A 203,072-nucleotide genomic window follows, 5' to 3' on the forward strand; every position below is an offset into this window, starting at 1 on the left:
TTCCGTTCTTTTTTCCATTATAACAAGAGTATTTTTGTTTAGGTGTCTATAAATAAGAAAAAGCTGTTGAGAAATTACTTTCTCAACAGCCTGACAATCACCCTCCAGCTGGAGGGTGATTGTTCATTTTTTATAACAGAATATTCTTTTATTAATTCTTTTAAAAAGCGATGTGAAAGTTGTAAACTCCCCCTTTTCCCTCAAACCCTCCTGTACACTCAACTTGAATAACCGAGGGATGGAGTGAGTCAATTTTGAGAAAAGCAACAACGATTGTTTGCCTAAGTACGTTGTTAGTCGTCAGCTCAAGCATACTACCCGTGCTGAGTCATGCCGAAGAGAAGCCGCAAGAAGCAGAGGTTGAGATTGATCATAACGAGCAAGAAGGCTCAGAAGAAACAGAAGAAGAATTGCTAAACACGTCAACCGAAACCGACCTTGACGAACCAGTCGAGCAAGATGAAGATACACATGAAGTAGCTGAAACACCTGCTGAAACCACTCAGTCAGAAGATACTTCCACATCCACTACAGCCATTGAGATACCCGATGAGGAACTACAATCGATTATTTTAGCCACTTTAGCCGATCATGGCTATGACGAGATCACGACCGAATCCGTCCAGACCATTACCACACTGGATGCAAGAAGCGCCGGTATTCAAAATCTAGACGGCATTCAGCACCTATCAGAACTCGAAGCACTTGACCTGCGTGAAAATGCCGTTACTGACATCACTCCACTAGCAAATCTAACAAAACTGACGGAGCTCAACCTCGCTTCAAATCAGCTTGAGACGGTCGGAGCGCTGACAGATTTAACTCAATTAAAAGAGATCGATTTACGTAACAACAGCATTCGTGGTTTAACACCCCTAACCAATCTAACCCAGCTCGAAAAACTCGATCTTAGAGGAAATGCAATTGAGTCAATTGCTCCACTCGCAAATTTAACCGAGTTAACGGAGCTCAACTTAAGAGAAAACGCCGTTTCTGATCTGACGCCGTTAGCACGCTTAACAAACTTAATTGAACTCAATTTACATACAAACCAAGTAAATGACCTTAGTCCATTAAAAGACTTAGTTAAGATCGAATACTTAACGATGCGCCGCAATCACATTACCGACATATCGGTTCTGGCAGAATTGACGCAACTCAGAGATTTGAATCTAAGAGACAACCAGCTGACTTCCATTGAAGCACTGCGAAACCACCAACAGTTAACCGAGCGCTTAAACCTTAGGGACAACCCTGGACTAACGGATTTCTCTCCTGTTCAATCCTATTATGATTTAATTGCTGACGTTGATTTTGTGATTGCCTCCACTGAGAAAAATTTCGACGATCTCACGTTGCTGACAGGAGAATCACGCCTTAGCGCGATCCAGAATCAGCTGCTGCGCTACAATACCTTTATCAACGATGGAGAGATCCGCCAGACAAAGATTGGCTTATTGGACAGCAGTGCCCTATCGTTTTATCGCGGCACGGCCCATCTCTTTTTCAACGACATTGCTACAGGAGCGATTCAACTACCTGCCGAGTGGCAAGCAGCGCCCTATCTGACGTGGACAACTGGTGATTGGCACACGGAAAACATTGGTTTCTATGGCAACGATAAGCTAGAACCTGTATTTGATTTGAATGATTTTGACGAAGCTGCTGTAGCTCCGTTTACGTACGATCTACTTCGTTTTGCAACGAGTGTTTATTTAGTAAATGATCATGCCCCAGGTCTGCAGCTATCCTATGAAGAAATAAACACGGAACTAACGCAGTTCATTGCTGCGTACGCAGAAGCCTTAAACGAAGTTGAACAAGGGACAATTAACGTGAATTCGTTTTATTTCTCAGCCAATCAATTAGACGGAATTGTGGGCTCGCTCGCTCAAGAGCTTAGCAGCGTCAACCGTTTCGCGGAATTAGACAAGTGGACAACCATTACTGACAGCACGCGTCTTTTTGATCAATCAAATAACCGTTTGGGACAAGCAAGCGACCAAGAAAAAGAAGCGCTATTAACCAACTGGGACACGTATACAGATTCCACCAAAGATGACAGTCCAGATTATTTTCAAGTGAAGGATATTGCGAAGCGACTTGATGCTGGACTAGGCAGTTTAGGCACCGAGCGCTACTACGTCTTGATTGAGGGCGAAAGCAGCAGCTCAGCCGATGACATCATTCTCGATGTGAAATCACAGCTGCCGTCTGCGGTGAAGCTAGCCGGGCTTGGGCATACACCAAATTACGAGACGCACGCTGAGCGCACGATTTCCGGTGTGAATGCGATGCACAATCACCCCGACCGCCACTGGGGTACGCTGACGATGAACGGTACATCGTATTTAGTCAAAGAGCGCTCCGCCTTTAAAGATGAGTTCGACCACTCAGCGTTTCAGTCACAAGAGGACCTCCAGTCCTTCTTACACTACAGCGCCCGAGTAGCCGCGTTTGCCCATGCCAGAGGAGCTGAAGCTTATGGAAACGAAGCCTTTGTCCAACAAACCGCTCAATTAACTCAGGCATCTGATTTTACACAAACGTTTAATCAACTTGCCTACCAGCATTATGCACAAACGATTCAAGACCATTCTTATTACTCCGAGCTCCTCCGCAACAACGCTTTTAGCGAAGAAGCGTTTCAAGCGATTGGCAACGACGAAGACGATGAAACGGAGCAACCAGAAGATGAAGAAAACACCGACGCCCCGGCTGAGGAAGATCAGGGCAACAATGAGCCCCCTGTTAATGACGACGATACAGGCAATAATGACGAGCCTTCTAATAACGATGACTCGAACAACAATGACGGGCCTTCTAATGACAATGACTCGAACAACAATGACGGGCCTTCTAAAAACGATTACTCGAACAACAATGACGGGCCTTCTAATGACAATGACTTGAACAACAATGACGGGCCTTCTAATGACGATGATGCTGGAGACACCACCGCCCCACCACAGGATGAAGAAGGAGGATTGCTACCAAAAACGGCCAGTTCCTATTTGCTGTATATTGTAGCTAGCTTATTCCTAGTCGCTGCTGGAATTGTCCTGCGGGCGAGAGTAAAAAAAGAAGAAGCAGAAGAATAGAGGCACAAAGAGCACTTGACATCAAATCAGGTGCTCTTCTGCTTTTCTGTACCTATTCGTTCATCAATCGATTAAATCTACCATCAATAATTTCCGCAAGTGGCACGCTTCCCTCTGTCTCACTCAACCATTCTTCTGCCGCGACACGAAACGCAGCCATATGAATCGCCACTTCGAACTTTAGCTGACTCGTCGTTGGACCATCGCTTAACGTTTCACCTAACGCTTCGCACATTACAGGCTCTGCCTCAAGCAATGAAAACAGAAATAGCAGCGAAGTCGAAGGAGCTTGCTTAGCAATTTGGTAGCGCACGAGCAGCTTAGCGCGTTTCACCTCATAGATTGAGGCAATCTCTTGAAAAATAAGACGTAGTGCCTTCTGTAATGTTGTATTAGGATCTAATTGGACCACTTGTTTAATCCCCTCATTGTGGATGAAGCGAAGCGGTTCCGTCAGTAAATCTTCTTTCGATGAATAATAACGGAAGAATGTACGTGAGGACATCATCAGGTCATCGGCAATCTGTTTGATCGATGTGTTTTCATAGCCTTGTTCTAAAAACAGACGAAGCGCCGCACTTTCAATATCCTCATAAACCTTTATCTTCTTCCGTTCTCGTAAACCACCAACATTCTCATCATTCGTTTCCTTTTTCACTATTGACCTCCATTGACTTTTGTCACACTATGACATTATAATAATTTTGTAAGAGACAAACAAGAATTCATGGATAGACCAGAATAACAAATCATTGAAAGCCTTTTCTTTTATTCAGCGTTGCACATTTGCATTAACTTACATTAACTCATTATAGTGGAGGTCATTATGGAATTAAAAGAGAAAGTCGCCATCGTCACAGGAGCAGCATCAGGAATGGGAAAAGCGATCGCTACACTTTACGCAGCCCAAGGTGCAAAAGTTATTGTAGCCGATCTGAATTTGGAGGGTGCTGAAGAAACCGTCAAGGCGATTACAGAAGCAGGCGGACAAGCAACTGCTGCACAAATCAATATCGCTAAGCGAGCAGAAGCAGAATCAATGATTGATTTAGCTGTAGACACGTACGGAACACTCGATATTCTCGTCAACAACGCTGGTATTATGGATGGATTTGAACCAGTCGGCGAGATCACGGATGAGAAGTGGGATTTACTCTTTGACGTGAATACAAAAAGCGTCATGTACACGATGCGAAAAGCGATTCCGATCTTCTTAGAGAAGAAACAAGGCGTCATTATCAATGTCGCTTCAACAGGTGGAATTAGCGGTGCACACGCCGGAGCCGCTTACGGCGCTTCCAAGCATGCGGTTGTCGGGCTCACGAAAAACACAGGCTATATGTACGGAAATGAAGGAATTCGCTGTAACGCCATTGCCCCAGGCGGCGTCGCAACCAATATTACATCGACGCTTAAAGAGCCGAGTATGTTCGGACTTGAGCGGTTAAAACCAGTCACAGCCGTGATGCCACGCGTTGGTGCGCCAGAGGAAATTGCCAAAGCAGCTCTCTTCCTTGCCTCCGATCAATCTAGCTTTGTAAACGGGACCGTCCTCACCGCTGATGCTGGATGGACCGCAGCGTTTTAATAGATAACACTTGCCAAAAGGCAGGTGTTTTTTTACTCTTTTCAGTTATGTCTTTTACAGCTACCCGTTTAACATCCTGTTAACAGGGTATGAAATGTAAGATTCTTATATTACTATTTTTATATCTTATGAAGGGATGAGTACATATGAAAAAATACTGGAACCAAATGCTAGTTGCTGTTCTCGCGCTTGGGATGTTTGCTGCATGCAGTGACGGTGACGACGAAGAGACTACAGAAGATGCCGAAGAAACAACCGGTGTTGAAACAAACGCTGAAGCAGATAACGACGGACTCGAAGAAGGCTCAGGTCTAGTCGACCGCAACACAATAGACAACAACGAAGCGGATGAAACGGACGACTCTTCTCCTAACTTAGGTGAAGGTTCGACGGAAGATCAGCTCGATTTAACGCTTGGGGACACAGCGACGATTGAAACAACGATCGAACTGTTCGAAATGACGCTCGACTCAGTCGAAGTTGCTTCAGAGATGGATGGGGAAGCTCCTGATTTGGACGTGTTTGTCTTAGCAGATGTCACCATTACAAATCTAGCTGATGACCCGCTTGATTTAGAAGAAGCGGTTGAAATCTTTGAAATAACCAGTAATCTCGAAGGCGGCGGTTATTGGCCTGTTTCTGAATTATACGAAGTAGAGGTCGATACATTTATTGGTGAACTTGCTTCAGGTGAAACAGCATCTGGTGAAATTTTGTTTGAAGGCAATGAAGGCGACGAGCACTACATCAGAGTCAGAAGTGGATTAGTTGCGGCATCGGGCGTTAAAAATCAAGTGACGTGGACATTTGATTCCGCGCAATAACGTAATCGTCAGAAAAAAGCCAAAAACGCTACGAGCTGGAAGAAACCTATAAGAAGAGACGATCCCTGTTAGTCGTCACTTTTAGCGACGCAGATGCCGTCGTCGGACCAATGCCCGACATCGTCCAACTATTTGATGACCCTCACTTCCAAGCACGGGAAAGTTTCATCAAGATAAACGATGACGAACTTGGCGAAATCTTCATACCGAATGTCGTCTCAAAGTTCTCGCGCACACCTGAAAAAGTCACGCACCTTGGCAACAAATTAGGCGAACATAGCGATGACACACTTTCAACCTATCTTGAACTAGACGAAGCGACACGGGAGCAGCAATTACGCAAAAACGGAATCATTTAACCATCAAAAAGCGTGTCCATGGCTAAGAGCCTGGACACGCTTTTTTTCTATAAATAATTGTAAAAGTTTAGGTTAATAGATTATGCTATACTGATTCTAAGTATAAACAGGCAGCTCAAAGGACGGCGACACTCCTTGTAAGAAAGGGGGTGTTCGCATTGTCAATCTATGAAGCAATTTTTTTAGTAGTCACTGTCGCATCAAGCACAGCTCTGTTCGTTATCGGACTGGTTACTCTAATGTTGCTTCTTAAGAACGACAAATAGCCCCTGAGCAACCCAACTCGATAGGGGCGTATTTGTTGTGTATAGCAACACTCTTGCGCCAACCTTTGGGTTGACCATTCTGTTTTCACCTATTGTGTTGTGGTTCGAGCCACTACACAGTAGGTCTTTTTAGTATCGTCTTCTTAAATTAAGTTTATGCTCCCCGCTGACATTTGTCAATAAAACCATTGAGTGACCAACGTTTTTCCACACTTTTTAAAAGAATTCTTTCTACCCCTCTTCCCGTCTAAAACTCCTAAAATAAACCCAAACACCCGCGTAGGTCACGAGCGCGTGGATTGGCAAGTAGATCCGCATTTCGCTGATATAATAAGCCTCCATTCGACTCGATTCAGGCAAGAAAGAGGTTAAGAACCAGCCACCGTATAGCAACGTCACGAATAGATAGAGGAACGCTTCCACTGCTGGTATCCGCCTTTGCTTCGTTTCTTTTGTTACGGCTACTTCCTGTAAAGCTTGCTCATCCTCTGCTTCATCTACCTCTTGTTTAGGAAGTAGCTTCACACAGCTTGCGAATAAAGCTATGAATCCAATGCCCGTAAATAAAGCGAAAACCAAATGAAGTCCATCTCCCGTCGAATCAACAGCCAAAATAAATAGACTGATAATGATATAGATGCCCGCGACAATAGCAATTGCGCCCAAACGATCCACTCTCCTAATCCGTACGTCTAGCTGTCTCTTTCTTCGTATACGAATTGTAAATCAATAGGTTTCTGTGTGCATACGTTTAGTAGATTTTAACAATATGCTATTTGCCAGTTGGGAAACTTAAAAACAATAAGTCTGAAATTTCCATTATGCTAAAACGAAAATATTCGTAGCCGCTGTCTTATTTTTTGGTTGACTGTAATTCACTCTGTATTAGAGGCAATTAAATGAGAAAAAGGTTCGTTTTTTCAAACATAGGGTATGTAATTCCTAGAAACATTACCATAAATCTGTAAGGAGTGGTGGTTTATGCATTATGGTGAATTTGCTATAAGAACATATTATTTAGCACTTTTTATTTTCTCAGCCTTTGGTGCTCTATTTATTTTACTTCCATTTTTACTTAAAGATGCTTTACAAAAGGCTAAAATTGCATCAATTATTTTAGGTGTTATTATCTTATTACTCTCAATTACTTTTCTATTCACAGCTGATCCTTGGACTGTATTGAAATTATTTGGTTCCTAGTAATTTTTTATCTATCTCATTCGTGTAGAAAAAGCCTCCTGGACACCTAATGTCTTGGAGGCTTAATGATGATCTATATATAGTTTTTCTACTCAGGGTCTGGATTAAAGGTTGCTGATTGGCTATCCGGTACACTAATCCCAACTTCAACAGAAGAGCCAAATGCTCCAAGACTACCCAACACTTCCCAATAACCTGTGGCAGTAATAGTAGCGGTTTGGCCATGGAAGGCTCCACCGGACCCTAAACTATAACTGTGATTTACCGGATTCCAACCTACTACTGTAACCCCTGTGGCATAGGTTTCTATACTACTTAAGTTTGTAAACCTTAATGAACCTACAGGATGACCAGGATCGTCCCAATCATACATAAAGTCATAATTCATACTTAACGGTATTGCTCTAGAAACTTCTAATCCTGCAACATCTAAATTAACATCTACAGTTCTTTGTGTATGAGACGTACCTGATTGTAAATTAGAATTATTGGTATATTGTTCAGTGAGATCAATTGGATCGGCGTATCTAATTTCATTAAAAGCTTCTAAAAGTATTTCTAATTCATCTATATCTTTTAGTTGAATTCTTTCTTTGTTATTTAAAATAGATGGACCCTCATTCACCTCGATTAAAACGTCATATTTTTCTTCCAAATTTTTCAAATCAGTATCCATATCATCCGAAGCATCAGCCACATTCCCAACTAAAAATATTAAACCAGCACTGAAACTTAAAGTTACAAAACTTTTCTTCAAAAACGGGGCGCCAATAGTATACAACATAAAAAACCTCCTTGGTATTTTTTGGTACGCTCTACCAATTCCCTTCAATCTCCTAATTAAACATGATATCGAATAATAATATCTATTTTTTAAAAATAATCTTAAAATAACTCATCTTAATTCCTTAAAGTTCTTCGTTACTGATTTGAATTCTTGAATGCGTCTTCTAGAAAAAATAAAAAAGCTAGAAAAGTGCTGGTAACACTTTTCATAGCCCTTTGGCCCTTGGCCGCTAAACCAAGATAAAAAAATCTATACTATATGAGTGGGGTTAATGCCCCTTGAAAATTCCCTATACGATCATAGTAGCAAGACTTAGCAATCCTGTGAAGCAGGAATAATGACCATGATGTTATAGTCGTTTTCCTCTGAGTTTATTCCCAGTATAAGCGGGAATGAAGCTAATTACAGAAAGCCCGGATTCTTCCTCCGGGCTTCTTTATCATTCATTCTCACCTACTTGATCTTAATACAAATCATCCCCCTTACCCACTCCGAAACCGATACACCTTCCGTGGCCTTCCCCGCCTGCTCAGCTGCTCTTCCCCAGCTTGCTCGATTACCTTGCCTTGTTCAAGCGCAATAAGGATGCGCCGGGCATTTCGCTCTGTGCCGCCGAGCCAGACGGCGACATCCTGCGAGGAGAAGTAGCTTTGTTTTTGCTGGGCGCCTTTGGCATAGATGCGGGCTATCGTTGCTGGGTTGATGCCGACACGAGCGGCGTCATCGCCTAAGTGGACTTGACTGTAGTGGAATGTTTCTTCGTTCCGTTTTGCCTCGGAAACGCGGTTTTCTTCATCTACCAGCACAATCATTTGCTCGGTCGCTTGCTGGCTATAGTCGAGCGCCGTTTGCACATGGCGTGAGGCCGCGAGCGCCGTCCGCCCGTAACCGATGCCTAAATAGATGCCGAGTTTCGCTGTTTGCTTAATGTCGTCAATGATGTCATAGGGCCAGTCCTGCTCCTCGATCTCGCCTCTGGTCGTGTAAATTTCAAAGTAGCCGTTGCCGATCTCCAGAAACGAGCCTTGCAGCGATTCGGCATACTGAAGCAGTCGCTTCCGCACATCAAGCTCCTGATGTTTGCGTTTATAAGAATAGGCCATTTCTTTCTGATCGCTTTGTGAGATTGGCATGAGTGCGCCAACAACGGCGATTTGCGCTTTTTTATAGTAAAGTGAATTCACGCGCTCTTGAATGCGCGTCAACGTTTTCCGCGTGACCGGTTCAGCTGGGCGCACTCGGTAACAAGGAATGCCGCGCTGTTTTAACGTTCGGTAGACGCCACGTAAGCAGGTTAGCGCAAGGGTAGCTTCGCCTGAATCATAGGCTTCTTGATGAAAAGCAACGAGCTTTTCTTCTTCGACGTAATCTGGGTAATCGTAAAGATGGATCGTTAAGTGATTCAGCGAAAACTCCTTGATTAACCAGTTTGTGTATTCAGGTGAGATCGTGTCGAGGCTGACTTCCAGCTGTTTCTGCTCTGTATGATAGAACGCTTCCAAAAAGATGCCGAGCAAGCTCGAGCCTTCAAGGGGGACAAACCAAGCTCGGTCTTTTGAAACAACCTGCTTCTCTAAGCATAAGGAGTAGGGCGCTTGGCCGGAAAACAACCACTGATCAATCGGCTGCTTGATTTTTTGAATTCGTTCAGGCGCTTCTTCCACTCGCTGATACATAATTGGAATCGCTTTAAAATCAGGGTAATCCTCAATCACGCTTTGCATATGACGAACGGAATCCTCCGGGCCAATTAAGCCAATCTGAATCGTCATCCCTTTCCTCCTCCTTTTCGAAAAAGAGGCCCCTTCATCCAGAAGGTTGCCTCTTCTCGCCTATTCGTGTGCAAGGATATGAGCGAGCGCACTAACCGCTACCGCCAGCGCTCCTTCATCCCAATCAAACCGCTTATGGTGATGCCCAGCCGCGAGCGGCGTTCCAAAGATCATATAGCATGCCAGACCACCTTGCTCCTGCACATGCTGCATCATGTAGGTCACATCTTCTGAACCATTAACTTCCATCCTATCGTGAACGTCGGTAATGTAATGGCTTGAAGCTGTTGCTTTTGGGATTTTCTCAAGAAAATATGCGTCCGTCTCCGCCGCCAGTCCTTCGCCAACAATCGCGTAATCAATCGCCACATCGTACATCAGCGCCGCCCCCTCAAGTCGGCGCACCGCCTCTTCCTTCATATAATGATTCTGCTCCGTTGTAATTCCCCGCGTTTCAAATTGGAGAAAGGCATCCCCCGGCACGATATTGCGTCCGCTGCCTGCTTCAAAGCGGCCAACATTAAGTCGCGTCGCTCCCTCGCCATGTGGAGCGATGCTATGTAGGTTCAAGACAGCTGATGAAGCGGCAAGTAAAGCATTTTTACCAACATGAGGCTCCATACCAGCATGCGCCGTCTTTCCAGTAAAGCTCGCATCAATTTTCGTTGTCGCCAGAATATGCGTCGAGCCAGAATAGAGCGTTCCAACCGGGTTCGGACGAATGCCGAGATGTCCGCTAAGAAATTGATCAACGCCGTCAAGCCAGCCTTTCTTCACAACGGCATTGGCGCCGCGGCTGCCTTCTTCGGCTGGTTGAAAAATCAGCGTGTACGTCCCCTTCAGCTCTTCTTTTCGTTCAGCGATAAAATGAGCGATGCCGAGTCCAATCGTCGCGTGTCCGTCGTGGCCACAGGCGTGCATCATCCCTTCATTGCGCGAGCGAAATCCTTCCTTGGCGGGCAGGTGCACAGCATCCGCTTCTTCAAGAATCGGCAAGGCATCTATGTCGAAGCGCATCGCCGTATGCTTACCAGCTTTTCCCGTATCAAGCACCGCTACAACGCCGGTAAAGCCGCCACTCATTCCCGCTAGAAAATCTGCCGGAACGCCGTTGTCGCGGGCACGCTGTTCATGCGCCGCTAACTCGTCAGCGCTCGGTACGCCGAATCGGGCATCGCCTTCCATTACCGCCTGCCCTGTATGAAGCGTGAAGCCTAGTTCCGCTAACTGCTGCACGATGTAATACGTTGTTTCATACTCACAAAAGCCCACTTCCGCAATCTGATGCAGCTCTCTCCGCCACGTTTTTAGCATCTCTTCCTTGCTTGCGATCCACTCGTCTATTCCATTTCCCATTAATTAGCACCTCTCTCAATTTATCTTTATCAATGCGGTTACCGCAGTTGTCGCGAGTATGTTCACCCCGTGACTAAGTGCGGCTTCGTCAATATCAAAGGTAGAGTCGTGTAGCGGACTTTGCACCGTCCGTTCGGCAATCGCCGTTCCGAGCCAGTAATAAGTCCCCGGGTATTTTTGCAAAAAGCGCCCAAAGTCTTCACCAGCAAGACTCGGACTTACTTCCGGCGCCGCTCCTTCTCCTAGTAAAGAAAGCGCCTGTTCCTGCACATGATCGGCCCAGGCAGGGGTATTGACCGTTGCGACATAGCCATGTTGGTAATTAACCGTCGCTGTCGCTCCAAGTCCTTCCGCCACCTGCTTAACCAGCTCAATTAGCCGCTTTTCGACGCGGTCACGCACGTCAAGCGAGAGCGTCCGCACCGTTCCCTCAAGCGTCACCTCACTGGCGATGACGTTGTAGCGGTCGCCACCGGTAATCGTTCCAACCGTAATAACGGCTGAATCAAGCGGAGACACGTTTCGGCTCACAATCGTCTGCAAGCTCGTCATCACTTGATTGGCTACCACAATCGCATCAACCGCCTGATGGGGCATGCTCGCGTGCCCAGCTCTGCCGTTAATCGTAATCGAAAAGCGGTCCGAGTTGCCCATCATCCCGCCTGCTCGTACGCCAATCTGACCAACTGGCAGATCGGGCCAGACATGCTGACCGAACACGACATCCGGCTCCCACTTCAGAAACGTTGGATCTTCCATCATCGCCTGCGCCCCGCCAATTGGCGCATCTTCCTCAGCCGGCTGAAACAACAGCAACACCGTACCAGCAAGCTCGCTGCGCTTCTGCTGGAGCAACTTACCCGCACCAAGCAGCATTGCCGTATGGGCATCATGGCCGCAGGCGTGCATCACCCGCTCTTTTGTGGAGCGATACGACACATCATTCTTCTCGCGAATTGGCAAGGCATCCATGTCGGCACGGAGCGCAACGGTTTTACCTGGTTGCCCGCCTTCAATGATGCCAATCACGCCGTAGCTCGTTTTCATTGTTTCATAAGAAATTCCGGCATCTTCTAGCATGCGACAAACAAACGCCTGCGTCTCCTGCTCCTCATGACTGAGCTCAGGATGCTGATGCAGGTGACGACGCCACGCGATGACTTCTTGCTCCAACTCTTTGATTTCTTTTGCAAACATTCCAATCTCTCCCTCTTTGCTCCACTACCCTTTATAATCCGTTACACCAGGACCAATCGGTAGCTCAAACCCTGTCCAAATCAGGAACAAGACGATCCACAACGCTAACACAAACAGCGTGTACGGAAGCATGATCGAAAACAACGTCCCGAACCCGGCGCGCGAGTCGTATTTTTTCATAAATGCCAGCACCATCGGCACATACGGGTTCATCGGCGTAATCACGCTCGTCGATGAATCACCAATCCGGTAAGCCAGCTGCACAAGCGCGGGATGGTAATCAAGCAACATAAACATCGGGATAAACACAGGTGCCATTAAGGCCCACTGTGCTGACCCACTAAAGATAAATAAGTTTAATAGCGTTGTTAAGAAGATAAAGCCAACAATGACGCTAATCCCCGTCATGTTAATACTCTCTAAAAACTCCGCCCCACTAACAGCAATCCAAACTCCAATATTACTCCAGCCGAAGTAAGCAATAAACTGCGCCGCCGCAAAAATCAAGACGATGTAACCAGCCATACTTTTAATCGCTTCTGCCATCATCTCCGGAATATCCCGCGTCGATTTAATCACGCCAGCGGCAACCCCGTACGCAATCGACACGGTTAAAAATAAGAATAAAATAATCGGAACAATATTGCTAATGAATGGCGAAGGGACAATCGTTCCACCTTCACCTCTTAAGATTCCATTAACCGGAACAACAAACAACGAAACAACGGCAAGATAGATAAACCCGGCAAGCAGTGAAATAAGCAACGCCTTGGTTTCTTTCCGCCCCACACGCTCCAGCTCTTGGTTAACGAATTCCTTCTCGCCGTACTTCGGATTGAATTTCCCAAGACGCGGTTCAATAATCTTCTCGGTTACAAGTGTACATATAATAATCAGCATAACGGATGAAGCGATCATAAAGTAATAGTTATCAGTCATATGAACGATGAAACCAGGTTCAATCGTCTGTACCACCTCAGTGGAAATACCGGATAGAAGCACGTCCGTCCCCGCCGGTAGGAAGTTCGCCGTAAACCCAGCGCCAACCCCAGCAAACCCAGCAGCCATCCCCGCAAGCGGATGACGCCCAATCGCATAGAAAATCATCGCCCCAAGCGGCGGTACAAGAACAAACGCCGCATCAGAAGCAATATTGCCGACAATCCCCGTCGTCACAACGGCAATTGTTACAAGCTTCGTAGGAGCTTTTAAAATCGTGCTCTTAATAAACGTCTCCACCAACCCAACCTGCTGGGCCAGCCCAATCCCAAGCATCATCGTCAAAACAAGCCCAAGTGGCGTAAAGCCAATGAAGTTGGAAATCATCGAATCCAATATGTACATAAATCCTTCCGTCGACACCAAACTCTGCACCGACGTCTCTTCACCCGTCCCCGGATGAACAAAGGAAACACCTAAACTCGAAATCAACCACGAAAAAAGAATAACAGCAATTGCTAAATACAAGAATAACATAAACGGATGGGGCAGCTTATTCCCTACTCGCTCCACCGTATCAAGCATACGTGCACCAATCGACTTCTTCTGCCTTAAATCATTCATATTTACACCACCATTTTCAGACATGTCTTTTTTTATTCCATAAATAATTAGAACGAATATAGCATGATTTTTTTCGCTTGTCTTTAAGAAGATGAAAAAATCTAACAAAGAAAATTTAAATTGACACACTGTTCAAACATAAAAATACTTATATATAGAGCGTTTACATATCTGAACAACCTTTTAAGGAAGCATAAAAAATTATTTTCCACCCCCATATTTCTTTTAGTCTTATGCGGACTCGCTCTTGTTGTACTTGGATTCGCATTCCTTATCTCAACCCGCTTTCGTTTTTACATTTAATAACTGATGAACTATTGACCATTGTTCCCTTTGATGCATGCAGTTAGCTGGCTGCATTGAAGGGAATCTTCTGTATCTTCTTGTATCTAGACGATCTCTACACAACTTGTAGTCAAATGAAAAAACCGCTCTGAGAAAGGACTTCCCCCTCATCAAAGCGGTCATGACTTCTAAGACTTCCTCTTTACCTCTTCAATAATCGCATTCGTCACGTCTTCCGTTGAATAGCTTCCACCAAGATCGGCCGTTACGATTCCTTTTGCCGTTACCGATTCAATTGCATCAAGCAAGTATGTCCCAAGCTCGGCTTCACCAAAATGATCGAGCATCATTTTCGCCGTCCAGATCTGCCCGATCGGATTGGCTAGACCTTTGCCGACGATATCTGGCGCTGAGCCGTGGACAGGCTCAAACATTGATGGGTACTTGCCATTCACATTAATATTTGCCGCCGGAGCGATACCGATGCTGCCCATGATTGCTGCGCCAATATCCGTTAGAATATCTCCGAATAAATTTGATGCAACGATCACATCAAACGCAGCCGGCTTCGTCACAAAGAAAGCCGCCAGTGCATCGATATGCTGTGAGTCCGTTTTAATAGAAGGATACTCTTGACTAACTTCCTCAAACACCTGATCCCAAAACGGCATCGAATACACAATCCCATTTGATTTCGTCGCGCTCGTCACATGACCTCTCCGCTTTGCGGCAAGCTCAAACGCATAGCGCATCGGCCGCTCTGTCCCTTTACGTGTAAAGACAGCGTTCTGAATCGCCACCTCATCTTCATTCTGATGAATTCGCCCACCAATTGAGCTATACTCGCCCTCACTATTTTCACGAATGACCACAAGATCAAAATCTTTCGGATTGAGCAACGGCGACTGAATGCCCGCTAGCTGCTTCGCCGGACGCATATTAATCGACTGTTCAAACTCGCGCCGAATTTGGATAAGCAGTCCCCATAAAGAGATATGATCAGGAACAAGATGCTGATTCCCAACCGCTCCAAGAAAGATCGCATCATGCGGCTTTAACTGCTCCAATCCATCTTCAGGCATCATCACCCCATGCTCTAAATAATACTCACAGCTCCAGGGAAACGAACGGAACTGAAAATCCAGCCCACCATGCACCTCAGCAACCGCTTTCAAAACACGCTCTGCTTGAGGAACAACTTCTCTGCCAATCCCATCACCAGGGATACTTGCGATATTGATGCATTTCATAACGTACACCCTCCATCTCAACTAATCTCTATTTTTCTATGTCTCTTTGAGTTTAGATGAGACTGTCACGAATTACAAATTCGTTTTATAAAATATGTAACATGAATGAGCAAATAATACTCTGTTGTCATCAGAAAACCACTTCACTGTCTTACTCTTTGATGACGGCAGCAACCATTTTTTAATAGAGGGCGAGAATTTGTTCATTCAAGCGATTGAGGATGGGAATTATGAGTGGATGGAGGATGAGCGGTAAAATTATGATAGGTTTGGAATCTCGGTTAATAGTTAAAACTAATGGAACAAATATTTTATCGTGAAATAATTAAGGGTTTTGTTTGTTTTTTCTCCGCATGATCCTCTTTTATAATAAAGGAGGAAACTATAACATGAGTATTGATGTTTATACTAAATACGGCTGTTCCCCATGCAAATTCTTGAAGATGTGGTTGAATAAAAATGAAATCAGTTTTAACGAGAAACCCGTTGAACTTAAAAAGAATATGGATGAATTTATTAAACGACAAGGTACAGGTTACCCATTCATTATTATCAAGCATGCAAATGGGGAAAACGTATTTTTAGGAAACACACCAAAATTAAAAAAACATCTTCGAGGAGAATACTTCAACAGTTGAGGTTCACTTCTCTTAGATAGTTATGTTTTATAGACTGTCTTTTTTTAGAATCCAAAACGATTTGCAATAGAAATTCCTACGGATGTATTCATTTTGAACTAAATAAAAAAAGCCACTTCAAATGAAGTGGCTTTTCCAGTTCGATTAACCAAGAAGTTGAAGAACTTGTTGTGGAGCTTGGTTTGCTTGTGCAAGCATTGATTGTGATGCTTGAGACAAGATGTTTTGTTTCGTGAACTCCATGATTTCTTTCGCCATGTCAACGTCACGGATACGTGATTCAGCAGCTTGAAGGTTCTCAGAAGAGTTGTCCAAGTTAGAGATTGTGTGCTCAAGGCGGTTTTGAGTAGCACCTAACTTAGAGCGCTCTGATGATACTGAAGTAATCGCTGCTTCAATGCTAGTGATAGCTTCATCAGCTGAAGCACGAGTTAATACATCAATACCAGCAACCCCAGCTTCAGTAGCTTCAGTAGCAGGTGTTAGTGTAATTTCTACTGTAGCGTCTTCCACTAGAGCAGCTGCACTTGCATGAACTAACTCTCCATCATTAAAATAACCCGCAACTGTACCTGCTTCAGCATCAGCTGCTTGCCAAGCAGCTGTTTGCGCTTGACCATCTTGAGTATAAGTTATGTTACCATTATCATCAGCAGTTGCTTGTGCAGTAACGGCTTCTGAACCTTCAGTAGCTTCAGTAGCCGTTCCGACTCCTAGTTCTACTGCATCCATTGCGCCAATAGAAAGAGAAATATTTTGTCCTTGGTTAGCCCCTACTTGGAATGTTAAGTTGGCACTTCCATCGATAAGTTTCTGCTTATTAAACTCAGTAGCATCAGAGATTCTTGAAATCTCAGCTGCTAATGCATCAACTTCTTTTTGAATTTCAGCGCGATCGTCATCTGTATTTGAGTCATTTGAAGATTGTACAGCCAGCTCACGCATACGCTGAAGAATGGAATGCGTCTCATTAAGAGCTCCTTCAGCTGTTTGAATCATAGAGATTCCGTCTTGTGAGTTACGGCTAGCTTGATCTAAACCACGAACTTGCGCGCGCATTTTTTCAGAGATTGCAAGACCTGCAGCGTCATCGCCTGCACGGTTGATGCGAAGACCTGAAGATAATTTTTCTTGTGCTTTTGCTGCCATTCCTTGGTTAGCGCCAAGTTGACGGTGAGCATTCATTGCGCTCATATTATTGTTGATAATCATGTAAAAACAACTCCCTTTGTTTTTTAATTCCCCAAATCCGTTTGGAGAATGATTGATGAAGCTTTTACGCTTCTGTCTTATTTATCGGCACGATCTTTTGCTTGTTTAGTGTTTTTGAGATATTTTTTAAAAAGTTTGTACCCTTCTTCAATCTCTTTCCTCTTCCGCAAAAATGCAGCCATTTTTTTAAGACCTTCTCCTTAGTTTCATTCTTTCTCATTCAGGCTATTACATAAAGTAGTTAACGATAATGCCACGTTAGGAGGCACTTCTTCATGAGCTTAGCTCGCAAGCAGATTCTGCCGATAGGTGCATTTCTTTTATTTCTTCTATCCCTAGCCACTGGCATCGTTCCTCTTTTCTACGTTGCTTTGGTGTTTATGACGATTGCCGTTGGTTTAAACGTTACGCGCTTAGTAAAGCAACGTAAATTTGTGTTAGCGATTCTGGCAGTTGTGATCTTTATTGCCGCTATTTATTATGCTGTTACGTTATCTTTTTTTGGTTTTTAATTTTACTATCTAAGGAGTGAATCAATATGAGTGAAGGAAATCCGAACAATAGCAAAAAGACCGTCCTTATGGCGGTCCTTGCCGTCTTTGTCGGCGTAACTATTATGTCACTCCTACGCTATTTTGATGTTTTTTAAGCAAAGAGGCTTCCTTCAATGGAAGGAAGCCTCTCAAACATATTAACCACATTCGTCTTCTAACGCTTTATCAATCAAGGGTTCAACTGCCAAACCACAGGATAAGTTAATGGCGAATCCAAGCACACCGCTTGGAAGGGAGATCCCCATTGCAATAGGCAATCCAGTACAAATCACTTCCGAAATAATTTGTTTTTTCAAGAAACACGATACATCGTTCCATGTAAGGTCGAGCGCCTGTATTTCTGATAGCTCACTAATTAATTCAGAGATTTCTTTTTGCACATCAAGAGAGTCGTTGGTAAATTCAAGAATCGTTTGTTCGGTTTCCTCGATCATATCCCCGTCTACATCATAAGCCGTTAACGTGGCATCGTTATCGTACAGATCGCCTTCGATGTTAATGACGGTAACCACATCAAGTTCCTTATCTTCCGTAAAGGTCACATAGATATGGACAGTCGCGTCATCTTCGACTTCAAAGTCAGCGACATAGAACGCTTCACCTGAGAGTTCGTACTCAATGAGGGTCACGTCCTCAATTTCTGTTGCATCAACTGGTAAGCGTTCACGAATAACCGGATGGTTAAGCAGCTCGCTTTTAAATTCCTCGACTTCACTCGCATCCGTCACTTCTTCGCCATTCGCATTAAAGCCGAAACGACTCATATATTCCACGATTTCTCCTTGCTCGAGCGGGTGGAATGCTTCAAGATCAAGTAGATTCATTGTTACTGGACCAGCAATTCCGTCTACTCTTTGCTCATAGGCTTCTTGAAACGCCATGACGGCTGATTCTGTCGCAGAGCCATAAATGCCATCCACTTCAAGTGACACGTCCACTTCATCTTGTTCATTTAATTGATGCTGAATGCGACGGACTAAACTTCCCGAATCGCCAGTTTGAACAAGAATGGTTGTCATTAATTCATCCATTTTTTTCAATGTGTTTGGACCAGCTGTACCATCAACAACTAGGTTATTTAGAAACTGAAAATCCCGGACGCCTTGCGTTGTTCCAGCGCCATAGATTCCATCAACAGCTGTTTGTTGAATGTAGAAGTATCGCAAGTCTTCTTGTAGCAGCTCCACGCCTCGACCACTTGTATCAGGACGTTGAATGATATCTGCACGCAAGCGCCCCAGTGTGTCTGGGCCCGCTATACCATCGACTTGAAGTCCTTTGCGTTCTTGAAAACGTTGCACCCAATCGGACGTCTCTGCCCCGTAACGACCATCGACACCCGCATTCGGTAACGCACTCGGGTTTTCCCGAATTAATTGCTTTTGAACCATTTCAACAAAACGCTTTTTTGAACCTGAACGAACGATCTGATTATCAATTGCCATAGTTCCAATTCCCCTTTTTTAGATGTTTATCTTGCACACTCATAAAAGAGAGGGGTGTTGTAAATAAACAAAAAAGCGGGTAATTTTTTTGAAAAAGATGGTTAGAATGGCTGATTTCTTTTCACTATTAATTTAATTTTTTTATTAGTGTAGAACGTCCATCAGATTTTGAACTGATACTAGTACGCTTCCACGCTACTTTAGTTAACAGCAATTCTTATTTTGGTATTAGCAACCATCTATTATTGTTCATTTATCTACAAAGTAATTATAGATGATATTGTAAGTAAAAAAAGGTCCCCCCTTTCTGAAAAGGAGGCAGCCTACTTTCTTATTCATAATGGTTTTGCATAGATGAAGTAGCGCTCTTCAGGTCTAGTAAGTGAGAAAAAAGGATAGCAGGTCATAAGTACCAACGTCTCTTCTTCTTGATCCCCTATACGCCAGGTTTCTGTTTCGTGACCTATTTCATAAGATTCCACTTTGTATTCAAAAACCCCATAGGGTGTACTCACTGTGACGACATCATCAATAGCAATATTTCCCACGTTTAAAAAAGCAGAGTCATTATGACCAGCCAAAAAAATTTGTTCTCCGTCCCCGGGAAACCCTGTCACGGGGTCATGCCCCACTCCGTGACGGAGGTCTTCCAACTCCGCCCCATATACAATCGGCATCGATAGGTCAATAGACGGGACTTCAATTTTCCCGTAAGGCTGGCCTCGATCAATCGAAAAATCTTCTCGGTTCATCAACAAGTCTTGATTCAAAGAAGCACCATTTTCAATCGAACTGTAACCAAATTCGGATAAATAAGCTTCCGTTGCTTCGATTTGATAATTGCTTCCATAATAAAAATCAAACAACAAATAACCTACGTACAAAAGACAGCTTAATCCAAGAACTAAAAACACACTTCCTATCCATCGAAGCATACAAACACTCCTAGACCATTTATGAGAGAATGCCACTTAGATTTCTTCTAAGTGGCACTCCTTATTATACCGTATTCTTTTTTCTTTTTCTGCTAATCCATAGTAATGCCATACCGCTCACCAGTAAAAGCAATCCGGCTAGCGCAATTGCATACAGATTGTTTGCCGTCTGCACTAACGTATCTTTTCCATCTGGACTTTTACTTCCTGTTTCTTTAGGAGGGGTAGGATCTTTCGGATAGTGAATATCCTTGATGCCTTCGTCTGGTTTCTTTCCACCCTCTTCAGGATCTTTGCCCGGATCAGTCGGATGAAGGATTTCATTTGGAATCCAATCCTCATCGTAGTCTTTCACGACCGTTCCTTCTGGTGTATGACCAATCACAGAAGCGATATTTGCCAATCCATCTTGATTCGTATCACTCTGCGTCACCACATAAACGACGGTTCCAGTCGTTGTCTCTCCTGGCGCAAGCGTCGTCGTTTCGAGTTCAATCGCTCCACCTAACATCGGATCATCGACAGCGACATCCGTTAACGTCACGTTCCCCGTGTTCTCCACAACGAACGTGTACTTCACTTCGTCCCCAGCTTGGCTAATCGTTTCCCGGTCACTTGTTTTCGTCAAAGCAATGCTTCCGGCAGGATCTTCATTCACCGTAACATCGTCTGTATCGGTCACGTTTTCGCCGAGTTGGCTCTCGCCAATTACCGTTGCCTCATTGAACACGTACCCGCGATCCACATCGTCTTGCGTAATCGTGTATGTGGCTTGCGCTACCAGTACGCTTCCTCGTTCAAGCGTGATTGAATCTACGCCTTCTAGTAACTCATTATTTACCGTTAAATAGTCGATCTCACTCAGGTTCTCAAGTTCATCGGATAGTGAGACATCGTACAACGTCACATTGCCAACGTTCTGTGCTGTAAACGTATATGTGATGTCTTCGCCAACAACCAAATCATCACGGTCGGCTCCTTTAATCAGAGCGATTTCTGGCGCTTGTGTCGATGGGATTTCGTCTTTATCTTCGCTTTCGACTGGCGTACCGTCTGGACCGTCGCCTGTCGCTGTAGCGATGTTCAGGATCGTACCGTTATTGAGATCTTCCTGGGTGACCAGATAAGTTGCCGTTCCTGTCGTTGTTTCTCCTGGCGCGAGCGTTGTAAATTCTAGCGTAATCGCTTCGCCAAGCATTGGGTCATCGACAACGACATTCGTTAACGTGACGTTCCCAGTATTCTTGACTTCAAACGTGTACGTTATTTCTTGTCCGACTTCTTCGGCGATCTCACGATCACTTGTTTTTGTCAAGGACAGGTTCGGTTCACGTTCTTGGTTAACGGTCGCGTCATCTTTATCCGTTACTTCTTCATCCGATGGCGACAATCCGATTACGGTTGCTTCATTAAACACGTCTCCACGATCGACATCTGCTTGCGTAATCGTGTACGTCGCTTCGGCGATTAAGACGTCGCCTGGCTCAAGCGTGATCGCTTCCTCTTCTTCAATTGCGTCACCATTTAATGTAACGTAACGAATCTCGCTGATGTTTTCCAATTCATCGGTCAGAACCACATCGGTCAACGTGACGTTTCCGCTATTTTCGACAGTGAATGTATACGTAATCGCTTCTCCGACGATCAAATTCTCGCGATCCGCTTCTTTTGTTAGCTCGATTTTAGGGTCTTGTACAACCGGCACCTCATCGTCATCGGTATCTTTGACTGAGCTTTCGTCCGGCGTACTTCCAGTCGTGACAGCCACATTTGTTAGAACTCTGTTGTTTAAGTCGCTTTGTTTTACCACATAAACAGCGGTTCCAGTCGTTGTCTCTCCTGGCGCAAGCGTTGTTGTTTTGAGTTCAATCGCTCCACCTAACATCGGGTCTACCACTTCAATCGCGGTAACCGTCACATTTCCTGTGTTCTCGACCTCAAAGGTATACGTGATTTCTTGGCCAGCTTGATTGATGGTTTCCGCGTTACTTGTTTTCGTCAAAGCAATGCTTCCGGCAGGATCTTCATTCACCGTAACATCGTCTGTATCGGTCACAGATTCGTCGAGTTGGCTTTCACCGATTACCGTTGCTTCATTGAACACGTACCCGCGATCCACATCGGCTTGCGTAATCGTGTATGTGGCTTGCGCTACTAATACGCTGCCTGGTTCAAGCGTAATCGACTCAGCATCTTCAAGCGCTTTACCATTGAGCGTCACATACTCAATCTCACTCAGGTTCTCGAGTTCATCGGATAGTGAGACATCGTACAACGTCACATTGCCAACGTTCTGTGCTGTAAATGTATACGTGATGTCTTCGCCAACAACCAAATCATCACGATCAGCTCCTTTAATCAGAGCGATTTTTGGCGCTTGTGTCGTTGGAATTTCGTCTTCATCTTCGCTTTCAACTGGCGTACCGTCTGGACCGTCGCCTGTCGCTGTAGCGATGTTCAAGATCGTCCCGTTATTAAGATCTTCCTGGGTAACTAGATAAGTTGCCGTTCCTGTCGTTGTTTCTCCTGGCGCGAGCGTTGTGGATTCAAGTGTAATCGCTCCGCCAAGCATCGGGTCATCCACGTTAATACCTGTCAACGTGACGTTCCCAATATTCTCCACAACAAACGTGTACGTCACTTCTTGTCCGACTTCTTCGGCGATCTCACGATCACTTGTTTTCGTCAAGGACAGGTTCGGTTCACGCTCTTGGTTGACGGTCGCGTCATCTTCATCCGTTACTTCTTCATCCGATGGCGACAATCCGATTACGGTTGCTTCATTAAACACGTCTCCACGATCGACATCCGCTTGGGTAATCGTATACGTCGCTTCGGCGATTAAGATGTCGCCTGGCTCAAGCGTGATCGCTTCCTCTTCTTCAATTGCGTCACCATTTAATGTAACGTAACGAATCTCGCTGATGTTTTCCAATTCATCGGTCAGAACCACATCGGTCAACGTGACGTTTCCGCTATTTTCGACAGTGAATGTATACGTAATCGCTTCTCCGACGATCAAGTTCTCGCGATCCGCTTCTTTTTCTAAGTCAATTGACACACTCTGTTCAACTGGAACTTCATCTTCATCGTCGTCAATGATCACTGAACCACCAGGTGTTGTTCCCTCAGTACTTGCTTGGTTAATAATGGTTCCATTGTTCACATCCTGTTGAGTAACAGTATAAACAACGGTTCCTATAGTTTTTTCACCTGGTGCAAGCTTCGTTTCTTCTAATTCAATTAATCCACCAAGCATTGGGTCATTGACCTTGATATCAAGCAAAGTCACATTTCCCGTGTTCTCCATTTCAAAAGTGTAGGTAATCTCAGTACCGACTTCATTAATAGAGTCGACATCGCTTGATTTCACTAGGTTAATTCCTGGTTCTGGATCTTGAGGAACAGTGACTTCATCCTCATCCGTCACTTCCTCTTCAGAAGGAGAACTCCCTACTACATTTGCAACGTTCACAACTTCACCACGATCAACATCGGCTTGTGTAATAGTATACGTTGCACTCGCTTCGAGGACATCTCCTGGTTCAAGGGTGATTGGACCATCTACTTTAAAGACTTCTCCGTTTAAAGCAAAGTATTGAATGTCACTAATATCTTCTAATTCATCCGTTATCAAAACATCTGTTAACGAAACATTCCCTATGTTTTCCACGGTGAACGTATAAACAATGTCTTCGCCAGCTACAAGATTATCTCGATTTGCTGTTTTCGTTAGTTCAATTTCTGGGACTTGGTCAGCTGGTAATTCGTCTGAATCCTCATCCTCAACTGGCGTTTCATCAGGTGCAGTCCCCACAACAGTCGCGACATTTGTGACGCCCCCGGTATTCATATCATCGACAGAGACAATGTACACAGACGTCCCAATTGTAGACTCACCTGGAGCAAGTGTGGTTGATTCAAGTTCAATCGCTCCACCTAACATAGGGTCATTGAGTTCAATATTGGTTAGTGTCATATTTCCTGTGTTTTCCACTTCAAATGTATACACAACTGCTTGTCCGACTTCGTCAATTACTTCACGATCACTTGTCTTTACAAGCTGAATGCCTCCAAAAGGTTCTTGGTTAACAGTTACGTCATCTTCATCAGTAACCTCTTCACCACTTGTCGTGTTCCCAACGACTGTCGCTTCATTAAATACCTCACCACGATCGACATCCGCTTGGGTAATCGTATACGTCGCTTCAGCTATAAGAATATCCCCCGGAGCCAAAACAACGGTTTCTTCCTCACTAATCTCTTCGCCATTTAGAGTTACATAGCGTATCTCACTAATTCCTTCGAGTGAATCCACTAATGCAATTCCTTGTAACGTTACGTTTCCTGTGTTTTCAACTGTAAACGTGTAATCAATGACTTCCCCGGCAATTAGATCTTCGCGATCCGTATCTTTAATCAGTTGAACCGCTGGTATTTGCGTTGCAGGGACCTCATCTTGATCTTCACCTTCCACTGGTGGGCCTCCTGGCGTATCACCGCTTGCTGTAGCGACATTTAAAATCCCACCATTATCCATATCCGTTTGTGTTATAACATATTCCAGCGTACCGGACGTTCTGTCACCAGGTGCCAACGTAGTTGACTCCAGCTCAATCACTTCGTCTAACATCGGATCGTTAACCAGAACATTATCTAACGTGACATTCCCAGTGTTTTCAATTTCAAATGTATAGACGATTACTTGGCCAACCTCTGTAATCAACTCTATATCGCTTGATTTTACCAACTCTATCCCAGGAGCAGAATCTTGGAATACAACCGCACTGTCTTCATCCGTTACGACTTGGTCAGTTACCGTTGTCCCTGTTACGGTGGCCTCATTGACAACTTGACCTTGGTCAACATCTGCTTGAGTGATTGTATAAGTTGCTTTTGCAACGACTACATCGCCCCTTGCCAAGGTTAATGAATCTTGCTCTTCAATTTCTTCTCCGTTCAATGACACATACTCGATGTTACTAATGTTTTCAAGTTCATCTGTTAAAACCACATTATACAAAGTAACATTCCCTGTATTTTCAAAGGTGAACGTATACTCGATCTCTTCACCTACTACTAAGTCATCGCGATCGGCTTCTTTTGTAAGAGTAATAGAAGGATCTTGATCTGAGGGGAGTTCATCTTGATCCTCATCCTCAACAGGTGTGCCATCAGGCATGTCTCCTGTTGCAACAGCGGTATTGGTTACACCACCATTATCTAAGTCTTCCTGTGTTGCAATGTAAATTGCCGTGCCAGTTGTTATTTCGCCTGGCGCAAGCTTTGTCTCTGCTAATTCAATAGACTCCCCGAGCATTGGGTCGTCTACTTCAACGTTAAAAAGGGTGACATTCCCCGTATTTTCAACATCGAATGTATAAACAACTTCCTGACCTACTTCAGTAATTTGTTCTACACCACTAGTTTTGGTGAGGGTGATGTTTCCAATTAACTCTTGTGGAACAGCAACGTCATCCTCGTCTGTCACCTCTTCTCCACTCGGTGATTCGGCTCTTACGATCGCTTCATTAAATAATTGACCTTGATCCAGATTATCTTGTGTGATCGTATAGTCGGCTTCCGCTACTAATATATCACCCGGCTGGAGTATAATCGCATCCTCAGCATTTATTGGCTCTCCATTCAACGTCAAGTAGCGAATCGTACTAATATTTTCTAATTCATCGACTAAAATTACATCATTTAAAACCGTATTGCCTGAGTTCTCAATGGTAAACGTATACAAGATGTCTTCGCCCACCACTAAATCATCACGATTTGCTTCTTTTTCCAACCCTATACTTGGATTTTCAATGAGAACATTTGTCATATCATAAGAGTCCTCATCATAGACCGCTTCATAGCCATCTAATTGAGCTTCTCTGACAAAATAATCTACGTAATTACCTGAGCTATCATATAGTATTAAATCATCAAATGTGTAAGCCCACGTACCTTCACTATCTGATTGGACCACTTGATTGTTGACAAACACTTCATCAGCAGAAGCGTTTCTCCATAATTCAATAGTTACTTCGTCAGGCCTAAACTGAGTCAATCCGTTATCATCCCAGAACTTTTCACCTGATAGACTAATAGATGGAGCCGAAGCTGCTGGCATCGGAAACTCATATAAGTCATCTGGTTGACTTTGCCTAGGTTGAAGCGTAGTTGTTCCATTCGTATTGTAATATGTGTTCGATTCAAATTGTTCATTCTCCGTGTCTAACTGAACTTTATAACGTAGATTAACTATGTCGCCTTCATTTAAGTTCAATCCTTCCACGCGAATCTGATCACCATCTGTATTTACGGTCACATCAGTTAATAATGAATCATTATTTGCATTTAGATAATAATCGCCATCCGTCAGCTGATCATCTGATGCTGGTGAAAATCCCTCACCTAACCTTTTGAGATTAAACATGTCTCCCATTGGATCAGTAATTGATCCGTTAACGACGGAAGCGCTTAAATTACGTGCAATCTCATTCAAATGAGCTTCTAGCTCACTAACCGTATCAGCAAAGTAGGCTTGGTCTGGTGAAGACGATAAATCAATCATTAGATTTCTGGCTTGTTCTAGTGTAGCATTTTGACCAGCTTGTAATTCAATTGCGATCGTGTAAAGATCATACATTTCTTTTAATTGATTAGCCGTGCGCAACGTACCTTCACCGTGGTTTCTCGTGTTATTATTGTAAAGATAATTTGTTCCATTTCCTACAATCTGTCCGTTATCGTAACTTAAAGTAGGCACACCATCAGTAATTGTTATAATTACTTTATTATCCGCATTGCTATTTTGTAAAATACGCCCTGCTTCTTCTAGCCCTTGTTCTGTGAACGTACCCCCATTACTCCCACCTTCACTTCTCTCACTAGGAACAGTCCTAGGTAACAAACCCACAAAATCTGAAGCATTTGGCGATAAATCTTTAAATGATAGATTACTCGTTCCAATGTTGTTATAAACTGGATTCGTTCTACCATCAAGAACAACGGTACCGTATGTAATCAGTCCCATTCTGAAATTTTCTGAAACATTCGCTTCTGACTCCAGCATATTGTTCACAAAATTAGTCGTTGCTTCTTGAGAGACCCTCGCTCGGTTCCCAAGCATACTATTTGAATTATCATATACCAACACAATGTCGGTTGTTTCTAAGTATTGTGCTGATTTCCCCTCAATGGTTAGGTCAACAAAATATTCACCTGGATTCCCCGTACTGCTTGCACGTTTATCAATGCGTGCGCGATCGTATTCTCTCGAACTGACCTCATTACGAACAGCACCAGTGCCATCTTCTAAAATCGTTTCCTCGAATAATTCATTTGCACTAGCGATACTCATTGAAAAATGAGGTAGAATACTAGAAAAAACAATTAAAAAAACGGCAAACAGTTTTAAATAGATACTTTTCGTACTTCTTTGCACAATATTCAATATACAATCCTCCTAATCTGATGTTTACAATAACTGAAAATGAAGAAATAGAATATTACAGTTTCCAAGCGTTATTGTAATACAAGCGTAACAAATCATTTGACAAACTTAAACAATATTCTATTTTTTCTCTGTCGAATATTATTTATTTGTGTTTGAAAATGCTATTGTTAATCCATTAAAAATGCCACTTAGATTTCTTCTAAGTGGCACTCCTCCAAACAAATCGGTTGGACGTATCTTGTATATGATTGTTTATTTGCTTTCGCTTAGATAAGCTATCACTCTTAAGGTAAAAAGGGTAATTTAATTGCCTTCACTCCTACGTACACTTACGCATAACCCATTCTACCGGTCCTCGTTTAAATCGCAATCGCCATAAAACGGAGAAAAGAATACTGCCTGTAAAGTACATACAAACATACATAAATGTAAAGGAAAGGGGTTGAGGCTCGAACCCATTAAATAGAATAACCCGGTCTAAGATTACAAGTAATCCAATCCCAACAGCTACATGACTAATGTAATGCGTTAAGGCGAGCTGCCCTGTATAAATCAGTGAGCGAATGAGTTTTGCTTGGTTGAATTTCTCGGCAACGTATATGGATAACAGGATAACGAGTAGCGCTGATGACGTGTTTGAGAGGATGTACAATCCATTTGGAGGATACGCATTTGTATTAAATAAAAACGTTGCTCGCTCAATTGTAATGATGGAATTAGACAACAAGTCTATGAGTACTCTTGATAGAAGTTCCGTTACGGTGAGCGTTAATAAGCTTACAATCATGATGGCTTTTCTTACTCCATGATTGACCAAATCTAATCTACCTACCACCATTCCGATTAGTAGAAAACAGATCCATGGAAAAACGGGATGATGTCCATTGAACAACAAGTTTCTAAAGAAACCAGTCACTGTCCAAAAATCAAGGTATTCTAGAAAAGGCTTAGTCGAACTCCAGCCGCTCATGTACGAGAAGACCATTTGATAAACCTGGGCAATCAGGACAATGGATACGGTGGTGAAAATAATTTTCTTCTTTGTTGCGAGAATCAACACAGCTGCGATTGCCATATAAACCCCATAATAATGTAAAATGTCGCCTGTCCAGCCCCCCATATACAATAGGAGTCCGAGGATGAACAAGAATACCGACCTTTTCCATAACGAGGTTTGGACACTTCTAACCAAGTTCTTATCGCGAGATACTCGTGCTTTTCTCGTCATTAAGGCGATGCCGATTCCAGCTAGAGTGACAAATGTCGCCGCTGCCCTTCCTTCAAATAAATTGGTGAACCCGACTAACAACGGGTGACCGTTTCCTTTGGCACCGGTCACAATCATGAAGTTAACAAGAATCATTCCAAACATCGCAAGTGCTCGAGCCAGGTCTAACCCTTCCATTCGATTATTATTCATGAATCACGATTCCACTTAGAACACTATCTACCGCTTCTCGCCATATGGCTTCATAATCTAACGTGACGTTGGTTAAGATGAAATTAGTAATGTTATCAAACACTAAAGCCAGTAATTGAGACTTGATTAAAGCATTCTCATCTTTAATGACCCCACGATCTACAGCATGTTGAAAAAAAGAATAGAATGTATCAAAGTAATTTTGCTGAATGGTCGCAAGGTGCTCCGCATAATACGTATCTTGTGACGAAAGCAAAATGTACTGATTAAACAATTGATTAAAATGCGGTTCCTTTACTTGCCGCTTAATCGCATTCTCACCAATCGCATAAAAGCATTGTTTTATATTTTCTCTTGAAATGTCCGCTGGATATACTGATGTAATCGTATGAATTTCTTGCGATACTTCTTCAAACAGTGACTTAATTAACTCGTCTTTTGATTTGAAGTAATAATAAATCGCTGGCTTCGAGATGCCAACTTGTTGAGCAATACTGGTTAAACTAGTTTGATGAAACCCTTTCTCGGCAAACGTCTCATAAGCCGCTTGCATAATTTGCCTAAGCGTTTCTTCTTTATTACGCATACTTGTTTCCTCCTTTTATTTACTTACCGGTAAGTAAATTATACTCCATACTTTTCTAATTGCAACCAAAACTTAAAAAACCCTTATTTCCTCTCGTTTAGTACGGGAGAAAATAAGGGTTTTCATTCCCCTTCATCATTTCTTTTGCTTGGCGAAGAGTAGAGAATCCCGCTCTCAATGCCATTTAATCAAGCAACAGATTCGGCAAAAACAAGCTGATCTCAGGGAAAAGAGCAAGTATAATGATCAGAACAATAACAGCTCCTAAAAACGGTAATGCCCCTCTCGTATATTCGGCAATTGGTGTTTTTGTAATCGAACTCACCGCAAACATTGTTACACCTACTGGCGGCGTCATCCCTCCCATGGTCACAAGAATAACCATAACAATACCGAAAGCAACCGGATCATAACCCATCCCTGTTACGATTGGTAAAAACAAGGGGGTCATTAACAACATGACCGCTGTTGCTTCCATAAACAATCCGACGACAAATACAAACGCTAAGATAATAAACAGAAGAAGCATCGGATGTTCGGTAATTCCCGTAATAAACGCAGATGCTGAATTTGGTAGGTTTTCATAGGCGAAAATATAGCCTAAGATACCCGCAGTTGCAATGATCAGCATAATCATAGCCGTGTCCGTTACCGCATCTTTCAACGATAATTTCAGCTTGGCGAAAGTCAGTTCTCGATAAATAAAAAACCCAACGAGGATGGCGTAAACAACTGCGACTGCCCCACCTTCGGATGCAGAGAAAATACCAAATCGGATACCGACAATAAGAATAATTGGAAATAGCAGTGCCCAAATGCAGTTTTTCAACCCGTTCATTACTTCTCTGAAACTCGGCTTTTCATACGTCTTATCTTGATCATATCCGTTTTTCTTGGCAACAATGTAAACGGTAAGCATAAGGATCGTCGCCATTAATAAGCCAGGTATAATGCCCGCTAAAAATAACTTACTGATGGAGACGCCACCAATAAAACCATATAAAATTAAGCCAATGCTAGGCGGTAACGTAATCGTTATTAATGAACTAACAGAAATAATTCCGACCGAAAACCCTTTTGAATACCCCCTGGCTAACATGTCATTCGTTAAGATGCGGCTTTGCATCGCCGCATCTGCTGTTGATGAACCAGAAATCCCCCCCATCATTGTCGTTAAGGCGACAGAAGCATGAGCCAAGCCACCAACCATGCTTCTAGTTAATAGATTGGCAAAATTGAGAAGTCTGGATGTAATCCCAGATGCATTTAATATATGTCCTGCCAAGACGAAGAATGGAATTGCTAATAGTGGAAACGACTGCGTCCCCGTTGCCATCTGTTGAACAACTAGGAATGCTGGTAGATCAGGCGTGATCAGAAAAAATACAAGGCCAGAAATTCCAATTGCAAAGGCGATCGGCATGTTAAGAAACAATAGCGTAAAGAATAGGATTGTCACCCAAATCATTTTGTACCTCCAGTCTCATTCACACGTTCATGACGGATGGACCGGAACTGAACGATCACTTTATGAACGGCAGTAATAAGCATTAAGAAAGCGCCTATAGGGATCGATAATGTAATGAAATAATAACCGATAGAAGTACCACCAATAATCCGTCCAGTGTTAAAATAAACCATCATTATTCCAAATACGATTAAAGCGACTAGGAATACGACCATAAGCACATACATGATGCATTGAATGACTTGCTGAACCCTTCTTGGAAAAAGAGATGTAAGCACATCAACGCCGATATGAGCATCTTCCCGTAGCGCTTGATTTGCACCGAGAAAAATTAACCATATAAAAAGCAATTGTGCAATACCGACCGACCACGTTGTAGGTGAGGAAAAAGCACGAAGCACCACTTCCATAAAAACGACGCCAACGAGTGAAAAAAGCAACAGACTTGTAAGCGCATGTTCAAGCTTTAAGAATACAGTCATTCGCTACCCTCCTCCGCTAAAACAGACTCTACCTGTCGAACGGTGTCCCTTAATCCTAATCGTTCATAGATTGGTTGAACGTTCTCTCTAAATGGTTCCGTATCGATCTCATGGAACTCAATTCCATAGGCTTTCATCGCTTCTTCATATTCCTCTGCGGTTTGTTGAGCCAATTCTGAAGCATGTTCCCCTGATTTAATGGCTTCTTCAGTGACAATTACTTGAATGTCTTCCGGTAATTGAGCGAACCATTTTTCACTCACAACTAGAGCGGATGTCAACGAATAATGATTGGTCTTAGCAATGTGATTAATCACTTCATATAAACTAGATTCATAAATGGCCAGATGATGCGCCTCTACCCCATCAATAACACCTTGCTGCAATCCAGGATAAGCTTCTGTCCATGGCATTCCGCTTGGCGAAGCACCCATTGCCTCCATCCCAGCGTTAACGATTTGTGAGCCATTGGTTCGAATGACATTTCCCCGTACGTCCTCTGCATTCAAGATTGGATTTACCGTAGCCAAATTTCGCTCTCCTAAGAAATAGTTGAACGATAAGACCCGCAATCCTTGACCTGCAAACTCTTCAGTCCACTGATGAAATAGCGAAGAATGAATGAGCTCTTCAATTTCTTCTCTATCTTCAAACAGGTACGGTGATTGCAACATATAGAATTCATGCTTCATATCACCGAGCATTGCCGCATCACTAATCGTCCCAACCGCTGCTCCCACTGATGCTTGTTCGACTAGATCAGGCACGCTTGCTAGTTGCCCACTATGATAGGTTTCTACTTTTAAGCGATTATTCGTACGGTCTTCAACAGCTTCTTTAAATTGAAGAATTCCTTTATACTCAGCGTTATCCGCATTTTGAGTGATTCCTAATCGTAATTCATAGATAGCCTCATCTTCTTCAGACGCATGAGTTGAACATGCGGTCATGAATACAATTACAGTACTTAACGTAATGAAACTACGCCATTTCATGATAATCCCCCCTCTTCACAACTTATAAAGCGCTTTCAATGAGTGGAAAACGAATGGCAGCACTTCTACTGCCCACTATCGCTTATCTCCCTAACCAGCCACCATCTACCGCGAGTAAGTGCCCGTGAACATAGTTGGATGCGTCAGAAGCTAAGAATAACGCAGGTCCTACAAAGTCACTCGGTGTGCCCCACCGATCAGCAGGGATTCGTTCTAAAATCTGTCGGCTTCTCGTTTCATCATTTATAAGTGCGGTATTCATCTCCGTGTCAATATAACCGGGAACAATCGCATTTACATTCACATGATGAGAAGCCCACTCATTCGCAAGCGCTTTTGTTAACTGACCGACAGCCCCTTTAGCAGCTGTGTATGCAGGTACGGTAATTCCACCTTGGAACGAAACAAGTGAAGCAATGTTAATGATTTTTCCACTTTTTTTCGGAACCATGTATTTTCCGGCTTGTTGGCACAACGTCCATACCGCCGTTAAATTTACCTGTAGCACATCGTTCCAATCTTCTTCAGAGAAGTCAACTGCTGGAGACCGACGTTGAATTCCACCATTGTTGACTAGAATGTCAATTGATCCTAACTGTCGAATAACTTCAGGAACCGCTGCCTTAACCTGTTCATGGTCTATTAGGTCACAAGGAATAATCTCACAACGCACGCCTAAGGCTTCCACTTCGTCTTTTATCGTAGTATTCGTCGGATCTCTTTGTAACAAAGCTATGGTGGCCCCAGCTTCCGCAAAACCGAGCGCAATTGCTCGACCAATTCCTCTTGTTGCGCCAGTAATAGCGACTACTCTTCCTTTTTCTAATTGAAACATACGTATCATTTCCCTCCGTTTAAGGATGCACGAGAACCTTTAATGAGCTATTCGGGTTGTTCATATGGTTAAACGCATCTTCTATATGGTCCAAAGATAAAACATGTGAGATTAGTGGCATGACATTAACTTGCTTATGCTTTAGCATCCGAATCGCTTTTACAAAATCATCCTCGCTAAAGCAACGTGTTGTACGAATCGATAATTCACGAAAATGCATTTTGGCCAAATCAATTGTAGGTGCTGTCTTATAGACACTCACAACCACCATTTCCCCTTGCGTCTTAATCGCATCTATCATTTGATTTGCTGTTATCTGACTCCCAGCAACTTCAAATACGACATCTGCTCCTTCCCCATTTGTTTCCTGCTTCACAACCTCAACAATGTCCGCTTCGCCTGCGTGTACTGCCTGAAACCCCATACTTTGAGCGACTTGTAAACGATAAGCGCTCATATCAGAGATATAAATGGCGCTGGCCCCTGCTTGCTGAGCAATTAATCCAATTAGTAATCCAATTGGACCGGCACCCAAAATGGCAACCGTATCCCCCACCTGAATACTCGATTTTTTGACCGTATGGATCGCTACTGCAAGCGGTTCAATCATGGCTGCTTCCTGATCACTGATTTCATCTGGAACGCGACGTAACCGACCGGTTGGCACTGTGACGAACTCTGCAAATCCTCCGTCACGATCAATGCCGATATAGCGCAAAGAGGAACAAACATGCTGATCCCCCCTTTGACATGGTTTACACGTCCCACAAGTAATCAACGGTTCAATGACAACTCTCTCACCGGCTTTAAAGGTAGATGCTTTATCTTGAATGGACTCAATTGTCCCTGCGAACTCATGTCCTAGAATGAGTGGAGCCTTCGCTCTAGGGTGCTTTCCAGAATAAATCATCATATCAGTACCACAAATACCTGCATAAGAGACACGAATGAGCGCTTCTCCTTCATGTAAGGTGGGTATCTCTCTTTGTTGACATGATACGGTTTCAGGAGCTTCATAGATGCCCACTTTCATCAGAACACTTCCTTTTTTCATTATGGTTTAACCGCTGTCCCATCAGGTGTTCTCGCTAACGTCCATTGGGGAATCTCTCCATTAACTGGATATTTCTTAGCTAATTCTTCGTTAAAATCAACACCAAGCCCTGGTCGATCATTTGCATAAGCGTAGCCTTTCTCAACCGTTGGTGCTCCTGGGAATACATTATGTAATTCCTCTGTCAGTACGGTCCATTCCTGGATACCAAAGTTCGGTGAAGCGTAATCGAGATGGAGGTTGGCCGCAACTCCAATTGGTGAAATGTCTCCCGGTCCATGCCAAGCTGTGCGAACGCCATTTAATTCGCTCAAGATCGCAATTTTTCTTGCCGGTGTAATTCCACCTACTGTACTAACATGGCAACGAATAAAGTCGATTAATTTAGTTGTAATTAATGGCTTCCATTCATTTACATGAGTGAACAATTCGCCCATTGCAATGGGAGTGGCTGTCTGTTGACGCATCATCTGCAACCAATCCAAATTCTCAGGCGAAACAGGGTCCTCCAAATAATAGAGCTGATAAGGTTCGAGATTTTTTGCCAGACGCACCGCCTCTATTGGCGCCAAGCGCTCATGAATATCATGAATGAATTCAACTCCCCAGCCTATGGTGTGACGTAAATGTTCAAACAAGCCAACGATACTTTTTGAATAAGCTTCAGGGTCAAAATAAACGCCTGGTAATGCGCCGATCGGAGATGCTTTTGGTGATACTTTCTTTGATTTCTCATAAATCGTATTAATTAATTTGGTATCAGTCGTGCCGCTGCCTCCATACATGCCCATCTGGCAGCGAATATACTGATATCCATCCTCCATCAGTTTGCGAACATTCTCTTCCACTTCGTGCTCATCTGCACCGTCAGCATGTCGATACAAGGGAATGCCCTCCCTGCACTTTCCTCCTAGTAACTCATATACAGGTAGATTAGCTACCTTACCCTTTATATCCCACAGTGCCATGTCTATGCCAGACAACGCATTATTCATAATCGGCCCACTGCGCCAGTATCCGCTCACGCTTGCTGATTGCCAAATGTCCTCAATTCTTGCTGGATCTTTACCGATCAAGAAAGGTTTCAAATAATCTTCAATTGCCGCTTTAACTGCAAACACTCGCTGTGTAAACGTCGCACACCCCAAACCATAAATGTCTGGATCACTTGTTTCAATTTTTACAACAACTAAGTCAATCCCGTTTGGTGCCGTCAAAAAAACGTTTACGTCGCGAATCCGTAATTCACCCATTTCGATTCCTCCTGTCAGTCGTCCTACAACTTTTGATGAAAGCAATGGCCATTTATTCTTCACTCCAATGGCCGAATGTTTTTATAATCGCGATGTTTCGTTTCATCGCATCCGTCAGTACTCGTTGAGCACGCTTAGCATCTCTCTTTTTTAAAGCCTGAAAGATTTGAATGTGTGACTCGACACTATCCTCTGTAATGCCAATGCCCTTGTTTAACTCTTCCAAATAGGAATAAAAGTAATCTTTCATTAAGACAAAGGTATCATAGAAAACTTTATTCTTTGATGCTTTTGCAATGGCCAGATGAAACCGATAATCTGCTTCCGAATACAGCGCCTTATCTTCAATATGTGCAGTCATATCATGCAACGCTTCCTCTATTTTTCGCAAATCATCTCCATCCGCATGTTCAGACGCAAGCGCTAAGGTTTTGTACTCAATCGTCTCACGAAACACCATCATATCAATGAATTCTTTTTGGCTTAAATTCAAGATAATTTTCGGTTTCGTAAACTGCATCGCTGTCGCATGCTCCGCAATAAAAGACCCTTTTCCTTGAAACGTTTCCACGACATGCACATCTCTTAACCGTTGAATCGCACTTCGAACACTTACCCTGCTAACATTGAACATGGAAGCAAGCTTACTCTCAGATGGGAGCTTAGAACCCGGCGGCCATTCCCCAGAAACAATCTGGTTCTTTAATTGATCAAACACATACGCTACCACATCGGTTTTTTCATATGAATTAAACGTCATTTGTTCATCCTCATTTGTCACATGTCCTACAAGTTAATAACGTCAGTATAGCAAATGTCCAGACTCTTGTAAACGATTTCAATAAAATAACCCCTCGCCCAAAATTGATAGGACAAGAGGCTTTCTCCTACCCCTTCACTGCCCCCTGCGTCATCCCTTCGACAATCTGCTTTTCCATAAATAAATAAAACAGAATGGTCGGCACGAGCACAATCGTTAATGCGGCCATTTGCGCAGTGTAGTTCGTTGAGTGCTGTCCGGCAAAGTTGGCGAGACCGAGCGGTAGTGTCCTTAACAGGTCGTCATTGATGAGGACGAGGGCGAAGCTGAATTCGTTCCAGTTGTTAATGAAGTTAATAATGATAACCGTTGCCAGCACGGGGCGGGTCATCGGCAAGATAATCGACCAGAAGATCTTAAAGACGCCTGCCCCGTCCATCACCGCCGATTCTTCAATCTCCTGTGGAAACGAGCGCATGAAGTTCGTTAATAGGAAAATGGTGATCGACAAGTTGAACGCGATATAGGGAAAAATTAGCGCCAAGCGCGTATCGAGTAAGCCAATATTTTGCATTAAGATAAACATCGGCACGAGCGTCGCATGAATTGGCACAAGAAGACCTAGAATAAAAAACGAATACAGTATCTTCTGTCCTTTAAAGCGGAAGCGGGCGAGAAAATATGAGGCGAGCGCACCGAATAGGACGGTGAGCACAACAGCGGCACCGCCGACGATGACGCTGTTAAAGAAGTACGTATTAATATTGGCGGTAAACCAGGCCTCAACATAGTTCGTCCAGACCCATTCCGTTGGTAAGCCAAATGGGTTTAAGGCAAACTCCTGACTGGACTTGAATGAGTTGAGAATCATCCAGACGATCGGGTAGGCATTAACAATCGCAAAGGCAATTAAGATGACGTAAATGAAGGTTCGCCTTGTGATTTTTTTGATTCGTGCGGTTTTCTCATTGATTTCTTTTCGTGGCATCGGTGTTCTTGGTTGATTGTTTACTTCCATCGTGCAAACCTCCTTTTAAGTCGTTCTCGCTTTGCCTCGCTTTTTCAGTAACAGATTGGCAAGCACAATAATCGTGATACTGAAGACGAAGATTAAGACAGAAATCGCGCTTCCGTAGCCGTAGCGGAGTCCTTGGAATGTTTCTGTATACATGTATGTAGCCATAACTTCTGTGGCATTGGCTGGTCCTCCGCCCGTCATAACGTAGATTAAGTCGAATGTTTTCAAACTGCCGCTAATGCATAGGATGACGGCAACGATAATCACTCCCCAGATTGATGGAAGCGTGACGTAACGGGTTTTCTGCCACTCCGTTGCTCCGTCGAGTTCGGCTGCTTCTAGAATTTCTTTCGGCACCGTCTGTAGCGCGGAAAGAAAGATAATGAAGTAGAGGCCAACAAACTGCCAGATGATAACGGCGGCAATGGCATACATCGCATAATCAGGGTTACCGAGCCAGTTTTGCGCCAGCGCGCTGAGGCCAAGATTGTCTAACAGATTGTTCAAGAGTCCTTGCTCGACGTTGTAAATCATCCGCCATGTCAGCGAGATGACAACGGTTGAGATGACAACCGGGAGAAAGGCAATCGTGCGGAAAAACTTTGCGCCTTTAATCTTGCGGTTAAGCAAGAGCGCGAGCACTAAGGCAATCGGTATTTGGCCGAAGACAGACGCGGCGACAACGATTAAGTTGTTTCGCACCGATAACCAAAAGACGGAATCGTTTAGGATTGCTTTGAAGTTGGCTAGACCGACAAACTCCATCGGTGAAAAGCCGTTCCATGACATGAACGAATAATAAAACGAGATAAAGATCGGAATAATGCTGAAGATACAGTAAACAAGCAAAGCTGGCGCCACGCCGAGGGCGATTTTCCAACGGCTCTTTAACAGATGCACCTGCATCACATCCTTTCGACAGTTCTCTTTGGAAGCGTTTTCTACATTCATTGTAAAAGGACTTACGAATCGTAAAAATCCGTATTTTTACGATTCTATCTACTTTTTCATCGTTTCCTCCGTTGCGTTTAAGCGTCGGTAATGCGTTGGCGTCAAACCGAGCTGCTTTTTAAACACTTGTACAAAGTATTTGTATTCCTTATAGCCAACGTACTCGGCAATTTCAAATACTTTATTAGTCGTCGTCAGCAGGAGCTCCGATGATTTCTGAATGCGTAAACCATTTAAATACTCGGAAAAGCTCTGTCCTGTTTCTTTCTTGAACAACATGCTGAAATAGTTTGGCGTGATAAAATGCTGCTCGGCTACTTCCGCCGCGCGCAAGTCTTGCTGGTAATGCTTCTTAATGTAGCGCTTGATGTTTTCAATCACCCAGTTGCTGTGGTCCGCTTCCTTCAGCTCGCCAAGAAAATCGATTAGATCACGTAAGAAAATTTGTTCAATCGCCGATGTTGTATTGTAGCACCGGAGATCGATGTCTTTTTGCAAGCGCAGGTCAATTTCCTGGAAAGACTTACTTGGCAGCCGTTCTTGAAGTTTTTGCTGAAATGTCCGTTCGAGCTTCCGGCAAAGATCGACAAGTTGGCTCAGTGAACCTCCGTCTGAGGCTAAGCTCTTTATAAGCTGATGCAAACAAGCTTCAACGCTGCTTGCATCATTCGTTAACACAGCTTCTACTAGCTTCGTTTCGAACTCTAGCGGATACATCGCCACTCTCGCCCTTGCTGGACCTTCGAAGGTGAGTCCCACCGATTGCCCACGCACATCGTCCATCAACTGGTGCAGCTGCTCGTACTCCACTAGACAATGTGCAAACGACTCACTGATGGAGGAAGCGACCGTTTGGATTGGGTAAGGAGATTGCTTCATGGCGTCTTGCCAGACGTTGCTCAGCTGTTTGTTGGAAAGCACGTCAGGATTATCGCTATAACAGAGCGTTATGAGCTCATTTTCATGGCCGTACAAGGAGACATGCTTCAGTCCATGTGATGAACAGCTTTCTTCTACAGCAGACTTGACCGATTCCGCTACCTGCGCAAACGCCTCGGCTGAAAGCGATTCTTGCAGCGCGGAATAGCCCACAACTTCACTAATTAGCAGGCGGTATGCGCTAAACCACTGAGCTTGCTTTACTTCGATGCGTTTAGGAAGGGGTGTTTGAAAAAGTGAATGGAGCAACAGCTGCGTAACCGCTTCTTCTTCGTCACTCGTTTGCTGCGCTTTTCGTTCCAAGATCGTTGCAGTTACGCTCTTGACTAACCCGATTAATTCATCGACATTAACCGGCTTAAGCAAATAATCTTCTATCCCGAGACGCAAGGCCTGACGCGCGTAGTGAAAGTTATCAAAGCCGCTAATAATAATCATCTTCGTATCTGGATAGGCTTGAACGACATACTCCGCCAGCGCCAGTCCATCCATTTCCGGCATCGAAATATCGGTTAAAATCAAGTCAAAGGGCTGTTGCGCCATTTTTTTAAGCGCCTGCTTGCCATTAAACGCAATTGCCACTTCTTCAACACCAAGACTATGCCAGGGAATCGTTTGCGCGAGTCCTTGGCAAATGACCGGTTCATCATCAACGATTAACATCCGTATCTTCATAAGATGCTTCCTCCTTTTCAATCAATTGTCTTTCAGGAATACGCACACGGATATGTGCGCCACTACTCGTCTGCAATGCCTCGAGTCCACTGCTTTCTCCGAATGTTTTCCTTAAGCGCTGATGGGTATTGCGTAAGGCAAACCCCTCTCCGTCCTGGCTTGGCTCGTTCAGCGCTTGATTAAATGCAGCGAGTTCGCCAGTGAATCCGCTACCATTATCAAGGACATCAATCACAAGGAACGCCCCTTCTTGATAAGCGCGCACGGCGATGCGATTTGCCTGATCCCATTCCTGAAAGCCATGGCGCAAGCTGTTCTCGACAAGCGGCTGCAAAATCAGCTTCAGTATCTCTCTTTGTTCCAAGCCGGCTTCCAGATGAATCGAATAGGTTAGCTGGCCAGCGAGCCGGCGCTTGTGCAGCTCCAAGTAGCTTTGAACATAAGTTAATTCATCTTTAAGCGGAATCAACAGTTTGCCTTGGCTTAAGCTAATTCGGAATAAGCGCGACAAATGCTCAATGCTCTTGCCCGTCTCAAAGGCTTGCTCCAGCCTTGCCGTCCAGCGAATCATGTCCAGTGTGTTGTACAAGAAGTGGGGATTAATCTGACTCTGGAGCGCCTTCAGCTCTGACTCTTTATTCTGAATTTCGAGCTTATACTTCGTCTCGATTAAGTGCTGAATCTGAGCAACGGCCTGATTAAAGCGCGTTCCTAGCTGACCGATTTCATCTCGTGAACGCACCTTCACTTGCGCGCTGAAATCCCCTTCTTCTAACCGCTTCGTTTCCTGCGTCAGCTCTGTAATCGGTTTGATAATCGTTACCATAAAGCCAGCAATTGCGAACAGTCCGATCGCGCCTGCGATTCCGATAATAACCTGCATCGTTGTCCGAACCCCGCTAAATTCATCAAGAATGTACTCTTCACGTACCGTTGAGACAAGAGACAGGTCCGTCCCAGCTACTTGGCGAGTAACCGCATAATAAGTTTCACCGTTTTCTTCATATTGAAAGAGAGGTGCCCCCGCCTGCGTCTGTTCAATCACGTCTCTAATAGGATACCGTTCCCCCACAAAGCGCTGATTACGATGAGTAAGCACTTGCCCGTCGCCTTGCAGCAAGATAATCTCATCATGAGGGTTTAGATACCGGTTCGTTATATGCGCAAACAATTCCCGCTCATCTAAACGAATGTTTATTTGTCCGATCGGTTCCGTAATATCGTAAAGATTGTTAATGACGCGAAAAAGCGAAATCATCGTGTAATCGCCGGATGTCCAACCGCCACGCTCCAACACATACGGATTCGTCCAGACTACCCGCCCTCGCTCCCTCCGCGCCATTTCTTCCCAAACCGATTCGTCCCCGCTTACCCGTTCGCCAAGATGAAGTTGGGTTCCGTTAAGCCCCTCAACCTGAGCCGAGTTAAAATAAGGCTTATTGTTTAAATGAAACGTGAAGAAGCCACGAATATGATCCTGAAGCCGCTGCATCTCCTCAGGATCACTACCAGATCCGTTCGCAGGAAGCGTCATGTATTGGCGGAACTCTTCGCTATAAATAATGTAGCTCGAAAGCTCCTCAACCTCTTCCATCACGCCAAGCAAATTCGATTCAATATGCCGTAAATTCTGTTCCGTCCGTTCAATAACTTGATTTTCTAAAATCGTATTTGATTGATAATAGAGTAGAAGACTAATGGTGAGAGCTGGAATTAAAATAAGCGATAATAAGATAAACACCGATTTCCAGCGCAAGCTCCAGTGACGAAACGACAGCCTTTTCTTCATAGTAAGCGACAGTCCTTTTTTAATAGTTGGAAAAGAGCAGCCCGATTCTATAATAGAAGGTTCTGCTCTTTGTCATTTACTATAGCATTATTGTGTGTTCACCGCGTTTTGGATATTTTGCGCCGCTTCTTCCGGCGTTGAGCGCCCAATCGTAATTGCCTGTAGCTCATTTTGCAGGACATTGTTTACCGCCTGCGGCAATACCGCATCATACACTGGCGCTGGTGGTGCTTCGCGCGATAGCTCCAGCATATCTAAGAACAATGGATCAAGATCGGCATCCTCTGGCATGTCAACTTCCGCAGCAACAACGCGACCAACGCCAATTAACTCTTGGTAAAACCCTTCATCAAACATCCACTTCAAGAATGTTTCGCCTGCTTCTCTCTTCTCATCTGATAGATCAGCATTTAAAGACCATGAATTGCCGTAAACGGTAGAAATCGTACCCGAGTCCCCTAACGGAATTGGCGCAATGCCGACGTTCATTTCATCCGTCTTGTTCGTCAGAATGCTAATCGCACCCCAGTTCCCATCAATGACCATCGCTGCCCGCTCCTGCAGGAAGTACTCAATCATCTGGTTATCGTCAATTGTATTCAGATCGGCATTAAAGGCTTCCATCTGCACTAACTCATCAATCACGCCAAGCGCCTCGACAAACTCCGGATCCGTAAACGACTTCTCGCCTTCAAGTACTTGCGGAAGAAAATCATTACCCGTGAAGCGATCCGCTATCGTTGAAATATAGACCGACTGCAAGACCCACGAAGCCGAGTTTCCTAAGGCAATCGGCGTTGTCTCCTCAGCGCGCAAGTCCGTAATCAGCTGCTTGAACTCATCGTACGTTTCAGGAAACGTCTCATAGCCAAGATCCGCTAGCATATCAACGTTATAAAAGACAAAGCTCGTCGGATTCTGTACAGAAGGAATCGCATACGTTTCCCCATCAAAGGTGAAGTCAGCAAGAGCATCTTCATTTAATAAACCGTTGTCAGTCCAATTGTCGACGATATTGTTCAATGAACCTACCGCACTTCCATCAACAAGCGGCTGGAGCTCAGCCCCCGGCCACACTTGAAAAATATCAGGAAGCTGACCACCCGCAGCCTGGGTATTCAAACGCGTGCGATAGTCCGCATGTGGCGTTGTTTCAATCTTTAATTGAATATCATCATGTTCCTCATTGAACTGCTCAACCCGCTCAATCGTTAGCTTAAAATCATCCCGATCCGGATTCGCCGACGCCCAAAAACTCAGCTCGACAACACCATCACTACCCGAGCCACCCGCATCTTCCGTATTGCCCCCACAAGCCGCAAGCAACGAGACCATACACACCGCCGCGCCTGTATACACATAGTTTCGCTTCCTCATACCCTTCAAGCTAATTCCCCCTTGTTTTCTTGAAATCGCTTTCAAAAAGATTATGGAGTTATTATGGCATATTTTCTCCTGTAAAAAAGTCTAAAAACTTACGATAATATCGATTAATTTATTGGATGTGGGGGATGGTTGGAGGGAAGCTCAATAGAAGGAAGAAGCGAGCGCATGCACGCGCTCGCCCATTTACTAATGACCAAAAGCAGGTTCAAACCCTCTTTTTTCACATGCTTCCTGCGGTTTATGAACAGCTAATGCTCTGCCTGAAGCCACTCTAAAATCAATACGCTGCTTAAAGAACTCAAACGAAATCATGCCCGTCGTGCAGTTTAAGAGAATATCAATTGAATAGCCACGACCTACAATGCCTTCATTTGTTTGATCCAATTCGTCAAAATTGATTGGATCGCCTGTAACACCCTCATAAGGTGGTTCATAACCACCGCTCGTCTCGTCAAAAGCGCGTATGTCCGCCACTAATCCGCCGATAAAAAGCGTCGATGCTACAAACCCTATTAGCGCAAACCCGTATACAATCGCCGACCGAGTTCTTTTAAACCGCTGTGCCATACGTTTTCTCCCCTCACTTAAGCTTCTTTGCGAAATCGATAACCGACGCCCCACACCGTTTCAATGCTGTCAAAATTGATCTCGTTCACCGAGAGCTTATCGCGAATTTTTTTTATGTGAACCGTAACAGTTGTATGATCACTAAGAGCATCCATTCCCCAGATGCGCTCGTAGAGATGTTCTTTCGTAAAGACTTGGCCTGGGTGCTGCGCGAGGAACGCTAATAAGTCAAACTCTCTTGCTCTGACTACCACTTCTATCCCGTCTACTTCAATCGTTCTGGCAGCGTGATTGATCGATAACCGGCCAGTCGTTGTCTGTTCATCGCTTGACTCATTTAAGGAAACAAGACGAGCATAACGGGCGAGATGGGATTTTACTCGCGCAACAAGCTGGTTCGGGTTAAATGGCTTGAAGATATAGTCATCGGCACCGAGTCCAAGGCCCCTTATGAGATCAATCTCTTCCACGCGTGCGGTTACCATCAAAATCGGCACCTCTTTGACCGCGCGAATCTGTTTACAGATCGAGAAACCATCGATCCCTGGAAGCATGACATCAAGCACAATCAAATCAAAGTCACCAGCAAGCGCTGTTTCAAGACCTTCCGTTCCTGTGTGCTTCATCTCCACTTCAAATCCGTTGATTTCAAGATAGTCCTTTTGTAGCTCTGCGATGCTTTTTTCATCTTCAATGAGTAAGATTCGCTTCATCCTGTCCCTCCTTCGGCCTCTTCCTTTAACAGTGGCAGATTGATGTAAATGGTCGTCCCCTGATTGACTTGACTCTCAATCGTGACGGTCCCCTTATGGGCTAATACAATTTGCTTCACAATCGCCAAGCCAATTCCACTTCCCCCTTGCACCGAGCCCCGAGCTGATTCTGCCCGGTAGAATCGGTCAAACACATACGGTAAATCCTGCTGTTCAATGCCCTGCCCGTTATCTTTAACGGCAATCGATAAAAGAGACTCGCTTGCCGACGCTGAGATCGTCATTCTCTTATCTTCCTGCCTCATAAACTTCACGCTGTTCGTCACAATATTGGAAAATACTTTATAGAGCTGCGCTCGATCTGCTAGAACGTGCGCATCGGGTGCGACTTGAAGATCAGCATGAATTGTCACGTCACTATGCTCTTGTTTGAACGAATCAATGATGTCGCTCAAATAACTGGAAACGGCCACGTGCTCAAATTGAAACGGAATGCTGTTTAAATCTAACTTGGAAAACAACAACAGTTCATCAATTAACGTATCCATTTCCGTCGCTTTTGTATGAATGATTCGTACATACTTCTCTAGCTTCTGCTGATCGTGGGCCACCCCCTCAACAATTCCTTGGACATGGCCTTTAATCGATGTAATTGGCGTTTTTAAATCATGGGAAATGTTGTTAATCAATTCTTTTCGATTCCGTTCATAGCGCTCTTGGATCGCGACCGAATCCTTCAGCTTGAGCCGCATCTCTTCAAAAGCATGCGCTAGATCGCCAATCTCATCGTTTCTGACGACCAGCGTTTCCTGTTCTAAGTTCCCCTCAGCAATTTCTTCCGCCGATTGATGCAGTTTCTTAAGCGGCCGAATTAAGTGTTTCGACAGGATGTATGTAATCAAAGCATTCGTTGCAATAAAAACAATGACAAATCCAGCAATGACCCACGGAATCACGCCAGTAAGAAAGCGATTAACCGGTTCAATATCAAGCGTGATGAACAGGGAACCAGCGCTCCCATCATCGAAGTAGAAATCCGTTCCTGTATAGAGCTGATCCTCGCCAAGCTGCCCTTGGTAATCGATAGGATCTTGATTAGGCGTTAATTGATGTGGCGGAAGTTGAGCAAGGAGCTGTTGATCATCCAAAGACGTTCCCGCCACGATCTGATTGTCTCTTTGCAAGACAATTCCAATTTGTCGATGATCTAACAGCTGCTCATAGGATTCGAAGTAGCCTTCAGCTAAGAGGCGATCTGGACTTGTGCGAGCGACTTGCTTTAGCTCAGTAATCGACGCCAATTCCTCGTAGAAAAATGTTTCAACAGTCCGTTCGTCTACTTGGTAGTACGCTTTCAGCTCTTCGATATTGTTAATAAATAAATGAAACAAGAGATGAAGAAAGAGGACAAACAAGCCGATTGGAATAATCGTCATCAATACATAAGAAATGATTAGCTTTACTCGAATCGACATCCTCAATCTCTCCCTCCATACTTTCTCTTTATTCATTATAATCGAAACCTTGTTGCAAAAAGTTAGCAATTACGACTTTCTTCTCGATTTTCTACGCGCTTCCCTCCTCGAAACGGCAGCCACCAGTTCCAATTCCCTAATAATTTCATCGTCGCTGGCACTAAAAACATGCGAACAACTGTCGCATCAAGGGCGATTGCCAGAGCCATTCCAAATCCTAACTGTTGCATCGGCAGTACCCCCGCAAACGCGAAAGACCCGAACACCGCGACCATGATAAGTGCGGCTCCAGAAATCATTGGTGCGGTTTTCTCTAGACCTAAGGCGACGCTTTCCTTATTTGATACGCCTTTTCGATATTCTTCCTGCACACGACTCAATAAGAACACTTCATAATCGGTGCTCAAACTAAACAGGAGACCGAGTAACAGAATTGGAATAAAGCTCTGGATAAAGCCAAATTCACCAAACCCAAAAATCTCAGAACCCCAGCCCCATTGAAAAACCACGACCAGAACGCCATACGTCGCACCTAAAGACAACACGTTCATCACAATCGCTTTGAGTGGCAGGACAAGACTTCGAAACGTTAAAACAAGCACCACAAACAACAACGCTAACGTAAAGATGAGCACGCCAACCAAGCTATCATTTAACGATTGACTTGTATCCATTCCTTCGGCCGTTTCTCCACCAACAAGCACTGTCCAATTTTCATTCGATAAGAGATCGTCTCGAACCTCGCGCACGATCTCTCGGTTTGCTTCACTCGATGAGTAATCGTTTGAGATGACATCAAAGATGACCACATTCATCGCTTCACTCAAGTTGCGATACAGCATCATCCACTCATCGCTAGACAAGCGCTCTTTGTTTTCCGTCAGAATCGAGCTGATCATTTCCATGTCCGCGTCGGGAAAGAACGAAAAGAGTGAGTTCACTTCCTCCACATTCGCTAGGTTTTCCAGATCAGCCTGGAATTGTTGTAAACTTAAAAGCGTGTCTTCATCTGTTAACTCACCATCCGACGAGGAGACAACTACTTGAATTGGGGCCGAGTAGCCGACACCAAACCCCTTTTCCAAATCACTTAACCCACTTCGAACCTGCGTGTCTGCCGGAAGCATACGCGAATCAGGCGTTGATACTTCAAGCTCCATTGCCGGCCAAGCAAGTAGAAGCAGGAAACACACAGACCCGGCGACATACAGCACCGGTCGCCTCATCACATGATGCGCGAGACGGTACCACCTGCCCTGCTCGGTTGGAGCTGTCTTAATCGACATAAACGGAAGACGCAAGGCATTGATTTTCGCCCCGACAATCGCTAAAAAAGCCGGCAAGAGCGTTAAGCTCGTCACCATTAAGAAGAAAACCACAACGATGACTCCTAAGGCAATCGAACGAACAGCAGCAATATCAACAAATAAAATCGCCGACATCGCGCCAATAATCGTCAAAGCCGAAAACAAAATCGCATGCCCCGCAGTCCCCATCGTTTCTGCGACTGCTTCAAGCTGATTGCCCCGCGTCTGGTCAAGCTGTTCTCGATACCGTTTCACGAATATGAGCGCAAAATCAATACCAACACCAATGCCTAACATCAACGCCGCATCCAGTACAAAGATCGACAGCTCCATCGCTTGAGCCACAAAATAGAGGACACCGAGCGAAGCGATAATCGAAAAGCCGGATAAAAGCAACGGCGTCACAGAAGAAACAACGGAACGGAATACCATTAATAAAACGATCACAATGATCGGCATCGCATAGAGATGCGCCTTCTCCAAACCAGCTTGGCTGAGCTGATTCATCTCGCCCCAGAAAGCCGGCGCTCCAAGTACCGTCACGTTGAAGCCAGACGCTTGAATCGAGTCTGTCAGCCGCTCTTGAATCCCAGGCAACGCCTTCTGCGCAAACCCTTCATCGACATTCATTTCAATAAACCCAATACTTGTATCAAGCTGATCGGACACAAACCCATCTTTCAAACGCTCATCAGCATCAACCCAAGTAAAGACACGATCAATCTCAGCTTCTTTCATTAAAGAACCGGTCGCCTGTTCAAGCGCTTCTGTAAATTCAGGCGATCCCACTTCATGCGTCGCATGACTCATCACAAAAGTAAGCGACGTCGCATCCCTCGATGCAAATTCTTCAGAAACCATTTCATAGGCTTGATGGGAACCAGAACCCGGAACACCCCAGCCGCCCCCGGTTAAATGCCCACCAACTTGCGTCGCGTAATAGCCACCAAAAGCCACTATCGCTACCCAAGCACCAACAACTGCCCACCTATATGTAGCCATCCATCTCCCTAACCTCTTCAGAAACCGTTCCATCTTACCGACATCCCCCTTTTGATCACCATCACTTTCCATTAGTTTAGTCACTAGATCTAATCATTCTGTGAACGAAATCTTATCTTTTTCTTAACGAATAAGATTACCTTGGTGACTAAAGAGAGATTATCGATTTAAAACAAATACAAAAAAGAAGCCCGAGTCCTCACCAACTTTGAGGACTCGGGCTTCTTTATTAACCAATATCAAACATTACTCTTTCTCCGCAACGACCGTAAACCGCTCATGTCGATGCTGCGGCTGCTCAACCTCATCGAGGACAGCAATCGCAAAGTCTGCATAACTGATGTAGCTCTCGCCCGCCTGATTGAAGATCATCTGGTCTTTTCCTTTCGTATAAGAACCCGTCCGCTTTCCTTCAGCATCAAAGAATGCCGCTGGACTCATATACGTCCAATTCAGCTCGTTTGTTTGCAGCAATTTTTCGAGCATCAGTGCCGCCCCTTTTGAAATCGGCTTGTATTCTTCCGGGAAATCAGGAGAATCAACTAAGCGCACGCTTTTCTCCTCATCCACAAAAAGACTGCCCGCCCCACCAATGATGATGAGTGGCGTCTTAACGCCGCTAAATGCGTCAATAAACGCATCGCCAGCACGTACAAATGAATCGGTGTCAAAAGCACCATAGGCACTAACAACGACATCAAAAGCCTGCACATCGTCACTCGATAGCTTAAAGACGTCAATCTCTTTCACTTCAATTGACTCGCTAACTTTATTCGCATCACGCACAAGCCCAACAACCTCATGTCCTCTACTCAACGCTTCCTTCACAACCAATTGACCTGCTTTTCCATTTGCGCCAATTACACCAATCTTCATCAATAACGCCTCCTTCGATTTATACAACCTGTAACAACATTAATTACTTGTAATCATAATAGTTACAATTAGATCATTTGTCAACCTTTTTAACTATGCTATACTTGAGCAAAAGCGAACGAACTTATAGAAGAAGGTGACACCATGTCCATCAGCAGTCGATTTTCTGTTGGCGTTCATATCCTTGCACTACTCGAATACAACAAAGAAAACACGACCACTTCTGACTTTATGGCAGCAAGCGTCAATACAAACCCTGCCCTCATCCGCAAGATTATGGGCATGCTGAAGAAAGCGAACCTGATTGATGTGAAACCAGGCGTAGCCGGAGCCAAACTAACAAAAGACTTAAATGAGATCACCTTATTAGATGTGTACAATGCAGTCGAAGTCGTGAAAGAAAACGAATTGTTTTCCATTCATAAAGCCCCAACGATTGATTGTGAAGTCGGAAATAACATTCAGCTTACACTCACACCAATCTTGCATACTGCTCAAAAAGCGCTTGAAGACCAGTTGGCTTCCGTTACGTTAGAGGATGTTGTGAAGGGGTTTCGGTGAGGGGTCTTCCCAAGCTGTATAGCACAAAGAATACCCGTGTTCTGTGAGAACACGGGTATTCTTTTCTATTCACTGTAAGGGATAAAATAAATTAATTAAGTCATATCTCCTTTATCAAGGGCTTGAAACGTTTCCGTATCAGAAGAAAATGTAGCTGTTGCGGTTCCAGAAACGATTGCTAAACTTAATACAGCTAATATAAGAAACTTTTTCATTCCTGATCATCTCCTAACGAGTTTTGGTAGAGTCTTGCTTTGTGAGCAATCCTTAAATACTTCAACGCTAATGTTGTATTTCCTTCTTTTTCGGTTTGATCAGCCGCTTCTTCCGCTACCTCAGCTAGCTCAAAATCTAATCCGTATGTGTTTAAGTCTTCAATTCCTTCATCAACTAAACTGTAATCTTTTAACAAGTATAATCCTTCCGTAACTTTACAGCGAGCTACGTACTCTTTACTTCCGTAATACTCCGCACTAGCCTTAGCCGTTTTAAATTTAATTGATGCTTCATCATACTTTCCCATTCGAAACAGCGTATTACTTAAATTATACAACGTTTTAGCACCTAAAGAGATTGAGCGATGTTCTTCGATTTCTAATGCGCGTCTAAAATAACTTTCAGCTTCTGGATAATCTTTGATACTTAGCTTATTTAACCCAAGCGATCTGTAAATCTGAGCAGTCATAATTCTTTTACCTTCCGCCTCTTTTAAAGCTTCAAGTAAAAGTACTTCACTTTTAGGCGCGTTGTGTAATTCTTGGAATATAAATGCCAAAACAATCTTACAATTCAGCGCAGGCTCTACGTATTTCAACTGATCATACATATACTTTGCCCGCTCCATGTACGAAGACGCCAGCAAATATTGATTCAATCGATAATACATGTATCCCGTATACTGATAGAATTCTGCTTCCTCAGCCTTATCGTTCACATGTTCGAGCAATCGTTCAGCCTGACTGAATAACTTTACCGCTGAGCGATAGCGTTCTTGCATAAACTCATGCTGGCCACTCACGAAGTAATAAAAATAGCGCAGTGTATGATCTAGATTTTCTAACTCTTCTACTTGAGGTAGTTCCTCATCAAGTTCATTCTTGTTGTACCCGCTTGTAAGCATATTATGTCTGTAGTCAACTAAGGAGTAATAAGCGAGCATCTTGTCGTTGTTTTCCATCTGTGGAAGGAGTTGTTTTACTTCTTCCTTCATCAGGACCGCTTCTTCGTATGAGCGAGCAACAATGCAACTGTACCATTCAGTGATCTTTACGCCAACCTCTTCTGCTCTAAGAACATAAGTCATCTGCTCACACCTTTACATAATATGTATTTCACAAGTATACATTAAAATAGAAAGATTCGGAACTGAAAAGATATTTCTCAATACGTTTCCCAAGTGGGTTTGTTTTAGAACGAGTTATTTTTATTATTTAGGGGTGATTAACTACTACAACGCAAATAATGGTTATGCTAGATTCGATTAAGGGAAGTTAAAATACAAGTCAGAAAACAAAAGGTGATGCAGATGTCTGATTTCAGAAAGAAAGTGAATTCATTTCTGATTCTGTTTGTGTTTATACCAGCGCTTATATTTCTGCTTGGTGGAGGGCTTCGTGAACTCATAATCTGCGCAGTAGTCGTTTTAATCACTATGGCTATTTATGAGATTGTTATATGTGTAGATCGACGGAGAGGGAGAGATAAGTAGCAATCTCAATCTAAAATTTAGTAGATTATTTTCTTTATATTAACAAGTTTTCACTATATACTTTTTAGGTGGAATATTCGCTGTTTAAATTCAGATAAAAGTGAGGTTCATTAGACTTGCTAGATTTAATTCTACAGTTTTTAAAAAGGATACGAACCAAGTATAAGTGGTTGTTTAGAGAATGGTCTAACCAAAGAAGGCAACCATACTTCTTTTTACTTGAACAAGATAAAAAAACAGAGCTTAACCAAAGAGTTCAACTTCGTAAACAAATGAGCGACTGGGTGATATTACCAATAATCTTACTAATCTTCATATGCTTATTTAATGTATTACCACTTTCCTATGCATCTATTATTGCAATAGTACTAATCCTTTTTTTTGTTCTCTTTAAATTTATTTTCGTTACTAAATGGACAGTTCCACTCTTTTTAATATTTTCATTCCTACCTTTTCTGTTAATGATTGATGTACTATCAAACACTCAAATGAACCAGTACATCGAGGAACCTGCCTTTTTTGTTTTTGGTTTTCTACTCAACGTTATTTTTTGGAGTACCATTTATTTCTTCAGTTTCCCTATTTACATGATTGAACGTTTGTCTTTACACTTAATGGTTTGGAATACATTTTTAGTAATTGCCTTTACATTGTTTATCATGATTTTTCCTTGGTTGGTTAAATATCAAAATCAAGGTAATTGGGAATTAGAACGTGCAGATATACTTGAATCAGGTATGCCGAACGATCTAATGGAATGGATACTAGCTAATGAGTCAAACTTAAATGCAATAAACGCTTTTCTAGATTATTCTTTTAGAAACTTCTTACAGGATATCATGAACTCCTACGTCATTATATCAGTAACTTTTTACTTTTTTGTGCTTACAACCGTTAAACAAATTAGATTACAAACCGCTAAATCAAAAGCCTCTAAATTATATAGAAGCCTAATCATTCAATCTAACCCTGAATATGAATTAATTAAAAAATGTGCCTATTTAGGTGGTGACTCGATGGAACAACTCCTCTTAAGCAATCCACTTTTTAAAGAAGTTATTATTAAAAACGAAAGCCACCGCTGAAGAATATGGCTCATTATCTCACTTAAGGAGTATCGCGACTTTCTTCACTCAATAATTCAACTTCAAATTCCTATTTCAATTCTCTGTCTATTAAGTATGTATTCATCTCAATAACAAGAATTGTAAAACCATCTTTATCTTTTGCCACACGTGCAAAACTAAAGTCTTCATACATCTTAATCCGATGATTAGGTGCTTGTAGTGTAATAAACCGAAACCCTAATTGAGCTGCCATCTCTAAATATTGATCAATGGCCATACCTATTAATTTAATCCCTGCTCCTTTTCTGAAACTCTGACACCTCGCCCTAAATAAAGAAATTATACAGAGGGACAGATTTGAACGGTATCAAGTCTGTCTCTATCACACTGAACAGACTCTATTTTTGATTTGTTTATTCTTATTGTGTTAGTAAATATTGAAATAAATCAATTATAGATTCGAGCGTATCAAACTGATGGTTGAATAAACAACAAATTCCGCAACCCATGTAAAGCCATCGCCTCCATTGCATCAGTCAATCCCGTAAAATTATCACCATAAACCCAAGCAATAAGCATTACTCTCTCATTCACACCCCTCCGATCTCATCCAGATCTCCATTCGATCTCACCTGTTCCTGCTTAAACGAACGCTCCAACTCCTCAACCTTGCTGACGAGATGAAAGAGCTGGTTGCGGTAGTCGGCGTTATCTACCACATCATTCATCTGCAAATCATAGCTAATGGACAAGAGTTCATAACGAATTTCAGCCAAGCATAATCGAACGTAATGGTTTGATATACGATCACCTCCCTAAATAAATTAAGCCCCTTCACAAAACGCTGAATGCAGTTTTTATTTAGTAGGAATTGAAGACATGCTATACTTAATTAGGCTACTTACTTAAAAAACCATTTCGTGACCATTAAATAATAATTAATATTAAAAAAATTTAGTTAAACAAGTAGATTTCTTGATTTCAATGTGCTTTAAATCATAAAACGTATGCTTAATCACGCGCTTCTTTGATGTCTTTATCCATTTCATCTACTTTTTGAACCGTCTCAAGGACTTTACTCAGTAGCTCTTGCATGTCAGTCTTCTCAAGTGAGTGAGCCACCAGCAACAACTCTGTTTTAATTTCCGACAAGGCCAATCTTGAATAGATGGTAGACATCAGTTAGCCTCCTATTGTAGATGGAATGATTACATAAAGTAATAAATATGCTATTTCTTTTTTCACAAAAGGTAGTGTAAAAAAATAATTTAAAAAAAGATATATATCCTCACCAATGAATGTTAAACAGCTCTATGCTTAACAATGTTCCCTTAACTAACTTCAAAACTAGATGTATAAATAGGTACTTTTAGATCCTAAATTAAATATATAGGTTCTATGTGTTCCTGTCAATAGAAAATGAAAGGATTTTATTAAATGAGCAATTTATTTTCCAATCGCGTCAAAAAACTAAGAAAAGAACACAAAACACCACAAAAAGAAATTGCTGATGCACTAGGCATATCAACACGCGCCTACCGATTCTATGAATCAGGAGACCGCTTCCCTGATTTTCAAGGACTGCTTATACTCGCAGACTTCTATGATGTCTCGTTGGATTATCTTGCTGGGAGAAGTGATATCAGAGAAAGGAGATAATTGAACGCTGAATCTTTATCTATATGGGTTACACATACTGATTTAAAAAATTAGTTATTTTTTAATGACTCTCGTTAATCGTATCCACTGACTTACCTAAATAGTTGAGCGTTTTACTGTTACTATCCAAATGAGGCTAAGCTCATAAAAATACTCATTTTTCCATTTAAATTCTATAATGCATATTGTATTCATCTAATGAAATAAGCCCGCTACATGCTGAGGCATGTAGCGGGCTTATTTTATAAAAAAAAGGATTTAGCAAAGCTTTACTCAAACACATTATTAGATTGGATGTCATAACTTTTTATAATAATCAACATACCAATTAGCAAAATTAGACAAACCATTCTTAATAGATGTTTCTGGTTTAAAGTTGATTGCTTTAAACAGCTTATCAGTTGACGCATAAGTTGCTGGGACATCACCTGGCTTCATCGGCTCATATACTTTGTTAAAAGATACCTCTCTATTTAAAGCTTGAGTAAGTGCATTTTCTAATTCGTGAATAAAATTCATTAACTTTTCGGGATTGTTATTCCCTATATTGTAGACAGTGTGTGGTACATCCTCTTGAGGCGGTACACTGATAAGTCTCTCAATCCCTAACACAATGTCATCAATATAAGTGAAATCACGGTATAAATCATTGTCAAAATCTTTATTATTGTAAATGTGAATAGGCTCACTCTTAAAGTATTTATCAGTAAATCCAAAGTAAGCCATATCTGGTCTTCCCATTGGGCCATAAACTGTAAAGAATCTTAATCCCGTGGCTGGTATTCCGTATAAATGGCTATATGTGTGAGCTATCAATTCATTTGATTTTTTGGTAGCAGCATAAAGAGAGACAGGATGGTCTACAGAATCTGTTTCTTCGAAAGGAACTTTTTTATTAGAACCATATACTGAGCTAGAGGATGCATATATTAGATGATCTACTGGATGCATTCTGCAAGCCTCTAAAATATTTGTAAAGCCAACTATATTACTTTGTATATAGGCATCAGGATTCTCAAGAGAATATCGAACTCCAGCTTGAGCAGCTAGATTAAAAACCACGTTGGGCCTGTATTCTTCATAGACATTGAATAATTCTTTTTTGTTAGAGATATCGCATTTTAAAAATGTGAATTTATCATAAGGGTACAATAAGTCCAGTCTTGCAATTTTTAAATTCACATCATAATAACTATTCATATTATCTATACCAATAACTGTGCACCCTTGATCTAGTAACTTTTTAGCAAGAAAATGACCGATAAAACCAGCAACGCCTGTTATTAAATACGTTTTATTTAAATCAAGTGGTTTGTAGTCCATTTTTGTTACTCTCCCTAATTACTCTTTTCGTGGCTTCTCTGCCAATAGAATGGTATTCCACATTATTTGCTTCCATGTCTTTAACAGAATAGATATTCCGTCCATCAAACACTAGAGGGGTTCTCATAAAAGTTTTATAATCACTTGGCTGCAGAGACTTTACTTCTCCCCACTCTGTAAAAATAAAACATACATTAGCATTATCCAATGCTTCCTTGGGACTCTCTACATATCTTATTAAACCGTTAGCATTTTCACCTTCTGGATAAACCTTTTCAAAGTTCTCTCTGCCCACTGGATCATAAGCAAAGATCTCGGCACCCTGATCAAGCAGCATTGGGATATTTGCTAAAGAAGGGGCCTCTCTTAGATCATCTGTTCCAGGCTTAAAGGTTAAACCAAGTACAGCTACTTTTAGACCATTAAACGTTATTAGACGATTTCTTGCTTTCTTATACAGGATTGTCTTTTGTTCGTTATTTATATCAATTGCAGCTTTAATAGTTTTCAGTTCATAACCATTTTGTTCAGCGATATAATCTAATGCTTTTGTGTCTTTCGGAAAACACGATCCACCATATCCAATTCCTGCATTTAAAAATTTGCTTCCAATACGCTCATCAAAGCTCATACCCTTAGCAACTTCTTGAATATCAGCTCCAACCAATTCACATAAATTAGCAATGTCATTCATATAAGATATTTTTAATGCTAAAAAGTCATTAGAAGCATATTTTATCATCTCGGCAGAACGTCGATTTACTGAAACAATAGGTAGGTTGAAGGATTCGTAAATATCCATTAAAATGTTCTTAGCCCAACTGCTCTCTGTACCAATAATAACTCTTTCAGCATAAAGAGTATCATGAACTGCAGAGCCTTGCGCTAAAAATTCCGGATTTGAAGCCACTTCGATTCTTACATCATTAACAAGAAAATCCTGTATAAATTGTTCTACTTTATCATTTGTCCCCACCGGTACTGTAGATTTGACAACAACCAAACAGTCTTTGATTACAGATTCAGCAATCTGTCTCGCCACTGTTGCTATATACGATAGGTTTGCTGAACCATCTGGAAGTTCTGGTGTTCCAACTCCAATGAAAATAACATCAGCATCTTCGTAAGCAGATTGGTAGTCTATTGTATAATTGAGTCTACCTTCAGCATAATTCTTCTGCATCAACTCTTCTAAATTAGCTTCAAAAATTGGAGAAGTTCCCGCTTTCATCATCTCAACTTTATTACTGTCAATATCAACGCAAGTTACTTGGTGACCTTTTTCAGCAAAACATACTCCTGCCACTAAGCCAACGTATCCTGTTCCAGCTACAGCTATTTTATACAAAATAATTCTCCTCTTTGAAATTTAAATTCTTAAAATATTTCTCACAACTTATTTATTACTATTATCTAGTAAGTAGTGGTGTCCACCATGATTTGTTATTAAGGTACCATTCTATTGTCTCACTTATACCTTCTTCAAATGAATAAACAGGCTCCCACCCCAATTTTTTAATTTTAGAAGGGTCTATAGCATACCTTTTATCGTGACCTAACCTATCTTTTACAAAATCAATTAATTCTTCAGATGAATTTAGAGATTTAATAATTGTCTTAACAACATCAAGATTTGACTGTTCATTATGACCACCAATATTATATACTTCTCCATCAACACCTTTATGTAGCACTAGATCTATAGCTCTACAATGATCAACTACATGCAACCAATCTCTGATGTTTCTCCCATCTCCATATATCGGTATTTTAAGATCATTAATTACTCTAGAGATTGTTAAAGGGATTAATTTCTCTGGAAAATGAAATGGACCATAATTGTTGGAACACCTAGTTATATTTATTGGTAAACCAAAGGTTTGGTAATATGAACGTACAAGTAAATCTGATGCTGCTTTACTGGCACTATATGGACTATTTGGTTTTAACTCTGTCTCTTCAGTAAAAAATTCAGTTGGATCCATTGGAAGTTCACCGTACACTTCATCTGTTGATACATGTATAAATTTATCAATTTTGATACACCTTGAAGCATCTAAAAGGTTTTGAGTTCCTAATACATTTGTTTTCACAAAGATTTCAGGATTATCAATTGAGCGATCAACATGACTTTCTGCGGCGAAATGGACTATATAATTAAATTGTTCTTCTTTAAATAAATTAAATACAAAATTTTTATCAGTAATATCACCCTTAACAAATTTATAATTCTCATTTTTTTCTAGGACTTTGTGTTTTTCCAATTCACCAGCGTAAGTCAGCGAGTCTAGATTATAGATTTTATAATTAGGATATTTCCGGGTAATTAAATGGATAAAATTACCTCCTATAAAACCCGCCCCTCCAGTTATCAGCACTTTATTTACCATATTTAGTGTCCCCTTTGTCTTTATTAAGTTCCATTAAAAATCTTTTCAATGCGTCTTCCCACTCTGGCAATCTTGTAAAACCATTTCTATCAATTGATTTTTTTGATAATCTTGAATTTTTTGGTCGATTAGCTTTTGTTTGATAATGATCCGAAGAAATTCTATTAACTTTTGAATTATTGCTTGATAATTTCACTATTTCTTCAGCAAAATCAGCCCAACTGCAATACCCACTATTTGTGACATGGTAAATACCATATTTATCAGTATCTATTAAATCTAGAAGGAATCGAGCTAGATCAATCGTATAAGTAGGAGAACCAATTTGATCATCAACAACATTTAACTCATGCTTTATTTTAGCATTTTTCAATATAGATTTAACAAAATTCTTACCATTAATACCGAATACCCAAGAAACTCTCACTATGAACCAGTCATTCATTAATGCTTTAATTACATTCTCACCATCAAGTTTTGTTTCTCCATAATAGTTAATTGGACATGGAGAAGTAGTTTCATCAAATGGAAGATTACCCTCTCCATTAAAAACATAATCTGTACTAATATATACTAGTTTTGCATTAATTTTTTTTGCAGTTTCAGCTATATTCTTAGTTCCTAAGTAGTTAACGTCCATACAGAGTTTCTTATGTTGCTCTGCTTCATCTACTGAGGTAAAAGCAGCACAATGTATAATGATATCTGGATTCATATGGAAAATATAATTTTCAACTTGACTTTTATCAATAATATTAAATTCTTTTCTACCAACACCCTTAATATTAAGTCCTGACTTCTTCCCTTCTTTTAAAACATCATAGCCTAGTTGACCATTAGATCCTGTGACTAAAATTTTCATAAATCACCATATTCATAATTAATTTCCGCTTGCAGTAATAAAGGAGCAAACTTATCTTTATTAGAAAGTATAGGCACTAAATTTTGAGGCCATTTAATACCTATATTGGGGTCACTCCATAAAATACTCCTATCATTTGTAGAAGAATAATATTCATCCACTTTATACTGAACCTCTACATCGTCCTCAAGCGTTATAAATCCATGTGCAAATCCTTTTGGGACTAGGAATTGCTTTTTATTGCTTTCACTTAATATCGCACTAGTCCATTTACCAAATGTTTGACTATCTACTCTAAGGTCTACTGCAACATCAAAAATTGACCCTTTTGTACATCGAACTAATTTAGTTTGTGCCTTAGGATTTAATTGATAATGTAATCCTCTCAATGTACCTTTTTGGGCTGAAAAAGAATGATTATCTTGAACAAAATTAATATTTATGCCATTTTTCATAAATACGGAGTTGTTATAGGTTTCCATAAACCAACCACGATGATCTCCAAAAAGATCTGGTTCAATAATCCAAACATCGTTTAATACTAAATCAGCTTTTATCATTTAAAAACTCCTCTATTTTAATTCTTCATGATTTACAAGTTTTAGAAGATACTTTCCGTATTCATTTTTTATAAACGGTAGAGCCAACTTTATTAATTGTTGCTTTGTAATATAACCCATTCTATAAGCTATTTCTTCTAAACATGCGACTTTTAAACTTTGTCTTTTTTCAACTGTTTCTATGTAATTAGAAGCTTCTAATAACGATTCATGAGTACCTGTGTCTAACCACGCAAATCCTCTTCCTAATAGTTCAACATGTAAATCGTTATATTGTTCTAGATAAACACTATTTATATCAGTTATTTCCAACTCACCTCTTTTAGAAGGCTTTATATTCTTCGCTATATCCACTACTCTATTGTCATAAAAATATAAACCTGTAACAGCATAACTTGATTTTGGTTTATCTGGTTTCTCATTAATGGAAATAGCTTTTCCATCTTCATTAAATTCGACGACGCCAAACCGTTCTGGATCTTTGACATTATATCCAAAAATTGTAGCACCGGTCTTTCTGAGAGCAGTCCTCCGTAGAATTTCAGAAAAGCCATGTCCATGAAATATATTATCACCCAAAATAAGTGCCACATTATCATTATTTATAAATTTTTCTCCAATTATAAAAGCCTGCGCTAAACCTTCTGGTTTTTTTTGAACTTCATATTTCAAGTTTAACCCCAATTCTTCACCAGTACCTAATAATTGTCTGAATTTTGGTGTGTCCTCTGGAGTAGATATAATTAAAATATCTTTAATTCCCGCTAGCATTAGAATTGAGAGGGGATAATAAACCATTGGTTTATCATATACAGGTAGTAATTGTTTTGAGACAGAGCGTGTTATTGGATATAGTCTCGTTCCACTACCACCAGCTAAAATTATTCCTTTCACACAAATCCCTCCAAATTTTATAATTAATTTAATGTTTCTCCCTTTAAATATATAAATAAGAATTAATCTAGAAAAACTATATTTTAAACTCTTATTAGCTTTTTAGAATTACATAAAATTTTATTAGGATTACCAATAATATTTGAATTCCATACGCAATTACTACTCCTAATAAGCCAAATGAGCTTCCTAAGTAAAAAACCAAGGGCAAATAGGAAATATTTGTTATCAACATAATCATTAAATTCTTTTTTACGTAACCTAGAGCTATAAATAAAGGATGCACGCCTATTAAGCTTTGTGAAACTACTTCAATCCCCAAATATAAGGCTAATACAATCCAAGCATCTGCATATATTTCTCCAAAAATCCAATTCAACCAATATGGTGAGAATAAGCTAATAACAACAGCAATAGGAATAGTTATTAATGCTAAAATAAAGGCTACTTTTTTTACGTATTTTAAAGCTAAATTTAATTTATTATCTGATACCATTTTAACTAGTTGAGGAAATATTACTTGGTAAACTGGGTCTGAAATCTTATTACATATTTGAGCAACCTGCTTAAAGATTTTATATACCGCTACCCCTTCCATAGAAATAATCCATGATACAATTAGAATATCAAATTGCTTAACTGGTAAATTGACTGTTGTAGAGAGATTTGTCCAGCATGTAAAAGAGAAGAACTCTTTTGGTCTTGTTGTTTTTTTCAACCACCATTTATTTATATTGTTCTTATAGAGAACGTAGTGTCCACAAGTTAATAATAGTAAGTGAGAAATCACTTCACTTAACACCCAAGCAACTAACACAACAGAGAAATTGTTTATTTCTAATAAATATAAAGCAAATATAGTAACGAATTTTAACATAGCAACTATCACTTGGATAGTTGCTATCAGTTTAAACTTATCATACATACGTAAAATTGCTGTCGGTGCCCCAGATAGATGAAACAAAATACTTAAACAATATATCATGCACATATATATATATTCTTCGTTTAAATTGATTAATGGGGCTAACCAATAAATTAGTAGTATAGCTAACAAAGTTGCAATTAGAGCACTTACTGCATCTAGTAATGTGCTAAACTTTATTAACCCTTTAAATTCATTATCATTTCCGTCTCTTTGAGCCTCAGTTCCAAACTTTATAAGAGCTTGCCAAGACTGAAAATTTACTAATTTATCCATAATAATCGTATATGTTTGAATTACTATTAGAACACCGAAAAGCTCAGCACCCAATAATTGGGTAGTGAGCGCTAATGTAATAAGACCTAATACTTGTGCAATAATATTCCCACTGAATAACGTTGCTACATTTTTGATTAATTTTTTAATAATATCTTCATTTAATAAGTCTTTTATTCTAAAGTTCATAGAGTTGTCCTCTTAATAATCATTTTTTCGGATGTTAGAATCATATATCAATTTTATTTTCCGAATGTTTCACTATAACTTTTAAAATCATTCCAAAAGAAAGTTCTCTTCTGATTCAATATATCTTTTGAATATAATTTTCCTGCTTCAAAATTATTCTTGGCCAAAGTAGCTCTAAGATTACCATCTTCTAACAACCTTATTATATTATCTGCTAATTTTTCGTGGTCATTTGGTTCATGTAGACATTCACCATTTATTAATTCAGGAATACCTCCTACGTTAGAAGCAATCACTGGGCATCCCCTGCTCATGGCTTCGATAACTGCCCTTGGTAGACCTTCTTGTCTACTTGGGTGTATATATATATCTAATTGGTCTATCCAGTTAATAACTGGCTTTCCAGTTGGTATACTTCCGTAAAATTTTACTTTTTCAGTTAAATCCAACTTCTTTGCTAAAGCAACCCATTTTGTGGTGTCTCCGCCACCCAAAACGTGAAATTCAAAATTAGCATTTAATTTTTTCACTGATGACAACGCTCGAAGTGCAGTATCCATTCCTTTAATATCAGTCCCTAAATAACCAATAAAACCTATCTTTATTATTTTATTCTCTTTTAAGATTTTAACCTTTTCCTCAATAATTTTTTCATCGGGTTTCTCTATTTCTACATTTGAGCAATTTATAGTTTTTCCTAAGGATCTATATCTGCTTTGTAAGAAATTTTCAGTTACGTATAATGCATATCTTGCAGATTTAGCTTCATTTTTAGTTTTTAAAGTCGCATAAGGAGCATATAACTTTCCTTTTAAACTTCCATGGTTCCAGTATGCGTCCCATGTACAACTGACAACTTCAATTGCCCATGGAACCTCATTTCTTTTTGCAACTTTGATTGCAAGAGAACTTATCTCACTTGGTATCCTAGCAATTAAACAGTTACACTCTTTTATATTAGCTGTTATTCTATTCTTTGCTTCTTTATAATTAACAACTTTTTTTATTGGATTATTTAACGAAGGAATTCCTACAAAAGAAACATTAGTGCCACTAGAAAGGTTTAAGCTATCAATCTTTTCATGTTCATCTAATTTGATTACTCTCGCTACAACAACAATCTCATCAAAAATTTTAAGATAACGTTCCCAAACAGAGTATGGGTATAAACCTTTTGAAAAAATATTTCCATTTACATCTTCGTAGAAATAATTATCTACAGTGAACATTAACTGCATATCCAATGCACCTCTTAAACTTTTCGTCAGTATTTATAAATAGATTTTGAATTGAATTGAAGCTTATAACCTTTACTAAAAACATCTCTAGATACTAAGTCTATAGAATAAATTATAACAAAAATTAATAAAATCCAGATGATATTTATTTGTGCAGAAGTTGCAAATAAATTAAACAACTGTCTTATAATTAATACGTAAAGAATAACGCCAACAAAGCTCTCTTTACTACTGTCTCTTGACATAATGAACATATTATAAACTTTACTTACTATCAAACCTGTGAGAAGGCCCATTATTATCACACCAAACCAACCAAAATTCAAAAATGCCCACCCATATGGCCCCGCTGGTAAACCATAGAAGTCTGATTCTCCTAGAAGTAGAGATCCAATTAATACGGTTTCATCAATTATTTCAGGCTTTCCCTCCCAGAGACTTCGTGGTATGGGCGAATAGATAATATTAATCAACGGTTTCCCCCACAAGAAATCAATATTGCCTTGCAATACATTTCCTACGAGTGATGGTAATATATCAGCCATTCTTGTATTTCCCGCAACTGAGGTTAGGATATTCTCTTTTGGAATGTCAGATAAATTAATTCTTCCATAACGTCTCATTTGTTCCCAAATTAAAACAAATATAAAAGCTAAAAAAGCAAAGCAAATAAGTAACACTGGACTAATTTTTTTAATTTTATAATTGTAAACCATTAAAAAAGGAAGAAGAGTTCCTAGAACTATTGCTCCCCTACCACCAAATGCACTTAACATTACACAAGTTATCAATAAAACTATTATTGAAATTTTTAATTTACCTGCATACAGTAATACTAATGCAGCTATACCTCCTAAAGAAACAATACTTCTAAAATACCCTAACCCAGCGTAATTCCTTGTTGTATCAACCATAGCATTTAACATTGAACTAACTCCACCAAGTATGTTTATAATTGCAAAAAAACCTAACATTGAAGTAACAATTAAACAAAATGCAACCAATTTCGGCCTATGTAAAGCTTTTATAAAACTTTGCGAGTTAGTTTTCTTAGTTTTGCCGTTAATAAAAAAGCCTAAATAGAAAGCTATGTACCAGACAATAAAAATGATTAAGGAATACCTTACTGCATAATCTATATACTCGTGTGAGAAACCAATGGAATATCGCAAAGCTTCTCCATTAATATTGTGGTCAATAAAATTAATCAAGACTAATCCTGTTGATAGAGTAAGAAGAACAAAAGGATGAAATAAATCTTTTACATAAAATAATGGTAATATCACTATAGCTAGAGCAATAACTAAAACGAATCCAGTAATTGTAATTGTATTCCCGTATAAAAATAGCAATATTAGAATAACCAATAACGTTAAAAACAGACTAATAGCTAACTTCCCATAGATAATCTTCAAATTAATTACTCCTTTTAACTTCTTACGCATAAAAGAAATATAAATAGACATAATTATTCAAAATGGAATCCAGAAAATACTTTCCATTTAGCAAATATATCTACTTTAAAATCATTCTTCAATAACTCTTTTAGCTCTAGTAGTCCAACTGTACTTATACTCTAGATCTTTTTTTGCATTAATTGAAATAAATTTTAATAAATCTCTGTCACCTTCAAGCAATCTAATAGATTCTATCCAATGATCAATATTATCAGGAGAAGCAAGAACAGCATTTTTTTTATCAATTAAAATTTCTTGAATTACTGGTATATCAGAAGCTACAATAGCTTTACCTAATGACATATATTCAAATAGCTTCATTGGTGATGTCCATTTCCCTATATTAGTCTTATTTTTGCCTATAAGTACTTCCTTTTGATTAGGTAATAATGCAATATCACCTTTCATTAAAACTTCCATAGCTTGTCCATTCGGTAAATAACCATACCAAACTATATTCTCGTTTGCATTTATTTTTTTAAACTTCTTAACTTCTTTAACATTCCCTCCAACAACATGGAATCTGTTATTGGGCATTCTTTTAGCTAGTTCCATTACAACCTCTATCCCTTTTCCAGGATAAAAACTTCCTACATAAACACATTCTAAACTCTTCTTAAAGCTTGGACCTACTTGTGCTGTTTCAATTGATTGTGCTCCATCCGGTAAAACTAATAAATTTTTATTTAATAACCCGTTATATTTCTCTATATAATCTTTTTTTAAAGCCTCAGTGATAAATACATGCTTTATAATTTTTTTTGATTGTATTATATATTTCTCGAAAATAATATTAACCCAATTGTTAGGAAGATGATGATGTTCAAAAATAATTTTTTTCTTAGTCGTTACACTAACTAATAGAGTAATTAAAGCCCATCTACTATAGATTATATCTGCTCCATTGACATTTTTAAAAGAAGTAATAATTCTACTTATTATATTAATTAGTTTAGGTGGTGAATTTGAAGATAGTTTTAGTTTGAAATTTTTCTTAACACCGTAGTAATCGAATGGATCTGCATTTATAGAACCTTTTATACCTACTAAAACTACATCGTTTCCATTACTTGCAAATGCTTGAGACATTTTCATAACATTTATACTATTTGCAGTTTCAGATGGAATTACTGAACTTGAAAGATATACTATTCTCACCTTACTATTCCCTTCTATACTACTCAATTAAGTTCTTTTGATTTAATGTGAATTTCCAATGAAGCAAGTATAACTAAAGCATCTGCATTTTTAGCTTCTTTACGATTATGAGCTTTCCAAATACCCTCAATATCAACCCAATTAACTATGTTTCTATTTTTTAAATCCATCACATTTTCATAAATAATTTCTCTTAAATCATCTCTTTTATTTATCGCTTCATTAAAATCAATATAGTTAGTATGCTGAGATATATTTGAAAAGAATTTATTAGTAATTCTTTTACTTAATACTTGAATTGGTTTAGCTTTAATCGAAAGACCATGATTATTTTTTGTTCTAATAGCAAATGCTTTAGGAAAAGTATATAAAAGTATCTTTTTATATAAGTATTGATTATACCGATACTTAGAATCAACACTCATAATAAAATCTACCCATTCTTTATTAATAAATGGTACTCCATAATTAAAACCTTTCATCAAAACATGTGGAACAATAAATTTTAATTGTCTATTATAAAAATCTAGATTTTCTTCAAACTCCAGATTATTTATGTTCTTTTCATTATAATCAATTGAATCATAAAACATCTCCTCATTAACATTACAGAGATCTACAGATTTTGAGTAAGTATTCTTTTTAATAAAATGTTTTTTTGCATCAATCATGTTTTTAAAGGGCTTATTTCTAATTGAACCTCCAGAAATAGGCCCTGCAAAACTACCCATCCATAATTTACCACCACCATATAACTTATCAATGTAATGTATAGGTGGGTGATGGAACAAGATTGTTTGCTGATTAATCCGTTTAGATATATCTAATAAATCAGTTAGAACATATTTATAATCTTTCAAGGAAAACTCCGTGTGTTTTGTTCCAAGTTTCCTTCCAACTTGCTTTCCTATTTCAAAATCTAATGTCCCAGGAGTACCGAATGTATATGTTTCAATGTTTTGACTATCGGTGAATTCTAATAATGCTGCCAAGATTGCTCTACTATCTAACCCCCCACTTATTGGGACAACATTCAATTCATTCTCTTTAAAGTTTTCACTTATAGCGTCAGTTAATTTTCCAGATCCAATTTTTATTAGCTCTTCTTCATTAAAATTATTATATCTCTTCTGGTCTACATTAGAAAAATCAAAATTATACCTATTTTCTTTATAATCAAGATAATATCCTAATTTTAAAAATGAGTTCAAATTTAAATCCATTGATATCAATCACTCCACATCATTTTTGCCAAGGCTAATTTTGAATCCCCATAGCAGTATAGGCATTTTCTAATTTTTCACCAAAGGCATTAACAGAAAATAATTCAAAAAATGTTTTATAAGTATTTTTTCGCATAGCAAGATTATCTTTAACACTTGTAGAATTTACTAACTCCGCTAATTTTTTAAAGTTTCCATCTGTTACGTTGAAACCAATATCGTGTTCCGACACAATATATTCAGTGTCCTCCTGGATATTATTTAAAATAGGTAAACCCATCTGAAAATAATCTATAGATTTCATAGTTAGTCCTACACAGACACTCTCTTTCATGATATTTAAGCCATAATGACATTGATCAAAAATTTCCTGTTTAATTTTGTTATTATAAACTTTTCCGTAAAATATCACTTTTGATCCTGTTTTTTCAATCTCTTTTATAAATAAATTTTTACTTTCACCATCACCAATGATATGTAAAGTAACAGGCTTCAATTTATTTATCTCATAAATCATATCTTTAATTTTTTTTATATCTATTATATTGTTAATTGAACCAAGATAACTTAAATGAATTTCTTCTTCACTTAATCTAGGTGAGCTTTTAATATCAATTTCTTTTTTTGCCAAATAAATGGTTTCTACTTTTGATTGCTCCAATAATTTACCGAGTGCTTTCCTATATAAATTACATTCTGTGATTATTAAATCTGCATATTTTATATTGTTATCTCTTAATTTTCTCCAAGTAGTAAAAGGAGGCAGTCCCTTAATTTTATTAACGGGTAGTGTTTCTGGCCAAAGGTCAATTATATCGAATATTATCTTTGTATTCTTGTACTTCATTTTATACTTCTTAGCTATTCTAGCTAATGAATTTGGCGGTATAACAACATAAAGGATATCTGGTTTAATTTGTTCAATAACTTTATACGAGTTTTCAGCAAAATTGTAATGTGATTTTAATCTAGCATATGATAAATTGCTATTGTATTTTGTAGTATGTATATATTGATAATTTATTTCTTCTTTATTTAGATACTCTTTATTAAAGTGACTAAAATTTGATTGTAAAACAGTAACTTGAAAGCTCTTATTCTCAAAAAACTCTTTTATCAACCCCACCCTTTCTCCATAGGTATCAAAACAATTCACTACTACTACTTTCATCATCATTCCCCAATCTCTGTTGACTTTATAGATTCCTTGAAGTCTATAATTTGATACTTTAATTTATACTCACTCAACTCGTAACTATATTTTAAATTACCAAATATTTTATTTATATAAATAATCCTACTCGCAATAAACTTTATTAGTGGATTACATATGCGTGTAAACTTAATCTTATTATTATGCATTTCACAAATTACCTTTACCATATTGCTAGTTTTTACAAACTCTTCATTTTGAGGAAAGAATAAACCATTTTCCTCTTCACAAATTATCATCTTAATAAAGTTACTTAAGTTATCAATATAAATCATACTTCTTTGATTTTCATAGTCAGGGAATAATGGTAATTTAAGCGCCAATCTTGCTAACTTAGGATAATTCCCCTTAGATCCTTTTCCATATATCATCGGTGGTCGTATAATGGCAACATTAAAAGAATCATCACTAAATGGTCTTATTCCATCTTCAGCTTGAAGCTTGCTGTTCCCATAAAAATCACGTGGTTTTGGAATGGTCTTTTCGGTAATCAATCCATCAGCTCCAACTCCATCACCATAGACAATAATACTGCTCATAAAGATAAATTGTTTCACACCGTCTTTTTTTGCTTTTTCTGCAAGACTAATTGTTAAGTCTCGATTAACAGCATAATAGAGCTCTTCCATATTTGGATCTTTTGAAACATGTGCAATACCAGCTAAATGTAAAATTGTATCATAACGAGCGAAATTCATTTCTTTCCAACTATTATCTCTTACACTTATTGTATCAATATGAAAATCTTCATTACTTTCTTCTATCCATTCGATAAACTTATTCCCAATATAGCTAGATTTACCGGTTATTAAGATACGCTTTGTCATTTAGGAAGACTCCTTTTGTCGCTGTTTTTCTTCCTCTTCTTTATAGAGTTGTTCTACTTTCCCTTCAACAACGCCGTCTTTCTTTATAACGCTAACAATGGTGCCAAAAAAACACTTAACATCCATCACAACGCCTATCTTTTCTACATATTCACCGTCTAGCTTTGCTTTGATGGGAATTGGCAATTCGTCTCTACCATTAATTTGCGCCCAACCTGTTAACCCCGGTGGTACATCATTTGCATCGTACTTGTCTCTTTCAGCAATTAAATCGTATTGATTCCATAGAGCTGGTCGTGGTCCGATAATACTCATTTTTCCTGCAATAATGTTGAAGATCTGTGGCAATTCATCTAAAGATGTTTTACGCAGAAATTTACCGACCTTTGTAATATATTGGTCTGGATTTTCAAGTAAATGTGTAGGCGTATCTTTTGGTGTATCAATACGCATTGTTCGGAACTTATAAATATAAAAATATTCTTTGTGAATAGCTATTCGTTTTTGTTTGAATAAAATCGGACCTTTGGACTCCAGTTTAATAGCAATTGTTAAAACTAGAAACAATGGCGATAAGATAATAAACCCTATAATGGATAATAAAAAGTCAGCAACTCTTTTTATTTTTAGATACATATTTGTACACCGACCTAATAAGCTTTTATTTTACTGCATCTAATACTTTTAATTTACCTATTCTAAAGTTAGCAATATCTAATAATCGTTTTCGTAGTTCATCCGCTGATTTGCTTTCAAGTTTACCTATTAGTTGATAAGTAAGATTAATGTCTACTTCCGGCGTTTTCCCTCTATAAATCATCGGGTAGACTTGTTCACTATGAACTTCATCTTTTCCAAGCAATTCTTCAAACATCTTCTCACCAGGTCTCATCCCAGAGAACTGAATTGGGATCTCTTCTTCCGTATATCCACTTAGACGAATTAGATTTTTAGCTAGATCGACAATTTTAACCGGTTCACCCATATCAAGAACAAATACTTCTCCGCCTTCTGCGAGTGATCCAGCTTGTAAGACTAGACGAGAAGCTTCTGGAATCGTCATAAAGTAACGAACCATATCTGGATGAGTCACCGTAAGCGGTCCACCATTTTTAATTTGGTCTTTGAACAAAGGGATAACACTTCCACGACTTCCCAATACATTCCCAAAACGTACTGCCACAAAGCGAGTTTCGCTAATCATGTCCATATGCTGAACAATCATTTCCGCAATTCGCTTAGTTGCACCCATTACGCTAGTTGGGTTAACAGCTTTATCAGTGGAAATCATTACGAACGTATTTACGCCTGCAATATTGGCCGCTTCTGCTACGTTTCGAGTCCCGATGACGTTATTCTTCACCGCTTCTTCTGGATTGCGTTCCATTAGTGGAACATGCTTGTGCGCTGCCGCATGAAAAATAACATGGGGTTGTCTTTTAAACATGATTGCTTGAATTTTCTCTTTATCCTGAACATCTGCAATTTCCGTATCAATATTTAAATCTGGTAAGTTACGACGAAGCTCCATTTCAATCGAATAAATGCTATTTTCACCATGGCCAAGTAAAATGATTTCTTTCGGTGAGAATCGAGCTACTTGTCGACAAATTTCAGATCCAATTGATCCACCTGCTCCTGTTACAAGGATTGTTTCTCCGGTTATATACTCTGCAATTCCATTTACATCAAGTTCAACAGGTTCACGTCCGAGTAAATCTTCTACTTCTACATCTTTGAACTGACTCACTTGAACAGAGCCTAAAACCAAGTCTTCCATTCTAGGTAGAATTTGCGTCTTAATTTTAGTGTCTGTACATAGTTTCACTATACGATTCATGTCAATCTTATTTAAGGATGGTATCGCAATAATGATATGTTCAACTCTTTGGTCTTCTACTATTTCCTGAAGATCCCTCGTTCCACCAAATACGGTTAAATCAATCATTTCTAAACCATGTTTTGTGAAATTATCATCAACAAATCCAACTGGCTGAAGAGTTGTATCCATATCTTGCTTAAGCTGTCTAGCGATCATTGTGCCTGCAGAGCCTGCTCCAACAATCAGCGTTCTTTTACCGTCTTTTTTCTTTGTCATATAGGCGTCTTTATAGACACGCCATGACATCCTTGAGCCACCGATTAGAAGAACATGCATCATCCATGTCATGATCAACGTTCGTGCGTAAAAATCTTGAAAAAAGATCAATTGCGTTAACCCAGCTGCTGCAACTGAAATGGTCACTGCGTACACAATGGCTTTTAATTCTGTAATGCTCGCATACTCCCACGCTCTCTTATAAAGTCTAAAACGATAGGCACAAACATGATGAACAAGGAGAAGAACAATTGAGCTTGTAACTATGACTTCTGTTACTGGTGAGTTTCCTGCGGTTAAGATTAAGCTACAGATATAAATAGAAAATAGAACAATTGCCGAATCAATTAAAATTAGTGATAATAGCCGTTGCTTTAATGTCATAAAACACAATCTCCCCTTGTCTATTTATTTACTGTCGCATATTTCCCAACATACTCCTGCATCTTCTCCACCAAAGCATCCTTCAGTTCATCATTTTGCAATGCGAACTCTAGCTGTGTTAAGACAAACCCAAGCTTTTCCCCAACGTCATAGCGCTTGCCTTCAAAGTCATACGCAAATACATTTTGCTCAGCATTTAATGACTGAATGGCATCCGTTAATTGAATTTCTCCGCCTGCTCCTGTTTCTTGCTTTTCAAGAAACTCAAAGATTTCCGGTGTTAAGATGTAGCGACCCATAATCGCTAGATTCGATGGTGCAGTTCCTTGTGCTGGTTTTTCAACAAAGCGCGATACACCATACAGGCGGTCGTTTTGTGATTCAGGGTCAATGATCCCGTAGCGGTGTGTCTCATTATCCGGTACTGACTGAACCCCAATTACTGAACGTTCAATTTGATCATATTGATTCATTAGCTGTTTTAAGCACGGTGTGTCTGCCTGTACAATATCATCACCAAGAAGAACGGCAAACGGCTCGTTGCCGATGAATTTACGTGCGCACCAGACGGCGTGTCCAAGTCCTTTTGGTTCTTTTTGTCTAATGTAGTGAATTTCGACTTTAGATGAGGCCTGCACTTTTTCAAGTACATCAATTTTTCCTTTGTTAAAAAGGTTTTGCTCAAGCTCAACCGAGTGATCAAAATGATCTTCAATCGCTCGCTTACCTTTACCCGTAACGATTATAATGTCTTCAATTCCTGCCTCAATCGCTTCTTCTATTATGTATTGAATCGTTGGTTTATCGACGATTGGAAGCATTTCTTTTGGCATTGCTTTTGTTGCTGGTAAGAAACGAGTGCCTAATCCTGCTGCTGGAATAATTGCTTTTTTTATTTTCGACATTTTTAAAATCCCCCATTTAGTTCTTTTAGATTAATGCACATATAAAAAACAGTTAGAATAATCCTTACAGAAAAATGTAAGCGCTCTTCTAACTGTTTTTTTGAAAAACAGTTGTTATTTTAGGTCATTTGACCTGAGGCATTTAACCTCCCCTCACGCCATGCTATTGGCGACCAGCGCCTAAGGATTCCCCTTAGCATAGCCGAGTACCTCCATTGATAATGGTGTTGAAGGCATGACCAGTGTTTAAAAAGTTAAATAATTTATGTATTTTTACCCAAGCGAAAAAAGATAAAACGGCTTTTTATACGAAAAGGTGACAAACTTCTATTAATCTTTGAAAGCGATATTCATAATGTATCATATTCTTTTAGATTGAGCTACGGAATTTAAAGAATTAACGCGATTGAAATAAGATTTTAACATATAGACGTATGTGGATTTTGTCGAATCTTGTAGACTAGTATTTTTGGCTTAGTTTTTCATATTTGGTTGGGATTCCCTCCATTTAGTGATTAATAGGACATTCGTTCAGTTCTCCCTTTTTAAGAATATACGTTCCCTTTTCTTCTGTGCTACGGTACACTAATTGAAGAAGGAGTTGATGGAATTGTCAATAAATAATCTGGAGCCAATGATTGCTGAAGTGAAGCAGCTAGATACGTACGTTGAATCGTTATTGACGGGACCAATTGCGGAAGGAAAGTGGTCAATTCGCGAGATCATCGCCCACTTGTATAACTGGGATTTGTTTAATGCCAATGAGATGGTGCCATTAATGGAGGATGGTGCGAGCTTGCCGGAGTTCCCTGACCATGACAGCCATAATCGGGAGGGGCTTGCGCGTCTTGAGGACAAGTCTGTCTATGATTTGGTTGATCTGTTTGTGGAGACGAGGATCTTGTTAATGAATCGTTTAGAAGCGGTTGATCCGAGTGCCCGCTTTACAATTGGCAAGGGCAAGCGTAAGTTCTCTGCCGACAGCTTTGCGAAGATCTTCGTTCATCATGACGAGGAGCACCTGCCGCAGATACGCGAGAAGCTTAGTCAATAAGCATCGGATTTTTTCTAGGTGGTTTTTTGAGTGAGGATTGTTGGCTATGCACATTTCAACAGTTAAAACCATTGCTCAAACATGAGAAATAAAATGATATTGTATCTAACCTCTAATCATTATCTCTTTTTGTCTTATCAGTCAAATGCTTTTTGTTGTTTCAACAAGAAAAGAATTCAAACAAATTATTCAAATAATTTGCTTGGTTTTTTGTTTTAGATTTATTGAATTTTGTGGTAAAGTTATACTACTATGCGCATAATATAACTACTATGTATAAAAGGTGGTGTGTTATGGGCAACAAGGGGGAAAATGATATGAACACGTTGGTGTCGAAACAGTTTAACCCTTTAGATAGCAAGAAAAAAGCTTTACTAAAGAAATTTATAGGCAAAAATTCGTCCGAGATTGATTTTAACAAGGTTAGAGATTCTTGGAAATATGATAAAGATTTATTTTAATTCTAACTTTACTGGGTTTGAAGATAAAGAAAGAATATTGTTGGATACAGGAATTTTACTGGCGTTAAACAATAAATATGACGCTTGGCATAAAACTGTATCCAACCTATTTGAAGATCATATTTTGGGCGAAAATGATAAATCAATCTTCTTGTTCCTAAACCCTCTAATTTTAAATGAAGTAACTTTTTTAGCAGGTAAACCTTTTGATAATTATGTTAAAAAGCACCCGCGTAAAAATCTGAATATTATTAATCCTCAAAAAGTTATAGATTGTACAGTAAATGGTATAAAAGATTTAATTGAAGCAGAGGTTCTTATTGTAGTAGATGGTAACAAGGATTCAACACTAAAACAAATAAGCCTTTACAAAGAATTAGGTTCCGCAGACGCTAGTAATGCAGCAATTGCAAATGAGTTAGAATTGAATTTTCTAACTGTAGATGGAAGATTAGCTAATCAAATGATCAAAAACAAAGCTAAGCTATCCAACATTAAAAAGGTATATACTACTATATCCATACATCAAACTTATAAATAAAAATTGTAAATAATACATCATTACAATAACAATGCCCCACTTCTGTAATTAGCAGCGGTAGGGTATTTGTCATTTCTTATCATTAGGCTTATTAACGTTTTATGCCGCAAACCCTCTATTTTTATATCCGTTTTTGATAAAAGACTTTTGAAATGGGCTCAGCTAATAATTAATTTAAATTTTCGAATTATAACCAACAAAAGTCACATCTTTTCCGTTATACTAGGGGTGACTTCAGGAGGTGGCGGCGTGGGAGCTTCTTCAAAGCATAATTTGAGATGGCTAGGTGCACTCTTAGTGATGGGTATTGCGATTTTTTCGTTTACTTTTTTTCATATAAATAAGGAGCAGGCCGCACAATCGGAGAGTTCAGGCGGTAGTTCCATCGCGAATAGCGTCTTGGCTGATGCGAGTGAGGAAGATTCCCATGTTGAAGGGGATTCGATTAAGAACGCGTATGCTTTCGGGGAGCCGGAGTTGATTGAGAACACGCGAATTGGCGACACAAGCGGTAAGTTAATCGACGCGATGGATGGTGATTTACTCTTTCTTGGTGAGAATGAGCATCTGTACTTCTATGATCGTACAACAGAGGAGGCGCTTTCCATTGATGACGGGGTCGGAGCGGCGGCTTTTGCTCAGGATGATTCGTATGTGCTGTATTCTGTGCATCAGGATCGGTCAAATTCGGAAGTTGTTCGTTACGTCTACCTCGAGGAGATGGGAAAACAAGCTACAGCAATGACTTTACCGGATGTTGAAGACATTGACTCACTTGATTACCATAATGGGATTCTTTACGTGACCTATGGCTCTACTGAAGATCCTGATACGTACGATACGGAAGCGGCGGCGCTCCCTTCGTCTCGTTCGAATGAGCAGCATTCTTTTTGGAGAGGTACGTCACCTGCGTTTGCGACACATGACGGCAAGATGCTAACGTATAGCCCGGAGCGGCATGCGCTTAGTTACTTGACGGCGGGCACAGATGAGCAAATTCAATGGGAGGCACTTGATTCGGCGCTTGAGATCACGGAGATTGCCTTGCTTGATCTGAATGAATATGGGGAGTATGTCATTGTTGATGAGACAGCGGCTAGTGGTGCCACCCGCCTCTATTTACCAACAGGAGAAGTTGCGCAGTTTCAACGGACTCAGTCGGTTGGCTGGATCGATTCAGAGCGTCTGCTTGTTCTTGATGATCACGTGCTCTACCTATACGATACAAAAGCTAAAGACAGCTTGCCGCTGTTTGAGGGGGCGATTGCCTCTTTCGTTGTTGACCATACGATCTACCTGCAGGCGTCGACTATGGAAGTGTATGCGATCGAGATCATTCAGTAAAGCATGGAGCGCGTGGCTCCATGCTTTTTTAAATAAGTAAGAGAAACGGTACAATTAAAAGAATGAGTCCAGTGAGTATAAAGCCGAGGATAATATTCATCAACAATGCCCCCAAAGCAGAGATTCCCAGCGCTTCTCCAAATCCGTGTAAGGCAATGACAATTTGCCAAATCGATAGTACCGCGATTAGGATGGCAATTAATAAAGCGATGACGGCCAGCGGTTCTGGTAATGCAGGTAAGGTACCGTCAAATCCATTGCGAAAATCAATAAATTGGGAACCTAATGTAGCGACCCCGATAACAGCAAGGGCATTGATCACAATCGTTGGTATAGTCTGCGTATAGACAATCGCAATTCGCACCGCTTCCGTTGACCCCTTTCCACTAACCAAGCGGCCAATCAATTTAATAAGTGGCGGCATGGCGTACAGGGTAAGGATACCAATAAATAGCGCAATAAAGACGATCAGTAAAATCTCTTGGCCCAAATTGCGCCCTAATTGAATTTCATTCTGACCGGTAAGCAGTAGCACACCTAATAAGAACGTAAGCACAATATACTTCGCCATTGGCTGCTCGTCGTGCTCATCGCCAATCTTAGACCGGACAACTCCTCTCGGGTCAATCCACACTTTAAAAAACGTCTTCAATCCAATCACCTCTACTTTCCAATTCCTGTTAAGGCTTCCGTTTAAACGTGAAAAAACACCTCCCTTAGGAGATGTTTTCCTGTTAAAACCAGCCGCGCCGATCCAGCCCCAAACGGACCCAGAAGAAAAACGAAGCGCACACCACGCTAAATAAGCTAATGAGCAAGACGATATGCGGTTCATTTCCAATAAAATGAATGATGTTAAAGCCGATTAGGGAGAAATACGTAAACCCGGTTAATAAGCCGACAAGCGCATAGAGCACATAGCCCGTTCCCCGCTGCATTCCTTTCGCAACGAGATAAAGCAGTTCACCAACAATTGAACCCGCAATAATCGGCCAGCCCCCGTACATGAAAATGTAAGTATAGGCGTTAAAGAGGTCGCCCCATCCTGCTTGAATTAGGAGCAAGTATAGACTCCAACCGAGATAGAGTAATCCAAATGTTGCAAGCATGCTAACAAGTGTCCGAGCCATACTTTGAATGACTGTTCTCATCTCTTCACACCACTCTCTTCCTATTTAAATGGAATCTGGTTGGGCGACCCCCATTTCGCACCGCGCTGTTCCTTTCTTCTATTTTATGTAAAACTAAACAAAGATCAATTGCTTCAGGCGCGATTTTAGAAATTGTTTAGAATTAGAAAGGGGATTGAGTGATGGAACGATTTATTGAGACGGAAAAGGGACGTATGTGGACGACCGCGACCGGCGCCGGAGAACCCGTCCTCCTCATTAGCGGCGGACCTGGTATGAGCGATTACTTGGAGCCCGTTGCTCAGCTACTTGAAAGAGATTTACGAGTCATTCGCTTCGATCCTCGTGGGTGCGGGCGCTCGGACAGGAATTCGGGCTATGGCTTGATTGAGGCGCTTGCTGATATTGAAGCACTACGCAAGGCTTATGGCTATGAGCAGTGGCTTGTAGTCGGGCATTCTTGGGGTGCGGACCTCGGTCTTGCGTATGCGCTGGAGTACCCCAAGTCCGTGCAGAAGTTTGTCTCGCTTGCCGGGACGGGCATTCAAAACGACCGCGACTGGAAAGCGGCGTACACGCAGGGAAAAGAGCGCGAGGCGGAAGTGGTGCCTGCATTTGCTTATCCGGTTAACAAGGAAGTGCACCGCGCACTAATTGATTCGTGGCGGGGTTACATTAAGGAACCGGAGCTACTCTCGCGCCTCAGTCAGTCGCAGGTTGAGACGTTTTTCCTCACGGCAGAAAAAGACATTCGCCCCACTTGGCCAATTCAGCAACTTGCCTGTTTGATGCCGCGGGCAGCGTATGGGGAGATTGCCGGAGCGTCGCATTATGCTTGGTTGGATCGGGCGGGAGCGTTGCGGGAGAAGCTGCTGGGGTTTCTGCTTGGTAGGGGTGATGAATGAGATCTGTGTGGAAAAGAAGCGGCGGGGACAAAAGTATATAAAGCTATTTAAGAGACGAACGGTCTCACTTTTCATCTTAATTAGCGTAAGGAGAACCCGAGACTCCAATGGGACAACACGAGTCTGAAGACTTTGTCGTGGTGATATTTCCACGACAAGGGCTGAGGCCGTGCCCATGGAAAGCGAGGGATTCTCCTGGAGCGAATTTGTATCAGTGTTCGAGTTTTAAGTAAATCTCATCGATTTGTCTCAGGCTTTTCTTTTCTCATAGAATCTATTCATAGAAGTCGATCGCATTGTTGTCCAGGTCAATGATCGTAAAGTCCGTCTCGCCCCATGGTTGTTGGGTGAGTGCGCCATTTGGATGAACCAGATTCAGTGCTTTGCATTGCTTATAGAGGGCATTCACTCCTCAGACACGAATCCGGCAGCTTTCGGCGACGAGCTCTGTTATTCCGTTTGTTTCAGACCATTTGAATAAATGCAGCTCGATTTTGTCACACGTCAATCTCGCATAGCCTTCTTCGCTATAGATGACCTCAAACCCTAACTTCTCCTTATAGAAAGCGCAGCTAGCTTGAATATTGCTGACGGGTAAACGCGGGATCGCTTCTAGCATTGTGAACATGGGAGCACCTCTTTTATTGTGGGATTGTAATTAGAATAATGCTCTATGTGTTTAAAGATCCAACTTCACAACACTATCACCATCTTCATCTGTTTTGCCAATTCCTTTAAATCCATACTGTTTATAAAGCTGATCTGCGATTGTGTTTGCAGGGTCATATGAAATATAGATTGCTTGAGCATCTCCCTGTGGGTAGCACTTCAAATAGTCTAAAGCTTTTTCAAATGCTTTTTTCCCTAGTCCCTTACCTTGATACTTTCTATCGATCATGAATCGTAGAATCCCATACGCCTCTTCGTCACCATACTCATTTTCCTCAGCCGTATCGTGATACATCATAATAAACCCAACCATTGTCACATCATGATAGATTGCATATGTCATCGCTGGCAATTTATCGTTTAACAAAGCGACATAAGATTGAGCCAAGCTGTACATATTGCTCGCTACATACTTTTTTTGGTCTTCATTTACTTCGAGACTAAGACATTCTTCAAGATTGTCCCAATCAAGTTGTTTAAAGCTAATCAAGTTGATCACCGCCATATGTTGTCATTGATTATATCTACGAATCTCATTATGTAAAGGTCTCGTTCTATTTAGAGCTTTGTTTAGTGATAATAGAACTCAAGGCAACAATAGCTAACCCCTGAAGATTACGTGAGTTCATTTCACTCCAATTAAAATCCAAAATCAACCTGATCTCATCGAGCACCAATAGGTATGAACGAGTGCTGTGAGTAGTAAAGCATTCAGTTTTGTTTCACTGAATGTATCAATGACTATACTTTTATTGAACCCTAGAAAGCCACCTTCTAGATACGTTTCCCCTTCAGCAACACCATTTATGAATATGGCTCCTTTTTCGCAATTTCTCTGCTTTTATCTCTATGTAAATGCTCGCGTCTTGAACATTCAACCTACCATTTAATCGATGCTCAATCGAATTTAAGCTGTTGGGAACTGTTATTTCCCCAATTTCTCTTTCATTCTCAGTAACTAGCCAATCTTGTTCTTTTAAAAACCCCACAGATTTTTGTTCAATTGTAAAGGTTGTCTCCGTTGACTTGACTGATAGATACACATTTTTTACAGCATCTCTGTTATTGCGTTTCTCGTTCGGTGGATACCATCGATATAGTTCCCCTGCATCGTCCTCATTCACTAGCACTTGTCGTTTTTTAGTAGATGCATAGAATAATGGGCGCGGGTATTCAATGCGCATTTGGATCATCCTTTAAGTTTTAGAGTAGTAATTAAAAATTATAAACGTTAAAATGGTTCTAACAAATGAAACGTTATATAGAACATTATACCTTACGAACATATACTAAAAGGTTGATAGATAACAAATGGGTGTGGTGACAAAAAACATGAAGCAGAGAAAAATTATAACAGTAGGAAATACGAACGGAATTACGCTAGATAAAGACGTTTTAGCGCACCTCAACGCAAAGAAAGGCGATACAATTGATCTATTTCTTGGAGAAGACGGTTCTGTCACCTTTAAAAAGCATGAGAACATTCAAATCGACGGAGTGACAAAGGACTTTTTGAAAATGGTAAATGACACGATTGGTGAATACGATGAAGCGCTTCTTAACTTATCTAAGAGATGAATTGTGAATGACTACGTTTTTAACAGCAGAACCAGCAATCGCCACTAATGCTTTGTTAGTTATAAGACAAACACCAGGTGAAAAGATTAGAGTGAAAGACCCGGCAATGCTTGAGTCAAGCACTAGCGAATCCTGAAAAATATTTTGGAGTCTAATTAACTCTAGGAGGGATGAAACATGAAAGATTTAAATCAATTAGGGAAAGAATTAAGTGAACATTCCTCAGAAACCACCATAAGAAAAACCGATTCACTCTCAAATGTTTTTGCAAATGCCATTTTTAGCTCCAGATTAGATAATGGAATGACACAGAAAGAACTAGCTGATTTATCTGGTGTATCAACAAAAACAATACATTGTGTTGAAGCGGGCGATAACGGTGTTTCCATTAAGACATATGAAAAGATATTCAAATCACTAGGAGTCATGATTACTGACAAGAATGACAATGGTTTTTTAATCAACGGGTAAATCGACCAACTCATTATGAATTGGTAACACTGTAACAAACAGACCGTGGAATATTCACCACGGTCTTTTTTGCTTTATTCCAACTCTCTCTTAAGAAAAAGGTTCTTTTAATTATTACTGCTTGTACTACCAGACAACATCTCTTTTTCAGCGTCGTAATGTGCCGTTATCATAGATTCACCATCTTTAGAAATTGTCGCGAATACATATACTTGTCTATCGGGATGGGCGCCTTCTCCCCCAGATCCAACAGGGATGTTGAACTTTTTATACGTATCCGTAATGTTTTTGAAAGTCGTCTTTTCTCTTACGTTTAATTTAGCATCTGGAAACTCTTTGTAGTCATTTTTATCGACGACCTTCTCATAAAAATCATCGGCACTCATAAATGATTTATGAGAGTTATCGGGGTACTTCTCCCACTTTTCTTCTGCTCCTGCATGTGTTGTGACGGTTAATAATAAAGCTAAAATCATAAAGCCTACCCTAAAGACATTGCGCATGTTAGTCAGCTCCTTTTCACATAACATGCTGCAACGGTCAAGGTATTATGTAAGATAAGGGTTCTTTTTATAAACAGAGACATTTTAACCAGGTATTGATGCACGCCATGTAATTTCCACTGTTAATATAATCGGTTTCTTTGATAAAACACAATATCTATCCACTCAAAACAGCAGTTCTTGTTTAAGACTATTTGTTCGTGCAATACTATTTAAATACGATTTTTTTAATTAGAGTGACCAATAACAAAATAAAACATAAAATATCACATATACACTATACTTTTATAAATATCACTTTTAAGCTATAATGGAAGTATGGAGAATCAAGAAATGAGCTGGAGTCTAACTCCCTACGTTAAGCCAAATAAGTCGAAACCCGTAGTCGATTATATTGACACACTGAAAGACAAAGAACAAGCTAAAGTAGATCATGTTTTCAATTTGATTCGTAAAAATGGAACACGAACTGGCATGCCGTATATTCGTCATCTAGATGATGGGATATGGGAAATAAGGATAGCTCACTCAAGCAATATTTTTAGAGTTACTTTATTTCACTTCGAAGGAAACGAACTTATACTGTTGCATGGTTTTACAAAGAAAACTCAAAAAACACCACCAAAGGAAATAAAGCGAGCTAAAGCATATCGTGAGGATTTCAAAAAAAGAAAGGATGAGATATATGGATTACTTCAAAAAGAGAGCGAATAAAAAATACGAAAGTAGCCCTGAATATCGCGCTGAATACGATCGATTAGAGCTTGAGTTTATTATCGCTCACAATATTATTAAACTAAGAAAAGAAAAGGGATTTACTCAAACAGACCTTGCAAAAGCTGTTCATACTAAACAATCTGTCATCTCAAGGATTGAACAGGCTAACCATAATGTAACCATTAGAACATTGAGTGAAATAGCTAAGGCTTTAGGAGTTACCGTTGAAACAATTATTTCAGGTAGTAATAAAGCTTATGATGAGCAAGCGGCAACTTTAGCTTAATTGATGTACATTTTAATCTAAAAACACGCAGCGATCTCCCAAGATCAGCTGTGTGTTTTTGTTATTTAATGTCATTTCATTAAGTTTACTATTGATCATACCACCACTTTTATCTGAATCTATATTCAGTCTCCTTACAATTCGTAAACGCATGCTACTTCGCTTCACAGGAACACATTATAATTCCTTTATCATTAAACTTCTTCTAATCCATCGCGTTGCTAGGTGTAGTTGTTTTACCCATCATCATCTCTTTTTCAGCGTCGTAATGTGCCGTTAACCTTGATTTACCGTCTTTTGAAGTTGTCGCGAATACATACATTTGTCTATCGGGGTGGACGCCAACTCCACCATATTCAACAGGGATGTCGAATTTCTTATATGCATTCGTCATTTTTTTGAAAGTCGTCTTTTCTCTTACGTTTAATTTAGCATCTAGAGTCTCTTTGTAGTCATTCTTATCGACAACCTTCTCATAAAAATCATCGGCACTCATAAATGACTTATGAGAGTTATCGGAGTACTTTTCCCACGTTTCTTCTGCTCCAGCAGGTATTGTGACGGTTAATAATAAAGCTAAGATCACAAAGCCTACCCTAAAGACATAGCGCATGTTAGTCAGCTCCTTTTGAACTAACATGCGCTAACGAAAACTATTAAGAAGCAAGTAACACCCCTCCTAGACGTATCACTTCTTAGCAGTCCGCTTACTCCGAATATACGGAATAAGGAACCCCCAGGTTAGAAATAAAGCGGTTGCTATCACAAGGGCGTTGATCCACTTTACATGATCATCGAAAATAATAGACATTGTTAAATAAACGCCACCACCAATACTAGCTAAAATTAGTGCATCAATCCATTTGTTAAAACGATACACGGTATATCCTCCTTCATTCATTTTTTTTGCAATTTTGTATTGCAGGACTAACAAAGGTAATGATTAGCGCGAAAGACAATGAGATAGCGACATGGGAGGGCCACCGTTCGCTAACGTTGTAATCACCGCCATACATCAAATAATTAATGACAAAACCTATAAGCATGGCAATCGTAAAAGCGGCTAAAGCAAACAACCAACGACTGTATTTCATGCGATCACTCCAACTTTTGCTTTATTACCCATACCCCTGAAGAATGTGCCAAAACTTGAATGTAGGAGAAAGACGCGAAGTAGCGACTAGAATCTTGTGTAGCTAAGTATGAACAAACTTTATTAGAAATGTTACTTTATAATGGATGGTCTACTAATCTGTTAGTATAAAAGACTCGATTCCATTTACTAATGTATATTGCAGAGTGTGTTCATAGAAATCGGTTAGTAAGACCTTTTAGTAGAACGAATGAAGTGACAGCATCTTTAACCGCTATCTATAAAGTAGTTGTTTAGAAGGAGGGTTACTAATGAAAACTGTAGCAACAATAGCGTCCGTATTCGTTTCAACTGTTTTATTCTCAGCCTGCACTTCAGAAAACTCAAAAAGCCAGCAATCGCAGAGAAATGTCGTTGAAGTTCCTTATGAGAATGGTACAAAAGAAGTTCCTACACATCAAATTAATACAGATCAAGATTTCACTTTTCAGTTTGGAGAAGATTATGAATTAAATAGTGAAGAAAATCCAAGCATACCCCATGCATCGATCATTACTAATGATGAAAAGGATATAACTATTATTATTAATCGCTTTGAACATAGTTCTTTTACGAATAGAATGCAAGACCTAGACCATTATGAGTACTTTACTTCGTATGATTATACCGAGATAGATACTCAACCTATTCCAAACTTAAATGATTTTGGTGTTTACAAGCGACCTGATGCAACATATACCGACATCATGCTGTTTAAAGACTTGAATGAAGATGAATTCTTTCTTATTGAGATTAATATTCTAACTGATCAGCTAACAGCCGATTTAGAAACTGAATTACTCGCTTTCTTAAATACGATTGAGAGTAAGGGAAATGCTCTTGAATAAAACCCAGCATAAACCCTTATTGAGAGCCTCCATTAATAGTAGGCTCTCTTAACAAATAACACCCAACTCCACCTCATACAGCTATTTCATTAAAGATTCACCGTTCTTCATCCAGCATGCCTTTTAGGAAAAGGACCATTCACCCCCAACCCGCCCCCTCCACAGCAATGCCGTTTTCGGCACCTGATCAATTGGAAGGAATTCCGTCACAAACGATCCTTCATAACCGAATATCGTTCCGAAAAAAGGATTGGACACTTCCACCCGAATGCGGAAGGTATCGTGATTTTCATCGTACCATTCCCTTACATCCGCTGTTCCATCGAGCCATTTAGGAAGCTGAATCCATCGTCCGCGAAATAGAATCATGAGTCGATTGGACGTCAGCTGAATGCCTCCGTTGTCTAAAACGGTGTAATCAATCGTTGAGATGACGTCTTGATCGATGCCTAAGTAATCAACAATCTGATTCGTCTTTGCATCGTACATCATCGTCGCATCGAAATGGCGCTTCTTCTTTGCAAATTGAAAGGTTCGTATCCAAGCAAAACACTCGACACCGGCTTGATTCTGGTACGCGACTTTTTCTAAAACAAAAGGAATGTTCTCGCCTCGCTCTTTGAAGGTCAGATGTTTTTTTGTGAGTAGCTGTAAGACGGGTTTCATAAAGAAAGCCCCGCCCCATATCCGGTCCATCACGCCGACCGAGCGCGCCATGGTGTGCTGCTGAGAGGTTAACGAAAACTTCTGCTGTAGCTTCGGGTGCAAGGATTGAAAATCGGCCCCAATCGCTTGCTCGTAAATCGACTTCATCCTCTGCCCCTTCCATCTTTCGTCCGTTTGCAGTTTGAAGCGAACGGCAAATCTTTCCGATTGAGTAGGATGATAAGCGATAAGGCAACCATTGCAATCGTTAAGGTTGCTGGGTTAAACGGCGCTGCATAGATCGATGTTGTTTGGATGAGGGAACCGATACCTAACCCGAGTAAGGCGACGATACTTAGGTAATGGAGCCAACGTCTATCGCTCCAGAAGAGAAAGCCTATTCCAACTAACACTTGAGCGCTGCCAAGTATGTATAAAATCAACGACTCATTTCCTTGAAACCAGCCCGTTGCCATGAACAGTGCGAGTTCGCCTGAGTCTTGGAATAATAGCTTCGGAACAAGGCCTTGGTAGACCCATGTAAATGCGAGCACAAAGGAACAAAGCAGGAAAATAAGGCTACGCGAAACCGAAAGCGCAGGCGGGATGCCTTTTTCAAGCCATAAGCGGAGCGCATCAAAGCTCCAGGCCGTCGCCCAGCCCATCAGCGGTTTAAAAATCAGATCGATTATTCTGCCAACTGGTCCCCACTTTGTTTGGTAATTGTACTGGGTCATAAACTGGACACCCCCGTCGTGTTCAATGTATTTCCAGTAGCCTCCGCCGTTATCAATTAAAGAGAGCGGGTGATCTGCCCAGAACTTCAAGGATGAGAGCTTTTCGTTTTTCTTCACGTGCTCGCCTACACTCTCACCTGCGCCTTTAATCTTCAGACCAAAACCGATATTTGTTTGGTAGGTGAACTGCTGCGGTGCATCTGGCTCTTCTTTTGGAATATATGTAATGTCTGAGAATCGCAAGTCCCACTGTTGATGGAGGTCGGGTTCTTGTGTATACATCCAAACCGTATCAAGCTCGCTTTTGATAAACGTTTCTACATAGATCGGTTTCGATTTACTCATCCGCGGTCGCTCCTATTCTCTAAATAGTCTTACTAGTATCATAACATAGGGTTCTTTCTGGCGTGAGTAAGGCCTGTGTTTGAACCCTTTTGCTCACAAAAGAGTTCAAAACGATTTATAATGAAGGTAGACTATTTTTGCAGAGGAGCCGAAAGAATGGACATTCCTAAGTATTGGGCAGAGTCAGAGATTGATACGTTGGATTCAACCGGTAAACGAGTCGTGACCTCTGTATGGCGTTGGTCTGACGTAAGTGAGGCAGAGGCTCAATCTCACGCAAACAAAGCAGCCGCTGCGCTTACATCTCGAATTGAGCAAGGCGAACCACTTCAGAACAAATATGCTTACGGGCATTATCCTGTTCGGGAAGAGATCATCTCTTCTCACGACGATTTAGGTTATGTGATTACCCGTAATTTGTATGGTTCCTTCATCTTAAATTCAGAGGATGTCATGTTTGTTGATATCGATTTTGCGCAATCATCCAATGCGAGCTTACTGAAAGGCATAAAAGGGTTGTTTTCTCGGAAAAAGAAAGCCGCAAGCGAAGGTTCGAATGAGACAGAAGCGATTAATCAGCTCAAGCGTTGGGTAGATGGCGATGCTAAACGCGGGGCGACGGTATATCGAACGTACGGTGGGCTTCGATACATGATGACCCATCAAACGTATGATCCGAGTGGGCAAGAGACGGAGCAAATCCTAGAAGAACTTCGCTGTGATCCGAGCTATCGCGTCTTATGTAAGGTCCAGAATAGCTTTCGTGCAAGGCTGACACCAAAGCCTTGGCGCTTCGGGATGGATCGAATCCCCGTCCGTTACCCGTATCGAAATGAGGAAGAGCGAGAATCGTTAGCGAAGTGGGATCGGAACTATAAAGAAAAGCTAGAACAATGGCGCACATGCGAATACGTCATGACTGTCGGGAACAAAGAGGTGCCCCCGGAAATAGCCCCTGTCCAAACGATGCATGATCAAGCAACAAAAGCATATGAGCCTTTTCCATTGGCTTAACAGAACGAAAAGAACAACACTCGGTCGAGTGTTGTTCTTTTTCAATCACAGTATTTGCGATAAAAACAACTTCGTTCGTTCGTGTTTCGGGTTATTGAACATTTCGCCTGGCGTCCCTGTTTCAATGATTTTCCCTTGATCAAACAAAATAATCCGGTCGGCAACTTCTTGAGCGAAGTTCATTTCATGCGTTACGACGATCATCGTCATTCCTGTTTTCGCTAGCTCCTTCATGACGTCGAGCACCTCTTTGATCATTTCCGGATCAAGGGCGGACGTCGGCTCATCAAACAGCATGATTTTCGGCTCCATCGCTAGTGCCCGGGCAATCGCTACCCGCTGCTGCTGGCCGCCTGAGAGCTGCCCCGGGTACTTATCTGCTTGTTCAGGAATGCCAACGCGCTCGAGCAAAGCGAACGCTTTTTTCTCAACCTTGCTTTTCGCCCATTTACGTACCCACATTGGTGAGAGCATAATATTTTTCTTAATTGTCATATGAGGAAACAGATTAAATTGCTGGAAGACCATTCCTGTTTCTCGTCGGATCGTATCAATGTTTTTTATCTCATTTGAAAGGCTTGTTCCATCGATCGTAATCGTCCCTTGCTGAATTTCTTCTAGCCCATTTAATGTCCGAATAAACGTCGACTTCCCTGAACCCGACGGACCGAGCACACAGACGACTTCGCCACGCTTGACGTGTAGCGTGACATCTTTTAGAACATGAAGATCACCAAACCATTTATTGACATTTTCACAATTGATGATGTCGTCGCGCTCGGCCAGAGGAATGTCGTGGTCGAATTTGTCCAGCGCGGTTGATACTTCTTCCGTTTGCCTCATTTGAAAAACTCCTTTCGATTCGCTCACTTTTACCTGTCACCAACACCTAATGACCGCTCAACCCTCCGGCTTGTGTAGGAGAGGATCGAGCAGAAGATAAAGAAGACGAGTGCGACAAAGATAAACAGCTCCATTTGTCGACCAATAAACTCTGGATTCGCTGCGATATTCCGAGCAATTCCGAGTAAATCAACTAAGCCTACAATGGCAACAAGTGACGTATCTTTAAAGATCGCAATAAACTGGCCGACCATTGTTGGAATAACCGCTCGGAGCGCTTGCGGCAAGATGACAAAAACCGTTGTGAGCGCTGTGCTCATTCCAAGCGCATGCGACGCTTCAAACTGCCCTCTTGGTATGGCTTGAAGCCCGCCACGGATATTTTCTGCCAAATAAGCTGCGTTAAATAACGTAAGTCCGATCATCGCTCGAGCGATGTGGTCAATCGTTGTCTGTCCTCCGAGTAGTAGGGGCAACATGATTTGCGCGACAAACAAGATTGTAATAAGCGGCACGCCTCGAATCAATTCAATATAAGTGATACATGTATATTTCACCGCCGGTAACTTGCTTCGTCTACCGAGGGCAAGCAGCAACCCAAGTGGAAACGAGCAGACAATCGCGACGGAGGCGAGCAGCAGCGTTAGCAGGAAACCACCCCAGAGATTGGTGCCAACTGAATTTAATACGCCAAATCCATCGAGCAAGAAAGCCGCAAACGGAATAAACACGAGCCAAGCGACTGCCATTGTTTTTTTGGCCGGCTTCAGCCGACCAAGCAAATGCCCCACGCCAATTAGCGCAATCCCCGAACCTAGCCAGATTCTTGTTTCAAGCGCCACGAACGGGAGGACAAGGCAGACAAGAAAGAGCCCAGCAAGAAAGAGAGCGAGATGGGTTATAACTCCTTTCCACGTACCTGATGATGCACCAAGTAACAAAGCAAATGTTAGCAGTCCCACCCAGATGCGCCATAGCTCAGCAACAGGGTATTGACCGGATAATAGCAGTTTGAAGTTAGGAGGAATCACGGACCAGTCTGCCGTGACAAACACCCAGTGCAGTACATTGTATACAAGCAGCCCAACTAAGATAACTAAGACCACTGTGAACAAAGACTGGCGGCAGTTTGTGAACAGATTATCCTTTAACCATGTCGGGACTGATTTACGTTGGCTCGGGGGCGGAAGAGACGAGCCTGCGTTTCCTGTCTGTGGTTCAATTTGGCTCAACCTTCTCACCTCTCTACCAGTTGCGTATATTTGTTAAACAGGTTCATGAGTAAAGATGTCACTAAACTAAAGAATAAGTAGCAGGCAATCATCACGATAATCATCTGAACTGCGCGCCCAGACTGACTTAAAATAATGTTACCGACATAGACAATCTCAGGGTAACCGATTGCGACTGCGAGACTGGAGTTCTTCGTTAAGTTCAAATATTGATTGGTCATTGGCGGAATTATGATCCGGTACGCCTGCGGGAAAATAACGAGTCGCAAAGCGGTCGATTCTTTTAACCCGAGCGAATGCGCAGCTTCTCGCTGTCCCTTATTCACTCCCATAATCCCCGATCGGACGATTTCTGCAATGAATGCCGACGTATACATGACGAGCGCGATTAACAGCGCACCTAAACTCGGAGAGAGGACAAAACCGCCTATGTAGCTTCTACCATTCGCATTTAATTCAGGAATACTAAGCTCGAAAGGCCCTTGGAACGTTACAAGGAACGCGATAAGCATGGCAGCAACAATTGTTCCAGCTAGCCAAATAAACGGATGCTTCTCCGTGCCCGTCTCAATTTGCTGCTTTGTTTTCAGACGGTACAACCAAATCGCCGCGACAATCCCAACAACAAGCGCTATTGCCCAAATGAGCGTTGCCCCTGTAGCATCACCCCACGGCATTGCAATCCCTCTGTTGCTAAAGAAAAGAAATTCGCCTAGATTCACTTCCGCTTCAATTAACGGCAGCGTTAAAAACACGGCTGAGTACCAGATAATAATTTGCACAAGCAATGGTGTATTCCGAAAAATTTCAACATACGTTTTTGAAACGGTTCGCGCTAGCCAGTTTTTCGAAAGCCTCGCAATGCCAATGATTGTCCCAACGATCGTTGCCAATACAATCCCTAAAAAAGCAATGCGCAATGTATTAATAATCCCGACAAGAATTGCTCGTGCGTAGCTGTCGGTTGCACTGTACGAAATTAACTTATCGCCTGAAATATCAAATGATGCCGTTCGCGTAAGAAATTGAAAATCGAGCGACATCCCCAGTCGGTTCATCCCAACAATGACGTTGTTTACGATAAACGCCAGCGCGGAAACTACGATTACAACAAAAATGACCTGTAAGGCAACTGCTTTTAGTCGTTTGTCATTCCAAAGCCGCCTCATCGGCTCCATGCCATCACCTCGTATAGAAGGTCTCCCATCGCGTGGCAGACCTTCTTTAATTAAACAAGCTTCTCTACTGTCAGTTCGTCTTAGCGGAATGGCGGCGAATAATGCAGCCCACCATTTGTCCAAAGCTCATTTAATTCGCGTTCGAGGGCAAACACGGTATCCGGTCCAATATGGCGGTCATAAATCTCGCCATAGTTTCCGACTTGCTCAATGATCTTCACGGCAAAATCATTCTCAAGACCAATTGACTCGCCAAGCGCTCCTTCGAGCCCTAAGAAACGGCGAATTTCTGGGTCTTCCGTATCCATAAATGTATCAATATTCGTTGAATCAATGCCAAACTCTTCTGCTTGAATTGTCGCATATACAGCCCAGTTCATAATGTCGAACCACGCTGCATCGGTTGATTTCACGACAGGGGCAAGCGGTTCTTTTGAAATGACATCAGGAAGAATTAGGTGATCATCGGGATTCGCTAATGTATTTAAACGCGCGGCCAGACCTGAACGATCGGTTGTCCATGCATCAGCACTGCCTGATTCATAGGAATCCAGCACTTGATCCTGTCCGTCAAAGGTTACCGGTTCATAGTCAATGCCCATTAAACGAAACTGATCCGCCAAATTCATTTCCGTTGTCGTCCCTGTGTCGACTGCAATTCGAGCACCTTCTAAGTCTTCCAGCGTTTCAATGCCGCTATCTGCTCGGACCATGATACCTTGACCGTCATAAAAGATCGTCGGTCCGAAATGAAGTCCCATTGCATCTCGTTCTAATGTGTTCGTCGTGTTTCTAACAAGAATATCGACCTCGTCCGTTTGCACAGCTGTTAGCCTGTCTTGCGCAGATAATGGACGAAAGGACACAGCATCAGCATCTCCAAAAACAGCAGCCGCAATGACTCTAGCAAAATCAACATCAAAGCCTTCATAGTCACCACTTGACGTCACGTAACCAAAACCAGGTAGTTCATTGTTTACTCCAGCAATAACCTCACCTCGGTCTAGCACACGATCTAATATTGGTGTGCCACCATCCTCAGCACTGGTTTCCTCTCCCCCACACGCGGCTAAAGTCAGCATCGCTACACCAGCGGTTAAAACCATTGCGTACTTTTTCATTCTACAAACTCCCCCTATTTGGTTGATATCTGTTGAAACCGTTTTTCAAATTGATTGAAATATCGATCTTTTTATATCATAAACATAGTTCTTGTCTTCTCGGCGCTTTGTGTCAGGTTATCTATCAATCTTTTTCACTTTCTTCACTAATCAAGTTAGATTTTCTACACAAAAAAAACCACCTCGCTAATGCAAGGTGGGAAATTTTTAATTTGCTCGCGCTTCTTCTACTTTCGCCACAAACGCAGCAGCCCGTTCTTCTAGTGCCTGCCAGTCTTCTTGCTCGATCAACGTGTTTTGCAACAGGGCACCTCCTGCACCAACGGCAACTGCTCCGGCTTTAATAAAGCTTGGAATCGTATCGAGATCAACGCCACCGGTTGGCATCATCTTAATTTGTGCCAGCGGCCCGCTGACGGCTTTAATAAAGCCAGGGCCAACGCAGTCGGCCGGGAAAACCTTAACCATATCCGCGCCCCACTGGGTTGCTTGATAGGCTTCGGTTGGCGTAAAAATGCCTGGTATAACCGGAACACCTGCTTTTTTTGCCACATCAATCACTTCTTTTGAGAGTAGCGGCGAGAAGATAAACTGGGCACCTGCATCAAGTGCAGCCTGTGCTTCTTCTCCATTTAGCACCGTGCCCGCACCAACAAGCGCTTCGTCGCCAAACGTCTGCTTAAGATTGGTAATGACTTCATATGGGCGGTCCGAATCAAGTGTAACTTCAAGACCGCGCACGCCGCCTGCGAGCAAGGCTTTGGCAATTGCTTCGGTTTTTTCATACGGCAGCTTGCGCATTACTGCGCAAACGCCGGAGTCGATTAGTTCAGTTAAAATCGTCATATCGTTCCTCCTGAAATAAGTGAAATTTATACACCAGAATACGCCATGAAGCCACCGTCCACAGGTACCGTAATGCCGGTGACAAAGCGAGATGTCTCGTCATCAGCTAGCCAGAGCAGGGTTCCAAGTAAATCATCCGGCTCACCAAAGCGGCGCTTCGGCGTATGCGCAATGATTTTGTTGGCGCGGTCGGTGAGGGAGCCATCAGTATTCGTTAGCAGATCACGGTTTTGTTCGGTCAGAAAGAAGCCTGGTGCAATTGCATTAACGCGGATACCCGCTTCAGCAAAGTGAACAGCAAGCCATTGCGTCATGTTGTCAATGCCCGCTTTTGCGGCGCTGTAGCCGGGCACCTTTGTCATTGGTGATGGTGCCGACATCGATGATAGATTAATAACCGTACCGCCCCGTTCCGTCATCGTCCGCGCAAACACCTGCGTTGGGATGAGCGTGCCGATTAGGTTTAATCGGAAAACGTGGTCGAAGCCGGAGACATTGAGGTCAAAGAAGGATTTTACCGTCTCATTTTCAAGATCGCCTGCCTCGTAAAGCTCTTTTCCCGTAATCGCGTCAGGGTGATTGCCCCCTGCCCCGTTCACAAGCAAATCACATTCACCAAATGTATCTCGGACAACTTGGTAGGCAGTCGCAACACTTTCCTCATTAAGGACATCACAAGCAACCGCAATCGCTTCGCCCCCAGCTGCTTTAATATCTTTAGCGACTTTTTCACCATTTTCCTGCGTGCGGTTTAAAATCGCCACCTTCATTCCTTGGCGAGCTAGCTCCTTCGCCATTGCTTTGCACAGAACACCGCTACCACCTGTAATGACGGCGGTTTTCCCTGCTAAACTCTCGTGAATCGGCAGCATTTACGCTTCCTCCTTTTGCTTAACAAGTTCATAGGCATCCCATAAGCCCCAGAGATGCATGATGCCAAGAGCGCGGTCGTACAAGCCGTAGCCTGGGCGGCACTCTTCATTCCAAATGTGGCGGCCGTGATCCGGGCGGGCATAACCGGTAAAACCGTTCTCATGATAGGCTTTGACCACATCATCAATCCGGACAGAGCCGTCCTGCGTGCGGTGAGAACTCTCGATAAAATCACCGTTGTCGTAAATCTTTACATTGCGAATATGCGCGAACGCAATCCGGTCATGGAAACGGCGAATGATTGCTGGTACATCGTTGTTTGGATTCGCACCAAGGGAGCCGCTGCAAAGCGTCAAGCAGTGTGCCGGGCTATCGGAAAGCGACAAGTAGCGCTCAATGGCTTTTTCACTCGTAATCATGCGCGGTAGGTTAAACACCGGCCATGGTGGATCATCCGGGTGAATCGCCATCTTAATGCCTTCCGCTTCCGCTACCGGCAGCACTTCATTTAAGAAATAGCCGAGGTTCTCCCAAACATCTTCTTCCGTCACTGTTTCATACGCTTTTAGCGATGCTTCAATCGTCTTTAAGCGCTCCGGCTCCCAGCCTGGCATTGTGTAACCCGACGTCGTTGTTTGCTCGATTAGTTCATACGGATCCATCTGTTCGACTTTAGCCTTCTCATAGAAAAGCGCGGTTGAGCCGTCTTCCATTTCTTTGTACAAATCGGTCCGCGTCCAGTCGAATACCGGCATGAAGTTGAAACAAACAACTTTGGCACCGACCTTGGCTACTTGGCGCAAGCTTTCTTTGTAGTTTTCGATATACTGGTCGCGCGTTGGTAAACCGAGCTTAATGTCTTCGTGGACATTAATGCTTTCTACAACATCAAGATGGAACCCCTGCTTGTCGGCTTGTGCCTTCACTTCCATTACTTCTTCTTCCGTCCACACTTCTCCTGCAAGACGGTGATGCAACCCCCAAACCAGTCCTTCGACACCGGGTATCTGTTTAATTTGTTCTAAGGATACGGAGTCATTATCTTCTCCGTACCATCTAAAAGTCATACGCATGATTTTCTCCACTCCTCTTATCGTTTAAAATGTAAGCACAATTTTGCGGACACTCTCTGGCTCTGTTTCAAGCAGGGTGAGTGCATCGGTGATTTCAGTAAAGGCATAGCGGTGCGAAACAATTGCGGCAGGCTCAATCTCACCTGCTTCTACTTTTGCAATGACCTTTTTAAATTGATCTGTCTGCAATCTTGAACCGACAACACGTAGTTCTTTCTTCGTTAACAACAAGGACGGGATCGCTGACGGTGTTTCATTGAAGCCTAGCGTCACCACCGTTCCAGCAACCGAAGCCAGTCTAACTGCCTGTTCAAATGTGCCGTGGGTTCCGACTGCATCAATGACAACATTGGCGAGCTCACCGTCGGTTAAACGCTCAATCTCTGCGTCGACATCGACTTTTGCCGGGTTGAGCACGTGGTCTGCACCAATCGATACGGCATAATTTAGCCTTGTTTGATTAAAGTCTGAGATAATCACGCGCGCACCTTTTTTCTTGGCGAGCAGGAGACAGGCAATGCCTGTTGGTCCTGCCCCCATAATAAAGACGGTTTCGCCTGACTGCACGTCACCACGGCTTGTCGCTTGGGCGCCGATCGTCAGCGGCTCAATTAAGGCAGCGGTCTCACTTGATACACGCTCACTAACGCGGTGCCAGTTTTTGCTTGGTGCCTTCATCCATTCACTCATTCCCCCGTCACGGTGGACACCAAACACTTCTAGCTCCGTACAGACATTGGGCTGCCCCTTCCGACAAGCGTAACAATGACCACAGTAAGTGATTGGCTCGAGCGAGACACGGTCACCAACTTGCACAGTCACAACGTCACTTCCAACCGCTTCAACCACTCCAGCTACTTCATGACCAATGATGCGCGGGTAGACGGTGAACGGGTTGCTTCCGTGATAAATATGAACGTCCGAGCCACAGATTCCAACGCGCTCAACTTTTACTATAACATCATCAGCTGATTCGATAACTGGTTTATCGACTTCAACAATATCTAACTTTCCTGGTTCAATCACTTGAATGGCACGCATGAGCTCCACTCTCCTATTCTCTCTTTATTCAAATAATCCTGGTAAAAACAGCGACAAGGACGGGACAAAGGCGACGATCAGGAGCACAAGCAGCGCTACCCCAAAGTATGGCATTAATTCTTTGACCGTTTTTGTAATTGGTACTTTTGCAAAGGACGAGGCCACAAATAGGCAGACACCAACAGGCGGTGTTGATAAGCCAATCATAAGCGCAAGGACCATTACAACTCCGAAGTGAATTGGGTCCATTCCGATGCTCGTTGCAACTGGAAGCAATACCGGGAACAAAATAACAAGCGCCGCAATCGTTTCCATAAACATCCCGAGCACAAGCAACAACAGCACAATTAGTAGAATGACGAACACAGGGTTTTCTGTGATTGATAGAATGCCGTCTGCGATTAATAATGGTACGCCTTCACTGACTAAAATCCATCCAAACGTATTGGCAAAGCCAACAAGCAACAGAATGGAAGCGGTTGAACTAAGTGTATTGACGAGAATTGAAGGAACCAGTTTTACATCAAGTTCACGGTAAACAAACTTTCCGACGATTAACGCATACACAACACAGACAACGGCTGCTTCCGTCGGTGTAAAGTAACCACCAAGAATTCCCCACAGAATAATGACAACCATTAATAGCGCCCAAAATGCGCCGAGAAAGCTTTTTCCAACAACGGAGATCGGCTGCTTTTCCCCTTTTGGATACTGACGCTTTACAGAAATGATGTAAGTGACAATAAGAAACCCAACTGCAAGTAAAATACCTGGAATCGCACCAGCAAGAAACAGATCTCCAATTGAAATACTCGCGAGTGTCCCAATAATTATCATTGGTAAAGATGGCGGTAACATCGGTCCGACTGTTGATGAAATTGATGTAACGGCTGCCGAGAACCCTGCGCCATACCCTTGCTTCTTCATCGCCGGAATCATTACCGAGCCAATGCTTGCTGTATCCGATAACGCCGTACCTGATATACCAGCAAATCCGAGAGACGAAGCGACGTTTGTTAACGCAAGTCCACCACGAATATGACCAACGATGGCATTCGCAAAATCAATAATGCGGTTTGTAATCCCACCGGCATTCATTAAGTTTCCTGCTAAAATAAACGCTGGAATAGCGAGCATCACAAATGAGTTGATTCCGGCAAACATCGTCTGCGGAATCGTCGCTAGCGGCACCCCAGCAACAAGTAAGTAGATAAGGGAAGACAACCCTAAGCTAAAGGCAATTGGAATACCAAAGCCGATAAACAATAGAAATAAAACAACAACGAGCAAGGCCATTAGCTCTCCTCCTTCTCTTGGTCAGTGACCTGTTGGTAGCGATCAATGATGTAAACAACCGAATAGACCATAAGTAGAAGTCCGAGTAACGGTGCTGCCGCATAAGCATAGACCATTGAAAACCCGAGCGTAGGCGCATAGAAATCTAGACCAAGTCCAGCAAACTGAAGACCGTAGCCAAACAACAGCGCTGCAAAAACAAAGATAAGCACGGCAATCACAGATTCATAGATTTTTCGCGTTTTTTCCGGCAATGCCAAAATCAACATATCAACGCGGATGAACTCTTGTTTTCTAAGGGCAAGTGGTGCGGCGGTGACGATTGAATAAACAAATAAGTACCGAGACAGCTCCTCTGTCCAAATAAAGTCATAGGGAAAATAGCGGCTCAAGATTTGAATAATGACGACAAGAAGGAGCCCAACAAACAACAACATCGTCACATAGCCTAAAATGGTATCAACTTTTTTCATCGCGTTCATTCGCTGGTCCCTCCTTCCCCTTCAGCTAAAATATCAAGATACAATTGATACTGTTCTTCACCGAAATAATCTTCCAGTGCGGGCATCATTGCTTCGCGGAAGGCATCGTGGTCAACGTTTTCATTGATCTCCATCCCGCTCTCGATTAAGCGATTAAGCACCGCCTCGGTTTCAGCATCGAGCAAATCTTGTGCATACGCCTCCGCTTCCTCAGCCGCTTCGCGTACTGCTGCTTGCTGATCTGCTGGCAACGCTTCCATTTGTTCGGTACCAACCACCACATAAATCCATGAGCGTACATGTTCCGTCGTATTTAAGTGGGACTGTACCTCATAGAAACCGTTGCTCGCAATTAAATCATTTGGATTTTCCTGTCCATCAATAACGCCTTGCTGGAGGCCGGTAAACACTTCATTTAAGCTAATAACTTGCGGCTGTGCTCCTGCCTCCGACCACGCATCTAAGAATAGTGGCACGTTTGGCACCCGCATGTTAAAACCCCTTAAATCTTCTGGAGTCGATATCGGGTAATTTGATGTTAAGTTTCGTGGCGCACGCTCCATATAAAACAGCGGCGTTAAGCCAATATCTCGCTCGATATCGCTTTCAATAATTGAACCAAGCTCGCCTTCAATGACCCGGCGCATATGGTGTTCATCTTCAAACGCATACGGGACGGCAAGCATAACCGCATTTGGCGTCCACACTTCCAGCGTCTCCCCTGTAATCGTCAAATCAGTCGCCCCTAGCCGAATCGAATTAATGTTATCGACTTCGCTCCCAAGCTGACTGTTTGGATAAACGTCAATCATGACTTTTCCGTCTGTCTTTTCCTCGACAAGACGTGAAAACTCAACGGCCGTCCGGTGCCAGAGGTGACTGGAATCGGAGATGTGTGTCATTTTCCAGTGCGTCACATCATCGCTTCCAGTAGAAGTACTCTGGGAGCATCCACTTAAAAGCAAAGCGCTAACTACGCAGGCGGTTGCCACATATTTCAACATGGTTGTCTCTCCTTTATCTGTCTAGTTATCTTGTTCATAAAAATAAGTAGGATATTCAGCGCGTAAGGCGCTCTGGTCAAACTTAAGCAGCGTCAAATGGGCATGCATGATCGATTCTGCACCTTTTCTATCATTTGTTTTAATCGCGTTCACCATCGCCTCATGTTGTTCAATCAGCAAATCCCAGTTCAACTTTAAATCCATACTTAGCTTTCGAAGCCGGTTGGAATGAGTATCCATTCGCTGAATGACCTGCCATACACGAAGCTTGTTTGTTCCCTCTGCTAGCAAACGATGAAACTCTCGATCAAGCTTGAACAGCGTCGTTTCGTCTTCTGCTTGCTTCGCTTTTTTCTGCGCTTCGACATTTTCCTGCATCTGTTGCACAATTTGCTCGTGAATTAACTCACAGGCTAGCTTAATCATTCCTGTCTCTGCTTGTTCTCTTAGAAAGCGCGCTTCTTCCACATGATCAAGATCGATTAGCGTGACAAACGATCCCCGCTGCGGCAGTACCGTTAATAGTTCATCTTCTGAAAGCTTCAAGAACGCTTCTCTAACCGGCGTTCGGCTCACTTCCAACTCTTCCGCAATTTCCTTTTCCGAGATCGCCGAACCTGGTGGGAGCTCTAGCGTCATGATTAATTCACGGATTGTTTCATACACAAATTCCCTAGTGGAAACTTTAAATCTCGCTCGATTTAACATCTTCTCACCTCTTAAAATAAACTCTACCACACTACCATACAAGTATGCTACGATTATTTTAAAGCGTTTACAACAAGGAGGAGATCTCATGCCCCATCTCTCTACAGAAGAACTAATAGCACTCACCTTACAGCAATTTACTCAGGCAGGAGTTGATCAAGCAACCGCAGAGGCCGTAACCGACGTGCTAATCCACGCAAACCTTCGTGGCGTTGATTCACACGGCGTGCTCCGCGTCGAGCATTATCTCACACGTATTAAAGCAGGCGGCATTAATCTAACGCCGAACCCTAAGCTAACAAAAACCTCTTGCTCTACCCTGCTCTACGATGGCGACAACGGCTTCGGCCAAGCGATCTCCAAGCAGGCGATGGCAGCAGCGATTACTCAAGCCTCCGAATCCGGCATGAGCGCTGTTGCCGTCAAAAACAGTAGTCACTGTGGCGCTTTATCTTATTTTGTTCAACAAGCAGCAGAGGCGAAAATGATTGGGATTGCGATGTCACACACCGATAAAATTGTCGTGCCCTTTGGTGGAGCAGAGCCGTTTTTTGGGACGAATCCAATCGCCTTCGGTTTTCCGACAGACAAGGAAGATCCTGTTATTCTCGACCTTGCCACAAGCACCGTTGCCCTCGGCAAAATTTTGAATGCAAAAGAAAACGAGCAGCCCATTCCCCACGGTTGGGGGGTTGATTCCTCTGGTCAATCTACAACAAATCCAGAAAATGTTGCCGCTCTCACGCCGTTCGGCGGACCAAAAGGCTACGGTCTAGCCATGGTCGTCGAAATTTTCTCTGCCCTGCTCACCGGCGCCGCGTTTGGGCCACACGTCTCTAAAATGTACGGCGACTACGAACAGAACCGCGAGCTCGGACACTTCTATATGGCGATTGACCCTGCTGTGTTTACAGGACTCAACAGCTTTGCCACTCGGCTCGATCAGATGATCGCAGAAATAAGACAAACACCAGCTGCCGAAGGAGTTGATCAAGTTCTCGTTCCCGGGGAAATTGAAAACCAAATTGCTCGCAAGCGTAAGGAAGAAGGCATTCCTATACCGGAGAGTGTGTATCGGTTTTTGGTGGGGGAGTCTTAATAAGACTCTCCCTTTTTTATGAAACATTTTTTGCAGGTTTTCGTAGGTATGGAATAAAAAAGGAGGTCTCTTGTGAAAAGAAAACACTTAGAGACGCATTTTACTAAGCTATTGAATCAACGCGCAGTCATGCTTGAGGTAATGATTCCATATGCAGGAGAAGAATGGACGCGGCCAAATGAAGAGAAATGGTCGTTTGGAGAGACGTACCTCCATCTATACCTACTACTCAAATGGTTTAGGCGGCTAAATCAAGTATATCTTCCCATTGCTTCAAAGCTTGCCTATCCTTTTAGAAATAAACCTTCCGATTGGCAAAGTGAGAATGTTTACGAACTCTATCAACAAAAAAATCAAAAGACGATGAAAGCACCGTTTTTCTTAATGCCTCCAAACACCACAAAGTTACAACCACAGTTTCATGATATACTAACGATTTTAGACGAAGAAACGGACAAGCTCGCTATGCTCGTTTGTCATCTTGATGAAGATATCGCTGGGCATATTCGCTATCCAGATCCCCTTGCCGGTAATCCCAACCTTCTTCAAGCCATTGATTTACTTGCGATTCACGAACAGCATCATTTCCGTTTATGCAAACAGTATTACAAGCTCGAATAAGCCTGTATGTTGAGCAAGGTGTTAAGGTGAAATAGATTATAAGAAAAAAAGACACCCTTTCTCAGGTGTCTTAGTCCGTCTCGTCAGCAGGATTTTTCCCATTAAATGTTGTAAAGAAGACGATTAATCCAACAACAAACGCTGCGAGCGCGACCCACGCAAGCGTATTCGATACGGGAATAACGTCAAGAAAACCTAATACGGTGATGATGGGCATCGGACCAAGCTGGTAAGCACGGTCTTGTAGCGAGAGTGACGCATCCCTTTCCGAAATGAAGCCATGGCCTTCCTCCTCATATATGCGTTTCTCTTCTCCTACCCTCGATTATGGGAAGTGAAACAGTTATTGAGGAGTGGGCTGTCAGTTTTACGTTATCCGGTGAATTGACCAGATTGTTCCTCCAGGTACAGCAGTACTGATATTTAAACCAATATTTAAACCACTTGAATTGTAAAACACACCTAATGTATCTCCTGCTGTAAGAGAAACATCTGAACTAATTGTCACTTCTCCACTTCCTAAGATAACTCGTAAAGTCAAAAGCAATAAAATATTTACATCGAGAATCGAAATTAATCCAGATGCAATTATTGTAGGATTTGGAGAAATTCTCTGTATATTGAAAGATGGGTTGACTCCAGCTCCTATCTGAGCAGATATTGTTGCAAGCGTACGATAATTTATGATCGATTTAATAGAGTATCTACCAGTCGCAGGAACGGTATACGTTCCTGCGACTGGGTCAAATCCAACACCAGAATAAAAAGGGTCAGTCGTAGACCAACTTGATAGTATCCCCGATGTAGTAATAGTGGAAGAGGTGTTTACAGCAGAGAAACCAAAAAGAGAGACTAAAGGTCCTGTGCTTCCAGTTGGGCCTGTTGGTCCGGTGATTCCAGTGGCTCCTCTTACTCCGGTGACTCCGGTGGCTCCCGTAGCTCCTGTTGACCCGGTTGCTCCGGTTACTCCCGTTACTCCCGTTGGGCCTGTTGCTCCTATCACTCCTGTCGCTCCTGTCGCTCCGGTGACTCCAGTTACTCCCGTTGGGCCTGTTGGGCCTGTTACCCCGGTCACTCCGGTTGTTCCCGTTGCTCCGGTCACTCCGGTTGTTCCCGTTGCTCCGGTTGGGCCTGTTGACCCGGTGACTCCTGTTGCTCCTGTGGCCCCGGTTACCCCTGTTGACCCGGTTACTCCGGTGGCTCCTGTTGCTCCTGTTGCTCCTGTTGCTCCCGTTACTCCCGTTACTCCCGTTGCTCCTGTTATTCCTGTTAGGCCTGTTACTCCCGTTGCACCAGTGACTCCCGTTGCACCAGTGGCCCCGGTTACCCCTGTTGACCCGGTTGCTCCGGTTGAGCCTGTTACTCCCGTTACTCCGGTTATTCCTGTCGCTCCCGTTGCTCCGGTTACTCCCGTTGACCCGGTTGGGCCTGTTACCCCCGTTACTCCCGTGGCTCCGCTTGCTCCCGTTGGGCCTGTTGCTCCCGTTGCACCAGTGACTCCTGTTGGACCAGTGGCTCCGGTTACTCCTGTGGTTCCAGTGGCTCCGGTTACCCCTGTTGACCCGGTTGCTCCCGTTGAGCCTGTTACTCCGGTCACTCCGGTTGAGCCTGTTACTCCCGTTACTCCCGTTGCTCCTGTTGGTCCGGTTACTCCTGTTACTCCGGTTGTTCCTGTCGCTCCGGTGGCTCCTGTTATTCCTGTTATTCCAGTTGACCCGGTTACTCCCGTTGCTCCGGTTATTCCTGTTAACCCGGTTACTCCTGTTATTCCGGTGGCTCCTGTTGGACCGGTTACTCCTGTTGACCCGGTTGGGCCTGTTGCTCCTGTTGCTCCGGTTACTCCCGTTGGGCCTGTTGCTCCTGTGGCCCCGGTTACCCCTGTTGACCCGGTGACTCCGGTGACTCCGGTTGCTCCTGTGGCTCCTGTGGCTCCCGTTACTCCCGTTGACCCGGTTTCTCCCGTTGCTCCGGTGGCTCCTGTTGCTCCGGTTGCTCCGGTTATTCCCGTTACTCCGGTGGCTCCCGTTGCTCCCGTTACTCCTGTTGACCCGGTTTCTCCGGTTGAGCCTGTTACTCCCGTTGCTCCTGTTACTCCGGTTATTCCTGTCGCTCCCGTTTCTCCGGTTACTCCGGTTACTCCCGTTGACCCGGTTTCTCCGGTGGCTCCTGTTGCTCCGGTTACCCCGTTTTCTCCGGTTACTCCTGTCGCTCCTGTTATTCCCGTTGCTCCTGTTAGGCCTGTTAGGCCTGTTACTCCGGTTGGGCCTGTTGCTCCCGTTGCTCCGGTTGAACCTGTTACTCCTGTCGCTCCTGTGATTCCTGTTGACCCGGTTGCTCCCGTTACTCCCGTTACTCCTGTTGGGCCTGTTACCCCGGTTACTCCGGTGGTTCCTGTCGCTCCCGTTGCTCCGGTTGGGCCTGTTACCCCCGTGGCTCCGGTGGCTCCGCTTGCTCCCGTTGGGCCTGTTGCTCCCGTTGCACCAGTTACTCCCGTTGCACCAGTGACTCCTGTTGGACCAGTGGCGCCGGTTACTCCTGTGGTTCCTGTGGCTCCAGTGGCCCCGGTTACCCCGGTCACTCCGGTTGACCCGGTTACTCCCGTTGCTCCTGTTGACCCGGTTACTCCCGTTGCTCCTGTTGGTCCGGTTACTCCGGTTACTCCGGTGGCTCCTGTTGCTCCGGTGGCTCCTGTTGGTCCGGTTACTCCGGTTACTCCGGTTGTTCCTGTCGCTCCGGTGGCTCCTGTTATTCCTGTTATTCCTGTTGACCCGGTTACTCCCGTTGCTCCAGTTGCTCCGGTTATTCCTGTCGCTCCCGTTTCTCCGGTTACTCCGGTTATTCCTGTCGCTCCCGTTGCTCCGGTTTCTCCGGTTACTCCCGTTGCTCCGGTTGAACCTGTTACTCCTGTCGCTCCTGTGATTCCTGTTGACCCGGTTGCTCCCGTTACTCCCGTTACTCCTGTTGGGCCTGTTACCCCGGTTACTCCGGTGGTTCCTGTCGCTCCCGTGGCTCCGGTTGGGCCTGTTACCCCCGCGGCTCCGGTGGCTCCGCTTGCTCCGCTTGCTCCCGTTGGGCCTGTTGGTCCGGTTTCTCCGGTGGCTCCGGTGGCTCCGGTTTCTCCTGTTACTCCGGTTGTTCCTGTCGCTCCGGTGGCTCCTGTTATTCCTGTTATTCCAGTTGACCCGGTTACTCCCGTTTCTCCGGTGGCTCCTGTTGCTCCGGTTATTCCTGTTGACCCGGTTACTCCCGTTTCTCCGGTGGCTCCGGTTTCTCCGGTTATTCCCGTTACTCCGGTGGCTCCCGTTGCTCCGGTGGCTCCGGTTTCTCCGGTGGCTCCCGTTGCTCCGGTTGCTCCTGTTGCTCCTGTTACTCCTGTTGCTCCTGTTGCTCCTGTTACTCCTGTTACTCCTGTTACGCCGGTTGTTCCGGTTGTTCCGGTTGTTCCTGTCCCTCCGGTGGCTCCTGTTATTCCTGTTATTCCTGTTGGTCCGGTTACTCCCGTTGGGCCGGTTGCTCCTGTTGCTCCTGTTGCTCCCGTTACTCCTGTTACTCCCGTTGCTCCCGTTACTCCGGTTGGGCCTGTTGCTCCTGTTGCTCCGGTTACTCCCGTTGGGCCTGTTGCTCCGGTTATTCCTGTTGCTCCCGTTGCTCCTGTTGCTCCGGTTACTCCTGTCGCTCCTGTTATTCCCGTTGCTCCGGTTGCTCCGGTTACTCCAGTGACCCCTGTGGCTCCGGTGGCTCCGGTGGCTCCCGTTACTCCCGTTGCTCCGGTTGCTCCGGTTATTCCTGTCGCTCCTGTTATTCCCGTTGCTCCTGTTATTCCTGTTAGGCCTGTTACTCCGGTTGGGCCTGTTGCTCCCGTTGCACCAGTGACTCCTGTTGGACCAGTGGCTCCCGTTACTCCTGTTGACCCGGTTTCTCCGGTTGAGCCTGTTACTCCCGTTGCTCCGGTTACTCCGGTTACTCCCGTTGACCCGGTTACTCCGGTGGCTCCTGTTGCTCCGGTTACTCCTGTCGCTCCTGTGATTCCCGTTGCTCCCGTTACTCCTGTGGCTCCCGTTGCTCCGGTTACTCCTGTTGACCCGGTTACTCCCGTTGGGCCTGTTGCTCCCGTTGCACCAGTGACTCCGGTTGGACCAGTGGCTCCGGTTACTCCTGTGGTTCCTGTGGCTCCAGTGGCCCCGGTCACTCCGGTTGAACCTGTTACTCCCGTTGCTCCGGTGGCTCCTGTTGCTCCGGTTATTCCTGTCGCTCCGGTGGCTCCTGTTATTCCTGTTGACCCGGTTACTCCTGTTACTCCGGTGGCTCCCGTTGCTCCGGTTATTCCTGTTAACCCGGTTACTCCTGTTATTCCGGTGGCTCCTGTTGGACCGGTTACTCCTGTTGACCCGGTTACTCCGGTTACTCCGGTTACTCCTGTTGGGCCTGTTACCCCGGTCACTCCGGTTGCTCCCGTTACTCCCGTTTCTCCGGTTGGGCCTGTTACCCCCGTTACTCCCGTTGCTCCGGTTGCTCCGATTGCTCCGGTTGGGCCTGTTGACCCGGTGACTCCTGTTGACCCTGTTGCTCCCGTTACTCCGGTCATTCCGGTTGAGCCTGTTACTCCCGTTGCTCCGGTTACTCCCGTTACTCCTGTTGCTCCAGTTGAACCTGTTGAACCTGTTACTCCGGTTGTTCCTGTTACTCCTGTCGCTCCTGTGATTCCAGTTGACCCGGTTGCTCCCGTTACTCCCGTTACTCCTGTTGCTCCCGTTGCTCCGGTGATTCCAGTTGACCCGGTTACTCCCGTTACTCCCGTTGCTCCGGTTACTCCCGTTGCTCCCGTTGCTCCGGTGGCTCCCGTTACTCCCGTTACTCCGGTGGCTCCTGTTACTCCGGTTACTCCGGTTGTTCCTGTTACTCCTGTCGCTCCTGTGATTCCAGTTGACCCGGTTGCTCCGGTTACTCCGGTTACTCCGGTTACTCCGGTTGTTCCTGTTACTCCTGTCGCTCCTGTGATTCCAGTTGACCCGGTTGCTCCGGTTACTCCCGTTACTCCCGTGGCTCCGGTTGCTCCTGTTACTCCGGTTGCTCCGGTTACTCCCGTTACTCCCGTGGCTCCTGTTACTCCGGTTGCTCCGGTTACTCCCGTTACTCCCGTGGCTCCGGTGGCTCCTGTTACTCCGGTCGCTCCGGTTTGGCCTGTTACCCCGGTCTCTCCCGTTACTCCTGTTGACCCGGTTACTCCCGTTGCTCCTGTTACTCCTGTTGACCCTGTTACTCCCGTGGCTCCCGTTTGGCCTGTTACTCCGGTCAATCCGGTTGTTCCGGTTACTCCTGTCGCTCCCGTTACTCCCGTGGTTCCGGTTACTCCGGTTGACCCGGTTACTCCCGTTGCTCCGGCTACTCCTGTTGCTCCGGTTGCTCCCGTTGCTCCCGTTGGGCCTGTTACCCCGGTCTCTCCGGTTGTTCCCGTTACTCCGGTGGTTCCTGTTGAACCTGTCGCTCCGGTGGCTCCTGTTGAACCTGTTACTCCGGTCGCTCCGGTTACTCCCGTTACTCCGGTGGCTCCCGTTGCCCCGGTGGCTCCCGTTGCTCCTGTTGGTCCGGTTACTCCTGTCCCTCCCGTTACTCCTGTCGCTCCGGTGGTTCCTGTTTCTCCGGTCACTCCGGTGGTTCCCGTTACTCCTGTTGCCCCGGTGGCTCCCGTTGCTCCGGTGGCTCCCGTTACTCCGGTTGCTCCGGTTGAGCCTGTTACTCCCGTTACTCCTGTTGGTCCGGTTATTCCTGTTGGGCCTGTTACTCCGGTCAATCCGGTTGTTCCCGTTGCTCCTGTCGCTCCGGTTACTCCCGTTACTCCTGTTACTCCTGTTGACCCGGTTACTCCGGTTACTCCTGTTGACCCGGTTACTCCGGTTACTCCGGTTACTCCCGTTGCTCCTGTTGCTCCTGTTGCTCCCGTCGCTCCAGTGATTCCCGTTGCTCCGGTGACTCCGGTCAATCCGGTTGGGCCTGTTACTCCGGTTACTCCGGTGGCTCCTGTTGCTCCGGTTACTCCCGTTACTCCTGTTGCTCCGGTGGCCCCAGTGATTCCGGTTGCTCCTGTTACTCCCGTTACTCCTGTTTGGCCTGTTACCCCGGTCACTCCGGATGTTCCCGTTGCTCCGGTTGCTCCTGTTGGGCCTGTTGACCCTGTTACTCCCGTTACTCCCGTGGCTCCGGTTGCATATGGCGCAGAAAAATTAGCACCGCCATTCTGCATTGTACGATTAAAATGTTGAATATCCGTTTTACACCAAATTTGATTTGTTCGTTTCCTACGCTTCACCACATCCATCCCCCGTGCCATACATAGTACTATCATTCTATGCATGGGTAGAAGTCTGCGTACATATCGTTAACGGGGTTAGTGATTTTCTTATTCTACTCACATAAAAAAACAACCGCATGTAAAACATGCAGTTGTTCCATGTACCTTATTTTCTTTCTAAATAAGAAAGGGAATACTGATCGGCTGCGATCATTGCGTCCACAACAGAATCAACCGTTGGCGGTGTCGGCATATTGTGGCTGCTTTCTCCTTCTTGAAGTGCGGTTTCAGCAACTCTTAGAAGATCTTCACGTTCAAGATCATCAATGTGTAGATCTTTAAACGTTGTCGGCAAGCCTAGGCTTTGCAATAGCGAGATATAGCGATTAATTTCCTGTTGGTCCCGTGCTTCGTAAGCAAGCTGTGTTAAGATACCGAAGGCAACTTTTTCGCCGTGGCTCTTATGGTGAATATCGCCATCAAGGACGGTAAATCCATTATGAACGGCGTGTGCTAGACCGAGGCCGGCGCTCTCGAACCCGAGTCCACTGAGCAATGTATTTGCTTCTACAATTTGCTCAAGCGCATAAGAAACAACTTTGCGTTTATTTGATTCATACGCAAGCAGTGCGTAATCAAACAGCACTTGCTCACATTTTTCCGCAATTGCTAGTCCAGCTATTGTAGCTTGTCCACCGGCCATTGTCGTTCCACGGGCTTCCAGACTTGCACGTGCTTCTACCCATGTTGCAAGGGCATCGGCAATTCCTGCTGCTAGAAACTGCGGTGGTGCTCCAGCAATGATCGCTGTATCGAGCAAGACTAGATCAGGGTTCTTCGAGTAAAAGCGATAGCGCTCAAATACGCCTTCATCAGAATAGATTACGGAGAGTGCGCTTGTTGGCGCATCCGTCGAAGCGGTTGTTGGGATTACCGCACATGCCGCTCCTTCAACAGAATCACGTACACCTTTAGCGGTATCAATTGTTTTTCCACCACCGACACCAACAATAACATCAATTCCTTCCTCATTCGCTTGTTTGGAAATCCGTTCAATTTCTTTAGCAGAAGCTTCGCCTTCAAACGTAATCTCTAAAACAGAAATATCTTTCTTCTTCAAGCTATCAGCAACGCGATTTGCGGCAATTTCCCAGACCGTTTTATCAGCAATGATCATTGCTTTCTTACCGAGGTCAGCGATATATTCGCCTGCTTTTTCAACTGTATCTCTTCCTTGCACATATTTACTAGGGCTAATAAAAATCTTTTCACTCATGTATCGTCACGTCCATTCTCAGGTTATGTAGTATACAATACCCAAAAAACAGTGAAAAAAACCTGACAGAATCAACAAAAAAAGAGCAACCCACTGGTTACCCTTATTTCCCATCTCGCTCTTTCAATTCAGTTAAAATCTCGTGCTGTAAGGTAAGAATTTCATGACGCTCTTTCTCTGCTTTCTCTCTTGAATCGCGCTGTTCTCTTGCGTAATCTACGATCTTACGTCCTGCCCATACAAGCAAAACAACCCACAGAATGACAATGACACTAGCAACAACAAACAAAAGAATTGAATTTATCGCCAAATGAGTGCCCCTTCCTTTAAATGGTTAAACCGCCACTTTCATCTGATAAATGCTTGAATGCTTGGCGGAGCGTGCTGTAAATCTTAATATCTACTTTAATTCCGAGCGAGACCATTGTCTGAGCAATTTCTGGGCGAACACCGCTAATCATTGTCTTAATTCCAATTAATTTAAGCGCGTCGGTTACTTTAAAAATTTGCGCAGCAACCATTGTGTCGATGACGCTGACACCAGATAAATCGAGAATGATATAATTCAGTCCGAAATCAGACCCTTTATCGAGGGCGTTTGTCATTAGATATTGCGCTCGTTTTGTATCAATCTCTCCGATGATTGGAATAATACCAACATCATCAGTGAGCTGTACCAGTGGAACAGATAGCTCATCAATTGCGTATTTTGCCACTTCAATATTATTTGCGTATTCCCGCATATACATCTGACTTACCTTTTGCGTCGCTTGATCAACCACTGCGTTAAATTCTGATAGTATTGCGTAGAGTGTTTTAAAGGAAAATCCTTTTTCTTCTGCTTCATTCTTAATAAGTTCACCCATTCGATCACGGTAATACGTAATTTCTGTCAGCGCTACATCTAACGGCATTTCCAATGACACCAGAAGCCCGGCGACTGCTTCACCCCAACGTTCAATCGCTTCCTTCGATTTCTCTGGTCCTGTCAAAATCGAATTGGCATAAACTTCAATTAACTCGTGGCGCCATGGCTTTAGTCTCGTCATAAGCGTGTTGTCATCCATGCCTTCATGTGATGGTGGCATGTTTGCCAAGGTCATTTTCTCATTTAAAATGCTTTCTTGAATTGGCTTTAATTGCTCTCTCGTTTCAATCATCCTGGACTCTCCCGCTACATAAATTCATTATTATGATGTAACTATACCATAGAGTAGACGTAAGCATAGCGCGATAAATTGATTTTCTTGCTTTATAATCGAATGGTGGCACAGTATGTATTCGTTCTTAGTGTTTTTTCCCGCGGTCACGTCCAAGCTCTTCCAGCATTTCCATCGCTTGCTCTAGATCAAACGTGCTCTGAAACCGGTAATCTGATTCATCAATAATGCGGTAATGTTGACTAATGACATTTTGCTGGAGCCTGAATCTTCCCGAGTTTTTGATCAGTTTCCACCAAACTTTACCACCCATCGTCTTGTACTTTGTCCCTTTACTTGTTTCATCAGCTAACAGTTTAATGATTACAATAGGGTCATCCCCAAAGGTCTGCTCTAGGATTTCGCTGTCTTGAAATATCGCGCATACCGCGACAACAATGGTCCAATCCGCCCGCATCCGCCCTGTCTCGATCTGGTCAACTGTCCGTTTCGAAATACCAAGCGCATTGGCAAGTTGATGTTGCGTCAGCTCATGTTCCAACCGAATGAGCTTTAGTTTTTTAGACACAACAATGATCGCATGGCTACGGTTCATACTTTCCACTCCTTTCTTAGGCTTACTCCTATTCCTCTCTACGTATGCCAGTTGTCTTCGTTTCTTTTTTATACGAAAAGAGCAAAACTCCTGCAAGAATGAGTAAAATTCCTAAGACTTTCATAGGACTTAATGGTATTTGTTCTAACCCCAGCCAACCCGTGGAATCCCACAAGAGCGCGGTTCCTAGTTGGGCAACAAGCACGACCGATATCGTAAATGTTGGACCGAGCCGCTTCATCGCTTGAACAAGCGAGAACACAACCCCGACACCAATGACGCCACCAAACCAGTACCACGTCTCCATTTGAACCAGCTGGACAAGAGTTTGTGGTTCCAGTATAACTACAGGGATAAACGCAAATAAAAAGCCCATCCCCAAAGCGAGCGTCGTTGTCATCCATGATCCCGTTTTCTCATTCACTTTGTTATTAAAAACGGTTTGTAAACTAATCGCAGCACCAGCCATCGCTGCCAGCACCATTCCGACAATCATTTGCTTCCTTCTCCTTCGAGCTCTTCCACCAATTGCTGAAGTCTCTGTTGATTGTATATTTGAATCATTCCCCGCTCCCGGCAAATTAGCTGTTTTTGCTCGAGTTTTTTGATGACCCGATTTAAGTGACGATAGGACGTGCCGAGTACATCCGCAAGCTCCTTCGTTTTCACTTTCTCTTCCGTTGCCGCTAGTAGATAACGGGCAAGCCTTGCTTCCACTGGATGTAGCAGCTGAAAGCTAGATACATCCGTATCGATGTAAAACTTCTTCGTCACCACTTCCAATAAAAAACGCATCCAGACTGCCGATTCGCGTCCATGGGCATCAAGTGCCGCATATGGAAATAAGAGCATCGCTCCGTCAGATACAGCTTCAACCGTATTAATCACCGGCTTTTTTTGGATGTATTCAATGTCACCAATCGCCTCAACTGGATCTTTGTAGCAGAGGATGAGCGTCCTCCCTTGAGGGGAGTTTTTATATATTTTAATGCGCCCTTTTACGAGTAAATAGAGGTGAACGATTATTTCTCCTTGCACGCACACGGAATCTCCTTTTTTCAGCTGTAAGATAGACGCCTGCGCTTGTAACGGTTCTGGAACAACCCCCTCAAGCTGATGATCCAGCAAGAATTGTTCAATCTGTTCCTGTTCTTTCCGCATCATCGATCACCCCTCCTAAAATTGCATGATTAATACACCAATGATCATCATGGCTACTCCGATAAATTGCGGCGCTCCGAATGCAGGTTTCTCGATTTCAAACCAGCCACGGACATCAATTAGAAACGCCATTACAATTTGCGCAACAAGGATAACAGACATCGTCACCGTTACACCAATGAGCTGAATCGATGTTACTTCATTAAAGATAATAAACACGCCAAATGCCCCCGCAAATAAATAGAGGGGCTTCACCCTTCTTAACTGCGCCGGCTTTCCGTCCCGGACGAGTAAAAGAATGATTAGAGCCAAACAAAAACCAGCAAACTGCGTTACGGCAATAGCAGGTAGCGTGCCGACATCTTGGCTAATTCTCGAATTAATTACGCCTTGTAGCGTAATGCATGTTCCTGCGATTAACGCAAACAGAATTCCTTTTATTTCCCTCACCCCTCTCATAGTAAAAGACATTGTGCCCAAAGAAAAAAGGACCTATGTCCTTTTTTGTGAGGTTGTGGCACCATTTAAGCTATTTTCAACTGACTCCAGATCGCTTTAAGCTGTTGGCCATCAACGGTTACATTATTGAGCAGCTCTTCTTTTGTTTGACTTGTATGAACGATTTCACCGTCCCTCTCCAGCGCCCAAGTTCCCTCTTCTTTGTAAACAAGCAGCATGCTTTTCTTTTGGTAAAGGAGAGCACTTGAGACATATTCACTTGAATCATCCAGGCTAAGAACCCAGTCTTCATAACTCCTATTCAAATCTTCGCGAATCGATTCAGCATATTGACGCACATCAAGATTTTCATCTTTTTCAAATCGTTCTAATAGAATCGTCAACGTACTTTCTTCTAAATAAAGCGCTGCTCCATTCCAGACGATTTCCGCTACTTGATTGCGTACAAATGAATGTTGGTGTTGACTTAAACGCAAGAAAACCTGCCCTAGCCATTGGTAGTCTGTGGTCGATTGACTAACGCTTAAAAGCGCGACAGACAATTCTTCTTCATCTGTTCCTTCAGATAGAAGTTGATCAAATTCCTCCTCTGACCATTCATTCCAATCATCATACTCTTCGTCAATCTCACTTTCTTCTATGTAAAGCATACCAAGAAACTGCGCAAAATCATCGGCAAGCTTGTACACCTTCGTCTCTGCGTCCGTTTCTATATAAACAATTGGCGGGTTAGCAGACGTTTTTCGGTAATCAAAAGCGAGCCAAGCGTGACCAGTCCCTGAGAAGAGCACAATCTTTTCCGGCAGTTCCCATTCTTGAATCAAGTATGACGTATCGTAGATTCCCATATCTTCGCCGATGCCGTAGATTTCCGTTACTTCAATGTACGGCTCTTCTATCTTCTCAGATGGAGACGGAACAGCATTCGCCTCAAGTGAGCCACCATTTTGCTGCTTTAATAGTTCAACGTAAGCTTCTGGTAATTGCACGCCAAAGCGTCGCTCCGCCTCCTGAAGCACCTCATCCGTCAAAGTTGAAAAAGCCGTACCGCTATTGTCCTCATTCCAAATGACCATACCATCACCCTTTTTAGTCTTTTTATTAGTATGACTGTAATCCCATTCGTTTCCAAGTAGTTCTTTTAAAAATCTTCTGCGACTATTCTTCTTCGAATGAAAGATTCTGGGGCTGATCGGCTAGATCAAGCTGAAAATCCATGTTATGGGTCGTTGGCACTTTTGTGCTCACTTCTTGAAAGGACAGACTATCCATCCATGCCGTGCCTCTTCCTGTCATCAACAAACCAAACGAAATTGCTGCGCTTTCTTCCGGTACATCGAGTACGATCGTGTATACATTCCAATTCGTATCACCAGTTATTTTCCGGTCATACATATTATCAAATTGAAGAACGTCTCCAGTTTTATTGTCTACCCGCATCCATAGTCCGACAAAATCGCTGAGCTCCTTCGTTTTTATGAAGGCCTGCAGCTGGACACGCTTGCCGAGGTAATTATCCGCTTTTATTTCCTGCATCAATGTTCCAAAAACCGTATCTTTGCTTCCATTCATTCCTCTTAAATAGGCAGCCTGCTTGCCTTGATGAACTACGGTTGAATCGAGTCCAGCTTCATACAGATGCGGGCTATCCCCGGCCAAAAACCAGTGCTTGATTGGTGTCGCATTCATAATTCGTTTTCCCCCTTGATTAATCGTTTGCAGCAACTTGCGATAACGTCCAGGCGGAAGCTTATAGATTTTTTTAAATGCTCGCGTAAACGCCTCCTGACTATCGAAGCCACTTATAAAGGCAATGTCGATAATGCGTTCCTCGCTATGAAAAAGTAAGTTGGCGGCTTGGGCCAAGCGACGTCGCTTCAAATAGTCCGTCGCCGATAATTGAAAGGCCTGCATAAACTTACGGTGGAAATGAAACAGTGAATAGCCGCTGTTCTTCGCGACGTCTTCTGCTTCAATCGCTTGATTGAGATTTGCTTCCATATAGGTGATACATGCTTTCTTAAAAGCGTCCATTCGCTCCTCCTTTCTTTTTTATCATAGCCTGATGCTTTCGTTCTTTTTTGATCTTACTTGCGATGTTTTAAGCTAGACGGTTTCGGCGAGACTAATAGGTAGAACGCGAAAGGAGATTCAACAGATGAAAAAATTCAATCACACATTGCTCGCACTCACACTCTTCTCCAGCCTTGCTCTCGTTGCCTGCGGAGGTACAGATGAAGAAGCACCAATGGATGAAGAGCTTGACCCAGCTACAGAGGAGGCAGAGGACGAGGCGCCGATGGATCACAGTGGTTCAGGTGACGTTCCAGCAGGGCTTGAAGAAGCCGAGAATCCAGCCTATCCCGTTGGAAGTGAAGCGATGATTGTTGATGGACATATGCCGGGCATGGAAAATGCAATTGCAACAATCGTTGGCGCCTATGAAACAACGGCCTACGTCGTTTCCTTCACAACCGAGGAAGGCGATCAGATTGAAGACCACAAATGGGTCGTACATGAAGAGATCGAAGACGCAGGAGAAACGCCGTTTGAAGCAGGAACCGAAGTTGTTCTGAATGCTGACCATATGGAAGGCATGAGCGGTGCAACGGCTGAAATTGTTGATGCCGAAGAGACAACTGTCTTTATGGTAGACTTCACGACAAATGCAGGTGAAGAAGTGACGAATCATAAATGGGTCGCTGAAGCAGAGCTTGCCCCAATCGGCGATGAGGATAGCGAATAAGCAGATAAAAAGAGCGGGACTTTCCCGCTCTTTTTACACTTTAATAGCTTTTGTCGCGATAAAGCTTTTGATATATGTATCAAGGATTCGTGTCCCGCCAAAATCATCTTCATAGAATCCTGTTATTGCAAAGCCAGCGTTTATCTGACCCTGAATTTGAGATTCAAGCGTGTGGGCGTATTCAATCGTTTCGTGCGTCTGCTCGAATAAACGCCTCTCTTCCTCCGTCGCTAAACGATCAAGTGTTGAGGACGGAATCGGGTGCTTCACGTCAAGAATATCTTGCTGCTCCTTACCGTCATCAAAAATCCACAGCAATGGATTCGTAAAACCAGCAATCAACTGACCGCCACGCTTTAACACCCGTGCGGCCTCTAGCCAAACTGGCTGCACATCGTCTACAAATAAATTTGATACTGGATGAACAATTAAATCAAACGAATCGTTTTCAAACATCCGTAAGTCTGTCATATTCGCTTGGACCGCTGTCAGCTTTAATCCATCTCGCTTCGCAACCGCTTCATCTTGATCGAGCTGCTTTCTCGATAGATCCGTAACCGTCACGTTTGCTCCGGCGGCGGCTAGCACCGGCGCCTGCTGTCCTCCACCTGATGCTAAACAGAGGATCTCCAAACCGTCTAGTGTTTCAGGGAACCATCCTCTCGGAACAGGCTTGTCCGTTGTCACCGAAATCGACCACTGTCCTGAACGACTTCTCTTAATGACTTCAGAACTGACGCTTTTCGTATATCTCGAACCCTCCTCAGCTTTTTTATCCCATGCTTGTTCGTTGTGCTTTGTTGGATTCATATAATTAATTCTCCCCTTGATGAATGGATGATTGATTAACATAATTTGGAATAAATATTAAACTTAAGCTAGAACAGAGAGAAAGCTAGGTGTGGAATTTGTTATCCTATTCGTTTTTTGATGCTCAATCACATTCACCATTTAAATACAATTTTACGTTTCAATTCACCTTTGACGAAGACCTCTCAGACGCAGAGACGATACACAGCACGATGTGTACGTATATCCAAAAGTATTTGCCGGGCATTCGTACAAACAATCCGGTCAAAGGAACAACGGATCAGTTTACATTGTTGGATGATCATTCTACTGAAGTTGGTTTATTACGAGTGAACACGATCAATGATTTTACGAGCAAAAAGTTTGTTTGCCAGGTTCAGTCATTAGTTGATCGAATTTAACTGCTTTTCTTTCACCAACAAGTTTAGCAATTCATTCACTCCATTTACCCGGTGCGTAGCCCCTGCAGCCGCAAGTTCCTCTTCGCTGCCGTAGCCATACGAAACGGCAATGGAGTCTACATCACAGTCTCTCGCCCCGGCAATGTCATGAACACGATCACCAACCATTACTACATCCTCTGGTTTCACTTGTAAAAGCGATAGCGCGTAAGAGATTACTTCTCCTTTGTCGCTTCTAGTGCCATCCAGCTCACTGCCAACAACGCAGTCAAAATAGGTCTCTAGCTTAAAATGAGCTAAAATATCGTTCGCGAAGACGGTTGGTTTCGACGTAGCAACCGCTAAGCGATAACCTACTTCTTTTAACGTGTTAAGCATAAGCTCCACGTCTGGATAAAGCGTGTTTTCATACCCCAAGCGCTTGATAGCGTTCGCGGTAGTAACTTAATTGCTGTATGTACTTCGTTTTCTGTAAACGAAAAATGGTCTTTAAACGAATCTTGCAACGGCGGTCCAATGAACGATAACAGCTCTTCCCCTTCCTGCTGAATGCCCATTTGATTGAGGGCATAATCGACTGAACGCAAAATCCCGTCTTTCGGATCGGACAAGGTTCCATCTAAATCAAACATAATTACTTTTTTAGTTGTCATTTTTCGCACCCAATCCTGCTTTTTTCAAATACGGCTCAATAAAGGCAGTTGTTCCACTTGTTAGATTTTCAGGTAGCTGTTCAAGCGGATAGTACGCTAGGTCAATAGATTCGACCTGATCAATGATCATCTCCCCCTTTGTTTGCTTCGCACAATAGACAACCGTGACTGAATAAATCTCATCGCCATGAGCTAACTTTAAGTGAAAGTCTTTCCCGGCACACACCTCGATTAGCTCAAGAGCTCCAAGTTCCAAACCTGTCTCTTCTTTCACTTCTCTCCGTGCCGTTTCTTCCAAACTCTCGCCCAGCTCCATCAAACCGCCCGGTAGTCCCCAGCTTCGATCTAAGCGCTGCTGCAGTAAAACATGCTTGTCTTCATTCAAAATCAATACAACCGCACCCGGCAAAATAAGCGGACGTGTTCCTACTAGTTCTCTGAGCTCTCTTGCATACGTCATTATGCCATCTCCTTTTTTAAAAAAGGTTTTAACCTTCCTTTATTTTAGCAAAAGTCAAAACTTTTTTGAAACAATCGGTGGTTTATTCCGTATACTCTTGTAATAGAATGAATGAGGAGATGATTCCTTTGTCAGTAAGGCATAAAAAAAGAACAAAACACCCTCTAACTGATTGGATTTTCACCATTGGTGAACTAATTGTTTATGCTATACTCTTTCTTCCAAGGCTCATTCGCGCTTTATTTACGAGCTAATGGGTAATTGAAACTTAAAAATGAGGTGTCTGACATGACCATCCGCGTCTATCAAACAAGTGATCTCGATTCGATTATTGGCATTTGGCACAGTGCATCCGTACAAGCACATGACTTTGTTGATCCGCTCTTCTGGGAAGAACGTCAGCACGATATGAGGGAATTGTATATCCCGAATTCCGAAACGTATGTACTGGAGCAAGAGGAGGAATTAATCGGCTTTCTTTCGCTTGTAGATGAGAAGCTGGCTGCGTTATTTATTGATCCCGCCAAACAACAGCGCGGGCATGGGCAAGCACTGCTTGATTTTGCAAAAACGATTCGTGATCAGCTTGAATTAAATGTCTACAAACAGAACTCATCGGCCGTTTCCTTTTACATAAAAAATGGCTTTGCGATTAAAGAAGAGCTAATTGATGCCAGATGCAGCAATTGGAATATTTAATGGAATGGACGCAACGCAACTAGCTCAGCCAAGTGGCTGAGCTCATTTTTTGCGCCTTAATTCGGTTTCACATAAGCAAGCAACATTTCCTTTAACATCTGTTGCTGCTTGTGCGGAGCAATATCTTCTTCTAAATACGTTATCGGCGATTTAAAAGTGATGTTGCTGCCAAACGTTCCGTAGCTGTTAATTGCCGTAATAATTGCTTCTTTTAGCGGTAAGTCCTTGCGAAACGATCCGTCTGACTTTCCTTCTTCAATCAGCTTCATGACGAGATCTGCAATCTCTTTCTGCGCATCAATATAGTCACCAATCGAGTCAAGCGGTTCCTTAGCGATAGACGCATAGCTTTCAAACGCTTCTCTGAAGACAGAGCTTCGACTGAGTGTATCGCTTGAATCAATCGTAAGTAAATTAAAAATTAATACGAGACGACTGTATGCCGTTTCGTTTTTGTTTACAATCGCCCGAAAAGACTCAATATGCTTTTCAACGTTGTGACAGGCAACCGCGACAATTAGACGGTCTTTCTTTGGAAAATAGCGAAACAGCGTCGCAATGCCAATTTGTTCCTTGCTTGCAACATCCTGCATCTGCACATGATCAAACCCTCGTTCGAGAAAAAGCGCCTCTGCCGTCTGGACAATCCCATTGTATCGCTTGTTTTTATTCTGTTTTCGTTTGCCAAGTTCCGTCATAAAAACTCCTTCTAAACACATACTACATTGAGTGTATAACAGAAAGCGGTTGCAGCAAAATAGATTTTGCCTTATAATAAATTATGATAGTTAAACTATCATTTTTTTAAATATTAAAGGAGGCTTTTTCAAATGAGATTACTTGATAAAGTTGCACTTATTACCGGAGCTGGAAGTGGAATGGGCGAGGCAGAAGCACTTCGTTTTGCTAAAGAAGGCGCGATTGTCATTGCAACGGATATTAACGAAGAAGCTGTGCAAAACGTAGTTGAGCAAATTAAATCAAGCGGGGGACAAGCTCTTGCTTTTAAACATAATGTGGCTTCACAGGACGATTGGAAATCAATTATGGACGAAGTGAAGGCGAGCTACGGTAAGCTCGATATTCTTGTGAACAACGCCGGCATTTCCCTTGCCAAACCATTTGAAGAACAAACGGAAGACGATTGGGCGCGCACATACGGCATTAACATTAATGGTGTAATGTACGGCATGCAAACGGCGCTTCCTTTAATGGAAGAACACGGTGGTTCCATCGTGAACATCTCTTCAATTTCAGCACTTACCGGCATGGCTGGAGCTGGAGCTTACACCGCTTCAAAAGGCGCTGTTCGCTCAATCACTAAAGCCGCGGCAGTTGATTACGGCAAAAAGAACATCCGCGTCAATTCCGTACACCCAGGCTATATCGTGACGCCGATGAGCGCACCATCAATGGAGCAATATAAAGACTATTTTCTAACGCAAGTAGCGCTTCCAAACTTAGGAAACGCAGAAGAAGTGGCGAATGCTGTGCTTTTCCTCGCATCCGATGAAGCGAGTCATATTACTGGAATTGAGCTCCCCGTTGACGGTGGCGTAACGGCGAAATAAAGTGCGTAAATGAAGGAGCGACTGCAAGGCACAGTCGCTCCTTCATTATTGATTCTTAGCCATCACATTCATCAACATCCTTATAATGACGGTCTGCAGTCCAAATACAGCCCCTACCATCATTAGAATCGGCGAGAACTCGTCAAAACCGATTCCGATCATAAAAATCCCGAAGCTATAAGCAACAATTACACCAATAACCATAAATAAAACAATACTTGCGGCTAACTTCATGAAAACCTTCCCTATTCCTGCAGTGGAAATACGGACGTCATTCCCTCGGTGTTGTTAACTAAACGCAACTCTTTTGCCGAAAATTCAATCGCAGTTAGCTGAACGCCTTGTTCAAAGCGAATTCGTTCCTCTTCCGTCCCTTCACTCTCAACCGTGTATTGAACGGTGGCAACGTCGTCTGTTAAACTCGCTTCTTCAACCATAAGTCCTTCATACATCACCGATTCATAGTGGTCTTGCTCCGCTACGGTCGCCATTTCTTCAATTGTTTCCGCAAAAGACAGCAACTCTTCGTTGTCATCCTGTACACGCTCTTCCGTATCGCTGCCTCTAATAAAGTACGGTCCTTCTCCTTCAGCTACTTCAAAATAATAATAACCTCTCGTAGGCGCGACTGGGCTGAATTCAGTGATCCCTGAATCAATTTGAATCTCTCCAAGCCTCACTCGCTGCTCACCGTTGTCATAGAAATGCCCCTCAGAAAGCCCAAACATTTGACCTGTATTGCTAATCGCACTCATAAAATCAGAGCCAGGCATTTGCGCTAAGCTATAGATTAAGTTATCGCTATCATAATGAAGATTAAGGATATCGCCTTCTACTTCGAGCTCCATTTCGGTTAACAATTCATCGTGCGAAGGATCGTTCGCTCGCAGCGATTGAATGATTCGCTCTTCATAGGTGAGGTCATCAGTCGTTCTTGTCAATCCAAACACAGTCTCGTACTCTTCTGCTTCATTTGCTTTAAAATCAACTTCAATTAAGTAATTGCCAGCAACCTTTTCAGCCTCGTTGTCTGTATCTGTTTCACCTGCTTCGTCTGTCTCATTTGTATCATTCGATTCCTCTGTTTCTTCTCCGTTCTCTGTTTCCGCTTCCTCAGTCTCGTCTAACTCAGCCTCAGGCTCTGTGTCCACTTCATTCGTTTCATGCTCTTGGTCACTAGCCGATTCAGATGGCGTGGAATCTCCATTCGCCTCGTTATCGGTATTGCAAGCTGCTAGACTAATCGTTAATCCAATAACCGCCGTATACACATACATTTTTTTCATTCTATATCACCTCAAGGCTCCATTCCCTAATTTTAGGTAATAAAACGGTTTCAGGAAAATTTGGTTTAGCGGCGTGCGAGCTGTTCTAACCGGATCATTGCTTCTGATTGGTCTAAAGGTTGCTCGTTATCGTATTGATACAACAGCTGAAAAAAGAGTGGCTGAATGCCGTAGAACTGCTCCACTCGCTGATAGATCGCTTCTCTCGGTTCATCTCCCTCATAGTGGTCAAGAACGAGACGGGTAAACTCCGGACCAAAATCCCAGTAAAATCCGGCAAAATCAATTGCAGGGTCACCGATCATCGCATCGGTAAAATCAATAATACCTGTTAACCGATCCCTTTCTTGATCGTATAAAAGATTAGAACCCGTTAAATCACCGTGAATGATTTTCTTGCTGTGCTGTTGAGCATCTTTTTCTAGAAAAGTCTTAAATATTCTTTCTACAAAATCTTGCTGCTTCTGAGAAAAGTGGGGATAAAGCTTGTTTTTAATCTCATCATAAAACTGTTGCCAATAGGCTCCATTTCGTTCGTATGTAAACCCCATTGTTTTTGCCGTTGTTAGGCTTATTCCGTGGAGCTCACTTAGGAACGCACCTAGAACGTTAGCAATCTCACTTTGTTCCGTTCGGAGCGGGCTACCCTCTAAATATGCATAGCTAACGCAAAGAAGTTGTTCTGCTTCATAATGTAGCTGATAGATTGGTAGAGGAAGCGCTTGATTTTGGATAGAAAGATACGTAAGCAAACGCGCTTCTCTTTTTACCCGTTCCTCGACCTCCTCCCGCTTTGGAAAACGAAACACCCTTTCCCCATTCGCGATAAAGATCTCGTTATCCCAGCCTTGATGGATGGTTTGAATAGCGTCCACTGCATAGTGCGGATACCAGCTGCAGATTAATTCTTTTCTATCTAGTGTCATTAAAAACTCCTACCTTTCAACCCTATTCTCTCTTTTACTTACTTTTATCAGAGAAAAAAGAAAAAAGATAGACAAATGCCCCTACTCCTGTCATTAATGAGAAAACGAGTTGTATCTTAGCGTTTTCTAGCTCATATAAGGGGATAGGGAAGATGACATTTTACGAGTATATGAAGGCACGAACATGGGATTTAGTCGAGCTGTGGTATGAAGAAGTTGATAAGACGCAGGGCGATATTTATGGAACAACGATTCCTGAGCGTATTGAACGATTAAAGCAGCAAAATCATGGCTTTCATATTCATTTTTGTGAGATCTTCCGTGACGATTCAACGCTGTACAGCGATTCCTTTAACCAATGGATTACCGATGTCGCGCATGATTCTACCCACCAGAGCGCAGACATCGATATTATTATGAAACAATTTTTCGTAATTGAAGAATACTACCTTGAATTTCTACGCCGCTATGCGCTAGAAATTACGGTAACAAATGAAGAACTTTCCGAGCATACGCACTTAATTGTCAAAGGCTTTAATGAAATCGTTCTTCGTTTTACGAAGAGTCACCTTTCACAAAACAAGCAAACGTTCGAAGCGCACCAACAGCTTGTGGCGGAGCTTAGTTCTCCGATTATTCATTTAAGCGACCATGTGAGCCTATTGCCAATCGTTGGCGATATTGATACGTACAGAGCAAAAGTGATTTTTGACGAAACGCTTCAGAAATGCAGTTCGGCGGGCATTACTGAACTGGTCATTGATCTGTCTGGCGTCGTTATGATTGACACGATGGTCGCAAACCAAATCTTTCAATTGATGAGTGGATTAAGGCTGATTGGTACAAAGACGTCTCTTGTGGGCATTCGCCCAGAAATCGCCCAAACGGCCGTACAGCTACAAATTGACTTCAGTGCTATTTCCATTTACCCATCTTTAAAAGTAGCAATTCGCTCAATCGGGCTGTAAAGATACTAAAAAAGCGTCCTTCCGTTTGGAAGAACGCTTTTTTGCTAGTCGTATTTCTTTGTGTAGTGGGCGAGCGCCAGCAGCGGATAAAAGTAGCGGTAGCTGTGGTAATGGAAATAAATTCGGTCAGCAAGTCCTTTTCCAGCAGGGTATTCTTCGTGCCAGTCCGTCCGTTTAAGTGATTTCAATAAGAAACGCAGCCCATCAATCATTGTTTTATCCGGGTATTCACTCACAGCAATGAGAGCATCCAGTGCCCAAGCTGTATGAGTCAGCGTGCTCCCGTTTAGCGGTGTATACGTTTTATTACGGTCACTTAAGCACGATTCCCCCCAGCCGCCGTCTTGGTTTTGAATCGACTTAAACCAGCTAACTGCTTTTTTCACCGTTTCATCTGTACCTGTTACCCCCGAGGCAGCGAGTCCAGTTAACGCTGCCCATGTACCATAAATGTACTGGACACCCCACTGTCCTTCCCACGAGCCGTTCTTTTCTTGATTCTTCTTAAGCCAGCGTACGCCCCGACTTAGCGCGTCGCTCTCTTGCGGTAAATGAACAAAGTTGCCGAGCAGCTCCATCGTCCGCCCGGTTAAATCAGGCGTGCTTGGATCGGTGAGAATGCCCTTGCTCTCTTGAATCGGCAGCAGCGCCAACAAAAAGCTATTCGTGTTTTTTTCGAATGCTGGCCAGCCGCCATCTTTGTTCTGCATGGACACAACCCAGTTCACCCCTTGATTCCAGCGGGAATACATGGCTGATAACGATGCCATTGGCGTAATCGCTCTAAGAGAAGAGGTTGTATCATCAAGATCCGGTTGTTTTGTATTGATGTTGGAAAAGCCCCAGCCACCAGGCTGCGTATATTGATTGTGAAAAACCCAATCACCGTACTGGTCGTGCTGCTTCTCTAACAGATAGGACGTTGCCTTTTGAATCATCGGATCTTTTGGTTTAACCCCTGCTTCTTGCAAGGCATAGGTAATGAGCGACGTGTTCCAAATCGATGCCGTCGTAAACTGAATATGTGTATGCCCATTTACGGTCGTTTTAAATGTATAGAGACCTTCGACTGCTTTTACAATAAGCGGGTCATCTTTTTTATGACCAAGCGCCAGCAATGCAAAGATCATAAAGGTTGTTGAGGTGAAGTAGCTGAATAACGTCCCATCAGGCTCCAGCCCGCCCATCATATAGCGCTTTGCTTTCGCTAAAGCCAATCCATGCAAGTCACTTGAGCCACCTGCGTGTTTCTCGACGCTTGCCAAAATTGATAAGCGCAGCTTCCGTGAATCCTCCGACTCAGCCCAATCGCTAAAAACATCCTCTCTCGCCCCTGAATAAAGCTGTGTCAAGTCAGGGCTCATTTCTGTCTTGATGCTCACTTTCTGATCAGCCGCAATCAGAAAAGGCACCATATGCGCTCTGCCGTAGACTGACATGCTGTAGAGGTTAACCGGAAACGCGAGTGGCAGTAAAATGATTTCGATTGGCAATGGAAAGAAGCGGGGCCATTTATACTGTCCAGTAAACATCAGCATCATCTTTGTTAATAACGTTGTTTTTTCGATGCCCCCGTTATCGACAATAAACTGTTTTGCTTTCCGCAAACGTTCATCTTCAACGTCATAGTTTCCTGAATAAAGCAGCGCATAATAAGCCTCTACCGTTGTCGTCACATTTCCGTTGCTGTCATCAGGAAACAACTTCCAAGCACCGTTTGTTTCTTGCCGACTCATTAACCGTTCCGCTAGCTCATCAATAAGTGCTTCATCGTTTCTTTCCAATGTCCGCAGCAAAATAATCATATATGCGTCGGTAAACGTGCCCGCTTCAAACGGATACTCCCACGAGCCACTGCTCGTCTGATCTTCACGCAGTTTGTTAATTAAGTAAGCCATTCCTTCTGAACGGTTCATTACACATCACTCTTTCAACAAGGATTCCTACCTTACACTTTATTCACCGGACAACCACTTCATTCAAAAAAGAAAGAAGGCTGAAGCAAATATGCTCCAGCCTTGGCTCTGTTAGTGATTAAGAAGTTTTTCTAGTGCTTGGTTAAACAGCAGAGGATTGGCAAGGGGCAGACCATGCCCGACATCAGCTACAACGAGTGACTCAAACTGAGGAAATCTAGCGCTTAACGTCTTTGCTGACTACTTGATCAGACCATTCTCCTTTGCCCCGATCGTAATGAACCCTTTTAATAGCTGCTCGTCCTTTGCTTTCTCCGGTAACGCAAACGAAAGGTTCTCGTGCATGACCTGGCTCAACGTCTCAGCAGTTGTTTGCTTCGCTTGAGAAAAATAAGTCTCAAACTGCGCTTCACCAATGTGCAACGTCCTCGCTTAGAGCTTTGAAAAGGTCCGCCATTTCACGAGAGGATGGCTTACGTACATCAATGGAGTGATTACCTTCTTCATCATCGGCAGGGGGTGCACGGACGCACTATTCAGCATCACACGTGAGATACGTCTGCTATTCTGCGCAACCATTTGCAGCGCCACTTGTGAACCGAGGGAAAAACCAATCACCGTCACGTCCTTGTCGCCGTGCTGTTTTTCTAAATAGGCGAGCAGTTCATCTGCACACGATCGAATGGAGAACCGTTGCTCCCGACTTTCTCCATGCCCTGGTAAATCAGGGACAATGCACAAGTAATCATCCGCAAAATGGGAGACCTGCGCCTCCCACATCTAGCTGCTCACACCGCCACCGTGGAGAAAAAGCAGAATCGGTCGAGACCGATTTCCTATTTCATTCATGTGCATAGACGTCACAACCCTTTTTAGTATTTTCGTTAAAGAGATAGCATGTCATCGTTGTTTTCCTCTCCCTACCTCAAGCAAATACCTTCTCTACCGCATCGCCAAATGCTCGAATATTAGCTAAGAAATCAAAGCCCTCCGGTGATCCGAACCGGTTTATCATCCGAACCGCCACAACCTCGTGTTTCGGTATAACAAGCACCGCAACATTGCTATAGCCAAGCAGTTGAAACGCTCCGAGCGCTACGCTACGGCCGATTTCCATACGCTCCGAATTCGTTTTCTGTTCTCCTTGGACAAACCACATGTATCCGTTTGTTGGCTTTGTTGCCTGCAATGTAGGCGGAGTGAGCATTGATGTCGCTCGTGTAAATAAATCAGCCGGGAGTTTCTGTTCTCCATTCACCATTCCTTTCGTTAAATGAAGATTGCCCCAGTTGGCAAGATCCCGCGCAGATACATACATATTCATCTCAGCCCCGTCAGTAATCGTGCTCTCAGACCAGCTTTTGTCATTCACATCACGCACGACGTCAGCCAGTTTGGCATGCTTCTCGCCATACCAGCCCGTTTCCAAAAAGGAAAGTGGTTTAAATACTTCGCTATGTAAAATGTCCGCAATCGTCTTACCGGTTGCCTGTTTAACAATTGCCGCTAACATCGGGATGCCAGCACCACGGTAAGCCCAGTTCGTTCCTGGCACAAATTCTCTTGTAAGCATCTCTTCTTTTACAACGAGCCCATGGCTGTGCGTGAGCAAATGGCGAATCGTCACGCCTTCAATCATTTTTTGGTCATAAGTCGGTAAGTACTGTGATGCAGATTGATCAATATCCTTTATGTAACCGTGATGGACCGCATAGGCAAGGGCAAAGCCGATGTAGCTCTTGCGCACGGAGGCAATATGAAACTGCGTGTCAGCCTGGACGCTTCTTGCATCGTTAGCGATACTCTGCTTGCCGAAGTATCGTTCAAACGCCACTTGGTTTTTGTGAATCACATACAATGCTCCACCAGACGCACCAATGGCGTTGGCACCTTGTTCAACTTGCGCAAAAACTGAATCAAATGATTTTATCCCCTTCATCTTCTTCACTCCTACTTAATTACTCTCCACCTGAAACCACTTCGAAAATCGCTTCTTCCCCGTTTTTATAAATTGCCACCATGGAAATATCACTGTTCTCAGTGATTTCGTAGACTACTTGATTACGTGCTGCCTCATCTTCCGAAAATTCATCTTCGGTATAATGAATCGTTAGCGTATCTTCAATGACCTCCACATCAAAATGGGTAAAAGCCACTTCCTCTTGACCTAAATGCGTATTTTTTCCATTTAACATTACGTATTTAATGTCTTCACCTTTGTAATACATGTAGGTTCCATTGGTATCCTCAACGCCTTGAAAGAAAGAAGAAATCGCTTCCTCTAAGTGATCCAGCTCAACTTCTTTCACGCCTGACTGCGTCTGGCAACCAACCAGCAGCAGGAAAGTAAGCGCCCAGGCGAACCCTGCTAGAAATGCTTTTTTCATCCTCTTGCTCCTTCAATATTTCTCTTCTAATTGAAAGCGTGTAAAGCCGTATACTCCGACATGAATCATATGCATAACCATAAACAGAAAGAAAACCCACGTAATGCCGTCAATGAACATCGTTAATGCCCAGCCAGTCCAGATCAGCACAGCGGTTACGTTCCAGGCAATTCCCTTTGCTCGATTATTAATCGTTTGGTAACGTTCATCAAGTAAGCGCTTCTTTTTTTCCGCACGTTTGTTAAGGACCACAGCCAAGATGGCAATTGCAGCCCCTAGACTTATACCAATAACGCCAAATACATTAACCGTCAAGATTCTCATCCCCTTCAAACATAAAAATATCCTCAATCTGACATTCAAATAACTGGGCAATCTTATGGGCGAGAATAAGCGAGGGCTTATACTTGCCGTTCTCCAGTGAGATAATCGTCTGCCTCGACACATCAAGCTTTTGCGACATTGTTTCCTGCGTCAATCCGTACTCTTTCCGCTTTTCTTTAATTCTTGTTTTCATTGCTCCTCCATAAATGTAAAGCGCGCTGTACGTAAAGCTTACTATACATTTCTGACTTATTCAACTTTTAAAACGAAAAAAAGCTATTTCCTTTTGAAAATAGCTTCTCCTGACTTAGAGTAAAGGAATTGCCTCAATACTCGCCAAAACAAGGAAAAACAGCGCAACAGCAATCATAACGAAAAAGCTTCGTTTTGCTTTTTTATCCTGCTTCGTTTTTTTAAAATGATCAAGTGATACAAAAAAGATCGATAATGAAGTTGCAGTAAAAAGCACCGCCATTAGTAACTGGCTTAATTCACTGTCACGACTGTTCACAACGCCTTCGATAATAACGCCAATAATCGTTAAGAACAGCACGCCAATAAAGCCGTAACCGATAATTTTAAAAATACCGATACGATAACCTCCCGTCCTGCCACAGCGGCAGCTTGCTGACATTCTCCTATTATAGCAAGCTTGTCCGAGTCTTTCACGCAAAAAAAGAAGAAGGCAAATGCCTTCCCCTACTTCAATGCACTTCCCAACATCCCAGAAATAAAATGCTTCTGCATCACCAGGAAGAAAATTAAGATTGGCACCGTAGCAATTGTAATTCCCATCATTACTTGACCGTAATCCGTGTAGGAAACACCGCTTAAGGTTGATAAGGCAACTGGGAATGTGTACATATCCGGCGTGCGAATCGCAATGAGTGGCCACATGAAGTTATTCCACTGGAACATAAATAAGAAAATCGACGTTGCAGCTAGCGCTGGCTTCATCGACGGCAGGACAATTTGCATGAAGATGCGCCATTCACCTGCACCATCAAGGCGAGCCGACTCTAGCAGTTCAGTTGGAAACGATAAGAAATTCTGTCTCATTAAGAAAATCGCAAATGGATAACAGAGCTGCGGTGCAATTAACGCAAAATACGTATTTAATAGATCAAAATTCGCCATCATTTGAAACAACGGAATGAGCGTTGCTTGATAAGGTATCATCATGGAAAGCAAGAAAACGGTAAAGATCAAATTCCTGCCTTTGAACGTAAATTTTGCAAACGCATAAGCGGCTGTCGTGCTAATTGCTAGCGCAAGCACAACGTAAAGTCCCGCTACAAAGAGAGAGTTAAACATCACGCGCCAAATGCCGACATTATTATCCAAGTTCGTTAAGTTCTCAAAAAAGTGACTGCCTGGAATAAAGGTTGGTGGACTGGCGAACATCGATGCTGATGGATTGGTCGCGCCAATAAACATCCAGTAAAACGGAAAAACGGAAATAATTAAAAAGAAGATGAGCAAAGCGTACATGCCTATTTTTCCGAACAAGTGGTTACGTCCTGTTTTTCTATTCATCATTTATCACCCGTTAGTTTAAATTGAATGATCGAAAGTACAGCAACAAGCATGACGACCACATAGGCAACAGCGCTTGCGTAGTTGAAATCAAAGTACTCAAATCCATTTTCGTAAATATAAAGACCAAGCGTCATCGTTGAGTTAGCAGGTCCTCCACTTGTCAGGTTAAACGGTTCATCAAATAGCTGCAGCGTTCCGATTGTTGACAGGATTCCTGTAAACAAGATAACTGGTTTCAAACTTGGAATGGTGATTGAGAAGAACTGTCTGATCTTGCCCGCACCATCCATTTTGGCAGCCTCGTACATTTCATGAGGAATGTTTTGCAGCGCCGCCAGATAGATAATCATGTTGTAACCCGTCCAGCGCCATGTCATTGCCAATACGATTGAAATTTTCGCCCAAGTCCCGTCGGTTAGCCACGGAATAGCTGACATACCTAAGTTGGTAATTAGTTCATTAATAAGCCCATTGTCTTGCAGAAGAACTGAAAACAATAACGAGTAAGCAACGAGCGACGTTACGGCCGGTAAGAAAAACGATACGCGGAAAAATCCCTTTAATCGCAGCAACTGGCTATTCAATACAGTTGCTAGCACCATTGAAAGAAACAGCATCAGCGGTACTTGTAAGATAAAGATAATGAACGTATTTTTTAGTGCGGTTCGAAAAATAGGATCATAAAACAGTCGTATGTAGTTATCAAATCCGGTAAATGTGTACGCCCCACCTTCAAAACGCTGAAAACTCAGCACAACGGAAGCGATAATCGGATAAGCTGTAAACATCAAAAACAAGAGAACAGCCGGTGCCAAAAAGAGATACGGTGTTGCTTTTGATCGATTCATTGCTTCCACAGCCCTCTTTCTATCAAGTGAGCAGGCGAATGATTGATCATCGCCTCACCCACTCTGTTAAGTAGTCGTTAGTTCATGCGGTTTTGCAACTGCTCTGCTGCGCGCGTCATGACGTCTGTTACATCTGCCCCGCCTGCCGCATCTGACTGAGCTGTCTCTGTTTCGTCACGGGCAATCGAATAATTGCCTGTGTAGTTAACTGCTGGAATATCATCCATCATTCCGGCGAACATTTCCCAGATCGCTTGATCACCGAAGTACGCTACCGGCTCAGTGAAGATAGGATCATCGTAAATCGTGTTTAGTGATGGAAACAAGCCATTCTCCATTGCGGTTAACTGAACGTCATCTGTCGTCGCAAAGTACTCCATGAAATCATACGCCAGTTCCGGCTGCTCCGTATTTGCGGAAATCATGTAGTTACTACCACCAAGGTTTGATGCTCGGTTGCCGTCCGCTTCCATTGCTGGCAATGGGAACACGCCCCAATTTCCCGCTAAATCTGGCGCTTGCTCAGTTAAAGAGCCCGTTAACCATGCACCTGTTGGCGCCGTTGCTACGCTTCCATTCGCAAGACCCGTCAACCACGCGTCCCAACCGACTAAGTTCTCGTTTAACCCATCTTGATGAAGACGCTGCACAACCTCCATTGCCTTAATGGATTCTTCTGAATCGAGGTTAATTTCTTCGTTTTCATCAAAATAAAACGTCCCTTGTTGGTTGAGCATCATTCGGTATACGCCGTCATCATTGGCAATATCTATACCAGTCATGGCTACATCAAGTTCATCACGCAACGTCTGTCCCGCTTCGATGAAATCATCCCACGTCTCAATTTGCTCTGCATCAATCCCTGCTTCTTCAAATAAGTCTGTGCGGTAAAATACACCAGCTGGACCAGCATCAAACGGGAACCCATACACTCCGCCGTCAACCGTTAGTAATTCCGTTTTAAAATCAGGAAATTTATCATTATGATCATCTAGGAACCCGTACTCAGAAATATCAAGGAACGCATCTTGGAAATTGGAGAGATATCCTTGCACACGGTCGTCTTCAACAAGCATGATATCTGGCAATCCTTGGCCGTTCGCTTGCAGCCCTGTTGTAATGCGCTGATAGACGTCAGGCGTTCCCACTTCAACAATTTCAAGTTCAAACCCTGGGTTGTCTTCTGCAAACTGCTCGGCTGCCTCTTCAAGCACCGGTATATTAATATTCCATGCCCAAGCCGTTAACTTATTCTCATCTGCACCTCCACTACCACCCGATCCGCCACATGCTGTTAATGCAACAAGAGCGACAAGTGCACTTCCAAACAATGATACCTTTTTCATATTCATTGCTCCCCTCGATACTCGTTTGTATTTTTTGTTATCGCTTACATCATTACCTTTTTAATAACCGGTTCTGCTTATTCAATCGAGTGAACAATTTTAGAAACCGGTTTCAGTTAACTGTAAAAAACCGTTCCGCTTTTGTCAACAGCTTTTTTCATTAACATGATTTTTCTGTTAGTTAAGTGCTTTTCTCTTTTGACTCTTTTCGCATACAACCTTATACTTCTTGTAAGAAATGAAAAAGAAAGGAACGAAAAAGCCGATGCTCAAGAAAGACGGTGTTACGATTTACCACATCGCAAAAGAAGCAAACGTCTCTCCTGCAACCGTCTCCCGAGTGCTAACCGGCAGCGCCAACGTGCGAGAACCTGCGAAATCACGGGTACTAAAGTTAATCGATAAGTATAATTTCAAACCTAACGTGATGGCACAAAGCTTGTATTTAAAACAATCAAAGATGCTTGGCATTATTTTGCCAGACATCGATCATCCGTTTTACTCCATGCTTGCTAAGGAGCTTGAACGCCAAGCACTTGAAAAAGGCTACACCTGCTTGTTGTGCAACTCCATGCAGAATTTTGCAATTGAACAGTCGTATTTAGACAATCTCATTTCCCGGCAAGTTGATGGCATCGTCTTTCTAGGCGGACGAATTAACCAAACAAACCCGACAGATGAGCTCCGTGACGGGATGATTAATGCCTTAAAACATGTGCCAATCGTGCTCGTTAACGGAAAAATGGACGGAGCTGATGCTCACATTATTCGCACAGATGAGGCGAATGGTATGCGCCGCCTGCTTGATTTACTCGGTCATCACGGGCACCGCAAGATTGGATTAATTGGCGGGGAAATTGGCGTGTCATCTACAGATGAGAAAATTGAAGTCTTTAAGCAAGTAATGAAACAAAAAGGCTGGACCTATAAGGACGAATGGATTGTGAATAGCGGTTACAGCATTCAAGGAGGAGAGCAAGATGCGTTAAGCCTGCTACACCTTGATGAAAAACCAACTGCTGTGATGTGCATCAATGATTTTGTCGCAATTGGTGCGATAAAAATGTTCCAGAAATTCGGCTTAAAAATTCCAAACGATATGTCCGTAACGGGGTTTGACGACACCTATTTAGCTGAACACTTCCCACCGGGAGTGACGTCGGTTAACCACAACTATCAGCTTCTAGCAAAAAAGACGATTGAAACGTTGATTGGCCTAATTGCTCAGGAAGAACAGGAAAGAGAAACCGTTATACCGACTTTTGTGACGGTGCGCAACTCCTGTGAAGAACGACAAAGCTAGAGTACACCCTTCGCTTTATCCATGAAAAAATAGCGTAAGGGATTGACAAGAAGTCAGAATAGGTTTACTTTATTTGAAACCGGTTTCTTCCCTCTTCTATTTTGACGCAAAAATGAATAGGTATTCTATAAGGAGATGAATAAACATGACACAAACACTTAATTGGGGAATTCTTGGAACCGCTACCATTGCAAAAGGCTCGATGATTCCTGGAATAAAAGAATCGCAAACAGGCGTTGTGAAAGCAGTCGCCAGCCGCTCTCTTGAAAAGGCGCAAGCATTCGCGTCGGAGCTTGAGATCGAGACAGCCTATGGTACATACGAAGAACTGCTTGCAGATCCAACAATTGATGCCGTTTACATTCCACTGCCAAACCATCTGCATAAAGAGTGGGTAATTCGTGCTGCCGAGGCGAAGAAACATGTTTTATGTGAGAAGCCCATTTCCCTTAACAGCGAAGAATTAGTTGAAATGAAACAAGCTTGCGAAACCCATGGTGTTCTATTACTTGAAGCATTTATGTATCGCTACCAGGAGCGCTACGCACAAATTAAAACACAAATTGAAAGCGGTGCTATTGGAGAATTACGTGGCATTCGCAGCTCGTTTACCTTCAATAATGCTGGTGACCTTGATAACTTCCGTGTGAAAAAAGAGTATGGTGGCGGGAGTTTGTATGACATCGGTGTTTATCCATTGAGCTTAGCGCGGATGATCTTTGGTGAGGAACCTGAAGCAATTACGGTTCATCCGCTTTCTCCTGCTTCTCATAACCACGTTGATATGTCTGCAGCTGGACTGGTCGAATTTGCGAACGGTCGCTTCCTAACGTTTGACTGCGGTATGTGGGCAGCATTCCGTAATGATGCGGAAATTCTTGGCACGACCGGACGCATTTTTATTCCAAATGCATTTACAGGTGGCTCTGATGGCTATGAGCTTTACCAAGGCAATGATCAGCAACATGTTGATGTGGAAGACACAAATCATTATGCCAAACAAGCGGACTTTTTTGCGCAAGTCTTATCCGGTGAAGTAGAAAACGTCTGGGACGTTAATGATTCTTTAGAAAACATGCGTTTACTTGATGGTGCTATGCAATCACAAGACAAAAAAGAAAGAGTGGTGCTTCGTTAATATGTTGAAGTCAATTAATATTGAAGGCTTGAATACACCTGTTTCTTCGTTAATCATGGGTTCTGACTACTTTACTCCTGAAAAACAAGCCGTTGCTTCTGAGATGCTTGAAAATTATTTAGCAATCGGCGGAAATACAATTGATACGGCCTTTATTTATAGCGGTGGTTTAAGCGAGGCAGCAATTGGCAACTGGCTTGATGAGGGAAACCGTGATCGCGTGAACATCTGGACAAAAGGTGGTCATCCAAACCAAAACGGCCACACCATTAACAAACATGAGCTAAACGAGCAGCTAAAAATTAGCTTAGACCGCTTAAAAACGGATAAAGTTGAGCTATATGCGCTTCACCGCGACGACCCTTCTGTTCCAGTAGGTGCTATCCTCGAATGGCTTAATCAATTTGTTGAAGATGGCTATATTTCGACCTTTGGAGGGTCAAACTGGGAGGTTTCCCGACTTGAAGAAGCTAATGAATACGCGGCGAAAAACGGCCTGCGTGGCTTTTCATTCTCAAGCCCTAACTTAAGTTTGGCTAAAGCTAAAGAAGCGTACTGGGCTGGTTGTATTAGTCTTAACGATGAAGCGATTAAATGGCACCAGCAATCTTCCCTACCTGTATTGTCTTGGTCTTCGCAAGCAAGAGGGTTCTTTACAGGCAGATTCGACCGTACGGATTTCAGCAACGAGGATTTAGTCCGCGTCTTCTATAATGAAACAAACTGGGGGCGTTTTGATCGAGCAACAGAGCTTGCTAAGCAAAAAGGCGTATCAACCATTGAAGTTGCCCTTGCTTACGTGTTAAATCAAGCGTTCCCAACTGCCGCTATCATCGGACCGCAGAACAATCAAGAGATGATTTCGTGTGGAAATGGAGCGAGCCTTTCATTAACAACAGAAGAAGTGAACTGGCTTAATTTAGAAACATCATCCCTTTCTTCCTAAAACAAAAAGCCCTTTTTAACGAAAAGTAATAGTTGGAAAGACGAATCATTGAAACGATGCTGAGTAGCACCGCTACAGGAGAATTCGTCGCTTTCCGGGGGGCACCGCCTGAGCCTCCTTCGTGGAAAACCGCCACTTCAGAGTCTTCAGACACGTGCTGGTCCCCCCGGGAGTCTTCTAATTCTCCTTCCGCTCATTTTAAGATAAAACAAACGACGAACGTTCCTATTTTCAGGAATGTTCGTCGTTTTGATCTGTCTATCTACTTTTGTGCCAGCCTCATTTATTTTAAGATGTTGGTTTCTAACACACCTTATTCGTAGGCTAACCGTACCCCTTACGAGACAGCTCTTTTTATGCTTGAATGCCACGCCAGTAGACGGTCCAGACCACTTCAGCATGAGCTTTTACTTCTTCAATTGAATGGATTCCCACTTCTGTTGTTAAGCCTTCTATTAAACAGAAATAGGTGTATGCCATTGATTTTGCCTCCAGCTCTCGATTAATGGAGCCCTCAGCCTGTCCTTTTTCAATTACAGCAGCTAACAATACGCGGACACGTTCTTCGCTTTTATTAAACCGCGCCAACAATCGATCTTCAAGCTCCTTAGGTGGATACTGGATAAACCGGTTGTAAAATTGAATACTCGCGTCGTCTCGAGCTAAGTCACTAACATGCGTTTTAAACGAAAGATAGAGTCTTTCTTCGATGGTGTCTGTTTCTTGATTAAGCGAATCTTGAACAAACGCCTCATACTCTTGCTCCATTTCATCAACAACATCAAAGAAAAGTGCTTCTTTATTTTTATAGTGCGCGTACAATGACGGTTTTTTTATGCCTACTTTTTCGGCGATTTTGGCCATTGACGTGCCCTCATAGCCAAGATTTGCAAACAGTTCCGTGCTTTCTAAGCGAATTTTTTCCTTTGTGTGCATATCAAACTCCTTTACAGTTAACTATTTTTAGGTTACAATTCTTCTCTAACGACCGATCGGTAGGTAACATCTTTTTATTTTACTTGCTTTGGATCGTCATGTAAAGGACTCTTTCGGCCTATAACCCTACCTACCGTTAGGTTTTGACATGCATGATTATGATTAGCTCGGTCAAACTATATTGATTATGTACAAGGGAGTCTTATTTATGGAACAAACATCTTTATTTCGGAATCGGACATTTGTCCTCCTGCTTATCGCAGGCGTTTTTGCCGTTGTTGGTTTCAGCATGTTTCTTACAACAACGACTTGGTATGTGGTAACGATACTCGGTTCTGCTAGTTCTTTGGGGCTTGTGTTAATTGCTGCGACCGTCCCTCGCCTCTTAATGATGGCGTTTGGTGGCGTGCTAGCAGATAAATATAAGAAAACAACGATTATGTTCAGCACCAATTTAATCCAAAGTGTTCTGTTGTTCACGATCTTTTATCTCGTTCATACCGATGACATGACGTTTGCCATCTTACTCGTCCTTGCAGGTGTTTTCGGAATGCTTGATGCCTTCTTTGGCCCAGCAAGCTCGTCAATGATTCCAAAAATCGTTGCGAAATCTCAACTTCAGAAAGCAAATGCTTATTTTCAAGGCGTCGATCAGGTTTCTTTTATTGCCGGACCGATTTTAGCCGGTTTAATTATGGAATCATCAACCGTTTCCATCAGTTATCTCGTGGCAACGATTCTTGTATTCTTATCAGCACTGGTGATCTTTCCTCCATTTATTAAAGAGGCACCGGTTGAAAATCAAGTTAAGCAAAATCCAGTTAAAGATTTTAAAGAAGGCTTTAGCTATATTCGGAATTCATCCTTTTTACTAACCGGCCTACTTGTTTTAATCACGCTCAACTTCTTTGTGTTTGGAGCGCTTCATATTGCGATTCCGCTTTTGGTTGATTTCCATGGGGGTACGCCAATTAACCTCAGTTATATGGAAGTTAGCTTAGGTGTTGGTATGGTGATTAGTACGGGAATATTAAGTTTTGTACAGATTAAGCGTCGAGGCTTAACGTCTTTAGCTGGACTGTTTGCTTCACTCATTACCCTGCTCCTCTTTAGCCAAGCACCTAGCTTATGGTTGTTAACAGCGATTGTCTTCCTCATTGGTTTTTCGATGTCGTTTGTATACATTCCATTCTTCACGGCTGCGCAGGAAAACACCGATAACCGCTTAATGGGTCGGGTTATGAGCATTATCTTCCTCGCAATGAACGGGTTTGACCCGATTGCGTATGGAATCGTCAGCGCTCTCGTTGCCGGCGGTGTCTCGATACAGCTTATCTTACTTGGTCTTAGCCTTGCAGGTCTTGCGATTGCTATCCTTGTTCTTGTTAAAGCGAAATCGTATTTGAAAGCTTAAAGTGAAACATCCCTTCATCGTGACTTACGACGATAAGGGGGTGTTTTTTTGCTTAAAAGAAGGGTATAGATGACTAATCACCCTATAAATGGGAATGATCAACTTAAAGAAAGAAGGGGATTACATGGTTTACCTGCTCTAATCGCTCAATTGCTTTACTGGATTTGGATTTTTGCTTTTGGCGTTACGACAATTGCTGTCGGGGTTTATGTCGGGTTACAGATGCATTACCGCAAAGTGCAGAAGAATGATAGGCTTCATCATACAGAAAAGAAAGACCCTATAGAGGATTAGGGAGGGATGTGTAAAATTCCTCCTGATGGTGTTGATTGTAGTACAAGCAAATTGTTATCGATAAATCTGTTCGTAAATGTGGTAAAATTCAAAGTACATCGATTTGTCTTGCTCAACAGGAGGTACGAATGAACCAGCACCAGCTTACAGCCATGCTTCACCGGGAACTACTGGACGTCCGTTACAACGGTCAAGTCGTAACATTAATGTTTTTACCATTGTTTGCCCTTTTAACTGTCCTATTCACGGATAACAGCACCTCATGGAGCTTTCCGTTAATCCTGACACTCTATTTTTTCCCGATGCATATGCAGGGGTTTATTTTGGTTGAAGAAAAAGAACAGCGGACATGGCGCATACTTCGTCAACAAGGAATTACCTTGTTTCACTTAACCCTTGTTAAAACGCTTTTCACTTTATTTGTCTCTCTACTGACAATGTTTGGACTCGTTTATGCGATCACGCTTAGCTTAACTGAAGCGCTTTTAACAAGCCTCTTCCTTATTCCTGTACTGCTCATTATGGTCTCGTTTGGGACGATTCTTGCGGCCCTATTTAAAAACACAATTGAAGTAAGCTTATGGGGGTCACCTCTGTTTGCCTTGTTGTTTGTACTGGAGCTTCCGAATCGATTTCTTTATGAAACGGCATGGTATCCCTATATCGAACTACTACCACACTCCGTCTTTTTTCAAGGGATCGCCATAATTCGCACGGAGCCAGCTCAAGCGTTCCTCTTCCCTTTCCTTTACTTAACAATTACTGCTATCCTTATCATCTTTTTAACCAACTATGTATTACGAAAAAAAGAAGCAACCTTTAAGCCTTAGGCAGATGATGCCGAGGCTTTTTTGGTGGAAATGATGCAAGCGCTAACCGATTCCAAAAAAAGTGCTAGCGTGTCCTACATATTTAGGCAAACGTTTTCATACATCTTAGTAGAACGACCTATCATCTTAAACTCAGGGGGCTAGTGAGATGACTTTTAAAAAGACAGTCGGAACGTTGATTTCGGGGGCACTTGTTGCAAGCATCATGGTTGGTTGTAGTCCAGAGAACACAGATCCGGGTACAGAAGAAGAAAAAGAAAATGAGCCTGCACCTGAGGTCGCTGAAGACATTCAGCCCGAAGAAGGCGCTAGCCTTGTGCTTTGGGACAACAGTGATGAAGAAGCTGAGTGGGCTCAATACGTTGCTGAAGAATTTGAAAAGGAATATGGTGTGCCGGTTGAATTTCAAGAAGTCGGTCATACCGAAGCGGCAAGTAAACTAGAAACCGATGGACCGGCTGGACTTGGTGCGGACGTGTTTAACTCAGCTCATGATCACTTAGGAAACATGGTTTCGGCTGGTTTGGTTTATGACAACTATTTTGCTAGCGAGTACCAGGATGCCTTTTTGGAAGCCGCTGTGAACGGAACGTCCTTTGTTGGGAAAGATGGACAGCTAGAAATGTACGGCTTCCCGATTGCGATTGAAACATACGCGCTTTATTACAACAAAGATATTATTGAGGAACCGCCAGCTACTTGGGATGAGCTGTTTGAATCAGCCGCAGCATTTCAAGAGGGGTCATCTGGAAGTGACCGGAAATTCGGCTTTATGATGGAGCCTGGCAACTTCTACTACACGCACGCATTTCTTGCCGGTTTTGGTGGCTATGTGTTTGGTGAGAACAATACAGACCCGACGGACTTAGGTATTGATAATGATGGTGCGGTTGAATCAGGTTTGTTTATGCAACGAATTCATGATGAGCTGTTGCCATTAACAAAAGAAGACATTACGGGTGATGTTATCTCGTCATTCTTTAATGATAATAAACTTGCTTATCGTATCTCAGGACCTTGGGATATAAAGAACCATGAGGACGCTGGGGTTAATTTTGGCATTGCACCACTGCCAACGTTAGAGAACGGCGAAGCACCTCAATCGTTCTCCGGCATAAAAGCTTACTATGTAAATTCGTACAGCGAATTCCCGCAGGCCGCCACGTTGCTTGCTCAATTCGCTTCGAGTGAAGAAATGCTGCTTAAACGCTACGAGATGACTGGTCAACTTCCACCAGTTCATGCGCTATTAGAAGACCCGACTATTCAGAGCAATGAAGCATCCATGGCATTCTTAGAACAAGCGGTGAATGCTGTTCCAATGCCAAACATCCCGCAGATGAATTCCGTCTGGGGCCCGATGGAAGTCGCCTATACCTCGATTTGGAATAACAATATGGATCCGCAGGAAGCTTTGTCTTCTGCAAGAGAACAAATTGAAGACGCCATCTCAACTCAGAGCAATTAGCTTCTTAGAGCCAATGTCCTTCTTCACAAGGCATTGGCTTTCTATTTCAAAAGTGTGAGGAGTCGATGCGTGTGCACGCGAGAAGAAGTATGTTGCTCTCCATTCTATTTATGGGATTTGGCCAATTCTACAATCGTCAACTTGTTAAAGGGTTGTTATTTGTTTCAATGGAAATTTATTTAATTGCCTTCTGGACCTTACCCTTCCGCAACGCTATGTGGGGGTTGTACACGCTTGGTGAGTCGGTGCAGACGCGTGTTGGTTTTACCATTGTTCCCGGCGACCACTCAATCTTCTTAATGATTGAGGGCATTATCTTTCTCATTTGCGGCCTGCTCTTTCTATGGATGTACTATTTGAACATTCGCGATGCCAGACGCGTTGGGTTTGCGCGCGATCAAGGCATAGCACCGAATAAATTCAAGAAAACGCTCCTTGTTTTTTCAGAAAAAGGCTTTCCTTATTTTCTATTGATGCCATCCGTTGTTTTTACATCTTTTCTAACGATTCTACCGCTTATATTTGGAATTGCGATTGCCTTTACAAACTACTCTGCCCCAAACCATATTCCCCCTGCTTCACTGGTGGACTGGGTCGGCTTTCAGACCTTTATCGATTTATTTAATATGAAAACATGGAACCGCACCTTTATCGGCGTTTTCTCTTGGACGTTTGTATGGGCGATTTTAGCTACGGTAACCACCTTTTTTACAGGGATGTTTTTCGCTGTCTTGCTTAATTCTAAGGGCATTCGCTTCCAGAAGTTCTGGCGCAGCATCTACATTTTACCGTGGGCAATTCCTTCCTTTGTCTCGATTCTCATTATGCGCAACTTGTTTAATGGCGAATTCGGTCCGATTAACCAATACCTTGATTTTATTGGGCTCGCGGCCGTTCCGTGGCTTAGTGATCCGAACTGGGCGAAGTTCACGCTCGTTGTCGTCAATATTTGGTTTGGCTTTCCTTTCTGGATGGTGCTGATGAGTGGAGTGATGACAAGCATTGACCGGGAACTGTATGACGCTTCTCAAGTTGATGGCGCCAATGCCCGTCAGCAGTTCCGCAAAATTACTTTGCCAATCGTCATGTTTTCGACGGCACCGCTGTTAATCATGCAGTTTGCCGGAAACTTCAATAACTTCAATCTCATATATCTGCTTACGCAAGGTGGCCCGGTCAACGTCAACTATTCTTACGCGGGCTCAACCGATATTTTAATTTCGTGGATTTATAAGCTGACGCTCGATCAGAGCCAATTTGCCATGGCATCGGTCGTATCGATCTTAATTTTCATCGCCCTTGCCGGCATCTCGATCTGGAACTTCAGGCGCACAAGAGCCTTTAAAGAGGAGGATACGATGCTATGACACGCAAGCAGAAGGACCTCCTTGCTTCCATTGTAAAACATGCGATCCTAGTAGTCGTTGCCATCTTCACGATCTACCCCGTCATTTGGGTCATTATGGGCTCGTTTAATCCTGGTTCCTCGCTCTTTAGTGCTCAGATCATTCCGGGTATGAACTGGGGATTGTTTCTTGAAGGTGTGCGAAGCTTTGATTTCTCCCTTATATTCGATTCCATCTCGTCGATTCGAATGACGTTGACCCACTACAGCTACTTGTTTAATCAAACGGACTACTTGCTTTGGTACCAGAATACATTAAAAATCGCCTTGTGGAACATGGTCTTATCAACGTTCCTCGTTGTTACCGCCGCCTATGCTTTCAGTCGATTCCGTTTCAAAGGGAGAAAGCAAGGCTTAATGGCGATGCTTGTGCTGCAAATGTTCCCGGGCTTTATGGGGATGATTGCGATTTACATTCTGCTCTTGCAGCTTGGCTTGCTCGATAATCACTGGGGCTTAATTCTTGTTTATGCCGGTGGATCCATCCCGTTTAATGCCTGGCTCGTGAAAGGGTATTTTGATACATTGCCGAAGAGTCTTGAAGAAGCAGCTCGAATCGATGGCGCTGGGAACATTACGATTTTCGCCCGTGTGCTCATGCCTCTCTCGATTCCCATTCTCGTCTTCGTAGCCGTCTCCAACTTTATTGGACCGTGGATGGACTTTATCTTTGCTCGACTCGTTCTTCGTTCAAATGAAAACAAAACGCTCGCAATTGGTTTGTTCGAGATGGTAACCGGTCGCGGAAATACCGAGTTCACAACGTTCGCTGCTGGAGCCGTTCTTGTTGCTATACCTATAACAATCTTGTTTATGGTTTTCCAGAAGTATATGGTGGAAGGTTTAAAAGCAGGGGCAAATAAATAACGCGCCTATTGAATTAGAAAGGCAATCATGGTAAGCTGTTTGACAACTAACGAAAGGACTGATGGGTGGACGATGATTAACTAATCTATTTTCTTAGCTGAAATGAAAAATTTTCGAAGCGAGAACATAGGATTAGTCTGCCCATTTGTCTAAAACGAATCTGCCCACGTAGCGTTCGTTTCTTTCATTGGGATCAGTACGGCTAATCCTTCCAATTAATAATTGGGAGGTTTTTTTGTCCTCCCGTTTTAGAGGAGTGATTACCATAATCGAACTTATACGCATTCATAATGGAGCAATTGAATTTGACGGAAACTGTTTATTTGAAAAGATAACCGTATCAATCCAGCAAAACACTCGGATTGGCATTATCGGCAAAAACGGTGCAGGGAAATCGACGCTGCTTCAGCTTTTAACAGGAGAACGAGCGCTCACATCCGGTCATGTTGAGCACCTCAACGATTCGCTTTCCATCGCAGTCGTTACACAGGAAGAAGAGCATGTTTCCTTTGAGATTATTTCTCCAGAAGAACAGACGCTCCGAACGAAATGGAACATTCCATCGCGTAGCTACGAGCAATTAAGCGGCGGCGAAAAACTGAAAGCCCGTTTGGCACGAGGTTTCGCACAAGAAGCCGACTTGCTCTTGCTCGATGAACCGACGAACCACCTTGATGAAGCGAGTGTTGCCATGGTTGTTGAGGCAATTCAAACCTATCAAGGCACCGTTGTGTTTATCTCTCATGACCGCTATTTTCTCGACCAAACCGCATCGCATATCTGGGCATTTGAACAGCACACATTGTATGAACATAAGGGCAACTACAGCTCTTACCGCGAGGATCTCGCCCAGCGTCGTCTCGCTCAACAGCGCGCTTATGATAAACAGCAAGCAATGGTTGGTCGGATCGAAGGACAGTTAAACCAGCTCGGGGCGTGGTCGGCTAAAGGCCATAAACAGTCTACTAAGCAAGAAGGATTTAAAGAATATCACCGCAAAAAAGCCGGAAAGCTCGATGCCCAAGTAAAATCAAAACGAAAACGATTAGAGAAAGAACTTGAGCGTATCAACGCCAGTCCGGTTGAAGAACCGTATGAGGTACAGTTTTCATTTGCGACGCAAGCCAAGGTCGGCAAGCGCTTCTTAGAGGTCAAGAACCTCGCGAAATCGTACGGTGAGCAGACACTCTTTAAGAAAAGCAATTTTACGATTCAGCACGGAGAAAAAGTTGCGTTAGTCGGCCCAAATGGCAGCGGCAAAACAACCTTTTTAAAGTTAATTAACGGTGATGCCATGCCAACAAAAGGAACCGTTTGGATTTCCCCGTCTGCGAAGATTGGTTATTTAACGCAGGATGTGTTTGATTTACCGCTTGAACAAACGCCAGAAGACTTATTTTATCAAGAAACGTTTGCCAAAAAGGCACTCGTCTTAAACTTAATGAAGCACCTCGGCTTCAGCGTAGCGCAATGGAAGGAACCGATTAAACAAATGAGCATGGGTGAGCGAGTTAAGTGTAAACTGATGTACGACATCTTGGCTGAGAAAGACGTGCTCATTCTCGATGAACCAACAAACCATCTTGATTTAGAATCACGGGAGCAGCTTGAAGCGACGCTAAGTGAATACAGCGGAACGCTTTTAGTTGTCTCTCATGACCGCTACTTCCTTGAAAAAACAACGAATGTGACGCTTCAGTTTGACCAGAATTCGTTGAAGAAGGTTGTATCCCGAGGTGAGGCGATTTCCGCACCAAACAAACAGGCTGAACAAAAACTCGCGCTTGAAACGAAGCGCCAAGAAGTGCTCGGCAAGCTCAGCTTCTTAACACCTGCCGATCCAGATTATAAGAGTTTAGACGCGGCCTTTACTGACTTGACCAAGCAGATCCGGGAGCTGGATTAAAAAGAGAACCGTGCAGCGCTGCACGGTTCTTCTTCCTAGACATACGTTAAAACCACGTCGTAACTAATTAAGTTGTATTTCACTTTAAATCCAGCGGCTACGTACAGACGAATTGCCGCCATGTTTTCCTTACTTACAGATAACGTTAATTGGTTAATTTGCGGGTATGAAAAAAGTGTCTTAACGGCGCTAATTAATAATGATTTTCCCATTCCTTCTTTGCGATATTCATCGGCAACTGCTATGTATTCAATGCTCGCTTCTCCATGGTTGGGATTTGCTTCAACGTAGACGTACCCTTTGATGTCATGGTCATTTTTCGCTGCGATAAATAAGTGGTTTGTATCATTTAATCTTTGCAAAATGGTCGCTCCACTATAATAGGTTGATGGAAAAAACTGATCATGAAGTTGCTTAAACGAGTCCTCATAGTTTTTGTTATAAGCATCAATCTTGCTTGAGTTTTCACTAGCGAAAGAGTCACTCGTCAATTCCAAAATCGTATGGCTGCCCTGGTCTACTCCATTATTATTGGCTAGAAACGCTTTCACAAAACGATTCTCTTCGTTGATGAAAAAAGAGAACTCTTTGACTTCTTGCGGCATTCCCGCTACTAGTTCATTCCACATCACTTGCGCCGTTTCTAACTCTTCTTGCTCGACGAAAGGTCCCCAAACTTCTGCATAGCCCTGCTCTAAATCAACATCCAATCCAAGCGCACCAACCAACCTTCTATCCTCATAAGCAAGAATAAACGATTTTTCTAATGGTAAATCGGAAAAATCCGTACGCAATTGATCGTGAATCTCCTCTGCTTTCTCACCGCAAAAGCCGATATGTGCTGATTGAATGCTGTTCATTTTGGCAAGAAATGCGGCTAGTTCTCTACTGTTTTCTGGTGATGCTTTCACTAATTCCATCGTATCCCCCTTTTCACCTCGACTTATAGTTCTAGAAACAGTCGCAAAAACCTGCATAAAAAAAGGCGAAAGAGGAATGTTCCTCTTTCGCCTATCTCTCAATAAACATTACTTATTTTCTTCAAGCTGTTGCTTGAATTCCTTAAACCCTTCGTCTACTTTAGGATCATTAGACGTCAGCTTACTGACTAAGAAGATCATTAACGTCGCGACAATAAATCCCGGGAGAAGTTCGTAGACACGTTCATTCATTCCGAACCATTGATACATATTCGTATTGGCCCAGACGATGACTACAACTGCACCGGACATCATTCCAGCAAGGGCGCCCCACTTCGTCATGTTTCTCCAGTACAAGCTGATCAGCATTACTGGACCAAAGGCAGCACCAAATCCGGCCCAAGCATAGCTAACAATTTCTAAGATTGAGCTATTTTGATCCCATGATAAAGCGAGCGCGATCAACGCGACAATTAACACAGCTCCACGACCAAGGAAAACGAGCTCTTTATCACTTGGCGATCGTTTCGTAAATGTTTTATAAAGATCTTCCGTTAATGAGCTTGACGTAACAAGCAGCTGGGAGGAAATCGTACTCATTACAGCCGCTAGAATCGCACTAAAAATAATTCCGATCACAAACGGATGAAAGAGCATATCCGCTAACACAACAAATACCGTCTCATGTTGGTTATCCGCTCCTGCCGTTAATGAAATCCCTTCTCCTGTTAAATAAGCGCGTCCAACAAGACCGGTAAGCATTGCACCTATTATTGAGAGAATCATCCACGTCATACCAATTCTTCTTGCTGGCTTCGCTTCCCTTGCACTTCGCAAAGCCATAAACCGCACGATAATATGTGGCTGACCAAAGTATCCCAGTCCCCAAGCTAGTGAACCGAGAATCGCTATAAACGAAACACCACGGAACACATCAAGCAATAGTGGGTCAATGCTTCTGATCTGATCAAACGATGCTGAGAATCCGCCTACTTCACCTAGCGCAACAATTGGTACAAGTAGAAGCGCAAACATCATTAGACTTCCCTGCACAACGTCCGTCCAGCTAACGGCCAAAAACCCACCGAACAACGTGTACAAAATCGTCACGCTCGCGATGACAATTAAACTAACATGGTAATCAATATCCAGTACCGTATCAAAAACAACTCCACCCGATACCATTCCAGAGGATACGTAAATGGTAAAAAAGAAAACAATAATAAGTCCCGATAAGATTCGTAGCATTTTCGATCCATCTAAGAAACGGTTTTCCAAGAATCCCGGAATCGTAATGGAATTATTTGCAGTTTCCGTATAAGTTCGAAGCCTCGGTGCTAAAAAGACCCAGTTTAAATACGCACCAATAATTAATCCTAGCGCCAACCAACCTGCACCAAGCCCTGTAATGTACATCGAGCCAGGTAAAGCAAGCATCAGCCAACCGCTCATATCCGAGGCACCTGCGCTAAGTGCAGCGACTGTTGGCGATAGCCCTCTCCCTCCTAAAGTGTAATCAGAATGGCTTTTTGTCTTTGTATAGCCATACCAACCAATCAAAATCATAATAAGTAAATAAATAACCATTGCTAAAATAATTTCAGTAGAAATACCCATCAACACCCTTTCTTTCACTAGTGGAACAAAGCGTCAATTGTGACTGTTCCTCTTCGTTTCATAGAAGATATGTATGGTTCTCTCCTTCTCCTAAGCACTGAATTATCATAGCATCTCTACTTAAAGAAAATCGATATGAACAATTCCACTTTAAATTATAAATGATTGTTTCCTATATTGTTAGAGCCAATTAACTCACTCATGCTTAAATATCTGCTTGATTATAGCTGTTTACTCATTGATATGATCGAAATCCAATTCTGGGATTAGGTGGAAAGCGCAAGTAAGTAGGGGGGAGTGGTTGAATTTCACTTCATCCGAAAGCTTGCCGCGGAGGATCGTCTGACCCTTCGCAGTCTTCGTTCTGCTAAATCTCAAAACGCTCCTTTTCCGCTAGCTTTCCAATTAACTACAAATAGCAATACTATTAGCCTACCTCAATCCTACGAAGCTACAACGAAAAGATTGGTCAGCAACCAACACCATAAAAAAGGAGGAAGGCTGTAATAAGATCCTTCCCTGCTTTTTAGAGGCCGTTTTCTCAAGGTGTTATTTTTGATAAATTCCGGTTGAATAAGGAGCCAGCGTCACGCCATCTTCCCCTTGATTAATCGGTTTAGATGAGTAATAGAGCTCACCTAATTGATCCACTTCAACCGTCACTTCCTCACCACTAACATTGTGGAGTACAAGTACGCGCTCTTCCCCCATGTATCGTTCAAAGCTTATCAACCCTTGCGCTTGGACATCCGATTGTGTGATCTCTCCGTCAATCAAAACCGCATGACTCCGGCGCACGGAAATCAGCTCTTGATAATGATTCCAGAGTGAATCGTCGTCTTTTTGCTGCGTTTCCACTGCTAATGTTTCCTTCTCTAAACTGTATCGCCGTTCGATCCAGCTTGTTTCTGCTTCATCTTCGCCCGCTGTCCAGATCATTGGCTCACGAATATGTTCGTCCGGCTTCTGCCCCTCTAAGCCAATCTCTTCACCGTAATAGAGAAATGGGTTTCCCGGCAGCGTCAGCATTAGGCTCGCCCCCATTTTTGCATGATCGACGTTGCCATTCACTTCACTCATAATCCGATCCATATCATGATTCGTTAAGAAAATACTATCCTGGTAATTTGGTTCAATTTGCTGATAATAGCTGCGTACTTTTTCTAAACTAGAGACAATTCCTGTATCTCGCTCGCTTTGAAGCGCTGAAATCAGCTTTGTTGATAAGTCAAAATTAAAGCCACTATCGAGTGCCTCCATGTATTGACCGACAACAGAGGCGCTGTCCCACACTTCACCAACGAGAAATGACCCTGGTTTTACCGTTTCCATATGCGCTTTGAACGCTTGCCATAACTCCACATTGTGCGCATGATGATCATCGATTTGATACGCACTAACTAAATACTTAGCCGCATCCACACGGAACCCATCAACTCCTACCTCATCGAGCCAAAAAGTACTTGCTTGCTTGAATTCATCCATAACTGCTGGATTGTCAAAATTGAGATCAGGCATGCCCTCCCAAAAAACGCCTTCGTACTTTTCTTCCTCAAGCCCATGCCAAATCGGTTGTCCCCAGTCACCGACTTGCTGAAGCGGCGTTGAGTCATCGCTCCAAACATAATAATCGCGATAAGTTGAGTCACCTGCTAGCGCTTTTTGAAACCAAGGATGTTCTTTTGAGCTATGATTCATGACAAAGTCCATGATGACTTCAATACCACGTGCCTGAGCTTCTTCAACGAACGTCTTCATATCTTCCATCGTGCCGTAGTCTGGGTTAACCCCCTCATAATCGGTCACGTCATAGCCGTGGTAGCTTGGCGAAGGATGAATCGGCATTAACCATATCCCTTCTACCCCGAGTTGTTCAAGCTGGTCCAGCTTAGCCGTCGCACCAGGAAAATCCCCGATTCCATCACCATCGCTATCGGCAAATGCGCGCACAAAAATCTCATAGTAAACACGGTGCTCTCCGTCCTCTACGAAGGCTGTTTCAGGTGACCACACCATCTCGGTTGTTTCATTATTCACCTCAGCTTGACATGCACTTAACACCAGTATGCCTAAGCAGAAACCAAGTCTTTTTTTATTCAAAATAGCTCCCCCATTTCACTAGCGCCCTTCCTCCTTTTATATGTGCAAACGTTTTCCTCTATTCATCTGAATTCAGTTGTATGACCGTTTCTAAACTCTTTCTTCTTTTTCGAACAAACAACTAGACAATCGCCTGTCTTTCCTGTATCTTAAACATTCGTTTGCGAAAAATCGATTTCGCACGCAGAAGAGGGAGGGATTAAAAATGATGACACGTTTTCAAAATAACCGCCGATTCATTTTATTTATTTTTATGATGGGGACATTCGCAGTTGGGATGACCGAATATGTGGTAACCGGCTTGTTAACGCAGTTTGCCGAAGACCTTCAAGTCGAGGTATCAACGACGGGATTGCTGCTGAGCGTTTATGCGATTAGTGTAGCTGTTTTTGGTCCGCTCTTACGGATTATAACGATTAAATACCCACCAAAACCGCTTTTAATTGGTCTTGTTTCCTTGTTTGTGATTAGCAATATCGTTGCAGCAACTGCACCGAATTTTGAAGTATTGTTGCTTTCTCGCTTATTGTCAGCGATGATGCACGCACCGTTCTTCGGTCTTTGTATGTTAATCGCAATTCAACTGTCTGCTCCTGAGAAACGTACCGGAGTTATAGCAATCGTTCAAGGTGGCTTAACCATTGCGATTATGATTGGCGTGCCGTTCGGTTCTTATCTTGGTGGGATGCTTGATTGGCGCCTTGTTTTCTGGTTTCTTGTTGTGCTTGGTTTAATTGTTCTAGTTGGACTGCTTCTGGCCGTTCCAAACGAAACGTACAGTCAAAAGCCGCAACTAAAACAAGAACTAAAAGCACTTCTTAATAAAAACGTACTCTGGGTCCTCGCCATTATTGTATTTGGCTTTTCCGCCGTCTTTACCGCCTATACGTTCAAAGAGCCGATGCTGCGGGAATTTGCTGGTTTTGGTGTAACAGGTGTAACGCTTGGCTTATTCAGCTTCGGTGTTGGTGCCGTTATCGGAAACTTTACCTCTGGACGGGTTGTTCCGCGTGCACTAACCAAAACGCTCATGCTCGCTTTACTCGTACTCGCCGTTGTTTTAGCCGTATTTACCGTGCTCCTTCAGGTGCCTGCCCTCGCTATCGTTGTCTGCTTTTTATTTGGGGCCGGTACATTCGGAACAACGCCGCTCCTTAATGCCAAAGTTATTCTAGCGGCAAAAGAAGCTCCAATGCTTTCCGGTACGGTTGCTGCGTCCGTCTTTAATTTGGCGAATGCGATCGGGGCCACGCTCGGAACCGTTTTTCTAAACAACGGTTTCAGCTACCAAATGATTACCTGGATTGCTGCGGGGATGATTTTATTTGGTTTTGTACTTACGTTAATTACCAGCCGCGTTGAAGACAAAACGCTTTATGAATAAAGCAAAAGACCGGGCGCATGCGCCCGGTCTTTTTAGTCGTGCAATTGTTCGGCCAGCTTCTCGAGCTCGGCACGACTTGCCTGTTGAACCGTCCCATCCAGATAGGCTTGCGACGTCAGATCATGGTAGGTTTCCAATGGAATTAAGTGAATATGTAAGTGGTCAATGTCAAACCCAACGATCGCCATACCGACTTTTTTAGGCTTCAGTCGCTGATTAATGCGCTTGCTCATTTTCTGCACAACCTCCATTAGCTGTTGATAGCTTCTCTGCTCTAGCTCATAGATCGCTTCAACATGCTGCTTCGGGATAACGAGCAGATGCCCTCTTCGAATAGGATTAATATCAAGAATCACCTTGCACCACGCATCTTCATATATCGTATGGCTCAGCGCTTCCCTCGCGGCAATCGCACAAAACAAACAACTTTCTAGCTCTTCCATTTTCTCGACACCCCTTTTTCATTTTAGCAAGCGTATTCCTACTTTTGACGTTACATGATACGCTGTAAGGAGACAACTAGGAGGCTACAATGATGAATGCAACACAACTATGGGACGCTTTTTTAGAAATAGAACCAAACGCTGGAAACAACTACACCGCTTGGGCATTTGGTGACGGAACGAAACAATTGGCTGATGAACTTGCGCAGCTTGTTATAAGCGGCAAGAAGACAGGGACGACCTCGGCCTACCTTGCTTATGAACAAGAGAATGAACCCCTTCCTCAAATAGGCGCATATAGCATCATCCTTGATGGTGATGAAATTCCTTGTGCGATTATCCAGTCAACGGAGATTGAAATCATCCCGTATCATTCTATTACCGAAGCGCACGCTCAGGCAGAAGGACATGGAGATCAAACGCTCGCATCATGGCAACAAGCCCATGAACCCTTTCTGCGCAGTCAAGCAGAAATGTATGGTCGCTCGTTTCACCCTGAGATGCTCGTTGTTTTCGAACATTTTAAAACGGTTTATTTACCAAGCGCTTTAAACAAATCAGCGAAGGAGAATGACTAATGGACTTTCAGCTCATTCAAAGTACCTACGAAGACAAACCTTACATTTCTGCCCTTCGCATGAACGTTCTTGCTGCTGATTTCAAGCGGCATCAACTTCCTGATGAACGGGTTTTAGCACGGTTCAATGAAAACTTTAACCCCGACCATGTTTATTTAATTCAACTGCGAAACAAAACCATTGGCTGCATCGGTATCATAGTTAGTGAGGAAGAAGTAGAGTTAAAAAACTTCTACTTAGACCCTACTTACCAAGGGCAAGGCATTGGACGCGCTGTGTTTCAATCGGTCTTAGATTCATATAGTGACCGTAAATCTATTACATTGAAAATATTCAAAGGAAGTCGGGCAAAGAAGCTATATGAGCAGTTTGGCTTTACCGTTATTGATGAAAATGAGCGTGTGGAGACGATGCGTTTACTCGTAAAACAACCCGTTTCTCAGCTTTAGAAGCCGGACTTTGGCATGTAAAATCGATCCCTACTTAGAAAAAGCTAGTTGACCAAACCTGCTTGGTCAACTAGCTAACGCCCTTCCTTCTTTTCCTCAATAAAATGCCTGGACCAGTTTAAATTAATCGGCCCATTTACGACCTCATATGTTCTCCCATCCATCATCTGTACGCCGTATTCTCCCCAAAATACAACCGATGGCTCGTGCTTATAATGGCTAATGCGAATCTCTTGCTTAGAATCACCTAAATAATGCGTTTGATAATAAGAATTTGTAACGCGCCTCACCTTATAGGTTGATAAAAACGCCATAATGTCTTGTATCTGTTCTTGCTCTTCCGTTGCCCACTCATATACCTCGGTATCGGCAATCTTTTCGCGATCAGCTGTTAGTCCGACAATGAGTAAGTCGTTTTCTTCATAAAAAATAACTTCAGTTAAATACTGTTCCTGATGATATTGATTGATCCAATACCAACCGATTCCGACGATAAGTAGGCCGATGAACAAACCAACGAATCGCTTCATATCCCCCTCCTTTTTACCAATGTATTCAATTCACTTGGAAAAAAGCTCATAAAAAGGGGAACACCTTAAGGTTTTTTAAGTAGCTCTTAGTAGGATAAGCTTTTTCTTCCTTAGTAGGGGTGGGGGTGTGTAGTAGCTGATTTTCTAAACAATTGGCTTCTACATATTCTACATCCACCATTCTGACGAAATACGTAATCGTCTGTCATTACGTGATTCACGGCCCCCACGCTCTCATCGTGCAAACGAAAAAGCTGTAGAGAATAGCATGTCTCCACAGCCTTACGCGCTTCTTATTTATCATTTACTGCTTTGATGGCCTCGAATGGAAGCTTCGGTTCACGCTTCTCATCGAGCAGTCCGTTCACTTCCTGCTGCACGTCTGTAATTTGCGTGTAGCAGTAGCCCGTTACATAAGGCAACGCTTTAATTGCGTCGGTAATCGCTTCATAGCGCTCAAGAAATTGTTCTGCTGACTTTACTTGGTTGCCGTAACCCCAGCCATCTTCTGTTGTAAAGGCAATCCCGCCATACTCACTGATAAGCACCGGCTGTCCTTTGTACACATATCCTTCAGCAAACGGGTACTTCTCTTTATTATGCAAAAAGCTATTGCCAAGAAGCATGTCTTTATCTTCGTAGCGCTCGAGAAAGGCATCAGCGAATTCTTCATAATCATGCAGCGTGATGATGTCTGATATTGTATGCTCCCAGCCGTCATTCACAACAACAGGGCGTGTATCATCAATTGCTTTTGTCCCATAATAAATTGACTCGGTAAATGCTTGTTGCTTCGTATTCGAAAATACCGCTCCAATGCCCCATGATTCATTAAATGGCACCCATGTAACAATCGATGGGTAATGAGCTAATTGATTGACGACCTCATACCATTCAGCAGAAAACTGCTGAACAGCTTGTGCAGAATACGAATAAGTAGATGGCATTTCTGCCCAGACCAGTACACCTTTTTGGTCACAAATGTGATAGAAGCGTTCATCTTCAATTTTTTGGTGCTTGCGGATTCCGTTATAACCAAGCTTTTTGACCGCGTCAATATCGGTTTCAAGCGCTTCGTAGGAAGGCGCTGTTAAGTGAGAGTCTTCCCAATAACCTTGATCTAGAATTAACTTCTGATAAATCGGTCGATTGTTTAACAAGACTTGGCCGTTTTTTATTGATAGTTTGCGCAAACCTACATATGAATGGATCCGATCAATCTCTTGATCCGCTTCCGTGACAATGTAAGTCAGATCGTACAGATTCGGCTGTTCCGGTGTCCAGTGCGCAATTCCCCACTCATGAATCGAAGAGCTTAAACTCATATGCATCGTTGTCTTATGCTGTTTTGGCTCAATCGAAAAACGCCGCACTTCTTTTCCTTGAAATGAAATAATCGTCTCGATCCTTATGCTTCGCTCAGATGATCCATTGTAAGCGTATTCAAGATGAACTGAACTTCGATCAAAATCTGGCGTCACACGAACATTTTCTAAATAATGATGAGGAACAAATTCCAGCCAAACCGTTTGCCAAATTCCCGTAGTCTGCACGTACCAACAACCGAAATTTTCGCTAATCCAGCGTTGTTTCCCTCGTGGTTGCTCGGTACTCATACTGTCTTCCACTCGAACAACAAGCTGCTGTTGTTTTTCATCGGTAACATAAGCGGTAATATCAAACGAAAAAGCTGTGTTTCCGCCGTGATGCGTACCAACACTTTGACCATTTAACCACGCCGTTGTTGTGTAGTCACTAGCCTGGAAATGGAGCAAAACCCGCTTACCTTTTTCCTCATTAGGAATGGTAATGCTTCGTTCATACCAAACAACTGGATGAAACGTTGGTTCGTTGATGCCACTTGCTTTCGTTTCATAAGAAAAAGGAACTGTAATTTGACGATTAAATGAAGGCTGATGGTGCCAGCCATTGGCCAATCCTTCGTTTTGGTCATCCCAAGCAAAATTCCATCTGCCGTTTAAGTTAAGCCAATTTGTGCGGACAAACTTTGGTCTTGGATACGACTTGTCAATTTGCTTCACTAGAAAGCCCTCCTACAAAACAATTATTTTGTTTATAAACAATATATCTGTTTTCATTACCCACAGCATAAAAGTATCTATCAGAATTGTCAAACCTTTTATTTGATTTCATGAAAAAAAGTCTGCTAAGCATTGTGCTCACCAGACTCTGTTATTCTTTCTCTTGAAAATAAACTTCGAGCTTTAAAGCCTGTGCGTAATCCCCAAATTTTTCACCGAATAGATTAAAGCCACCTTTATGCTCTGCATCTTCCTTTATTCCAATTCGCACGCTTAGGTAGTCCGTTTGATCAAGCTGTAGCTGATCAATTGAAACAGCTTTAATCGGTTTGAAATCCAGTAACGCTTCTTTTTTGTTTACTTCCCAACGCTTTAAAGAGCCGTATTGTGTCCGAGTATGTTGAAACCAACCAGCAGGATTCAGTGCCCCCGCACGGTCACCAAAGTCACTTGGACTTGTCCACGTGCCAATATCTATCCCATTCATCCAAACGGTAATATCGGATGGCCAGTTATGGTCGTAATTCGGAGCTTCTGAACAAAGCTCACACGAAAACGCGATGCTCGTGATGCTACGGTCTTTTGGCGGAGCGAAAGGAAACTTATATTCAAGGTAGCCAGCTCGAGTCCAAATCAACTCTGCGGCAACCCGTTCTGGCTGATAGAACTGCACCGGATCATCTTCATTAAGCACATCACCCTGTTCGTTAGCCATTCCACACGTTGGCGAAACGCTAAACTCCACATAATGTCCAATTGGCATGTGAAGCACAGAGGATTCAACCTGCTCACGCTGCTCCACTTGATTCAAGACAATCCGGATGTCGTCAAAATTGCGCGTGCACATCTTTAACGCGCCCCTACTCGCAGGACGAAGCTCGGTTACAATCAGCCCCGCCTCTTGCAGCACATTCACATTAGCAGCTGCTGTGGAAACAGGAATCTTTAAACGTGCTGCAAGCTCATGTACGCTGTAGCTGGCATGGTTTAACTGCTGAATCATCTGAATTCTACTATCTGTTGATAAGGCATGAGCGACTTGCTTTAATTTTTCGGAATCAGCGATTGAGAGCTCAAGCATTCGCCTCTCCCCCTGTCTTTAATTTTTTCCGGATAGCCTCAATGGAAATCTCTTTAGCGAGCAATCTCTGCCTCACCGATTGGGCAAACGCAACTGCATGCAGACCATCTCCATGAATGCAGACGGTATCTGCCTGAATGGAATGCGTCTGTCCATCTAACGTTTGGACCTCTCCTTCTGTAACCATTTTTATGACTTGCTCGCTCGCTTGATTAGGGTCACTGATTTGTGCATTCACTTCACTTCGCTTTGTTAAGCTGCCATCCCGCTGATAGGTACGATCTGCAAATACTTCACTAGCAGTCTGTAAGCCTATTTCTTTTCCTGCTTGTAGCAGGGCACTTCCAGACAACCCATACACGATTAAAGCCGAATCAACTGCGTAAATCGCTTTGGCAATGCCGTGTGCGAGCTCGCTGTTGGCGGCAGCCATATTGTAGAGAGCCCCATGAGGTTTCACATGTCTGACAACCCCGCCCTCTGCTTTTGTCAGTGCTTGAAGAGCACCAAGCTGATAAATGATTAATTCATAAGCTTCCTCTGGCGTAATTGCCATTTCTCTCCTGCCAAATCCATTTAAGTCAGGTAAGCCTGGATGTGCCCCGATTGCGACCTGATGTTCAAGCGCCAGTTGAATCGTTTTCCTCATGACGCGAGGATCACCAGCATGAAAACCGCAGGCAATATTCGCCGAAGAAATAAGCGGCATTAGTGCTTCATCATTGCCAAGTGCGTACACCCCATAGCTTTCACCAACATCGCTGTTCAAATCAATTGAATAACTCATCTCAGCCTCCTTCGCCCAACTGGCGCCATTTCATCTTTATTGCTCGTTTTAACTGAGTCATATCTCGTTCCTGCGCCTCAAAAAGTGCGTCTGCCTCTTCTAAATCGATCTGTTGAAACGTGAAGGATTGACCAGGTCGGAGTTGAGCCAAGACTGGTATATCAACATGAGCCACCTGAAGAACGCGAGGATAACCGCCAACCGTTTGCCGATCAGCCATTAAGATAATTGGTTGTCCATCAGCAGGTACTTGAACCGCCCCTAGCGTCACCGCTTCTGAAAGTAACTGTTTCGTTTCTGCAAACTCCAATGGTTGTTCTGGAAGCAACCGATAGCCCATGCGATCCGATTGATTGCCAATCGTAAACGGTGATTCAAAGAGTGAAGCGATACTCTCTGACGTTAACCAATTAAGATGAGGACCAGGAAACACACGAACTTCTGTTTGTTTTTTCACAGGAGTGCTTGCGATAAACCAATCATTGAATTGCTGACTTTCTCGCTTTTTATTAAACGACTGAAGGATTGTATCGTTTTCTTGCAGCTCAACGATATCTCCTTGCTTCAGGGCACAACTAGCATAACCGCCCATGCCACCTCGCGTATATGTACTTTTGCTCTGAAGCACAACAGGGACGGACAACCCTCCTGCAACAGCAAGGTAAGCACGCATCCCAGTTTGATTGGATTTAAACGAGACAACGCCTCCTTCTGGAACGTATAGCGGAGAACCGACCCTCTTCCTTTTTCCAGCAATAAAGGGCGTCATGCCTCCCCCAGTCACACAGATGATGGCTGGTTTTGTAAACAAAAGCGTTGGTCCAGTAATCGTCATCTCTAAGCCCGCTTCTGTTTCCTGATTACCAACAACTAGATTGGCTTGTCTTAACGCAATTCCGTCCATTGCGCCACTTTGCACAACACCTTGGTCAAGAAATCCTGTTCTTCCTAAATCCTGTATGGTAGAAAAGAGACCCGCTTGCTTTACATAGATTCCCATGGCTCACCTGCCTTTATTTGCTTAAACGACGTGAGCGAGATTGCCTCAAACTGAACATGATCTCCCGCACGCAGAAGACTAGGCTGCTCCTTGCTTAGATCAAACAGAACAAGCGGTGTCTGACCAATAAGCTGCCAACCTCCTGGCGTTTCCGTCGGGTAAATTCCTGTCTGTCCGCCAGCTATTCCTACCGAACCTGCAGCAACTCGTGCCCGTGGCTTGCTTTTTCGAGGTGTCGCAAGCGAGTTGTTCATTCCTCCGAGAAAAGGAAAACCAGGTGCAAAACCTATCATATGGACGAGGTAGGTCGCTTCCGTATGTCTATGAATCACTTCTTCAACTGAAAACCCTTTTGCCTCTGCTAGGGAGAGTAGGTCCGGTGCAAGGCTCTCATCATAGCAAACAGGAATTCGTCGCAAGCTCGTAGCCCCCTGCTTTTCTTCTACGCCTAGATAAGGGCTTACTTGTTTAGTTAAAGCTTCTGTTAAGGATTCAGTCGACGTACGCGTTATAACAAAAGGATCAAAGAAAAGCACCACGTTCGTATAACCGGGCACGATTTCGATCAGTCCATTAAACGGCTCTATTTTTAATTGTTGAACAAATTGCTGGATCGTTTTAAACGTTTGCTGATCTGCCTTTTCGCCAAACTGAACGGACAGGGCATTCTCACTTAATCTCGTAAACGCAGGCTTCATCATAAGGCTCCTCCTGACGTCGGTCACTAGCTTTTCTTTAAGCATACCTTATTTTCAATTCTTTCGAAATCAACTCTTACTATTCGGTTTCAATTACTTCAAGCAGATTAACCAGTTCTTTAATCGCGCTGAACTGAAGCTGATTCCGTTTAGTTAATCGTTCCAAAGCCCGCTTAGTTGCCCGCTCGGCAGCATCAACACTGTGCTGTTCCACCGCTTGAACAATTTCCTTCATTTCTTCCAGGAAATAAACGGTTTCACGCATGGATCGAATAATTAAAATCTGCCTAATGTGCATAGGTGTAAACATCCGGTAGCCATTGTCTGGATGGCGCTCTGCTTTGAGTAAACCTTCTTTCTCCCAGTGACGGATTGCCGATGTTTGCACATTCGTTAATTTAGCGGCTTCCCCAATCGTCATATGGCTTTTCCACTTGTTCTTATCTTTAATGGTGAAGGACGAATCTCGTAACAAGTCCAACGTTTGTTCCGTCACTTTCTTTTCGTGATGTAGCTGTGCTTGTTCTCCATTCACTTTCCAAAGAGCCTTATCGATCGCTCCTGCCTTGATCGCTTGGATAACCTCAATCGTTAAGGCAAAACTAAAGCCAATTGAGCATGCTCGAATCGCTCGAAAATAGGCAAAATGTAGGTCGGTGTATAACCGATAGTTTGCGGCAGAGCGTTTAGGTAACGGAATTAATTCATATGCCTCATAGTGTCTCAGCGCACTTGTGCTCACTTGTAGCTCAGTTGCTATATCAATCGGTCGGTAATAACGCATCTGATATACCCCTCATTAAAAGATTCAATGAAAACCTTCAAGAGCAACAGAAAAGATACCCTTTTTAAATAGGTTTTATTATAGCTTAACCTTATCACTTGCATTAGTGTTATACAATGGAGCTTGCTCCTGCAAAAGGGGATTAAAACATAAGGAGGTCTTTATGCAAACCACCATCCGCATTCGAGGTGCACGAGAGAATAATTTAAAAAACATTTCTTTAGACATCCCTAAGCATCAGCTTGTTGTTGTGACCGGACCATCGGGATCTGGAAAATCAACGTTGGCGCTTGATTTGCTGCAACGTGAGTGCCAACGCCAATATTTAGAATCAAGCGTCGGCTCTGCTGATGCAATTGCCCGTCCGGACGTTGATTTAATCGAAGGGCTGTCTCCCTCAATCGGTGTGAATCAACAACAAGCGAATCGCAATCCCCGCTCAACCGTTGGAACTGTAACCGATTTATACACCTATTTACGAACCATTTTTCAAAAAAGAGGCACACGACTATGCACATCCTGCCAAACGGAAATGATGGCCCCTCTTGACGATACAAAACCTGTTACCTGCCCTGCCTGTCAGAAAGAGCATGACCCCTTTACTAAAGCTGATTTCTCATTTAACACACCGAGCGGAGCTTGCTCAACATGCAGTGGACTAGGTACCACGCTTGAAATTAATCAAAACGCTCTCTTTGATTACGAAAAATCGCTCCTTGATGGCGCTGTTGTTTTTTGGAATAAAGGCATTCAAGACTATTATGGCTCTGTTTATCAAGCTGCAAAAAAACACTACGGCCTTTCCGATGATCTTTCTATTCCGCTTGCTGACTACAGCCAGGTCGAGTGGGACTTGCTTTTATACGGTGTTGAAAGTAAGCAGATTGGCGAGCACTTCCCAGCTCAATTGCCACCAAAAACGGCTACAAAAGGAAAATTTGAAGGAATCTTAACCGGGATGTGGCGTCGTTATCAAGAAAAAAGTGGGGAATCTAGTGAAGCCCACTTCTTTATTCCTACGGTTTGTCCAGATTGTCACGGCGAACGCTTAAGGCATGAAACACGTATTGTTCATGTTCATCATCAAACGTTGCCGCAGCTCGCAAATCGATCTTTACAAGAACTGATCTACTGGATTGAGAACGTTCAAACGGTCTACCGTGAAGCGAACGACTCTTTATTAACTTCCGTTCTTTATGATCTGCATACAAAAGTGAAGCGCATCCTTCGTGTTGGACTTGGTTACCTCACTCTTGACCGGACAACCATTACGTTATCTGGTGGCGAGGCACAGCGTCTCAGACTGGCATCGATTCTAGGCTCTGGCTTAACTGGCGTGCTCTACCTTCTTGATGAGCCAACCGCAGGACTTCATGCAAAAGATACAGAAGGATTAATTGACATCATGAAGCAGCTCCGCGATCTCGGCAATACGGTGTTGGTGATTGAACACAACCGCCAAGTGATTGAACGCGCTGACCAAATTATTGATGTTGGCCCAGGTGCAGGGAGGTTTGGCGGAGAAATTGTTGGACAAGGCACTTTATCCCAGTTAAAAGCACAGCCCGCCTCGATTACTGGCCGCGTATTTTCACAGGCACAGAGGCTTGTTTCAAAGCAACGAGCTGGCAATGGGTACATGCTCACAATTGAAGGCGCAATGAAGCATAATTTAAAAAATGTTAACGTCTCCTTTCCCCTCGGAAGCCTAATTTCCGTGTCAGGCGTTTCTGGTTCGGGGAAATCGAGCTTAATTTTTGATGTCCTAGCAGTAGCCAAACAAGCTCCTTACTCTGGTTGTCAAACCATTAACGGAATGGAACAGGTTGATACGATTATTCAAGTTGGTCAAACCCCTCTTTCCCGCATGCAGCGTTCCAACATTGCAACGTACATGGATTTATTTACACATGTTCGCAAACTCTACGCACAACAACCAGTAGCCAAAGCAGCTGGCTTAACGGCTAAACACTTTTCATTTAATACAGCCGGGGGCCGCTGTGACCGCTGTGAAGGACTAGGTGTAGTTGATCTCGACATGCATTTCTTGTCTCACCTGCAGGTCACTTGCCCTGTTTGCCGTGGCAAACGCTTTAAAGAAGAGGTGCTTGCGGTAAAATTGGATGGTCATTCCATCTCTGACCTCTTAGCACTTGCCATTGAAGAGAGCCTGGATCTCTTTAAGTCTCACAAGAAATTGCACGAGCTTCTGGCTTTACTAGGTGAAGTGGGGCTCGGTTATTTACAATGGGGACAAGCTCTAACGACGCTCTCTGGTGGCGAAGCACAGCGAATCAAGCTGGCGAAAGAGCTCAGCAAGAAAACAACTGGCCATACGCTTTACTTACTTGATGAGCCCTCTTCCGGACTTCATCCAACCGACATTGCAAAATTATCGCTTCTATTAAATAAGCTGGTTGACGCCGGAAATACGGTCATTATGGTCGAACACCACATCGATTTAATTGCCTCATCCGATTGGGTGATTGACATGGGTCCAGACGGTGGAAGTGCAGGCGGACAGCTTGTCGCAAGTGGACCACCGGAAGAAGTAGCGCGTCATCCAACCTCTGCTACCGCTCCCTTTTTACGAAACGAATAAGACTAAAAGAAGCTGGTGAGCGCCAGCTTCTTTTTTACGTAGTAACAGGTTTTTTTAGCACACGATGAAGGTAGACTAGTCCCGGCACAATAATAAGCAACCCCACACATACATAGACAGCGCGTATGCTTAAGAACGGTGCTGATAAAGTTGCAAATACGATTCCGAGGGGCATCGATGCCCGTAAAAATAAAAGCCGAACCGCACTTAATTGTGCAAGTCGTTCTTTAGGCGCTAAGCGCTGGAAGATAGCCGCACTTTGAGCATTAAAGAACGGAAAGGCAATCCCCCCAAACAGCTCGCATAGCCAGGCGACTTCTGTTGATTGGACGAAAAACAAAAGCACAAAAGAAAAACCCCCACCTATTAAACCGATGTACATGAGCCATTCTCTTTTAACGACAACCCGAAGTAAAACGGTTCCGAGTACGTACCCAAGTGGAAACGCCGCCGAAAATAGCGCATACTCCCACTGCGCCCCACCAAGCTCCGTTCGAATAAATGGAATGCTTACGACCATTGTTGCTCCTACAGCAAACTGAACCGTTGCAGAAAGAAACGACAATCGTACCAATATTGGGATATTTAAAAATACTCTAAAGCCTATTTTTAACTCATTAAACCAAAATCGCTTTGTCCAAACGGCTATTTTTTTACTTGTAGCAGGTAGTTTAACAGCGGATAAGACAAAGAAACTGATTAAAAACAAACTCGCTGATACGATATACATGGTAGGCAAGGGAAGAAAAGCGACAAAACCAGCCGTTATGCTCGGAGCAAGAAACCCCATTAAGCGGAGCGTCCCATCAAGTAGACCGTTTGCATCAACTAGCTCTTCATCTGCACAAATCACCGGCAAAATCGCAAAAGACAAGCTTGCGTATATAGGGGCAAGTAGACCAAGCGTTAGCTGGAGCGAGATTAACCCTACTATAATCGCTAAGTTAGCATCCCATAACAGCCCGGCTAACGGCAGTATGTAAGCACAAGCACGAATAAGCTGAACACGTCGGAGAATGACTTCTTTGGCAACATAGTTAAGAAAAGGAGCGCTCGCACCTTGGAGCAGCAGCGATGGAACGAAGTAAAGGAGCCACATCGCCCCCATCCACTCCCTCGACCCGGTCAATTCAAATAAAAGCAGCCCATTCACAATGGCACCAGAAGCTCCGGCAAACTCCGAAATCACCTCTCCCGACCAAAGCGCTTTAAAGGAGCGCGAATAGCGCCCCACTTATTTTTCCTCCAGAAAGCGCTGTAATTTTGTTGAAAAGCCTTCAAGCCTTGCTTGATTCAGCACGTACACCCCTTTATTTACAGCGACAAACTTTGCTGCTTTTAGCGTCGATAGCTGGTGATGCAGCGTTGTTTTTGACACTTGAAACAGCTTGCTCAAGTCGGCAAGCGACATCGGCCCTTGCTTAAGCTGATACAATAGCTGTAGCCGGAGTGAATCCCCAAGTGCCTTATGGCCTCGTACTAACTCGCTTGATGGAACACCTTGTTCTTGGAAATACTCATCGCTGACTGGATAAAAGAATAACTTTGTCTCAATCGAGCGTTTTTCCAACAGCCATGGCCGGTAAGCAATGTGAGGAATCAACTTAACTGTCCAGACACCGGGTTCAGGAACATAAGCAACCCCTGTTATTCGTTCAATATCCTTGACTGGATTGGCTGGATCAAGCTCAATTGATTGCTGTTCTTTTTGAAGAATAGCTAGCCCATTAGTCCATTCTGACTTTGTTTCGACCCAAGCTGTCCAGCTCGTTAGTGTATGGATAAGAAAAGATTTAAATTGCTCAACTGAATATTCTTCTAATGCGTTAAAGTAACTTTCAAGAAAAGGATGTCCTTGAAAATAGCTAGAGTACTTTTGGCGACCTTCGATTGACCGTGTCGCCTGTATTCGCTCTCCCTCCAAGCTTCTTCCTTTGTAGGGGAGAACACTGTCGTAAAGTTCGGCTTCTGTTAACTCTGTTAGTCTGTTCGAAAAATCTTGAACGGTACTAGCTTCGATTTGATCTTGCAGCATCAGAAGAGCATGCCAGAAATTCGTCCGGCCGATTTCTGCTACTGCTGCTTCTAACTCGCTGGGCATTGTGTCACTCTTCCATTCATCATCTTGATCAAAAGTATGTCGAATCGGTTCATATGTATAGCCTGCTAATGCGACAATTGATTCCCATATAGGTGAAACGACGATTTTTAGTTCGACCCGCTCTATCTCTTCACTCATCACGCTTCTCCACCTTTCTATGAATTTATTCTAATGTAATCGAATAATAAATTCAACTATATTCGAATTTAATTTCAAAAAAAAGAAACTCGACCAGAGCTTCTCTCTTTAAAACAAACCAAATAGCTTTTTGCGTTTCTTTACGACACGTTCCGGTGGCTCAAGATAAACATGTTTGTTCTCTGCCACGAGCTGCGCATTCTCCTTGAGACGAAAAACCGTTTCTTGACCAAACTGATTTTCCACAGCTTGAAAAGCTTCCTGCATCCGAAACGTACGCCGGTCAAGATTATGGGCATCTGATGCAAGTACATGTACCAAATTCGCTTCAATTAGCTGTTCGCTAAAGGTCTGGATGTCTTTCCCAAAATAACCCGTTAAGCTTGAAGACGTTACTTGTCCGAGCGCCCCATTTTTGATCAATTCATAGAGTTTATCTGGAGATTCCAGGAACACTTTATTTCGTTCAGGATGAGCAATGATCGGAATATACCCGGCTACACTTAGTTCATAAAGCAATCGTTTCGAATACGCTGGGATATCATTCGTTGGAAATTCTATTAGTACATACTTGCTAGATGCTAGACTAAGAGAAGAACCGTTGCCTAACTCCTGCACAATATCACCATTTATTCGAATTTCCTGTCCAGGTAGTACATGAAGAGGAATATGCTGCTTCTTTAGCTCCTGATTTAGTTCTGCTACTGCGTCTACAACAAACGTACCGTCGGTCTGAAAGTTAGGGTGCTGATGATGTGGCGTCGCAATGATCGTTGTAATGCCTTCCTCAACAGCCTTTTCCGCCATCGCTATACTTGATTCGATTGTTTTCGCACCGTCATCTACGCCGGGCAGAATATGACTATGAAGATCAATCACAACATGCACTCCTTCATTTTATTGATAATAATAGTACGTATTCTGATCAATAGGTTTGTTATTCAGAACAACCCCTAATAAATTGGCATTTGCTTTTTCAAGGTTTTCTTTTGTTTTCTCTAGCTGATCGCGATCTGTCTTCCCACTTGAAGTGACAATTATCGTCCCATCAACTTTGTTTGAAAGAATTTGTGCATCAGCAACAGCCATCACAGGAGGTGTATCTAAAATAACCATATCAAACTCGTCCATTGCTTCTTTAATGACAAGCTCCATCATTTTCGAGTTTAATAACTCTGCCGGGTTAGGCGGAATCGGTCCACATGTTAAGAGGTGCACATTCTCGATCTCTGTTTCTTGCACAACATCAACAAGCTTTTGTTGACGCGTTAATACATTTGTTAACCCATGTGTATTCATTAAGCTAAACGTATAATGAGCTGTTGGTTTTCGCATATCAGCATCAACGAGCAGCACGCGCTGACCATTTTGCCCCATCACCACAGCTAAGTTCGATGCCGTTGTTGATTTTCCTTCTCCAGGTCCTGCAGACGTAATCAAAATTGATTTTAACGTTGAATCAATAGCGGAGTAATCAATATTAGTCCGTATCGTCCGGTATTGTTCGGTAATCGGGGAATGCTTACTCACATCAGCAATGAGTTGACGTTTCTTTTGAACGGGTTTCTTTTTCGTACGTGTTGAACGTGCCATACGTCACCTGCTTTCCTTATACTAAGACGTTTTTTTTGCAGATTCCATACCATCCATTGTGGAAACTGCTCCAAGAACAGGTAAATTTAGAATGTTTTCAATATCTTTTTCGGTTTTAATTGTTGTATCTAAGTATTCGAATAAGAATGCGAGGCCAACTGCGCCCATTAAGCCAACAACAAAGGCGATCGCTATGTTTAATATCGTATTAGGACTACTCGGACTTGGGTTTTCTCCAACCTCAGCCGCGGTTAAGATGTTTACATTTTCAGCACCTGTATAAATTGTAGGAAGATCCTCAACGAATACTTCGGCTATTTCGTTAACGATTAACGTAGCGATATATGGATCGTCTGCTTCAATCGTTACTGACATGACCTGTGAATTATTAGGGGCTGTAACTGACATCATGTTTTTTAGCTCAGAGACCGAGTAACCAATCTCGCTATTTTCCGCAACAGGGGCTAAAATTCGAGAACTCTCAATAATATTGGTGTACGTTCCAATAACCTCTATATTCGTTCGCACATTATTCTGAGTCAATTGTCCATCACTTTCTGTTTGATTAACAAGAATTTCGGTTGAACGCTCATACATTGGTGTAAGTACAAAAGAACTAACAAGAGCACCAGCTAACATTGCAAGTAGGGGGATCAGGACAAGCATCCTCCAACGTTGTTTTAAAGTTTGAAAGATTTCCTTCAAACTAATCGTTTCTTCCATTCGATTGATAACCTCCTAAAGCATTTGCCATAACTCACAGTGAATTATATCACAATTTTCAACAAAGAAACCTTAAAATCTAGTCAATTTTTAATATACGTTCGACATTGTTCGTCATTCAGCGTACGGGTTCTCGTTCGCAGCCTTACCACTTCCTATTACAAATGGAATTGATTTCTTACTAAAAATTACAAAAGAAATTCCTTGTCGTTGTGCTAAAGTTTTTATATTCTAATAGAATAGGAAGAAAATTCTACTTAAGCGAAAGGCGTTTTGCAATGAAAAAGAAAAAGGCTTTAAAAATTACCCTACTTATTTTCGGTATTCTTCTCGTAGCCGTACTTGCTGTTGGACTTTATTTTTATAATGATATTCGCTCTACGGCTGATCGAATGTATGAACCGCTTACGGATAGACAAGGATCATCTCCTATTCGCGAACAAACGCTTGAAGCAGGCGAACCTATTTCGATCTTACTAGCAGGTGTTGACCATACACCCGGGCGTGAAGAGGACGTTGTCGGGCGCTCAGACACCATTATTGTTATGACGCTTAACCCAAATGATGGCACAACCAAGATGTTATCGATTCCGCGTGACACACGTACGGAGATTGTCGGACGAGGCACAACGGAAAAAATTAACCACGCCCATGCCTACGGCGGAGCAGAGATGTTAATTAATAGCGTCGAAAATGCCTTTAACATTCCAATTGACCATTATGCCGGTATTAATATGGAAGGTTTCACTCGCTTAATCAATGCTTTTGACGGGGTGACGGTATACAATGACTTCGCTTTTTCAATGGATGGCAACCAGTTTCAAGAAGGAAACATTCATTTAAATGGAGAACAAGCCTTGCTCTATTCGCGCATGCGCTATGATGATCCTCGCGGCGATGCAGGTCGCGCAAATCGCCAACGTGATATTATTGAAGCGTTGATGGATGAGGCCGTTTCACTTAATTCGGTTACACGCGCCGGCGAAATCCTTGATGTGTTAGGTTCAACTGTGCGCACGGACTTGGCGCTTGGAGATATGTGGTCCTACCAATCCGATTATCGTTCTGCGCTAGGAACGGTTGAGCAGATTGAAGTAAACTACACCGGGCAAACCATTAATGGCCTTTGGTATGCCATTGTTTCAGATGAAGAAAAAGCGCGCATTCGCGATGAAATGCGTGGACATTTAGAATTAAATTAACGCAAAGAAGCCGAGGCAGATTGCCTCGGCTTCTTTGTATCGTCAGGCTCGTCTTCTTCCTGTGATCATTTGGAAGATTAATACGACAAGTGCTACTACTAGCAGCAAGTGAATTAAACCTTCTCCGAATCCAGAAATAAATCCGAGTAACCATAGTACGAGAATAACTAGAAATATAGTCCAAAGCATGGTAGATACCCTCCGCTTTTCTGTCGTCATGTGCTTATAAGAGGATATTCCCGTTTACTCAGACTACAAACATTACGGTTTTATGACACGATCCGCAGTCCGATAACTGCCACAACAACGAGACCGATAAAGAAGATGCGCATACGGTCTTTTGATTCATTGTAGTAGACCATTCCAACGACCGCGCTTCCAACTGTACCAATACCCGTCCAGACAGCATAAGCTACTCCGAGGGGAATTGCTTCCATCGCAATCGCAAGAAACGAAAAGCTTATGATAAAACCAATGATTAAGACTAAAAATCCTTTTTTCTTTTCTCCTTTGGTAATCATTTGAATTCCGCTCACACCAACAACTTCAAAGATTCCAGCAAGAATTAATAGGACCCAGCTCATACGTCCGTGCCCCCTTCCGCGCGCTTATCTCCAGTCACTAACTTTAACCCGAGGACGCCCACTAGCAACAGTAAAATAAATAGTAACATCCATACATTAAACGCTGCTCCAAACACAAATATATCGACAAATACCGTTCCAACTGTACCTAAAGCTACAAATATTGCGTATACTGTACTCGTTGGCAATACCGTCGCCGCTCGGACAAGCAGTGTAAAACTAATGACAATTCCGATAGCGGTCAAGCTCCATTGCAGTGGAGTGCTTGCATACTTCAAGCCAGTTGCCCAACCAACTTCAAAGATTCCGGCAACAATAACCAAAAACCACATTTGCTTCACGCACCTTTAATAAAGTAAAATAAATGAACAACTAACTACCGGTAGTTAGTATTGAAAGTATAGCACCTTTTTTTTAGTAAGGCAATCCTCATTTAACTTGAAAGGACTGAAAAGATGAATACAAAAGATCGAATTACAGCAGTCGCCCTCCGTGCTTTCGCTACCCACGGATACGAAGGCACAACGCTTGCACAAATCGCAAGCGAGGTGGGTATTCAAAAGCCGTCTCTCTATAATCATTATAAAAACAAGGATGAATTATACTTAACCGTTGCACATTTCATTATGAACGCACTTGTTGAGCAAATTGAAACAAGCTCAGTCCGTTACAAAAATGAAGAGCTTGCCACTCGCCTCAAGCTTGTTCTAAAAGAAAGCTGTGAATTCATCATTCAAAAACAAGAAGGAGTGATGTACAAGCGCTTTATGCTCTTTCCACCCGTCGAATTAAAAAAAGAGGCACGTGCGATTGTTCAAAAAGGAGATGCTGAAATTGACCGTGTATTGGCCGAACTTTACCAGCACGGTCAAAACGAAGGCAGTTTAAAAGACATTCCCCTCAGCATGTTTTCCTCTGCATACTACTGTTTATTAGACGGACTTTTTACAGAAAGCTTCATTTACGAGAACCATGATTTCCAGCGGCGCTTCAATGATGCGTGGACTGTGTTCTGGTACGGCATTTCAAAAAATTAGCGCGATCTAGCCTTGACCTGTCATCACGGAAGGTTTAGTTTTCATTAGACTGGGAATTCACTTCTTTACAACGTTTTTACCGAAAAAGGAGTGTTTTAAAAAATGAATGTACTCGTTATTGGGGCAAACGGTCAAGTTGGTCAACATGTTATTGACCAATTAAAAGACCGCAATCATAAAACAACTGCAATGGTTCGTAAGCAGGAGCAAGTCGATAAAATGAAGCAGCTTGGTGCCGATGAAGTCATTGTAGCTGATTTAGAAGGGGATTTTAGCAAGGCGTTTCAAGGTCAAGAAGCCGTTATTTTCACCGCTGGTTCTGGTGGTGCAACAGGTGCTGATAAAACGTTAACCGTTGATTTATGGGGCGCTATCAAGTCATTCAAATACGCAGAGCACGCTGCTGTCAAACAGTTTGTTCAGCTAAGTTCGATCGGCGCCGGTGACCCAGATGCCCAACCGGATAAAATTAAACATTATATGGTTGCGAAAGCAGTGTCTGATCAAATGTTGATGACAACAGCTTTAAATTATACAATTGTTCGCCCAGGCCCGCTTACAAACGATCCTGCTACGGGGTTAATCGCGAAAGCAGAGACTTTTACAGACGTCGGAGATCGCTCTATTTCTCGAGCAGATGTGGCGACGGTGTTAATTGAATCGCTCACCAACGAAGCAGTACGGAGGCAAGCTTTTGAAATTCTCGAAGGTGATAAACAACTAGCGGATGCCTTAAGCGAGTCATAATAAGAAAAAGACGTCATCTTTTCGTAAAGATGACGTCTTTTTCTTATTTCGCTGGACTTGGATCTTGTCCATTCTTTTTGTTCCGAAATTTACGAGCTGACTGCAGCGGCGTATAAGGAGCCCTCAGCTCCGCATCTTGCCGCGTCGCTTCGAACATATAGCTTTTTTGACGCATACCGATATTAATGACAATTCCAACTGCAATCATATTCGTCATAAACGCACTGCCACCATAGCTAATAAATGGGAGCGCAATTCCTGTTACCGGCATCAGCCCAATTGTCATCGCGATGTTTTGAAAGATTTGGAACGTCAACATCCCGGCTATTCCAGCGATAATGTAAGTTCCATAAAGATCTTTACAGGCCATCGCAAGCATTACCATGCGATAAATCAGTAGGAAAAAGATACAAATAACAATGGTTGAACCGATAAAACCAAACTCTTCTCCGATAACGGCAAAGATAAAGTCCGTATGCATTTCTGGAATAGAGGCGTTCGCTGCCTGCACACTATTAAGGAAACCAGTTCCAAGCAATTGGCCGGACCCAATACCTCTCGTCGCACTAAGCGTTTGCATCGCATAGCTGCTTGCATACTGCTCAGGGTAGAGCCAGCCATAAATGCGTTCGAGCTGATGTGGCTCAAGTATTTCGAGACTGATTAATAAGTCAACATAGTTAAAAAACATATAAAAAACAAAAGCAATAGCAGCGGCTGCTAACCCCGCCAGTATTCCAAGCATCTTAAACGACATATTTGAAACAAGTATCGCTACTGCGACAATGGAGAAGAGCACAAGTGCACTCCCTAGATCCGGCTGTTTTAATACTAAGAAGAATGGCGGTAAACTTACAGCGGCGATAAAACCGAGTTTAATTAGGTCATGCTTCATACTTTTCTCGCTATAGCGTTTATTTAAGACAAAGACTAGATGAGCTAATGCTAATACAAGAATAATTTTCATAATTTCGGACGGTTGATAAATACCGCGATTATTCCATTCAATCCAGCGAGTCGCTCCGTTATTTGTGTAGCCGAAGAACTCAACAATTAATAAAAGCAGCATCCCAAATGAATAGAGTGGTATGGTTAAATATTTCAAATACTCGTAATCAACTGCAATAACGATAATCATAACAAAAATGCCGATAATGACCCAGCGTGCTTGAGACAACGCATAGACATGCCGCAACTCTTCATACATCCCTTCGCGAACGTATTGCGTTGTAGTACCAGCATAGATCGCCATCAAGCTTATTACGATTAGAAGGAATACGAGAAAAAGCATCGTGTAGTCAAGTCGATCACGCCAGTGCTTGTCTTGATCCAATAAAGCACACCTCCCTTTTTTATCCTGTTCCTATCATACCACGTTTTTCGACAATTGATTTGATCGTTCGTCTACTTCCTGTTCCCTTTTTTTGTTATAATGACGAAAAATAGATATGAAAAAGGAGCAAGCTGATGTCCATTCTTGTAACTGGTGGCGCTGGCTATATCGGCAGTCATACATGCGTTGAACTTCTAAATGCTGGCTACGATGTTGTGATTGCTGATAGCTTTGCGAACAGCCACCCTGATACGATTAAAAAGGTTGAAGCGATTACAAATAAAACGGTGACGCACTATGATGTTGATTTACTAGACTCGTCTCAGCTAGACCCGATTTTTTCGAAACATAAAATTGACGCTGTTATTCATTTTGCTGGTTTAAAAGCAGTAGGAGAGTCCGTTGAGAAACCACTCTACTACTATGAAACAAATTTACTAAGCACGATTAATCTTTGCAAAACAATGGAAGCCCACGGTGTTTACAAACTCGTCTTCAGCTCGTCGGCTACGGTTTACGGAATGCCTGATCAAGTCCCACTTAAAGAGACTGCGCCGTTGAGTGCGTTAAATCCGTACGGACGCACGAAAATTTTCATTGAAGATATTCTGCGTGACCTAGCAGCCTCCAATGACGAATGGCGCATTTCACTGCTGCGCTATTTTAACCCGATTGGCGCCCATAAGTCTGGTCGCATTGGTGAGCAACCAAACGGCATTCCAAATAATTTGATGCCTTATATTACCCAAGTCGCTGCTGGCGTGCGGGAAGAGCTTGCTGTATTTGGCGCTGATTATCCGACCGAGGACGGGACATGCATCCGCGATTATATTCATGTTGTTGATCTTGCCTTAGGTCATCTGAAAGCTGTAGAGAAGCTTGATTCTTACACGGGTGCTGAAGCGTTTAATCTTGGTACTGGTCAAGGCTACAGCGTGCTTGAAGTTATTTCTGCATTTGAACAAGCTTCTGGCGTTACCATTCCTAAGCGAATTGTTGAACGTCGTGCAGGCGATGCTCCCGTTTCATACGCTGACCCTTCCAAAGCAGAGAAAGAATTACAGTGGAAAGCAGAGCGCACACTAGCGGAAATGTGTGAAGATTCCTGGCGCTGGCAGTCAAGCCGTTCCCATACTTAAAAACCACCCTCGGGTGGTTTTTTCATTTTGCAGACGTATATTGACGACACGACAGGCTGACAATGGAGGCATGGCCTTGTTTAACCGGCACTAATCGGGGTATTAGAACAGAAGAGTTGCGCGAAAGGAAGATGAAGATGAAATGGTATACAAAAACAGCAATCGCGCTTGGATCGATCCTTCTTGTTACCGGTAGTTTTTTTGTTTATCACATGTATGACACAACTTCAAACGCAACAGAAGAAATGCATGAACCCCTTGAAAGCCGCACCTTAAGTGACGGTGTTTCCAAGGAACGAGCAGATTCACCTTCACCTGGGGACCCCTTGTCTTTTTTAGTGGCTGGTGTTGATTCCCATTCAGAAGCTCATTATGGTAGAGCAGATGCACTTCTTCTATTAACCGTTAACGCCCAGGAAAAATCCATCCAAATGGTCAGTATCCCACGCGATACCCGGACCGAAATTGTTGGTCAAGGAACGATTGAAAAAATTAATCACGCATACGCGTATGGAGGTCCTGACATGCTTATTCAAAGCGTAGAAAACCTCTTTGATTTACCGATTGATCATTACCTTTCGATTGATATGGAGCAATTTATCCCATTCATCGACACGCTTGGTGGAGTTAATGTAACAAACGAGCTAGCATTTTCGTTGTCTGGACATGAATTTGATGAAGGCGAGCTCTCACTTGACGGGGAGGAAGCGCTCGCGTACGTGCGCATGCGCAAAGATGACCCTAATGGAGATGCAGGGAGAACGGAGCGGCAGCGTGACGTCGTGGAGAGTATTATTGACGAAGGACTCCAACTAAGCCAAGTTTCATCTGCACCAGAACTCATTCGTTCAATCGGCTCAACTGTCGAAACGGATTTAACTTTATCGCAAATGATCTCTTATGCTCAAAATTACCATCAAGCAACTGAATCAATTGAACAACTAGAATTAACCTTCCACGAGGAAACGATAGACGGTATTTGGTACGCTGTCATTCCAGAAGATGAGCAACAGCGTGTTGCGACAAAACTGCAAAGTCATTTAAATCTAATAAAGGAATGATCCTAAAATGGAAATAAAAAAGAATCCACCCATTACTATGTTGAGGGCGAAGACAACAACGCAATTGGTGAACTTGAGTTTCAATCCGAAGATGACCACATTGTTATTACACATACATTTGTAGATCCAAAAGCGCGTGGGACTGGTATCGGTGCAGCATTGATTGCTGAGCTCGTCAATGATATGCGCCAACAGAATCAAAAAATCAAACCCGTTTGCGCGTTTGCCAAAGCTGAGTTCGACAAACATCAAGACTATCAAGATGTCGCCCTCTAATCAATTTCAAAATCTTTTACACCTCGACGTGCCTTTCCATGATAGGATATGTAAAGGTACGTTTTTACAAATTTATTAAACGGAGGAACATTCTATGAGGACATGCTCTGATTATCGCACCCGATTGCGATTAATGAGTTGTGTGAGTCTTCTCGGCTTTTTCCTGCTTGCTGGGTGCACACCAGAGGCAAATCCTGCTCCTACGAATCCACCAAGTGAACCAACAACTCCACCAACCGAGGAGCCACCCACCCCAGAAGAAGACCCAGTTGAAGAAAAACAGCTCGTCGTTGAACACGGTGATCGAACTGATGTTCTTTCAGCTCAAATGGCATCTGCCCCTTTTGATAAGACCTACTTGATCCCAGAAGGTGTTGAAGTAGTCACAACAGGCGATTCTTTAACGTTCTCAGCAGCAGCTGATTTAGACTTAGACTATGACTTTCAAGCAACCGTTAGTGCCCAAGCACTTCCAGCTGATTATGACTTAACACTGCGCCGTGATTTCACTTCGCTTTCGTTACGATCTGAAGAAAATGAGCCAAACAACATTGATTTAGCCTTATTTCCCGAGCTTTTATTTGACTATTACTTATCAATTGATACTGGGAATGATCGGATTCATCGCCTCGTTCAATTTGATCAAGAATTAGAACAAATGTATGTGGCTACACTACTGTTGTCTGATACAGCTTCACTCGATTCAGACACCTATGAAGAAATTGTCAGCCTCTTCCATGCCATTCTCATTTCTGCGAATGATGAAGACGTTGAAATTGAGCCAATCCCTTCGGAGTATGCGTCTTTAAGTTTAACGGAAAAGCTCCAGGATCGTTCCCTTCATGATCAAGCAAACGAGGATGCTAGTGAACAAATCTCTCTGTTGAGCACGTCTTATAACGGAAATGAGGTAACGTTTCCTGTTGAAACCCATCTTCTGTTTGATTCGATTGAAGTTGAACTGCCTGAAGGCTATGAGATGCGCACGCTAGGAGAGCAATCTTACAGCTTTACGCATACAGCTGATACAGATTATGAACCTGTTTCGCTTATTATTGGACTCGCCCACCCGAACATTTCGTTGAATTTACATGTAAATGCGTTACGTTCGTCTGGCACAGAGCTTCCAGCAGATACATTTCCTGAGCTCGATTCGTATGACTATGCATTCGCCGAGCAAAACGATGACGGCTTATACGCAGGGTTAACGCTCATCAAAGAACTCGATGATGGCCGCATCCTTGATGTTGCTGTTCGAACTGGTGAAGAACATATTGATACGATGACGCTGGTCAAACTGATTGCTGCACTAGCGACAGTAGACACGACCGAAGCTTCCATTAAGTAAAAATGAATGGAAGCTTTTTTTATTTGTAATGGCCGCCGATTTTTTTGCTGCGGTCAAGCAGCTGGGAAGCTTTTGTTAACGATGACGCTCGCTGAATTGCCACTTTCCCATATTTATGGCGAATATCATCCATCGTGTAACCAATCTGCGACAGACGATCCCGGCTTTCATTGTCGTTAAACAAGCTCATCTGCCAGTTCTGGTCGCTTTGTAAATTCGTCAAGCCAATGCTCAAGCGCCGAATCGGGAACCCGTCCCAATAGCGATTGAGCAGCTGGCACGCCGCTTGAAATAGTTCCATCGTAATATTGGTTTCAATTGGCAACGTCATTTGCCGATGAAAACCGCGCTTCTCGACGTAGCTCGCCCCGTTTAAACTTAAAGACACAGTTGAACCCATCTTGCCCGCTTTTCTTGCCCGTGAACAAACTTCTTCGCACAATTCAAGCAGCACAACCTGAATCTCTTCTTTTTTGACATAATCTCTTGGTAGCGTCATCCCGTTTCCGAAGCCCTTACGTTTTGCATGCGCTTCCCGTGTAACAGGAGAATAGTCAACACCGTTGGCAGACATCCATAAGACTTGCCCATGTAAACCAAACTTTTTTTTGATGTGCTCCCCGTCCGTTTTCGCAAGCTGACCGATTGTGCGGATGCCCATGTTGCGAAAATGAACCGCCATTTTCCGACCAACACCAAATAAATCTTCAATTGGCAACCCCCATAAATCAAGATCAATCGTATCTCGACTCAGTAGATAAATCCCGCTCTTATTTTTCTTAGCAAAGTTGTCACAGGCAAGCTTTGCTAACACCTTGTTTTCACCAATACCAATCCGTGTTCGTATACCTGTTATCCGCTGTACCTCATCTCTTACCTTAACCGCTATATCATGCGGAATTCCGAATAAGCGCTGGCTTCCCGTCACATCCATAAACTGCTCATCAATCGAATACGGTTCTACCTGATCGGTAAACGTTCCAAGAATTCGCGAGATTTCAAGGGAAACATCGACATAGCGCTGCATCCTCGGTTTCACTACCACAACATCGGGGCACTTTTGCTGCGCTTCGTACAGGCGCTCTGCGTTCCTAATGCCTTTCTTCTTCGCTAGCGGACAAGCTGCTAGGATGACACCACTGCGACGATTAGGGTCTCCAGACACCACAAGTGGCTTTCCATCGTACTGTGGATTCTCAACATGTTCAATTGACGCATAAAACGATTCCATATCAACTAGAAAAACCGCTTTTTGTCGTGTCATGTAGACCTCTCCTCATTCAATATTCCTTTATTATATTCGAATATACGTTCGTTATTCAAGTAAAAAAAGAATACACGTTCGTGTAATTACTGGCTTTAGGCGTACATTTTTCCAAAACAAAAAAACTAGGCATATGCCTAGTTTTTAGTGAAGACGCTTTGCACCTAAGTATTTAGGACTCCAATAGCTATTGTTCATGTCGGAAATTTCCACTCCACGCGATGAGCCCGTGTGGATGAATTTGTTGTTTCCAATATAAATTCCGTTATGAGATGGTCCTGATTTATACGTTTCAAAGAAAACAATATCACCAACGCTTGGCGAGCTAACGGATGTACCTGAATTCCACTGTTCGGAAACGGTCCGTGGAATGCTCACGCCATTTTGACGGAAGATGTATTGAATCATACCACTGCAATCAAAACCAGCTGGAGACGTCCCACCCCAAAGGTAAGGAGTACCAATAACAGAATTAGCTGAAGAAACTAAACCAGAAACCAAACCGCTTGCTGATTGGGATGGCGCAGGGTTCGAATTAGAGTTGTTGTTTGACGAATTGCCATTGTTTGTTGTTGATTGGTTTTTGTTAACCGGTGACGGATTGTTTTTTAACTTAGACTGTGTAGCAGGTCCAGCAACACCATCAACTGACAATCCATTTGTACGTTGGAACTCGCGCACTGCATTTCTTGTTACTTCACCATAGTAACCAGTTGGATTCTGGTTAAAGTACCCAAGTGTACGAAGCTGCTGCTGTAATTCCGTTACGTTGCTCCCACGTTGGCCAAGACGCATCGCGCTGCTTGAAGGTGTTGACGCAGGCGGTGTTGTATTTGAACCAGCATTTGAATTATTGTTGTTGTTATTATTGCTAGTGTTGTTAGAAGGCGCGCTAGATGAATTACCGCTTCTTAAGTGGGCTTGTGTTTGCGGTCCAGCAATCCCGTCAACTTGAAGATTGTTGGCACGCTGATAATTGCGAACGGCCTCACGAGTCACTGTACCATAATAGCCCGTTGACGACTGGTTAAAGAAACCAAGCGTGCGAAGCTGATCTTGTAATCCCGTTACATTGTTTCCACGATTGCCAATTCGCATTGCCACCGTTGAGGAAGAGGACGAGCTATTATTGTTTGATGCATTTGAATTTGATGGACTTGAAACAGCACCTGACTTAACGAGACTGCCTAATGTTTGTGGTCCCGCCGTGCCGTCAACCTGTAAGTTATTCGCTTTTTGGTAAGCAAGTACAGCATCACGTGTATGCGTTCCGTAAAATCCTGTTGCTGTATGGTATGTAAAAAATCCTTTTTCTTTAAGCGTAGTTTGTAATTCAGTCACGTCAGGATGAGACATGCCTTGTCTAAGTGTTTGGTCGCCAAGTGCTGCTTCAGATTCCTGCGGGGCAACTGCTACGATCCCTGCAACAACGGCTGAAGAAAATAATACTTTGTTAATAGTTGATTTTGACAAGAAAATGCCTCCCTTTTCTTTACTCGATTAAACATTTCTACTCATTCTCACAAAAAATAACACCATTCATTGTTTTCATCGACAAGTTTGAGTAAATTTTACATGAATTCGACGTGTCAATCTATCAATGTAACCAAACTGTAATATTACAAAACTAGGGATGATAGACCTAGTTTCATTTTTCCAGTTACTAGATTCACTTATCCCGCACCACTTTCAAGCGTTTTAAAAAGAAGCGACCGTAGAATTTTGTCGAAATTTCTTCAATGTTTCAGCCTAAAGATTGACTCGATTTCCTCCTTACGATTGACGTTTGAATCGGCCTGCACTGATAAGATAAAGCAAGAAGGAGTGAGCTAGATGAATTGGGTACGCCATTACTTATATACATTAAAAGTAAAACAGGAGAGGCCTACTCTTGCTTTTTTAGAGAAGCTAACCACTGCCCACCTACAGACGTTTCCATTTGAAAATATAAGCAAGCTAATGAATCCAACAGCAGCGATTCCCGCCCCAGATGAATTACTAGGTTTACGTGAGACATTTAGTTTGGCAGGCACTTGTTATACCATTAATGCCAACCTCTATCGTTTGTTGCAACAGCTTCAATTTGATTGTCAGTTACTGATGGTCGGCGGCGTTCATCTCGCAATCCTCGTTCAACTGGACAAGACTCCCTATTATATCGATTGCGGCTCAAACGCACCGCTGTTTGTCCCCTTGCCGCTTGGGAAAGAGCAGGAGCGTCAGTTTGGTCAAGACCGAGTAAAAATAACGCAAATAAGTTCCTCTTCATTTGAGCACAAACGGTTCTTTAATGAACAACAAACAGGCACAACTTGGTCGTTTCATACAAATGAGCAAGTGGACTTGAATGATTTTAGCTCAATTATTCAGAATTCCTACCGTGATGACGGACCTTTCATGACGATTATCCGCTGCCATCTTTATCAACTCGAACAGCAGCGCTCTGTCTCGCTTTTAAACAACATCTATACGATTCATTATTATGACGGCACAACGACAAAAAAACAGCTAGATTCAGCTGCGGAAATGGAACAGGTATTGCGTTCAGAATTTAAGCTGCCTCATGTCCCCGTTCGCTCAGCCCTGAGGGCATTAGAGCAGCGAGGCATAACGATTTTTCCCCATTAAAAAACCGGCCGAAGCCGGTTTTTTATTTCTTCATTGCTTTAATATGACCTGCTAACGCATATAAAGACAGGGTTGATGCGAAGTGAGATGATACATCATTGGCATCTTGCTGCGGATAAACTTCCACAAAGTCCATACCGACCACACCTCTGGACGTAAATTCATGCACAAGCGTCAATAATTCATAGGAACTTAATCCATTGGTATCAATCGGCCCACCTGGATTAAACGCAACATCGAGCACATCGCTGCAGATCGAGAGATAGACCATATCGACATCTTTAGCCGCCTGCTCATATAGGTCAGCCGCCAGTTTTTTTAGGTCAGTCGTTTCTTTAATCTCTCTACTAGTCACCGTCTTGGCGCCCGCTTCTTGGGCGTATTTTCCTGTTTCCGGCTTATTACGTGGTCCATGGATGCCTATGTGAAGCAAGCTCTCATTACGGACACTGTCATGCTCATACAGTCTCGCAAAAGGAGTTGATCGGGCATACTTTTCACCCTCGTGATGGGGCATGTTGTCATAATGAGCATCCAGATGGAGAATGCCAATTTTTTTATCAGGGTACTGCTCAGCTAGACCAGCGACAATCGGATACGTAATGCCGTGGTCTCCACCAAGTGCAAGTGGGAATTTGCCGGATTCCCAAACCCCTTTTGCAAAAGCTTGAATCCGGCGCATTGTCTCACCAACGTCAGCGGGGACAACGTCCACATCTCCTAAATCCGCTAACTGCAAGTGTTCCAAAACGTCGATATGATCAAGCTCAGGTAAATAGCCTGAGTAGCGTCCTGAAGCGAGACGCATCACTTTTGGGCCTAATTCGCATCCTGTATAATCGCCCCATGTGACAGCGCCTTCCCACGGAACACCATACACTAGAACATCCGCATCGTCTGTTTTTTCAACTGTACCGTTTTTTGCCCCTAAGAAAGGTGGGGTATTACCATAAATCGGTTCACTCATTAAAACTCGCTCCTTTATTCATCCTCTTGCTCCTTCTATTCCTGTTCGAAATAGAAAACAAACATCCTTTTGCGATTTAATCAATCATGCGACTTGAACGCGATTTTTCTGATGTCTGTGCCATCCGTTTCGCAAGAGGTTTCTTAAGCACGAGCCCAAACACAAGTGCTCCAACAAAAAAGCAGAGAAGCATGCCGACATTAAGGATAACTGCGCTAGGGACAATGCCCGCCACACCTTCTCTCAGCAGGTTAATCGCGTACGTAAACGGCAAGAACGGATTGATTGCTTGAAAAAAGGGAGGCGCTACTTGAATCGGAAATGTCCCACCGGCTCCTGATAGCTGGAGCACCATAAAAATAATCGCTAGCGCTTTTCCGATGTTGGCAAAAACGGAAGCAAGCGTATAGACAATTGTCATGAATACCATGCCTGTGAGAATAGTAAACACAACAAACCAAACTGGGTGAACCGCATACGTTCCTAAAAGCAATAAGTTGCCAATGCTCACAATCGTTCCTTGTAAAAAACTAATGAGCAGAAACAAAATCAAACGACCTATATAGACGTGATGGACTTTGTAATCGGGGCGCATATCAGTCGGGTGGACATCGGTCTTTAACAAGTTGACGAGAAGAAGCGAGCCGACCCATAGTGACAACGCCGTATAAAACGGAGCGTTTGCCGACCCATAGTTAGGAATTGGGTAGAGCTGTTCTTCTTGTAGCTGTACAGGTTCACGGAAAAAGGCACTCTCTGCTTCAATATCATTTTTCAGTAATGAAATGATTTCATCGAGATCGTTCTGTTCCTCGAAAGCCCGGACCCGATCAGCTGCTGCTTGGACGGAATCTTCCAAGTCAGGCAATTCTAATTCCGCAAAGGTAGCCACTTCCCCAAGCGCATCCGCAAATTCCGGTAAATGCGTCTCAATTTGGTCGGCCATTGAGATGTATTGATCTTCAAGTTCAGGCAAATCCTCTTTTATAAACTGGGATGCTTGATGAATACGTTCTTCAATCGCTGGAAAATCATCTTCCATAAAAGCATGGATGCCAGCAATTCCGCCAACCACATGAGCAAGCTCGCCTTCAATTAGCTCGACCCCTGCAACAATTGATTTTTCAATCTCTGGAAATTCTTCAGTTAATGCCATTAATTGCTCTTCACCAGTTAAGCGAATAGCAGCGGCCTGCTCCAACATTAATTCTAAATCTGGTAGACGTGCCTCAACATCTGCAACGCTGCCTGCAACAGAGAGCGTCTCTTCTTGAATCCGGGAAAAAGCCTCTTTAATCGATTGACTTGCGCCTGAATCAAGCTGAGCTTGCACCTGCTGAGCACCCGCTATTGTTTTCTTAGCTTGCTCCTTTACGTAATTGATTCTTTCAGAGTCAAACTCACCAGTAGATTCAATTACTTCTGTGAGCTCTTTTACGCTATTTTTGAGACTACTAACATCGTCTCTAAGCGATGTAATGGTTTGAAGTAACTCGTCTAAACTGCTAGATGGCGCTGTTTCATTAAGTTCATTGAGAAAATTAACCGCGTCCGTCAGCGCCGCTTCATTCGTTTCTAGTAATTGAATGACCGATTGCAGAGGATCCAGTAACGTATCACCTGATTCACCAGCTTCTATGCGTTCTATTGTCGTTAAAACTGTATTCGCTCCTTGTTCAACGAACTGTGCCTGCTGTCCAATTACTGCCGAAAGGGGATCAACCGCTTGTTCAAGTTCTCCGACAATCGTTGCGATCCCATCAGCATAGCGCTCAACATTATCTGCTGTTTCAGCCACACGAGGAAGCGCATCTTGAGCAGTCGTAATCGCCGATTCTGCAGACTGGACCAACTCAAGTGCAGTTGTAAACTCCTGTTCAAGCGAAGCAAAACGGTTTCCAATCGATACTATTTGACCAGCTGCTTCTTCAATTTGCGGGATTGCCTCATCTAATTCTTCTACTCGTTCAGCAATGCTGTGAATAGTCGGTAAATGTTCTTCAAGCGTTAAGACATACGAAGCACCTTGATTGATTTCTGGAAAACGGTCTTGGAGCTCAATTAGTTGTGTGAGCTTTTCGTTTATTTCTGGCCAATTGGTTTGCAACTCAATTACGCGTGTTCCTAACTGATTAATTTCTGGAAAGCGTTCCTCCAGTTCAAACAGTAAATCTTCCACACGGCGAATCGTTGGAAGTTCATTCTCTAGCTCAATTCCAATTGTATTCAGCTGCGTAAACAACGCTTTGGATGCTTCCCCAAGAAACTCCTCAGAAATTTGATCAACAACAGCTGAAGCTCCTGCAGACGTCATTTTAGGAGCAATCGCATTCAGTTTTTCATTTACCTCATAGCGCACCTGAGGCGGATCAGGCACCCCATCTAACACGCTCGTTAATTGTTCCGAGAAATCTTCTCCGATGTAAACGCTAGCGTAATATGTACCGTTACGAACGCCTTCCTCAGCCTCTGCTCGCGTCGTAAATACCCAGCCCATTTGATCGTTTTCTTCGAGATTCTCAACTAATTGATCACCGATATGAACGGCTTCTTCATCAACCTTCGTGCCGGAATCTTCATTTACTACGGCTATCTTAATTCCTGCTGTATTGCTATACGGATCCCATGATGCTGCGATGTTAAACCACGCATAAAGGGACGGCAAAAAAGCGAGCCCAAGCAACAGTAACGCGACGAGAGGGACTCGTTTTAAATTCAAAAAATCTTGTTTGACAATCTCCCTTATTTGCTTCATTCATTAAAAACCCCTTAAACAACCTATTGACCTTATCTTATCTCAGGGTTTAAAAATAGACAAATAATATCCACAAAGGGGTTTTATTAGTCGAAACCATTGATACACAAGCATTTGAGCTAAAATACAGTTCAAACTTCAATCATAAAAAATCATGTGAAATCATCAATTTCTCCACATTTTCAACATAAAAAAAGCCAAACATCGGCTTATCCGATTGCTTGGCCACTCCCTTTATTTAAATGCAAATGTCATATCGGCTTTTGCTGCAACTTCCCCATCAACGTAAGCCGTACCAGTCGCTTTTGCAACGGGACCTTTTATCCGCGTAATCTCAATTTCTAATTTCAATTGATCACCAGGTCGGACTGGTCGTTTGAATTTACAGCTATCAATCGCGGCAAATAAACCGATCTTTGTTGTATTGCTCGCTTCATTAGCCTTCGCTACGCAAATACCTGAAACCTGCGCCAACGCTTCTACAATTAATACCCCGGGCATTACTGGATAATCAGGAAAATGACCGTTAAAAAATTCTTCATTCACCGTGACGTTTTTAATTCCTACAGCCCGTTTTCCCGCTTCTAATTCAACGACTTTATCTACTAATAAAAACGGATAGCGATGGGGAATAAGTGCTTTAATCTCTTCAATTTCCAACATTTCAAGTCCCTCCTAGTGTTTCATTCGCTTTATTTTATCACATCATTTACTCAAACCTAATAGCCAGCATCGGCAAACACGTCTATACTGTCCTAAAAAGGAGGTTTTTTATGGCTACAATCATGCACATGCAGTTTCATTCCCATTCCATAGGTAAACAAACATCCGTACAGATTATTTTACCTGATGACACAAAGCCACCATACCGCACACTGTACTTGCTACACGGGTGGAGCGATAACGAGACGGCATGGATGCGCCACACGCAGATCGAACAGTACGCGCAGGAACATCAGCTTGCCGTCATCATGCCCGATGTTGGCTTGAGTTACTACACGGACATGGCCTACGGTGGAAACTATTTTACCTATGTAACAGAAGAATTACCTGCACACTTAGAACGCAACCTACCGCTTTCTACAGCGGCAGAAAATCGTTATGTTGCCGGGTTATCTATGGGCGGTTTTGGATCATTTAAGTGGGCAATTAATGCACCTGAACGTTTTCGTGCCGCTGCCAGCTTCTCTGGAGCTCTGCTTGTAGATGAAGTACTTACATTACAGCTACAAGCTGGTGATCAAACACGCAAGCCATACATGCAAGCCATCCTTGGCCCAGAACGAACGGTACACGGTACAAATGGGGACTTGCTTCCTCTCCTAGATGAGCTCGTTGCTCATAAGAAACAGCTACCTGCCTTGTTCCAATATTGTGGAACGGAAGACTTTTTGCATGACATTAACCTGCAATTTCGCGCGCATGTAGAATCACTAGGCATTACTTACACCTACAATGAATCATCAGGTGATCATAATTGGCCTTACTGGGATGCCTGTATTAAGAACTGGCTATCCACGCTAAAACAACAGCAATTATTATGAAAAAAAGCTCACGTCAGATTGACGTGAGCTTTCATACTTAGAACTGCTGTGCAGCTTGTTCAACTTGCTCTAAACCAGCACCAATAATTTGATCTTTTTGATCAGGCGCTGCATTATGTCCTTCAATGAACAGTTCAATAGGGCTAATAATTCCCCACAGTGAAATCGTTTGACGGACGAGCTTCATCGCCATTTCTGCATTTTCCATTGGTGTTCCTTCAGAATAAAGGCCACCACGCGCGCTTAGAAGCGCCACTTCTTTATCGCCAACAAGCCCAATCGGTCCTGTTGCCGTATAGCGGAACGTTTTTCCTGCCTGTGCTAAATAAGACAAGTACGTAATCATTGGAGCGGGAACCGTGTAGTTCCATAGCGGGAATGAAAAAACCACTTTATCCGCGTTCATAAATTGATCTTGGTAGGATTCAATTTTTGCCACAAGTGCCTCTTCTTCGTTTGTTAATGCCATACCCTGTGCTTTTTTATATTGACCAGTAATTGCTTGGTCTCCGTAATAAGGTAAATTCTCTGCGAATAAATGAACTTCCTCAATCGTATCTTCTGGATGAGCGCTTTGATAAGTTGTTAAAAATTGCTTATGCATTTTCACACTTACACCTTGCTCAAACCGATCACTTGCATTAATCATTAGCACTTTTGCCATTTTGTTCAAACCTCCTGCTGTAAAATATTGCGCTTCCTATTGTAACGCAAATTGTCTATTTGTCCAGCAGGTAACTCCTAGAAATGATTTTTTTACTGACTGACACCCGATTCAACAATACTCGTTTTTACATTGACCTTAACATTTAATTTGCCATAGAGATCGTACCACTCTGCTTCGTTTAGCTCTGAACGATTGATTTCTCTGGCCCCAAAACCAATTGGATCAATTTGTTTCTCTTGCATCACGTTTATTAAGCTTCTAATTCCTTCCTCAATGACTCGATCCGACTCTTGTGTTATTTCTTTTAGCTTTGCTTCGTTTAACGTATGACCGGAGTACTCACTTAGTCTCGTCTTTAATTCAATCGCTATATGCAGAGATTCTGATTCGCGATCAACGCTTAATTCAGAACTGGAACGCATCTCTCTTAATACTGCCACTTCACTCTCGTTATCGACCTTTAATTCGATGACACCACCCGTTTGATACCCGTCTTTTATTAGCTTTAGAAAAAACGCTTCTTCAATATCTAGAGCATGAACAAAACGATCATCCTTAAATAACGCAGTCCCGTCAACTTGTAAGACATTATTTGTATAAGAGAGAATAGGCATGAACGGATCATGCCCTTTCTCAAAATACGCGCGCATAAATAAGTGCATGTTCGATTTAGGAAGATTCCCTCGCTCCATGTTGTGATCAAGCATGTCTTTCAAATAGGTACCAATTTCAGTCTGAAGCGGGAACTCTTTGTTGAGCATCTCATAGGTCGATCCCCTCGTTACGCTCAAAAAAGCACGCAAGGCAATCGTTGGATCACGGTAGTACGTATCTAACAAATCAAATATGCCATCTTCAGCAAGATGATCTTGAATCACAATCGATGAAATTTTCCCCCCATGAATGGGACGTGATGACATTGAATTTAAGCGCAGGCGCAATTGCCTAGTTGATGTGGAAATGGCTGAGAGAGCAGTATTATTCAACTCCTCCTCGTATGAGTAGGCTGTTAACGTAACCGTACCTCTAACCTTATTGTCTTCAACTTGATCAAAACCGGCAACGGTTATTAGCTGAAGCTCATCAATAATATTCGTTCTCGTTGACGTGAGCAAAGGAATGAGAATGAGAATGCTAATGAGACTGTTTTTGATTATTTTTCCCATGTGCAGACCCTCCTTTCGACTTTAAAAAGAAGCTGCATAGCCAGAGAAACGGTATTAATCCAAAAATAAAGAAAGGACCAATATAATTAATGCTTGTATTTAACAAATTTATCGACTCTCTCGTCTCAAACTGAATGGTCGCCAGAAAAACGGCTACAAGTATCCAAACAACTGTTTTCCGTTGACTCACCTTTAATTGCTGCTTTAGTAGTCGGCTCGCTCCCCAAATCGATAAGACAATGTTTGGGAAGATCACAACGAGCCACAGCGCGATGCAAATGTATTCAATTCGTTCCATAAATGTAAACGAAACAATTTTCCATGCACTTAACGTTGGCCAAATTGTCCGTTCTAATTGCTCTGGGCTATAGTAGAGAAATGTTACCAGTGCAATCATTAAGTATGTTAGCGTTGTTGCGCCACTACCTAAATGAGCATAAAGTTGATTTCGCTTACTTTTCATCAAGAAAGGATAGTAAATCAACAAAAGCTCGGCTCCAGCAAAGCTGAGTGTTAAATAAAAAGCGGCCAAGAGCTGTTCTCGCAGCGTCGTATTAAAAACAGGTGTTAAATGAAACCACTCTGCATACTCCAAAACAGGAATGACGGTCGGCCACAAAAGCAAAGGAAATACTACAAATAAAAACGTTAACCCTGCTATCACACGAAAACCTTTTAAAAGCGCATAATACGATACAAGTAAAAAAATAAGAGCAATCGACCACGTTGTTAGTTCCGGATAAATCCAGACCTGCACGATTTCAATATACGTACGTAGAACAACGATCGCTAAAACAGCAAAATAACAGCTAAACAAAAGCATTAAAAGGCCACCAAGCCACTTTCCGAAGAGACGTTTGCTTATCTGGTAGAGATCTCCATTATCAGCCTTATGAATGGTCTTAAATATCATCCATATGATCAGTTGGTTTGCTCCCCCCGCAAGTAGAACAGCCATCCAGGCTTGATAGCCCGCCACCTCAGCTATATAACGTGTAAAACCAAGGATCCCTACACCAATCTGCATACCATGCACTAAAAACAACGTCATATACGGAGGAACCTTTAATTGATTTGGCAATGATCCAGTCATTGGTGTACTCCTTTTTTAGTAACCTTCATCGATGTCAGGCATTTGGTTTGTCCGTTTTTTCTTTTGATCCTTAAAACGTACTGCTTGTTTCGTTTGCAAAAAGGTTGGCCGAACATTTTGCAACGCGACAGGTAAACGGATGAGAGAGTCCTTCATATCTTTTAAAGAAAACGGGTAGATTGGCTCCATATACGGTCTGCCAAGTGAGGTCAACGAGAGCATATGCGTAATAATAAAAATTGAAAACAAGGCAATTGCAATTAACCCCCACACTTGCGCAGCAATAATAAAAGGAAAGCGGACAATTCGAATCGTTGTCCCCATTCGATAAACGGGAATTGTAAATGAAGCCAGCGCTGCGAGCGCCACAATAATCAGTAACACATTGCTTGTTAAGCCAGCTTCAACGGCGGCTGTCCCAATCACGATACCGCCGACAATCCCAATAGTTTGACCAACTTTCGTCGGTAAACGCGCCCCGGCCTCCCGTAACAGCTCAATTGTCACTTCTAGAAAAAGCGCTTCAATAATTGGCGGAAACGGCACGGCGGTTCTTGAAACAATTAAGTTTGCAAATAGATCTTGCGGGATAATTTCAGGATGATAGGTCAAAACAGCGACATACAACGGCGTCGCAAAAATGGAGAACAATACCGCTGCAATACGAATAATTCGTAACAGCGATGCCGTTTGCCATGATAAAAAATAATCCTCAAACGCTGAAATAAATTCAAAGATCGTAACAGGAGCCAGAAGCGCTTGTGGCGACCCGTCTGTCAAAATCGCTACTTTCCCTTCCATTAAAGCAGCAGCCGTACGATCCGGCCGCTCCGTATCAATAATTTGTGGGAAGACTGAGGAACGATCTTCAATCGTTTGCAGCAGGGTTGATGCGTCCGGAACCTGATCAATCTGCAAGTCAGCTAACCGCTGCTTAACAGTCTGCACATTTTCCTCGTTTGCAATCGATTGACAATAAACAACGTAGACAGCTGTTTTCGAACTTGACCCAACGATGTATTTCTTTAAATAGAGATCGGAAGTCGGAATTCTTCTCCGCAATAAATTAATGTTCACTTCGACCGTTTCAATAAACGCTTCTTTTGAACCAAATACACTAAACTCAATTTCCGGCACCGTGATTTCACGATCCTCTTGATAAGAAAGATCAACTAAAATATGTACATCCTTGTTTCTCTCTTTAAAATGGAGCAGAACGTTTCCCCGTAACAAGGCTTGATCAATTGCTATCGCGTCATCACAACGCTTTATCTCAGATGAACGTACATGCAATAGCAATTGTTCTAATGTGAATTCCTCTAATTTCCGCACAGGTTCTAATACACTTAAAGGGATTTTTTGCATATCGACCATCGATTGAAAATAACACACAGTCATTAATTGCCCAGATTTGTTTTCTTCCTGATGCGTAACAAAATCAGCCGATTGCTGCGCATGCTGAAGCACTTCCGCAATCGTTGCCGGTGCAAACAGAACCTCTGCATCTGCAACTACCTGTTTTTTCTTCTTAAAGAAAGGCGTCATACCTATGCCTCCTCTAACCGTTTTTCCTAGTATGCGAAAGATTGTTTGATTCATACAAAAAAGGAGACTGATTGAATCAGTCTCCTCGAATCGTATCTATTAGGTTGTACCATAAATCCGGGTTCAGCACGTCCCACATGTTTTCACCGTCACCAACAACACCAAAACCAATTACCATACCGAGTATTAAAGCCGCCCCAGCTAGCACTGTGATGATTATGAGGCGAAGCCAGATGGGAATTAAGCGAATTCGCTGCTTTTTGACAGGTGGGTTTTCACGCTCTTTTGCTTCCGCTTCCTCCGCTTCTCTTGCTTTGCGGCGTTCAGCTCGCGTATTTGGTCCCTCATCTGCTTGCTGTGCGACGACGCCAGCAATAACCGCGCTCTTCTCTCCCTCTGGCTCTTCTTGCATCACGGGAAGCTTGCTTTCTTCCTCTGCCTCTTCTTGCACCACTGGGAGCTTGCTTTCTTCCTCTGCCTCTTCTTGCACCACTGGGAGCTTGCTTTCTTCCTCTGGCTCTTCTTGCACCACAGGGAGCTCGCTTTCTTCCTCTGGCTCTTCTTGCACCACAGGAAGCTCGCTTTCTTCCTCTGGCTTTTCTTGCACCACGGGAAGCTCGCTTTCTTCCTCTGCCTCTTCTTGCACCACAGGGAGCTCGCTTTCTTCCTCTGGCTTTTCTTGCACCACGGGAAGCTCGCTCTCTTCCTCTGGCTTTTCTTGCACCACGGGAAGCTTGCTTTCTTCCTCTGGCTTTACTGTTGTTGCTGGAGGGTTGCTGCCCTCTGGCTCGGCAGATTCTTGTGGACGAGCCACATTGTCCTTAGCTGCTTGTTCATCTGTTTTTTTAGCCAAGTGCGCTCTTTTATTTTGTTCTGCTTGATCATCTACTCCCAAAGTGCGCTACCCCCTCGTTCGCTAACGTCTTATGCTGTTCACGAGGCCTGCCATATCATCGGAAAATGTAAAAGCTTTTGCCTGAAACTGCATTTGCCGTTGGGTTGCCATTAACTCAGCCATTTCGTGACCAATGTCAATATTTGATTGTTCAAGTGCACCCTGTTTTAGCTGACCGCCTTCAAGTTGTGTTAAAACCGCATCATCTAATGGGTATACAAATTGGTTTTCACCAACTGCTTGAAGCGCTTGCGGACGCTCAATTTGTGAAATCGAGAATGAGCCAACTGCTTGCTCCTCTCCTGATGCAAGTCTAGCAAAAAGTAAGCCATCGCGCCACTCAACTGAAGCTGTATTCGCTGGTAAAGTCATAGCCGTTCCAGCTTGATTTAAAACACGATCGCCATTTTTAGTAACTAATTGTAGCTCACCGGTTGCGTCTTGTGAGTAGTAAAATGTACCATCACGAGTTAGCCGTTGTCCAGAATCTGTTTCAATTTGAAAGAAAAGATTCGCTTCGGTTAAAGCAAAATCTAGCTCACGCTCCGTGTCACGGATGACTCCTTGCGCTGTTGACATACTAGTTTGCGCTGGTCGTGCCCCCGTACCAACGCGCAGCCCGTGAGGCGTTAAGCGATTTTCGTTCGGCTGATTCATATATTCAGACGATAGCACATCGGAAAAGGAAACGGATCGTCCTTTATAGCCGACTGTATTTGCATTTGCCATGTTGTTGGCGATTGTATCCATCTTCTTTTGCAACTGGTTGATGGTCGCTGACGCCGTAAAACCTGAAATCATTGCTTAAACCCCCTTATGTAATTCGACCGACTTCATTTACTGCTTTTTCCAAGCTTTGATCATAGGCTTGCAGCACTTTCTGATTCGCTTCAAATATACGGTAGCTTTGCAGCATTTCATTCATTGTTTGTGCGACATTGACATTGCTGTTCTCTAGCGCGTACTGTTGGATCGCAAACGTCACGTCATTGTTGCCATGCGCTGACTGAAGCACATTTTCCTCATCGCGATAAAGCCCGTCGCCATCTTTTTCAAGTGCATTTGTATTTTCACTATGAACCACTTGGATCGTTCCAATAGCTTGTCCATCTACGGTTACAGCTCCATTTGATCCGACAGTAAACTGTTCATTATTGACTTGGATTGGATTCCCATCAATTCCTTGAACCAAGTAGCCGCTTCCCGTAGCTAGTCGCCCTTGCTCATCTGCCTGCAAATTTCCGTTACGCGTGTAACGAACACCGTTTTCCGTCTGAACACTGAATAAGACAGCTTCATTTTCTGCTGCCCCTTGTTGCATTAAAGCTAAGTCAGTCGAGTTTCCCGTTTGCTTAATATCGCCTTGGCGCAAATCGGTTATTTGTTCTTGTAAATACACAGCTGTTGATAAGCCCCCGATCGGCTGTTGATTCTTCACAAGCTGCGCCTGATTGGCCTGCATGAGCATTTGCGGAAACGAGCGAGTGACACTCTGGTCTGCCTTAAAACCCGGCGTTTCAGAATTAGCTAGATTATGCGTCAACATGTCTTGGCGGTATTGAGCTGCAAGCATTCCACTTGCTGCAGTATAAAAGCCTCTTAACACGGCAAGTCCTCCTCTTTAAATTTCAATGCGTTTATTAGACATTTTATCAAGATTTTCTAAGAGAATACCAGTGCCTGTAGCCACACAATGCATTGGCTCTTCCGCAACCAAAACTGGAATTTTCAATTCCTCCGCCAATAACGTATCCATCCCATGCATCAACGCACCGCCTCCTGTTAACATGACGCCACGATCAATAATATCAGCCGACAGCTCAGGTGGTGTTTTTTCAAGCACTTGCTTCGCCGCTTGCACGATGTAGGCAACGGACTCTACTAAAGCCTTCTCAATTTCTTTCGATGTAATTGTGATATTACGTGGCAAGCCAGTCACCATGTCTCGACCACGGATGTCCATTTCTTCTGAGCGTGCACCTGGGAATACAGTAGCAATTTGTTTCTTGATTTCTTCTGACGTTCGCTCACCAATTAACAGCTTGTACTGTTTTTTAATATACGAGAGAATATCAGCATCAAATCGGTCACCGGCTACTTTAATAGAAGAAGCGGTTACAACATCCCCCATTGAAAGCACAGCGACATCTGTTGTTCCGCCACCAATGTCGACGACCATATTTCCACTTGGTTGGAAAATATCCATCCCAGCCCCTATGGCCGCCACCTTTGGTTCTTCTTCTAAATACACGTTTTTGCTGCCTGTTTTCTCAACAGCTTGACGAATCGCCTTCTGTTCAACGGATGTGATATTAGTCGGACAGCAAACAAGAATGCGCGGTTTAGAAAACAATCCTTTGACATTAATTTTATCAAGAAAGTGCTTCAGCATTGATTCTGTCATCTCAAAGTTCGCGATGACTCCGTCCTTCATCGGACGAATTGCTACAATATTTCCAGGTGTACGTCCAACCATGCGAAAGGCTTCTTCTCCTACAGCAAGCACACGATTTGTTGACGTGTCCAACGCCACAACGGAAGGTTCATTTAATACAATTCCACTTCCTTTAACGTAAATCAGTACATTTGCTGTTCCTAAATCAATTCCAATATCACGACCAAACATTTTCGTACTTCCCCCTTGTTTGTTAATTACTTTTTACTGAGCGTCGCGCGTTTTATGAGTTAACTTATTATGTATAATTTAGAATGAATGGGTTTTTTGAAACACGCACTTTTACCTAGTATAAATAGTAACATAAACAAGAGAGAAAAGTTAAAACTTGTCGAAATTTTTATCTTTGTGTTTTAGCGATTGGCGTTTCTATTTTCCTGTACTTCACTTTTGTCGCCTCACCACCTCGTAAGTGGCGAATAGATTTGTGGTACTCAAGGATTTCCTTCACGTCATTTGCAAGCTCCGGATTGATTTCTGGTAAACGCTCGGTGAGATCCTTGTGTACAGTACTTTTTGAGACTCCAAATTCCTTTGCAATTGTTCGCACTGTTTTCTTCGTCTCAACAATGTACTTGCCAATCTTGATGGTTCGCTCTTTGATGTAATCGTGCACACGACTCGCCTCCCTAGTTCTGTAAAGGTGATTGATAAAGTGTATTAGAGAGCGTCGTACGATATACCACATTTTCACAGACCCTGCGTGTTTTTACGTTTTTTATTTATCGAGACATGCAAAAAAGCGTGAGGCTGCTTGTACAGCTTCACGCTTAATTAAGCTTACTGATTATTCGTTTGTGTCTTCGCCTTCAGCAGGCTGATTGTTCTCTGGTTGCTCATTCTCTTCAGGCTTTTTCTCTTCTTCAGGCGTTTCTTCGTTTTCTTTATCCTTGTCTTCTCCTTGTGGAAGCAAAGAATCAAGATCTTCTACCGACTTCTCAAATACATCTGCTGGATTTAGCGCTACACCGTCATGACGTACTTCGAAGTGAACATGGATTCCTGCTTCTTCGTTGTATACGTTTTTACCAGCTTCACCTACTACATCACCTTGCTTAATTTCGTCGCCTTGCTTCACTTCGATCGAACTTAAACTAGAATAATGTGTTTTGGTCTCTTCACCGTGATCGACTTCAATTACAAAACCGAGAACCGAATCCTTCATTGCTTTGGTGACAACTCCACTCATCGCAGCCATAACCGGAAATGATTCTTGGTTCGCACTTGCTAAATCAATTCCTTTGTTCTCACGATAAATGCTATCATAATAAACGAGCGCCTGCTCTTGTTCTTCTAAATTAGCTTCCGCGTCATAGAAGATTCCAACTTGGTCAAACTCTGACTCTTGATCGACTGGCATATGAAAGGACTCATTTCCAACAGCTACTGGTAGAGTAGGCTCTTCCGTTTGACCAGGCTGTTCGTTTGTATCAGGACCCTGTTCAGTCGCCTCATCCCCATTTTGCATAAAGAATACAGCACTTAAAAGACCAGCAGCAACAGCTAAATAGACACCAGGCAAAACCCAACGTTTACCCATTATTTTTTGGATTTTGTTAGAAGAATTTTTTTCTTCTTTCATTTCTCATCACCTCTGACAATCATTCTGAGCAAATTGCTAGAAATATATACCTATCAAACAAAAATATTTTTTTCAGTTCTTTTTTTCCCAAAAACGCTTACTAAAACGCCTCATCAGTGCCTATTAAAACAAGAAAAAACCATTCTCAATTTTTAAGAGAATGGTTTTTTCTTTATTTTTTATACGTTTCCATAGATTCAATTTCAACTCCGCTATAATAATGAGCAATAATATCTTGATAGCTCTGTCCTTCCAAAGCCATTCCATTTGCGCCGAATTGGCTCATGCCAACCCCATGGCCCCAACCTTTTGTTTGGATTACGACCATATTATTCGAAAGATGCCACGAAAAGTCTGATGAGTCCAATTCCAGTGCTTCCCGTATCTCTCTTCCTGAAAACGTTTTGTCGCCAATAACAACCGTCTCCACACGCCCACCACTTGTTCGTGAAGAGATTGTACCAATTGACCCATCGCCAGACAATGTTACTCCTAATGTCGCTTCAAATTCACTTATTGGCATTGAAACTTCTTTTGAGTAGCGAGGAGATCCAGTGTCCCATGGACTTTTAACACTTTTTAAGTATGGAATTTCATGGGCCCAATAATCTTCTGAGTTCTCGGTAAAGCCGTTACTAGTTGAGAAAAAAGCCGCTGTAATCGGTTGATCTTTATACGTAATAACCTGGCCTTCCGTGGCTTCTACTGCCTCTTCGACTTTTGAGTACCGCTCTGGAAACGAATCCCCCCATTTTTCCTCTAACTCTTCTTTGCTTTGGTAGACTTGATGAAGAACCGTATCCGTCACAAGCGCATCCTGAGGTACATTGCGGTCGCCTTTCTCTTTAAGCTGCTGCGACAACACATAGGTTTGAGCAGCAAGAGACTGTGCTTTGAGAGCCTCTAATTCATAGTCTGTCGGCATTTCTGAAGCGACAACACCGATAACGTACTCTTTTAATGGTACGACTTCGACCGTTTCTGCTTTTGAGCGAAAAACAGCAATTTCCATCTTAGTTTCTTCAGCTTTCACGGTTTCAGAACCTACCTTTGCTTCCTCAACTTGGCTTGTCTTCTCGATTAGAGCCAGTCCAAAACTCGCATCTGCATGCTCTGTGCTTTCTTTACCAAAACCGACCAACGCCGCTGGGATGACAAGGACAATGATGATTAGGGTTAATGCTACAGCTATCATTCTTTTCATCGCAGACCTCCACTTCCTACAAATAAACCTACTCTAATCCATATGAAAAGAGGATTTAAAAAAGAAGTGAAAGATTTGCAAACAAAAAAGTGCGTCAAATAAATTGACACACTTTTTTCGCCAGAATTCGTATAAATCGACTTATTTCCCTGGAAATAGTCTTATTAGATAAGCTCAGCCGTTTCGACGAACTCATTTTCAAGCTGTTCTTCAACACGCTCAATATCAGCACCTAATGCTTTTAGCTTCTCAGTCAAACGCACATAACCACGATCAAGATGTTTTAATTCTGTTACGCGCGTATATCCGTCAGCTACAAGCCCAGCAACAACAAGGGCAGCACCTGCACGTAAGTCAGTTGCGCCAACTTCTGCACCTTGTAAGTCAGTAGGTCCTGAGACAATCGCAGAACGGCCTTCAATTTTAATATTTCCGTTCATTCGACGGAATTCCTCTACATGCATAAAACGATTTTCAAACACGGTTTCAGTAACAACACTTGTGCCTTCTGCTTTCAACAGAAGCGCCATCATTTGCGCCTGCATATCCGTTGGGAAGCCAGGATGTGGCATCGTTTTAATATCAATTGCCTTTAATTTTTCTGGACCGATGACACGTAAACCCGATTCTTCTTCTAGAATTTCAACGCCCATCTCACGCATTTTTGCTACAAGTGGTCGCATATGTTCTGCAATCGCACCTTCAACAAAAACATTTCCTCTTGTAATTGCAGCAGCAGTCATAAACGTGCCGGCTTCAATTCGGTCAGGAATAACAGAGTGAACAGCTCCATGAAGAGACTCGACACCATCAATGCGAATAACGCCGGTTCCAGCTCCTCTTACTTTACCGCCCATCGCATTTAAATAGTTCGCCAAATCAACGATCTCTGGCTCTTCTGCAACGTTTTCTAAAATGGTTGTGCCTTCAGCTAGGACAGCAGCCATCATAATGTTCTCCGTTGCACCAACGCTTGGGAAATCTAAATAAATTTTTGTTCCTTGAAGCTTTCCGTCAATTCGTGCTTCAATAAAACCATTTCCAATTTCAACGGTTGCTCCCATTGCTTCAAACCCTTTTAAATGCTGCTCAATTGGTCGTGAACCAATTGCACATCCACCAGGTAAAGCAATACGAGCGCGCCCTACTCTTGCAAGTAAAGGACCCATTACGAGAAATGAGGCTCTCATTTTTCTTACATATTCAAATGGAGCTTCTGTTTTTAATGGTCTGTCGGCATGAACGACAAAACGGCCATCCGCATTATAATCAACTGCAACATTTAGATTTGTTAACACTTCTTTCATTGTATAAACATCTGTTAACGATGGTACATCTTCAATAGTGCTTGCACCACGTTCAGCTAAAATAGATGCTGCGATTACAGGCAAAACGGCATTCTTAGCCCCTTCTACCTTCACGGAGCCGTGTAGCTTGTTGCCACCACGGACAATGATTTTTTCCAACGTATTCCCCTCCGCGTCTGATATTTGTCTCTTCTATATTATCAATATTCAGTCGTAATTATAGGCGTTCCAAAAGTAACGATTGTTCTTGAGCCCAAGTCTGCGTTTTGCCTCAAGGCTATTTGCACGTTCATCGTTTTATTGTCATGTAGAGTAATACCCTCACTCCACTCACTATTGTATGCGGACAACGAAATAAACGTTTCTTCGATCAGTGCTTCCATTTCTTCTGCACCTAATCGTTTAGCATATTCTCTTGCTTTTTCAGGTAATGAACGAGCATGTAAATCAGTTTCAGCCGTAATTTGATAAAAGAACATGGCTGGATTGATTTCTAGTTCATTCAAACGATTCTCGAGATTATCACGATTAAAAGTCTGACCAGCTTTATCTGCTATTAGCTCGTACGACTTTTCCAAAACAATTCCGCCAGTGTTCTTCGAAGCAAAGAATTTAACTTCCTCACGTAATCCGTCTTGCGTTGTATGAATAAATACAGCGATTTCGTGATCCCCATTTACTTCGGATGAAGCAAGAGTAAAAGATGGATGTTCCAGTTTAAATACATCAACATACTTTTGAAAATCATTATTCATTTCAATAGCAGAGCTCTTCACGCGAGATCTCCAGTTTAAAACCTGAAGCTCATCTGCTTCCATAAGCTCATTAAATGCTACGATTTGTTCATTTAAATGATTATCAAGAGCTTGGCTAGGTGAGTTTGAAAACATCGCCCCACACAGCACGAATACCAATATAAAGAAACCGAATACTGACACCTTTTTCATGTACGCTTTCTCCCCTCAGCGGTCATGGTTTTGTTACTACCATTTTTACCTTAAAGAGAAAAACCATACATCGAAAAGCGTGTTTTTCTTTAACATCTTTTAACTAAAATAAATAAGGTAAGAAGCGAACTGCTCCGAAATAATCGATAAAGAAACGTGCAAGCAAGTGGCCTAGTGCAATGGCAGCCAAAACTTTTAAAAGTGCGGCTTGCGTACTCTTAGGATTTTTTACGAACAGGTCAAAGCGAAACGCTTGCAACGCCCACCAAGCAATTCCTAGACAAAGAAGGTTCAAGATAATATGTATGAATCCCTCTACACCAAGTTCACTTGTCAAAAAAAGTCCCCTTTTCCTTCAAAAGGATTGCAAAAGCGAAAGTCAAGTAAAAAGTTCGCAATCCATTTTCAATCATAACGGATTTACAGATAAAAAGCTACCGTTTCTTGTACCAAAAATACGTTGATTTCATTAAAAACGTATGAACGTTTTGTTACAGCAGACGAGTGAGGTTTTACATTCCTCGCTCACAAGTCTCTTACCCCTTAATCAATTGTTTAAATCCTGTTTTTAAACAAAATAAAAAAACCATTAAAAATGATTTTTAATGGTTTTTCAGCTTATTTTTTTTTGGCCACGTCTAGTCGCGTAACGGCACGATAAAGTGCTGCTTCCGCACGTTTTTTATCAATATGACCTGCTGCATCATTTAACCGCGTTTCGGCACGATCCTTTGCTTTCTCTGCCCGATCGACATTGATTTGCTCAGGACGTTCCGCTGCTTCTGCCAAAATGCTTACTTGATCAGGTCTTACTTCTATAAAACCACCTGATACGGCTACTTGGTCTTCTTGTCCGTCCCTTATAAAACGAGCAGGTCCAGCTGCAAGTGGAGAGACGAGTGGAATATGTTTTGCTTTAATTCCTAGTTCACCTTCAGTCGTTTTAACAACGACAAGTTCTGCATCACCTGAGTAAACGAGTCCATCAGGTGTTACGACGCTCACTTGTATTGTTTCCATAGAACCCCTCCTCTATTGGCTACTCGCAAAAGGAAACGGAACTCCGTTTCCTTTTACATTGTTAGACCATTTCTTTTGCTTTTTCTACAACTTCTTCAATACGACCGACTAAGCGGAACGCATCTTCTGGAAGATCGTCATATTTACCAGCAAGAATGTCTTTAAAGCCTTGGATGGTTTCTTTAACTGGAACATACGAACCAGGTTGACCTGTAAATTGTTCAGCAACGTGGAAGTTCTGTGATAAGAAGAATTGAATTCGACGAGCTCGTGCAACGACAAGCTTGTCATCCTCTGATAGTTCTTCCATACCAAGAATTGCAATAATATCTTGAAGCTCACGGTATTTTTGTAGTGTCTGTTGAACACCACGTGCTACACTGTAATGCTCCTCTCCAACAACTTCTGGAGATAAAGCACGAGATGTTGATGCAAGTGGATCAACGGCAGGGTAAATCCCTTGCTCTGTTAATTTACGCTCAAGGTTCGTCGTCGCATCTAAGTGAGCAAACGCCGTAGCTGGAGCTGGATCTGTATAGTCATCGGCAGGTACATAGATCGCTTGAATCGATGTAACTGAGCCTTTTTTCGTTGATGTAATACGCTCTTGTAACTGACCCATTTCCGTTGCAAGCGTCGGTTGGTAACCTACCGCAGACGGCATACGTCCAAGCAAGGCAGATACCTCTGATCCAGCTTGAGTAAAGCGGAAGATGTTATCAACAAACAATAGTACATCCGCGCCTTGGTCGTCACGGAAATATTCAGCCATTGTTAATCCAGTAAGGGCTACCCGCATACGAGCACCAGGTGGTTCGTTCATCTGACCGAACACCATCGCTGTCTTTTTAATAACGCCAGCCTCAGTCATCTCGTGATAAAGGTCATTTCCTTCACGCGTACGCTCTCCTACACCAGCAAATACCGAAATACCACCGTGCTCAAGTGCGACGTTATTAATTAATTCTTGGATAAGTACCGTTTTACCTACACCGGCACCTCCGAAGAGACCAACTTTTCCTCCTTTTGTATAAGGAGCTAGTAAGTCAACAACTTTAATTCCTGTTTCAAGAATTTCAGTTGTTGTCGTTAACTCATCAAAGCTAGGTGCTTCGCGGTGAATCGGATCACGGCGTACTTCCGCTGGAACCGGCTCTTTCAAGTCGATTTCTTCTCCAAGAACATTAAATACACGACCTAATGTCTCTTCACCTACTGGTACAGATATTGGAGCACCAGTGTCATGCGCTTCTGTACCACGCATTAATCCATCCGTTGAACCCATCGCTACTGTTCGAACCGTATCGTTTCCAAGGTGAAGTGCTACTTCAAGTGTCACTTTCGCTTCAACAGCATTGTTCACGCCGCCAGTTTGACTTACACGAAGTGCGTTATTAATTTGAGGTAGCTGACCACTTGGAAACTTCACGTCTACGACCGGTCCTGTAATTTGAATAATACGGCCTGTTGACATTCTTTTCCCTCCTGCTTCTAAACAAACTTGTTTTATTCTAACGCGGCTGCACCGCCGACAATTTCGGTAATCTCCTGCGTAATCGCTGCTTGACGTGCTCGGTTATAGGAGAGCGTCAAATCATCAATAAGCGAGGATGCATTATCTGAAGCTGCACTCATCGCAGTCATTCTTGCACCAAATTCACTTGCCTTCGCATCAAGAAGCGCTCCATAAATCAAGCTTTCTGCATAACGTGGCAACACGGTTTCAAGAATTTCACGCTCAGATGGTTCATATTCGTATAAACTATCGTTGCTTTGCTCACCACTATCCGTTGAAGCAAGTGGCAAGAGCTTCTGTTCCGTTACGGTTTGCGTCATTGGCGAAACGAAGTGATTATACCAGATATACAATTCATCAAAAACACCATCAGCAAACATTTCCACAGACGTTTTTGCCAAGTTGCTTACATCGGCAAAGCCCGGCTGATCTGGAACTTCAATCATTTCTTGGATAATTGGTTGTTTACGTGTTTTTAACAGGTCACGACCAATTCTTCCTAAGACAATAATCGCATATTCATCCGAAGAAGCATGACGCGCATTTAACGTCTTCATCATATCGCGTAGGAGACTTGAGTTATAACCACCAGCAAGCCCTGTATCAGACGAAATAAAGATGTATCCCGTCTTCTTTACTGGACGCGCTTCAAGCATTGGGTGACTAACATCACTACCCGCTTGCGCCATATTGCTTACAACTTCGCGCATTTTCTTTGCATAAACTTCATAGCTTTGCGCTTTTTCTTGCGCCCGATTCAACTTCGCAGCAGATACCATTTGCATTGCTTTTGTAATTTGACGGGTCTTTTTGGTAGAAGTAATTCTATTTTTAATATCGCGTAAAGAGGCCATCTGTTCACCGCCTTTCCGAGCAAGACTTTGATTTTAAACGTGATTATTCGTTAGAGGCTACAAAGCCTTTCTTGAATGAAGCAATCGCTGCTTTTAATTCGCCTTCATCAGGTAGGTTACCAGTTGTACGAATATGCTCAAGCAGTTCATTGTTGTTGCTCTCAAGGTGAGTGAACAGCTCCGATTCAAAACGCAAGCAATCTGTAACAGGGACATCATCTAAATAACCTTTGGTTAACGCATAAATAATCGCTACTTGTTTTTCAACAGGTAATGGTTGATTTAGATCTTGCTTAAGCAGTTCAACTGTACGTTGACCACGCCCTAAACGTGCTTGTGTTGATGCATCTAAATCAGAACCGAATTGCGCAAATGCTTCAAGTTCACGGTATGCAGCAAGGTCTAAACGAAGTGTTCCTGCTACTTTTTTCATTGCTTTGATTTGGGCAGAACCACCAACACGTGATACGGAGATCCCCGGGTTTACCGCTGGGCGTACACCTGAGTGGAATAAATCAGACTGCAAGAAAACTTGACCATCTGTAATTGAAATAACATTTGTAGGAATATAAGCAGATACGTCACCTGCTTGTGTTTCAATAAATGGTAACGCAGTGATTGAACCGCCACCTAAATCATCATTCAGCTTGGCTGCTCTCTCTAGTAAGCGCGAATGCAAGTAGAATACATCCCCTGGGAATGCTTCACGACCTGGAGGGCGACGAAGAAGTAGCGACATTTCACGATACGCTGCTGCTTGTTTAGATAAATCATCATAAACAACAAGTACGTGTTTTCCGTCATACATGAATTCTTCAGCCATTGATACACCAGTGAAAGGCGCTAAGAATAGCATTGGTGCAGGATCAGAAGCACCGGCAGATACGACGATTGTATAATCAAGCGCTCCACGCTGGCGAAGTGTTTCCACGACACCGGATACCGTTGATTCTTTTTGACCGATCGCTACGTATACACAAATCATGTCTTGGTCTTTTTGATTTAAAATCGTATCAATTGCAATCGATGTTTTTCCTGTTTGGCGGTCACCGATAATTAACTCACGTTGACCACGACCAATTGGAATCATTGAATCGATTGATTTAATACCTGTTTGAAGAGGCTCATGAACGGATTTACGAGCCATAACACCCGGTGCTGGCCCTTCAACTGGACGCGTTTTTGACGTATTGATTGGACCAAGTCCATCAACTGGTTGTCCAAGTGGATTTACGACACGGCCTAATAATTCCTGACCAACTGGCACTTCCATAATACGCCCAGTCCGCTTTACTTCATCCCCTTCACGAATGTCGCTATACGGTCCTAAAATGATAATACCAATGCTATCTTCCTCAAGGTTCTGAGCCATACCCATAACGCCTGTAGAAAACTCAAGCAATTCTCCAGCCATAACGTTCTCTAAACCATATGCTGTAGCAATACCATCACCAACGCGAATAACTGTACCCACATCTTGTACATCAACGCTCGTTTCGTATTGCTCGATCTGTTGTTTGATGAGCGAGCTAATTTCTGTCGCTTTAATGCTTGCCATTCGTTTCACCCCTAACTGACAGTTTCTTTAATTTCCTGCTAGAAGACCTTTTTCAAGGCGATTTAGTTGACCTTTTACACTGCCATCAAAAACTCGGTCGCCAACACGGACTTTAATGCCGCCGATTAGTTCTTTTTGAACAATGTTCTTCACTTCAAGTGCACGTTTCCCTGCTTTAGGAGCAAAAACGGCCGCAACTTGATTTTGTTCTTCATCTGAGAGAGGCTTTGCCGAGTATACAAGCGCTTCAGCAATTCCTTTTTTCTCATTGTTAAGCTTCTTATATTCAGGAGCAAGTTCTGGAATAACGCTAAAACGATTGCGCTCCAATAAACGTAAAACAACCGCAAGCGTAGTTCCATGTACGTTATTTTCAAATGACTGTTTGATCAACTGCTGTTTTTGAGCAAGTGGTAGGCTTGGAATTTGAAGTAGCTTTACAAGTTCAGGTGTCTGTTCAAACACCTCTGTTACAAGCAATAAATCTTTTTCAAACTCATTAACCAATCCTTTTGTTTCTCCTAACTCAAAAAGAGCAACAGCGTAACGATTGGCTACCGCTTTGTTGCTCATAGCTCTTCGCCCGCTTGTTTAAGATACTCTTGTACAAGTTTATCTTGCTCGCTTGCATCAAGTTCTTTTTCAATGACTTTCTGTGCAATAAGGACAGATAAAGAAGCAACCTGTTCGCGAAGAGCGGTAACGGCTTGTTCTTTTTCATTGCGAATTTCAGCAAGCGCTTGTTGCTGAACACGAACGGCTTCAGCTTTCGCTTCGCGCACAATTTCTTGACCTTGTTGTTCGCCAGCTTTTTTGGCATTTTCAATCAGCTCACGAGCTTCAACTCGTGCTTTTTTCATTTCTTCTTTTTGATCAGCAATCATTTTCTCCGCTTCTTTGCGGTTCTTTTCAGCTGAATCAATTTGGTCATTTATCATATTTTGGCGATTTTGCATCACACCAAGAAGTGGTTTAATCGCAAAAATACCAAGTAAAATAATTAGAACGGTAAATGAAGTGATTTGATAAAGAACCGTTCCCCAGTCAAATACTTGAAACATCGTTACACCCCTTTTTCATTTCAGAAGTCAGGCCTTACATAAGGAAAGGCGAGAGGTCCTAAAGTAGAACGCTGTCGCCTCTCCATGATTACCCGTATGAAAAAACGCGGTTAGCCTAAGAAGTACATGATGAACGCAAGAGCTACCGCAAGAATTGGAACGGCCTCTGCAAGTGGTGCACCGATAAACATAAGTGTTTGTAATGGTCCACGTTGTTCTGGCTGACGAGCCACCCCTTCAAGAACTGCTTTTACGATGATCGCAACACCGATCGCTCCACCGAGTGCAGCTAAACCAGCTGCAATACCTGCTGCTAAGTGAGTCATAATTTGTTTCCTCCTTAAGATAGTTAAATAGTTGGTTTTTATAGTATATAAGATCGCTCTTTCGAGCAGAGATTAATGCTGTTCAACTTTATGTGACATATAAACCATTGCGAGCATCGCAAAGATATATGCCTGAATCGAACCAATGAAGATACTGAATGCTTGCCATGCCATTAACGGTAAGAACGCTAAAACGCCCCAATACCAAGCGGTTGTACCTAAAGTTACGAGTAGTACCATCAATACTTCTTTTGCAAAGATATTACCGAATAACCGCATTCCTAGCGTTAGGAAGTTTGATACTTCTTCAATAATCTTAAATGGAAGCAGCACCCAAACTGGCTGTACAAAGCCTTTTGCGTATCCTTTAATACCGGTCAGCTTCAACCCATAAATATGCGTTAATACAACAACAAAAGCTGCCATTGTTAAAGCTAAAATCGGGTCAGCCGTTGGTGATTTCCACCAAACGTAGTGATTTGAGTCATCTGTCGCTAACTCAAAAGGTATTCCCATCATATTGGCTACAAACATATAAAATAGGAGCGCATAGGCAAGGACAATAAATCGACCACCTGTTTTCCACTCCATGTTCGCTTTAATGATCCCTCGAACAAAGTCTAGAAGCCATTCAATAAAATTCTGAAGGCCAGTTGGACGCATCGCCAGTTTTCGAGCTCCGATTATGGAAATGACCAATACAATGACCATGGCTACCGTTGAGGTAAACATCACTGTAAGGTTAAATGGAATGTTAAACCACGGGTCGTACCAATAGTAACTCTGTGTATTCATTGTTTCACCTCTTTCGCCTATAAGCTTTAATTAACATATCCACCATCATTACGGTATAAAATAAACCGACACCGATGATAACAGCCAACAGATGGAACGTTTCAGGGTACAGTAGAGCAATACCAACAGCGATCAAAACGAGCAGCATTCGAAAAACATAACCCAACCCTATTGATAGCATTGATAGCGAATTGGAAGTTGTTCGCCCTAGATTACGTGCATTACGGTAGGTTGTCCATAAGTTAAAATAGCTAACGGAATAACCTAATAGCAGACCGAGGAAAAACGCTTTTTCAGATGTAAGTAAATAACCTACCAACATTCCTGCAATGAGAAAAATGGTGAGGAGTGAATAGTGCTTCATATGCGAATGTAAGCTCAAATCCGCATCTGGTCTTGGCATTTACTCATCGTCTCCCAAAAAAGGCTGAACCGCTTTATAGATGCCGTACGTTCCTGAAAATATTCCGAACAATAAGCAAATAAGCAAAAAAATTGGTTCTGTCCCTAACAGTTTATCGATCCATAACCCAAGGACTAAGCCTCCAATTGTACCTCCAAGCACACATGATGTAATGGTCGAAACCAGTACAAACGCTCGCATGGGGTTCTTCTTTTGGTTTGACAATGAAAATCACCCTCCATTGCATTCAAAAACCCGTACAACCTGCTTATGTAACCCTTATCATGGTAACCCTTTGTAATCGTACAATAGCGGCTTACTGCTGTCAACGAATTTTGAAAGAATATCAAAAGACTTGTAAAACAGAAATCGATTGTTCACATAAATGTCAAAGGTATTCCTTTTTTTGCTTAATCATCTTTCTCATGAACGATTTCCAAGCTTTTTAAGCGATCATTTTTTGCATTTTCTAATCTACTTCTCATTAAAAGTCAAGCATAATCATTGACAAGGTAGATTAAATATGGCCAAAAAGAAACAGCAAAGAGAATCAGATTGTCGAGAAAGCCTGGGTTCTGTGAACCCAGGCTTTCTCTTATGATCTTTTGATTGCTCCCAATGACGAAATTTGATGGTGAAAAGGATAAAAAGCCTCTCCTTCCGTCTGGAGAGGTGCATCGCAATCTTCTTGATGTTCTGCACCATGGCCGTCATAAGTGCCTGTTCCGAGGCACCTTCCAAACTTCGCAACCGACAATAGCGAAGCCCGTGGAGTTGTTTTGAATCCGCAAAGCTTCGCTCAATTTTATATTTTCGCATGCGATAGATTGCTTTTCCTTCCTTTAA

At 42.9% G+C, this 203,072-nt stretch carries 206 protein-coding genes and 1 pseudogene; 52 read left to right on the forward strand and 155 right to left on the reverse strand.

Annotated elements, in window-relative coordinates; all coding sequences use genetic code 11:
* The first annotated feature begins 254 nt into the window (after window positions 1–254).
* Window positions 255–3,101, forward strand: a complete 2,847-nt coding sequence (locus JOC54_RS12785) for a DUF2252 family protein (protein ID WP_204466617.1) — start codon at window positions 255–257, stop codon at window positions 3,099–3,101.
* Window positions 3,102–3,153: 52 nt separating this feature from the next.
* On the opposite strand, the gene JOC54_RS12790 is transcribed toward JOC54_RS12785, so the two are convergent.
* Window positions 3,154–3,759: a TetR/AcrR family transcriptional regulator gene (locus JOC54_RS12790; protein WP_204466618.1), complete on the reverse strand. Its 606-nt coding sequence runs from the start codon at window positions 3,757–3,759 to the stop codon at window positions 3,154–3,156.
* 168 nt (window positions 3,760–3,927) lie between these two features.
* Here JOC54_RS12790 and JOC54_RS12795 point away from each other — a divergent pair, with 168 nt between their 5' ends.
* From JOC54_RS12795 to JOC54_RS12805, 3 genes are all read left to right on the forward strand, one after another.
* Entirely contained in the window at window positions 3,928–4,689 is a 762-nt protein-coding gene (locus JOC54_RS12795; protein WP_204466619.1) for an SDR family oxidoreductase, read from the forward strand.
* Between the two features lie 146 nt (window positions 4,690–4,835).
* On the forward strand, window positions 4,836–5,513 hold the full coding sequence (locus JOC54_RS12800; protein WP_204466620.1) for a DUF4352 domain-containing protein: 678 nt from the start codon (window positions 4,836–4,838) through the stop codon (window positions 5,511–5,513).
* 35 nt (window positions 5,514–5,548) lie between these two features.
* Window positions 5,549–5,872, forward strand: coding sequence for a CoA transferase (locus JOC54_RS12805; RefSeq protein ID WP_204466778.1), 324 nt, complete (start codon window positions 5,549–5,551; stop codon window positions 5,870–5,872).
* A 497-nt stretch (window positions 5,873–6,369) separates the two neighbouring features.
* On the opposite strand, the gene JOC54_RS12810 is transcribed toward JOC54_RS12805, so the two are convergent.
* A complete protein-coding gene (locus JOC54_RS12810) occupies window positions 6,370–6,804 on the reverse strand; it encodes a hypothetical protein (protein WP_204466621.1) in 435 nt (144 codons plus the stop codon).
* A gap of 315 nt (window positions 6,805–7,119) precedes the next feature.
* Between JOC54_RS12810 and JOC54_RS12815 the strand changes: the two genes are divergently transcribed.
* Entirely contained in the window at window positions 7,120–7,338 is a 219-nt protein-coding gene (locus JOC54_RS12815; RefSeq protein WP_204466622.1) for a hypothetical protein, read from the forward strand.
* Window positions 7,339–7,426: 88 nt separating this feature from the next.
* Here JOC54_RS12815 and JOC54_RS12820 read toward each other — a convergent pair whose 3' ends face one another.
* The 6 genes from JOC54_RS12820 to JOC54_RS12845 form a co-directional block, all read right to left on the reverse strand.
* On the reverse strand, window positions 7,427–8,122 hold the full coding sequence (locus JOC54_RS12820) for a hypothetical protein (protein WP_204466623.1): 696 nt from the start codon (window positions 8,120–8,122) through the stop codon (window positions 7,427–7,429).
* A gap of 485 nt (window positions 8,123–8,607) precedes the next feature.
* Complete coding sequence (locus JOC54_RS12825) at window positions 8,608–9,897, reverse strand: hypothetical protein (RefSeq protein ID WP_204466624.1); 1,290 nt, start codon at window positions 9,895–9,897, stop codon at window positions 8,608–8,610.
* A gap of 60 nt (window positions 9,898–9,957) precedes the next feature.
* Entirely contained in the window at window positions 9,958–11,253 is a 1,296-nt protein-coding gene (locus JOC54_RS12830; RefSeq protein WP_367617803.1) for an amidohydrolase, read from the reverse strand.
* 15 nt (window positions 11,254–11,268) lie between these two features.
* Window positions 11,269–12,450: a M20 metallopeptidase family protein gene (locus JOC54_RS12835; RefSeq protein ID WP_204466625.1), complete on the reverse strand. Its 1,182-nt coding sequence runs from the start codon at window positions 12,448–12,450 to the stop codon at window positions 11,269–11,271.
* Between the two features lie 24 nt (window positions 12,451–12,474).
* A complete protein-coding gene (locus tag JOC54_RS12840) occupies window positions 12,475–14,013 on the reverse strand; it encodes an AbgT family transporter (protein ID WP_204466626.1) in 1,539 nt (512 codons plus the stop codon).
* Window positions 14,014–14,486: 473 nt separating this feature from the next.
* Window positions 14,487–15,548, reverse strand: coding sequence for a tartrate dehydrogenase (locus JOC54_RS12845; protein WP_204466627.1), 1,062 nt, complete (start codon window positions 15,546–15,548; stop codon window positions 14,487–14,489).
* Window positions 15,549–15,672: 124 nt separating this feature from the next.
* Between JOC54_RS12845 and JOC54_RS23230 the strand changes: the two genes are divergently transcribed.
* Both JOC54_RS23230 and JOC54_RS12850 read left to right on the forward strand, forming a co-directional pair.
* Window positions 15,673–15,804, forward strand: a complete 132-nt coding sequence (locus JOC54_RS23230) for a hypothetical protein (protein WP_275582710.1) — start codon at window positions 15,673–15,675, stop codon at window positions 15,802–15,804.
* Between the two features lie 133 nt (window positions 15,805–15,937).
* Window positions 15,938–16,186 (forward strand): glutaredoxin family protein, encoded by a 249-nt coding sequence (locus JOC54_RS12850; RefSeq protein WP_204466628.1) that lies wholly within the window; start codon window positions 15,938–15,940, stop codon window positions 16,184–16,186.
* Between the two features lie 144 nt (window positions 16,187–16,330).
* Here the strand turns inward: JOC54_RS12850 and JOC54_RS12855 are convergent, their stop codons facing one another.
* Window positions 16,331–17,398: a flagellin N-terminal helical domain-containing protein gene (locus tag JOC54_RS12855; protein ID WP_204466629.1), complete on the reverse strand. Its 1,068-nt coding sequence runs from the start codon at window positions 17,396–17,398 to the stop codon at window positions 16,331–16,333.
* Window positions 17,399–17,673: 275 nt separating this feature from the next.
* On the opposite strand from JOC54_RS12855, the gene JOC54_RS12860 reads away from it, so the two are divergent.
* Window positions 17,674–17,910, forward strand: a complete 237-nt coding sequence (locus JOC54_RS12860; protein WP_204466630.1) for a hypothetical protein — start codon at window positions 17,674–17,676, stop codon at window positions 17,908–17,910.
* 179 nt (window positions 17,911–18,089) lie between these two features.
* On the opposite strand, the gene JOC54_RS12865 is transcribed toward JOC54_RS12860, so the two are convergent.
* The 22 genes from JOC54_RS12865 to JOC54_RS12970 all read right to left on the reverse strand — a co-directional run bounded on the left by JOC54_RS12865 (window position 18,090) and on the right by JOC54_RS12970 (window position 49,336).
* Complete coding sequence (locus tag JOC54_RS12865) at window positions 18,090–19,397, reverse strand: peptidoglycan-binding domain-containing protein (protein WP_204466631.1); 1,308 nt, start codon at window positions 19,395–19,397, stop codon at window positions 18,090–18,092.
* 335 nt (window positions 19,398–19,732) lie between these two features.
* The gene (locus JOC54_RS12870; protein WP_204466632.1) at window positions 19,733–20,332 is read right to left on the reverse strand and encodes a class D sortase; all 600 of its coding nucleotides are present in this window, start codon (window positions 20,330–20,332) and stop codon (window positions 19,733–19,735) included.
* A gap of 64 nt (window positions 20,333–20,396) precedes the next feature.
* Window positions 20,397–27,773: a CLIPPER-2 domain-containing protein gene (locus tag JOC54_RS12875; RefSeq protein ID WP_367617806.1), complete on the reverse strand. Its 7,377-nt coding sequence runs from the start codon at window positions 27,771–27,773 to the stop codon at window positions 20,397–20,399.
* 331 nt (window positions 27,774–28,104) lie between these two features.
* Window positions 28,105–29,205 (reverse strand): DUF418 domain-containing protein, encoded by a 1,101-nt coding sequence (locus tag JOC54_RS12880; protein WP_204466634.1) that lies wholly within the window; start codon window positions 29,203–29,205, stop codon window positions 28,105–28,107.
* Window positions 29,198–29,791: a TetR/AcrR family transcriptional regulator gene (locus JOC54_RS12885; protein ID WP_204466635.1), complete on the reverse strand. Its 594-nt coding sequence runs from the start codon at window positions 29,789–29,791 to the stop codon at window positions 29,198–29,200. Before JOC54_RS12885 ends, JOC54_RS12880 begins: the two co-directional genes overlap by 8 nt.
* 184 nt (window positions 29,792–29,975) lie before the next feature.
* Entirely contained in the window at window positions 29,976–31,259 is a 1,284-nt protein-coding gene (locus tag JOC54_RS12890) for a TRAP transporter large permease (RefSeq protein ID WP_204466636.1), read from the reverse strand.
* Window positions 31,256–31,741, reverse strand: coding sequence for a TRAP transporter small permease (locus JOC54_RS12895; RefSeq protein WP_204466637.1), 486 nt, complete (start codon window positions 31,739–31,741; stop codon window positions 31,256–31,258). The genes JOC54_RS12890 and JOC54_RS12895 overlap by 4 nt, the downstream gene beginning before the upstream one ends.
* Window positions 31,738–32,736 carry a C4-dicarboxylate TRAP transporter substrate-binding protein gene (locus JOC54_RS12900; RefSeq protein ID WP_204466638.1) on the reverse strand — a complete coding sequence of 333 codons (999 nt, stop codon included), beginning with the start codon at window positions 32,734–32,736 and terminating at the stop codon, window positions 31,738–31,740. Before JOC54_RS12900 ends, JOC54_RS12895 begins: the two co-directional genes overlap by 4 nt.
* Before the next feature lie 82 nt (window positions 32,737–32,818).
* Window positions 32,819–33,580: an SDR family oxidoreductase gene (locus JOC54_RS12905; RefSeq protein ID WP_204466639.1), complete on the reverse strand. Its 762-nt coding sequence runs from the start codon at window positions 33,578–33,580 to the stop codon at window positions 32,819–32,821.
* 10 nt (window positions 33,581–33,590) lie between these two features.
* Entirely contained in the window at window positions 33,591–34,604 is a 1,014-nt protein-coding gene (locus JOC54_RS12910; RefSeq protein ID WP_204466640.1) for a zinc-dependent alcohol dehydrogenase, read from the reverse strand.
* A gap of 20 nt (window positions 34,605–34,624) precedes the next feature.
* Complete coding sequence (locus tag JOC54_RS12915) at window positions 34,625–35,878, reverse strand: enolase C-terminal domain-like protein (protein ID WP_204466641.1); 1,254 nt, start codon at window positions 35,876–35,878, stop codon at window positions 34,625–34,627.
* A 52-nt stretch (window positions 35,879–35,930) separates the two neighbouring features.
* Window positions 35,931–36,638 carry a FadR/GntR family transcriptional regulator gene (locus tag JOC54_RS12920; protein ID WP_204466642.1) on the reverse strand — a complete coding sequence of 236 codons (708 nt, stop codon included), beginning with the start codon at window positions 36,636–36,638 and terminating at the stop codon, window positions 35,931–35,933.
* A gap of 127 nt (window positions 36,639–36,765) precedes the next feature.
* Window positions 36,766–37,656, reverse strand: coding sequence for a carbohydrate ABC transporter permease (locus JOC54_RS12925; RefSeq protein ID WP_239586715.1), 891 nt, complete (start codon window positions 37,654–37,656; stop codon window positions 36,766–36,768).
* A 15-nt stretch (window positions 37,657–37,671) separates the two neighbouring features.
* On the reverse strand, window positions 37,672–38,556 hold the full coding sequence (locus JOC54_RS12930; RefSeq protein ID WP_437183544.1) for a carbohydrate ABC transporter permease: 885 nt from the start codon (window positions 38,554–38,556) through the stop codon (window positions 37,672–37,674).
* A gap of 99 nt (window positions 38,557–38,655) precedes the next feature.
* Complete coding sequence (locus tag JOC54_RS12935; RefSeq protein WP_204466643.1) at window positions 38,656–40,221, reverse strand: response regulator transcription factor; 1,566 nt, start codon at window positions 40,219–40,221, stop codon at window positions 38,656–38,658.
* Entirely contained in the window at window positions 40,196–42,010 is a 1,815-nt protein-coding gene (locus tag JOC54_RS12940; RefSeq protein ID WP_204466644.1) for a sensor histidine kinase, read from the reverse strand. The genes JOC54_RS12935 and JOC54_RS12940 overlap by 26 nt, the downstream gene beginning before the upstream one ends.
* Window positions 42,011–42,097: 87 nt before the next feature.
* Window positions 42,098–43,387: an extracellular solute-binding protein gene (locus JOC54_RS12945; RefSeq protein WP_204466781.1), complete on the reverse strand. Its 1,290-nt coding sequence runs from the start codon at window positions 43,385–43,387 to the stop codon at window positions 42,098–42,100.
* 195 nt (window positions 43,388–43,582) lie between these two features.
* Complete coding sequence (locus JOC54_RS12950; RefSeq protein WP_035418730.1) at window positions 43,583–43,963, reverse strand: hypothetical protein; 381 nt, start codon at window positions 43,961–43,963, stop codon at window positions 43,583–43,585.
* 17 nt (window positions 43,964–43,980) lie between these two features.
* Window positions 43,981–44,676, reverse strand: a complete 696-nt coding sequence (locus JOC54_RS12955) for a response regulator transcription factor (RefSeq protein WP_204466645.1) — start codon at window positions 44,674–44,676, stop codon at window positions 43,981–43,983.
* On the reverse strand, window positions 44,673–46,151 hold the full coding sequence (locus tag JOC54_RS12960) for a sensor histidine kinase (protein ID WP_204466646.1): 1,479 nt from the start codon (window positions 46,149–46,151) through the stop codon (window positions 44,673–44,675). The genes JOC54_RS12955 and JOC54_RS12960 overlap by 4 nt, the downstream gene beginning before the upstream one ends.
* A 62-nt stretch (window positions 46,152–46,213) precedes the next feature.
* On the reverse strand, window positions 46,214–48,544 hold the full coding sequence (locus JOC54_RS12965; RefSeq protein ID WP_204466647.1) for an MMPL family transporter: 2,331 nt from the start codon (window positions 48,542–48,544) through the stop codon (window positions 46,214–46,216).
* A 162-nt stretch (window positions 48,545–48,706) separates the two neighbouring features.
* Window positions 48,707–49,336, reverse strand: coding sequence for an NAD(P)-dependent oxidoreductase (locus JOC54_RS12970; protein ID WP_204466648.1), 630 nt, complete (start codon window positions 49,334–49,336; stop codon window positions 48,707–48,709).
* Between the two features lie 144 nt (window positions 49,337–49,480).
* On the opposite strand from JOC54_RS12970, the gene JOC54_RS12975 reads away from it, so the two are divergent.
* On the forward strand, window positions 49,481–49,897 hold the full coding sequence (locus tag JOC54_RS12975) for an Rrf2 family transcriptional regulator (protein WP_204466649.1): 417 nt from the start codon (window positions 49,481–49,483) through the stop codon (window positions 49,895–49,897).
* Window positions 49,898–50,108: 211 nt separating this feature from the next.
* Here the strand turns inward: JOC54_RS12975 and JOC54_RS12980 are convergent, their stop codons facing one another.
* Window positions 50,109–51,200 carry a Rap family tetratricopeptide repeat protein gene (locus tag JOC54_RS12980; RefSeq protein ID WP_204466650.1) on the reverse strand — a complete coding sequence of 364 codons (1,092 nt, stop codon included), beginning with the start codon at window positions 51,198–51,200 and terminating at the stop codon, window positions 50,109–50,111.
* 521 nt (window positions 51,201–51,721) lie between these two features.
* On the opposite strand from JOC54_RS12980, the gene JOC54_RS12985 reads away from it, so the two are divergent.
* Window positions 51,722–52,690, forward strand: coding sequence for a hypothetical protein (locus JOC54_RS12985; RefSeq protein ID WP_204466651.1), 969 nt, complete (start codon window positions 51,722–51,724; stop codon window positions 52,688–52,690).
* A 70-nt stretch (window positions 52,691–52,760) separates the two neighbouring features.
* Here JOC54_RS12985 and JOC54_RS12990 read toward each other — a convergent pair whose 3' ends face one another.
* The 3 genes from JOC54_RS12990 to JOC54_RS12995 form a co-directional block, all read right to left on the reverse strand.
* On the reverse strand, window positions 52,761–52,949 hold the full coding sequence (locus tag JOC54_RS12990) for a hypothetical protein (RefSeq protein ID WP_204466652.1): 189 nt from the start codon (window positions 52,947–52,949) through the stop codon (window positions 52,761–52,763).
* Window positions 52,950–53,140: 191 nt separating this feature from the next.
* Window positions 53,141–53,266 carry a four-carbon acid sugar kinase family protein gene (locus tag JOC54_RS22960; protein WP_239586716.1) on the reverse strand — a complete coding sequence of 42 codons (126 nt, stop codon included), beginning with the start codon at window positions 53,264–53,266 and terminating at the stop codon, window positions 53,141–53,143.
* 417 nt (window positions 53,267–53,683) lie between these two features.
* The gene (locus JOC54_RS12995) at window positions 53,684–53,851 is read right to left on the reverse strand and encodes a hypothetical protein (RefSeq protein WP_204466653.1); all 168 of its coding nucleotides are present in this window, start codon (window positions 53,849–53,851) and stop codon (window positions 53,684–53,686) included.
* Between the two features lie 258 nt (window positions 53,852–54,109).
* Between JOC54_RS12995 and JOC54_RS13000 the strand changes: the two genes are divergently transcribed.
* Window positions 54,110–54,331, forward strand: coding sequence for a helix-turn-helix domain-containing protein (locus tag JOC54_RS13000; RefSeq protein ID WP_204466654.1), 222 nt, complete (start codon window positions 54,110–54,112; stop codon window positions 54,329–54,331).
* 297 nt (window positions 54,332–54,628) lie between these two features.
* On the opposite strand, the gene JOC54_RS13005 is transcribed toward JOC54_RS13000, so the two are convergent.
* From JOC54_RS13005 to galU, 16 genes are all read right to left on the reverse strand, one after another.
* On the reverse strand, window positions 54,629–55,654 hold the full coding sequence (locus tag JOC54_RS13005; RefSeq protein WP_204466655.1) for a GDP-mannose 4,6-dehydratase: 1,026 nt from the start codon (window positions 55,652–55,654) through the stop codon (window positions 54,629–54,631).
* Complete coding sequence (locus JOC54_RS13010; RefSeq protein WP_204466656.1) at window positions 55,635–57,002, reverse strand: UDP-glucose dehydrogenase family protein; 1,368 nt, start codon at window positions 57,000–57,002, stop codon at window positions 55,635–55,637. Before JOC54_RS13010 ends, JOC54_RS13005 begins: the two co-directional genes overlap by 20 nt.
* Before the next feature lie 61 nt (window positions 57,003–57,063).
* A complete protein-coding gene (gene rfbB, locus JOC54_RS13015; RefSeq protein ID WP_204466657.1) occupies window positions 57,064–58,044 on the reverse strand; it encodes a dTDP-glucose 4,6-dehydratase in 981 nt (326 codons plus the stop codon).
* Window positions 58,034–58,906, reverse strand: a complete 873-nt coding sequence (rfbD, locus tag JOC54_RS13020; RefSeq protein ID WP_204466658.1) for a dTDP-4-dehydrorhamnose reductase — start codon at window positions 58,904–58,906, stop codon at window positions 58,034–58,036. Before rfbD ends, rfbB begins: the two co-directional genes overlap by 11 nt.
* The gene (rfbC, locus tag JOC54_RS13025; RefSeq protein WP_204466659.1) at window positions 58,903–59,466 is read right to left on the reverse strand and encodes a dTDP-4-dehydrorhamnose 3,5-epimerase; all 564 of its coding nucleotides are present in this window, start codon (window positions 59,464–59,466) and stop codon (window positions 58,903–58,905) included. The genes rfbD and rfbC overlap by 4 nt, the downstream gene beginning before the upstream one ends.
* 12 nt (window positions 59,467–59,478) lie before the next feature.
* Window positions 59,479–60,360 (reverse strand): glucose-1-phosphate thymidylyltransferase RfbA, encoded by an 882-nt coding sequence (gene rfbA, locus JOC54_RS13030; protein WP_204466660.1) that lies wholly within the window; start codon window positions 60,358–60,360, stop codon window positions 59,479–59,481.
* 94 nt (window positions 60,361–60,454) lie between these two features.
* Complete coding sequence (locus tag JOC54_RS13035) at window positions 60,455–61,750, reverse strand: lipopolysaccharide biosynthesis protein (protein WP_204466661.1); 1,296 nt, start codon at window positions 61,748–61,750, stop codon at window positions 60,455–60,457.
* A gap of 53 nt (window positions 61,751–61,803) precedes the next feature.
* On the reverse strand, window positions 61,804–62,988 hold the full coding sequence (locus JOC54_RS13040; protein WP_204466662.1) for a glycosyltransferase: 1,185 nt from the start codon (window positions 62,986–62,988) through the stop codon (window positions 61,804–61,806).
* Window positions 62,989–63,014: 26 nt separating this feature from the next.
* On the reverse strand, window positions 63,015–64,403 hold the full coding sequence (locus JOC54_RS13045) for an O-antigen polymerase (RefSeq protein WP_204466663.1): 1,389 nt from the start codon (window positions 64,401–64,403) through the stop codon (window positions 63,015–63,017).
* 111 nt (window positions 64,404–64,514) lie between these two features.
* A complete protein-coding gene (locus tag JOC54_RS13050; RefSeq protein WP_204466664.1) occupies window positions 64,515–65,603 on the reverse strand; it encodes a glycosyltransferase family 4 protein in 1,089 nt (362 codons plus the stop codon).
* Between the two features lie 23 nt (window positions 65,604–65,626).
* Window positions 65,627–66,826: an asparagine synthase-related protein gene (locus JOC54_RS13055; RefSeq protein WP_204466665.1), complete on the reverse strand. Its 1,200-nt coding sequence runs from the start codon at window positions 66,824–66,826 to the stop codon at window positions 65,627–65,629.
* A 34-nt stretch (window positions 66,827–66,860) separates the two neighbouring features.
* The gene (locus JOC54_RS13060) at window positions 66,861–67,997 is read right to left on the reverse strand and encodes a glycosyltransferase (protein WP_204466666.1); all 1,137 of its coding nucleotides are present in this window, start codon (window positions 67,995–67,997) and stop codon (window positions 66,861–66,863) included.
* 2 nt (window positions 67,998–67,999) lie between these two features.
* The gene (locus JOC54_RS13065; RefSeq protein WP_204466667.1) at window positions 68,000–68,866 is read right to left on the reverse strand and encodes an NAD-dependent epimerase/dehydratase family protein; all 867 of its coding nucleotides are present in this window, start codon (window positions 68,864–68,866) and stop codon (window positions 68,000–68,002) included.
* Window positions 68,867–69,502, reverse strand: a complete 636-nt coding sequence (locus JOC54_RS13070) for a sugar transferase (RefSeq protein ID WP_204466668.1) — start codon at window positions 69,500–69,502, stop codon at window positions 68,867–68,869.
* A 25-nt stretch (window positions 69,503–69,527) separates the two neighbouring features.
* Window positions 69,528–71,348, reverse strand: a complete 1,821-nt coding sequence (locus JOC54_RS13075; RefSeq protein WP_204466669.1) for a polysaccharide biosynthesis protein — start codon at window positions 71,346–71,348, stop codon at window positions 69,528–69,530.
* Window positions 71,349–71,368: 20 nt separating this feature from the next.
* Complete coding sequence (galU, locus tag JOC54_RS13080) at window positions 71,369–72,253, reverse strand: UTP--glucose-1-phosphate uridylyltransferase GalU (protein ID WP_054794355.1); 885 nt, start codon at window positions 72,251–72,253, stop codon at window positions 71,369–71,371.
* A gap of 604 nt (window positions 72,254–72,857) precedes the next feature.
* On the opposite strand from galU, the gene JOC54_RS13085 reads away from it, so the two are divergent.
* The 3 genes from JOC54_RS13085 (at window position 72,858) to JOC54_RS13095 (ending at window position 75,653) form a co-directional block, all read left to right on the forward strand.
* Window positions 72,858–73,307 (forward strand): DinB family protein, encoded by a 450-nt coding sequence (locus JOC54_RS13085; protein ID WP_204466670.1) that lies wholly within the window; start codon window positions 72,858–72,860, stop codon window positions 73,305–73,307.
* 441 nt (window positions 73,308–73,748) lie between these two features.
* Window positions 73,749–74,309, forward strand: a complete 561-nt coding sequence (locus JOC54_RS13090) for a hypothetical protein (protein WP_204466671.1) — start codon at window positions 73,749–73,751, stop codon at window positions 74,307–74,309.
* Between the two features lie 249 nt (window positions 74,310–74,558).
* Window positions 74,559–75,653 carry a hypothetical protein gene (locus JOC54_RS13095; protein ID WP_204466672.1) on the forward strand — a complete coding sequence of 365 codons (1,095 nt, stop codon included), beginning with the start codon at window positions 74,559–74,561 and terminating at the stop codon, window positions 75,651–75,653.
* A 28-nt stretch (window positions 75,654–75,681) separates the two neighbouring features.
* Here the strand turns inward: JOC54_RS13095 and JOC54_RS13100 are convergent, their stop codons facing one another.
* Both JOC54_RS13100 and JOC54_RS13105 read right to left on the reverse strand, forming a co-directional pair.
* Entirely contained in the window at window positions 75,682–76,305 is a 624-nt protein-coding gene (locus JOC54_RS13100) for a YIP1 family protein (protein WP_204466673.1), read from the reverse strand.
* A gap of 82 nt (window positions 76,306–76,387) precedes the next feature.
* Complete coding sequence (locus JOC54_RS13105; RefSeq protein WP_054794361.1) at window positions 76,388–76,804, reverse strand: hypothetical protein; 417 nt, start codon at window positions 76,802–76,804, stop codon at window positions 76,388–76,390.
* Window positions 76,805–76,965: 161 nt separating this feature from the next.
* Here JOC54_RS13105 and JOC54_RS13110 point away from each other — a divergent pair, with 161 nt between their 5' ends.
* Entirely contained in the window at window positions 76,966–77,688 is a 723-nt protein-coding gene (locus JOC54_RS13110; RefSeq protein ID WP_239586717.1) for an alpha/beta fold hydrolase, read from the forward strand.
* A gap of 412 nt (window positions 77,689–78,100) precedes the next feature.
* Here the strand turns inward: JOC54_RS13110 and JOC54_RS13115 are convergent, their stop codons facing one another.
* The 3 genes from JOC54_RS13115 to JOC54_RS13125 all read right to left on the reverse strand — a co-directional run bounded on the left by JOC54_RS13115 (window position 78,101) and on the right by JOC54_RS13125 (window position 79,541).
* Window positions 78,101–78,316: a VOC family protein gene (locus JOC54_RS13115; protein ID WP_204466674.1), complete on the reverse strand. Its 216-nt coding sequence runs from the start codon at window positions 78,314–78,316 to the stop codon at window positions 78,101–78,103.
* 51 nt (window positions 78,317–78,367) lie between these two features.
* Window positions 78,368–78,847, reverse strand: a complete 480-nt coding sequence (locus tag JOC54_RS13120) for a GNAT family N-acetyltransferase (protein WP_204466675.1) — start codon at window positions 78,845–78,847, stop codon at window positions 78,368–78,370.
* Window positions 78,848–79,148: 301 nt separating this feature from the next.
* Window positions 79,149–79,541: a hypothetical protein gene (locus tag JOC54_RS13125; protein ID WP_204466676.1), complete on the reverse strand. Its 393-nt coding sequence runs from the start codon at window positions 79,539–79,541 to the stop codon at window positions 79,149–79,151.
* 148 nt (window positions 79,542–79,689) lie between these two features.
* Here JOC54_RS13125 and JOC54_RS13130 point away from each other — a divergent pair, with 148 nt between their 5' ends.
* The 3 genes from JOC54_RS13130 to JOC54_RS13135 are packed head-to-tail and all read left to right on the forward strand — an operon-like array spanning window position 79,690 to window position 80,406.
* A complete protein-coding gene (locus tag JOC54_RS13130) occupies window positions 79,690–79,935 on the forward strand; it encodes an AbrB/MazE/SpoVT family DNA-binding domain-containing protein (protein ID WP_204466677.1) in 246 nt (81 codons plus the stop codon).
* Window positions 79,936–79,942: 7 nt separating this feature from the next.
* Window positions 79,943–80,071: a hypothetical protein gene (locus JOC54_RS23235; RefSeq protein WP_275582711.1), complete on the forward strand. Its 129-nt coding sequence runs from the start codon at window positions 79,943–79,945 to the stop codon at window positions 80,069–80,071.
* 41 nt (window positions 80,072–80,112) lie between these two features.
* Window positions 80,113–80,406 (forward strand): helix-turn-helix transcriptional regulator, encoded by a 294-nt coding sequence (locus JOC54_RS13135; RefSeq protein WP_204466678.1) that lies wholly within the window; start codon window positions 80,113–80,115, stop codon window positions 80,404–80,406.
* Window positions 80,407–80,513: 107 nt separating this feature from the next.
* On the opposite strand, the gene JOC54_RS13140 is transcribed toward JOC54_RS13135, so the two are convergent.
* Window positions 80,514–80,909: a hypothetical protein gene (locus JOC54_RS13140; protein WP_204466679.1), complete on the reverse strand. Its 396-nt coding sequence runs from the start codon at window positions 80,907–80,909 to the stop codon at window positions 80,514–80,516.
* Between the two features lie 333 nt (window positions 80,910–81,242).
* On the opposite strand from JOC54_RS13140, the gene JOC54_RS13145 reads away from it, so the two are divergent.
* Entirely contained in the window at window positions 81,243–81,623 is a 381-nt protein-coding gene (locus JOC54_RS13145) for a type II toxin-antitoxin system RelE/ParE family toxin (RefSeq protein WP_204466680.1), read from the forward strand.
* On the forward strand, window positions 81,595–81,912 hold the full coding sequence (locus tag JOC54_RS13150) for a helix-turn-helix domain-containing protein (protein ID WP_204466681.1): 318 nt from the start codon (window positions 81,595–81,597) through the stop codon (window positions 81,910–81,912). The genes JOC54_RS13145 and JOC54_RS13150 overlap by 29 nt, the downstream gene beginning before the upstream one ends.
* Before the next feature lie 205 nt (window positions 81,913–82,117).
* On the opposite strand, the gene JOC54_RS13155 is transcribed toward JOC54_RS13150, so the two are convergent.
* The 3 genes from JOC54_RS13155 to JOC54_RS13165 all read right to left on the reverse strand — a co-directional run bounded on the left by JOC54_RS13155 (window position 82,118) and on the right by JOC54_RS13165 (window position 83,006).
* A complete protein-coding gene (locus tag JOC54_RS13155; protein WP_204466682.1) occupies window positions 82,118–82,525 on the reverse strand; it encodes a hypothetical protein in 408 nt (135 codons plus the stop codon).
* Between the two features lie 75 nt (window positions 82,526–82,600).
* Window positions 82,601–82,792, reverse strand: a complete 192-nt coding sequence (locus JOC54_RS13160; protein WP_204466683.1) for a hypothetical protein — start codon at window positions 82,790–82,792, stop codon at window positions 82,601–82,603.
* Between the two features lie 13 nt (window positions 82,793–82,805).
* Entirely contained in the window at window positions 82,806–83,006 is a 201-nt protein-coding gene (locus tag JOC54_RS13165) for a hypothetical protein (RefSeq protein WP_204466684.1), read from the reverse strand.
* A gap of 310 nt (window positions 83,007–83,316) precedes the next feature.
* Here JOC54_RS13165 and JOC54_RS13170 point away from each other — a divergent pair, with 310 nt between their 5' ends.
* Window positions 83,317–83,892 (forward strand): hypothetical protein, encoded by a 576-nt coding sequence (locus JOC54_RS13170; RefSeq protein ID WP_204466685.1) that lies wholly within the window; start codon window positions 83,317–83,319, stop codon window positions 83,890–83,892.
* Between the two features lie 123 nt (window positions 83,893–84,015).
* Here JOC54_RS13170 and JOC54_RS13175 read toward each other — a convergent pair whose 3' ends face one another.
* Window positions 84,016–84,705, reverse strand: coding sequence for a DUF4166 domain-containing protein (locus JOC54_RS13175; RefSeq protein WP_204466686.1), 690 nt, complete (start codon window positions 84,703–84,705; stop codon window positions 84,016–84,018).
* Window positions 84,702–85,619, reverse strand: coding sequence for a DoxX-like family protein (locus JOC54_RS13180; protein WP_204466687.1), 918 nt, complete (start codon window positions 85,617–85,619; stop codon window positions 84,702–84,704). The genes JOC54_RS13175 and JOC54_RS13180 overlap by 4 nt, the downstream gene beginning before the upstream one ends.
* 156 nt (window positions 85,620–85,775) lie before the next feature.
* On the opposite strand from JOC54_RS13180, the gene JOC54_RS13185 reads away from it, so the two are divergent.
* Entirely contained in the window at window positions 85,776–86,633 is an 858-nt protein-coding gene (locus tag JOC54_RS13185) for a hypothetical protein (RefSeq protein ID WP_204466688.1), read from the forward strand.
* A gap of 45 nt (window positions 86,634–86,678) precedes the next feature.
* Here the strand turns inward: JOC54_RS13185 and JOC54_RS13190 are convergent, their stop codons facing one another.
* From JOC54_RS13190 to JOC54_RS13245, 12 genes are all read right to left on the reverse strand, one after another.
* Window positions 86,679–87,476 (reverse strand): amino acid ABC transporter ATP-binding protein, encoded by a 798-nt coding sequence (locus JOC54_RS13190; RefSeq protein ID WP_204466689.1) that lies wholly within the window; start codon window positions 87,474–87,476, stop codon window positions 86,679–86,681.
* Window positions 87,477–87,505: 29 nt separating this feature from the next.
* Window positions 87,506–88,708: an amino acid ABC transporter permease gene (locus JOC54_RS13195; RefSeq protein WP_239586718.1), complete on the reverse strand. Its 1,203-nt coding sequence runs from the start codon at window positions 88,706–88,708 to the stop codon at window positions 87,506–87,508.
* A 5-nt stretch (window positions 88,709–88,713) separates the two neighbouring features.
* Complete coding sequence (locus JOC54_RS13200) at window positions 88,714–90,009, reverse strand: amino acid ABC transporter permease (RefSeq protein ID WP_239586719.1); 1,296 nt, start codon at window positions 90,007–90,009, stop codon at window positions 88,714–88,716.
* Window positions 89,967–91,007, reverse strand: coding sequence for an amino acid ABC transporter substrate-binding protein (locus JOC54_RS13205; RefSeq protein WP_204466690.1), 1,041 nt, complete (start codon window positions 91,005–91,007; stop codon window positions 89,967–89,969). Before JOC54_RS13205 ends, JOC54_RS13200 begins: the two co-directional genes overlap by 43 nt.
* A gap of 207 nt (window positions 91,008–91,214) precedes the next feature.
* The gene (locus JOC54_RS13210) at window positions 91,215–91,853 is read right to left on the reverse strand and encodes a bifunctional 4-hydroxy-2-oxoglutarate aldolase/2-dehydro-3-deoxy-phosphogluconate aldolase (protein ID WP_204466691.1); all 639 of its coding nucleotides are present in this window, start codon (window positions 91,851–91,853) and stop codon (window positions 91,215–91,217) included.
* A 26-nt stretch (window positions 91,854–91,879) separates the two neighbouring features.
* On the reverse strand, window positions 91,880–92,725 hold the full coding sequence (locus tag JOC54_RS13215) for an SDR family oxidoreductase (protein WP_204466692.1): 846 nt from the start codon (window positions 92,723–92,725) through the stop codon (window positions 91,880–91,882).
* On the reverse strand, window positions 92,726–93,799 hold the full coding sequence (gene uxuA, locus JOC54_RS13220; protein ID WP_204466693.1) for a mannonate dehydratase: 1,074 nt from the start codon (window positions 93,797–93,799) through the stop codon (window positions 92,726–92,728).
* 24 nt (window positions 93,800–93,823) lie between these two features.
* Window positions 93,824–94,840 (reverse strand): zinc-binding alcohol dehydrogenase family protein, encoded by a 1,017-nt coding sequence (locus tag JOC54_RS13225; protein ID WP_204466694.1) that lies wholly within the window; start codon window positions 94,838–94,840, stop codon window positions 93,824–93,826.
* A gap of 24 nt (window positions 94,841–94,864) precedes the next feature.
* A complete protein-coding gene (locus JOC54_RS13230; RefSeq protein ID WP_204466695.1) occupies window positions 94,865–96,136 on the reverse strand; it encodes a TRAP transporter large permease in 1,272 nt (423 codons plus the stop codon).
* Window positions 96,136–96,618 carry a TRAP transporter small permease gene (locus tag JOC54_RS13235; RefSeq protein WP_204466696.1) on the reverse strand — a complete coding sequence of 161 codons (483 nt, stop codon included), beginning with the start codon at window positions 96,616–96,618 and terminating at the stop codon, window positions 96,136–96,138. Before JOC54_RS13235 ends, JOC54_RS13230 begins: the two co-directional genes overlap by 1 nt.
* The gene (locus tag JOC54_RS13240) at window positions 96,615–97,622 is read right to left on the reverse strand and encodes a TRAP transporter substrate-binding protein (RefSeq protein ID WP_204466697.1); all 1,008 of its coding nucleotides are present in this window, start codon (window positions 97,620–97,622) and stop codon (window positions 96,615–96,617) included. Before JOC54_RS13240 ends, JOC54_RS13235 begins: the two co-directional genes overlap by 4 nt.
* A gap of 21 nt (window positions 97,623–97,643) precedes the next feature.
* Window positions 97,644–98,330, reverse strand: a complete 687-nt coding sequence (locus JOC54_RS13245; RefSeq protein WP_204466698.1) for a GntR family transcriptional regulator — start codon at window positions 98,328–98,330, stop codon at window positions 97,644–97,646.
* 88 nt (window positions 98,331–98,418) lie between these two features.
* Here JOC54_RS13245 and allD point away from each other — a divergent pair, with 88 nt between their 5' ends.
* Complete coding sequence (gene allD / locus JOC54_RS13250) at window positions 98,419–99,429, forward strand: ureidoglycolate dehydrogenase (protein ID WP_204466699.1); 1,011 nt, start codon at window positions 98,419–98,421, stop codon at window positions 99,427–99,429.
* A gap of 72 nt (window positions 99,430–99,501) precedes the next feature.
* On the forward strand, window positions 99,502–100,050 hold the full coding sequence (locus JOC54_RS13255; RefSeq protein WP_204466700.1) for a DinB family protein: 549 nt from the start codon (window positions 99,502–99,504) through the stop codon (window positions 100,048–100,050).
* Window positions 100,051–100,120: 70 nt separating this feature from the next.
* Here JOC54_RS13255 and JOC54_RS13260 read toward each other — a convergent pair whose 3' ends face one another.
* The 11 genes from JOC54_RS13260 to JOC54_RS13310 all read right to left on the reverse strand — a co-directional run bounded on the left by JOC54_RS13260 (window position 100,121) and on the right by JOC54_RS13310 (window position 113,024).
* Window positions 100,121–100,267: a hypothetical protein gene (locus tag JOC54_RS13260; RefSeq protein WP_204466701.1), complete on the reverse strand. Its 147-nt coding sequence runs from the start codon at window positions 100,265–100,267 to the stop codon at window positions 100,121–100,123.
* 150 nt (window positions 100,268–100,417) lie between these two features.
* Window positions 100,418–106,357: a collagen-like domain-containing protein gene (locus JOC54_RS13265; protein WP_204466702.1), complete on the reverse strand. Its 5,940-nt coding sequence runs from the start codon at window positions 106,355–106,357 to the stop codon at window positions 100,418–100,420.
* Window positions 106,358–106,505: 148 nt separating this feature from the next.
* Window positions 106,506–107,615 (reverse strand): glycerol dehydrogenase, encoded by a 1,110-nt coding sequence (locus JOC54_RS13270; protein WP_204466703.1) that lies wholly within the window; start codon window positions 107,613–107,615, stop codon window positions 106,506–106,508.
* Window positions 107,616–107,718: 103 nt separating this feature from the next.
* A complete protein-coding gene (locus tag JOC54_RS13275) occupies window positions 107,719–107,925 on the reverse strand; it encodes a hypothetical protein (RefSeq protein ID WP_204466704.1) in 207 nt (68 codons plus the stop codon).
* A gap of 16 nt (window positions 107,926–107,941) precedes the next feature.
* Entirely contained in the window at window positions 107,942–108,775 is an 834-nt protein-coding gene (locus tag JOC54_RS13280; RefSeq protein WP_204466705.1) for an STAS domain-containing protein, read from the reverse strand.
* Window positions 108,776–108,902: 127 nt separating this feature from the next.
* Window positions 108,903–109,370 (reverse strand): helix-turn-helix transcriptional regulator, encoded by a 468-nt coding sequence (locus JOC54_RS13285; RefSeq protein ID WP_035418682.1) that lies wholly within the window; start codon window positions 109,368–109,370, stop codon window positions 108,903–108,905.
* A 28-nt stretch (window positions 109,371–109,398) separates the two neighbouring features.
* Window positions 109,399–109,866, reverse strand: a complete 468-nt coding sequence (locus JOC54_RS13290; RefSeq protein ID WP_035418681.1) for a DMT family transporter — start codon at window positions 109,864–109,866, stop codon at window positions 109,399–109,401.
* A complete protein-coding gene (locus tag JOC54_RS13295) occupies window positions 109,863–110,534 on the reverse strand; it encodes a Crp/Fnr family transcriptional regulator (protein WP_204466706.1) in 672 nt (223 codons plus the stop codon). Before JOC54_RS13295 ends, JOC54_RS13290 begins: the two co-directional genes overlap by 4 nt.
* Window positions 110,535–110,546: 12 nt before the next feature.
* Window positions 110,547–110,972 (reverse strand): DMT family transporter, encoded by a 426-nt coding sequence (locus JOC54_RS13300; protein WP_035418680.1) that lies wholly within the window; start codon window positions 110,970–110,972, stop codon window positions 110,547–110,549.
* Between the two features lie 83 nt (window positions 110,973–111,055).
* Complete coding sequence (locus JOC54_RS13305; RefSeq protein ID WP_204466707.1) at window positions 111,056–112,066, reverse strand: SMI1/KNR4 family protein; 1,011 nt, start codon at window positions 112,064–112,066, stop codon at window positions 111,056–111,058.
* An 82-nt stretch (window positions 112,067–112,148) separates the two neighbouring features.
* Complete coding sequence (locus JOC54_RS13310) at window positions 112,149–113,024, reverse strand: helix-turn-helix domain-containing protein (RefSeq protein WP_204466708.1); 876 nt, start codon at window positions 113,022–113,024, stop codon at window positions 112,149–112,151.
* Between the two features lie 124 nt (window positions 113,025–113,148).
* On the opposite strand from JOC54_RS13310, the gene JOC54_RS13315 reads away from it, so the two are divergent.
* The gene (locus JOC54_RS13315; protein WP_204466709.1) at window positions 113,149–113,736 is read left to right on the forward strand and encodes a YdhK family protein; all 588 of its coding nucleotides are present in this window, start codon (window positions 113,149–113,151) and stop codon (window positions 113,734–113,736) included.
* Window positions 113,737–113,769: 33 nt separating this feature from the next.
* Here the strand turns inward: JOC54_RS13315 and JOC54_RS13320 are convergent, their stop codons facing one another.
* Window positions 113,770–114,546: a class I SAM-dependent methyltransferase gene (locus JOC54_RS13320; protein WP_204466710.1), complete on the reverse strand. Its 777-nt coding sequence runs from the start codon at window positions 114,544–114,546 to the stop codon at window positions 113,770–113,772.
* Window positions 114,547–114,635: 89 nt separating this feature from the next.
* On the opposite strand from JOC54_RS13320, the gene JOC54_RS13325 reads away from it, so the two are divergent.
* Window positions 114,636–114,947: a hypothetical protein gene (locus JOC54_RS13325; RefSeq protein WP_204466711.1), complete on the forward strand. Its 312-nt coding sequence runs from the start codon at window positions 114,636–114,638 to the stop codon at window positions 114,945–114,947.
* On the opposite strand, the gene JOC54_RS23410 is transcribed toward JOC54_RS13325, so the two are convergent.
* Genes JOC54_RS23410 through JOC54_RS13335 form a run of 3 tightly spaced genes read right to left on the reverse strand, consistent with a single transcriptional unit; the run spans window position 114,930 to window position 116,060 of the window.
* A complete protein-coding gene (locus JOC54_RS23410; RefSeq protein ID WP_367617804.1) occupies window positions 114,930–115,325 on the reverse strand; it encodes an HAD-IA family hydrolase in 396 nt (131 codons plus the stop codon). The two genes, JOC54_RS13325 and JOC54_RS23410, sit on opposite strands and share 18 nt — an antisense overlap.
* Window positions 115,310–115,600, reverse strand: a complete 291-nt coding sequence (locus JOC54_RS23415; protein WP_367617805.1) for an HAD hydrolase-like protein — start codon at window positions 115,598–115,600, stop codon at window positions 115,310–115,312. Before JOC54_RS23415 ends, JOC54_RS23410 begins: the two co-directional genes overlap by 16 nt.
* Window positions 115,590–116,060, reverse strand: a complete 471-nt coding sequence (locus JOC54_RS13335) for an NUDIX hydrolase (RefSeq protein ID WP_204466712.1) — start codon at window positions 116,058–116,060, stop codon at window positions 115,590–115,592. The genes JOC54_RS23415 and JOC54_RS13335 overlap by 11 nt, the downstream gene beginning before the upstream one ends.
* A 288-nt stretch (window positions 116,061–116,348) precedes the next feature.
* On the opposite strand from JOC54_RS13335, the gene JOC54_RS13340 reads away from it, so the two are divergent.
* Complete coding sequence (locus tag JOC54_RS13340; protein WP_204466713.1) at window positions 116,349–116,759, forward strand: GNAT family N-acetyltransferase; 411 nt, start codon at window positions 116,349–116,351, stop codon at window positions 116,757–116,759.
* Between the two features lie 56 nt (window positions 116,760–116,815).
* Here JOC54_RS13340 and JOC54_RS13345 read toward each other — a convergent pair whose 3' ends face one another.
* Complete coding sequence (locus JOC54_RS13345) at window positions 116,816–117,457, reverse strand: TetR/AcrR family transcriptional regulator (RefSeq protein WP_204466714.1); 642 nt, start codon at window positions 117,455–117,457, stop codon at window positions 116,816–116,818.
* A gap of 132 nt (window positions 117,458–117,589) precedes the next feature.
* Here JOC54_RS13345 and JOC54_RS13350 point away from each other — a divergent pair, with 132 nt between their 5' ends.
* Window positions 117,590–118,330: an SDR family NAD(P)-dependent oxidoreductase gene (locus JOC54_RS13350; RefSeq protein ID WP_204466715.1), complete on the forward strand. Its 741-nt coding sequence runs from the start codon at window positions 117,590–117,592 to the stop codon at window positions 118,328–118,330.
* 45 nt (window positions 118,331–118,375) lie between these two features.
* Here JOC54_RS13350 and JOC54_RS13355 read toward each other — a convergent pair whose 3' ends face one another.
* The 3 genes from JOC54_RS13355 to JOC54_RS13365 all read right to left on the reverse strand — a co-directional run bounded on the left by JOC54_RS13355 (window position 118,376) and on the right by JOC54_RS13365 (window position 120,542).
* On the reverse strand, window positions 118,376–118,564 hold the full coding sequence (locus JOC54_RS13355; protein ID WP_204466716.1) for a hypothetical protein: 189 nt from the start codon (window positions 118,562–118,564) through the stop codon (window positions 118,376–118,378).
* An 11-nt stretch (window positions 118,565–118,575) separates the two neighbouring features.
* Window positions 118,576–119,616 carry a hypothetical protein gene (locus JOC54_RS13360; protein ID WP_204466717.1) on the reverse strand — a complete coding sequence of 347 codons (1,041 nt, stop codon included), beginning with the start codon at window positions 119,614–119,616 and terminating at the stop codon, window positions 118,576–118,578.
* 65 nt (window positions 119,617–119,681) lie between these two features.
* Window positions 119,682–120,542 (reverse strand): aminoglycoside phosphotransferase family protein, encoded by an 861-nt coding sequence (locus JOC54_RS13365; protein ID WP_204466718.1) that lies wholly within the window; start codon window positions 120,540–120,542, stop codon window positions 119,682–119,684.
* Between the two features lie 152 nt (window positions 120,543–120,694).
* Here JOC54_RS13365 and JOC54_RS13370 point away from each other — a divergent pair, with 152 nt between their 5' ends.
* Window positions 120,695–121,510, forward strand: coding sequence for an STAS domain-containing protein (locus JOC54_RS13370; protein ID WP_204466719.1), 816 nt, complete (start codon window positions 120,695–120,697; stop codon window positions 121,508–121,510).
* A gap of 44 nt (window positions 121,511–121,554) precedes the next feature.
* Here the strand turns inward: JOC54_RS13370 and shc are convergent, their stop codons facing one another.
* The 11 genes from shc to JOC54_RS13425 form a co-directional block, all read right to left on the reverse strand.
* Window positions 121,555–123,426, reverse strand: coding sequence for a squalene--hopene cyclase (gene shc, locus JOC54_RS13375; RefSeq protein ID WP_204466720.1), 1,872 nt, complete (start codon window positions 123,424–123,426; stop codon window positions 121,555–121,557).
* Window positions 123,427–123,666: 240 nt separating this feature from the next.
* Window positions 123,667–123,849: a hypothetical protein gene (locus JOC54_RS13380; RefSeq protein ID WP_204466721.1), complete on the reverse strand. Its 183-nt coding sequence runs from the start codon at window positions 123,847–123,849 to the stop codon at window positions 123,667–123,669.
* 9 nt (window positions 123,850–123,858) lie between these two features.
* Complete coding sequence (locus JOC54_RS13385) at window positions 123,859–124,206, reverse strand: alpha/beta fold hydrolase (RefSeq protein WP_275582712.1); 348 nt, start codon at window positions 124,204–124,206, stop codon at window positions 123,859–123,861.
* Window positions 124,207–124,351: 145 nt separating this feature from the next.
* Window positions 124,352–125,365: a serine hydrolase domain-containing protein gene (locus JOC54_RS13390; RefSeq protein ID WP_204466723.1), complete on the reverse strand. Its 1,014-nt coding sequence runs from the start codon at window positions 125,363–125,365 to the stop codon at window positions 124,352–124,354.
* 19 nt (window positions 125,366–125,384) lie between these two features.
* Window positions 125,385–125,813: a hypothetical protein gene (locus tag JOC54_RS13395; protein ID WP_204466724.1), complete on the reverse strand. Its 429-nt coding sequence runs from the start codon at window positions 125,811–125,813 to the stop codon at window positions 125,385–125,387.
* Window positions 125,814–125,825: 12 nt separating this feature from the next.
* Window positions 125,826–126,128, reverse strand: a complete 303-nt coding sequence (locus JOC54_RS13400) for a DUF2178 domain-containing protein (protein ID WP_054794404.1) — start codon at window positions 126,126–126,128, stop codon at window positions 125,826–125,828.
* Window positions 126,118–126,330 (reverse strand): helix-turn-helix transcriptional regulator, encoded by a 213-nt coding sequence (locus tag JOC54_RS13405; protein WP_054794405.1) that lies wholly within the window; start codon window positions 126,328–126,330, stop codon window positions 126,118–126,120. The genes JOC54_RS13400 and JOC54_RS13405 overlap by 11 nt, the downstream gene beginning before the upstream one ends.
* Before the next feature lie 114 nt (window positions 126,331–126,444).
* On the reverse strand, window positions 126,445–126,771 hold the full coding sequence (locus JOC54_RS13410; RefSeq protein ID WP_204466725.1) for a hypothetical protein: 327 nt from the start codon (window positions 126,769–126,771) through the stop codon (window positions 126,445–126,447).
* Window positions 126,772–126,836: 65 nt separating this feature from the next.
* Entirely contained in the window at window positions 126,837–127,673 is an 837-nt protein-coding gene (locus JOC54_RS13415) for a carbohydrate ABC transporter permease (RefSeq protein ID WP_204466726.1), read from the reverse strand.
* Window positions 127,673–128,524, reverse strand: a complete 852-nt coding sequence (locus tag JOC54_RS13420; protein WP_204466727.1) for a carbohydrate ABC transporter permease — start codon at window positions 128,522–128,524, stop codon at window positions 127,673–127,675. The genes JOC54_RS13415 and JOC54_RS13420 overlap by 1 nt, the downstream gene beginning before the upstream one ends.
* Window positions 128,525–128,601: 77 nt before the next feature.
* Window positions 128,602–129,870 (reverse strand): ABC transporter substrate-binding protein, encoded by a 1,269-nt coding sequence (locus tag JOC54_RS13425; RefSeq protein ID WP_204466728.1) that lies wholly within the window; start codon window positions 129,868–129,870, stop codon window positions 128,602–128,604.
* A 265-nt stretch (window positions 129,871–130,135) separates the two neighbouring features.
* Here JOC54_RS13425 and JOC54_RS13430 point away from each other — a divergent pair, with 265 nt between their 5' ends.
* The 3 genes from JOC54_RS13430 to JOC54_RS13440 all read left to right on the forward strand — a co-directional run bounded on the left by JOC54_RS13430 (window position 130,136) and on the right by JOC54_RS13440 (window position 133,257).
* Window positions 130,136–131,173 (forward strand): LacI family DNA-binding transcriptional regulator, encoded by a 1,038-nt coding sequence (locus JOC54_RS13430; protein ID WP_204466729.1) that lies wholly within the window; start codon window positions 130,136–130,138, stop codon window positions 131,171–131,173.
* A gap of 145 nt (window positions 131,174–131,318) precedes the next feature.
* Window positions 131,319–132,311, forward strand: a complete 993-nt coding sequence (locus tag JOC54_RS13435) for a Gfo/Idh/MocA family protein (protein ID WP_204466730.1) — start codon at window positions 131,319–131,321, stop codon at window positions 132,309–132,311.
* Between the two features lie 4 nt (window positions 132,312–132,315).
* Window positions 132,316–133,257: an aldo/keto reductase gene (locus tag JOC54_RS13440; RefSeq protein ID WP_204466785.1), complete on the forward strand. Its 942-nt coding sequence runs from the start codon at window positions 132,316–132,318 to the stop codon at window positions 133,255–133,257.
* Window positions 133,258–133,611: 354 nt separating this feature from the next.
* Here the strand turns inward: JOC54_RS13440 and JOC54_RS13445 are convergent, their stop codons facing one another.
* On the reverse strand, window positions 133,612–134,193 hold the full coding sequence (locus JOC54_RS13445; RefSeq protein ID WP_204466731.1) for a TetR/AcrR family transcriptional regulator: 582 nt from the start codon (window positions 134,191–134,193) through the stop codon (window positions 133,612–133,614).
* Window positions 134,194–134,401: 208 nt separating this feature from the next.
* Between JOC54_RS13445 and JOC54_RS13450 the strand changes: the two genes are divergently transcribed.
* From JOC54_RS13450 to abc-f, 7 genes are all read left to right on the forward strand, one after another.
* Window positions 134,402–135,607, forward strand: a complete 1,206-nt coding sequence (locus tag JOC54_RS13450; RefSeq protein ID WP_204466732.1) for an MFS transporter — start codon at window positions 134,402–134,404, stop codon at window positions 135,605–135,607.
* A 69-nt stretch (window positions 135,608–135,676) separates the two neighbouring features.
* A complete protein-coding gene (locus tag JOC54_RS13455) occupies window positions 135,677–135,901 on the forward strand; it encodes a hypothetical protein (RefSeq protein WP_204466733.1) in 225 nt (74 codons plus the stop codon).
* Between the two features lie 128 nt (window positions 135,902–136,029).
* Window positions 136,030–136,731, forward strand: a complete 702-nt coding sequence (locus JOC54_RS13460) for an ABC transporter permease (protein WP_204466734.1) — start codon at window positions 136,030–136,032, stop codon at window positions 136,729–136,731.
* 148 nt (window positions 136,732–136,879) lie between these two features.
* Entirely contained in the window at window positions 136,880–138,199 is a 1,320-nt protein-coding gene (locus tag JOC54_RS13465; RefSeq protein WP_204466735.1) for a sugar ABC transporter substrate-binding protein, read from the forward strand.
* Window positions 138,200–138,264: 65 nt separating this feature from the next.
* Window positions 138,265–139,566 carry a carbohydrate ABC transporter permease gene (locus JOC54_RS13470; protein WP_204466736.1) on the forward strand — a complete coding sequence of 434 codons (1,302 nt, stop codon included), beginning with the start codon at window positions 138,265–138,267 and terminating at the stop codon, window positions 139,564–139,566.
* Window positions 139,563–140,471 carry a sugar ABC transporter permease gene (locus JOC54_RS13475; protein ID WP_035418657.1) on the forward strand — a complete coding sequence of 303 codons (909 nt, stop codon included), beginning with the start codon at window positions 139,563–139,565 and terminating at the stop codon, window positions 140,469–140,471. Before JOC54_RS13470 ends, JOC54_RS13475 begins: the two co-directional genes overlap by 4 nt.
* 265 nt (window positions 140,472–140,736) lie before the next feature.
* Window positions 140,737–142,377: a ribosomal protection-like ABC-F family protein gene (abc-f, locus tag JOC54_RS13480; protein WP_204466786.1), complete on the forward strand. Its 1,641-nt coding sequence runs from the start codon at window positions 140,737–140,739 to the stop codon at window positions 142,375–142,377.
* A 35-nt stretch (window positions 142,378–142,412) separates the two neighbouring features.
* Here the strand turns inward: abc-f and JOC54_RS13485 are convergent, their stop codons facing one another.
* The 3 genes from JOC54_RS13485 to JOC54_RS13495 all read right to left on the reverse strand — a co-directional run bounded on the left by JOC54_RS13485 (window position 142,413) and on the right by JOC54_RS13495 (window position 147,014).
* On the reverse strand, window positions 142,413–143,297 hold the full coding sequence (locus JOC54_RS13485; protein ID WP_204466737.1) for a GNAT family N-acetyltransferase: 885 nt from the start codon (window positions 143,295–143,297) through the stop codon (window positions 142,413–142,415).
* 108 nt (window positions 143,298–143,405) lie between these two features.
* A complete protein-coding gene (gene putP, locus JOC54_RS13490) occupies window positions 143,406–144,914 on the reverse strand; it encodes a sodium/proline symporter PutP (RefSeq protein ID WP_204466738.1) in 1,509 nt (502 codons plus the stop codon).
* 549 nt (window positions 144,915–145,463) lie between these two features.
* On the reverse strand, window positions 145,464–147,014 hold the full coding sequence (locus JOC54_RS13495; protein ID WP_204466739.1) for an alpha-amylase family glycosyl hydrolase: 1,551 nt from the start codon (window positions 147,012–147,014) through the stop codon (window positions 145,464–145,466).
* Window positions 147,015–147,222: 208 nt separating this feature from the next.
* On the opposite strand from JOC54_RS13495, the gene JOC54_RS13500 reads away from it, so the two are divergent.
* Entirely contained in the window at window positions 147,223–148,398 is a 1,176-nt protein-coding gene (locus JOC54_RS13500; RefSeq protein ID WP_204466787.1) for an MFS transporter, read from the forward strand.
* A 32-nt stretch (window positions 148,399–148,430) separates the two neighbouring features.
* Here JOC54_RS13500 and JOC54_RS13505 read toward each other — a convergent pair whose 3' ends face one another.
* Window positions 148,431–148,841, reverse strand: coding sequence for an HIT family protein (locus JOC54_RS13505; RefSeq protein WP_204466740.1), 411 nt, complete (start codon window positions 148,839–148,841; stop codon window positions 148,431–148,433).
* Window positions 148,842–148,930: 89 nt separating this feature from the next.
* On the opposite strand from JOC54_RS13505, the gene JOC54_RS13510 reads away from it, so the two are divergent.
* Window positions 148,931–149,419: an ASCH domain-containing protein gene (locus JOC54_RS13510; RefSeq protein WP_204466741.1), complete on the forward strand. Its 489-nt coding sequence runs from the start codon at window positions 148,931–148,933 to the stop codon at window positions 149,417–149,419.
* Window positions 149,419–149,868 carry a GNAT family N-acetyltransferase gene (locus JOC54_RS13515; RefSeq protein WP_035418654.1) on the forward strand — a complete coding sequence of 150 codons (450 nt, stop codon included), beginning with the start codon at window positions 149,419–149,421 and terminating at the stop codon, window positions 149,866–149,868. The genes JOC54_RS13510 and JOC54_RS13515 overlap by 1 nt, the downstream gene beginning before the upstream one ends.
* Before the next feature lie 74 nt (window positions 149,869–149,942).
* On the opposite strand, the gene JOC54_RS13520 is transcribed toward JOC54_RS13515, so the two are convergent.
* The 7 genes from JOC54_RS13520 to JOC54_RS13550 all read right to left on the reverse strand — a co-directional run bounded on the left by JOC54_RS13520 (window position 149,943) and on the right by JOC54_RS13550 (window position 156,790).
* Window positions 149,943–150,398, reverse strand: coding sequence for a hypothetical protein (locus JOC54_RS13520; protein ID WP_035418653.1), 456 nt, complete (start codon window positions 150,396–150,398; stop codon window positions 149,943–149,945).
* Between the two features lie 293 nt (window positions 150,399–150,691).
* On the reverse strand, window positions 150,692–152,440 hold the full coding sequence (locus JOC54_RS13525) for a glycoside hydrolase family 2 protein (RefSeq protein ID WP_204466742.1): 1,749 nt from the start codon (window positions 152,438–152,440) through the stop codon (window positions 150,692–150,694).
* Window positions 152,441–152,591: 151 nt separating this feature from the next.
* Window positions 152,592–153,521: an ArsR/SmtB family transcription factor gene (locus JOC54_RS13530; RefSeq protein WP_204466743.1), complete on the reverse strand. Its 930-nt coding sequence runs from the start codon at window positions 153,519–153,521 to the stop codon at window positions 152,592–152,594.
* Window positions 153,514–154,308 (reverse strand): LamB/YcsF family protein, encoded by a 795-nt coding sequence (locus JOC54_RS13535; protein ID WP_204466744.1) that lies wholly within the window; start codon window positions 154,306–154,308, stop codon window positions 153,514–153,516. Before JOC54_RS13535 ends, JOC54_RS13530 begins: the two co-directional genes overlap by 8 nt.
* A 1-nt stretch (window position 154,309) precedes the next feature.
* Window positions 154,310–155,308, reverse strand: a complete 999-nt coding sequence (locus tag JOC54_RS13540; protein ID WP_204466745.1) for a 5-oxoprolinase subunit C family protein — start codon at window positions 155,306–155,308, stop codon at window positions 154,310–154,312.
* Window positions 155,293–156,009 (reverse strand): 5-oxoprolinase subunit PxpB, encoded by a 717-nt coding sequence (gene pxpB, locus JOC54_RS13545; RefSeq protein ID WP_204466746.1) that lies wholly within the window; start codon window positions 156,007–156,009, stop codon window positions 155,293–155,295. The genes JOC54_RS13540 and pxpB overlap by 16 nt, the downstream gene beginning before the upstream one ends.
* A gap of 76 nt (window positions 156,010–156,085) precedes the next feature.
* Entirely contained in the window at window positions 156,086–156,790 is a 705-nt protein-coding gene (locus tag JOC54_RS13550) for a TioE family transcriptional regulator (protein ID WP_204466747.1), read from the reverse strand.
* 163 nt (window positions 156,791–156,953) lie between these two features.
* Here JOC54_RS13550 and uvrA point away from each other — a divergent pair, with 163 nt between their 5' ends.
* Window positions 156,954–159,392 (forward strand): excinuclease ABC subunit UvrA, encoded by a 2,439-nt coding sequence (uvrA, locus tag JOC54_RS13555; protein ID WP_204466748.1) that lies wholly within the window; start codon window positions 156,954–156,956, stop codon window positions 159,390–159,392.
* A 34-nt stretch (window positions 159,393–159,426) separates the two neighbouring features.
* Here the strand turns inward: uvrA and JOC54_RS13560 are convergent, their stop codons facing one another.
* The 5 genes from JOC54_RS13560 to JOC54_RS13580 all read right to left on the reverse strand — a co-directional run bounded on the left by JOC54_RS13560 (window position 159,427) and on the right by JOC54_RS13580 (window position 163,947).
* Window positions 159,427–160,626 (reverse strand): MFS transporter, encoded by a 1,200-nt coding sequence (locus JOC54_RS13560; protein ID WP_204466749.1) that lies wholly within the window; start codon window positions 160,624–160,626, stop codon window positions 159,427–159,429.
* Window positions 160,627–161,631 carry an ArsR/SmtB family transcription factor gene (locus JOC54_RS13565; RefSeq protein ID WP_204466750.1) on the reverse strand — a complete coding sequence of 335 codons (1,005 nt, stop codon included), beginning with the start codon at window positions 161,629–161,631 and terminating at the stop codon, window positions 160,627–160,629.
* 108 nt (window positions 161,632–161,739) lie between these two features.
* Entirely contained in the window at window positions 161,740–162,510 is a 771-nt protein-coding gene (locus tag JOC54_RS13570; protein ID WP_204466751.1) for a tyrosine-protein phosphatase, read from the reverse strand.
* Window positions 162,511–162,528: 18 nt separating this feature from the next.
* Window positions 162,529–163,224 (reverse strand): CpsD/CapB family tyrosine-protein kinase, encoded by a 696-nt coding sequence (locus JOC54_RS13575; RefSeq protein ID WP_035418647.1) that lies wholly within the window; start codon window positions 163,222–163,224, stop codon window positions 162,529–162,531.
* A gap of 21 nt (window positions 163,225–163,245) precedes the next feature.
* Window positions 163,246–163,947: a YveK family protein gene (locus JOC54_RS13580; protein WP_204466752.1), complete on the reverse strand. Its 702-nt coding sequence runs from the start codon at window positions 163,945–163,947 to the stop codon at window positions 163,246–163,248.
* Window positions 163,948–164,225: 278 nt separating this feature from the next.
* On the opposite strand from JOC54_RS13580, the gene JOC54_RS13585 reads away from it, so the two are divergent.
* The gene (locus tag JOC54_RS13585) at window positions 164,226–165,149 is read left to right on the forward strand and encodes an LCP family glycopolymer transferase (RefSeq protein WP_204466753.1); all 924 of its coding nucleotides are present in this window, start codon (window positions 164,226–164,228) and stop codon (window positions 165,147–165,149) included.
* A gap of 42 nt (window positions 165,150–165,191) precedes the next feature.
* Here JOC54_RS13585 and JOC54_RS13590 read toward each other — a convergent pair whose 3' ends face one another.
* From JOC54_RS13590 to JOC54_RS13600, 3 genes are all read right to left on the reverse strand, one after another.
* Entirely contained in the window at window positions 165,192–165,338 is a 147-nt protein-coding gene (locus JOC54_RS13590; RefSeq protein WP_204466754.1) for a lmo0937 family membrane protein, read from the reverse strand.
* A gap of 80 nt (window positions 165,339–165,418) precedes the next feature.
* The gene (locus JOC54_RS13595; RefSeq protein WP_035422179.1) at window positions 165,419–165,733 is read right to left on the reverse strand and encodes a DMT family transporter; all 315 of its coding nucleotides are present in this window, start codon (window positions 165,731–165,733) and stop codon (window positions 165,419–165,421) included.
* A complete protein-coding gene (locus tag JOC54_RS13600; protein ID WP_054794438.1) occupies window positions 165,730–166,065 on the reverse strand; it encodes a DMT family transporter in 336 nt (111 codons plus the stop codon). Before JOC54_RS13600 ends, JOC54_RS13595 begins: the two co-directional genes overlap by 4 nt.
* A gap of 123 nt (window positions 166,066–166,188) precedes the next feature.
* Between JOC54_RS13600 and JOC54_RS13605 the strand changes: the two genes are divergently transcribed.
* Together JOC54_RS13605 and JOC54_RS13610 are read left to right on the forward strand one after the other, a co-directional pair.
* The gene (locus tag JOC54_RS13605; RefSeq protein WP_204466755.1) at window positions 166,189–166,770 is read left to right on the forward strand and encodes a TetR/AcrR family transcriptional regulator; all 582 of its coding nucleotides are present in this window, start codon (window positions 166,189–166,191) and stop codon (window positions 166,768–166,770) included.
* Window positions 166,771–166,872: 102 nt separating this feature from the next.
* Complete coding sequence (locus tag JOC54_RS13610; RefSeq protein ID WP_054794440.1) at window positions 166,873–167,517, forward strand: SDR family oxidoreductase; 645 nt, start codon at window positions 166,873–166,875, stop codon at window positions 167,515–167,517.
* A gap of 43 nt (window positions 167,518–167,560) precedes the next feature.
* Here the strand turns inward: JOC54_RS13610 and JOC54_RS13615 are convergent, their stop codons facing one another.
* Window positions 167,561–168,850, reverse strand: coding sequence for an FtsW/RodA/SpoVE family cell cycle protein (locus JOC54_RS13615; protein WP_239586721.1), 1,290 nt, complete (start codon window positions 168,848–168,850; stop codon window positions 167,561–167,563).
* A gap of 134 nt (window positions 168,851–168,984) precedes the next feature.
* On the opposite strand from JOC54_RS13615, the gene galE reads away from it, so the two are divergent.
* From galE to JOC54_RS13635, 4 genes and pseudogenes are all read left to right on the forward strand, one after another.
* Complete coding sequence (galE, locus tag JOC54_RS13620) at window positions 168,985–169,989, forward strand: UDP-glucose 4-epimerase GalE (RefSeq protein WP_204466756.1); 1,005 nt, start codon at window positions 168,985–168,987, stop codon at window positions 169,987–169,989.
* Between the two features lie 137 nt (window positions 169,990–170,126).
* Complete coding sequence (locus tag JOC54_RS13625; RefSeq protein WP_204466757.1) at window positions 170,127–171,050, forward strand: LCP family glycopolymer transferase; 924 nt, start codon at window positions 170,127–170,129, stop codon at window positions 171,048–171,050.
* Window positions 171,051–171,080: 30 nt separating this feature from the next.
* Window positions 171,081–171,326: pseudogene (locus JOC54_RS23420) on the forward strand (GNAT family N-acetyltransferase); the annotation flags it as partial.
* A gap of 94 nt (window positions 171,327–171,420) precedes the next feature.
* Window positions 171,421–172,674 carry a hypothetical protein gene (locus JOC54_RS13635; protein ID WP_204466758.1) on the forward strand — a complete coding sequence of 418 codons (1,254 nt, stop codon included), beginning with the start codon at window positions 171,421–171,423 and terminating at the stop codon, window positions 172,672–172,674.
* 19 nt (window positions 172,675–172,693) lie between these two features.
* Here JOC54_RS13635 and JOC54_RS13640 read toward each other — a convergent pair whose 3' ends face one another.
* On the reverse strand, window positions 172,694–173,938 hold the full coding sequence (locus JOC54_RS13640; protein ID WP_204466759.1) for a DNA polymerase IV: 1,245 nt from the start codon (window positions 173,936–173,938) through the stop codon (window positions 172,694–172,696).
* A 144-nt stretch (window positions 173,939–174,082) separates the two neighbouring features.
* Window positions 174,083–175,411 (reverse strand): C40 family peptidase, encoded by a 1,329-nt coding sequence (locus JOC54_RS13645; protein ID WP_239586722.1) that lies wholly within the window; start codon window positions 175,409–175,411, stop codon window positions 174,083–174,085.
* Between the two features lie 360 nt (window positions 175,412–175,771).
* Here JOC54_RS13645 and JOC54_RS13650 point away from each other — a divergent pair, with 360 nt between their 5' ends.
* A complete protein-coding gene (locus JOC54_RS13650) occupies window positions 175,772–176,566 on the forward strand; it encodes an arylamine N-acetyltransferase (protein WP_204466760.1) in 795 nt (264 codons plus the stop codon).
* 22 nt (window positions 176,567–176,588) lie between these two features.
* Here the strand turns inward: JOC54_RS13650 and JOC54_RS13655 are convergent, their stop codons facing one another.
* The 3 genes from JOC54_RS13655 to fabZ all read right to left on the reverse strand — a co-directional run bounded on the left by JOC54_RS13655 (window position 176,589) and on the right by fabZ (window position 180,951).
* On the reverse strand, window positions 176,589–177,533 hold the full coding sequence (locus JOC54_RS13655) for an agmatinase family protein (protein ID WP_204466761.1): 945 nt from the start codon (window positions 177,531–177,533) through the stop codon (window positions 176,589–176,591).
* Between the two features lie 76 nt (window positions 177,534–177,609).
* Window positions 177,610–180,288 (reverse strand): YhgE/Pip domain-containing protein, encoded by a 2,679-nt coding sequence (locus JOC54_RS13660; protein ID WP_204466762.1) that lies wholly within the window; start codon window positions 180,286–180,288, stop codon window positions 177,610–177,612.
* A 234-nt stretch (window positions 180,289–180,522) separates the two neighbouring features.
* Window positions 180,523–180,951: a 3-hydroxyacyl-ACP dehydratase FabZ gene (gene fabZ / locus JOC54_RS13665; RefSeq protein WP_204466763.1), complete on the reverse strand. Its 429-nt coding sequence runs from the start codon at window positions 180,949–180,951 to the stop codon at window positions 180,523–180,525.
* 110 nt (window positions 180,952–181,061) lie between these two features.
* On the opposite strand from fabZ, the gene JOC54_RS13670 reads away from it, so the two are divergent.
* Window positions 181,062–181,832 carry an alpha/beta hydrolase gene (locus JOC54_RS13670; protein ID WP_204466764.1) on the forward strand — a complete coding sequence of 257 codons (771 nt, stop codon included), beginning with the start codon at window positions 181,062–181,064 and terminating at the stop codon, window positions 181,830–181,832.
* A 37-nt stretch (window positions 181,833–181,869) separates the two neighbouring features.
* Here JOC54_RS13670 and JOC54_RS13675 read toward each other — a convergent pair whose 3' ends face one another.
* The 25 genes from JOC54_RS13675 to JOC54_RS22965 all read right to left on the reverse strand — a co-directional run.
* Window positions 181,870–182,496: an FMN-dependent NADH-azoreductase gene (locus tag JOC54_RS13675; protein WP_035422159.1), complete on the reverse strand. Its 627-nt coding sequence runs from the start codon at window positions 182,494–182,496 to the stop codon at window positions 181,870–181,872.
* Between the two features lie 92 nt (window positions 182,497–182,588).
* Window positions 182,589–183,665, reverse strand: coding sequence for a Ger(x)C family spore germination protein (locus JOC54_RS13680; RefSeq protein ID WP_204466765.1), 1,077 nt, complete (start codon window positions 183,663–183,665; stop codon window positions 182,589–182,591).
* Complete coding sequence (locus JOC54_RS13685) at window positions 183,634–184,758, reverse strand: GerAB/ArcD/ProY family transporter (RefSeq protein ID WP_204466766.1); 1,125 nt, start codon at window positions 184,756–184,758, stop codon at window positions 183,634–183,636. The genes JOC54_RS13680 and JOC54_RS13685 overlap by 32 nt, the downstream gene beginning before the upstream one ends.
* Before the next feature lie 15 nt (window positions 184,759–184,773).
* A complete protein-coding gene (locus JOC54_RS13690; RefSeq protein ID WP_204466767.1) occupies window positions 184,774–186,303 on the reverse strand; it encodes a spore germination protein in 1,530 nt (509 codons plus the stop codon).
* A 76-nt stretch (window positions 186,304–186,379) separates the two neighbouring features.
* Complete coding sequence (locus JOC54_RS13695) at window positions 186,380–187,198, reverse strand: DNA-directed RNA polymerase subunit beta (RefSeq protein ID WP_204466768.1); 819 nt, start codon at window positions 187,196–187,198, stop codon at window positions 186,380–186,382.
* A gap of 21 nt (window positions 187,199–187,219) precedes the next feature.
* On the reverse strand, window positions 187,220–187,999 hold the full coding sequence (locus JOC54_RS13700; RefSeq protein ID WP_035419101.1) for a flagellar hook-basal body protein: 780 nt from the start codon (window positions 187,997–187,999) through the stop codon (window positions 187,220–187,222).
* A 13-nt stretch (window positions 188,000–188,012) separates the two neighbouring features.
* Window positions 188,013–188,804: a flagellar hook-basal body protein gene (locus JOC54_RS13705; RefSeq protein ID WP_204466769.1), complete on the reverse strand. Its 792-nt coding sequence runs from the start codon at window positions 188,802–188,804 to the stop codon at window positions 188,013–188,015.
* A 15-nt stretch (window positions 188,805–188,819) separates the two neighbouring features.
* Entirely contained in the window at window positions 188,820–189,824 is a 1,005-nt protein-coding gene (locus tag JOC54_RS13710; protein WP_035419099.1) for a rod shape-determining protein, read from the reverse strand.
* A 169-nt stretch (window positions 189,825–189,993) separates the two neighbouring features.
* Window positions 189,994–190,269 (reverse strand): sporulation transcriptional regulator SpoIIID, encoded by a 276-nt coding sequence (gene spoIIID / locus JOC54_RS13715; RefSeq protein ID WP_035419098.1) that lies wholly within the window; start codon window positions 190,267–190,269, stop codon window positions 189,994–189,996.
* A 171-nt stretch (window positions 190,270–190,440) separates the two neighbouring features.
* Window positions 190,441–191,235, reverse strand: coding sequence for a stage II sporulation protein SpoIIQ (spoIIQ, locus tag JOC54_RS13720; RefSeq protein WP_204466770.1), 795 nt, complete (start codon window positions 191,233–191,235; stop codon window positions 190,441–190,443).
* A gap of 172 nt (window positions 191,236–191,407) precedes the next feature.
* On the reverse strand, window positions 191,408–192,439 hold the full coding sequence (gene spoIID / locus JOC54_RS13725; RefSeq protein ID WP_204466771.1) for a stage II sporulation protein D: 1,032 nt from the start codon (window positions 192,437–192,439) through the stop codon (window positions 191,408–191,410).
* A gap of 164 nt (window positions 192,440–192,603) precedes the next feature.
* A complete protein-coding gene (gene murA / locus JOC54_RS13730) occupies window positions 192,604–193,905 on the reverse strand; it encodes a UDP-N-acetylglucosamine 1-carboxyvinyltransferase (protein WP_204466772.1) in 1,302 nt (433 codons plus the stop codon).
* 41 nt (window positions 193,906–193,946) lie between these two features.
* The gene (locus JOC54_RS13735; protein ID WP_204466773.1) at window positions 193,947–194,693 is read right to left on the reverse strand and encodes a YwmB family TATA-box binding protein; all 747 of its coding nucleotides are present in this window, start codon (window positions 194,691–194,693) and stop codon (window positions 193,947–193,949) included.
* Window positions 194,694–194,796: 103 nt separating this feature from the next.
* Window positions 194,797–195,030 carry a DUF1146 family protein gene (locus JOC54_RS13740; protein ID WP_204466774.1) on the reverse strand — a complete coding sequence of 78 codons (234 nt, stop codon included), beginning with the start codon at window positions 195,028–195,030 and terminating at the stop codon, window positions 194,797–194,799.
* 281 nt (window positions 195,031–195,311) lie between these two features.
* Entirely contained in the window at window positions 195,312–195,713 is a 402-nt protein-coding gene (locus tag JOC54_RS13745; RefSeq protein WP_035419090.1) for a F0F1 ATP synthase subunit epsilon, read from the reverse strand.
* Between the two features lie 61 nt (window positions 195,714–195,774).
* Window positions 195,775–197,187 (reverse strand): F0F1 ATP synthase subunit beta, encoded by a 1,413-nt coding sequence (atpD, locus tag JOC54_RS13750; RefSeq protein WP_035419088.1) that lies wholly within the window; start codon window positions 197,185–197,187, stop codon window positions 195,775–195,777.
* A gap of 32 nt (window positions 197,188–197,219) precedes the next feature.
* Window positions 197,220–198,083 carry an ATP synthase F1 subunit gamma gene (gene atpG, locus JOC54_RS13755; RefSeq protein WP_204466775.1) on the reverse strand — a complete coding sequence of 288 codons (864 nt, stop codon included), beginning with the start codon at window positions 198,081–198,083 and terminating at the stop codon, window positions 197,220–197,222.
* A 43-nt stretch (window positions 198,084–198,126) separates the two neighbouring features.
* Window positions 198,127–199,641, reverse strand: coding sequence for a F0F1 ATP synthase subunit alpha (gene atpA, locus JOC54_RS13760; protein ID WP_035440746.1), 1,515 nt, complete (start codon window positions 199,639–199,641; stop codon window positions 198,127–198,129).
* Between the two features lie 27 nt (window positions 199,642–199,668).
* Window positions 199,669–200,214 carry a F0F1 ATP synthase subunit delta gene (locus JOC54_RS13765; protein WP_204466776.1) on the reverse strand — a complete coding sequence of 182 codons (546 nt, stop codon included), beginning with the start codon at window positions 200,212–200,214 and terminating at the stop codon, window positions 199,669–199,671.
* The gene (atpF, locus tag JOC54_RS13770) at window positions 200,211–200,702 is read right to left on the reverse strand and encodes a F0F1 ATP synthase subunit B (RefSeq protein WP_035419084.1); all 492 of its coding nucleotides are present in this window, start codon (window positions 200,700–200,702) and stop codon (window positions 200,211–200,213) included. Before atpF ends, JOC54_RS13765 begins: the two co-directional genes overlap by 4 nt.
* Window positions 200,703–200,812: 110 nt before the next feature.
* Window positions 200,813–201,028 (reverse strand): F0F1 ATP synthase subunit C, encoded by a 216-nt coding sequence (atpE, locus tag JOC54_RS13775; RefSeq protein ID WP_035419083.1) that lies wholly within the window; start codon window positions 201,026–201,028, stop codon window positions 200,813–200,815.
* Window positions 201,029–201,100: 72 nt separating this feature from the next.
* Entirely contained in the window at window positions 201,101–201,823 is a 723-nt protein-coding gene (gene atpB / locus JOC54_RS13780) for a F0F1 ATP synthase subunit A (protein ID WP_035419082.1), read from the reverse strand.
* A gap of 4 nt (window positions 201,824–201,827) precedes the next feature.
* Window positions 201,828–202,226: an ATP synthase subunit I gene (locus JOC54_RS13785; protein ID WP_204466777.1), complete on the reverse strand. Its 399-nt coding sequence runs from the start codon at window positions 202,224–202,226 to the stop codon at window positions 201,828–201,830.
* Window positions 202,227–202,451, reverse strand: a complete 225-nt coding sequence (locus tag JOC54_RS13790) for an AtpZ/AtpI family protein (protein ID WP_081760904.1) — start codon at window positions 202,449–202,451, stop codon at window positions 202,227–202,229. It abuts the gene before it with no gap.
* A gap of 276 nt (window positions 202,452–202,727) precedes the next feature.
* Window positions 202,728–203,072 (reverse strand): transposase (locus JOC54_RS22965; RefSeq protein WP_239586723.1); only part of this gene is annotated, 345 nt, incomplete at its 5' end.

It is taken from the genome of Shouchella xiaoxiensis (assembly GCF_016907895.1).
GTDB lineage: Bacteria > Bacillota > Bacilli > Bacillales > Bacillaceae_D > Shouchella > Shouchella xiaoxiensis.

What these genes read in the sequence shown, in the direction of transcription:
- JOC54_RS12795 (WP_204466619.1), top strand. Translation starts at nt 3,928, where the DNA reads ATGGAATTAAAAGAGAAAGTCGCCATCGTCACAGGAGCAGCATCAGGA.
- JOC54_RS12800 (WP_204466620.1), top strand. Translation starts at nt 4,836, where the DNA reads ATGAAAAAATACTGGAACCAAATGCTAGTTGCTGTTCTCGCGCTTGGG.
- JOC54_RS12815 (WP_204466622.1), top strand. Translation starts at nt 7,120, where the DNA reads ATGCATTATGGTGAATTTGCTATAAGAACATATTATTTAGCACTTTTT.
- JOC54_RS12820 (WP_204466623.1), bottom strand. Translation starts at nt 8,122, where the DNA reads ATGTTGTATACTATTGGCGCCCCGTTTTTGAAGAAAAGTTTTGTAACT.
- JOC54_RS12825 (WP_204466624.1), bottom strand. Translation starts at nt 9,897, where the DNA reads ATGACGATTCAGATTGGCTTAATTGGCCCGGAGGATTCCGTTCGTCAT.
- JOC54_RS12830 (WP_367617803.1), bottom strand. Translation starts at nt 11,253, where the DNA reads ATGGGAAATGGAATAGACGAGTGGATCGCAAGCAAGGAAGAGATGCTA.
- JOC54_RS12835 (WP_204466625.1), bottom strand. Translation starts at nt 12,450, where the DNA reads ATGTTTGCAAAAGAAATCAAAGAGTTGGAGCAAGAAGTCATCGCGTGG.
- JOC54_RS12840 (WP_204466626.1), bottom strand. Translation starts at nt 14,013, where the DNA reads ATGAATGATTTAAGGCAGAAGAAGTCGATTGGTGCACGTATGCTTGAT.
- JOC54_RS12845 (WP_204466627.1), bottom strand. Translation starts at nt 15,548, where the DNA reads ATGAAATGCATCAATATCGCAAGTATCCCTGGTGATGGGATTGGCAGA.
- JOC54_RS12850 (WP_204466628.1), top strand. Translation starts at nt 15,938, where the DNA reads ATGAGTATTGATGTTTATACTAAATACGGCTGTTCCCCATGCAAATTC.
- JOC54_RS12855 (WP_204466629.1), bottom strand. Translation starts at nt 17,398, where the DNA reads ATGATTATCAACAATAATATGAGCGCAATGAATGCTCACCGTCAACTT.
- JOC54_RS12860 (WP_204466630.1), top strand. Translation starts at nt 17,674, where the DNA reads ATGAGCTTAGCTCGCAAGCAGATTCTGCCGATAGGTGCATTTCTTTTA.
- JOC54_RS12865 (WP_204466631.1), bottom strand. Translation starts at nt 19,397, where the DNA reads ATGGCAATTGATAATCAGATCGTTCGTTCAGGTTCAAAAAAGCGTTTT.
- JOC54_RS12870 (WP_204466632.1), bottom strand. Translation starts at nt 20,332, where the DNA reads ATGCTTCGATGGATAGGAAGTGTGTTTTTAGTTCTTGGATTAAGCTGT.
- JOC54_RS12880 (WP_204466634.1), bottom strand. Translation starts at nt 29,205, where the DNA reads ATGAATAATAATCGAATGGAAGGGTTAGACCTGGCTCGAGCACTTGCG.
- JOC54_RS12885 (WP_204466635.1), bottom strand. Translation starts at nt 29,791, where the DNA reads ATGCGTAATAAAGAAGAAACGCTTAGGCAAATTATGCAAGCGGCTTAT.
- JOC54_RS12890 (WP_204466636.1), bottom strand. Translation starts at nt 31,259, where the DNA reads ATGATTTGGGTGACAATCCTATTCTTTACGCTATTGTTTCTTAACATG.
- JOC54_RS12895 (WP_204466637.1), bottom strand. Translation starts at nt 31,741, where the DNA reads ATGACTGTATTCTTAAAGCTTGAACATGCGCTTACAAGTCTGTTGCTT.
- JOC54_RS12900 (WP_204466638.1), bottom strand. Translation starts at nt 32,736, where the DNA reads ATGAAATGGCGTAGTTTCATTACGTTAAGTACTGTAATTGTATTCATG.
- JOC54_RS12905 (WP_204466639.1), bottom strand. Translation starts at nt 33,580, where the DNA reads ATGATACGTATGTTTCAATTAGAAAAAGGAAGAGTAGTCGCTATTACT.
- JOC54_RS12910 (WP_204466640.1), bottom strand. Translation starts at nt 34,604, where the DNA reads ATGAAAGTGGGCATCTATGAAGCTCCTGAAACCGTATCATGTCAACAA.
- JOC54_RS12915 (WP_204466641.1), bottom strand. Translation starts at nt 35,878, where the DNA reads ATGGGTGAATTACGGATTCGCGACGTAAACGTTTTTTTGACGGCACCA.
- JOC54_RS12920 (WP_204466642.1), bottom strand. Translation starts at nt 36,638, where the DNA reads ATGACGTTTAATTCATATGAAAAAACCGATGTGGTAGCGTATGTGTTT.
- JOC54_RS12925 (WP_239586715.1), bottom strand. Translation starts at nt 37,656, where the DNA reads ATGGAAGTAAACAATCAACCAAGAACACCGATGCCACGAAAAGAAATC.
- JOC54_RS12935 (WP_204466643.1), bottom strand. Translation starts at nt 40,221, where the DNA reads ATGAAGATACGGATGTTAATCGTTGATGATGAACCGGTCATTTGCCAA.
- JOC54_RS12940 (WP_204466644.1), bottom strand. Translation starts at nt 42,010, where the DNA reads ATGAAGAAAAGGCTGTCGTTTCGTCACTGGAGCTTGCGCTGGAAATCG.
- JOC54_RS12945 (WP_204466781.1), bottom strand. Translation starts at nt 43,387, where the DNA reads ATGAGGAAGCGAAACTATGTGTATACAGGCGCGGCGGTGTGTATGGTC.
- JOC54_RS12950 (WP_035418730.1), bottom strand. Translation starts at nt 43,963, where the DNA reads ATGGCACAGCGGTTTAAAAGAACTCGGTCGGCGATTGTATACGGGTTT.
- JOC54_RS12955 (WP_204466645.1), bottom strand. Translation starts at nt 44,676, where the DNA reads ATGAAGCGAATCTTACTCATTGAAGATGAAAAAAGCATCGCAGAGCTA.
- JOC54_RS12960 (WP_204466646.1), bottom strand. Translation starts at nt 46,151, where the DNA reads ATGTCGATTCGAGTAAAGCTAATCATTTCTTATGTATTGATGACGATT.
- JOC54_RS12970 (WP_204466648.1), bottom strand. Translation starts at nt 49,336, where the DNA reads ATGAAGATTGGTGTAATTGGCGCAAATGGAAAAGCAGGTCAATTGGTT.
- JOC54_RS12975 (WP_204466649.1), top strand. Translation starts at nt 49,481, where the DNA reads ATGTCCATCAGCAGTCGATTTTCTGTTGGCGTTCATATCCTTGCACTA.
- JOC54_RS12980 (WP_204466650.1), bottom strand. Translation starts at nt 51,200, where the DNA reads ATGACTTATGTTCTTAGAGCAGAAGAGGTTGGCGTAAAGATCACTGAA.
- JOC54_RS12990 (WP_204466652.1), bottom strand. Translation starts at nt 52,949, where the DNA reads ATGGCCATTGATCAATATTTAGAGATGGCAGCTCAATTAGGGTTTCGG.
- JOC54_RS12995 (WP_204466653.1), bottom strand. Translation starts at nt 53,851, where the DNA reads ATGTCTACCATCTATTCAAGATTGGCCTTGTCGGAAATTAAAACAGAG.
- JOC54_RS13000 (WP_204466654.1), top strand. Translation starts at nt 54,110, where the DNA reads ATGAGCAATTTATTTTCCAATCGCGTCAAAAAACTAAGAAAAGAACAC.
- JOC54_RS13005 (WP_204466655.1), bottom strand. Translation starts at nt 55,654, where the DNA reads ATGGACTACAAACCACTTGATTTAAATAAAACGTATTTAATAACAGGC.
- rfbB (WP_204466657.1), bottom strand. Translation starts at nt 58,044, where the DNA reads ATGGTAAATAAAGTGCTGATAACTGGAGGGGCGGGTTTTATAGGAGGT.
- rfbD (WP_204466658.1), bottom strand. Translation starts at nt 58,906, where the DNA reads ATGAAAATTTTAGTCACAGGATCTAATGGTCAACTAGGCTATGATGTT.
- rfbC (WP_204466659.1), bottom strand. Translation starts at nt 59,466, where the DNA reads ATGATAAAAGCTGATTTAGTATTAAACGATGTTTGGATTATTGAACCA.
- JOC54_RS13035 (WP_204466661.1), bottom strand. Translation starts at nt 61,750, where the DNA reads ATGAACTTTAGAATAAAAGACTTATTAAATGAAGATATTATTAAAAAA.
- JOC54_RS13040 (WP_204466662.1), bottom strand. Translation starts at nt 62,988, where the DNA reads ATGCAGTTAATGTTCACTGTAGATAATTATTTCTACGAAGATGTAAAT.
- JOC54_RS13055 (WP_204466665.1), bottom strand. Translation starts at nt 66,826, where the DNA reads ATGGATTTAAATTTGAACTCATTTTTAAAATTAGGATATTATCTTGAT.
- JOC54_RS13060 (WP_204466666.1), bottom strand. Translation starts at nt 67,997, where the DNA reads ATGAAAGTAGTAGTAGTGAATTGTTTTGATACCTATGGAGAAAGGGTG.
- JOC54_RS13065 (WP_204466667.1), bottom strand. Translation starts at nt 68,866, where the DNA reads ATGACAAAGCGTATCTTAATAACCGGTAAATCTAGCTATATTGGGAAT.
- JOC54_RS13070 (WP_204466668.1), bottom strand. Translation starts at nt 69,502, where the DNA reads ATGTATCTAAAAATAAAAAGAGTTGCTGACTTTTTATTATCCATTATA.
- JOC54_RS13075 (WP_204466669.1), bottom strand. Translation starts at nt 71,348, where the DNA reads ATGACATTAAAGCAACGGCTATTATCACTAATTTTAATTGATTCGGCA.
- galU (WP_054794355.1), bottom strand. Translation starts at nt 72,253, where the DNA reads ATGTCGAAAATAAAAAAAGCAATTATTCCAGCAGCAGGATTAGGCACT.
- JOC54_RS13085 (WP_204466670.1), top strand. Translation starts at nt 72,858, where the DNA reads ATGGAATTGTCAATAAATAATCTGGAGCCAATGATTGCTGAAGTGAAG.
- JOC54_RS13090 (WP_204466671.1), top strand. Translation starts at nt 73,749, where the DNA reads ATGATAAAGATTTATTTTAATTCTAACTTTACTGGGTTTGAAGATAAA.
- JOC54_RS13105 (WP_054794361.1), bottom strand. Translation starts at nt 76,804, where the DNA reads ATGAGAACAGTCATTCAAAGTATGGCTCGGACACTTGTTAGCATGCTT.
- JOC54_RS13110 (WP_239586717.1), top strand. Translation starts at nt 76,966, where the DNA reads ATGGAACGATTTATTGAGACGGAAAAGGGACGTATGTGGACGACCGCG.
- JOC54_RS13115 (WP_204466674.1), bottom strand. Translation starts at nt 78,316, where the DNA reads ATGTTCACAATGCTAGAAGCGATCCCGCGTTTACCCGTCAGCAATATT.
- JOC54_RS13125 (WP_204466676.1), bottom strand. Translation starts at nt 79,541, where the DNA reads ATGCGCATTGAATACCCGCGCCCATTATTCTATGCATCTACTAAAAAA.
- JOC54_RS13130 (WP_204466677.1), top strand. Translation starts at nt 79,690, where the DNA reads ATGAAGCAGAGAAAAATTATAACAGTAGGAAATACGAACGGAATTACG.
- JOC54_RS23235 (WP_275582711.1), top strand. Translation starts at nt 79,943, where the DNA reads ATGACTACGTTTTTAACAGCAGAACCAGCAATCGCCACTAATGCTTTG.
- JOC54_RS13135 (WP_204466678.1), top strand. Translation starts at nt 80,113, where the DNA reads ATGAAAGATTTAAATCAATTAGGGAAAGAATTAAGTGAACATTCCTCA.
- JOC54_RS13140 (WP_204466679.1), bottom strand. Translation starts at nt 80,909, where the DNA reads ATGCGCAATGTCTTTAGGGTAGGCTTTATGATTTTAGCTTTATTATTA.
- JOC54_RS13145 (WP_204466680.1), top strand. Translation starts at nt 81,243, where the DNA reads ATGAGCTGGAGTCTAACTCCCTACGTTAAGCCAAATAAGTCGAAACCC.
- JOC54_RS13150 (WP_204466681.1), top strand. Translation starts at nt 81,595, where the DNA reads ATGGATTACTTCAAAAAGAGAGCGAATAAAAAATACGAAAGTAGCCCT.
- JOC54_RS13155 (WP_204466682.1), bottom strand. Translation starts at nt 82,525, where the DNA reads ATGCGCTATGTCTTTAGGGTAGGCTTTGTGATCTTAGCTTTATTATTA.
- JOC54_RS13165 (WP_204466684.1), bottom strand. Translation starts at nt 83,006, where the DNA reads ATGAAATACAGTCGTTGGTTGTTTGCTTTAGCCGCTTTTACGATTGCC.
- JOC54_RS13170 (WP_204466685.1), top strand. Translation starts at nt 83,317, where the DNA reads ATGAAAACTGTAGCAACAATAGCGTCCGTATTCGTTTCAACTGTTTTA.
- JOC54_RS13175 (WP_204466686.1), bottom strand. Translation starts at nt 84,705, where the DNA reads ATGAAGTCGATTTACGAGCAAGCGATTGGGGCCGATTTTCAATCCTTG.
- JOC54_RS13180 (WP_204466687.1), bottom strand. Translation starts at nt 85,619, where the DNA reads ATGAGTAAATCGAAACCGATCTATGTAGAAACGTTTATCAAAAGCGAG.
- JOC54_RS13185 (WP_204466688.1), top strand. Translation starts at nt 85,776, where the DNA reads ATGGACATTCCTAAGTATTGGGCAGAGTCAGAGATTGATACGTTGGAT.
- JOC54_RS13190 (WP_204466689.1), bottom strand. Translation starts at nt 87,476, where the DNA reads ATGAGGCAAACGGAAGAAGTATCAACCGCGCTGGACAAATTCGACCAC.
- JOC54_RS13205 (WP_204466690.1), bottom strand. Translation starts at nt 91,007, where the DNA reads ATGAAAAAGTACGCAATGGTTTTAACCGCTGGTGTAGCGATGCTGACT.
- JOC54_RS13210 (WP_204466691.1), bottom strand. Translation starts at nt 91,853, where the DNA reads ATGACGATTTTAACTGAACTAATCGACTCCGGCGTTTGCGCAGTAATG.
- JOC54_RS13215 (WP_204466692.1), bottom strand. Translation starts at nt 92,725, where the DNA reads ATGCTGCCGATTCACGAGAGTTTAGCAGGGAAAACCGCCGTCATTACA.
- uxuA (WP_204466693.1), bottom strand. Translation starts at nt 93,799, where the DNA reads ATGCGTATGACTTTTAGATGGTACGGAGAAGATAATGACTCCGTATCC.
- JOC54_RS13225 (WP_204466694.1), bottom strand. Translation starts at nt 94,840, where the DNA reads ATGCGTGCCATTCAAGTGATTGAACCAGGAAAGTTAGATATTGTTGAA.
- JOC54_RS13230 (WP_204466695.1), bottom strand. Translation starts at nt 96,136, where the DNA reads ATGGCCTTGCTCGTTGTTGTTTTATTTCTATTGTTTATCGGCTTTGGT.
- JOC54_RS13235 (WP_204466696.1), bottom strand. Translation starts at nt 96,618, where the DNA reads ATGAACGCGATGAAAAAAGTTGATACCATTTTAGGCTATGTGACGATG.
- JOC54_RS13240 (WP_204466697.1), bottom strand. Translation starts at nt 97,622, where the DNA reads ATGTTGAAATATGTGGCAACCGCCTGCGTAGTTAGCGCTTTGCTTTTA.
- JOC54_RS13245 (WP_204466698.1), bottom strand. Translation starts at nt 98,330, where the DNA reads ATGTTAAATCGAGCGAGATTTAAAGTTTCCACTAGGGAATTTGTGTAT.
- allD (WP_204466699.1), top strand. Translation starts at nt 98,419, where the DNA reads ATGCCCCATCTCTCTACAGAAGAACTAATAGCACTCACCTTACAGCAA.
- JOC54_RS13260 (WP_204466701.1), bottom strand. Translation starts at nt 100,267, where the DNA reads ATGCCCATCATCACCGTATTAGGTTTTCTTGACGTTATTCCCGTATCG.
- JOC54_RS13270 (WP_204466703.1), bottom strand. Translation starts at nt 107,615, where the DNA reads ATGAGTGAAAAGATTTTTATTAGCCCTAGTAAATATGTGCAAGGAAGA.
- JOC54_RS13280 (WP_204466705.1), bottom strand. Translation starts at nt 108,775, where the DNA reads ATGATTGAAACGAGAGAGCAATTAAAGCCAATTCAAGAAAGCATTTTA.
- JOC54_RS13285 (WP_035418682.1), bottom strand. Translation starts at nt 109,370, where the DNA reads ATGAACCGTAGCCATGCGATCATTGTTGTGTCTAAAAAACTAAAGCTC.
- JOC54_RS13290 (WP_035418681.1), bottom strand. Translation starts at nt 109,866, where the DNA reads ATGATTGTCGGAATGGTGCTGGCAGCGATGGCTGGTGCTGCGATTAGT.
- JOC54_RS13295 (WP_204466706.1), bottom strand. Translation starts at nt 110,534, where the DNA reads ATGATGCGGAAAGAACAGGAACAGATTGAACAATTCTTGCTGGATCAT.
- JOC54_RS13305 (WP_204466707.1), bottom strand. Translation starts at nt 112,066, where the DNA reads ATGGTCATTTGGAATGAGGACAATAGCGGTACGGCTTTTTCAACTTTG.
- JOC54_RS13310 (WP_204466708.1), bottom strand. Translation starts at nt 113,024, where the DNA reads ATGGACGCTTTTAAGAAAGCATGTATCACCTATATGGAAGCAAATCTC.
- JOC54_RS13315 (WP_204466709.1), top strand. Translation starts at nt 113,149, where the DNA reads ATGAAAAAATTCAATCACACATTGCTCGCACTCACACTCTTCTCCAGC.
- JOC54_RS13320 (WP_204466710.1), bottom strand. Translation starts at nt 114,546, where the DNA reads ATGAATCCAACAAAGCACAACGAACAAGCATGGGATAAAAAAGCTGAG.
- JOC54_RS23410 (WP_367617804.1), bottom strand. Translation starts at nt 115,325, where the DNA reads ATGCTTAACACGTTAAAAGAAGTAGGTTATCGCTTAGCGGTTGCTACG.
- JOC54_RS23415 (WP_367617805.1), bottom strand. Translation starts at nt 115,600, where the DNA reads ATGACAACTAAAAAAGTAATTATGTTTGATTTAGATGGAACCTTGTCC.
- JOC54_RS13335 (WP_204466712.1), bottom strand. Translation starts at nt 116,060, where the DNA reads ATGACGTATGCAAGAGAGCTCAGAGAACTAGTAGGAACACGTCCGCTT.
- JOC54_RS13340 (WP_204466713.1), top strand. Translation starts at nt 116,349, where the DNA reads ATGACCATCCGCGTCTATCAAACAAGTGATCTCGATTCGATTATTGGC.
- JOC54_RS13345 (WP_204466714.1), bottom strand. Translation starts at nt 117,457, where the DNA reads ATGACGGAACTTGGCAAACGAAAACAGAATAAAAACAAGCGATACAAT.
- JOC54_RS13350 (WP_204466715.1), top strand. Translation starts at nt 117,590, where the DNA reads ATGAGATTACTTGATAAAGTTGCACTTATTACCGGAGCTGGAAGTGGA.
- JOC54_RS13355 (WP_204466716.1), bottom strand. Translation starts at nt 118,564, where the DNA reads ATGAAGTTAGCCGCAAGTATTGTTTTATTTATGGTTATTGGTGTAATT.
- JOC54_RS13360 (WP_204466717.1), bottom strand. Translation starts at nt 119,616, where the DNA reads ATGAAAAAAATGTATGTGTATACGGCGGTTATTGGATTAACGATTAGT.
- JOC54_RS13365 (WP_204466718.1), bottom strand. Translation starts at nt 120,542, where the DNA reads ATGACACTAGATAGAAAAGAATTAATCTGCAGCTGGTATCCGCACTAT.
- JOC54_RS13370 (WP_204466719.1), top strand. Translation starts at nt 120,695, where the DNA reads ATGACATTTTACGAGTATATGAAGGCACGAACATGGGATTTAGTCGAG.
- shc (WP_204466720.1), bottom strand. Translation starts at nt 123,426, where the DNA reads ATGAACCGTTCAGAAGGAATGGCTTACTTAATTAACAAACTGCGTGAA.
- JOC54_RS13385 (WP_275582712.1), bottom strand. Translation starts at nt 124,206, where the DNA reads ATGTGGGAGGCGCAGGTCTCCCATTTTGCGGATGATTACTTGTGCATT.
- JOC54_RS13390 (WP_204466723.1), bottom strand. Translation starts at nt 125,365, where the DNA reads ATGAAGGGGATAAAATCATTTGATTCAGTTTTTGCGCAAGTTGAACAA.
- JOC54_RS13395 (WP_204466724.1), bottom strand. Translation starts at nt 125,813, where the DNA reads ATGAAAAAAGCATTTCTAGCAGGGTTCGCCTGGGCGCTTACTTTCCTG.
- JOC54_RS13405 (WP_054794405.1), bottom strand. Translation starts at nt 126,330, where the DNA reads ATGAAAACAAGAATTAAAGAAAAGCGGAAAGAGTACGGATTGACGCAG.
- JOC54_RS13410 (WP_204466725.1), bottom strand. Translation starts at nt 126,771, where the DNA reads ATGTCAGCAAGCTGCCGCTGTGGCAGGACGGGAGGTTATCGTATCGGT.
- JOC54_RS13415 (WP_204466726.1), bottom strand. Translation starts at nt 127,673, where the DNA reads ATGAATAGAAAAACAGGACGTAACCACTTGTTCGGAAAAATAGGCATG.
- JOC54_RS13420 (WP_204466727.1), bottom strand. Translation starts at nt 128,524, where the DNA reads ATGAATCGATCAAAAGCAACACCGTATCTCTTTTTGGCACCGGCTGTT.
- JOC54_RS13425 (WP_204466728.1), bottom strand. Translation starts at nt 129,870, where the DNA reads ATGAAAAAGGTATCATTGTTTGGAAGTGCACTTGTCGCTCTTGTTGCA.
- JOC54_RS13430 (WP_204466729.1), top strand. Translation starts at nt 130,136, where the DNA reads ATGCTCAAGAAAGACGGTGTTACGATTTACCACATCGCAAAAGAAGCA.
- JOC54_RS13435 (WP_204466730.1), top strand. Translation starts at nt 131,319, where the DNA reads ATGACACAAACACTTAATTGGGGAATTCTTGGAACCGCTACCATTGCA.
- JOC54_RS13445 (WP_204466731.1), bottom strand. Translation starts at nt 134,193, where the DNA reads ATGCACACAAAGGAAAAAATTCGCTTAGAAAGCACGGAACTGTTTGCA.
- JOC54_RS13450 (WP_204466732.1), top strand. Translation starts at nt 134,402, where the DNA reads ATGGAACAAACATCTTTATTTCGGAATCGGACATTTGTCCTCCTGCTT.
- JOC54_RS13455 (WP_204466733.1), top strand. Translation starts at nt 135,677, where the DNA reads ATGACTAATCACCCTATAAATGGGAATGATCAACTTAAAGAAAGAAGG.
- JOC54_RS13460 (WP_204466734.1), top strand. Translation starts at nt 136,030, where the DNA reads ATGAACCAGCACCAGCTTACAGCCATGCTTCACCGGGAACTACTGGAC.
- JOC54_RS13465 (WP_204466735.1), top strand. Translation starts at nt 136,880, where the DNA reads ATGACTTTTAAAAAGACAGTCGGAACGTTGATTTCGGGGGCACTTGTT.
- JOC54_RS13470 (WP_204466736.1), top strand. Translation starts at nt 138,265, where the DNA reads ATGCGTGTGCACGCGAGAAGAAGTATGTTGCTCTCCATTCTATTTATG.
- JOC54_RS13475 (WP_035418657.1), top strand. Translation starts at nt 139,563, where the DNA reads ATGACACGCAAGCAGAAGGACCTCCTTGCTTCCATTGTAAAACATGCG.
- JOC54_RS13485 (WP_204466737.1), bottom strand. Translation starts at nt 143,297, where the DNA reads ATGGAATTAGTGAAAGCATCACCAGAAAACAGTAGAGAACTAGCCGCA.
- putP (WP_204466738.1), bottom strand. Translation starts at nt 144,914, where the DNA reads ATGGGTATTTCTACTGAAATTATTTTAGCAATGGTTATTTATTTACTT.
- JOC54_RS13500 (WP_204466787.1), top strand. Translation starts at nt 147,223, where the DNA reads ATGACACGTTTTCAAAATAACCGCCGATTCATTTTATTTATTTTTATG.
- JOC54_RS13505 (WP_204466740.1), bottom strand. Translation starts at nt 148,841, where the DNA reads ATGGAAGAGCTAGAAAGTTGTTTGTTTTGTGCGATTGCCGCGAGGGAA.
- JOC54_RS13510 (WP_204466741.1), top strand. Translation starts at nt 148,931, where the DNA reads ATGATGAATGCAACACAACTATGGGACGCTTTTTTAGAAATAGAACCA.
- JOC54_RS13515 (WP_035418654.1), top strand. Translation starts at nt 149,419, where the DNA reads ATGGACTTTCAGCTCATTCAAAGTACCTACGAAGACAAACCTTACATT.
- JOC54_RS13520 (WP_035418653.1), bottom strand. Translation starts at nt 150,398, where the DNA reads ATGAAGCGATTCGTTGGTTTGTTCATCGGCCTACTTATCGTCGGAATC.
- JOC54_RS13530 (WP_204466743.1), bottom strand. Translation starts at nt 153,521, where the DNA reads ATGCTTGAGCTCTCAATCGCTGATTCCGAAAAATTAAAGCAAGTCGCT.
- JOC54_RS13535 (WP_204466744.1), bottom strand. Translation starts at nt 154,308, where the DNA reads ATGAGTTATTCAATTGATTTGAACAGCGATGTTGGTGAAAGCTATGGG.
- JOC54_RS13540 (WP_204466745.1), bottom strand. Translation starts at nt 155,308, where the DNA reads ATGGGAATCTATGTAAAGCAAGCGGGTCTCTTTTCTACCATACAGGAT.
- pxpB (WP_204466746.1), bottom strand. Translation starts at nt 156,009, where the DNA reads ATGATGAAGCCTGCGTTTACGAGATTAAGTGAGAATGCCCTGTCCGTT.
- JOC54_RS13550 (WP_204466747.1), bottom strand. Translation starts at nt 156,790, where the DNA reads ATGCGTTATTACCGACCGATTGATATAGCAACTGAGCTACAAGTGAGC.
- uvrA (WP_204466748.1), top strand. Translation starts at nt 156,954, where the DNA reads ATGCAAACCACCATCCGCATTCGAGGTGCACGAGAGAATAATTTAAAA.
- JOC54_RS13565 (WP_204466750.1), bottom strand. Translation starts at nt 161,631, where the DNA reads ATGAGTGAAGAGATAGAGCGGGTCGAACTAAAAATCGTCGTTTCACCT.
- JOC54_RS13575 (WP_035418647.1), bottom strand. Translation starts at nt 163,224, where the DNA reads ATGGCACGTTCAACACGTACGAAAAAGAAACCCGTTCAAAAGAAACGT.
- JOC54_RS13580 (WP_204466752.1), bottom strand. Translation starts at nt 163,947, where the DNA reads ATGGAAGAAACGATTAGTTTGAAGGAAATCTTTCAAACTTTAAAACAA.
- JOC54_RS13585 (WP_204466753.1), top strand. Translation starts at nt 164,226, where the DNA reads ATGAAAAAGAAAAAGGCTTTAAAAATTACCCTACTTATTTTCGGTATT.
- JOC54_RS13590 (WP_204466754.1), bottom strand. Translation starts at nt 165,338, where the DNA reads ATGCTTTGGACTATATTTCTAGTTATTCTCGTACTATGGTTACTCGGA.
- JOC54_RS13595 (WP_035422179.1), bottom strand. Translation starts at nt 165,733, where the DNA reads ATGAGCTGGGTCCTATTAATTCTTGCTGGAATCTTTGAAGTTGTTGGT.
- JOC54_RS13600 (WP_054794438.1), bottom strand. Translation starts at nt 166,065, where the DNA reads ATGTGGTTTTTGGTTATTGTTGCCGGAATCTTTGAAGTTGGTTGGGCA.
- JOC54_RS13605 (WP_204466755.1), top strand. Translation starts at nt 166,189, where the DNA reads ATGAATACAAAAGATCGAATTACAGCAGTCGCCCTCCGTGCTTTCGCT.
- JOC54_RS13610 (WP_054794440.1), top strand. Translation starts at nt 166,873, where the DNA reads ATGAATGTACTCGTTATTGGGGCAAACGGTCAAGTTGGTCAACATGTT.
- galE (WP_204466756.1), top strand. Translation starts at nt 168,985, where the DNA reads ATGTCCATTCTTGTAACTGGTGGCGCTGGCTATATCGGCAGTCATACA.
- JOC54_RS13625 (WP_204466757.1), top strand. Translation starts at nt 170,127, where the DNA reads ATGAAATGGTATACAAAAACAGCAATCGCGCTTGGATCGATCCTTCTT.
- JOC54_RS13635 (WP_204466758.1), top strand. Translation starts at nt 171,421, where the DNA reads ATGAGGACATGCTCTGATTATCGCACCCGATTGCGATTAATGAGTTGT.
- JOC54_RS13640 (WP_204466759.1), bottom strand. Translation starts at nt 173,938, where the DNA reads ATGACACGACAAAAAGCGGTTTTTCTAGTTGATATGGAATCGTTTTAT.
- JOC54_RS13650 (WP_204466760.1), top strand. Translation starts at nt 175,772, where the DNA reads ATGAATTGGGTACGCCATTACTTATATACATTAAAAGTAAAACAGGAG.
- JOC54_RS13655 (WP_204466761.1), bottom strand. Translation starts at nt 177,533, where the DNA reads ATGAGTGAACCGATTTATGGTAATACCCCACCTTTCTTAGGGGCAAAA.
- JOC54_RS13660 (WP_204466762.1), bottom strand. Translation starts at nt 180,288, where the DNA reads ATGAAGCAAATAAGGGAGATTGTCAAACAAGATTTTTTGAATTTAAAA.
- fabZ (WP_204466763.1), bottom strand. Translation starts at nt 180,951, where the DNA reads ATGTTGGAAATTGAAGAGATTAAAGCACTTATTCCCCATCGCTATCCG.
- JOC54_RS13670 (WP_204466764.1), top strand. Translation starts at nt 181,062, where the DNA reads ATGGCTACAATCATGCACATGCAGTTTCATTCCCATTCCATAGGTAAA.
- JOC54_RS13675 (WP_035422159.1), bottom strand. Translation starts at nt 182,496, where the DNA reads ATGGCAAAAGTGCTAATGATTAATGCAAGTGATCGGTTTGAGCAAGGT.
- JOC54_RS13680 (WP_204466765.1), bottom strand. Translation starts at nt 183,665, where the DNA reads ATGGGAAAAATAATCAAAAACAGTCTCATTAGCATTCTCATTCTCATT.
- JOC54_RS13685 (WP_204466766.1), bottom strand. Translation starts at nt 184,758, where the DNA reads ATGACTGGATCATTGCCAAATCAATTAAAGGTTCCTCCGTATATGACG.
- JOC54_RS13690 (WP_204466767.1), bottom strand. Translation starts at nt 186,303, where the DNA reads ATGACGCCTTTCTTTAAGAAGAAAAAACAGGTAGTTGCAGATGCAGAG.
- JOC54_RS13700 (WP_035419101.1), bottom strand. Translation starts at nt 187,999, where the DNA reads ATGATTTCAGGTTTTACGGCGTCAGCGACCATCAACCAGTTGCAAAAG.
- JOC54_RS13710 (WP_035419099.1), bottom strand. Translation starts at nt 189,824, where the DNA reads ATGTTTGGTCGTGATATTGGAATTGATTTAGGAACAGCAAATGTACTG.
- spoIIQ (WP_204466770.1), bottom strand. Translation starts at nt 191,235, where the DNA reads ATGAAAGAAGAAAAAAATTCTTCTAACAAAATCCAAAAAATAATGGGT.
- spoIID (WP_204466771.1), bottom strand. Translation starts at nt 192,439, where the DNA reads ATGAAAAGAATGATAGCTGTAGCATTAACCCTAATCATCATTGTCCTT.
- JOC54_RS13735 (WP_204466773.1), bottom strand. Translation starts at nt 194,693, where the DNA reads ATGAAAAAGGTGTCAGTATTCGGTTTCTTTATATTGGTATTCGTGCTG.
- JOC54_RS13745 (WP_035419090.1), bottom strand. Translation starts at nt 195,713, where the DNA reads ATGGAAACAATACAAGTGAGCGTCGTAACACCTGATGGACTCGTTTAC.
- atpD (WP_035419088.1), bottom strand. Translation starts at nt 197,187, where the DNA reads ATGTCAACAGGCCGTATTATTCAAATTACAGGACCGGTCGTAGACGTG.
- atpG (WP_204466775.1), bottom strand. Translation starts at nt 198,083, where the DNA reads ATGGCCTCTTTACGCGATATTAAAAATAGAATTACTTCTACCAAAAAG.
- atpA (WP_035440746.1), bottom strand. Translation starts at nt 199,641, where the DNA reads ATGGCAAGCATTAAAGCGACAGAAATTAGCTCGCTCATCAAACAACAG.
- JOC54_RS13765 (WP_204466776.1), bottom strand. Translation starts at nt 200,214, where the DNA reads ATGAGCAACAAAGCGGTAGCCAATCGTTACGCTGTTGCTCTTTTTGAG.
- atpF (WP_035419084.1), bottom strand. Translation starts at nt 200,702, where the DNA reads ATGTTTCAAGTATTTGACTGGGGAACGGTTCTTTATCAAATCACTTCA.
- atpE (WP_035419083.1), bottom strand. Translation starts at nt 201,028, where the DNA reads ATGACTCACTTAGCAGCAGGTATTGCAGCTGGTTTAGCTGCACTCGGT.
- atpB (WP_035419082.1), bottom strand. Translation starts at nt 201,823, where the DNA reads ATGAATACACAGAGTTACTATTGGTACGACCCGTGGTTTAACATTCCA.
- JOC54_RS13785 (WP_204466777.1), bottom strand. Translation starts at nt 202,226, where the DNA reads ATGCCAAGACCAGATGCGGATTTGAGCTTACATTCGCATATGAAGCAC.